This is a genomic window from Actinomycetospora termitidis (assembly GCF_030286555.1).
GTDB lineage: Bacteria > Actinomycetota > Actinomycetes > Mycobacteriales > Pseudonocardiaceae > Actinomycetospora > Actinomycetospora termitidis.
Window position 1 is genome coordinate 510,168 of record NZ_JASVWF010000002.1, and the last position, 226,889, is coordinate 737,056.

Sequence of the window (226,889 nt, forward strand, 5' to 3'; positions counted from 1 at the left end):
ACGGAGGACGGGCGTCGAGGTCGTGTGGCGCTCGTGACGCTGGGGTGCGCGCGCAACGACGTCGACTCCGAGGAACTCGCCGGTCGGCTGGCCGCCGACGGCTGGGAGATCTCGGGTGACGACGACGGGTCGGCCGACGTCGTCCTGGTGAACACCTGCACCTTCGTCGAGCAGGCCAAGAAGGACTCGGTCGACGCGGTGCTCGCCGCGGGCGGGCCGGAGTCGAAGGTCGTCGCGGTGGGCTGCATGGCCGAGCGCTACGGCGCGGAGCTCGCCGAGGCACTGCCCGAGGCGACGGCGGTGCTCGGGTTCGACCACTACGGCTCGATCGGCGACCGGCTCGACGACGTCATGGCCGGGCGTCCGCTGGCCAGCCACGAGCCGGCCGACCGCCGCGCACTGCTGCCGATCAGCCCGGTGAAGCGTCCCGAGGCCGTCGGCACCACGAGCATCCCGGGCCACGACTGGCTGCCCGAGATCCCCCGCAAGCGGCTCGACGACGCGCCCGTGGCCCCGCTCAAGCTCGCCTCGGGGTGCGACCGGCGCTGCGCCTTCTGCGCGATCCCGTCCTTCCGCGGCGCCTTCGTCTCGCGCGACCCGGGCGACGTCGTCGCGGAGGCCGCCTGGCTCGCCGACCACGGGGTCGCCGAGGTCACGCTGGTCAGCGAGAACTCGACCTCGTACGGCAAGGACATCGACCCGCGCGGCGCCGCCGGCGGCGCGCTGGAGCGGCTGCTCGGCGACCTCGCCGAGGTCCCCGGCCTCCGTCGGGTGCGGGTGTCGTACCTGCAGCCCGCCGAGGTCCGGCCGCCGTTGCTCGCCGCGATCGCCCGGACCGACCGCGTCGCGGACTACTTCGACCTCTCCTTCCAGCACGCCTCCGGGCCGCTGCTGCGCCGGATGCGCCGGTTCGGCTCGCGGTCGTCGTTCACCGCGCTCTGCGCCGAGATCCGGGCCCTGGCCCCCGAGGCGGGCATCCGGTCCAACGTGATCGTCGGCTTCCCCGGGGAGACCGAGGACGACCTCGCCGAGCTCGAGGCCTTCCTCGCCGAGGCCGACCTGGACGCCGTCGGCGTGTTCGGCTACTCCGACGAGGACGGGACCGAGGCCGCCGACCTTTCGGACAAGATCGACCCCGCCGAGGTCTCGGCCCGCGTCGAGCGGATCACCTCGCTGGTCGAGGTGCTGACCGCCGACCGTGCCGCCCGCCGGGTGGGCACCGAGGTCGAGGTGCTCGTCGAGCGCCAGGAGCTCTCCGAGGCGGCCGCGCAGGAGTACCCGGACCTCGCCGACGTCGACGACCTCGACCTGGCCGAGCTGGGGCTCGACGGCGAACCCGAGATGGTCGAGTTCCCCGACGACGAGCCCGAGGAGGCCGCCGACACCGAGCCGGGCGACCTCGTGTGGGTCGGCCGGGCCGCCCACCAGGGCCCGGACGTCGACGGAGAGTGCCTGCTCACCGGCGACGACGACGTCCTCGCCGACCTCTCCCGCGGCGCGATGGCGCGCTGCCGCGTGGTCGGCTCCGACGGGGTCGACCTCGTCGTGGAGGTGCTCGAGGTGCTCGCCGCCGGCGCCGACCGGGTGCCGGCCGCGGCGGGCGCCCGGTGACCCAGCAGGCCGTGGATCCGGTGGAACGCAGGCCGGTCCCCCTGGTCAACATCGCCAACGCCCTCACCGTCGTGCGGCTGGTGCTGGTGCCGGTGTTCCTGGTGACCCTCTTCGCCCAGGGGGGTCACGACGCCGGGTGGCGCTGGATCGCGTTCGGCGTGTTCGCCCTGGCCTCGGTCACCGACTCCTTCGACGGCGAGTTCGCCCGGCGGTGGGGGCTCGTCACCGACTTCGGCAAGATCGCCGACCCGATCGCGGACAAGGCGCTGGTCGGGGCGGCGCTGGTCGGGCTGTCGGTGCTGGGCGAGCTCGGCTGGTGGGTCACGATCGTCATCGCCGTCCGGGAGCTCGGCGTGACCCTGCTGCGGTTCTGGGTGCTGCGCCACGGGGTGATCCCGGCCAGTCGCGGTGGGAAGCTCAAGACGGTGCTGCAGACCGTCGCGCTCGGTCTCGCGATCATGCCGCTGCCCGCCGTCGTCGCGCCCGGGGTCGCGACGTTGTTCCTGCTCGCGGTGGTGGTCACGATGGTGACAGGGCTGGACTACGTCGCGCAGGCCGTGCGGCTGCGCCGGGCCGCGCTGCGCTGAGGTCGGCGGGCGGCGCCGAGTTCGCCCACGGTGAACGTCGCCCTCGCTCCCGACGCGCGCCCGCGCGAATCGGTACCGTGGTCGGAACGGTCATCGATGCCGGGCTCTCCTCGGGGCCGTGAGTTCCCGACGGCGGGTACGGCCAGGAGGTGCTCACATGGCGCTGTTGTTGCGCGAGGCGATCGGCGGCACGATCCGCCGCGCCCGCACCGAGCGTCGACGGACCCTGCGGGACGTCTCGCGGGACGCCCGGGTGAGCCTCGGGTACCTGTCGGAGATCGAGCGCGGCCGCAAGGAGCCCTCGAGCGAGCTGCTGGCCGCGATCTGCGACGCGCTGGCGCTCCCGCTGCCCGACCTGCTCGACGACGTGGCGGCCACGATGCGTCCCGCGCCGGTGGAGCCCCGCATCCCGGCGCGCCTCGCCGACCGGCGGTTGGTCGGGGCGAGCGGAGCGACGGGGAAGATCTCCGTGGACGCCGCGCTCCGTTCGGCGGTCGAGGAGGCCTTCGAGTCCTCGACCGAGGCCACGCCGGGGCCGACGCCGGCCCCCGACGAGGCCGCGGCGGTCACGGAGGCGGAGGTGGTCGACCTGGCGACCGACGCCACCGGGCCGGACGCGGACGAGGCGACTGCCGAGGACGAGGTGGTCGAGCCGGCCGGCGAGCTGCGCCTGGTCGAGCTCGTGACGCTCGGGCGCGACCCGGTGCGGTCCGCGGCCTGACCGCTCGGCGCTCCTGATCACCGGTGCCGACGCCGATACGGGGCCTCGGTGGAACACCGGGAGCAGAGCTGACACGATGGGCGGGACCAGGTCAGCGGAGTCGGCCTGTACGGACGGTGACTGAGTTGGGCGGGAGCAGATGGCCAACCCCTTCGTGAAGGCCTGGAAGTACTTCCTGGCGGCGTTCTCGTCGAAGATCGACGAGCACGCGGACCCCAAGGTGCAGATCCAGCAGGCGATCGAGGACGCCCAGCGCCAGCACCAGGCGCTGTCGCAGCAGGCGGCCTCGGTGATCGGCAACCAGCGTCAGCTGGAGATGAAGCTGAACCGCCAGCTCGGGGACATCGAGAAGCTGCAGTCGTCGGCGCGGCAGGCGCTGACGATGGCCGACCAGGCTCGCGCCAAGGGCGACGAGCAGGCCGCGCAGCAGTACGAGCAGTCGGCGCAGGCGTTCGCCACCCAGTTGGTGACCGCGGAGCAGAACGTCGAGGACCTCAAGACGCTGCACGACCAGTCGATCGGCGCGGCGCAGCAGGCCAAGTCGGCCGTCGAGCGCAACGCGCAGGTCCTGCAGCAGAAGCTGGCCGAGCGCACGAAGCTGCTGAGCCAGCTCGAGCAGGCCAAGATGCAGGAGCAGGTGTCGGCCTCGCTGCGCTCGATGAGCGAGGTCGCGGCGCCGGGGAACACCCCGTCGCTGGACGAGGTCCGCGACAAGATCGAGAAGCGGTACACCACCGCCCTCGGCTCGGCGGAGCTCGCGCAGAACAGCGTGCAGGGCCGCATGCTCGAGGTGCAGCAGGCGTCCACGGACTACGCGGGGCAGAGCCGCCTCGAGCAGATCCGGGCGTCGATGCAGGGGCCGGGCCAGGTCACGCAGGGCCAGCCCGCGGCCGGTCAGACGCAGCCGGCGCAGCCCGCCCCGGCCCAGCAGACCCAGCAGTACGCGCCGCCGCAGCAGAGCTGAGCACCACCCCGCACCCACGAACGGGCCGTTCGTCACCCTCTTCGGTGATGAACGGCCCGTTCGTGCGTTCCGGGGTGCCGGTTTGCGGACGCTGTCCGACTCGTCCAGAGTCCCGGTGATGCGCTCGGGGCTGTTCGCGGCGATGTCGGTGCTCGTGGTCGTCGTGCTGACCGCCTGTGGGGGTGGTGCCGCCCCGCCCGCGGCCCCCGCGTCGCCGGCCGCGCAGGCTCCGCAGCCGCCCGACCCGGGCCTGCCCGCCGCGCTCGCCCAGCAGGTCTCCGGGGACGGCGCGTTCGTCCACCTGCAGCAGCTGCAGGGCATCGCCGACCGCAACGGCGGGAACCGTGCGTCGGGCTCACCCGGGCACGAACAGAGCGTCGACTACGTCGCCGACCAGGCTCGCCGGGCAGGCTTCCAGGTGGAGACGCCGACCGTCCCGTTCGACTTCTTCTCCGCGGGCGCCCAGAGCCTCGCGGTCGCGGGCGCCCCCGTCCCGAACGTCGTCGCGCTGACCTACTCCAAGCCGACCCCGCCCGGTGGCGTCACCGCCCCGCTGGTCGTCCTGCCCGAGGCGCCGGCCGACCCGACGCCGGCCTGCGACGCGGCGGACTTCCCGCCGACCACCCGCGGCGCCATCGTCGTGGCCCGGCGCGGCGTGTGCCCGTTCGCGCAGAAGCAGCGCGTCGCCGCGGAGGCCGGGGCGGCCGCGATGGTCGTCGTGAACACCGAGGCCGGGCCGCTCAACGGCACCGTCGGCTCGGTGGCCGAGTCCCGCATCCCGACGGCGGGCCTCTCCCGCGCCGACGGCGACCCCCTGTTCGGGCGGGGCGGCGTGCCCGCCACGCTCGTCCTGGAGACCCGCGCCGAGAGCCGCACGACCCGCAACGTCATCGCGCAGACGACCACCGGGCGCCCCGACGAGGTCGTCATGGCCGGCGCCCACCTCGACAGCGTCCCCGAGGGCCCGGGCATCAACGACGACGGCTCGGGCTCCGCGGCGCTCCTGGAGACCGCCCTGCGGCTCGGCGGGGCCCCACGCATCACCAACGCCGTGCGCTTCGCGTGGTGGGGCGCCGAGGAGGAGGGACTCGTTGGGTCCACCGCCTACGTGGCCGGCCTCGACCCGGAGCGGAAGCGCGACATCGCGATGCTGCTGAACTTCGACATGGTCGCCTCGCCCAACGCCGGCTACCTCGCCTACGACGGGGACGACTCCGACCGACAGGGCGCGCCCGCCGGCCCGCCCGGGTCGGACGCGATCGAACGCCGGATGCTCGCCGCGCTCGGCCAGGTGGGCGTGCAGGGCGAGGGCACCGACTTCGACGGGCGCTCGGACTACGGGCCGTTCATCGAGGCCGGCATCCCCGCGGGCGGTCTGTTCACGGGCGCGGAGGAGGTCAAGACGCCCGAGCAGGCGGCGCGCTGGGGCGGCGCGGCGGGCCAGGCGTTCGACCCGAACTACCACAGCCCCCGCGACGACCTCGCCAACCTCGACCGCGTCGCCCTCGACCGGAACACCCGCGCGATCGCCTCGGTCGTCGGCGGGTACGCGCTCGACCTGGGTGGCCCCGACGGCGTCCCGCCCCGCGCTGCGCGCCAGCCGCGCTAGCCGGCCGGCCGGGGGCTGCTCCGATCAGCCGTAGCGCGCCCGCCGTCCGGTCTGCTGCTGCGGGCGTCGCCGGCCACCCCGCCGCGGCAGCTCCGGGTGCGGGCCGGGCTGGCAGGTGGGGCAGAAGTAGGCGACGCGGTCCTCGGCGTCCTTCGTCCCGTCGTCCTGCCGGGCGACCTGCACCACGTCGCGGCAGCGTCGGCAGCCCCGCCCGCCCCGCTCGAAGACCCAGTGCTGGGCGCCCTCGCCCAGGTCACCCGTCGTGGACTGCTCCGGGCGCCACGCGTTGCGCAGCAGCAGCTTGCGCGACCAGGTCACGGCGTCGACGGCCTGTTTCTCGGTCAGGTCACCGACCTTCGTCCAGGGCGACACCTTGAGCAGGAAGCAGATCTCGGCCTTGTAGAGGTTCCCGACCCCGCACGCCACCCGCTGGTCCAGCAGCGCCGTCCCGAGCTCCCGGTCGGGGTCCGCCCGGAGCCGGCGCAGCACCTCCGCCGCGGCCGCGTCGTCCCACCCGTCGCCGAGGAGGTCCGGGCCGAGGTGCCCGACGAACCGGTCCTCCTCGTCGGTCGGCAGGAGCTCCAGGTCGTGCAGCCGGAACCCGACCGCGACCCGCTCCGCGGTCGCCAGGATCGCCCGGATGTCGTGATCGGCGCCGCGCCACGGGCGCCCCGGCCGGTAGAGGTGCCACGACCCGTCCATGCGGAAGTGGCTGTGCAGGCTGCGCCCGTCGTCGAACCGCGTGAACAGGTGCTTCCCGACGGACACGACCTGCTCGACCGTCCGCCCCGCGAGGTCGTGCTGGATCAGCCGCGGGTGCCGCAGCTCGCCGCGGGTCAGCTCCTTCCCGGCCAGCGCGTCGTCCAGGCGCCGGCCGGCGAGGAACACGGTGTCACCCTCGGGCACGTCTCCATGGTGCCCTCCCACGGTCGATCCCACCCCCGGCGGACGTCGACGATCGACCCCGTCGACGCCTCCCGCTCCGATAGCATCCCGACCGTGACCACCACGCTGGCCGACCTCGAAGCACGGGTTGCCGCCCTGGAGGCGGAGCGCGCCGACTACCGCGCCGTGCTGGCCGCGGTCAACGCTCTCGGTGAGAACCAGCGTGAACTCGGTCAGCGGGTGGCGTCGGTGGAGACGCGACTGGGCACCGTCGAGAGGAAGCTCGACGACACCGGCGCCCGGGTGCGCTCGATCGAGGACGGCGTCATCGAGATGCGGGATCTGCTGGTGCGCGCCCTGGACCGCTGACGCCACCGGCTCGTCGTTCCGTCCGCCGCCACCGGCCGTTCACGTGCAGCGGCCATGATCCGACGCGATGCCGAATCGTCGTGAGGTGCTGCGGGCCGGGATCGTCCTCGGCGGGGGAGGCCTGCTCGCGGCCTGCGCCGGGAGCACCGGGCCGGGCCTCGTGCGTTCCGACCGGCCCGTCCTGACGCACGGCGTCCAGGCCGGCGAGGTCACCGCCGACTCGGCGTTGGTGTGGGCCCGGGCCGACCGGCCGTCGCGCATGGTCGTCGAGGTCGCCTCGGACCCGTCGTTCGCGAACGCCCGCCGTCTCGACGGACCGGAGCTCACGCCGGACACCGACCTCACCGGCCGCCTGCGGGTGCCCGCGGCGCCCGGCCGCACGACGTTCTATCGGGTCTCCGCGGACGGCTCCGATCCCGTCGTCGGGACCTTCCGACGCCCGCCGTCGGGAACGGAGGACGTCCGCTTCGTCTGGACCGGCGACGTCGTCGGGCAGGGCTGGGGGATCGACGAGAGCCGGGGCGGGATGGCGCTCTACCGCGCGATGCAGGCCCGCGACCCGGACTTCCTGCTGCACTCCGGCGACACGGTCTACGCCGACGGGCCGGTCGAGGAGACCGCCACGCTCCCGGACGGCTCGACCTGGCGGAACCTCGTGACGCCGGAGAAGACGAAGGTCGCGGAGACGTTGGCCGAGTTCCGCGGCCAGTGGGCCTACAACCTGCTCGACGAGCACTACCGGGCGTTCCAGGCCGCGGTGCCGACCTACGCCAGCTGGGACGACCACGAGGTCACCAACAACTGGTACCCGGGCGAGGTCCTCACCGACGCGAAGTACGCGGGCGAGAATCGCGTCGACGTGCTCGCCGCGCGGGCAGCGCAGGCCTTCCGGGAGTGGATGCCGATCGAGGGCGGGCGCATCCACCGGCGAGTGCCCTACGGCCCGCAGCTCGACGTGTTCGTGCTGGACATGCGCACGAACCGCGGCCCCAACCCGGAGGCGCTGACCGCACCGGCCGCACCGATGCTCGGCGAGGAGCAGGTGGCGTGGCTGCTCGACGGGCTCGCCGCCAGCCGCGCGACCTGGAAGGTGATCGCGGCGGACATGCCGCTCGGGATCGTCGTGAAGGACGGGGACACGGGGATCGAGGCGGTCGCGAACAACGCCGCGGGTGCACCGGGCGGGCGGGAGGCCGAGCTCGCTCGCGTCCTCACCGGCATCCGCGAGCGGGGTGTGCGCAACACCGTCTGGCTCACCGCGGACGTGCACTACACCGCGGCCAACCGCTACACCCCGGAGCGGGCCGGCATCGCCGCCGACCCGTTCTGGGAGTTCGTCTCCGGCCCCGCCCACGCGGGCGCGTTCCCGGCGAGCCCGCTGGACCCGACGTTCGGCCCGGAGCAGGTCTTCGTACACGCCCCGACGACCTCGAACGTCTCCCCGGCGGAGGGCTTCCAGCACTTCGGCGAGGTGTCGATCAGCGGTGGGCGCCTGCGCGTCGACCTCCGCGACGCCACGGGCGCGTCCCTGTGGTCGACGGAGCTGCAGCCCGCCTGATCAGCTCGAGAGCACCAATGACCGCGGGGCCGAGCGGTCGGCCGGTGAGACGTGCTCCGCGGTCGGGCGTCCGCCGGGGCCGCTCGCGATGACGAGCACCGTCTCCGGGTGGTCCACCGGCGCGCAGAAGGACCCGTCCTGGTCGACCGGGACGACGGCGAGCTGGCGGCCGTGCAGGTCCACGAGCGTCACGTGCGCCTCCGCGGCCGGGGCGCCCCCGGCGAGCCGGACGTGTCCGTGCACGGCGAGGTGCCCCGACCGGTCGTCGGGGAGCTCCTGCGCGGTGTCGATCACGACCTCGTCGACCGAGCGCGAGCGCGGCAGCACCGGGATCAGCACCGTCGCGACCAGGGCGACCACGCCGCAGCCGGCCGCGATCCACAGCGTCGTCTGCAGCCCCGCGAGCGAGGGGAGCGTCGCCGGGCCCACGCGGATCGTCATGGCCGAGAGCACGACCGCAGCCACCGCCGACGCCGTCGACGTGCCGACCGAACGCATCAGCGTGTTCAGCCCGTTGGCCGCCGCGGTCTTGTCGGTCGGCACCGCGCGCATGATCAGGTCGGGCAGCGAGCCGTAGGCCAGGGCGACACCGGCGCCGACCAGCGAGATCACCAGCGCGACGTGCCACGGCTGCGAGAGCAGCGCCGTGCCGAGGACGTAGGCGATCACGATGATCACCAGCCCGATCCGCAGCGAGGTCCGCGGGCCGAAGCGCGCCGAGACCCGTGCCGTCACCGGCGACATCACCATCATGACGACGCCGTTGGGCGCCAGCACGAGCCCGGCCGCGAGCAGCGAGAGCCCCAGCCCGTAGCCCGACGACGTCGGGGCCTGGAGCAGCTGCGGGAAGGTGACCATGCCGGTGAACATCGCGACGCCGACCGGCACGGAGACCAGGTTGGGCACGAGCACCGCGCGGCGGGCGGAGATGCGCAGGTCGACGATCGGGTCGGTCACCCGCAGCTCCCACGCGCCCCACGCGAGCAGCACGATCACGGCGCCGACCGCGGAGCCGAGCGTGGTGGCACTGGTCCAGCCCCACTCGCCGCCCTTGGAGACGGCGAGCAGGCCGAGCACCAGGCCGACGGTCAGGGCGACCGCGCCGACGCCGTCGAACCGGCCGCCCGAGCGCTGCGCGGTCTCGGGGATGACCAGCAGGATCACGACCACGCCGATCGCGCCGAGCGCACCCGCCGTCCAGAAGAGGGCGTGCCAGTCGGCGACCTGGACGATCAGCGCGGACAGCGGGAGGCCGAGCCCGCCGCCGATGCCGAGGGTCGCGCTCATCAGCGCGATGCCGGACCCGAGGCGCTCGGGCGGCAGCGCGTCCCGCATCAGGCTGATCCCGAGCGGGACGGCGCTGACGGCGACGCCCTGCAGGGAGCGCCCGATCAGTACGGGGACCAGCGACGACGTCACCGCGCAGATCAGCGCGCCGACCACGAGCAGCGCCAGGGTCGCGATCAGGACCCGCCGCTTGCCGATCATGTCGCCGAGCCGCCCCGCGATCGGGGTGGCCACCGCGCCGCCGAGCAGGGTCGCGGTGATGACCCAGGAGGCGTTCGCCTGCGAGGTCGCCAGGAGGGCGGGGAGCTGGGGGACGATCGGCACCACCAGCGTCATGCACAGGGACGCGATCAGGCCGACCGAGGAGAGGACCGCGACGACCAGCGCGGGCGAGGCACCCGGCCGGGTACCGACTTCAGCCTGCGCCACCCGTCCTCCGATCCGCCCGATTTTCGTGTAGTGCGCAACGAAACACTAGACGCTCGGAACGGGCGCGGGTGGCCCGATATTCCCTATCTCACGCTCAGCGGGTGGCGAGCAGGACCGCGACGAGGCCGACGACGTTGGTCCCCAGGTGGATGCCGATCGAGGCGAACAACGAGCCCGTGCGGCGGCGCACGACCGACATCACGACCCCGCCCACCGCCGTCACCAGCAGCACCACGGCGACCCCGAGGACCGGGACCCCGCCCGCCGGCGCGGCCAGCGCCCCCGCGAGGTGCCACACCGCGAAGGCGGAGGCGACCGCGAACACCACGCCACGGCCGGCCCAGAGACGGCCGGCCCACGCCCGCTCGGTCAGCCCGTGCAGCACGCCCCGGAAGGCGAGCTCCTCGCAGAGGACCGTGCCCACGGGGATGAGCAGCAGCGCGCGGAGCACCAGGGCGGAGGTCGGGCTGGACTCGACGCCCGGGTTCTCCAGCAGCGGCCGCGTCGCCGGCAGCACGAAGGCCACCCCGTACCCGAGGGCCGCGACCCCCACGGCCGCACCGCCCCAGCGCAGGCCGGCCCGCCACGTCGTCGGGCAGAGTCCGAGGTCCCGCCAGGTCAGACCGCCGGCGCGGGCGGCCAGCACCAGCACCAGCACGCCGACGACGTTCGCGATCATCCGCACCACCGGGTCGGCGGGCAGCGCCGGCACCAGGAGGTTGTTCCACGCCACGAGGCCGGAGGCCACGGCGGCGACGACCGCCGAGAGCACGAGGACGGCGGGAGCGCGGCGCGACGGGGTCGGCAGGACGGTGGCGGGAGCGGTCATGGCACCTTCGGGTCGGGGCCGGCGGACCCCTCCACGGTGCCACCCGGTCCTGTGGGCGATCCGTGAGGGTGCCCCGGGCCGTCGTCCGGAACACACCCCGACCTCGGGTCGGGTGACCGGGATCACCGAGCGAGGACCTCGCGCACCCGCTCGGTGTCGGCGGCGGTCCACCCCGGCGGCGCGGCCACGGCGACCCAGCCGTCGAGCACCTCGCCCTGGTAGACGTGCCCGTGGCCCGGCGGCACGTCGACCGCGTTCACCAGGTCGATCGACACCTGCCAGAACGTGATCACCGGGTACCAGCTCATCGCGCCCACCACGTCCGAGCCGCGGGGTTCGACGAGCCAGTCCGGCCGTTCCCAGAGCAGGCTCGGTGACCACCAGACGACGGGGTCCGACGGGTGCTGCAGGTAGAGCACGTGCGGCGGGAGCCACGGGGACGCCGGGTCCTGCCCGACCGTGGCGGTCGAGCCGCCCCCGGCGAACCGCACGACGAGCCCGTCGGAGTAGGTGGGTCGGACCTCGGGCGAGCCCGGGTCCCGGCGGTCGACGATCTGCGACCACAACCGGTTGGAGTTCGGCGGCCCCACCCAGAGGGCGCCGTCGGTGTTGGCGCGGACGTCCGCGAGCGAGGAGAACGCGCCCTCCGAGCCCTGCGACCCCAGGCTCTCCCCGAACACGATCATCCGCGGGCGCGGCTGCCCCGGCGGGATGGCGTCGATCCGGGCGTGGACGGCGTCGATGAGCAGCCGTCCGGCCTCCTCCGCCCGCGGGCCGTCGAAGAGGAAGGACAGCCAGCTGGGCAGGTAGGAGTACTGCGTGGCGACCATCGCGGTGTCGCCGCCGTAGATCGCCTCCAGGGAGTCCGACACCGGGTCGTCCACCCAGCCGGTCCCCGTCGTCGTGACGACCGCGACGACGTCCCGGGAGAAGGCGCCCTCCCGGTCCAGCTCGCGGACGGCGAGGTCGGCGCGGGCCTGGGCGTCCGGGGCGGACTCCAGGCCGACGTAGGCCCGGACGGGTTCGACGGCGGGTCGGCCGCTCGCCTCGGCGAGGGTCCGGGCGTCCCGACCGGCCGCGACGAAGCGCCGACCCTCCTTGCCCAGCGTCTCCCAGGGCACGAGGGAGTCGGGCGATCCGGAGCGGGTCGGGCCGGTGGGCCGCTCGAAGCCGGGGTAGGTCTGCTCGTTGACCCCCGAGAAGGCCTGGTCGACGACGGTCAGCGTGCCGGGCAGCACGATCTGGTTCAGGACCGCCGCGATGACCATCGCGAGCAGCACGACGGCCACGGCGCCGGCGATGCGGCGCGGGAGGTGGGTGAAGCGGCGCAGGCCGCGCACCAGCACGTGGTCGGCGTGCCGGACGAGGCGGACCACGGCGATCGGCGCCGCGGCCACGAGGACGCCGAGGGGGAGCGCCCGCGCGTAGCCGAGCAGCGTCGGCGGCTCGATCCCGACGAGGAGCGCGAGCTGGCGCTGCCACTGCACCCCGGCGACGAGCATGACCAGCACGACGACGACCGCGGCGACGAGCAGGATCGGCCACGCGACGAGGCGCACCCGGGGCGGGATGTGCCGCCGCGCCCGGGCGAACAGGCGGAGCCCGGTGCGCGTGCGGCGGATCAGGAACCACACCGTCGTGCCGACCCCGTACCCGACGGCCGCCGACAGGCCCGTGGCGAGCCCCTGGACCACCCAGTCCCGCGGGATCAGCGACGGGGTCATCGCGAGGGCGCCGAAGGCGACCGCGACGGCCAGGCCGAGGGCGTCCACCCGCAGCCACCGGAGCCCGGGCCGGTCGAGCGGCCCCGGCCCGCGGTGCACGACGTGCGCGGCCGGGGGGCGGGGCCCGGGCCCGTGGAGGTCGCGGGAGGGTTCGGTCTCCACCCCCGTGTCGGTCACGGGCGTCAGTCTGGACCTCCCGGGGCCGCCCCGGACGGCGGGACCCCGCGGATGTGAGCGGAACGTCGCCCTCCACCCGGGGTCCGGCCGCGTCAGGCGGCGATCTCCTCCGCCCCGCCGAGATCGACGTGGATCCAGCCCTCGACCACGACGACGGGGTGGGTCCGGACCGGCACGGACGCCGGCGGCCCGTCCGGCTCGCCGGTCCGCAGGTCGAACAGGGCGGCGTGCAGCGGGCACTCGATGAAGCAGCCCTCCAGGTACCCGTCGGACAGGGCGGCGTCCTGGTGGGTGCAGGAGTCGTCGATGGCGTGGAGCTCGCCGTCCTCGGTGAGGAAGATCGCGACGCCGGGTCCGGTCGGGTCGAGGGTGTGCTGCGGCTCGAGGCGCACGGCGTCACCGGGGGAGAGGTCGGACAGGGGGCGGACGGGGACGAGCATCGGGCCACACTCCGGATCGAGAGGGGTTTGTTGCGCACAGGGGAACGGTGGGCGCGATACGCAACAGCGTGGGGCCGATTCCAGGATCCCGTCAAGGGGGCCCGTCCCCGGAGGACGTGGCGGAGGTGGGAGTTCGTTTACACTCCCCGGCGTGTCGAGGGCGGACGGTGACCGGACGGAGCGGTCGTCCGTCCAGTCGGTGGACCGCGCCGTCACCATCCTCGAGATCCTGGCTGCGCGCGGTGAGGCCGGGATCACCGAGATCGCCGAGGAACTCGGCGTCCACAAGTCCACCGCGTCCCGTCTGGTGTCCGCCCTGCAGCGCCGTGGACTGCTCGAACAGCTCGGCGACCGCGGGAAGTACGCGCTGAGCTTCGGCATCGTCCGGCTCGCGGCGGCGACCACCGGACGGATGGATCTGGCCCGCCTCGGCCAGCCGACCTGTCAGGCGCTGGCCGAGGTCGTCGGCGAGACCGTGAACATCGCCGTGTCCGACGGCGAGGCCGCGATCAACGTCGCGCAGGAGTTCGGGACCTCCACGGTCAGCACCCAGAACTGGGTCGGCCGGCGCACCCCGCTGCACGCGACGTCGGCGGGCAAGGTGCTCCTCGCCCACATGGACGAGGCCGAGCAGCGCGCCCTGCTGCGCCGCCGGCTCCCGCGCTACACCGAGGCCACGATCACCGAGCCCTCCGCGTTGCGCGCCGAGCTCGCCCGCGTGCTCGACGAGGGCTACTCCCGGTCGTTCGAGGAGCTCGAGGTGGGGATGCACGCGGTCGCGGTGCCCGTGTGGGCCCACGACGGCAGCGTCGTCGCCGCGCTCTCGGCCTCCGGGCCGGCCTACCGGCTGCCCCGGCGCCGGGCGCGGGCGATCGTCGCGGACATGCGCGAGGCCGCGCGCGAGCTCTCGGCCAAGCTCGGCTGGGTCGAGCCGAGCGGCGGCAGCGCCCTGCGCTGACCGGCCCAGCGGGGTCTCATCCGTACCCCGTACTACGCGTGCGTACTCCCGTCACGCGGAAACAGCCTGGTTACGCCCACCGACTCATCGGGCTCCGCCTCTTGACACCGCTCGGCCGGAAATCCCACGGTGTTGCGGTAAGCAAAACACGGTGCGCAATGCGCAACACGAGTCCACGGACTCGGCCGAGCGGGAGACGCCCATGGGACCTCGCGTCGTCATCGTCGGAGCCGGCATCGTCGGCTGCGCCCTCGCGGACGAGCTCACGGCACGCGGGTGGACCCGCGTCACCGTGCTCGACCAGGGCGAACCGGTCCGGACCGGTGGCTCCACCTCGCACGCCCCGGGGCTGGTGTTCCAGACCACCGGCCACCCGACGATGACCCGGTTCGCCCGGGCCACCGCCACCAAGTACGGCGCCCTGCGCCTCGACGGGCGGGCCTGCTTCAAGCCGGTCGGTGGACTCGAGGTCGCCGCGACCCGGGAGCGCCTCACCGACCTGCGCCGCCGGCACGGGTGGGCGACGGCGGCGGGCATCGAGTCCCACCTGCTCGACCCGGGCGAGTGCGCCGCCCTGCACCCCCTGATCGACCGCGATGTGGTCCTCGGTGGCCTGCACATCCCGTCCGACGGCCTGGCGGTCCCGCTCGGGGCGGCCGAGGCGCAGGCCCGGGCCGCCACCGCCCGCGGCGCGACGTTCCGCCACGGCGTGCGGGTCACCGGCATGGACGTCCGCGGCGGGCGGGTGCGCGGGGTCGAGACCTCCGAGGGCCGGGTGGAGGCCGACGTCGTGGTGTCGGCCGCGGGCATGTGGGGGCCGCTGCTCGGGGCGATGGCCGGGGTCGGGGTCCCGCTGTCGCCGATGGCCCACCAGTACGCCTGGACCACCCCGCTGCGCGAGCTGGATCTGCTGCAGAAGCTGCGCGGCCTGGTCGACCCGGGCGGGGCGGTGTTCCCGATGCTGCGCCACCAGGACGCGGACCTGTACTTCCGGGAGCACGGCGACCGCCTCGGGGTCGGCGCCTACGGCCACCGCGCGATGCCCGCCGACCCGACCGGCCTGGACCGCTCCGGGCCGGACCGCGGGGACATGCCCAGCGAGCGGGCCTTCACCGAACTGGACTTCGAGCCGAGCTGGGCCGCCGCCCAGGCGCTGCTGCCCGCGCTCGGCGACGCGAAGGTCGAGCGCGGCGTCAACGGGCTGTTCTCCTTCACCCCCGACGGGATGCCCCTGCTCGGCGAGACGTCGGTGCGCGGGTTCTGGCTCGCCGAGGCGGTGTGGATCACGCACTCGGCGGGCGTCGCCCAGGCCGTGGCGAGCTGGATGGTCGACGGCGTGCCGTCACTGCCCGCGCTCGACGGGTCCTCCGACCCCGACCCCGTCGACGTCTCCGCGGCCCACCACGACCGCTTCGACCCCGCCCTGCTCGCCCCGTCCACCGTCCGCAGCCGGGCCTGCACGGCGTTCGACGAGGTCTACGACATCGCCCACCCCCAGGGCCTGTCGACGTCCTCCCGCCCGCTGCGTGCGGGTCCGTTCGACGCCCGCCACCGCGAGCTCGGGGCGGTCGTCGCCGAGCGCGACGGCTGGGCCGTGCCCGCGTGGTTCGCCGACAACGCCGACCTGCCCGAGGTCTGCGAGGTGCGCCCGCGCCGCGAGTGGGCGGGCCGGCACTGGTCCCCGGTGGCCGGGGCGGAGTCCCTCGTCGTCCGCCGGGCCGTCGCCCTGGTCGACCTCACCGCCTCCCACCGGCTCGAGGTCACCGGCCCCGGGGCACTGGGTCTGCTCCAGCAGCTCGCGACGGTCGACCTCGACCGGCCGGTCGGGTCACGCACCCGGGCGCTGTGCCTCGACGCCGCCGGGCGGATCCGGGCCGACCTCGACGTCGCCCGGCTCGGCGAGGAGCGGTTCGCCGTCGCGGTGGCGACCCGGCTGGAGGCCCGCTGGCTGGCCGAGCACGTGCTCGGCGACGTGGCGGTCCGGGACGTCTCGTCGGGGACCTGCGCGATCGGGGTGTGGGGGCCCGCGTCGGGCGTGCTCCTCTCCCGGCTCACCGACCCGGCGTCCCGGGCGTCGACCGTCGCGACCGCGGCCGAGACCCACGTCGGGCCGGTCCCGGTGCTCGCCCTGCGCGGGACGCCGATCGGGGTCGACGGGGTGGAGCTGCGCACCACCTCCGACCTCGGCGCCGCGCTCTGGGACGTGCTCTGGGACGCCGGGGCCACCCTCGGCGTCGTCGCGGCCGGGGCACGCGCGGTGACCAGCCTCGCCGTCGAGTCGGGCCTGCGCACCCTCGGCAGCGGGGTGGACGCCTCGCTGACCCCCGCCGAGGCGGGACTCGCGCACCTCGTCGACCCGGACAAGGGCCCGTTCCTCGGCCGGGAGGCCGTGCTCGCCGGCGGGACGCCGTCCCGCCGCCTCGTCACCCTCGCCCTGGAGGACCCGGGGGAGGTGGTCGTCGGCGACGAGCCCGTGCTCGCCGGGGACGACTGCATCGGGCGCGTCGCGGTGGCCGAGGCCTCGGCCACCGAGGACGTGTCCCTGGCCCTGGCGGTGGTCCCCGCCGCCCTGTCCGACGCGGGCACCGCGCTGTCGGTCGAGTACTTCGGCCGGCGCCTGCCCGGACGCGTCGTCGACCGGGAGGTGCGGTGATGTCCGTCGTCCGCCCGCCCCGGCCCGTCCTGCGTCTCGCCCCCCACCCTCCCGGTCGCTCGGAGAACGCCCCATGACCACCGCACCGTCCCACCCGTCCCTGCTCCCGACGCTGCCCGGCTCGGCCTACGTCGACCCCGCGGCCCACGCCGCCGAGTGCGAGCACATCCTCGAGGCGTCCTGGTTCTGCGCGGTCGCCTCGACGGACCTCCCCGACGCCGGGTCCTTCCGGACCGTGACCGTCGGCCGCGAGTCCGTCCTGCTCACCCGCTCGCGGGACCGCGCCGTCCGGGCCTTCTTCAACGTCTGCCGCCACCGCGGCGCCCGGCTCTGCACCGAGGAGTCCGGCACCGTCCGCCGCAGCTTCCAGTGCCCGTATCACGCGTGGACCTACGGACTGGACGGGACGCTGGTGTCCGCGCCGCACCTGTCGTCCATGCCGGGGCTCGACCGCACGGCCCACGGCCTGCGCACGATCGCGGTGCGCGAGTGGCTCGGGTACGTCTGGATCTGCCTGGCGGACGACCCGCCGTCGTTCGAGACCACCGTCGAGGACGTCGTCGCCGAGCGCCTGGGTTCGCGGGAGGCGGTCCACGCGTACGGCATCGACCGGCTCGCGCTCGGCCGGCGGATCACCTACGACGTGGCGGCCAACTGGAAGCTCGTCGTCGAGAACTTCATGGAGTGCTACCACTGCGCGACGATCCACCCGGAGCTCACCGAGGTGCTCCCGGAGTTCGCCGGCGGCTACGCGGCGCAGACCAACGTCGGGCAGGGCGCGGTCATGGGCACCGAGGGGTTCACCGTCGACGGGTCGGCGGGCCTCGGACGGCTGCCCGGGGTCACCGAGGAGCAGGACCGGCGCTACTTCGCGGTGACGATCGCCCCGCAGGTGTTCGTCAACCTGGTCCCCGACCACGTGATCGTGCACCGCATGTTCCCGCTCGCGGCGGACCGGACCGTCGTCGAGTGCGACTGGCTCGTCGACCCCGAGGTGGTCGCCGCGGGCGTCGACGTCTCGCGATCGGTCGAGCTGTTCGACCGGGTCAACCGGCAGGACTTCGACGCCTGCGAGCGCTGCCAGCACGGCATGTCCTCGCGGGTGTACGCCGACGGCGGGGTGCTGGTGCCGACCGAGCACCACATCGGCGCGTTCCACCACTGGGTGCGGTCGATGCTGGGGCGGCCCGAGGAGCTCGCCGAGGGTCTGGTGGCCGTCCCCGAGGCGCACGAGGTGGCGTAGCGGGGCGTTCGGAGCAGCGGGCCCTGTGGACCGAGCGGGGTTGTCCACAGGGCGCCGCGGGCTCGTTGCCGTCCCGCCGTCGACGGGCCGACCCTGATCGTCATGCGCGAGATGATCACGGTCCGCGAGGCGGACCACGAACTGCGGATCCAGGTCGTCGACGCCCGGGCGTACGTCGCGATCGTGCCGGTCGGGGCCGACCCGGAGGACGGCGACCCGGGGCTCACGGTGTCGCTGCCCGCACGGCGGCTGCACGCCCTGCTGCGGGCCGCCTGGGCCGACGACCAGTTCGGCACGTACGGCCCGCTGGACCCGCCGATGTGGCCCGCGGCCGAGCCGGAGCCCGAGGAGGACCCGTTCTCCGAGGAGCGGCTGCGCTTCGGCTGGCGGGACGACTGGCCGGACGACGAGCGCGACCCGGGCGACCTCGTCCCCTTCCCCCGCTCGCCCTGGCGACGCCCCCGCCCGGCCAACGGCGGGACGCCCTGGTCGGCCGAGGACGACGCCGCCCTGCGCGCGGCCTGGCTCGCGGCCGACCCGGAGAAGACCCGTACCGCCGTGCTCGACGAGCTCGGCAGCCGGTTCGGGCGGACGCCCGGCGCCGTGACCCAGCGCCTCTACCGCGTGGGCTGCGACCCCTCCCGGCGCGGCACGGAGTGCATGGTCCCGGTGGCGCGGGAGCCGCTCGAGGAGGCGTGAGCCAGGATCGGTCCATGACCGACACCCCGCCGGCCGTCGAACTGCACGTCCACGTCGAGGGCACCCTCGAGCCCGAGCTGATCATGGAGCTGGCGCAGCGCAACCGGGTCGCCCTGCCCTACGCCGACCTCGACGACCTCCGCGCCCGGTACGCCTTCACCGACCTCTCCCACTTCCTCGACCTCTACTACGCGAACATGGCCGTGCTGCGGCACGCGGAGGACTTCGCGGCGATGACGGCGGCCTATCTCGAGCGCGCCGCGCGGGCCGGGGTCCGGCACGTGGAGCTGTTCGTCGACCCGCAGGCCCACCTGGCCCGCGGCGTCGGGGTCGAGGTGGTGCTGGAGGGGGTCTCCGGGGCGTTGGCGGCGGCTCCGGCGGGGATGACGACGGGGCTGATCCCGTGCTTCCTGCGCGACCGGCCGGCCGAGGAGGCGTCCGAGGTCCTCGACGCGCTGCTCGCGAGCGGGACGCCGCTGCTGGGCATCGGGCTCGACTCCGCGGAGGCGGGCAACCCGCCCTCACGGTTCGCCGACGTCTACGCCCGGGCCCGGGCGGAGGGGTTGCGGCTGGTGGCGCACGCGGGGGAGGAGGGTCCGGCCGACTACGTGCGGGAGGCCCTCGACGTGCTCGGCGTGGAGCGGGTCGACCACGGGATCCGCAGCCTGGAGGACCCGGCCCTGGTCGCGCGGCTGGCGCAGGAGGCGGTGCCGCTGACCGTCTGCCCGCTGTCGAACGTGCGGCTGCGCGCGGTCCGCACCCTCGCGGCGCACCCGCTGCCGTTGATGCTCGGGGCGGGCCTCGCCGTCAGCGTCCACTCCGACGACCCGGCCTACTTCGGGGGCTACGTCGACGACAACCACCGTGCCGTCGTCGAGGCCCTGCACCTCAGCGACGAGCAGGTGCGCACGCTCGCGCTGAACGCCGTCGAGGCCGCGTTCGTCGACGACGCGCGCCGGGCGGAGCTGCGCGGGGAGGTGACCGCCTGGGCGGCGGCTCAGGCCTGAGCGTGGGCCCGGAGGAGGAAGGCCGCGGCGTCGTCGAGGTCGGTGAACCCGGCACCGAGGGCGTCGACGAGCAGGTCGTTCGACCCGCACGCCACCCGGCCGATCGTGTGCCGCGACCGGTCCACCGCCGGGAGCTCGACGCCGAGCACCGACGCCACGATCTCGCGCTTGCCCTCCCCGCCCGACCCGCCGTCGACGGTGAGGACCGGCAGGAAGCGCTCCGGGCGTGCGACCGCGAGGACGTGGGTGAGCACCGCCTCGCGCGCTCCGGGCATCGCGTGCGGGCTGGTCTGGTCGACGAGGGCGGTGAACCGCTCCTCGAGCGGCGGGTCGTCCGGGCTCTGCTCGTCCTCACCGGACTCGCCGCGCAGCAGGTACTCGATCGCGTCGCGGAACCGGCGCGACGCGTCGCGGTCGCCGAGCTTGCGCCACTCGCGGGAGAACGACGAGGTGTTGCCCGACAGCGCCAGGACGTCGGACGTGACGAAGTCCTTGAGCTGCCCGGGCTCGGTGTGCGGCAGCCCGGCGCGGCTGAACATGAGCTCGTGGAGCCGGCGGAAGTCGGCTGCGTACGGGTCGGGCCGGGGCCGCTCGCGCGGCCACGTCGCCTTGAGCGCTGCGAGCCGGCGGAGGTTCTCGTCGGGTACGTCGTCGAGGGTCGGGAACCTCCGGACGACGGGAGCGGGTGCGGCCGCCGCCGGGGCGGTGCGGGTGCGCGTGGACGTCGCGCCTCCGGTGCGTGGAGCGCGGGGTGTGGGGGTCTTCACCGGCTTCGGGGTCACCGCCCGGGGCGACACCGGCTTCGCACCGAGCATCCAGTGGTGGCCGCACGACGTGCACCGCATCTCGTTGCGGCCGTCGTCCGCCATCCCGACGTACTCCGCGGCCGCGGCCTCGCAGCTCGGACACGCCAGCGCCATCAGTCTCCCTCTCTCGGGCGGCCATGCCGCGCCCCATCATGCCGGGCCGGCGCCGCGCGCGCGCCCGACCCCGGGGCATCACGCCCGGATGCGCAGGCCCTTCGGGCTGTTGCGGAAGCCCGCCTCCGACAACGCCTCCGCGAGGGCCCCGTCGAGCGCGCTCGACCCGTCGGTCCGCTCCACCGACAACCCGCCGAGCGAGCCGTCGCGCACCGCCGAGGTCAGGGCGTTGGCGGCCTCGGTCAGCCGCTCGACGTCGTCGGTGAACGACAGCAGCGACTTCCCCCCGCGCTCGACGTAGATCGTCGGTTCGCCGTCGGTGAGGACCACGAGCGAACCGGCCTTGCGCCCGGGACGGTGGCCGGAGGACCCGTCCTGCGACGCGCGGGTGGGCGGCCACTCCAGCGCGGCGCCCCACGGCTGGGCGGGATCGGTCGCGGCGAGGACGAGAGCGCCCTGGCCGCGGGCCGAGGCGTCGTCGTCCCGGGAGGTCGCGCGGAGCCGGTCGATCGCCCCGGGGACGGCGAACTGCGCCGCCCCGAGCCCCTCGACGACGTACCCGCGCCGGCACCGCCCGGACTCCTCCATCGCCCGCAGCACCGGGTAGATCCCCGCGAAGCCGCCGGTCACCCGCTCGGTGTCGAGGGCCCCGCGCGTCAGCACGCCGTGCCGCTCGAGGAACGACTCGGTCCGGGCCTGCGCGCGCCGTGTGGCGTCCTCCTCGCGCTCCGGCACCAGCGACCACCGACCCGCCACCGTCGGCGGCCCCGTGCGCGACGGCATCTGCGGTCGGCCGACCCGGGCGTAGCGCCCGCGCGACGGCGCCCGGCGCTGCTTGTGTGCGGCCTTCGACCGGCCGCCGCCGCCCGACACCAGGGCCCGGACCGGCGCGAGCGTGTCGTTCGTGGCGAACCCGGCCCACACCAGGTCCCACAGCGCCTCGACGGTCGTCGGGTCGTCGGGGATCGTCTCCCCGGCGTCGCGCAGGAGGGTCCCGGCGCGGTCGGCGAGCGTGCGGAAGAAGAGCGCCCCGCCACCGTCCATGGCCTCGAGCAGCGCCCGGTGCAGTGGTGTGTCGGCGAGGTCGGCCTCCGGGTCGGGCAGCATCAGGTCGGCCACGTCGGCCGGCGCCGCCGCGAGCCAGCCGTCGCCGCCGGAGAGCGTGCCGCACCCGGTCCAGATCACCTCGCCGGCGCTGGTCAGCTCGTCGAGCAGCGCGGGGGTGTACCCGGGCAGGCGCGTCGGCAGCACCAGGGACTCCCACGCGCTGGCGGGGACCGGTGCTCCGGCGAGCTGCTCGACGACGTTGAGGACGTCGTCCGGGCTCGGCGCCCGGCGGCGTCGTCCGCCGATGCCGTGCCACGACGGCAGGAACCGCCCCAGCGCCGCCGGCTCGACCGGTTCGACCTCGGCCCGCAGCCGGGCGAGCGACCCGCGGCGGATCCTCCGCAGCACCTCGGCGTCGCAGAAGTCGATGCCGCCGTCGGGTGCTCCGCTCTCACCCGGCACCGGTGGCGCGTCGGTCGGCCGCAGTTCGCCGCGCACCAGACGTCCGGCGCCCGCCATCCGCTCGAGCACCGAGGACACGACGGCCGGCCCGAGGCCGAACCGTCGGGCCGCGGCGGACGCCGGGAAGGGACCCCGGGTGCGGGCGTACCGGGCGAGGAGGTCGCCCAGCGGGTCGGCCACCGGCTCGGTGAACGCCTCCGGCACGCCCACCGGAAGGCCGGCACCCAGGGCGTCCCGCAGGCGTCCGGCGTCCTCGATCGCGACCCACCGGGACTCGCCCGCGATCTTGACCCGCAGTGCACGGCGCGCGGTCTCCAGCTCCGCGAGCCACTCCTCGCGCACGCCGCGCTGCGCCGCCTCCGCGGTGGAGAGGTCGCCGACGAAGCGCAGCAGGTCGGCCGTGCCCTCGACGTCGCGCACGTGCCGCTCGGGGTCGGTGCGCTGCAGGCCGCCCTCGACCTCGGCGAGCACCTCGACGTCGAGCAGCTCGCGGATCGCCTCGGACCCGAGCAGCTCCGCGAGCAGCGTCGAGTCCAGCGACAGCGCCGCGGCTCGCCGCTCGGCCAGCGGGGCGTCCATCTCGTAGAGGAACATCCCGACGTACCCGAACATCAGCGTCCGCGCGAACGGCGAGGGTGACGGCGTGGCGACGTCGACGACCTGCACCGTCCGGGACCGCACGTCGTGCATCAGCTCGACGAGCCCGGGCACGTCGTAGACGTCCTGGAGGCACTCCCGGTAGGTCTCGAGCACCACCGGGAACTGCTCGTACTTCGACGCCACGCTGAGCAGCTGGGCGGCCTTCTGCCGCTGCTGCCACAGCGGCGTCCGCCGCGTCGGGTCGCGGCGGGGGAGCAGCAGGGACCGGGCCGCGCACTCCCGGAAGCGGGCCGCGAACATGGCCGAGCCGCTCACCTCGGCGGTGACCATCTGGTCGACCTCGTCGGGGTCGAGCAGGATGTCCTCGGCCCCGGGGAGGATCTCCGCGCCGGCCTCGTCGAGGGTGTCCGGCAGCCGCAGCACGATCCCGTCGTCGGCCGAGGCCGCCGAGACCTCCAGTCCGCGCTGCTCGCGGAACCGTGCCGCGATCGCGAGCGCCCACGGCGCGTTGACCTGCGCACCGAACGGGGAGTGCACGACGATCCGCCAGTCGCCCAGCTCGTCGCGGAACCGCTCGACCACGATCGTCCGGTCGCTCGGGACGTGCCGCGTCGACTCCCGCTGCTCGCCGAGGTAGCCGATGAGGTTGTCGACCGCCCAGGCGTCCAGCCCGGCCGCCGTCGCACGCTCACGGGCCACCGAGTCGTCGGCCGCGGCGACCTCGCGCACGAAGGCGCCCAGCGCACGCCCGAGCTCCAGCGGCCGGCCCTGCGCGTCGCCCTTCCAGAACGGCATCCGCGCCGGGACGCCGGGCGCGGGCTCGGCGATCACCCGGTCACGCGTGATGTCCAGGACCCGCCAGCTCGTGGACCCCAGCAGGAACGTGTCGCCCGCCCGCGACTCGTAGACCATCTCCTCGTCGAGCTCGCCGACCCGCGACCCGCCGGTGCCGTTCTCCCCGGACCCCGGCGTCACGACCGTGTACAGCCCGCGGTCGGGGATCGTGCCGCCGGAGGTCACCGCGAGCCGCTGGGCCCCCGGCCGCCCGGCCAGCTCGTCGGTGACGCGGTCCCACGTGATCCGCGGCCGCAGCTCGCCGAAGTCCTCGCTCGGGTAGCGGCCCGCGAGCATGTCCAGCACCGACGTCACCGCCGAGTCGGGCAGTCCCGAGAACGGGGCCGCGCGGCGGACCAGCGCCGTGAGGTCGGTCAGCGACCAGTTCTCCATCACGGTCATCGCCACGACGTGCTGGGCGAGGACGTCGAGCGGGTTGCGCGGGTAGCGCATCGCCTCGATCTTCCCCCCGGCCATCCGCTCGGCCACCACCGCGCACGACACGAGGTCGCCCCGGTACTTGGGGAACACCACGCCCTCGGAGACCGCGCCGACCTGGTGGCCCGCACGCCCGACCCGCTGCAGCCCGCTGGCCACCGACGGCGGCGCCTCCACCTGCACCACGAGGTCGACCGCACCCATGTCGATGCCCAGCTCCAGGCTCGACGTCGCCACCACGCACGGCAGCTGCCCGGACTTCAGCGCCTCCTCGACCAGGGTGCGCTGGGTACGGCTCATCGACCCGTGGTGGGCCCGCGCCACGATCACCTCGGCCGGCTCGGCGACCCCGGACTGGCCGACCGCCTCCGCCGGGAAGGGCCCCTTCGTGACGGCCGGCGTCGGCTCGTCGTCCTGGTCCTCCTCGTCGCCGTCGTCCAGGTCGACCGGCTCGGACTCCGCGGCCTGCATCGCCGCCCGCTCGGTGGCGAGCTCGTTGATCCGCGCGGTCAGCCGCTCGGCCAGCCGCCGCGAGTTCGCGAAGACGATCGTGGAGCGGTGGGCCTCGACGAGGTCGAGCACCTTCTCCTGCACCGCGGGCCAGATCGACGCCCGCTGTGCCGCCCCGGCCGCCGAGCCCTCGACCTCCTCCTCGACGCCCGGACCGCTCTGGTTGTCGCCCGCGTCCAGCGCACTCATGTCCTCGACGGGGACGACCACGCCGACCTGCACGACCTTCGTCGACTCCGGCTGCACCACGCGCACGGGCCGCCCACCCGCGAGGAAGGTGGAGACCTCCTCGACCGGCCGCACCGTCGCCGAGAGCCCGATCCGCTGGGCGGGCGCGTCGAGCAGGGTGTCCAGTCGCTCCAGCGACAGCGCCAGGTGCGCGCCGCGCTTCGACGCGAGCACCGCGTGCACCTCGTCGACGATCACGGTGTCGACGCCGCGCAGGGACTCCCGCGCGGCCGAGGTGAGCAGCAGGAACAGCGACTCGGGGGTGGTGACGAGGACGTCGGGCGGCGTGCGGTTGAAGGTGCGGCGCTCGTCGGCCGGGGTGTCGCCGGTGCGGGAGCCGACGGTGATGTCCGGCTCGGGCAGCCCGAGCCGGTGGGTGGCCTGGCGCAGGCCGGCGAGCGGCGAGCGGAGGTTGCGCTGCACGTCGACGGTGAGCGCCTTCATCGGCGAGACGTAGAGGACGCGACACCGGCGCTGCGGCTCCTCGGGCAGCGGCGCGGCGGCGAGCCGGTCGAGCGCCCAGAGGAAGGCCGCGAGGGTCTTGCCGGACCCGGTCGGCGCGACGACCAGGGCGTGCTCGCCGTCGGCGACCGCGTCCCAGGCGCCGGCCTGCGCCGCGGTCGGCTCACCGAAGGCGCCGGTGAACCAGTCGCGCGTGGCGGGGGAGAAGCGGTCGAGAACGGTCACAGCGTCATGGATACCCCGAGGGTCCGACACTCACCGTCTCTGCGAGAACCACCAGCGCAGCAGCACGACGAGCGCGGCCACCAGGCCGAGCACCGCGAGGACCGGTCCGAGCCACTCGTAGCCCGCCGGGGTCGGCATACCGATCTGCGCGAACACGACATCCACGACACCGAGACTACCGACCGCCCGGCACCGTCAGACCCGCGTCGCGCGCCAGCAGCGCGAGCTGTGTGCGGTTCTCCAGGTCGAGCTTGGTGAGCGCGCCGGACAGGTAGGTCTTCACCGTCGACAGTGAGAGCAGGAGCTCGGCCGCGATCCGCGCGTTGCCCCAGCCCTGCCCGACGGCGGCCGCCACGGCCCGCTCCTGCTCGGAGAGGGCGGCGAGCCGGTCGGTGGCCTCCCGGGCGGGGTTCGGGCCGCCCGTCGCCGCGGTGATGACCCGCCGCGCCACCCCGGGCGACAGGCTCGGCTCATTCCGCGCCGCGCGCCGCACCGCGTCCTCGATCTCCGCGGGCGCCGTGTCCTTCACCAGGTAGCCGACCGCGCCCGCCCGGAGCGCGTCGAGGACGTCGTCGTCGGACTCGAACGTGGTCAGGACCAGGACGGCGGGGGCGTCCGCACGCGTGGCCAGGTCGGCCGTCGCGCGGACTCCGTCGACCCGGCGCATCCGCAGGTCCATCAGCACGACGTCCGGGGCGTGCTCGGCGACCGCGGCCGGCACCTCGTCGCCGTCGGCCGCCTCGCCGACCACCTCGAGGTCGTCGGCGCCGCCGAGCATCAGCCGCAGCCCCGACCGCACGAGCGCGTCGTCGTCGACGATCAGGACGCGGATCACGCGGGTCACGTCCCTGCCCGCCAGGGCACCCGCACGGCGACCCGGAAGGACCCGCCGTCGGGACCGCAGGAGAGCACCCGGCCGCCCGCGAGCTCGACCCGCTCGCTGATCCCCACGAGGCCCGCGCCCGCCCCCGCGGTCGGGCGACCGCCCGACGTCGGGACCGGGAGCGGGTTGACGACGTCGAGCTCGGCGTCGGCTCCGGGACGCCCGCGCAGGCGGACCTCGATCGGCCGGCCGGGGGCGTGCCGCGTCGCGTTCGTGAGCGCCTCCTGGGTGATGCGGTAGAGCGTGCGCCCGCTCTCGGCGGGCACGGCGGCGGCCCCGCCGTCGAGGTCGTCGTGCAGCGCCACGTCGGCTCCGGCGGCCCGGACCCCCTCGACGAGGCGGTCGAGGTCCGCGAGCGTCGGCTGCGGCGCCCGGCCGGAGGAGTCCACCTCGTCGACGTCGGCCCGGAGCACCCCGAGGATCGCCCGCAGGTCGTTCAGGGCGTCCTGGGCGCCGCGACGGATGACGTCGAGCGCGTCGTCGAGCTCGGCGGGCTCGACCGAGCGTCCGCCGCCGCGGCGGTGGGCGAGCGCCGCCGCGTGCATGGACACCAGCGAGAGTCGGTGGGCGAGCACGTCGTGCATCTCGCGAGCGATCCGCGTGCGTTCGCCGGTGCGCGCCGCCTCGGCCCGCAGGGCGGCCTCGCGCTCGGCCCGCTCGGCGCGTTCGACCAGGGAGTCCAGCAGCTGGCGCCGCGCGCGCACCGCGGCCCCGGTCCCGATCACGGCCGCCGAGATCGCGGCGGCGTAGGCGAGCGACCCCCAGGACGACTCCGCCGGGGTGAGCGCGCGGAACGTCCACTGGAGGGGGCTCGCCGCCAGGGAGACGGCGATGACGACGGCGGCGACGTACCACGGCCGCCGGAGGGCGAGCGCGAAGGCCGCCACCGGGCCGGCGAGCCACGCGGTCGTCACGACCAGCCCCAGGACGGACACGGCCACCGTCACGGCGAGGGGGGCGCGGCGCCGGGCCAGGAGGAGCGCGGCCGCCACCAGCCCGCCCACGAGGTCCACCCACCACCAGGCCGGTGCCTCGACCGGGACGACGGGGGAGTACGGACCGAGCACCATCCACACGCCGAGCAGCGCGACGGCGAGCGCGCCGACGTCGGCGAGTCGACGGCGTGCACCGGTGTCCGTCACGGGACGGACGGTAGCGCCGCCCCCCGACGGTCCGCCTCGTCCGAAGGTCGACCACCCGGTGGCCGAAGGTCGACCCGACCGGGGACGAACACCGGAGGCGCGGACCGGCCCGCCCGGACCAGGCTCGTCGTCATGGTCACCGAGACGTCCGCGCCCGAGTCGCCCCGACCCGTCGCCGCATGGGCCGTCGCGCCCCTCGCGTCATCCGTCGGAGCCGTCGCCGGCGTCGTCGGGCTCGTCCACCTCGTGCTGTCGTTCGCCGACGGCCGCTGGTTCGACGAGATGCTGATGCTCGCGATCGGCCGGCACCACCTCGACTGGGGCTCCGCCGACCAGCCTCCCGTCGCGCCGCTGCTCGCCGCCGCGGCCGACGCGCTCGCCCCGGACCAGCAGTGGCTGATGCGCCTGCCCGCGGTCCTCGCGACGGCGGGCGCGGTGCTCCTGGCGGGCCTGATCGCCCGCGAGCTCGGGGGCGACGGCCGCGCCCAGACCCTCGCCGCGCTGGCCCAGGCCACCGGGATCTGGGCCGCCTTCTACGGGCACTGGCTGACGCCCTACGCGCTGGAGCCCGTCGAGTGGCTGGCGCTGGCGTGGCTGGTGGTGCGCTGGGTGCGGGTGCGCGACGACCGGCTCCTGGTCGCCCTCGGCCTGGTGACGGGGGTCGCGGCGCAGACCAAGTTCCAGGTGCTGCTGCTGGGCGCGGTGTTGGTCGTGGCTGTCGCCGTGTGCGGCCCGCGGGCGCTCCTGCGGCGCCCGGCCCTGGGGGTGGGGGTCCTGCTGGCCGCGGTGATCGCCGCGCCGACGCTGGTCTGGCAGGCCCTGCACGGGTGGCCGCAGCTGGCCATGGGCCCGGTCGTGGCCGGGGAGGCCGAGTACCTCTACGGCGGCCGGCCCGGGGTGGCCGTCCAGCTGGTCGTCGGGGCCGGTCTGCTCGGTGCCGTGCTCGGCAGCTACGGCCTCGTGCGTCTCCTCCGCCGCCCCGACCTGCGGTTCCTGGGGGTGACGACGGTGGCGCTCGCGGTCTTCTTCGTCGTCACCGGCGGGCGGCCCTACTACCTCGCCGGGCTCTACGGGCTCCTCGCCGCGGCCGGGGCGGTCGGCCTGCAGCGGCGCCGGGAGGCGGGGCGCACGCGGTGGCGGTGGGTGGCGTGGCCGGCGTCGGCCCTGAGCGTCGCCCTGGCGGCCGTCGTGCTGCACCTCGGGACGAGCAGCGCGAGCCCGGAGGTGCCCGAGCGGGTCGCGGACGGGACGGCGGCGGCGTACGCGGCGCTGCCCGCGGGGCTGCGGGACCGGACGGCGATCGTCGGCGAGTCCTACATCTACGCGACCTACGTCGACGTGTACTCGGCGCGGCTCGGGACCCCGGGGGCCCACTCGCTCAACCGCAGCTACGGGTACTTCGCCCCGCCGTCGGAGGATCTGGACGCGGCGCTCTGGATCGGGACCGGGCCGGGGCCGCTCCGGGGGTCGTTCGCCGCCGCCCGGCAGGTCGCCACGCTCGGCGACGCCCGGGACCCGGACAGCACCCAGCTGTGGCTGCTCACCGGCCGTCAGGAGCCGTGGTCGTCGATCTGGGACCGGGAGCGCCACCTCGACGTCTCCTGAGGGGCTGGTTCCCGACGACCGGTGGGGACCTACCCTCGACGGCGTGCGCCTGACCCACTTCCGGCAGCTCATGGAGGACGAGTTCGGTGCCGTGCGCGCCTCCTCGATCGCCCGGGACCACGTGTTCTCCGCGCTGGACGGCCGGACCGTGGAGCAGGCGCTGGAGGACGGTGACGAGCCCCGTGACGTCTGGCGCGCGGTCTGCGCCGAGTTCGACGTGCCGGCGTCGCGACGATGAGGTCGGAGACGACCGGCGTGTCCCCCTGCGGGATCGAACACGTGTTCGTCTACTCTGAACGCCGTAGGCGGTTGTCCCCACCGGCACCGACCGCCCCCGTTGTCCACAGCCGCAGACCACCGCGCACGACGTTGTCGGACCCCTGACCTAACGTCGCCGCCGAAAGCCACACCCGTCCCGAGGGGGAACCCCGAATGCCTCAGGCCCCGGATCGCGACAAGGCGCTCGAGCTCGCCCTCGCGCAGATCGACAAGCAGTTCGGCAAGGGCTCGGTGATGCGCCTGGGCGACGAGGGCCGGGCCCCGGTCAGCGTCATCCCCACCGGCTCGATCGCCCTGGACGTCGCACTCGGCGTCGGCGGCCTGCCGCGCGGCCGCGTGGTGGAGATCTACGGCCCGGAGTCCTCCGGGAAGACGACCGTCACGCTGCACGCCGTGGCGAACGCCCAGGCCCAGGGCGGCGTGGCGGCGTTCATCGACGCCGAGCACGCGCTCGACCCGGAGTACGCCAAGGCCCTCGGCGTCGACACCGACGCCCTGCTGGTGGCGCAGCCCGACACCGGTGAGCAGGCGCTCGAGATCATGGACATGCTGATCCGCTCGAACGCGCTGGACATCATCGTCGTCGACTCGGTCGCCGCGCTCGTGCCGCGCGCCGAGATCGAGGGCGACATGGGCGACAGCCACGTCGGTCTGCAGGCCCGCCTCATGAGCCAGGCGCTGCGCAAGATCACCGGTGCGCTCAACCACTCGGGCACCACGGCGATCTTCATCAACCAGCTGCGCGAGAAGGTCGGCGTCATGTTCGGCTCGCCGGAGACCACCACGGGTGGCCGCGCGCTCAAGTTCTACTCGTCGGTGCGCCTCGACATCCGCCGCATCGAGACGCTCAAGGACGGCACCGACGCGGTCGGCAACCGCACGCGCGTCAAGGTCGTGAAGAACAAGGTCGCGCCGCCGTTCAAGCAGGCCGAGTTCGACATGATCTACGGCCACGGCATCTCCAAGGAGGGCTCGCTGATCGACGTGGGCGTCGAGCAGGGCTTCGTCCGCAAGTCCGGGGCCTGGTACACCTACGACGGCGACCAGCTCGGGCAGGGCAAGGAGAACGCCCGGAAGTTCCTGCGGGAGAACCCGGACGTGGCCGGCGAGATCGAGAAGCGGATCAAGGAGAAGCTCGGCGTCGGGCCGAAGCTCGACGCCGACGAGACCGAGCCGGCGCCGGCCCCGGTCGACTTCTGATGGCCCTCGGGCAGCGGCCGCGGCGCCGTGCCCGGGAGGAACCGGAGCGGGAGGGTCCGCCCGACGCGCCCGCCGACCCCGAGTCGGTGGCGCGGACGATCTGCCTGAACCTGCTCACCGGGCGGGCGCGCACGCGGGCCGAGCTCGCGACCGAGCTCGCCCGTCGGGACGTGGCCGACGAGGTGGCGGTTGCGGTGCTCGACCGGCTCGAGGAGGTCCGCCTCCTCGACGACTCGGCGTTCGCCGAGCAGTGGGTCGACTCGCGGCACCGCCACCGCGGTCTCGGGCGACGGGCGCTGTCCCAGGAGCTGCGGCACAAGGGCGTGGACACCGAGGTCGCGAACGCCGCCCTCGACGAGCTCGACCCGGAGTCCGAGCGTGCGAAGGCCGCCGAGCTGGTCCGCCGTCGGCTGCCCTCCCTCGACCGGGTCGAGCCGCAGGCCGCGGCCCGGCGACTCGTCGGGATGCTCGCCCGCAAGGGATACGGCGCGGGCCTGGCCTACGACGTCGTCCGCACCGAGATGGCGGCACGCGGGGCGGAGTTGGAGGGCGACGTCCCGGACGACGACGCGCTCTGAGCGGGGCCGTGACGCTCCGTCCCCGACCAGGTGACAGGGATCACGACAACATCACCTGTGACCCGGACGACAGCCGGGAACGGCGAGTCGTAGTGTGCTGCGCACCACACGGCGTGACGCCGTGCGCAGCGCTTTCCACCACCACGGAGGGCCGGGCACCGGTCGTCACGCGAGCCCCGTCGACGAGGACCGGTGCGAGTGACCACCACAGCGCACGACCCCGGAGCGCCTTCGGCCGAGAACCCCGGCCGAGCTGACATCCGGGCGAGAACCCTCCGCCGCGACCGCTGGTGGCTCGCGCCGCTGGTGAACGCCCTCGGACTGGCCACGTTCGTCGTGTACGCGACGATCCGGTCCTTCTGGGGATCGGCGTACTACGTGCCCGAGTACCACTACCTCTCGCCGTTCTACTCGCCGTGCTTCTCGGCGAGTTGCGTGCCGGGGTCGAGCCACTTCGGGACGTTCCTGCCGGAGTTCCCGGCGTGGCTCCCGCTCGCGCTGCTGTCGCTGCCGTTCCTGCTCGGCTTCCGGGTCACCTGCTACTACTACCGGAAGTCGTACTACCGGGCGTTCTGGGCGTCTCCGCCGGCGTGCGCGGTCGCGGAACCGCACGGGAAGTACACCGGGGAGACCCGGTTCCCACTGATCCTGCAGAACGCCCACCGCTACTTCTTCTACATGGCGTTCCTGATCTCGCTGATCAACACCTACGACATGGTCGTGGCGTTCCAGAGCGACGCGCCCGACGGCTCGGGCCGGTTCGGGATCGGCCTGGGCAACGTCATCCTGCTCGTCAACGTGATCGGGCTGTGGCTCTACACGCTGTCCTGCCACTCCTGCCGGCACATCACCGGCGGGCGGCTCAAGCACTTCTCGAAGCACCCGGTGCGCTACAGGATCTGGACGGGGGTCTCGGCGCTCAACACGAGGCACATGCTCTTCGCGTGGATCACCATCGGGACGCTGATCCTCACCGACCTCTACATCATGCTCGTCGCGAGCGGCACCATCTCCGACCTGAGGATCGTGAACTGATGGCCGACACCAGCACACCGGACGTCGTCCACCACACCTACGACGTCCTCGTCATCGGCGCCGGCGGGGCCGGACTGCGTGCGGCGATCGAGGCACGCATGCGGGGCAAGCGCGTCGCGATCCTGTCGAAGTCGCTGTTCGGCAAGGCCCACACCGTCATGGCCGAGGGCGGGATCGCCGCGTCGATGGGCAACGCGAACCCCCGGGACAACTGGGAGGTCCACTACCGCGACACCATGCGCGGCGGGAAGTTCCTCAACAACTGGCGGATGGCCGAACTGCACGCCAAGGAGGCGCCGCAGCGGGTCTGGGAGCTCGAGACCTACGGCGCGCTGTTCGACCGCACGCCCGAGGGCAAGATCAGCCAGCGGAACTTCGGCGGGCACCAGTTCCCGCGCCTGGCCCACGTCGGTGACCGCACCGGCCTCGAGCTGATCCGCACCCTGCAGCAGAAGATCGTGTCGCTGCAGCAGGAGGACCACGCCCGCACCGGCGACTACGAGTCCGACCTGAAGGTCTTCCACGAGTTCACCGTCACCGAGCTGTTCAAGGAGGGCGACCGCATCGCCGGCGCCTTCGGCTACCGGCGACCGACGGGGGAGTACCTCTGCTTCCACGCCCCCGCGGTGGTGCTGGCGACCGGCGGGATCGGCAAGTCGTTCAAGGTCACCAGCAACTCCTGGGAGTACACCGGCGACGGCCACGCGCTGGCTCTGCGCGCCGGGGCCCGACTGATCAACATGGAGTTCGTCCAGTTCCACCCCACGGGGATGGTCTGGCCGCCCAGCGTCAAGGGCATCCTCGTCACCGAGTCCGTCCGCGGCGACGGCGGCGTCCTCAAGAACTCCGAGGGCGAGCGGTTCATGTTCCGCTACATCCCCGACGTGTTCCGCGAGCAGTACGCGACCAGCGAGGACGAGGGCGACCGCTGGTACGACGACGCCGACAACAATCGTCGGCCCCCGGAACTGCTGCCCCGCGACGAGGTGGCCCGCGCCATCAACAACGAGGTCAAGGAGGGCCGGGGCTCGCCCGCGGGCGGGGTCTACCTCGACATCGCCAGCCGCCGGACCACCGAGTTCATCCGCAAGCGCCTCCCGTCGATGTACCACCAGTTCAAGGAGCTGGCCGACGTCGACATCACGACCGAGCCGATGGAGGTCGGCCCGACCTGCCACTACGTGATGGGCGGGGTCGAGGTCGACCCGGACACCGCCTCCACCGTCGTGCCCGGGCTCTTCGCGGCCGGTGAGGTCGCGGGCGGCATGCACGGTTCGAACCGGCTGGGCGGCAACTCGCTGTCGGACCTCCTCGTCTTCGGCTGCCGCGCCGGTGCGGGCGCGGCCGACTACCTCGACGGACTGGCGGGGGTACCCGCCGTGACCGACGAGGCCGTGGACGCGGCGCTCGCCGAGTCCGAGAAGCCGTTCTCGGTCCGCGGCGAGGAGAACGCGTACACGCTGCACCAGGAGCTGCAGCAGACGATGAACGACCTGGTCGGCATCATCCGGCGGGCCGACGAGATGGAGATGGCCCTCAAGCGGCTCGCCGAGCTGCGCGACCGCATCCCGCGGGTCGGGGTCACCGGCGGGCGCGCCTACAACCCGGGCTGGCACCTCGCGATGGACCTGCGCAACATGCTCGTCGTCAGCCAGTGCATCGCGATGGCCGCCCTGGAGCGCCAGGAGAGCCGCGGCGGCCACACCCGCGACGACTACCCGGCGATGGACGAGAACTGGCGGCGCGAGCTGCTCAACTGCTCGCTGGTCGAGGGCCCGGAGGGCCCGCAGGTGGAGCTGGCCCACCAGCCGCAGCCGGCCATGCGGTCCGACCTGTTCGACCTCTTCGAGCTCGACGAGCTGAAGAAGTACTACACCGGCGACGAGCTCGGCGGTCACCGCGCGGATCAGGGGGTCTAGACCGATGGGTTACCGGGCGAAGTTCGAGGTCTGGCGCGGGGACTCCTCCGGCGAGGGCGCGCTGCAGCCGTTCGACGTGGACGTCGAGGAGGGCGAGGTCGTCCTCGACATCGTGCACCGGTTGCAGGCCACCCAGGCCGGCGACCTCGCGGTGCGCTGGAACTGCAAGGCCGGCAAGTGCGGCAGCTGCTCGGCGGAGGTCAACGGCCGCCCGCGGCTGATGTGCATGACGCGGATGTCGACGTTCGAGGAGAACGAGACGATCACGATCACGCCGCTGCGCACGTTCCCGGTCATCCGGGACCTCGTCACCGACGTCGACTTCAACTACGTCAAGGCGCGCGAGGTCCCGTCGTTCGCGCCGCCGGAGGGCGTGGCGCCGGGCGAGTACCGGATGAGCCAGGTCGACGTCGACCGGCCGCAGGAGTTCCGCAAGTGCATCGAGTGCTACCTGTGCCAGAACACCTGCCACGTGGTGCGTGACCACGAGGACAACAAGCCGGAGTTCGCGGGACCCCGCTACCTGATGCGGATCGCGGAGCTCGACATGCACCCCCTCGACGTCCGCAACCGCAAGGAGGACGCCCAGGAGGAGCACGGCCTCGGCTACTGCAACATCACCAAGTGCTGCACCGAGGTCTGCCCCGAGCACATCAAGATCACCGACAACGCGCTCATCCCCATGAAGGAGCGCGTCGTCGACCGGAAGTACGACCCGCTGGTGTGGCTCGGCAAGAAGATCTTCAAGCGCGAGGAGCTCGAGCAGCGCGAGGCCACCGGCCAGCGCTCGCTCGACGACGCCGGGCCCGAGAACGGGTCTCCGCTCCCGGCGGACTCGATCGGCCCGGTCGGCAGCTGACCCCGACGACGGGTCCGGCGCGTCCGGACCCGTCGTCGGGAATGCGGAGTCCAGCCGCCCAGGATCGTTCCCGGCCTGCCCGCATCGTCGCGCGCGGGGCCGGATCGGTCTGCGGGAGGCCGGAGACGCTCAGAGGAGCGCCAGGCCACCGAACACGGCACCCGCGGTTCCGGTCAGGAAGCTTCCTACGGTGGCGGCCAACATGATTCCGTCGTAGGCGTCCCGGCGCGTCGCCTGGTGAGCAGGCTTCGACGGGTTCGTTCCCGAGGGCGAGTCACGCCCCTGCCACACGAGCCGGAGATTCCGACCGGGATTGGTCAGGCTGAACAAGGAGAAGACCGCGTCTCGCTTCGCTCGGGCGTGGTAGCTGCACCCGCGGAACTTGCCGTGCACGGGCCTGATGCAAGCGCGGCCGGAATTCGTCATGTGGTCGCAGTAGGTCGGCATGGCGAAGAGCCACCAGAAGCCGAAGATCGAGAAACCGATCAGCACCAGGAACGGCGGCCAGACACGCTCACGGAGCACGACCCACCCGACGAGTTCGAGTATCACGATGAAACCGAGATCGCGGAGTTTCGTCCGTCGTCTCGGTCTCGCCACGAGGTGCCCTGCCCGTACTCGCCCGTCCCGGTCGAGATCCAGTGTGCGGGGGACGAGTCCGGTCAGCCGGGCCGCGAGCCGGTTTCGAGTCCGGATCGATGCACGGTCGAGGTCTTCGTCGCCTGTCGTGGCTCGGAGCCGACTCCGACACGGCGACGAGAGGTACACCAGACACGTTCGCGCGCACGCTGAGGTGCCTGACGTACCTCTCGATGCCAGCCGGACCGGGCCGGTCCTCGGGAATGTGGATTTCCTGGCGCTGGGTGCAAGCAGTGACGCATTGCTTGCACCCAGCCGCCCGTGACCCGGCCGGGGCTCAGCCCGCCGCGGCCTCCTCCACCGCCGGCGCCGCCGCGGACCGGCGGGTGCGCCGCTCCAGGTAGGTCGCGAGCGCCGTCAGGAGCAGGCACAGCGTGATGTAGACGATCGCGACGACGAACGCGACCGGCAGCAGCGGCCGCCCGAGCTGACCGGACGACCCGAGCACGCGGGCCTGGTAGAGCAGCTCGGGGTACAGGATGAGGAACCCGAGCGCGGAGTCCTTGAGCAGCACCACGAGCTGGCTGACGATCGTCGGCAGCATCGAGCGGACCGCCTGCGGCAGCAGGACGAACCGCATCACCGCCGACTTGCGCATCCCCAGCGCGTACGCCGCCTCGGACTGCCCGCGCGGCACCGCCTGGACGCCCGAGCGGAAGATCTCCGCGAGCACGGACCCGTTGTAGAGCGTCAGGCCCACGACGACGGCCGTGAAGGTCGAGACCGTGACCCCGACCGACGGCATGCCAAAGTAGAAGATGAACATCAGCACGACGAGCGGGACGGCGCGAAAGAACTCGACGACGCCGGTCGAGATCCCCCGTACCCACGCGTGGTCGGACAACCGGCCCAGCGCGAACACCGCCCCGAACACCAGGGCCAGCACCGCGCCGGCGGCGAACGCCCGCAGGGTGTTGCCCAGGCCCTCGAGCAGGGCGAGCTGGATGTTCTCGTAGAGGATCCATTCCCACACCGCGCCGTCGAACTGACCGGTCGCGGCCAGCCGGGCGATGATGAACGCGAGCAGCGCGGCGACCACGATCACCGCGACGACGCCGAGCGCCCCGTTGCGGGCCCGCGCCTTCGGGCCGGGGACGTCGAACAGGACGGCGGTCGGTGCACTCATCGGGCCCCCACTCGGACGCCGCCCGACGACGCCGACCAGCGGCGCTCCAGGGAGCGCTGCAGGAGCGTCATCGGGGTGATCAGGACGATGAAGCCCAGGGCGACCCACAGCAGGCCGACCAGGGTGGAGTAGCCGCGCTCGGACAGGGTCGAGTAGATCCCGCCCGCCTCGACCACCGAGAAGCCTGCGGCCACCGTGGTGTTCTTGATCAGCGCGATCTGCACGCTGGTCAGCGGGGGCACCACGGCACGGATCGCCTGCGGCAGGATCACCAGCGACAGCGACTGGCCGAACCCGAAGCCGAGCGCCCGGGCCGCCTCGGCCTGCCCGGGCGGCACGGTCGAGATGCCTGCGCGCACCGTCTCGCAGACGAACGCCGCCGTGTAGAGCGACAGCGCCACGACGGCCAGCGTGAAGTAGGAGAGGTCGACGATCTCCAGGCGCGGGAAGCCCAGCGCGAAGAAGAACATCACCAGGGTCAGCGGGGTGTTGCGCAGCAGCGTCACGTAGGCCGTGGCGGTCACCCGCATCGCCGGGACCGGGCTCACCCGCATCGCCGCCAGGACGGTGCCGAGGATCAGCGACGCGATCGCGGACAGGACGAACAGCTCGATCGTGCCGAGGAACCGCGTGCCGAACTCACCGAGGTTGTCGATCAGGACGTTCATGTCAGGCCTCCACGCGGACGGGGCCCGGCGCACCGGGCCCCGCCGTCGGCGAGATCAGTACCGCTGGATCGCGGGCGGGGTGGCCGGCGTGCCCGACTTGCCCAGCGTCGCGTCGTAGATGCGCTGCCAGGTGCCGTCGGTCTCGGCCTGCTGGAGCAGGTCGTTCACCTTGTTGCGGAAGGCCACGTCGTCGCGCGGGACGCCCACGCCGTAGGGCTCCTGGGAGAAGACCTGGCCGACGACCTTGAGCCGCTGCGGGTCCTGCGCGGCGAAGCCCTTGAGGATCGCGTCGTCGGTGGTGACGGCGTCCACCTGGTTCGCGATCAGCTGGTCGACGCACTGCGAGTAGTTCTGGAACTCGACGACGTTCTGCGGCTGGGTCAGGTTCTGCTGGCGCACGCGCTGGATCGGGGTGGAGCCGGTGACCGAGCAGACGCGTTTGTTCTGCAGGGTCGTCGGGCCGGTGATCGACGGGTCGTCCGCGCGGACGAGCAGGTCCTGGCCGGCCTGGTAGTACGGCCCGGCGAAGCCGACGCGCTGCTTGCGGTTGTCGTTGATCGTGTACGTGCCGACGTAGTAGTCGACGTCGCCGCGCGAGATCGCGTCCTCGCGGGCGGCGGAGGGGACGACGACGTAGTCGATGCGGTCGGCCGGGACGCCCAGGCCCGCAGCGATCATCCGCCCGATCTCGATGTCGAAGCCGGTGTACTGACCCGTGGTCGGGTCCTGCACGCCGAGGCCGGGCTGGTCGTTCTTGACGCCCATCTTGATCCGGCCCGCCTGCTGGATCTTCGCGAAGGTCGCCGAGCCCGGCACCTGCACGTTCTGCGCGACCGGGTAGCTGAGCTGCTCGGCGGGAGCGGCCCCGGGGGCACCCTCCCGGCCGCAGCCGGCGAGGACGAAGGCGGCGATGGCCACCAGGATGACGCCGACGCGTCTCATGACCGGACTCCTTAGTGAGTGAGGATCTTGCCGAGGAAGTCGCGCGCCCGCTCCGAGGAGGGGCGGCTGAAGAACGCGTCGGGGGTCGAGTCCTCGACGATCTCGCCGTCGGCCATGAACACGACGCGGTGCGCCGCGCGGCGGGCGAAGCCCATCTCGTGGGTGACCACGACCATCGTCATGCCGTCGCGGGCGAGGTCGGCCATCACCTCGACGACCTCGCCGACCATCTCCGGGTCGAGCGCGGAGGTCGGCTCGTCGAAGAGCATGACCTTGGGGTCCATCGCGAGCGCGCGGGCGATCGCCACGCGCTGCTGCTGCCCGCCGGAGAGCTGGGCGGGGTACTTCGCGGCCTGGTTGCCGATGCCGACCCGGTCGAGCAGGGTCTTCGCCCGGTTCTCGGCCTCGCCCTTCGACACCTTGCGCACCCGGGTCGGGGCGAGGGTGACGTTCTCCAGGATCGTCTTGTGGGCGAACAGGTTGAACTGCTGGAACACCATCCCGACGTCGCTGCGCAGCGCGGCCAGTTCGCGGCCCTCCGCCGGCAGCGGCTTCCCGTCGATCTCGACGGCCCCGGTGTCGATCGGTTCCAGGCGGTTGATCGCCCGGCACAGCGTCGACTTGCCCGACCCGGACGGGCCGAGCACGACGACGACCTCGCCCGGCGCGATCTCGAGGTCGATCTCGCGCAGCACGTGGAGATCGCCGAAGTGCTTGTTCACTCCGGCCAGTCGCACCATCGGCGTCATGAGTGGTCCTCCTCACATCGACGCGATCGAGTGCGAACCCTGCCGAGGTCTTGACGCAGCGGCCAGGGCTCTTGAGGAAGGCTTAGGGTTGTCTTGATCCGCCCGAAACGAGGTGACGCCCGTGCGCATCCTGCTGGTGGAGGACGACGACCGCGTCGCCGCCGCCCTGCGCACGGCCCTCGCCCGGCAGCAGATCGAGGTCGCCCGCCTCGCCACGGGCCGGGACGTGGTCTCCCACCTCGCCGGGATCGACGTGGTGCTGCTCGACCTCGGGCTGCCCGACGTCGACGGCATCGAGGTGTGTCGCCGCATCCGCGCGGCCGGCGACACCCCGGTGATCGTCGTGTCCGCGCGCGGCGAGGTCGACGACCGGATCCTCGGCCTGCACTCCGGCGCGGACGACTACCTGGTGAAGCCCTACGACGCCGGTGAGCTGCTCGCCCGCGTCCACACCGTGCTGCGCCGCCGGCGCCCCGAGCCCGCGGACGACGTCGTCGACCTCGGTGCGGGCCTCGTCGTCGACCTGGCCCGCCGCGAGGTCCGCGACGACGGGGCGGGGAGGTCGCCGGTCGCCCTGAGCCGCAAGGAGTTCGCCGTCCTCGCCCTGCTCGCGCGCGCGGACGGCGCGGTGTGCACCCGCGAGCGGATCGTCGCCGAGGTCTGGGGCCGCACGTGGCCGGGCGCAAACCGCACGCTCGACGTCCACGTCGCGACCCTGCGCACCAAGCTCGGCCGCCCCGAGCTCGTCGCGACGGTGCGCGGGGTCGGGTACCGGCTCGGCCGCTGACGTGCGCACACGCCTGCTCGTCGTCGTGTCCGTCCTCGTCGTGGCGGTCGTGCTCGGGCTGGGGATCCCGCTCGCGATGTCCGCGGCCGCGGGGTCGACCGCGGAGATGTTCACCGACCGGCTCGGCGACACCACCCGCTTCGCCGCCCTGGCCCAGCGCGCGATCACGGATTCGGACACCGCCGCGCTCGGCGCCGAGCTCGCGCGCTACGACCAGCTCTACGACGCCCCGGCCGCCGTGCTCGACCGCCAGGGCGACGTGCTCGTCGCCTCCCGCCCGGACGTCCTCGTCACCGACGATCCCGACGACGGGGCCCGTGTCGCCCTGGCCCTCGCCGGCCGCCGCTCGCCCACCGCGCAGACGATCTGGCCGTGGGACACGCGCCCGATGCTGCTCGCCGAACCGGTGCTCGTGGGCGGGGAGGTGCGGGGCGCCGCCGTCACGGTCTCGCCGACGGGAGCGCTGCGCGGCGGGGTGCTGATCGTCTGGGGCGGGCTCGCGGCAGCGGGCCTCGTCGCGCTCGCCGTCGCGGCGCTGGCCGCCCTGCCGCTGGTCCGCTGGATCCTGGCCCCGATCGAGGAGCTCGACGCCGGGACGGCGCGGGTCGCCGCCGCCGTCCGTGCCGGCCGCCCGGCCGAGCCCGTGGGGGCCGAGCGCGGCCCGCCGGAACTGCGCCGGCTCACCCGCGACTTCGACGCCATGGCGGCCACGGTCAGCGCGACCCTGGAGGCGCAGCGGTCGTTCGTCGCCGACGCCGGGCACCAGCTGCGCAACCCGCTGACGGCGCTGCGGCTCCGCCTGGCCACGCACGCCGAGGACCTCGTGGACGCGCCCGTCGCGCCCGAGGTCCGCGACGGTCCCGGGGCCGCCCTGGAGGAGGTCGACCGGCTCACCGCGGTGCTCGACGCCCTGCTCGCGCTCGCGCGCACCGAGGGCCGGGTGGCGCCGCCGGTCGAGGTGGCGCTCGACCGGGTCCTCGACGAGCGCGTCGGGACCTGGGCGGTGCTCGCCGAGTACGAGGGCCTGGACCTGCACCGCGCCGGGGCGCGCGGCCTGGTCGTGCCGTCCGACCCCGTCACGGTCGCGACCGTGCTCGACGCCGTCCTGGACAACGCCGTCAAGTACGCGCCGCCCGGCTCGGCGGTCGAGCTGACGACCGCACGCGTCGAGGGCGCGGTGGAGGTCGCCGTCCGCGACCACGGCCCCGGCCTGGCGCCCGACGAGCTGGACCGGGCCACGGAGCGCTTCTGGCGCAAGTCCTGGGAGGACGGCGGGTCCGGCCTCGGCCTCGCCATCGCCGCGCGCGGTGCCGAGCGTGCCGGTGCGGCCCTCGCGCTCGAGCTGCCCGACGACGGCGGGTTGCGGGTCGTCCTGCGGTGGCCGCCTACCAGGGCTTGAGCGCCCGGTAGGCCTCGGCCGCCCCGGCGTGCAGCGCCACCGGCTGCGTACCGATCGCGGTCCGCGGGTCCACGCTGCGCCCCGCCGGATCGGCGGCGACGAGTGCGTCGACCCGGTCGAGCAGGACCCGGGTGAGCCCGCGGGCGGTCGGGACGGGGAGCGCCGCCGTCACCAGCAGGACGTTGCGCACGGCCACCGTCGTCACCGGGTCCGTGATGCCGTAGGTGCGGGCGGGCACCGTCGTGACGTCGTAGACGGGGTAGGCCCGGCGCAGGGCGTCGACCTCGGTGGTGAGGTCGAGCAGCCGCAGCGGGACCGACCGCGCGAGCTCCTCCACCCCCGCCGTCGGGACCCCGCCGGACCAGAGGAACGCGTCGATGCGACCCTCGCGCAGCGCGGCGATCGAGTCGCCGAGGCCGAGCTGCACCGCGGACAGGCCGGTCTCCGGAAAGAGCCCGACCGTCGCGAGCAGCCGGGGCGCGATGACCAGCACGCCGGAGTTCGGGGCGCCGACCGAGACGCGGCGGCCGCGCAGATCGGCGAGGCGGCGGATGTCGGAGGACGCCGGGACGACGACGTGGATCGCGTCGTCGTGGATCCGGGCCAGCGCCTGCAGCGGGCGGTCGGGGCGGGCGCCGTCGACCGCGCCGTCGGCGGCCACGTCGAGCGCGCAGAAGGCGACGTCGGCGAGCCCGGACGCCAGCATCCCGACGTTGTCGACCGACCCCTGGCTGTCGAGCAGCGTCGTCGTCGCGCCGAGGTCGGTCCGCCAGACGTCCACCAGCGCGCCACCGAGCCGGTGGTAGACGCCCGCCGGGTTCCCGCTCGCGACGGCCACCGCCGCCCCGGCGCCGTCCCGGCCGCAGGCCAGCCCGGGGACTCCCGCCCCGAGCGTCAGCGCCCCGGCACCGAGCAGCACCGCGCGTCGGCCGACCACGGGAGCATCCTCGCAGCCCCCGGGCATACCCTGGACACCGATGAGCGGCCGTACCTTCGCGATCCGCACCCACGGGTGCCAGATGAACGTGCACGACTCCGAGCGGCTGGCCGGCGTCCTGGTCGAGGCGGGCTGGGAGCCCGCTCCGGAGGACCAGGCCGTCGAGGACGCCGACCTCGTCGTGTTCAACACCTGCGCGGTGCGCGAGAACGCGGACAACAAGCTCTACGGCCAGCTCGGGCGGCTCGCGCCGGTGAAGGCCGCGCGCCCCGACCAGCAGATCGCGGTCGGTGGCTGCCTCGCCCAGAAGGACCGCGGCACCGTCACGGCGAAGGCGCCGTGGGTCGACGTCGTGTTCGGCACGCACAACGTCGGGTCGTTGCCGGCCCTGCTGGAGCGGGCGCGGCACAACGGCGAGGCCCAGGTCGAGATCCTCGAGGCGCTCGAGACCTTCCCGTCGCACCTGCCGGCGCGCCGCGACTCGGCCTACTCGGGCTGGGTGTCGATCTCGGTCGGCTGCAACAACACCTGCACGTTCTGCATCGTGCCGTCGCTGCGGGGCAAGGAGGTCGACCGGCGCCCGGGGGAGATCCTGGGCGAGGTCGAGGCGCTGGTCGCCGAGGGCGTGCTCGAGGTGACCCTGCTCGGGCAGAACGTCAACGCGTACGGCGTCTCGTTCGAGGACCGCGCGACCGGCCGCACCGCCTTCGCGGACCTGCTGCGCGCGTGCGGCGACGTCGAGGGGCTCGAGCGGGTGCGCTTCACGAGCCCGCACCCGCGGGACTTCACCTCCGACGTCATCGCCGCGATGGCCGAGACGCCGAACGTCTGCCCGCAGCTGCACATGCCGCTGCAGTCCGGCTCGGACCGGGTGCTCAGGGCGATGCGGCGCTCGTACCGGGCGAAGCGCTACCTCGACATCGTCGCCGAGGTCCGCGAGGCGATGCCCGACGCGGCACTGACCACGGACATCATCGTCGGGTTCCCCGGGGAGACCGAGGAGGACTTCGCGGAGACGCTGCGCGTGGTCGAGGAGTCCCGCTTCTCCCAGGCGTTCACGTTCCAGTACTCGCCCCGCCCCGGCACTCCGGCCGCGACCCTGCCCGACCAGGTGCCCAAGGCCGTCGTCCAGGACCGCTACGAGCGGCTGGTCGCGCTGCAGGAGGAGATGTCGCTGGCGGGGAACCGCGAGCAGGTCGGGCGCGAGCTGGAGCTGCTGGTCGCCACCGGTGAGGGGCGCAAGGACGCCGCGACCCGGCGGATGTCCGGCCGCGCCCGCGACGGTCGGCTGGTGCACTTCACGCCCACCGGCGTGGACGGCCCGATCCGCCCGGGGGACGTCGTGACCGTGCGCGCCACCTACGGCGCCCCGCACCACGTCGTCGCCGACGGGGACGTGCTGTCCCACCGCCGCACCCGGGCCGGCGACGCGCACGAGGCGGGCACGCGTCCCACCACGCCGCGCGTCGGGTTGGGGCTGCCGGCCCTGGGGAAGCCGCAGGACCAGCCGGTCGAGACCGGATGCGGCGTCGAGACCAGCACCGTCGGGAGCCCCGCGTGAACCCCTTCGACAGCGACACCGAGGCCGAGCGCGAGCAGCCGGCCCGGCCGTCGATCTCCCGCGAGGTCGACTTCGGGCCGAAGGTGCTGGTCGTCGCGATCGCGATCTTCGTGCTGCTCGTGGCCGCGATCCTGCGCTGGACCGCCGGCGGGGCGACGGGCTGGCAGGTCGTCTCGGGGGATCCGGGCGTCACCGTGCTGCCGCGCCTGTTCTCGATCCTCGCGCTGGTGTTCGGCGTGGCGGCGTCGGTCGCCGCGGTGATGACGCGGCGCTGGGTGGTCGTCTTCGTGACGGCGGCCGGCTGCGCGATCACGTCTGTGACCGGGGTCTGGGCGGTGTGGTCGCAGAACACCGTGCCCGGCGGCGGGCCCGGGTTCGGGCTGGTGCTGGCGCTGCTCGCGATGGTGGTGCTCACCGGACGCTGGGCGGGCTGGGCGTTCTCCCGGACCTAGTGGGCCGCGACCCGATCGCGGTCCGCCGTTCGTTGACGGATTGTTGAACGATCCCTACGTTGGACGAATGACGGTCCCGGAGGAGAACGACACGTCGACCCCGACCGTGGACGTGAAGCGGACGTTCGCGGTCGCCGGCGCCATGTTCCTCATGGCCATGTCGGCCGCGGGACCGGGCTTCATCTCCCAGACGGGCACCTTCACCGCGCAGTACGGCGCGTCGTTCGCGGCCGCCATCGTGGCGAGCGTCCTCATCGACATCGCGATCCAGCTCAACGTCTGGCGCATCGTCGGGCTCTCCGGGCTGCGGGCGCAGGACCTCGCGAATCGGGTCGTGCCGTACTCCGGGCACGTGCTCGCGTTCCTCGTGGTGGTCGGCGGCCTGGTGTTCGGCATCGGCAACATCAGCGCGGCGGGCCTGGGGCTGCACGACGTCTTCGGGCTCGACATCCGGATCGGCGCCGTGATCAGCGCGGTCCTCGCCATCGCGATCTTCAACTACAAGGCGCTCGAGGGCACGATCGACCGGGCCGTGCTCGTGCTCGGGGTGCTCAAGATCGGGCTGATCGCGGTCGTCGCCGTGATCACCGCGCCGCCGGTGGGGGAGGCGGCCCTGCGCACCGTCGCGCCGGTCGGCCTGGACTTCCTGCCGGTGCTGACGCTGATCGGCGGCACGGTCGGCGGCTACATCACCTACGCCGGCGCGCACCGGCTCATCGAGTCCGGGACGACCGGCCCGGAGAACCTGCGGACGATCACGCGCGGCTCCGTCAACGGCATCCTCGTCACCGGCGTGCTGCGGATCCTGCTCTTCCTCGGGATCCTCGGCGCGGTCGCGGCCGGCGCGCAGCTCTCGAAGACCGATCCCGCCGGCTCCGCCTTCGAGCACGCCCTCGGGTCGGTCGGGCTGACGCTGTTCGGCGTGGTCCTCTGGACCGCGGGGATGACGTCGACGATCGGCGCGTCGTTCACCTCGGCGACCTTCCTCCGCACGCTCTCCGGCGTCGTCGACCGGCGCTTCAACCTGACGATCTCGGCGTTCATCACCGTCTGCACGATCGCGTTCCTGGTGCTCGGCCAGGCGCCGTCGGCCCTGCTGGTCTTCGCCGGCGCCTTCAACGGGCTGATCCTGCCGTTCGGCCTGGCGCTGCTCCTCTGGATCGGGTGGCGGCGCCGGGACCTCCTGGCAGGGCTGCGCCAGCCGGCGTGGCTGCTGGTGATCGGCGGGATCGCGTTCGTGTTCACCGTCGTCGCCGGCGTGCAGTCCGTCGCGAAGATCCCCACCATCTTCCAGTGATGCGCACCGTCCGACCCTGCGGCGACACCGGCCTGCTCGTCGAGCTCGACTCGCTGGACGACGTCCTGGCCCTCCACGCCACCCTGGCCGCCGACCCGCCGTCGGGAACGGTGGACCTGGTCCCCGCCGCCCGGACCGTGCTGGTGCGCGTCGCCTCGGCGGCGGACCTGCCGGGGGTGGCGGCGGACGTGCGGTCGCGGGAGGCGGGGGAGGTCGCGGACCGGTCGGGGTCGGGCACCGTCGAGATCGCCGTGACCTACGACGGTGAGGACCTCGACGACGTCGCCGAGCACACCGGGCTCTCCCGCGACGACGTCGTCGCGGCGCACACCGACCAGCTCTGGACGGTCGCCTTCGCGGGCTTCACCCCGGGCTTCGGCTACCTCGTCGGTTCCGACGAGCGGCTCCACGTGCCACGACGGGCGTCCTCGCGCACGCGGGTGCCCGCCGGCGCCGTCGGGCTCGCGGGGGAGTTCAGCGGGGTGTACCCGCGGGAGTCGCCCGGCGGCTGGCAGCTGATCGGCCGCACGGACCACGTGCTGTGGGATCTCGACCGCGACCCGCCCGCCGTCCTGCTGCCCGGGACCCGCATCCGCTTCTGCGTCGCATGATCCGCGTCCTCGCGACCGGCCCCCAGGTGACCGTGCAGGACCTCCACGGCCGGCCCGGCCGGGCGGACCTCGGCGTCGGGGTGTCCGGCGCCGCGGACCGGCGTGCCCTCGCCCTCGCCAACCGGCTCGTCGGCAACGACGTCGATGCCGCCGGTCTCGAGGTCACCTTCGGCGGCTTCGCCGCGTCCTTCCCGACGACGGCGGTGGTCGCCCTGACGGGCGCCCCGTCGCCCGTCACGATCGACGGCCGCGCCACGGACCCGCACCGCCCCGTCGTCGTCCCGGCCGGGTCGCAGGTCCGGCTCGGGACCCCGCCGACCGGGCTGCGCACCTACGTGGCCGTGCGCGGCGGGATCGCGGTGGACCCGGTGCTCGGGAGCCGGTCGACCGACGTCGTCTCCGGGCTCGGACCCGCCGTCGTGGCCGAGGGCGACGAGCTGCCGATCGGGCCCCGGCCGGCGGCCGCGGTGCCGTGGATCGACCTCGCCGCGCCGCCGCGGTCCGACGGGGTCCTCCGGGTCGTCCTCGGCCCGCGCGACGACTGGTTCACCGACCCGGGCGTCCTGCTGCGCAGCACCTGGACCGTCACCGAGGACGCCAACCGGGTCGGGTTCCGGCTGGACGGTCCGGAACTCGCCCGCGCCGAGGGCTTCGCCGACGCCGAGCTGCCGAGTGAGGGCGTGATCCGGGGCAGCATCCAGGTCCCGCCGTCGGGACGGCCCACGGTGTTCCTCGCCGACCACCCCGTCACCGGTGGCTACCCCGTGATCGGGGTGGTCGTCGACGCGGACACCGACGTCGCCGGGCAGCTCCGCCCGGGGGAGGCGGTGCGGTTCCGGCGGGCCTGACCCCTCCGACGGCGTCCGTCGAACCGACCGTGGGCCCGCCGGCGAACGAGGGGTGTGACCCACGACGCCGGGCGCCCGCTGGACGCGCGGGAGCAGGACGAGTTCGAGGCGATCCTGTCCGGCTACCGCCGCACCGCGCGCCGCCCGGGCGACGCGCCGGCGCCGGTCGTCGTGGGCGTGGTCCTCGTCGGGGCGGTGGTCGTCGCGGTGCTGACAGCGCTGCTGCCGAGCCCGCTCAACCTGTGGGTCCCCGTCGTCGTCCTGGGGGTCGTCGCGACGCTCGCCGTCGTACGCGGAGTGGCGGAGAACTCGGCACGTTAGTGGCCGGGGAGCCGGGGTAGCCCGCTGCGTGACCTCTGCGATCCTCTTCGGCTCCATCTCCACCGTCGTGGACACCTCCGAACTGCAGCGCCAGGCGTTCAACCGTGCCTTCGCCGAGCACGGCCTGGACTGGGAGTGGGACCGCGACGAGTACCTCTCGATGCTGCAGAGCAACGGGGGTGCGGACCGCGTCGCCGACTACGCGAAGCAGCGCGGCGAGCAGGTCGACGCGGCCGCGGTGCACGCCACCAAGTCGACGATCTTCCAGAAGTCGCTGGCCGAGGGCCCGACCGAACCGCGGCCCGGCGTCCTCGACGTCGTGCGCGGCGCGAAGGAGTCCGGCCTCAAGCTGGGCCTCGTCACGACGACGAGCCGCGACAACGTCCGCGCCCTGCTCGACGCGCTCGAGCCCGACATCCGCTCCGCGGACTTCGACGTCGTCGAGGACACCTCGCGGGTGCAGAACGTGAAGCCGGACCCGGAGGCCTACCGCACCGCGTTGCGGGAGCTGGGTCTGGAGCCGGGCGACGCCGTCGCGATCGAGGACAACGTGGGCGGCGTGCAGGCGGCCAAGGAGGCCGGCATCACCACCGTGGCGTTCCCGAACGCCAACACCTCGGGCCACGACTTCGGTGCGGCCGATACGCGCGTGGACGCGCTCGACCTCGCCACGCTGCGCGCCCTCGCGTAACCCGCTTCCCCCACCCGACCGGCCCGGCGATCACGTCGGGCCGGTGAGTCGGCCTGCCTCCAGGAGCCCACCCATGGTCGCCCCACAGCCCACCCTGACCACCACCGACACCGCGTTCCACGTCGAGGCCTACGAGAAGATCGACTACTCGCTGGTCTACGTCGACGGCGTGTTCGATCCCGCCAACCCCCAGCTCGCCGACACCTACCGGCCCTACGGCCGCGCGCTGATGATCGTGGACCGCACCGTCCACGAGCTCTACGGCGAGCAGATGCGGGCCTACTTCGACCACCACGGCCTCGAGCTCACCACGTTCCCGATCATCATCCGGGAGCCGGACAAGACGTTGGCGACGGTCGAGCGGATCGTGGACGCGTTCGGCGAGTTCGGACTCAACCGCACCGAGCCGGTCCTCGTCGTCGGCGGCGGTCTCATCACCGACGTCACCGGCACCGCGTGCTCGATGTTCCGGCGCTCCACGCCCTACATCCGCATCCCGACGACGCTGATCGGGCTCATCGACGCCTCGGTCGCGATCAAGGTCGCGGTGAACCACGGCAAGAACAAGAACCGCCTCGGCGCCTTCCACGCCTCCCAGCAGGTCATCCTCGACTTCTCGTTCCTGCGGACGCTGCCGGTCGACCAGGTCCGCAACGGGATGGCCGAGCTCGTGAAGATCTCGACCGTCGGCAACTCCGACATCTTCGAGCTGCTCGAGAAGTACGGCGAGGACCTGCTGCACACCCGGTTCGGCCACCTCGACGGCACGCCGGAGCTGCGCGAGATCGCTCACCGCCTCACCTACGACGCCATCCGCACGATGCTCGAGCTCGAGGTGCCGAACCTCTGGGAGCTCGACCTCGACCGCGTCATCGCGTTCGGGCACACCTGGAGCCCGACCATCGAGCTCACGCCCGATCCGCCGTACTTCCACGGGCACGCGATCTCGATCGACATGGCGCTCTCCACGACGCTCGCCGAGCGCCGCGGCTACATCTCGGTCAGCGAGCGCGACCGCATCTTCTGGCTGATGAGCCGCATCGGGCTGACCCTCACCAGCTCCCACCTCACGCCGGAGCTGCTGGCGAAGGCCACGGACTCGATCACCCAGACCCGCAACGGTCAGCTGCGCGCCGCCGTCCCGCGGCCGATCGGGACCTGCTTCTTCGTCAACGACCTCACGCCCGACGAGCTGACGGAGACGGTCGAGACGCACCAACGGGTCGTGCAGTCCTACCCGCGGCAGGGCGAGGGCGAGGACATGTACGTGGTGCCGGAGGAGGCGTGACCCCGAGGACCGCGCCGGGCGCCGCGCGCCCGGTCACGCCCGCGTCGATCCTGGCGGCGCGGCTCGAGTCGTTGGTCGGGCGGGCCGGCGGGACCGGGCTCGAGGACGAGCTGCGCGAGGTGCGCGACCTCGCCGTCGGGCTGGACCCGTACGTCGAGTCGATGACCTCTCCGGAGTCGCCGGCGCTCGCCGACCTGGCCGCCGCGACCGCGGCGTTCGACTGGCGCGACGCCTCCGGCTCGCTCGAACAGGAGATGCTCTCCGGGCACGTCGAGGGGCGGTTCCTCGCGATGCTCGCGCACGCGACCCGGGCGCGGCGGGTGCTCGAGGTCGGGATGTTCACCGGGTACTCCGCGCTCGCCCTCGCGGAGGCCCTTCCCGACGACGGGTCGGTGGTCGCCCTGGAGCTCGACGAGTCCGTCGCGGCGTTCGCGCAGGAGCAGTTCGCGCGGTCGTCGGCGGGCCGGCGGATCGACGTGCGCGTCGGACCGGCCGCCGAGACGTTGCGGGCGCTGGCCGGGGAGTCGTTCGACCTGGTCTTCGTCGACGCCGACAAGGCCGGCTACGCCGACTACCTCGAGACGGTCCTGACGACAGGTCTGCTGGCGCCGGGCGGGTTGGTCTGCGTCGACAACACGCTGATGCAGGGCCAGCCGTGGGCCGGGCCGGACACGGAGAACGGCCGCGCGATCGCGGAGTTCAACGCGGCGGTGGCGGCCGACCCGCGGGTGGAGCAGGTCGTCGTGCCGCTGCGCGACGGGATCACGCTCATCCGGGCGGTGTCGTGAACCGGGTCCTGCGCAGCGTCGGGATGCAGGCGCTGCTGGCGGCGGCACTGCCCGCGAACCTCGCGGTGACCGCCGGCTCACTGCTGTACACGGCCGTCGTCGGGAAGCCGTCGCGCGAGCGGCCGGAGCGGTCGCGCACCGTCATGATCAGCGGCGGGAAGATGACGAAGGCGCTCGCGCTCGCGCGGGCGTTCCACGCCGCGGGGCACCGGGTGGTGCTCGTCGAGTCGGCGAAGTACCGGTTCACCGGGCACCGGTTCTCGACGGCGGTCGACGCGTTCCACGTCGTGCCGCCGGCGGACGACCCTCGTTATGCCGACGCACTCGTCGACGTGGTGCGGGCCGAGGGCGTCGACGTGTACGTCCCGGTCTGCAGCCCCGCCTCGAGCTGGTTCGACGCGCTGGCCAAGCCGCTGCTCGAGCAGTACTGCGAGGTGGTGCACGGCGACGCCGACGCCATCGGGACTGTCGACGACAAGGCCGCGTTCGCGGCCGCGGCCGCCGACGCCGGGCTCCCGGTGCCGGACACACACCGCGTCACGTCGCCGGACTCCGTCGCGTCGTTCGACTTCCCGCCGGGCGGCACGTACGTGCTCAAGTCGATCCCCTACGACGCGGTGAACCGGCTCGACCTGACGCCCCTGCCGCGTGACTCGGCGACGGAGACGCGGGCCTTCGCGGCGTCGAAGCCGATGTCGGAGGAGCGGCCCTGGATCCTCCAGGAGTTCGTGCCGGGCACCGAGTACTGCACCCACGGCACGGCCCGCGACGGCGTGCTCACGGTGTACTGCTGCTGCGAGTCCTCGGCGTTCCAGCTGAACTACGACCACGTCGAGGTGCCGGAGATCGAGGAGTGGGTGACCCGGTTCGTCGCCGACCGGAAGCTCACGGGGCAGTACTCGTTCGACTTCATCGTGGGGGCGGACGGCGGCGTGCGGGCGATCGAGTGCAACCCGCGCACGCACTCGGCGATCACGATGTTCCACGACCAGGAACCCGCTCTCGCGGTCGCCTACCTGTCCGACGACGGCGGGACGCTGCGGCCGACGCCGGAGAGCCGGCCGACGTACTGGCTCTACCAGGAGCTGTGGCGGCTGCTCTCGGACCCGTCGTCGGTCGGGGAACGGTTGCGGGTGCTGGCGCGCGGCACCGACGCGATCTTCTCGGTGCACGATCCGCTGCCGTTCCTGCTGGTCCACCACCTGCAGATACCGTCCCTGCTGTGGGCGAACCTGCTGGCCGGGCGGGACTGGATCAAGATCGACGTCAACATCGGCAAGCTCGTGGAGCCGGGCGGTGACTAGAGCAGTGCACCTCGTCGGGTCGCCGACGAACGAGTTCTTCGCCGACCTGTCCCGGCTCTACGCGCGGGGTGCACTCGCGGCCGTGGGCTCGGCCGAAGACGTCGTCGCGCACGTGTCGCCGGACGGCCGGTGGTCGTTCCCGCGGGATCTCTCCGCGGAGTCGCTGGCGGCCGCACCGTCGGTCGACCTGGCCGAAGCCGTCGCGCACCTGGGCGCACTCGGACCCGACGTCATGATCCCGCAGATGTTCTGTCCGGCCGGGATGACGTCGTACCGGGGGCTGTTCGACGTGCTGGGCGTGCCGTACGTCGGCAACCCGCCGGAGGTGATGGCCGCGTCGATGGTGAAGCCGCGGGCGAACGCGCTGGTGGCCGGGGCGGGTGTGGACGTGCCGCGCTCGGAGGTGCTCGGGCCGGGGGTCGAGCCATGCCTGGAGCCACCCGTCGTCGTGAAGCCCGCGGACGCCGACAACTCGGTGGGGACGACGCTCGTGCGGGCGCCCGGCCAGTATCCGGATGCGTTGGCATCGGCGTTCGAGCACTCGTCGTCGGCGCTGGTGCAGCGGTTCGTGCCGGCCGGGCGGGAGGTGCGCTGCGGCGTGCTGGACCGCGGGCGCGGGCTGGAGTGCCTGTCGCTCGAGGAGTACCCGGTGGGCGACCTCGCCCCGATCCGCGGGGAGGCCGACAAGCTCGCGCGCTCCGACTCCGGCGACCTCGGCCTCGTCGCGAAGGGGGAGGGGCGGTCGTGGATCGTCGACGTGTCCGACCCGGTGACGGAGGCCGTGTGGGAGGCGTCCCGGCGGTGCTTCGCGGCGCTGGGCTGTCGGGACTACGGGCTCTTCGACTTCCGCATCGACCCCGACGGCCGCCCGTGGTTCCTGGAGGCGGGGCCGTACTGCTCGTTCAGCCCGTCGAGCGTGGTCGCCGTGATGGCGGCCGCAGCCGGGATCGAGCTGTCGGCGTTGTTCTCGGACCTCGTGGCGCGGGCGGTCGGACGGCGATCGTGATCCGGCCCCTCGTGCTGGGCGTGGTGCGTCGGGGCGACGAGCTGCTGGTGCTCGAGGGCCACGACGCCGCGCGGGAGCTGACGTTCTACCGCCCGCTCGGCGGCGGGATCGAGTTCGGCGAGCTCTCCGAGCAGGCGCTGCACCGCGAGTTCCGCGAGGAGCTGGCGGTCGAGCTGACCGACGTCGAGCTGCTCGGCATGCTGGAGAACGTCTTCGAGTACGAGGGCGTCCCGGGGCACGAGATCGTCGTCGTGTACGCGGCGACGATCGCCGACCCGGCCTTCTACCAGCGGGCCGACCCGGGACCGATCCTCGACGAAGGCACGCCGGTGCGCTGGCTCCCGCTCGCGGACGTCGTGTCGGGGCGGGCCGTCCTGTTCCCGGACGGACTGCTCGATCTGGTGCTCACTCCCGAGGAGCGCTAGAAGGGAGGGTCGTCGTCGTCCTCCTCCGGTCGTGGTCGGGCGGGGCGGGTGGCGTGCCGGTATTCCTCGTCGGCGGGTCGGTAGAGGTCGAGCAGTCCTGGGGGGTGCGGGCTGCGGGGGGCGACGGGGTCGGGCAGGGGGCGTACGACGCGGCTCTGCGTGTGGTGGCGGGTGCCGGTGGGGTCGGTGATGGTGAATCGGCCGGGTGTGGGTTGTTCGTGGTGCCAGCCGGCGATGTGTTTGGCGCGGTGGTCGGCTTTGCAGAGGTTCGCGAGCCCGTCGGCGTGGGTGCGTCGGGTGTGGCGCCAGTCGTGGGTGTGGTCGTGTTCGCAGCGTCGGGCGGCGACCGAGCAGCCGGGGGCGACGCAGGTGGGGTCGCGGGCGTCGATCCAGCGTCCGAGGGCGGCGCGGGGGAGGCGGCGGTCGGTGTCGCGGGTGGTGGTGGCGGGGTGGTCGTCGGGTGGGAGGTCGCGGGACCGGTGGTAGGCGGCGAGCAGCGCCGCGAGCCACGGGTCGCGCTGGTCGTTGTCGCTGAGGGCGTCGAGCAGTGCCGTCGGGGCGGTGATCTCGACGGTGCGTCGGCGGTGTCGGGGGTCGCGGGCGGCCTCGGGTGGGGCGCGCAGGGTGAGCAGGTGGTGGAGGTGGCCGTGGTCGTCGTGGACCAGGACGTGCCAGCGGGCGGCGCCGAGGTGGTGGGCGCGGCGGCGGGCGACCTCGGGGGTGGTGCCGCCGAGTCCGGGGAGTTCGGCGGGGTGTTGGTCGTGGCCGAGCAGGGTCGACAGGCGTATCCGGAGCGCGACCTGCTCGGGGTGGGGCTCGACCACCGGGTCGGGGGCAGACCCACTGCCAGGTGACGGGGGCGGCGTCTCGTCGGTCGCGGGCGGGTCGGTCGGTGCCGTGTCGTCCGCTGCAGGGGCCGGAGAATCCGGTCCACCGTCGGGCCCACCGTCGTCGCTTGGTCCGTCGCTTGGTCCGTCGCTTGGTCCGTCGCCTGGTCCGTCGCCTGGTCCGTCGTCGTCGTCGTCGCGGTCGTCGCCTGGTCCGTCGTCTGGTCCGTCGTCTGGTCCGTCGTCGGGGCTGTCGCCGTCTGGCCCGTCGCCGTCTGGCCCGCCGTCCGGTGTGTCGTCTGGGTCGTTGTCGGTGGGGCTGCCGGGTGGGCCGCCGCCGCAGAGTTCGGCGACGATGGCATCCAGGACGGCGGGGTCGTCGAGTCCGGTGAGGGTGCCGTCAAGCAGGCGGGTGAACAGGCGCGCGGAGATGTAGCCGCGGCCGTAGTCGACTCCGAGGAACGCCAACCTGGCCCGGGCCTCGAGGGCGAGGGCGTCGAGGTGGGCTTTGGCGTCCTGGGCGAGATCCGGGGGCAGGTCGTGGCCGGTGAGGTCGACCGCGCCGGTCGGCGAGACGCGGGTGGTGACCCGGGCGCGGGCGACGGCGGCGGCCAGGCGGGCGGCGGCCCAGTCGGGGTCCAGGGCGCGTGCGACCTCGAGGATCCGTTCGCGCAGGGCCTGGTAGGCGAGTCCGGGGGCTTCGGGGAGCACGATGCGGATGACGTGGTCGATCTGGTGGTCGTCGAGGCCTTCGGTGGCGGCGTCGAAGATTTCCGCCTTCCGGCTCTCCAGCACACCGTCGTGCATCGCGGCGCCGAGGGCGGGGTGGGCGTCGAGGACGAACAGTGCGAGCCCGTAGCGGGCGCCGGCGGTGATCGCCGACCAGCCGAGGTTGGCGGCGGCGATCTTCGGGGCGAATCCGTCGTCGAGGACACGGCGGCAGTCATCCGCGCGGGAGCGGCAGGCCTGGCGGATGGCGTCGAGCAGGACCGCGTCGTCGTGGTTGCGTTGCCGGAAGGTGGCGCGCATCCAGGCGGCGACGTGCTGGCCGGGCAGGCCGGCCACGTCCACCGCGGCCAGGGCGGCCGCGAGCCCTGGACCAGCCGGAACGCCCGCGAAGGGGTCCCCTCCGGGGGTCTCGGTCTCCACCACTGCGGCCATGATTCGAACACTAGTACGAGGGTCCGACAATCTCGGCGCGCCCGCCGTCCCCCGGCACCGGAGACGGCGGGTCGAACAGGACCACGCTGCACCCGAGCTGCAGCACCGCGCTCCGTGGCGAGCCGCCGCGCGAGCGTGGTCTTGCCGGAGCCGGGCAACCCGCACATGAGGAGCAGCGTCGTCGTGCCGGCTCGCTCCGTCATCGCGCCTCCGGGTCCTGTCCCTGCGCGGCCCGCCCACCGTCGACGGGGACCACGGCCCCCGAGACGAACGACGCCGCGTCCGAGAGCAGGAACGCCACGACGTCCGCCACCTCGTCCGCCCGCCCGATCCGCCCCAACGGGTGCAGGGCGGCGATCTGACGGTCGAAGCCGGCCGGGTCCGCGAGGCCGGCCCGATACCCCTCGGACCGCTCCGTCCCGATCGATCCCAGCGCCACGGCGTTCACCCGGATCCCGGCCGGACCGTGATCGACCGCAGCGGCCCGGACGAACCCCTCGATCGCGGCCTTCGCGGTCGCGTAGGGCAGGGCACCACGCACCGGCCGCTGCGCCTGATGGCTGGAGACGGTCACGACCGAACCGGCCCGACCCGCCGTCAGGAAGTGGCGGACGGCGACCGAGGTCCCGACGACGGCGGGTGCGAGATTGGCCGTGACCAGCCCGAGCACGGTGGCGGGCGGGTCCGTGTCCAGACCGGCGTCGCGGAAGATCGCCGCGTTGTTGACCCAGCCGACCAGCGGCGCGTGCTGCTCGGCGAGGTCGGCCGCGGCACGCATCGCCTGCTCGTCGCCCGCGTCGGCGGGCACGGTGAGGCCGGGCTCGGGCAGCCACGAGAGCGCGTCGGGGTCGAGGTCGACGGCCACGACGGTGTGGTCGACGAGGAGACGTTCGGCGATCGCGCGTCCGATCCCGCGGCCGGCCCCGGTGACGACGACGGAGGTCATGGAAGGACGATCGCAGAGCGGGCACCCTGGGGCGCATGGTCGACTTCCCGGTCCTGCGCCAGACCGTGCTCGACGCCGTGGACGCCCGCGGGATCGCGGAGTTCTACCGGCGTCTGCTGGGCCTGCGCTACCGCCTCGGCGACGAGCCCCCGACCGACGGCGCCGAGGACCGGCAGGCGCAGGAGTGGCTGGCGCTGCGCGACGAGCACGGGATGCCGGTCCTCGCCGTCCAGCCCGTGGCGAGCCTGCCCCCGACCGACTGGCCCCACGGGCACCAGCGCGTCCACCTCGACCTGACCGTCCCGACGATCGAGGACCTCGAGCGCCAGCAGGCCCGCGCCCTCGACCTCGGCGCGACCCTGCTGCTGGACCGCTCCGACGACGAGCACGAGCCGCTGTACGTCGACGCCGACCCGGCCGGGCACCCGTTCTGCATCTTCGTCGCGCCCGGGACCCCGGACGACGGGCACTGACGGTCGGGACCGGGCCTCAGCCCGTCGCGCGCTCCGCGGCGGCGAGCCACTCGCGCCAGGTCGACGCCTGCTGCTCGGCCTCCTTCGCCCGCCGTTCATCCCCGGCGGCCCGGGCCTTGGCGGCCTGGGCCTCGTAGGCCTCGACGCGCTCCCGGAACTGGCCGACGCGGGCCTCCTTCTCCGGGTCGGTGCGCGACCAGCGCTTGTCGACGGCCGCGCGCACGCGGTCCTCGACCTCCTTGAGCCGGTTCTGGAACTCGCGCACGCGCTCGCGGGGGACCTTCCCGATCTCGTCCCACCGCTCCTGCAGCGAGCGCAGCGCGGCGCGGGCGGCGTCGGTGTCGGAGAGGTCGATCGAGGCACCCTCCTTGAGGAGGGCCTCCTTGGCCGTCGCGTTCGAGGTGAACTCGGCGTCGCGGGCGTCGAACGTCGACGAACGGCGGGAGAAGAAGTGGTCCTGCGCGCCGCGGAAGCGGGCCCACAGCGCGTCGTCGGCGTCCTTGGACGTCCGTCCGGCCGCCTTCCACTCCGTCATGAGCTCCTTGTAGCGCCCCGCCGTCGCGCCCCAGTCCTCCGAGTCCTGCAGCGACTCGGCCTCGACGACGAGCTCCTCCTTGCGGGCCTTCGCGGTCGCGCGGGCCCGGTCGAGCTCGGCGAAGTGCGCCCCCCGACGGCGGGTGAACGTCTCGCGGGCCTTCGCGAAGCGCTTCCACAGCGCGTCGTCGGTCTTGCGGTCGATCCCGCGGATCTTCTTCCACTCCTCGAGCATCGCCGAGAAGCGGTCGCCGGCGTGCTTCCACCGGGTCGTCTCCTCGGCGAGGGTCTCCGCCTCGCCGATGAGCGCCTCCTTGCGCGCGACGGCCTGGTCGCGGGCTCCCGCCTTCGCGGACTTCTCGGCCTTGCCGGCGCTCTCCGCGGCCACGATGACGGCGTCCAGGCGCACGACGAGGCCCGGGAGGTCGCCGACCACTGCCGCCACGTCCAGCCGCTCGCGCAGCACCGAGGCGCTCCGCAGGACGTTCGCCGCGTCGCCCCGGCCGGCGTGCAGCCGGCGCACGAGCAGGTCGGCCTCGGTGCGCAGGTCGTCGAAGCGGCGCGCGTAGTGCGCCAGACCCTCGGTGGCGTCCCCGGCCTGCCACGACCCGACGGCGCGCTCGCCCTCGGGGGCGACCGTGTAGACGGTGCCGTCGGCGTCGACGCGGCCCCACTGGGCGGGGTCGTCCGTCGCGGCCAGGACGGTCGGCAGCTCGGCGACGTCGGCGGCGGGACTCGCGGGAGACGCCGGAGTCGCTGGAGACGCCGGGGTCGGCTCCGGGGGACCGTCGGTGGCGGGACCCGGCGACGGAGCCGGCGGCGCGGGAACCGCCTCGGTCGCGGGCTCGACGGTGCCCGCCTCGGGCTCGCCGGCCGGCTCGGGGTCGGGCGCGGTCGCAGCGGGCGACACGGCCACGAGCTCGTCCGGCGCCACCTCGACGGCGGCGGCGACCTCGGGCGCGTCCGTCGGCTCCGGCTCCGCGTCCGGTGCCGTGGCGGCGGGCGAGGCGGTCACGGACTCCTCCGGGCCATTGCCGTCGGTCCCCTCGGAAGCCTGCTCGACGACCTGCTCGGCGGTCGCTTCCTGCTCCGTCACGTCGTCCTTCGCCCCACTCGCGTCCGGGACCGCGCCGGCCACCCCCGTGGCCTGCTCGTCGGCCATGCGCCGCACACCTCCCGCTCGATCGTGCGGGCATTCAAACAGCAATGCCGCCGGTGCCGCACCCCCGACCTGCGACGACCCGACCCCGGGGCGACCCCACCCGCCTCACGACCGCACTCCGGCCCCACCGGATGATGGACCGCGATGACCAGGCCGATCGCGCTCGTCGGGCCCACCGCCACCGGCAAGTCCGACCTGGCGCTCGAGCTCGCCGCGCGGCTCGACGGCGAGATCGTCAACACCGATGCCATGCAGCTCTACCGGGGCATGGACATCGGCACGGCGAAGCTGCCCGTCGCGGCGCGACGCGGCGTCCCGCACCACCTGCTCGACGTCCTCGACGTCACCGAGACGGCGTCCGTCGCGGCCTACCAGCGCGACGCCCGGGCGGCGGTCGACGCGATCCGCCGTCGGGAACGGACCCCGATCGCGGTCGGCGGGTCCGGCCTCTACGTCCAGGCCCTGCTGGACGACCTCGCCTTCCCGGGCACCGACCCGGCGGTGCGCGACCGACTGGCGGACGAGCTCGCCGAGGTCGGTCCGGCGGCCCTGCACGACCGGCTCGCCGCGGTCGACCCCTCCGCCGCCGCCAGCATCCTGCGCAGCAACGGCCGGCGGATCGTGCGCGCCCTGGAGGTCGTGGAGATCACCGGGCGGCCGTACACGGCGAGCCTCCCGCGCCCGGGCCGGCCGCGGCACGACGCGGTGCTCGTCGGGCTCGACCGCGACACCGACGTCCTCGACGCCCGGATCGAGCAGCGGGTCGACGCGATGCTCGCGGCCGGCCTCGTCGACGAGGTCCGCGCGCTCGAGGCGCGCGGGCTGCGCGCGGGGGAGACGGCGTCGCGCGCGGTCGGGTACCGGGAGATCCTGGAGACCGCTCCCGACGACGGGGCCGACGGGCTGGTGGAGGCCCGTCGCCGGATCGTGGTCGCCACGCGCCGGCTGGTCCGCCGCCAGCGGTCCTGGTTCCGTCGCGACGACCGCGTGCGGTGGTTCGACGCGGCGTCGCCCACGCTCGTCGACGAGGTGCTCACCCTGGTCCGCGCACCTTCGTAGGCTGGACCCCATGGAGTACGTCCTCGGCCACGGCACGGAGAACGACTTCGTGCTGCTGCCCGACCCCGACGGCCGCCTCGACCTCACCCCGGCCGCCGTCCGGGCCCTGTGCCACCGCCGGCGCGGTCTCGGGGCGGACGGCGTGCTGCGGGTGGCGCCGTCCGAGGACCCCGGCGCGGCCTGGTTCATGGACTACCGCAACGCCGACGGGTCGATCGCCGAGATGTGCGGCAACGGCGTGCGCGTGTTCGCCCGCTACCTCGTCGAGGCCGGGCTGGCGTCCGGACCCGAGTTCGCCGTCGCCACCCGGGCCGGGCTGCGGACGGTCACGCTCGAGGCGGACGGCGAGGTCACCGTCGACATGGGGCCGGCGCGGTTCGGCGCCGAGTCGACCGCCATCGTGCCCTCGACGGCGGGTCCGGTCGGGTCGGTGACGTCGTTCCCGGGCGTCGCGATCGACGTCGGGAACCCGCACCTGGCCTGCGTGACCACGGCCGACGTCGACGCCCTCGACCTGACCGTCGCCCCCGGGCACGACCCGCAGCTCTTCCCGCACGGCGTGAACGTCGAGTTCCTCTCCCCGCTGACCGACGACCTGACGACCTCGCTGCGCGTCCACGAGCGCGGGTCCGGGGAGACCCGGTCGTGCGGCACCGGGACCGTCGCCGGCGCGGTGGCGGGGCTCCGGGCGGCGGGGCTCTCCTCCGGCACGGTCAGGGTCACGACGCCGGGTGGGGTCCTGCGGGTGGGCGTCGGCCCGGACACCACGACGCTGACCGGGCCGGCCGTCCTGATCGCCCGCGGCGAGGTCGAGCTCGGCGACTCGGCCGAGGGAACGTACGCCTACACCCGCGTGGCCCAGACCGCGACCCTCTGAGCCGCCTCGGAAAGACGTGGTGACCGCGGCGGGGTCGTGGGACAGTGGAGTCAAGATGACTGAACCTGCACCCGCGCGTCCCGTGCCGTCTCCCGCGTCCCCCGCCCCCCGGCCCGTCGGCCGTCCGATCCACCTGGACGACGACGTCGAGCCCGACCACGAGGTCACCACCGGGGCCCTGGAGCTCGAGGAGCGGTCCTCGCTGCGCCGCGTCCCGGGCCTTTCCGGCGCGTCGACCGAGCTCACCGACGTCACCGAGGTCGAGTACCGGCAGCTGCGCCTCGAGCGCGTCGTGCTCATCGGCGTGTGGACCGAGGGCACGGCGGCCGCGGCCGACGCGTCGATGGTCGAGCTCGCCCGGCTCGCCGAGACGGCGGGCTCGGAGGTGCTCGACGCCCTCGTGCAGCGGCGCTCCTCGCCCGACCCGGCGACGTTCGTCGGCTCCGGCAAGGTGGCCGAGCTGCGCGGGACGGTGCAGTCGACCGGCGCCGACACGGTGATCGCCGACGGCGAGCTCTCGCCCGGCCAGCTGCGTCAGCTCGAGGAGAAGCTCAAGGTCAAGGTCGTCGACCGGACCGCGCTGATCCTCGACATCTTCGCCCAGCACGCCCGCTCCCGGGAGGGCAAGGCCCAGGTCGAGCTCGCCCAGCTGCGCTACTTCCTCCCGCGCCTGCGCGGGTGGGGCGAGTCGATGTCCCGGCAGGGCGGTGGTGCCGGTGGTGGCGGCGGCGCCGGGGGCGGCGGCGTCGGGACCCGTGGCCCCGGTGAGACCAAGCTCGAGACCGACCGGCGGCGCATCCACCAGCGGATCGCGAAGCTGCGCCGCGAGCTCGAGGGCATGAAGACGGTGCGCGACACCCAGCGCGACCGTCGCCGTCGTCGGGACGTCCCGGCCGTGGCGATCGCCGGGTACACCAACGCCGGCAAGTCCTCGCTGCTCAACGCGATCACCGACGCCGGGGTGCTGGTCGAGGACGCGCTGTTCGCGACCCTCGACCCGACGACCCGCCGCTGGGAGACCGCGGACGGCCGCGTCGCGACGCTCACCGACACCGTCGGATTCGTCCGGCACCTGCCCCACCAGCTCGTCGAGGCGTTCCGCTCGACGCTGGAGGAGGTCGGGGACTCCGACCTGATCGTCCACGTCGTCGACGGCTCCGACCCGTCCGCGCTCGAGCAGATCACCGCGGTGCGCGAGGTGATCGCCGAGATCGGTCGGTCCGACGACGAGCCGCGCCCGCCGTCGCGCGGGGACGACCCGCAGCGGGCCCTGCCGACGCCACCGGAGCTGCTCGTCGTCAACAAGGTCGACGACGCCGACCCGATGGCGCTCGCGCAGCTGCGCGCGACGCTGACCGGCGCGGTCTTCGTCTCCGCCCGCACCGGCGAGGGCATCGACCTGCTCCGGCGCCGCATCGCGGAGGCGCTGCCGCGCCCGGAGGTCGAGGTGGAGGTCGTGCTGCCGTTCACCGAGGGCGCGCTGGTGGCCCGGGTGCACGCCGAGGGCGAGGTGCTCGCCGAGCGGCACGTCGCCGAGGGCACGGTCCTGCACGCCCGGGTCTCGCCCGAGCTGGCCACGGCCGTGCAGCGGGTGGCCGTGGCCGTCCCGGTCCCCTGATCGTCGAGGCCCTCCTGACGGCGGGGCTGCTCGCCCCGCCGTCGATCGACTGCGTCCTGACCGACCGGCGCCTGGACGAGGTGTCCGGGCTCGTCGTCACACCGGCCGGACCCGTCGTCGTGAACGACAGCGGGAACGCGACCGTGGTGTTCACGCTGCGCCCGGACTGCTCGGTGGCGTCGTCGCGGTCGGTCGGTGTGACGGGCCGGGACGTCGAGGACCTCGCGCGTGGCGCCGACGGGACGCTCTGGCTGGCCGACCTCGGCGACAACGACCGCGAGCGCACGACGATCGCGCTGATCCGGGTCCCGACGTCGGGTCGGGGCCAGGTCGTCCGGCTGACCTACCCGGACGGGCCGCACGACGCCGAGGCCCTCCTGCTGCCCGCCGACGGTCGGCCGGTGGTCGTGACCAAGGAGGGCGGCGGGTTCGGTCGGATCTACACGACCGACGCGCCCGTGACCGACGCGGACGAGGGTCCGGTCCCGCTGCGCGCGGAGGGCGAGGTCCGGCTGCCGTCGTCGACGACCGAGGGAGGGCCGGCGAGCTTCCTCGGTCGTGGCCTGATCACCGGTGGTGCGCTCTCCGCCGACGGTCGGTCGGCGGCGCTGCGCACCTACACCGACGCGTGGCTGTTCCCGGTCGGGGGCCCGACGGCCGACGACGTGGTGGCCGGGCTGCGGGCGACCCCCACCCAGGTCCCGCTGCCGGGTGAGCCGCAGGGCGAGGCGATCGCGTTCACCCTGGACGGCGCCCTGCTCTCGGCGGGGGAGTCGCCCTCGGGCGGCCCGAGGGCCCGGCTCCACGAGGTGGAGGTGCCGAGGACGGCGCCGTCTCCGGCACCCGTGGCCGTTCCGACGCCGGCGGGCACGAGCGCCACGGCCGGCACGACGGACGACGCGGACGGCGATGCGGCCGCCGGGATCGCCGCCGGGGGTCTGGCGGTCGTCGCCCTCGTGGTCGGGGTGTGGTGGTTCGGTCGGAGGCGGTCCTAGAGGCGCCGCAGCACCGCCGTGACCTTGCCCAGCACCGTGGCCTCGTCGCCCGGGATCGGCTCGTAGGCCTCGTTCGCCGGGAGCAGCCACACGTGGCCGTCCCGGCGCTTGTAGGTCTTCACCGTGGCCTCGTTGTCCAGCATCGCGGCCACGATCTCGCCGTTCTCGGCGTTCGGCTGCTGGCGCACGACGACCCAGTCGCCGTCGGTGATGGCGGCGTCGACCATCGAGTCGCCCACGACCTTGAGCAGGAACAGCGAGCCCTCGCCGACCAGTTCCTTGGGCAGCGGGAAGACGTCCTCCACGGCCTGCTCGGCGAGGATCGGCCCACCGGCGGCGATCCGGCCGACGACGGGCACGTAGGAGGGCGTGGGCCGGTCGGCGCGCACGCCCTCGGTCTCGGCGCCGCCGCCGAGCTCCGGGTCGAGGTCCTCGGGCATGAACACCTCGAGCGCACGGGGCCGGCTCGCGTTGCGGCGCAGGTACCCCTTCTTCTCCAGGACCTTCATCTGGTGCGCGACCGAGGACGTCGACGTCAGCCCGGCCGCGTCCCCGATCTCGCGGACGCTCGGCGGGTAGCCGACCCGGTCCATGTAGTCGCGAATGACCTCGAGGACCTTGCGCTGGCGCGGTGTGAGGCCCGGGGCGCCGGAGCCGGAGGGCTCGGGCTCCCGGTCGGGGAACGCGTGCACCTCCGCGGTCACGGCCGCGGCGACCCCGGCCGCCTCGTCGTCCGTGCCGGGCGGGTCGGTCGCTCCGTCGCGTCGACGTCCAGCCATGAGTCCTCCTCCGTTCGCAGCGTGAGCCCCGGCGACGACGACCCGACGGCGGACGGCGGTGCCGGTGACGCTGCGTGCTCCTGATCCGAGAAGGTAGCGCCGACGGCGGGAAGGATCAAACACGTGTTCGAAGGACACGCCGGTCGGTCCGTCGACGTTGTCGGGGGTCGGTGCTACACATCGCACAGGCGTTCGATCGAACGCGTGTGCGATGGAAGAAGGTGTCCGATGAGCTCTCCGACGCAGGAGCGGTCGAGGTCCGCGGTCGACGGGTCCGCGGCCGTTCCCGAGCAGGTCACGCGGGGTGTCGACGTCGGGTGGGGCGGCCGCGGCGGCAGTCGTGTCCGGCCCGCGGGTCGTCCCGCCACGGGGTCGCCGACGCGGCCCGCCGCGCGCCGGGACGCATGCCGTCCGGCCGGTCGCGCCGCGGCCCTGGTGGTCCCGCCGACCCCTCCGCTGCCCTCCGCCGGGCGGGTGAATTGCACGAATGTGATTCATGTCGCTCCCGCGCGTGTCGCGGTGGTGCGCCGGCGACGGGCCGTCGCGGTCGTCGTCCTCGGTGCCGTCCTGGTGGCCCTGCTGGCCCTCGCGGTCCGTCTCGGTGGAGAGGTGGCGGCGGTCGCGCCGGGGGACGGGCCGGTGCCCACCGGCTCCACGGTCGCGGTCGTCGCACCGGGGGAGACGCTGCTGGAGGTCGCCGAGCGGGTGGCGCCGGGCGCCGACCCCGCGGCGGTGGCCGAGCGGATCCGGGAGGCGAACCGGCTCTCCTCGTCACTGGTCGCACCCGGGCGCCCGCTGGTGGTCCCCGCCGGCCGGTGAGCCTCCGGTGGCGCGGCGGACCTGCCGTCACCCGTCCGTGTGGAGCGAGACACCGCCCGGCGCGGGGCGACGCCGTTCGTCGCGGGCATCCCCAGACCGCGTGATGTGGCTTGCTCCGCGTCCTGGGGTGTCGCTAGCGTCCCGCCCCAACATCTTGTGGTTACATGGATGTAGTTAGTCCACAGGTTGTGTGTGCAGGTGGAGCGTTGTCCACAGGGTCCCGCACAGGATCCGGGCGGTGGTCCACCGAGGTCGGTGGTCCGTCCACCGGCGGGCACCGCCGGTCCACGGCCGGAGGCGCCCTCGTCCACAGCGGCATCCCCAGGCCGGGCCCGGGGAGGTCGTCCATCCACAGGTCGTGTCGGTTCCGAGCGAGGAGGGGGATCGGGATGCGCTGCCCGTTCTGCCGCAACGACGACTCCCGGGTCGTCGACTCCCGCGAGGCCGACGAGGGCCAGGCGATCCGTCGCCGCCGCTCCTGCACCGCGTGCGGGAAACGGTTCACCACCGTCGAGGAGGCCGTGCTCGCGGTGGTCAAGCGCAGTGGGGTCACCGAGCCGTTCAGCCGCGACAAGGTCGTGCGCGGGGTGGCCCGGGCCTGTCAGGGCCGCCCGGTCGATCCGGACGCGCTCGCGCTGCTGGCGCACAAGGTGGAGGAGACGGTCCGGGCGTCGGGCACGGCCGAGGTGCCGAGCCACGAGGTCGGCATGGCGATCCTGGGTCCGCTCCGCGAGCTCGACGCGGTGGCCTACCTGCGGTTCGCCAGCGTGTACCGGAACTTCTCCTGCGTGGCCGACTTCGAGGCCGAGATCGCCGACCTGCGGGGTCGACTGGTCGCGGACCCGGAGGAGGACAGGGCAGAGCACGAATCAGTGTGATCGCACAGGGCCGGCGGCGACGCCGGGAACGAGTCGGGGACAAGAGCACCGGATCGTGGGGAAGCGTCCCCGGTGCAGGAGGCGAGGAACGCATGACGGAGACCGTCGGGTCCGGCACGAGCACGAACGGGTCGGCGCCCAGCAGCGCCACCGGTCGCGGCCTGTCGATCACGCGCGTGCACACCACCGACGGGGTCCACCCGTACGACGAGGTGGAGTGGGAGCGTCGCGACGTCGTCATGACCAACTGGCGCGACGGCTCGGTCAACTTCGAGCAGCGGGGGGTCGAGTTCCCCGCGACGTGGTCGGTGAACGCGACCAACATCGTCACGAGCAAGTACTTCCGGGGCGCCGTCGGCACCCCGCAGCGCGAGTCGAGCCTGCGTGAGCTGATCGACCGCGTGGTCCGCAGCTACACCGAGGCGGGCACGCGGCACGACTACTTCGCCACGCCGCGCGACGCGGAGGTCTTCTCCGACGAGCTGACCTGGATGCTGCTCAACCAGTACTTCAGCTTCAACTCGCCGGTCTGGTTCAACGTCGGCACGGCGTCGCCGCAGCAGGTCAGCGCGTGCTTCATCCTCTCCGTGGACGACACCATGGAGTCGATCCTGAACTGGTACCGCGAGGAGGGCCTGATCTTCAAGGGCGGCTCCGGGGCCGGCCTGAACCTCTCGCGCATCCGCTCCTCCAAGGAGCTGCTCTCCTCCGGCGGCACCGCCTCCGGGCCGGTGTCGTTCATGCGCGGCGCCGACGCCTCGGCCGGGACCATCAAGTCCGGCGGCGCCACGCGGCGGGCCGCGAAGATGGTCGTGCTCGACGTCGACCACCCCGACATCGCCGAGTTCGTCGAGACCAAGCGCGCCGAGGAGCGGAAGATCCGCGTCCTGCGCGACGCCGGCTTCGACATGGACCTCGGCGGCGCCGACATCGCGTCGGTGCAGTACCAGAACGCCAACAACTCGGTGCGCGTCTCCGACGAGTTCATGCGCGCCGTGCAGTCGAACGGCGAGTTCGGACTGCGCGCCCGGATGACCGGCGAGGTCATCGACACCGTCGACGCGAAGGGCCTGTTCCGGCAGATGGCCGAGGCCGCGTGGGAGTGCGCGGACCCGGGCCTTCAGTACGACGACACGATCAACGACTGGCACACCTCGCCGGAGTCCGGCCGCATCACCGCGTCGAACCCGTGCTCGGAGTACCTGCACCTGGACAACTCCAGCTGCAACCTGGCGTCGCTGAACCTCATGAAGTTCCTCGGCGACGACGGCCGCTTCGACGTCGAGGGCTTCACGCGCTCGGTCGAGCTCGTCATCACCGCGATGGACATCTCGATCTGCTTCGCCGACTTCCCGACCCCCGAGATCGGGGACACCACGCGGGCCTTCCGCCAGCTGGGCATCGGCTACGCCAACCTCGGCGCCCTGCTGATGGCCACCGGCCACGCGTACGACTCCGCGGGCGGCCAGGCGCTCGCCGCATCGATCACCTCGCTCATGACCGGGACCGCCTACCGGCGCTCCGCCGAGCTCGCCGGCGCGGTCGCGCCCTACGACGGGTACGCCCGCAACGCCGACGCGCACCGTCGCGTCATGCGCAAGCACGCCGCCGCGAACGACGCGATCCGCACGCTGCACCGCGAGGACGCCCGCATCCGGGACGCGGCCACCGAGCAGTGGCAGGACGGCCTCGAGATCGGGGCGCGGAACGGGTGGCGCAACGCCCAGGCCAGCGTGCTCGCCCCCACCGGCACCATCGGTTTCATGATGGACTGCGACACCACCGGGGTGGAGCCGGACTTCTCGCTGGTCAAGTTCAAGAAGCTGGTCGGCGGCGGCTCGATGCAGATCGTCAACCAGACGGTGCCGCGGGCGCTGGCTGCGCTCGGCTACCCGGGCGAGCAGATCGAGGCGATCGTCGAGTACATCGCCGAGCACGGGCACGTCGTGGACGCCCCGGGCCTGCGCCCCGAGCACTACGAGGTCTTCGACTGCGCCATGGGCGAGCGGGCCATCGCGCCGATGGGTCACGTGCGGATGATGGCGGCGGTCCAGCCGTTCATCTCCGGCGCCATCTCCAAGACGGTGAACATGCCCGAGCGGGCCACCGTCGAGGAGGTCGAGGAGATCTACTTCGAGGCCTGGAAGTCCGGCCTCAAGGCACTGGCTATCTACCGCGACAACTGCAAGGTCGGACAGCCGCTGTCCACCGGGAAGTCCGGTGGCGCGACCACCGAGTCGAGCACCGGCGCCGAGGTGGCCACCACCGACCACCGCCCGGTGCGCAAGCGGCTGCCGAAGAAGCGCCCGAGCGAGACGGTGTCGTTCGCGGTGGCGGGCGCCGAGGGCTACATGACGGCGGGCTCCTACCCCGACGACGGCCTGGGCGAGATCTTCGTCAAGATGTCGAAGCAGGGGTCGACGCTCGCCGGCGTCATGGACGCGTTCTCGATGGCGATCTCCATCGCGCTGCAGTACGGGGTGCCGCTGGAGACCTACGTGTCGAAGTTCGTGAACATGCGCTTCGAGCCCGCGGGCATGACCGACGACCCGGACGTGCGGATGGCGACGAGCATCGTCGACTACCTGTTCCGCCGGATCGCCCTCGACCACCTGCCCTACGAGAAGCGGGCCCAGCTCGGCATCTTCTCGGCGGACGAGCGCACCGCACAGGTCGCGAACGACTACGGGCAGGCCCCGGCCGCCCCGGTCGAGGTCGTCGAGGAGCTCCGCTCGACGGTCGACGCCCCCGCCGAGTCCCCGGCCGAACCCGCCGGGACGCGCAAGGCGGACGTGTCCGTCGGCAGCTCCACGGAGCTGCTCGAACTGCAGCAGGGCAAGGCGGCCGACGCGCCGCTGTGCCTGACCTGCGGGACGAAGATGCGGCCCGCCGGGTCGTGCTACGTCTGCGAGGGCTGCGGCTCCACCAGCGGCTGCAGCTGAGTCCGCTCCCCGGGCGTGGGGCGGGAGGGCCGGCGCCCTCCCGCCCCCGCCGTAACCTGAACCGGTGCTCCGCGTCGACGTGTCCGGCGACGTCCGTGCCTCGATCGACGGCCGTCCGCTCGATCTCGGCGGACCCCGGCAGCGGGCCGTGCTGGGGATGCTGGTGGCGGCTCGCGGGCGGACCGTGTCGACCGATCGGTTCATCGAGGACCTGTGGTCCGGCGGGCCGCCGCCGAAGGCACTCGGGGCGCTGCAGGCCTACGTCTCGCACCTGAGGCGCCAGCTCGAGCCCGACCGCGCGCCGCGCACCCCGGCCACGGTGCTGGTCAGCGCGGCGCCCGGGTACCGGCTCGCGCTCCGGCCCGAGCAGGTCGACGTCTGGGACACCGTCCGGACGGTCGACGCGGCACGCGCCGCCGCCGACCCCGCCGAGGCGCTCGCCCTGGCCCTCCGATCCCGCGAGGGCCGCTCCGAGACGCCGTTCGCCGCCTACGCCGACGAGGCCTGGGCCGCGGACGAGATCGCCCGGCTCGCCGAGGTCCACGCGGTGGCCGCGGAGATCGCCGGGGAGGCGGCCCTGGCGGTCGGGCGACCGGCCGACGTCCTCGAGGTCCTCGGCGGCCTCGTCCGCGCCGAACCGCTGCGGGAGAGCGCGACGGCGCTGCTCGCCCGGGCCCTGGCCGCCGCCGGTCGGCAGGGCGACGCGCTGACGGTGCTGCGCGAGCACCGCACCCGCCTGGCCGACGACCTCGGGCTGGACCCGGGTGCGCCGTGGCACGCCGCGCAGGACGCGATCCTGGCCGGGGGAGCCGTCGTCGCGCCTCCCCGGCCACCCGCCCCACCCGTCGTCGAGACCCCCGACGACGCCTTCCTCGGCCGCGTCGACGAACTCGCCCGCCTGCACCGGGCCCGCGACGCCGGACCCACCCGGGCCGGCATCGTGTGGGTCGCCGCCGAGGCCGGGGTCGGTAAGTCCGCGCTGGCCGAACGCTTCGCGCGCGAGGTGGCCGACGCCGGGTCGGAGGTGCACCGCGCCCGCTGCCCCGAGGTCGACGGCGCGCCGCCGGGCTGGGCCTGGCGCGACCTCGTCGCCCGCGCCACCGGCACCGCCTCGACCGCGTCCGACCCCTTCGGCCTCGCCACGGCCGTGGAGCGGGCCCTCGGTGCGGACGCGGTCGTGGTCTGCGAGGACGTCCACCGTGCGGACGGCGAGACGCTGCAGGTCCTGCGCCACCTGGTCGCGGGCCGGGACGTCCCGGTGCTCGTCGTCGCCACCTACCGCGACGACGAGGTGTCCGACGACCTGCGGGCCACCCTCGCCCTGCTCGCCACGCACACCCGGGACCGCATCCACCTCCGAGGTCTCGACCCGGAGTCCGCGCGGCGCCTGCTGCGGCGCGCCGCCGGCCGGGACGTCGCGGACCGCACCTGGCGGACGCTGCTGGCCCGGGCGGCCGGCAACGCCCTGTTCCTGCGGGAGCTGGGCGGGCTGGTGCGCAGCGAGGGGGACGAGGTCGCGACCCGTGGGCTGCCGTCCGGGGTCGGGGACGTCCTCGGGCGGCGCCTCGCCCGGCTGCCCGCCCGGGCGGTCGCGACCCTGACACGGGCCGCGGTGCTCGGCCGGGACGTCGACGTGGACCTGATGCTCGAGGTCGACGCCCTGCGGGGGCCGCTGACCGAGGACGAGCTGCTGGACGACCTCGACACGGGCCTCGTCACCGGGCTGCTCGAGAGCGACCCCGCACTGCGCTTCACCCACGCGCTGGTCCGCGACACCGTCGCCGCGCGGATGCCGCCGCTGCGCCGGGCCCGTCTGCACCGCGCCCTGCTCGACGCGCTCGAGAGCCGGCACCCGGACCGGGTCCACGGGCTCGCCCACCACGCCGAGCTCGCCCTGGACCGTGCCTCCGCGAGCCGCGCGCTGCCCCACCTCGTGGCCGGCGCGACGAGCGCCCACGACGCCGGGGCGGTCGACGACGCGGTGCGCTGGTGGCGGGCGGCGCTCCGGGCGCTCGACCTGGGCGCCGGTGGCACGGCGGAGCGCCTGCGGGTCCACCGCGAGCTGGTGCGGTCGCTCGCGGCCTCCGGCGACCTGGTCGGCGCCCTGTCCGAGCGGCACCGCGCGATCGACGAGGCCCGACGCACCGGCGACCCGACGGACGAAGCGTGGGTCTGGAGCTGGGACGTCGTCGCGCTCTGGGCGACGCGACCGGCGCTGGACGAGCAGGACGCCGCGATCGCGCGCCTGCAGGAGCTCCTCGGCCTGGTCGACCCCTCCGACCGTCGCCTGCGGACCGAACTGCTCCTCGCGCTGGCCCACGAGTCGCAGCCGTGGCTGGTCGAGCTGGGCCGCGCGGCCGGCGACGAGGCCCTCGTCCTGGCCCGCGAGCTCGACGACCCGCGCCTGCTCTGCCGAGCGCTCGCCGTCGCCCACCTGCACACGTTCGCCGTCGCCGACCCCGACCACCAGCGCCGGGTCGGGGAGGAGATGCTCGCCGTCGCGACCAGGGCCCGCCTCGGCGACCACCGCGCCCTGGCCCACCTCGTCCTCTCCGCCGCCGCGGTCGGGCGCGGCGACCTCGACGCGGCGCGTTCCCACCTCGACGGCGCGACCGCCACCGCGGGCACCGGACAGCTCCCCGTCCTCGCCCTGTCCGTCGCGGTGTTCGCGGCGACGCTCGACCTCGTCCACGGGCGCGTCGACGCCGCCCGCGCCGCGTTCGACGAGCTGACCGCCCGCATCACCGCCTCCGGGGACCCGAACGGCCCGGTCATCCGCGCCTGGGTGATGACGACGGTCGCGGCCGCGGCCGGGGACTGCTCGGTCACCCTGGCCGAGCTGGAGGCGATCACGACGGCGGGTGGCGGCGGCTTCGTCGCCGTGCTGCGGGTGCTCGCCCTGCTCGACGCCGGGCGCGAGGACGACGCCCGCGCGCTGTGGCCGCTCCCGCCGTACCCGCGGGAGGCGACGTGGCTGCTGGAGACCGCGTTCCAGTGCGTGGCCGCCTGCCGGCTGGGCGACGACGCGGTCGTGCGCCGCACCCGCGAGGAGCTGCGTCCCTGGGCGGGTCAGCTCGTCCGTACCGGGAACGGCCAGCTCGTCCTCGGCCCGGTCGACCTCGTGCTGGCGCGGGCCGCGGCCACCCTCGGGGAGGACCCCCGCCCGGCGGCGGAGGCGGCCGTCGCGCTCGCCCGACGACTCGACGCCCCGCAGTGGCTCGCGGAGGCCCGGGGCCTGCTCGACCGATCGCAAGTCGCTCGCAAGTGGGGCGGCGCATCGTCCCCGCCATGACGATCACCCACCGCCACCTGCTCACCCTCGGCGGCGCGGCCCTCGCCGCGTCCGGCATCACCGGCCTCGCTGGCGGGATGCTGCACCCCGTCGTGGACGGGCAGTCCCATTCCGCCGCGTCGATCACCTCGCCAGGCGGTCCACCGGCCTACCTGCTGCTCTACGGCGGCGCGATCCTGCTGATGCTCGGGCTGCCCGCCGTCACCGCGTGGCTCGCCCCGCGGGTCGGCGTTCTGGGCGTGGTCGGCCTGACGCTGTACTTCGTCGGAAACGCGCTCTCCGCGCAGTCGCACCTCGTCGTCGAGGGCTTCGTCGCCCGCGACCTCCCGCAGGTCGTTCCCGACGACGGGAGCATCGTCGCGTCGGGTTCGTTCGCGCTGCTGCAGGCGGTCGGCGGGCTGGTCTTCGTCGCCGGGGTGCTGCTGACCGGGATCGCGCTGGTGCGCCGCTCGTCCGGGATCCCGTGGTGGGTCGGCGGGGCGTTCGTCCTGTCGGCGGTCGGCGTGCTGATCCCGCTGCCGGAGGCGCCCGTGCTGACGGGCCTGCAGGTGGAGCTGTTCGAGGCGGTCGGCACCGTGGCGCTCGGCGTCCTCGCGATCCGCGCCGCCCGCTCGGGGCGGACGGACAAGGCCGCCCCGACCCGCCGTCGGGAAGGGGCCCTCGACACCGTGTGAGGGGAACCCGCACGATCGACGACCATGTCAACGACGACGACCGTGGCCCAGCGCGTCCTCGAGGCCCTCGCGGCCACCGACACCCCGGAGCCGCCGGACGACCTGTTCGCGCCCGGGGCGATCACCTGGCACTCGTTCGACGAGCTCGAGGCGCCGACCGTGCCGGGCACCTTCGACACGCTGCGGGCGATCCGGGCGGCCGTCCCGGACTTCACCATGAGCGGGATCCGGGCGACCGGGGACGGCGAGCGGACCGGGATCGCGCGCTACGTGCTCACCGGCACGCTGCCCGACGGGTCGACGCTGCGCGCCCCGGCGGCGATGGTGATCGACGTGCAGGACGGGCGGGCGGCGCGGCTGGAGGAGTACGTGGACACCGGCCAGCTCGCGCCCCTGTTCGCCGCGCTGGGGTAGGCCTCAGGCGAGGCAGGTCAGCGGCCGGCCGCCGTTCCAGGTCACCATGTCGGCCAGCGCGGCCATGACGTCGATCGACCCGCCCCGCGCGAGCCCGTCGAGCTCGGCGTAGGCCCGGTGCAGGTTCCCGACGATGCGTTCGGCGTCCGGCCAGTCGGCGAAGCGGCCGAGGTCGGTGTCCTGCGCGGCGGCCAGCGGTGTCACCCCGGCCGCACGGCCCCGCTCGGCCAGGTCCAGCACGAACCGCAGGTAGTCCAGCGTGGCGTCGAGCGGGGCCCGGTCGTGGAACACCGGGCCGTGGCCGGGCACCGTCGTCGTGGCGCCGAGCGGAGCGATCACGTGCTCCAGGACGTCGATCGCCCCGGTCACCGACCCCATGAGCAGGAACGGCGTGCCGCCGTTGAAGACGAGGTCGCCGCAGAAGAGGGTGGAACGCTCCGGGAACCAGACGATCGAGTCGTTGGTCGTGTGCGCGGGTGTCCCGACGTGCAGGACGTCCGCGCGCAGGTCGCCGACGTGCAGCGCGACCCGGTCGGTGAAGGTGAGGAACGGCGGGTCCAGCGGCAGCGCGCCCCACTCCGGGTTCTCCCAGAACGGCAGCTCGCGCGGCGGGCCGAACGCGATCATCTCCTCGCGGGCGCGTTCGTGGGCGACGATCGTGGCGGTGCCGAAGAGCGCGTTGCCCCAGGTGTGGTCGCCGTGGTGGTGGGTGTTGACCAGCGTCCGTATCGGGGCCGACGTGACCGACGCGATCGCGTCGACGAAGCCGCGGGTCCGCCGCTCCGTGGAGCACGAGTCGACCGCGACCACGCCCTGCGGGCCGACCGCGAATCCGGTGTTGTTGATCCACCAGGTGCCGTCGGGCTGGATGTAGGCGTGGATCCCGTCCGACACCTCCTCGAGCCGCGGCGGGCCGGGGACGGTGATGTCGTGGGTGTGCGCGCTCATGCGGCGGCTTCCTTCCGGAGGGGGCGGACCGGCGCTCCGGCGACGATCGGGGCGTCGACGGCACCGAGGCCGTCGACCTCGAGCCGCACCCGGTCGCCGGGGACGAGGTACGGGTAGGCGTCCGCGCCGTGCACCCGGGAGAGCTCGAGGATGCAGCCGGTCCCGACGGTGCCGCTGCCGATCAGGTCGCCCGGGACGACCCGGGTCCCGCGTGAGGCGTAGGCGATCATCTCGCCGAAGGACCAGTACAGGGCGTCGAGGCGGCCTGCGCTGTACGGCGTGCCGTTCACCGACGCGCTCATCGCCGCGGCCGCCGGCAATTCGTCGGGCGTGAGCATCCACGGCCCGCAGCTCGACGCGGAGTCCTTGCCCTTGGCCGGGCCGAGGTTGAGCTTCATCTCCTCGCCCTGCAGGTCCCGGGCGCTCCAGTCGCAGAACAGCACGTAGCCGGCGACGTGGCCGACGGCCTCGTCGGGATCCAGGTCCGAGCCCTCCCGCCCGATCACCGCCGCGACCTCGAGCTCGTAGTCGAACGCGGCGCTGCCGGGGGAGACGGCGACGGGGTCGTGGGCACCGCGCAGGGACGCCGGGTTGGTGAAGTAGAAGACCGGTTGGCGGTACCAGAGCGGGTCGACCTCGAGCCCGATCGCGGCGCTCGCGGTGACGACGTGCTCCTCGAAGGCCATGAAGTCGCGGATCGACGGCGGCCGCGGGACCGGGGGCAGCAGCGTCACCGTCGTGGGGTCGACAGCCGGTCCCGCCAGGGCGTCGTCCGCAGCGGCGCGCAGTCGCGAGCCGTCGTCACCGAGCAGGTCGACCAGCCCCGTCGGCCCGGGCACCGGGTGCAGCCGCTCGCCCTGCCACACCCCCGTCCGGACGGTGCCGTCGGGCTCGGACCAGCTGCTCCAGCGCATGCACGCTCCTCTCGTCGGCTCCTCAGCGTGCTCCGCGGCCGGCCCACGATCATGTCCCGATCCGGTTCCGATCCACCTCCGCCACCGCCCGCGCCGCGGCCCGGAACACACCCACGGCGTCCCGCCGGTCGCCCGGCCGGCTCGCGACGGCGACCGTGGCCGGTGGGCCGTCCATCGGGACGTAGCGCACCCCGGGGTGCGGGAAGAACCGCCGGGCGGGCTCCGCGTGCAGGCCCAGCCGGCCGCTGGTCGCCACCGCCGTCGCGACCCCCGCCGGCGAGCGGACCGTGACGCGGCCCCGCCCGACCCCCTCGCCCCACGCGGCCAGCCCGGCCTGGGCGCCGACGGGGGAGACCAGCCGGCGGCCCTCGACGTCGGCCCCGGAGAGCCGGTCCGCCTCGGCGAGGTCGGAGGCGACCGGGACGACCGCGACCCGCTCGGTGACCAGCACCCGGTCCATCGCCAGGTCGTCCGCGCCGCCGACGTCGTGGACGAGCGCGAGGTCGACCTCGCCGGAGCGGACGGCGTCGTACTGGTCGGCCCAGGTCAGCTCGACGGTGTCCAGGACGAGGTCCGGGCACCGGGCCCCGACGAGGTCCCACACGTGCGGCCAGAGGTCGGCCAGGCCGAAGCCGAGCACCCCGATCCGCAGCACCCCGGGCACGTCGCGGCGGGCGTCCACCCCGTCGACGAGCGCGTCGAGGTCCGCGAGCACCTGACGGGCGCGCGGGAGGAACCGCTCGCCGGCGGGGGTCAGCGCGACCCGCCGGCTGGTGCGGGCGAACAGCGGCGTCCCGAGCTCGCGCTCGAGGGCCTGGATGCGGCGCCCGAAGGGCTGGGCGGCGATGAAGTGGACCTGCGCGGCCCGGCCGAAGTGCAGCGTGTCGGCGAGCGTGACCGCGTACCGCAGGGCTCGGACGTCCATGTCCCACCACCTCGCCGTGCACCGGGCAGCCGTCGCGCGATGCTACGGCGCCGCACCCGCCGTCGGGACCCGCGATCGGAACCGGAACGGGACATGTTCGCCGGTCGGACCCTCGCCACGCTGGCTCCCACCCGACCCCCGGAGGAGACACCCGATGGCACGCACCCTGATCCGCGGCGGACACGTCCTGACGATGGACCCCGCGCTCGGCGACCTCGCGACCGGCGACGTCCTGGTCTCGGACGGCGTGATCGAGGCGGTCGCGCCGTCACTGCCCGCCGACGACGCCGAGGTGATCGACGCGACCGGCCACCTCGTGCTGCCCGGCCTGATCGACACGCACCGGCACACGTGGCAGTCGCTGGCCCGCGGGATCTGCGGGGACTGGACGCTCGGCGACTACTACTTCGGCATCCGGCTCGCGATCTCGCCCGCGTTCACCGCGGACGACGTGCGGCTCGGGAACCGGCTCGGCGGGCTCGACGCCCTCAACGCCGGGGTGACGACGCTGCTGGACTTCTCGCACTGCAACAACACCCCCGACCACAGCGACGGCGCGGTGCTGGGGCTCCAGGACGCCGGGGTCCGGGCGGCGTTCTGCTACGGCTTCTTCGAGAGCTCCCCGGAGGCGTCGCGGTTCGGGGAGCACGACGCGCGGATCGCCGACTTCCACCGGATCGCCGACACCTGGTTCCCGACGGACGACGGCCTGCTGACCCTCGGCGTCTCGCTGTCCGAGCTGTTCGGCCTGCCGTGGGACCGCACCGTCGCCGAGCTGGCCGCCGCCCGCGAGCGCCGCGCGCTGATCGTGAACCACACCGGTTGCGTGTGGGGCAGCGTGCTGACCGGCGGGATCGTCGAGCTGGACGCGGCCGGGCTGCTGGGCCCGGACATCGTCCACGTGCACTGCAACACCCTCGACGACGCCGAGTGGGAGGCGCTGGTCCGCAGCGACGGCAAGGTGTCGATCTCCGTGGAGACGGAGCTGAACATGGGCATGGGACGCCCGGTCTTCGAGCGGTGCCGCCGGCACGGTCTGGCGCCGACGCTGTCCGCGGACGTCATCTCGCTGAACTCCGGCGACCTCTGGCACGAGATGCGCTTCGGGCTCGGCCTCACGCGGTGGGAGGCCACCGAGGCGGTGAACCGGGCGGGCGCGATGCCGGAGCGGGTCACCACACTCGCGAAGGAGGCGCTGACCTGGACCACGGTGAACGCCGCCGACGCGCTCGGGCTCGGCGACCGGATCGGCTCGCTCACCCCGGGCAAGCGGGCCGACCTCCAGCTCGTCGGCGGCGGGGCGCTCGAGCAGCATCCCCGCATCGACCCGTACGCGACCCTGGTCTTCCAGACGACGGCCGCCGACGTCGCGACGGTGCTCGTCGACGGCCGCGTCGTGAAGCGCGACGGCGCCCTCGTCGGGGTCGACCTGCCGCGGCTCACCGTGGAGGCCGACACCGCCGCGGACGCCATCCTCGGCCGCGTGCGGGACGCGGGCCGCGAGCTCCCGGGCACCCCGCCCGGCGCGTTCGAGGCGCTGGAGCCCGTGGCCCGCGGCTTCCACGCGGAGGCGGAGAAGGCGGTGGGGTGAAGGCGGTGCGGTGAGCTACGCGTCCCGGCGGCGCATCCGGACCACCGTGATCGTCATGCCGACGACGACGTAGACCAGCGCCCGCAGCGACGACGAGGCGAGCCCGTCGAGGGGGAGCGGGTCGCGCAGCACGTCGGTCCCCGCGGTCAGGCCCGTGGTCAGCAGCAACGGCCGCAGCCACTCGAGGGCGGGGATCGCGCTCAGCACGCCGAACACGATCATCCCGCCGAGCACCGAGGCGAGGACGACCAGCGGGTGCTCGGTCAGCGTGGAGATCGCGAGGGCCACCGCGCCGACGGCGAGCAGCTGCCCGACGGTCCACGTCGCGACCAGCGCGATCCGGCCCAGCGCCTCGCCGAAGCCCAGCGTCGTCCCGGAGAGGGTGATGAGCGAGCCGGGCCCGCCGACCACGACGGTCCCGGCCACCATCCCGACCACCGCGATGATCACGACGGCGAGCACGGCCACCGTCACGACCCCGGCGGACTTCATGACGACGAGCCGCATCCGCCCGACCGGGGAGATCAGCAGCCCGCGCAGCGTGCCCGCGGCCGCCTCCCCGGCGACGGCGTCGGCGGCCGCGCTGGCCACGGCCAGTGGCAGCAGCAGGGTCAGGGCCAGCCCCAGGGCGACCACGGGCAGGACGAACCCGTTGCCCGCGACCTGGGCGATCAGCCCCGGTCCGCGTCCCGACTCCGGGGCGCCCGCGGCCGCGATCCCGATGGCCACCGCGACCGGGATCAGGGCGAGCAGGCCGAGCACCACGAGGGTGCGCGGGCGGCGCAGGACCCACCGCAGCTCGGCGGCGACCAGGCGGCTCAGCGGGGCGTGCGACCGGGACGCGGCACGCGACGGCGCGGGCAGGGTGGCGGTCACGCGTCCTCCTCGGTCAGGCGGGCGAACAGCTCCTCCAGGTGCGCGCGGTCCCGGCGCACCTCCCACACCCCGACCTCGGCACGCACCAGCGCGGCCACCACCTCGGGCGGGGACAGCGTGCCCGCCGGCACGACGACGCCGCCGTCCCGGTGGTAGGCCCCGGCGCCCGCGGCGCGGAGGGCGACGACGCCGGCGGCCGGGTCGTCGGTGGTGACGACCAGCTCGCCCGCGCCCGCCTCCAGCAGTGACGAGAGCTCGCCGGAGACCAGCAGCGACCCGTGCTGGAGCACCGCGACGTGGCTGCACACCGCCTCGACCTCGGCGAGCAGGTGCGAGGACAGCAGGACCGTGGTGCCGGCCTCGTGCAGCTCGGCGACGACCCGCCGCACGTCGCGGGTGCCCGCCGGATCCAGCCCGTTGGTGGGCTCGTCCAGCACGACGAGCCTCCGCGGGACCAGCAGGGCCGCGGCCAGGCCGAGCCGCTGCTTCATCCCCAGCGAGTAGCCGCGGTAGCGACGGCGGGCCGCGTCGGCGAGCCCGACCCGCTCCAGCGCCGCGTCCACCGGGCCGCGCGGGTCGCCGTCGAGCCGGGGCTCGGTGGCGGCGGCGCGCAGCAGGTTGTCGCGACCCGAGAGGAACGGGTGGAAGCCCGGTCCCTCGACCAGCGCGCCGACGTCGGGGAGGGCGGCCGCGAGGTCGTGGTCACGGCCGAGCAGCTCGACCCGGCCGGCGGTGGGGCGGGTCAGGCCCAGCAGCATCCGGATCAGCGTCGTCTTACCGGACCCGTTCGGCCCCAGCATCCCGAGCACCGACCCGGCCGGGATGTCGAGGTCCACGCCGTCGACGGCGACGACGTTCCCGAACGTCTTGCGCAGGTTGCGCACCCGCGCGGCCGGCGCCGCCCCGGCGTCGGGAAGGGACTCCTTCCCGACGGCGGGTGCGGTGGTCGCGGCGGTCATCGCGCGAGGGCCTCGGTGAGCACCTGCTCGGGCACCGCGCCGGCGGCGAACCGGCCGTCGTCGGTGACGATCGCGGTGCCGACCGCGGTCGAGATCAGCCGGCCGCTGCCCCACGGGCCGCTCACGGGCGAGCCGAGCGCGTTCAGGTCCGGTGCGCCCTCGGGGCGCTGCTGCTCCTGACCGGGCTGCTGGGCCGGGCGCTGCGCGACGATCACGCGGTCCCAGCCGTCGCCGACGGTGCGGGTGCCGGGCGGCGGGCCCTGGCGGTCGTCCGGGCGTCCCTCGCGGGCGGGCGCGTCCTTCACCGTAATGCCGGGCGGCGGGGTGAAGGTGAACAGCGACGGGTCCTGCGGCCCGAAGGTCACGTCGTCGAACCCGACCTGCAGGGCGGGCGTCGCGGAGCCGGTCGCGAGGACCGTGAGCTGCAGCGGGATGCGCTTCTCGGCGTCGACCGCGACCCGGACCTCGCGCAGCAGCGTGCGCTCGGAGGCCTGCGGGGTGAGGACGAGCTGGTAGGCGGGCCGCCCCGCGACCTCGGCGGTGCCGTCGACCGCGACCTGGCTGGTCCTCCGCAGCTCGCCGATCATCTGCGTCGCCGCGCCCGCGGGGTCGCTCTGCGGGTCCTTCTGCTCCGGTGCGCCGCCGGTGGAGCGGGTGGCGGTGCGCTCGGTCGCGTCGTAGGCCCACCGCGTCGTGCCGTCGGAGACCAGCGTCTTCTCACCCTCGCCGGAGGGCAGTGCGACCCGGCCCTTGCCGTCGCCGCCGGACCAGATGCGGGCGGACTGCGAGCCGTTGCCGAGCTGCGGCGCGCCCGGCAGCGCCGGCAGGCCGAGCTCGTTGTCGATGCCGACGGTGCCGTTGAACGGCCCCGGCTGCGCCGTCATCACGGAGGCGACGAGGTCCTCCGGACTCACCGGCGGCAGCTGCGGCTGTGCCGCGGCCGTCCCGCCGATCCCGACGACCCCGGCGGCGACGGCCCCGGCCGCCACCACCGCCCCTGCTGCCCCGACCCATCTGCGCCTCATGGGAACCATCCTGCGGCGGTCGTCCTGAGAGGTTCACAGGTGCGCGACCTGCCACGCTCGGCGTCATGGAGTCCCTGGAGTTCGGCGTCAACCTGTTCTCGTGCCCGCCGCCGGTGGAGTTCGCGGAGCTCGTCCGCCGCGTGGACGCCCTCGGCGTCGATGTGCTCGCGGCGCCGGACCACGTCGGGGCCGCCTCCCCGTTCGCCGTGCTGGTCGCCGCGGGCGGGGTCTCCGACCGGCTGCGTCTGCGCACGTACGTGCTCAACGCCGGCTTCTGGAACGCGGCCCTGCTCGCGCGCGAGGTGGCGACGGCGGACGTGCTGACCGGCGGGCGGATCGAGGTCGGGATCGGGGCCGGCCACATGCGCAGCGAGCACGACGACGCCGGCCTGCCCTGGCACGACCACCCCGGGCGGGTGGCCGCCATGACGGAGCTGGTGGCCGACCTGCGCCGCCGCCTGGCCGACCCCGCGATGGCGCCGCGCCCCGTGCAGGAGCCGGTCCCGGTGATGATCGGGGCGATGTCGGAGCGGGCGCTCGACGTCGCCGCACGAGAGGCGGAGATCGTGGGCCTGGCCGGTCTGCGTCAGGTGCGGGGGCAGCGGATGGGCACCTTCACCGTCGTCTCCGCCGAGGAGACCGACCGGCGGGTGGCCGAGATCCGGGAGCGCGCCGCCGGCCGGTCGTACCGCACCGACCTCCTGCTGCAGAGCGTCGTCGTCGACCGGGAGCCCGAGGCGGCGGCCCGGGAGTTCGCCGCGGCCGTCGGGGACCGGATCACCGTGGACGAGCTGCTCGACACGCCGTTCGTGCTGTTCGCCCCGTCCGCGGCGGACGCGGCCGAGGAACTGGAACGACGGCGGGTGCGCTACGGCCTGACGTCCGTCACCACGCACGAACCGTCGATGTCCGCGCTCGGCGAGGTCCTGGCCGCCTACCGGGCGAGCTGAGAGGTCCACAGCGGATCCGGACTACGGTCGCGCTCGTGCCGCGCGTGCTGGTGGTCGACGACGAGCCCGGGGTGCGGGCTGCGCTCACGCGGGGGCTCGGCGCCGAGGGCATGGACGTCGTCGCGGCCGGCGACGGTCCGACGGGCCTCGCCGAGGCGCTCGGCGGTGGGTTCGACGCGATCGTGCTGGACATCGTCATGCCCGGGCTCTCGGGCTACCGGGTGCTCGAGCGGCTGCGCGCGGAGGGCGACGAGACCCCGGTGCTGCTGCTCTCGGCCAAGGACGGCGAGGTCGACCAGGCCGACGGGCTCGACCTCGGCGCCGACGGGTACCTCGTCAAGCCCTTCTCCTTCGTCGTGCTGGTCGCGCAGCTCCGGGCGATGCTGCGCCGGCGGGCACCCGCGACCTCGACCCTGGTGCGGGGCCCGCTGCGCGTCGAGGAGCACGGGGCGACGTGGCACGAGCGCGAGCTCGGTCTCGCCCCGCGCGAGCTCGCCGTGCTGCACACGCTCGCGGCCCGGCCCGGGGCCGTCGTCACCAAGGACGAGCTGCTCGCCGCCGTGTGGGGCGACGGCGCCGCCGCACGCAACGTCGTCGAGGTCTACGTGGGCTACCTGCGGCGCAAGCTCGCGGCGGTCGGGGCGGACGGGCTCGTCGTGACCGAGCGCGGCCGCGGGTACCGGGTCGACCTGCCGTCGTGACGGCCCCCGATTCGAGCGAAGGGCCCCTTCGGTCGGGTAGATCGAGCGAGGGTGCCCTTCGGTCGACGGGGGGCGGGGCGCGCGGCACTGGCGAGGGGCGCCCTTCGGCGGGTAGATCGAGCGAGGGTGCCCTTCGGTCGGACCGGGGTGGTGGCGGGCTCGCCGGGTGGTGGGCCCGGCGGGCGCTGCGGACCCGGATCGCGCTCGGCGTCGGGCTCGTGGCGCTCGTGGTGCTGCTCGCCCTGTCGCGGCTCGGGGCGGGGTTGCTGCTGGACGCGGTGGTCGAGGCCGGCGACGGGGAGCTCCGGGACCGCGCGACGACCGCGCGGCAGGCGGTGATCGACGGCGGCCCGGTGCCGGTCGGGCTGCGGGTCACCGACGTCGCCGGGACCCCGGTCGACGGCCGCGGACCCGTCCCGCTCGCGGACCCCGCGGTCCGGGCGCTGGGCGCGGGCGAGCCCATCACGGTGACCGGGCCGGGCGAACCGCGGCGGTGGGTCGCGGTGCCGGTGACGCTGCCGGACGGCAGCCAGCGCCTGGTCCTCGCCTCGCGCGACCTCGTCGGCGCCGCCGCCCTGCTCGGGGGAGCCGCGGGGTGGTTCCTGCCTGGGGTCGTCGTCGCGGCGGCCGTGCTCGCGGGAGCGGCGTGGCTCGCGGCGGGTGCGGCGCTGCGTCCGGTCGGACGGCTGCGCGCGGCCGCGGCGGCCACGGGCGAGGGGGAGCGCCTGCCGGTGCCGCCGTCGCGCGACGAGCTGGCCGCGCTCGCCGTCGAGATCAACGCCCTGCTCGCCCGGCGCGACGACGCCGCCGACCGCCTGCGCCGTTTCTCCGACGACGCGGCGCACGAGCTGCGCTCGCCGATCGCCTCGCTCCGTGCGACGGCGGACGTGGCCGTCGCCTACCCGTCGTCGGGAAGCACGGAGGAGGACCGGGAGGCGTGGCGGACCGTGGCCCGTGACGCCGAGCGCCTGTCCGCCCTGGTCACCGACCTGCTCGCGCTCGCCCGCGCGGACGGCGGGGAGCGGGCGCCGACGGGGTCGGTGGACCTCGCGGCGGCGGTCACCGAGGCGGTGGGCCGGCAGGACGGGGAGGGGCCGGTCGTGACGACGTGGGTGCCCGTGGCGGTGCACGCGGCGGCGACCGCGGCCGAGGTCGGCCTGGTGCTGGACAACCTGCTCGGCAACGCCCGCAAGCACGCCCGGTCGGTGGTGCACGTGTCGGCGGTCCCGGCCGGGGCGTGGGTGCGGCTGATCGTCGACGACGACGGACCCGGCATCCCGGAGGCCGAACGCGCCCGGGTGTTCGACCGCTTCACCCGGGTCGAGGCGGCCGCGGGCGTCACCGGCTCGGGGCTGGGGCTGGCGCTGGTGGCCCGGCTGGTGGAGGGCCGGGGCGGGTCCGTCCGCGCGGCGGCCTCCCCGGACGGCGGGGCGCGTCTGGCCGTCCGCTGGCCCGCTGCTCGCTGACGCCTCTACCCTCCGCCCGGGAGATCGACTCGGCGTGTGGAGGCCGCGATGACGGGGACCGACCGGCAGGGCTACTACTCGCACGCCCAGCAGGGCGAGCACGAGTACTTCGACCTCGGCGGGTTCGTCCTGCAGTCGGGCTACACGCTGCCGAACGCGACGCTGGCCTACCGCACGCACGGGACGCTGAACGCGGTGAAGGACAACCTCGTCCTCTTCCCGCACATGTACTCCGGGACCCCGTCGTCGCTGGACGACTACATCGGGCCGGGGAAGCCGCTGGACACCGACGAGTACTTCGTCGTGTGCCCCGGGCAGCTCGGCGGCGGGCTGTCGAGCTCGCCGTCGAACACCCCCGCGCCGTTCGACCGCGGCCAGTTCCCCGCCGTTGCGATCGCCGACGACGTCCTCGCCCAGTACCGCCTGGTCAGCGAGCGCTTCGGGGTCGAGCAGCTGCACGCCGTGCTGGGCTGGTCGATGGGTGCGCAGCAGACCTACGAGTGGGCGGTGCGCTTCCCCGACATGGTGCCGCGCGCCGCCGCGTTCGCCGGGACCGCGAAGACCCCGGTGCACAACCAGGTCTTCATCGACCTGCACCTCGAGCTGCTGCGCTCCGACCCGGCGTTCGCCGACGGCTTCTACACCGACTCCGCCGACGTCCATCTCGGCCTGCGCCGGCACGCGATCGCCTTCTCGCTCGAGGGCTTCACGCACGAGTGGTACCGCGGCGAGCACTGGCGTGCGCTCGGGTTCGCCACCTCGAACGACTTCCGGCAGAGCTTCATCCGCGGCTACTTCGCCCCGATGGACCCGAACAACCTCATCACCCAGGCGAACAAGTGGTGGGCGGGCGACATCTCGCCGCACGCCGGTGGCTCGCTCCCCGCCGCTCTCGGCCGGATCACCGCGCACTTCTTCGTCGTGCCGTTCGGCGGGGACAGCTTCTTCCCGGTCGAGGACTGCGAGAACGAGGCCGGCCACCTCCCGCACGGCGAGCTCCGCGTGATCGACACGCCGGCCGGGCACTTCGCGATGTTCGGCCTGCGCCCGCAGGACACCGAGCGGATCAGCGCGGTGATGACGGAGATGCTGTCGAGTCCGGGCTACACGATCTGAGGCTCGACCAGCGCCGCCAGCCCGTCCAGCACGCGCGCCAGCCCGAAGGCCCACGCGTGGTCCGGGTGGCGCGCGCTGCGCTGCGCCTCGCCGGCGGCGGTGCCCACGCGGGCGGCCAGCGGGTAGGACGACGGGTCCATCACCGCCGCGAGCACCGGCCCCGCGCCGGCCCACCACGCCTCGTCGGTCTCCGGTGACGACCGCGCCTCAGCCCGCGCGGACGCCGTCACGAAGTCCAGGACGAAGGTCAGCGCGGCGTCGCGGTCGACGTCGGACAGCCCGCAGCCGTCGAAGGCGGCGAGCTCGTGCTCGTACTTGGCCATCGTCCCGGGACCCAGGACCGGCCGCGCCGGGTCGACGGCCGCCACCCACGGGTGCGCCCGGTGCAGCGCCCGGTTGTCCTCGGCGACCGCCGAGACCCGTTCCCGCCACCCGAGCCCGTCGAACCCGCGCCGGGCCATCGTCAGGACGGCGTGGTCGACGAGCAGCTCCAGCAGCTCCGCCCGACCGGGCACGTAGGTGTAGAGCGTCATCGGTGCGACGCCGAGCTCGCCGGCCAGGGCGCGCATCGTCAGGGGCTCGAGCCCGGACGCGTCGGCCAGCCGGGTCGCCGCCTGAACGATGGCGTCGACCGACAGCCCGCGCGAGGGCCCGCGGCGGGGTGGATGCGCCGTCCGCCAGAGCAGGGGGATCACACTTGCACTCACGTCGTACAGCTTACGGTGTACGCTGTATGGAGTGCGCATCACCGACACCGCCGTCAGCCTCGTCGTCCCCGACCCGGAGGCGTCCGCGCGCTTCCTCGTCGACCACTACGGCTTCACCGAGGCGATGAGCGCGCCCGGCTTCGCGTCGCTGACACGGGACGACGCGGGCGTGCACGTCGTCTACCTCGCGCCGGGCCTCGAGACGATGCCGCCCGAGCAGCGCGACGTGCTCGCGCAGGGGCTGATCCTGGCGTTCGTCGTCGACGACCTGGAGGGCGAGCTCGCGCGCCTGCAGTCCGAGGGCGTCGAGATCACGATGCCGCTGACGGTCGAGGAGTGGGGCGAGCGGGCGTTCCAGACCCGCGATCCCAACGGTGTGGTGGTCCAGCTCGTCGACTGGAACGGGCCGGGAGAGACAATGGCGGGATGACCGTCCCGACGATCACGCTCCACGAGACGCGCCCCGACGTCGAGCCCGGTCTGGGCGCGCTCCGGGGCTACCTCCGGGACATCCTCGGGCGCTTCGAGGGCCGGCCGGGCACCGACTCCGACGTCGACGCGTTCATGGCCGAGTACCCCGACGACGAGGGACTCGTCCCGCCCCAGGGCGTCTTCCTGCTCGCGACCGACCCCGACGGCACCGTCCTCGGCTGCGTCGGGCTGCGGTACCGCGGGCCGGACGTGCCGAGCGACGCGGCCGAGGTGAAGCGGATGTGGACCGCCCCGGCCGCGCGCGGGCTCGGCGTCGGGAAGATGCTGCTCGCCGAGGTGACGCGGCGGGCGCGCGAGGCCGGGCGGGCACGGCTCGTGCTCGACACCCGCGCGGACCTCATGGAGGCCCGCACGCTGTACGAGCGCGCGGGGTTCGTGGAGACCGAGTCGTACAACGAGAACCGGCACGCCCAGGTCTGGTACGCGCTGGACCTGCGGTGAAGCGGGTCGTCGCCACCCGGTACGTGACGCCGCTGCGCGAGGGCGGGTCGCTGCCCGGGCTGGTGGAGGCCGACGACCTCGGGACCTACGTCGTCAAGTTCACCGGTGCCGGGCAGGGCGTGAAGGCGCTCATCGCGGAGATCGTCGCGGGCGGGATCGGCCGGGCGCTGGGGCTGCGCGTGCCCGAGCTCGTCGTCGTGGAACTGGACCCGGTGGTGGCGCAGTCCGAGCCGGACTGGGAGGTCCAGGAGCTGCTCGCCCGCTCCGGCGGCGACAACCTCGGGATGGACTTCCTGCCCGGCGCTCTGGGGTTCGATCCGGTGGCGCACTCCGTCTCCGACGACGAGGCGTCCCGCATCCTGTGGTTCGACGCGTTCGTCGAGAACGTCGACCGCTCCTGGCGCAACCCCAACCTGCTGCGCTGGCACCGCGAGCTGTGGTGCATCGACCACGGCGCCTGCCTGTACTTCCACCACTCGTGGGCGCGCGCGGCATCGGTCGTCGGCCGCGCCTACGACGCGTCCGACCACGTGCTCCTGCCCTTCACGACGGCGGGTGGGCGGGCGGCGGCGGACGCGTCGCTCGCTGGTCTGGTGACGCGGTCGATGCTGGAGGAGGCCGTCGCCGAGGTGCCGGACGACTGGCTCGTCGGAGGCTTCGACAGCGACTTCCCGACGGCGGGTGAGGCGCGGGAGGCGTACGTCGAGCACCTGCTCGCGCGGGCCGCGGATCGGTCGTGGGCCCCGTGAACACGTACGAGTGGGCCCCGCTGCGGGTGGTCCCGCGCGTCGATCGGGGGGAGTGCCTGAACGTCGGCGTGCTGCTCTACTGCCGGCACGCCGTGGTGCTGACGATGCGACTCGCGCTGGACGGCGAGAGGTTGGCCGCTGTCTTCCCGGAGCTGGACGTCGACGAGGTGTCCGCCGCCGTGCGCGCCTGGCCGCGGACCGTCGCGGGGGAGGGCCCGGCGGGCGTGCTGTCGCCGGGGGAGCGGTTCCGGTGGCTCACGGCGCCGCGGTCGACGGTCGTCCAGGCCGGGCCCGTGCACACCGGTCTCACCGCCGACCCGGAGGCCGAGGTGGACCGCCTCCTGGCGCGCCTCGTGTAGCCGCCCCCTCCGTGTCAGCAGTGCGGCCATGCTGACGCTGGACGTCACAATCGCCGCAGGTACGGCTCACGAACGGCGGCGTGACTCGTACAAGTCCTCGAGGAACTCGGCGTACTCCTCGTCCGAGGAGAACGGGTCCTCCCATGGGAGCTGGCCGAGCGGGGGCAGCGGCTTCACCCCCTGCCGGCGGATGAGTTCCTCGGTCGGGACGAAGTCGGCGCCGTGCTCGGGCCTCGATGTGCTGGACATGCTCATCACCCCTCGGCCCCGAGCATGGCACGGGCGCGGACCTACTCGGGGGCGTTTCCCACGGCGCGGCGGCAGAACTCCAGGACCAGCGCCCACTGGAAGGCCCGCTGCGCATTGTCGGCCGCGCCGCCGTGACCGCCCTCGACGTTCTCGTAGTACTCCACGGGATGCCCGTACTCCCGCAGCCGCGCGACGAACTTCCGCGCGTGGCCCGGGTGGACGCGGTCGTCGCGGGTCGAGGTCGTCACCAGCAGCGCCGGGTACCGCGCGTCCGCCGAGAGGTGCTGGTAGGGCGAGTACTGCGAGATGAACGCCCAGTCGTCGGGGTTGTCCGGCTCCCCGTACTCCGCCTGCCACGAGGCCCCCGCGAGCAGCAGGTGGAACCGCCGCATGTCCAGCAGCGGCACCATCACCACGACCGCCCCGAACAGCTCCGGGTACCGCGTGATCATGACGCCCATGAGCAGCCCGCCGTTGGACCCGCCGTGGATCGCGAGCTGACCCGGCGTCGTGATCCCGCGCTCGACGAGGTCCCGTGCGACCGCCGCGAAGTCCTCGTACGCGCGGTGGCGGTGCTCGCGCAGGGCCGACGTGTGCCACTCCGGCCCGTACTCCCCGCCACCGCGGATGTTCGCGACGACGTACGTGCCGCCCTGCGAGATCCACCCCCGACCCATCACGCCGGAGTACGACGGCGTCAGCGAGATCTCGAAGCCGCCGTACCCGGTCATGAGCACCGGGCCCGACTCGGCGGAATCCTTCCCGACGACGAAGTAGGGCACCTTCGTGCCGTCGTCGGACGTCGCGAAGAACTGCCGGACGGTGACGCCGGTGGTGTCCCAGAACGATGGGGCGGAGCGCAGCGTCTCCAGCGGGGCGTCGTCGTCGGCGGTCGCGCCGAGCACGGTGCGCGCGAACGTCGAGGGCCGGGTGAAGCCGTCCGTGTCGAGGAAGATCTCGTCGGACTCGTCCGGGTCCGTCCCGACGACGGCGACCTCGGCGAACGCCTCCCCGGTCGGCAGTTCGCGCCGCGCCCAGTCGCCCGCGGCCCACTGCTCCGGTCCCGCCGGCGGGGTGAGCACCTCGAGGCGGGTCGCGACGTCCTCGAGCACCGTCAGGATGAGGTAGCTCTTCGTCCACGACCAGCCCGACAGCGATCGCGACGCCGTCGGCGCGAACAGCACCGTGTGCTCACGGGAGCCCGCGAGGAACCCCTCGACGTCGAACGCCAGCAGTGTGCCCGCCGCATACTCGGTGCCGGAGACCGTCCACGGCGAACGGGTCCGGACGAGCAGCCAGGCGCGGTCGATGTCGGTGTCCGCGTCGGCCGGCGCCTCGATCCTCACCCGGGACCCGTCCTCACGGAGCACGAACTCCTCGACGGTGTGGAAGTCGGGGCTGCGTCCGACCATCTCGCGCTCGAAGCCGCGGGTGCGGTCCTTGCCGGCGAACGCGGCGACGTCGGTCGCCTCCGCCTCGAAGACGACCGGCGCCTCGTCGACCGGCGTCCCGCGCGACCAGCGGCGCATCACCCGCGGGTAGCCGGACGTCGTCATGGAGCCGGGCCCGAGGTCGGTGCCGACGAACACGGTGTCGTCGTCGACCCACGAGATGCGGCTCTTGGCCTCGGGCAGCGTGAAGCCGCCCTCGTCCGCCGTCAGGAACCGCTTCTCCTCGATGTCGAACTCGCGGACCACGGTCGCGTCCGCGCCGCCGCGCGAGAGCTGGACCAGGGCCCGGGTGTAGTCCGGCCAGCGCGCGGACGCCCCGGCCCAGACCCAGTTCTCGTCCTCGTCGCGGGCGAGCGCGTCGACGTCGAGCAGCAGCTCCCAGGACGGGTCACCGGAGCGGTAGTCGTCCAGCGTCGTGCGCCGCCACAGGCCGCGGGGGTGCTCGCCGTCCTGCCAGAAGTTGTAGAGCAGCTCGCCCCGACGGCGGGTGTAGGGGATGCGGTCGTCGGAGTCCAGGACCGCGCGCAGCCCGTCGCGCAGATCGCCGAACCGCTCGGTGTCGGTGAGTCGCCCGAGGCTCTCGGCGTTGCGCTCGCGGACCCACGACAGGGCCTCGTCGCCGGTGACGTCCTCGAGCCAGAGGTACGGGTCGTCGGTCTCGGAGGCGTCAGCGGAGGAGGTCACCCGCCCAGTCTGCCGACCGCGACCGGATCATGCTCCCGGCGCACCGGTGGGGCTGTCCCGGCCACCTTGTCGCGGGGAGTCGACGTCGGCCGGCCACCTTGTCGTTGTGAATCAGAACGACAAGGCGGTCGGCGAGTGGATGTGGACCGCGATAAGGCGACGTCGTCAGCTCGTCGCTGTGATTCCCCGCGACGAGGCGTGGTCCGTGGCGCCAGTGCCGTCGGGACGAGCCCCCGTGCGGAGGAGCTCGCGCCATTCGGCCGGGCTCCAGTGCGCCGGCCCGGTGGAGGCCAGGAACTCCCGCAGGACCGCGACGAAGCGGACCGGGTCGGAGTGGAACGGGAAGTGCCCGGCACGCTCGAACACCTCGAGCCGGCTGCCGGGCATGGCCTCGTGGGCGGTGCGGCCGTGCTCGACCGGCACCACCATGTCGTCGGCGCCCCACACCAGCAGGGTGGGCATGCCGACGGTCAGGTAGCACCGGTCGAGCATCGTGACGACCTGCCCGCGCCAGTCGACGACCGCGCGCAGCGTGCGCAGGAAGGCCGAGCGGCTGGTGGTGTCGGGGAGGGCGTCGACGAGGCGGACGAGATCCTCCGCGTCGCGGCCGAGGCCGGTGTCGAGCTGTTGGAGCACGCGCAGCACCAGCTCGGTCTGGAACCGCACGCCGGGCCAGCCCAGCACGGGCAGCACGAGGTCGGCGAAGGGGAGCGAGGCGGCGCGCAGCGCGGGGGTGACCGAGCGGGCCACCCCGCCGGCGCCGACGAGCACGAGCCGTTCGGTGCGCTCGGGGTACTGGTAGGCGAACTGCATCGCGACCCCACCGCCGAGCGAGTGGCCGACCAGCGTGGCGCGGTCGACGTCGAGGACGGCGAGGAGATCGCGCATCCCGTTGGCGTAGGCGCCGATCGAGTAGTCGCCGCGGGGCTTGTCGGAGCCGCCGTGGCCGAGGAGGTCGGGGGCGATCACGGTGTGGTCGCGCGCGAGGTCGTCGAGCAGCGGGCCCCAGGTCGAGGAGTCGTCGCCGATCCCGTGGATCAGCAGCAGCACCGGCCCGGTCCCGGCCCGGCGGAAGGCCCGCCGGTAGCCGTGCACGACGCGGTACTGGAGGGCCCACCGTTCCCCGGCGACCCGGCGTGCGACCGGACCGGGGGACGGCGGGGCGGCCCCTCCTGCGAACAGGCCCAACACGCTGCGCTCCTCGGGATCGTCATCAGGGACGGTCGAGGGTAGGAGCGCGGTGTGACGGGCGCGTTGCGATCACGACGGCTCGTCGGTGGGCTCGTCCTCCGGAGAGTCCTCCGTGGACCCGTCCACCTCCGCGAGCAGCAGGTAGAGCCGGCGCCGGGCCTCGTCGAGGACCTTCGTCGCCTCGGTCACCTGCTCCGGTGACCCGACCTGGGCCACCTGGGCGACCGCCCCGGCGAGCCCACGGCCCGCCGTGCGCAGGTCGCCGAACCCGTCCTGGGCGCCGGCCTCGACCTGCGACCACACCGCGTCCAGCTCGGCGGCGTGCTCCTCGACGTAGGTGCGCCCCGTGTCGGTGAGGTGCACGACCGTGCGGCCCTCCGACTTCTCGGTCTGCACCAGCCCCTCGTCGGCCAGCTGGGAGACGGTCGGGTAGACCGACCCCGGGCTGGGCTTCCACGAGCCGCCCGAACGCTCGGCGATCTCCTGGATGATCTGGTAGCCGTGCCGCGACTCCTCGCGGAGCAGCGCGAGGATGGCCAGGCGCACGTCGCCGCGCGACCGCCGTCCCCGTCCGTGCCCGTGGTGACGACGACGCTCGTCGTCGGGACCCCACGGACCCGCGAACGGGCCACCGGGACCACGCCCGCCGCGTCCACGGCCACCGCCGGGACCCCCCGGGCCGAAGGGCGGCCCGAAGTCCATGCCGAAGGGGCCTCCGCCCCGTCGACGGGCGAAGCCGCGCGGACCGCCCGGCTCGCCGTGCTGGCCGGGGCCGCGCTGGCCCCGCTTGTGCGCCCACTCCGGGCGCTCATTGATGTCGAACATGTCGTTCGATCCTTTCGTTGACTACCGCCGACTGTCGGCGATGGCTCAACGATATATCGCGAACTGTTGCCTGGCAAGTCCCTCGAGGAGCAGGCTGTCGCACCATGCACATCCTGTTCGCGACGGCGCCCGGCCACGGCCTGACGCTGCCGGTGATCCCGCTGATGTGGGCGGCCCGGGCCGCGGGCCACGAGGTCCTGCTCGCCACGACGTCGGAGATGGCGGACGTCGGGGCGCGGGCCGGCCTGACGGTGGTCGACGTGTTCCCCGAGCGCGACGTGTGGGCCGACCTCATGGCCACGGTCCTGTCACCGGACGGCCCGGGCGAGGACGCGCCCGAGGAGTACCACCTCGCGGCCCGGGACCAGGGGCCGTTCTCCCTGTTCACGGCGACCATGACGAGGGGCACGGTCGAGGCCGCCCGTGCGTTCCGCCCCGATCTGGTCGTCCACACGTCCGACCACGCCGCCGGGCTGCTGACCGCCGCCGCCGTGGGCGCGGAGGTCCTCGAGGTCGGGAACCGCATCTCCTGGTCCATGCGCGACCTCGACTGGCGCGCCGGCCACGACGTCTTCGGCCGCGGCGAGGTGGTCGGGGTGATGCGGGCGAAGCTCGGGATCGGCGACGTCGAGCCGGTGCCCGTGGCCCGTCTCGACGTGCGGCCGCCGAGCATGGGCGGGTTGGCGGCGGGCCAGGAGCACCCCGACGAGCGCGACGGCGCGCCGTGGTGGCCGATGCGGTTCGTGCCGTACAACGGCGGCACGGTCGTGCCGGACTGGGCCACCCGTCGTCCGGAACGGGCGCGGGTCGCGGTGACGCTCGGGACGGTGGTCCCGGCGATGAGCGGGGTGTCCGGCCTCGCCGTGGTGCTCGAGGCGCTCGGCGGGATGGATGTCGAGGTCGTGCTCGCCGCCGGCACGGCCGACCTGTCCGGGCTCGGGACGCTGCCCGCGAACGTCCGCTCGGTGGGCTACCTGCCGCTCTCGGCGTTCCTCCCCGACTGCGCGGCGATCGTGCACCACGGCGGCTCGGGCACCACCGCGACGCCGCTGTTCTACGGGATCCCGCAGCTCGTGCTGCCGTCGTTCGCGGACAACCCGATGTCGGCGGCCCGGGTCGTCGAGCGCGGCGTCGGGCTCTCGCACGACCCGGCCGGGCTCGACGTCGCGACGGTGCAGGACGCGGTCGGCACGCTGCTCACCGACCCGTCGTTCCGCGCCGCCGCCACCGAGGTCGCCGCGGAGATGGCGACCCAGCCGAGCCCGGCCGCGGTGCTGGAGCGCGCGATCAGTGGAACTGCGCCCGCTCCACGGTGACCTCGAGGGCCTTCAGCAGCTCGCGGGCCGAGTCGAGCGAGAGCTCCACGGCGACCCGCGAGCCGGGCTCCCGGCCGAGGAAGTCGATGTTCACGGTGTGCGCGTCCGGGGCGTGGACCGGGTGGTCGTAGTACACGGTCGCCTCGCGCATCGACTGCCAGCCCTCGCGGGTCTTCCCGGACGACCGCTCGAGCGCGACCTTCTCGGTCGAGTAGGTGCACATCAGTTGCTCCCCACGACGTCGGTGACGAGGTGCCGGGCGAGGAAGGCCTCGACGCGCTGCCACCCGTCGACGGCGGCCTCCGGTCGGTAGGCCGGGCGGTCGACGGAGAAGAACGCGTGCCCGGCGCCGTCGTAGCGGTGGAACTCGTAGGTCTTGCCGTGCTCCTGGAGGAGCTTCTCCAGCTCGTCGACCTGCTCCGGCGAGGGGTAGGAGTCGTCGTTGCCGAACAGGCCGAGCAGCGGCGCCCCCAGCTCGGGGATCCGGTCGGCCAGCGGCGCGACCTGCAGCGGGAACCCCTCCGGCGGCGTCCCCACGACGAATGCGCCGTAGCAGTCGACCGCCGCCTGCACGTCGACCTCGATGCCGGTCAGCACCGCCTGGCGGCCGCCCGAGCAGTACCCGATCACGCCGACCGCGCCGGTCGCGTTGGCCAGGCTGCGCAGCCACCGGGCCGCGCCGGCGGCGTCGCCGGCGAAGCGCTCGTCGGGCACGCCACCCTGCGCGCGAGCCGTCGCGGCGGCGTCGTCGGGCTCGGCGTCCGGGGCCTCGCGGGTGTAGAGGTTCGGGCAGATCGCCGAGTAGCCCATCGTCGCGAATCGACGGGTGATCTCCTTCGACTCCCGGTCGTAGCCGGGCATGTGGTGGATCACGATCATCCCGGGGTGGGGCCCGGGGTCCAGCGGCCGTGCGGTGTAGGCCTCGATGAGCTCGTCACCGTGACCCCGGATGCCGATCGTCTCCGCGATGATCGCGTCGTAGCGCATCCCCGGATCACAGCACTTCGGAGACGGCGGTGCAGGGGCGGTGTCCGTTATCGCCGGTAGCGCGCCGGGCCGTCGTCGTACAGGTCGCCGCCGTGCAGGTCGTTGACGACGAGGGCCGGGAAGTCCGCGATGGTCAGCTTCCGGACGGCCTCGGCGCCCAGGTCCTCGTACGCCACGATCTCCGCCGCGGTGATGCACTGCGAGAGCAGGGCGGCGGTGCCCTCGATGGCCCCGAAGTACACGCAGCCGTGCTCGAGCATCGAGGCCTTCACCTCGGCGTTCCGCCGACCCTTCCCGATCATCGCGGCGAGGCCCCGTTCGACGAGCGCCGGGGAGTAGGCGTCGCACCGGCTCGCCGTCGTGGGGCCGGCGGACCCGATGACGTGCCCGGGCCGGGCCGGCGTCGGGCCGACGAAGTAGATCGTGGCGCCGTCGACGTCGACGGGGAGGTCCTCGCCGGCGTCGATCGCCTCGAGGAACCGGGCGTGCGCGGCGTCGCGGGCGGTGTAGACGGTGCCGCTCAACGTGACCGAGTCGCCGGAGTGCAGTGCGGCGGGGTCGGCCAGGGGCAGCCGGAGGTCCGTCACAGCGTCACGCTCCGGACCCGGTGGGAGTGGCAGTCCAGGTTGATCGCGACGGGGAATGCGGCGATGTGCGTGGGGTAGGCCTCGACGTGCACCGCGACCGTCGTGACGGTGCCGCCGAAGCCGGCGGGGCCGATGCCGGTCGCGTTGATCGCGTCGACGAGCTCGGCCTCGAGTTCCGCGAGCTTCGGGTCCGGGGACGGCGAGCCGGTCGGATCCCGCGTGAGCGCGCGCTTCGCCAGCACCGCGGCCCGGTCGAAGGTGCCGCCCATCCCGATCCCCACCGTCACCGGCGGACTCGCGCTCGGCCCCGCCTTCTCGATCGTCTCGACGACGAAGCGCTTCATGCCCTCGACGCCGGCGGCGGGCGTGAGCATCCGCAGCGCGCTCATGTTGTCGCACCCCGCGCCCTTGACCAGCAGCGTCAGCTCGATGCCGGCCCCGGGCACGAGGTCGTAGTGCACCATCGCCGGGGTGTTGTCGCCGGTGTTCACCCGGTCGACGGGGGAGCGGACCAGCGAGGCGCGCAGGTAGCCGTCGGAGTAGCCCTCGGCCACCCCGCGGTCGATCGCCTCCGCGAGCGAGCCACCGGTGAAGTGCACGTCCTGCCCGACCGTCAGGAACACGACGGCGTACCCCGTGTCCTGGCAGAAGGCGATCTGCTCGGCCGCCGAGACGCGCGCGTTCTCCAGCAGCCGGTCGAACACCTCGCGCCCGATCGGCGACTCCTCGGCGTCGCGGCCCCGCTGCAGCGCCGCGACGTGGTCGGCGCGCAGCTCGTGGTTGGCCTCGACGCAGAGCTTCCGGACGACCGCCTCGACCTCGGCCACGTCCACGGTGCGCACCTCACTCACCCGTGTGACCTCACCACAGCGTCCGCCGCACCGCACGGATTGACTCGGCCGGGCGCCGGGTCGGAGGCTGACCGGTCGTGGAGGCCGGATACGCGAGCGCGTTCCCGCGGGTGCTGCGGCGGTTCGCATTGTTCGCGATCGCCTTCTCGGTCGTCTCGATCACCACCGGCATCTTCGTCAACTACGCCTACGGCCTGACGACGCTCGGGCCGGCCGCGGTGTGGCTGTGGCCGGTGGCGGCCGTCGGGCAGGTGCTCGTGGTCCTGGTGCTCGCGGAGCTGGCCGGTCACATGCCGCTGGCCGGGGCGAACTACCAGTGGTCGGCGCGGCTGGTGAACACCGGCTTCGGGTACACCGTCGGCGCGCTCGGCCTGCTCTACGGCGCCGTCGGGCTGCCGGGCATCGCGCTCGTCGGGCTCGCGCCCCTGAGCGCGACGGTGCTCGGCCTCGACGCCGCGGACCCGCTGACCCTGCTCGTCATCGCCGTGGTGGCGCTGCTGCTCGCCTACGTGGTGAACATCGTGCGCGTCCAGCTCGCGGCGCGGGTCAACAACCTCGCGGTGTTCGCCGAGATCGCCGGGACGGTCGTGCTCTCGGTGCTGCTGCTCGTCCTGTGGGCGACCCACTCCGGCGCCACGCCCGACGGCGGGCACGGGCTCGCCTTCCTCGCCGTCACGAACCCGGGCACCCCGCTCGCCGACGCCATCGTCGGCGGCGCGCTGATCGGCATCTTCACGCTGGTGGGGTTCGAGGCGGCGGCGGACATGGCCGAGGAGGCCGTCGACGCCCGCCGCACCGTCCCACGGGCGATGGTCGTCGCGGCGCTCGTCTCCGGTGTGCTCGGCTGGGTGGCGCTCATCGGCTTCACGGTCGCGATCCCCGACCTCGGTGCCGTGGAGGCCTCGCCCGTCCCGCTCGCAGCGATCGCGACCTACTGGCTCGGACCCGTGCTCACCGACGTCTTCCTCGTGGTCGTCGTCTTCTCGATGTTCGCGCTGCTCGTGGTGGCCGCCGCGTCGAACTCGCGCCTGATCTTCGCCATGGCGAGGGACGGGCTGCTGCCGGCGTCCCGGGCGCTGCGCGGGGTGAACGCGCGGACGGCGACCCCGGTGGTCGCGCTGGTGGTGAGCTTCGTCGTCTGCCTCGTGCTGCTCGCCTACGGCACGCTCGACGGCGCGGCCTTCACGATCCTCGTCGGCGCGACGGCCCTCGTGCCGTACCTGGTCTACCTGCTCACCCTGGGCGGCTACCTCGCCCGTCGCCGGCGGCTCCGGGCCTCCGGGGACGGCGGGTTCTCCCTCGGTCGCGCGGCGCTGCCGGTGGCGGTGCTCGCGATGGCGTGGCTCGTGGTCGTCGTCGCGGCGCTGACGCTGCCCGACGCGTTCCGCGCCGCCGACTACGTCGTGCTGGGCGGGCTCGCCCTCACGGGGCTCTGGTACGTGGCGGTGCTGCGGCGCCGCCTGCGCGACGGGACGGCGGGGCTGCCGCAGGCACACCCGCCGTCGGGAACGGAGAAGTCCCTTGACCTGGCGTAACTGGGCGCGGAACCAGAGCACCGAGCCGGCCCGGCGCGTCGTCGCCCGCTCCACCGAGGACGTCGTCACGGCGGTCAAGGAGGCCGCGCGTGACGGGCTGCGGGTGAAGGCGACCGGCTCGGGCCACTCGTTCACCGCGATCGGCGCGCCCGAGGGGGTCGCGCTCGCGGTGCCGTCGCAGGGCGTCCCGGAGGTCCGCGAGATGCTCGCGACCGTCCCGGCCGGCATGACGATCCGCGCACTGAACGCCGCGCTGTGGGCGCAGGGTCTGGCGCTGCCCAACCTCGGCGACATCGACGCGCAGACCATCGCGGGCGCGGTCGCCACCGGCACGCACGGCACCGGCGCCCGGCACACCGGGATCGCGGCCCGCATCCGGGCGATGGCGATGGTGCTCGCCGACGGGTCGGTGATCACGGCGAGCCCGACGGAACACCCGGAGATCTTCCACCACGCGCGGATCGGGCTCGGAGCGCTCGGCGTCGTCACGGCGCTGACCCTGGAGTGCGTCCCCGCGTTCTCGCTGCACGCGCACGAGTCCGCGCGGCCGCTGGCGGAGGTGCTCGAGGGCTTCGACGAGCTGGCCGACGACCACGACCACGTCGAGTTCTACTGGTTCCCGCACACCGACGTCGCCGCGACGAAGATCAACGACCGCACCGACGCCACCGGCCCCACCCGGTCGAAGGCGGGGGCGTGGGTCGGTGACGAGCTGCTCGGCAACGGTGCCTTCGAGCTGGTGTGCCGGCTCGGCGCGGCGGCGCCGCGGGCGGTGCCGACGCTCAACCGGGTCATGGCGGGGCAGATGGCGAACGCGGAGTACGTCGACCGCTCCTACCGGGTGTTCACCAGCCCGCGGCGCGTCCGCTTCAAGGAGATGGAGTACGCGGTGCCGCGGGAGGCGCTGCGGGAGGCCCTGGACGGGGTGCGCGGCGCCGCCGCCCGGCACGGGGCGGACGTGACGTTCCCGGTCGAGGTGCGGGTGGCCGCGGCGGACGACCTCCCGCTGTCCACGGCGAGCGGCCGGGACTCCGCGTACGTCGCGGTGCACGTCCACCACGCGCGGCCGCACGAGCCGTATTTCGGCGCCGTCGAGGAGGTGATGACCGCGCTCGACGGGCGCCCGCACTGGGGCAAGCTGCACACGCGCACCGCGGCCGACCTGGCATCGTCGTACCCGGAGTTCCGCGACGTCGTCGCCCTGCGCGACCGCCTCGACCCCGAACGCCGCTTCGGCAACGCCCACCTCGAGAGGATCCTGGGTGCACCTGGCTGACCTGCAGACCCCCGCGCTCGTCGTCGACGCCGAGTCGCTCGAGGCGAACCTCGCCGCGATGGCCGCGCGGTGGCCGGGGGAGACGCTGCGCCCGCACGTCAAGGCGCACAAGACGACCGCCCTCGCGGCACGCCAGGAGGCCCACGGCGCCGTCGGGTTCACCTGCGCGACGATCCGCGAGGTCGAGGGCATGGCCGCGGCCGGGCTGGGGCGTGACCTGCTGCTCGCCAACGAGGTCCTCGACACCCGCCGGCTCGGTCGCGTGGTCGCCGACGGCGCCCGCGTGACCGTGGCCGTGGACTCCCCGGAGACGATCGCGGCCGCCGCCGCGGGCGGGGTCCGCGAGGTGCTGATCGACGTGAACGTCGGGATGCCGCGCTGCGGGTGCCGTCCGGAGGAAGCCGGTGCCCTGGCCGCGAGGGCCCGCACCGCCGGCCTGACGGTGCGGGGCGTCATGGGCTACGAGGGACACCTGCAGGCCTGGCCCGACCCCGAGGAGCGGGCCCGGCTCACCGACGAGGCCATGACCAGGCTCCGGGCGGCCCACGCCGAGGTCGGTGGGGACGTCATCTCCGGCGGTGGCACCGGGACCTCGGCGTGCAACCCGTGGGTCACCGAGATGCAGGCCGGGTCGTACGCGCTGATGGACTCGACCTACACGGCGGCCGGCGTGGGGTACGCGCAGGCGCTGCACGTGCTGGGCACCGTCGTCCACGTCTCGCCCGCGCGTCCGGACATGCCCGCCTACGCCGTGGCCGACGTCGGCCTGAAGGCGCTGGGGATGGACCACGGGAACCCGACGATCCCCGGGGCGCAGGTGTGGTTCTGCTCCGACGAGCACGTCACCTTCGCGCCGGACGACCCGGTGCGCGTGGGCGACCGCGTGCTCGTGGTCCCGGCGCACGTCGACCCCACCGTGGCCTACCACGAACGGATGCACCTGGTGGCCGACGAGGAGGTCCTGGAGACCTGGTCGGTCGATCTGCGCGGCTGGTAGGGCGAACTCCTCCTCCTCGGACGTTAAACCTCCCCCCGTCATCGGGTACGGCAGGCCGCAACAGCAGACATCGTGCCGCGGGCCCCGAACCCGCGGCCTGGAGGAGGAACAGCAGAATGGACCTGTCGCGCACGCGGGAACTGTTCGAGCGGCCGGGACCGTTCGCGACGGTGTACCTGGAGGCGACGAACCCGGGCGAGAACGCGGCGAAGCAGACCGAGCTCCGGTGGCGCGGGCTCGCCGACTCGCTGACCGAGCAGGGCGCCGACGACAAGACGGTCGCCGCGCTCGAGGAGGTCTTCGCCGGCACGCGTGGCGGCGACCTCGACGCGTACGGCCGCGTGGTCGTGGCCGCGGGCGGCGAGGTGCTCCTCGACGAGCCGGTGGAGGGCGTCGACCGCTCGGGCGACGTCGCGACGTGGTCCCCGCTGCCCGAGCTGGGGTCCTACTTCCGGTCGCAGTCCGGCAGCGTCCGGGTGGTGCTCGCGGTCGTCGACCAGACCGGTGGTGACGTCTACCAGGTGGTCGCCTCCAACGTGGAGGGCGCGCGCGAGGTCGACGAGGAGACCGTCCGCGGCAGCGCGGTGGAGTCGGTGCACAAGCCCCGCGAGGGCGGCAACGCGCACAAGCAGCGCCAACGTCGCCACGCCGAGGCGGCCTACCAGAACGCCGCCGACGTCGTGAAGGGCATCCAGTCCGCCGTCTCGTCGTTCCGGCCGGAGATCATCGTGCTCGCCGGCGAGGTCAGCGGCCGCGAGGTCGTCCGGGCCGAGATGACGAAGGGCCTGCTGGAGATCACCCAGGAGGTCGACGCGGGCAGCCGTGCGGCCGGTGCCAGCGAGGACGCTCTCGAGGACGCGCTGCTCACCGAGGCGGGCCGGGCCGCGACCCGCAAGGAGACCTCGGTCCGCGAGCGGTTCCACGAGGCGAAGGCGCACAACAACGCCGCCGAGGGCCTCGAGGCGGTCCTCGAGGCGGCCCGCGCCGGCGCGGTGGAGACCCTGCTCCTCGTCGACGCCACGACGGTGCCCGGCGAGCTGTGGACCGGGTCGGCCCCCGAGGCCGTCTCCACCGAGAAGGACCGCGCCGCGTCGCTGTCCGACGGCGAGGTCGTCCAGCGGCCCGCCGAGCAGGTGCTGCTGCGCACCACGGGCGCGCTCGGCGGCTCGGTCGCCGTCCTCGGCGCGGGCACGGAGCTGACCGACAACGTCGGCGCGCTCCTGCGCTTCCCGGTCGGGGGCTGAGCGCCTCGTCCGGCTCACCTTGTCGCGGTGTACCGCGCGTCCGCGGGCAGCTTGTCGTTGGGAATCCCAGCGACAAGCTGCTGACCGGGCGGCGGGTTCCCGCGACAAGGTGTCGCGGGACGTGGTCCGCCGTCGGGAGGCGGTCTGACCGGCGCGTGCGGCGCGCCGGGGTCCGGCCATCGCGCCAGCTCGCCTGGTTCCAGCTTGTCGCGGCCTTCCGCGCTTCCGCGGGCAGCTTGTCGCTGGGATTCCCAGCGACAAGCTGAGGTGGGTGCGACAGATTCCCGCGACAAGGTGCCGCCCGACGCGATCCGTGGCCGAGAAGCCCGCGGTCGCGCGGGCGCGTCAGCCGAAGGCCTGCAGCGCGCGGATCTTGTTCGTCGCGTCCAGGGCCGCGACCTTGTAGGCCTCGGAGAGCGTCGGGTAGTTGAGCACCGCGTCGACGAGGTAGTCGACGGTGCCGCCGCAACCCATGATCGCCTGGCCGACGTGGACGAGCTCGGTCGCGGAGGTCCCGAAGACGTGCACGCCGAGCAGCGCGTGATCGGTCGGGGAGACCAGCAGCTTGAGCATCCCGTAGTCGTCCCCGACGATCTGACCGCGCGCGAGCTCGCGGTACCGGGCGATCCCGACCTCGTAGGGCACGGACCGCTCGGTCAGCTCGGCCTCGGTGGCGCCGCAGTAGGACACCTCGGGGATCGTGTAGATGCCGTACGGCGCGAGCGCGGCGTCGGAGCGGCCCGCGGGCTCGCCGAAGGCGTGGTACGCGGCCTGCCGGCCCTGCTCCATCGACGTCGCGGCCAGGGCGGGGAAGCCGATCACGTCGCCGACCGCGTAGATGTGGGGCACCACGGTCCGGTAGTGCTCGTCGACCTTCAGCCGACCCCGGGCGTCCGCCTCGAGCCCGGCCTTCTCGACGGCGAGCTCCTCGGTCACCCCCTGCCGGCCGGCGGAGTACATGACGGTCTCGGCGGCGATCTTCTTGCCGCTCGCCAGCGTGGTGACCGTGCCCCGCTCGGACACGCTCACGCCGGAGACCTCCTCGCCGAAGCGGAAGGTGACCGCGAGGTCGCGCAGGTGGAACTTCAGCGACTCGACCACCTCGGCGTCGCAGAAGTCGAGCATCGCGGGACGGCGCTCGACCACGGTCACCCGCGTGCCGAGGGCGGCGAACATGGAGGCGTACTCGATGCCGATCACGCCGGCCCCGACCACCACCATGCTCGCCGGGATGGCCTCCATGGCGAGGATGCCGTCGGAGTCGACCACACGGCGGTCGTCGAACTCGACGGACGGTGGCCGGGCCGGCTTCGTCCCGGTCGCGACGACGATCTTCGAGGCGGTGACCGTCTGGTGCTCGCCGCGGCGCTCGCCCAGGACCTCGACGGCGTGCTCGTCGAGGAAGCGCGCGGCGCCGGAGAGCAGGTCGACCCGGTTGCGCTGGAGCTGGTTGCGGATCACCTCGACCTCTCGGCCGATCACGAAGTGCGTGCGCGCGAGCAGGTCCTGCACGGTGATGTCCTGCTTCACGCGGTAGCTCTCGCCGTAGAGCCCGCGCATCGCGTACCCGGTGAGGTAGAGCACCGCCTCGCGCAGGGTCTTCGACGGGATCGTCCCGGTCTGCGTGCAGACCCCGCCCACCATCCCGCGCCGTTCGACGACGGCGACCCGTTTCCCGAGCTTCGCCGCCGCGATCGCGGCCTTCTGCCCACCCGGCCCGGAGCCGATGACGAGCAGGTCGTAGTCGTGGCTCTCCACGCGGTGACTCTGACCGGTGACCCCGGCGGGGGCAAGCGGGTCCGGATGACGTCCCGGTGAAGGTCATCCGGAGCGTGCGGCCGATCGGGTGAACCGTGGATCCGGGGCGGCGCCGCGGGAGTCGACCCCGGTGTGAGCACCCGGAAGAGACGCCCCCGCATCCCCACCCGCCGCATCCCCGCCCCGCGACCCGCACGCCCGGGCCGGGAGGAGGCCGTGGTCGTGTCGATCACGGACCCGCCGGACCTCGTCGCGGCCCTCCCGCCGCTGTTCGGCTTCACCCCGTCGGAGTCCGTCGTGGGCCTCGCCCTGCACGGACGGCCGGGCCGGCTGCGCCTCGGTGCGTCGGTCCGGATCGACCTCGGGCGGGGTCCCGACGACGACGCCGTCCTCGCCGCCGCCGTGCGGGACCGGCTGGTGCCGACCGGGCCGGACGCGGTCATCGTCGTGGTGGTGTCGGCCGACCCGGTCTCCGACGACGGCCGTCCGCCGCACGCGGGCCTGGTCGACGCTGTCACGGACGCGTTCGGGCAGCAGCGGGTCCGGGTCGAGGGCGCGGTGTGGGCGGAGCGGGTGGTGGCCGGCGGCCCGTGGCGCTGCTACGACCCGTGCGACTGCTCGGGGACGTTGCCGGACCCGGGCGGCACCCGCACCGCCGCCGAGATGACCGGGCTCGGCCGGGTGACCTACGGCTCGCGCGAGGAGGTGGCCGCGTCGTTGGCCCCCGACCCGGCGGCCCGCTCCCGCCGTCGTCGGGACCTGGTCGACGACGCCCACCGGGCGGCCGCCCTCGACCGCGAGCTCGCGGGGCCGGCCGCGGTCCGGCGGGACCTGGCGACGGTCCGGCGGGCCGCGGCCGAGGTCGGGAGGGGTGGGGTGCTCACCGAGGAGGAGGTCGCCGCGCTGGCGGCGGCACTGTCCGACAAGCAGGTGCGCGACGTCTGCCTCGGGTTCGCCGCGGAGCAGGACCCCGAGGTGGACCCGGTGCACGCCGAGGAGCTGTGGCGGGTGCTGGTCCGGGCCGTCCCGGCGCCCGAGGTCGCCGAGCCCGCGACGCTGCTCGCGTTCGCCTCGCTCGACCACGGCGGGGGCGCGACGCTGACCACGGCGCTGGACCGTGCGTGGACGGCCGACCCCGAGCACGAGCTCAGCCGGCTCCTGCAGCGCGTGCTCGCCCTCGGGAACGGCCCGGAGCACGCCCGGCGGATCGCGGTCGAGGGTGCCGCGGAGACCCGGCGGCGGGTGGGGTGAGGGGTCAGCGCAGCCCGTCGAGGGCGGCCGGGACCTCGGCCGGGGTGTCGACGACGGCGGCCGCGCCCGCCGCGATGAGCTCCGCCCGCCCGCCGAAGCCCCAGTCGACCCCGACGCACGGCAGACCGTGCGCCCGGGCGCCCTCGACGTCGTGGCTGCGGTCGCCGACCAGCCCGACCACCGGCCCGTCGTGCCGCGCGAGGGCGAGCCCGACGACGGCCGCCTTGCCCTCCACATCGTCGCCGGCGCCGAACACCCCGGCCGCGACGTACTTGTCCAGGCCGAGATGGGCGACGATCTCGTCGGCGTACTCGCGCGGCTTGCTGGTGGTGATCGCCAGCGTGTCGCCGCGGGCGACGAGCTCGGCCAGCAGGTCGGGGACGCCGGGGTAGACCTCGACGTCGAACATCGCGCCGCCGCCGTAGTACGCGCGGTAGGCGGCCATCATCGCGTCGGCGGTGGGCGCGTCGACGCCGAGCACGTCGCGGAACGCCCGCGGGAAGGGCGGGCCGATCAGGGCGCGCAGCTGCTCGGCGTCCGGCTCGTCGATCCCGACCGTCGCGGCGGAGTGCCGTACCGAGGCGCGGATCCCGGGGCCGGAATCGACGAGGGTGCCGTCGAGGTCGAAGCAGACCAGGGGCGAGCGGAGCGACGGGGGAGCACTCGGCTTGGCCGTCACGCCGGCACCCGCGACCGCACGAACGCCCACGCGTCGGCGACGATCCCGTCGAGGTCACCGCGGGTCGGGGTCCAGCCCAACCGCTCGTGGGCCCGGGCCGCGGACGCGACCAGCACGGCCGGGTCACCGGCGCGGCGCGGGGCGACGGCGGCCGGGATCGGGTGTCCGGTGACGCGCCGGCACGCCTCGATCACCTCGCGCACCGAGAAGCCCGTCCCGTTGCCGAGGTTGCAGATCAGGTGCTCACCCGTCGGGGCGACGTCGAGGGCACGCAGGTGGGCGTCGGCGAGGTCGTCGACGTGGATGTAGTCGCGCACGCAGGTGCCGTCGGCGGTGGGCCAGTCGTCCCCGTAGATCGCGACCTGCTCGCGGGTCCCGGCCGCCACCTGCAGCACCAGCGGGATGAGGTGCGTCTCGGTGGTGTGCCGCTCCCCGAACGCCCCGTGCGCCCCGGCCACGTTGAAGTAGCGCAGCGACACCGCGCCCAGCTCCCGTCCGGACGCGGCCGCGTAGGAGGTGATCGCGTGGTCGATCGCGAGCTTCGTCGCGCCGTACGGGTTGGTGGGCCGCGTGGGGGAGTCCTCGGTGATCGGGGAGGTCTCCGGCTCGCCGTAGGTCGCTGCGGTCGAGGAGAACACCAGGCGCGGCACCCGGTGCGCGCGCACGGCGTCGAGCAGGGCGATCGAGGTCACGACGTTGCCGTGCCAGTACTTCGCCGGGTCGACCACGGACTCCCCGACCAGCGAGCGGGCCGCGAAGTGGAGCACGCCGTCGTAGCCCTCGGCGAGGACCCCGGACGCGGCCACCGCCACGTCGCCCTGCACGAACGCGGCGCCGGAGGGGACGGCGTCGCGGTGGCCGGTGGAGAGGTCGTCCAGGACGGTGACGTCGTGGCCGGCGTCGAGCAGGTGCGCCGTGCACACGCTCCCCACGTAGCCGGCGCCGCCGGTGACGAGCAGCTTCATGACGACGAGTCTGGCCTACCGGCCTCGACGGGCTCCGGGACGGGGAGCCCGCCGGGCCTCAGACCGCGCGGACGAGGACGGCGTGCGCGACGAGCGGGTCGACCTCGGAGCTGCGGCCGCCCGCGCCGATGCCGACCGCGTCGCCGAAGCGGGGGATCGCGACGACGTCGACGTCGCTGCCGGGGAGCACGCCCGCGGCCTTGAGCCCGGCCATGAGCGGCTCGTTGAGCTGCACGTGCTCGGCGATGCGTCGGATGACGACCTTGCCGCCGCCCGCGCGGGCGAACTCGTCGAGGCGGATGAGCCCGGCCTCGTCGGGGGTCGGGGTGCGGGTGGGCAGGTCGACCACGCCGCCCCGCAGCTCCTCGAGGCCGGGGATGGGGTTGCCGTAGGGCGAGACCGCGGGCTCGCCGAGCAGCGCGAACACCTTGCGCTCCACGGCGTCGCTCATCACGTGCTCCCACCGGCAGGCCTCGGTGTGGACGTGCTCCCACTCGAGCCCGATCACGTTGACCAGCAGCAGCTCGGCCAGCCGGTGCTTGCGCATCACCGAGACGGCCTTGCCGCGACCCTCCGGGGTCAGCTCGAGGTGGCGGTCACCGGCCACGTGCACCAATCCGTCGCGCTCCATCCGCGCGACCGTCTGGCTCACGGTCGGACCGCTCTGCTCGAGGCGTTCGGCGATACGCGCGCGCAGCGGCACCACCCCTTCCTCCTCGAGCTCGTAGATCGTGCGCAGGTACATCTCCGTGGTGTCGATGAGGTCGTTCATCCCCACCCCTTCCGTCCCGTGGACGATCCTACCGAGCGACGCCACCACCTCCGGGGCAGGCACGATGGAGGGGTGCCGAACCCACAGGGGCCGCTCGTCAGCGCCGCCGACCTGGTCGCCGAACTCGCCGGGGGACCGGCCGGCGTCGACGGGCGCCCGGTCGTCCTGGACGTCCGCTGGCGTCTGACGCCACCCCCGAAGAAGCGCACCCGCCGTCGTCCGGACCCGGTCGGGGAGCCGGACTTCGACGCGGGCCACGTGCCCGGCGCGGTGTTCGTCGACGTGGACTCCGAGCTGGCCGGCCCGCCCGGGCCCGCGGGCCGCCACCCGCTGCCCGACCCCGACGACCTGCAGACCACGATGCGCCGGGCCGGGATCGGGCGCACGGGCTCCGTGGTCGTGTACGACGGCGTCGGCGCGGGCGACGGGATGGCCGCGGCGCGGGCCTGGTGGGTGCTGCGGTGGGCGGGCCTCGCGCCGGAACAGGTCCGGGTGCTCGACGGCGGGTACGGCGCCTGGACCGCGGCCGGCGGGGAGTCCTCGACGGCCTCCGGCGGCGTCCGCACCCAGGGCGACGTCGACGTGGCCGGCGGCGGCATGCCGGTGCTCACCGCCGACTCGGCGGCCTCGGTCGCGGCGCGGGGCACGCTGCTCGACGCCCGTGCCGCCGAGCGGTTCCGCGGCGAGACCGAGCCGATCGACCCGGTCGCGGGGCACATCCCGGGCGCGGCCAACGTGCCGGTCGCCGGACTGCTGACCGACGACGGCCGGTGGCGCTCGGCGACCGAACTCGCCGGGCTGCTCGAACCCGTCGTCGGGACGGTCGCGGGGGCCTACTGCGGGTCCGGGGTCAGCGCGGCGATGCTCGTGCTCGCCGCCGAGATCGCCGGGGTCCGCCCGCCGGAGGACCCGGTGGGGCTCTACGTCGGGTCGTGGTCGAACTGGGTGGCGGGCAAGCGGCCGGTGGAGACCGGGACGTCTCGGTAGCGTCACCGGCATGCGCGCCACGGTCGTCTGGGACGAGGCCCTGCTGGCCTACAAGCTGTCGAACGACCACCCGCTGCACCCGGTGCGGCTGGACCTGACGATGCGGCTCGCCCGCAGCCTCGGGGTGCTCGAGGGCGTGGAGCCGCTGATCCCCACCCCGGCCCCGGACGATGAGCTGGAGCGGGTCCACGTCGCGTCGTACCTGGAGGCCGTGCGGCGGGCGCCGAGCCACGGCGACGACCCCGTCCACCAGCTCGGGACCAGCGACAACCCGATCTTCGAGGGCATGCACGACGCGTCCGCGCTGGTGGCGGGCGGGTCGATCGCGGCGGCCCGGGAGATCGCGGAGGGCCGGGCGGACCGGGCGGTGAACCTCTCCGGCGGGCTGCACCACGCGATGCGCGACCACGCGTGGGGCTTCTGCGTCTACAACGACTGCGCGATCGCGATCAGCTGGCTGCTCGACCACGGCTACACCCGGATCGCCTACCTCGACACCGACGTCCACCACGGCGACGGCGTGCAGGCGGCGTTCCTCGACGACCCGCGCGTGATGACGATCTCGGTCCACCAGCACCCGCGGACGCTGTGGCCGGGCACCGGGTTCGCCTCCGAGCTCGGCGAGGGCGCCGCGGCGGGCACCGCGATCAACCTGCCGCTCCCGCCCGGCACGCGCGACCAGGCGTGGCTGCGGGCCTTCCACGCCGTCGTCCCGGGCCTGCTGCGGGCCTTCGAGCCGCAGATCCTCGTCACCCAGTGCGGCGCGGACACCCACCACGAGGACCCGCTGGCCGAGCTGAGCCTCACCGTCGACGGGCACCGTGCGATCTACCGGGCCTGCCGCGACCTCGCCGCCGAGTACGCCGGCGGCAAGTGGCTCGCGCTCGGCGGGGGCGGCTACAACCTGATCCGCGGTGTTCCCCGTTCCTGGACCCACCTGCTCGCCACGGTCCTCGACCGGGACGTCGACCCGGACCGGACGATCCCGGCGGAATGGACGTCACACGCCGCCACGCTGTCGAACCGGCCGGTGCCGACGACGATGACGGAGGAGGCTCCGACGGACTGGACGCCCTGGGGCGGCTACACCGAGGTCGACGTCGACCGCTTCGTCCTGGAGACCCGCCGTGCGGTGTTCCCGCTGCACGGCCTCGAACCGCAGAACGTCCTGGACTGATCCATGAGCTCTTCCCCGGCCTGGTCGACCACCGAGGTCTCGAGCCTCGACGCGGCCACCACCCCGGTGCTGGCGGTGCCGGACGCGCCCTACCCGCGGCACTGGGAGGCCGACGTCGTCGCGGCGGACGGCGTCACCGCCCACCTGCGTCCGATCACCCCGGACGACGCCGACGACGTGGTGGCCTTCCACGCCCGGCTCTCCGAGCGCACGCGCTACTACCGCTACTTCAGCCCCTACCCGACGATCCCGGCGCGCGACCTCAAGCGGTTCGTCGAGGTCGACCAGCACGACTCGGTCGCCCTGGTGCTGTGGCTCGCCACCGAGATCATCGCGATCGGGCGTTACGTGCGGCTGGGGGCGGACGACCCGTCCGCGGAGGTGGCGTTCGTCGTCCGCGACGACCACCAGGGCCGCGGGCTCGGCTCGATCCTGCTCGAGCACCTCGCGGCGGCCGCGGAGGAGGTCGGCATCAGCCGCTTCGTCGCCGAGGTGCTCTCGGAGAACCGGGCGATGGTGCACACGTTCCGGCAGGCCGGCTACGACGTGACGCGGTCCCTGGACGGCTCGACGCTGCACCTGGAGTTCGACGTCGCGGCGACCGACCGCTCCACCGAGGTGCGCCGCTCCCGCGAGCAGGCCGCCGAGGCCCGGAGCGTGGCGAACGTGCTGCACCCGCGGTCGGTCGCGGTGGTCGGGGCGTCGGTCGACGAGAGCAAGCTCGGCCACGTCGTGCTGCGCAACCTGCTGCTCGGCGGGTTCACCGGCCCGGTCTACCCGGTCAACCCGGAGGCGCGGTCGGTCCGCGGTGTGCGGGCCTACCCGACCGTGGGCGACATCCCCGACGAGGTGGACCTCGCGGTGCTCGCCGTCCCGCCCGAGGAGGTCGCGGGCGTCGTCGACGGGTGCCTGACCAAGGGGGTCAAGGCCCTCGTCGTCGTGACGACGGGGTTCGGCGAGACCGGCGAGGCCGGGATCGCCCGGCAGCGCGAGTTGGTGGCGTCGGCCCGGGCGCGCGGGATGCGCGTCGTCGGGCCGAGTGCGCTCGGCGTCGTGAACCTGGACCCGGCCACCCGGCTGAACGCCTCGCTGGCCCCGACCGTGCCGCCGCCCGGGCGGGTCGGGTTCTTCTGCCAGTCCGGCGCGCTCGGCATCCAGATCCTCGCCGCCGCCGCGCAGCGCCGGCTCGGGCTCTCGACGTTCGTCTCCGCCGGGAACCGCGCGGACCTCTCCGGCAACGACCTCATGCAGTACTGGGACACCGACCCGGCCACGGACGTCGTCCTGCTGTACCTGGAGAGCTTCGGCAACCCGCGCAAGTTCGCGCGCGTCGCCCGGCGGCTGGCCCGCCGCAAGCCGGTGGTCGCCGTGGCGTCCGGCCGGCACGCGACCCCCGGGCTCGCCGCGAGCACCTCCCCGCTGGAGGAGGCGTCGGTCGCGGCGGTGTTCGACCAGTCCGGCGTGATCCGGGTGAACTCCGTCGACGAGCTGTTCGACGTGGCGCTGCTCGTCGCGAACCAGCCGTTGCCGCGCGGGCCGCGGATCGGGGTGGTCGGCAACTCCAGCGCGCTCGGGGTGCTGGCCTCCGACGTGGCGCTCGCCCACGGGATGCACCTGGCGTTCCCGCCGGTGGACGTGGGCGCGATGGCCGACCCGGCCGAGCTCGCGGACGCCGCGCTGCGGGCCCTGGAGGACGACGCCTGCGACGCGCTCGTGATCGTGTTCTCCCCGCCGGTCGCGACCGACGGCGCCGCCCACGCGGACGCGCTCGCCGAGGTCGTGACCAGCGCCGACAAGCCCGTCACGACGACGTTCCTGGCCTCCTCCGGCGTGCCCGAGCACCTGGCGGTGCCCTCCGAGCACGGCGGCACCGCCGTGCCCGCGCGGGGGAGCGTCCCGTCCTACCCGTCCCCGGAGCGCGCCGTGATCGCGCTGGCGCGGGTGGTGCGCTACACCCAGTGGCTCGAGCGCCCGGTCGGCGACTTCGTGGTGCCGCCGGGCTGTGACCTCGCGGCGGCCCGCGCGTTCGTCGACGAACTGGGCCCCATCGAGACCGCGCTGGTGCTCGACGACGACCAGACCGCGGACCTGCTGGGACGGGTCGGCATCCGGGTCGCGCCGTTCCGGCGTGCCCGGACGAAGGACGAGGCGGTGCAGGCCGCCGCGGCGCTGCGGGCGTCGGCGTCCGGGGGCGAGGTCGTGGTCAAGACGGTGGTGCGGACCTGGCGGCACCGCAGCGACCTCGCCGGAGTGCGCACCGGGCTCTCCGACGACGAGTCGGTGGCGTACGCCTACCAGCAGCTCGCCGACCTGTCCGGGTCCCCGGAGGTCGACGTCCAGGTCCAGGTGCCGCCGGGGATGCCGGTGGTCGTGGAGCTGCGCGACGACCCGTCGTTCGGGTCGCTGGTCTCGTTCGGTCTGGCGGGGGTGGTCACCGAGCTGCTCGGCGACCGCGCCTACCGCGCCACACCGCTCTCGACCATGGACGCGCACACCCTGGTGCGCGCGCCCCGGGCGGCCCCGATGCTCGACGGCTACCGCGGTGCGCGGCCGATGGACCTGGGCGCGCTGGAGGACCTGCTGCTGCGCGTGGGGCAGCTCGCCGACCACGTGCCGGAGCTGCGCTCGCTCGTGCTCGACCCGGTCCTCGTGGCCGAACGCGGGGTGCACCCGACGTCGGTGCGCGCGGTGCTCGGCCCGCCACCGGGGCCCCGCGACGGCGGCCCGCGACGCCTCGGCGGGTAACCCGTGTGCGTGACGGGCGCGCGCCCGAGTGCCGTTCCGCGCGACCATGCCGGGCGATGCGTGCCGTCGGGATGATCGTGCTGCTGGCCACCGTCGTGCTGTTCGCGGCCGGGTGCGGGTCACCGGGCGGCGGTGGTGGCGGCGACACTCCTCCGGGCACGCCACCGACCGTGCCCACCGGTGCCCCTCCCGGCGGGACGTCGACACCGCCCGTGCCGGTCGACCCGCTGGTGGCCGACCCGCCTCCCGGCGGGACGGCCCTCGATCCCGCCCGGGTCACGACGACGGGTCTGCCGGCCGGCTTCCCGACGCTGGTGTGGTCGCGCGGTCCGCGCACGCTCGGCGTCTACGGGCGCTCGGGAGGGTGCACGGAGGCGGCCGCGACGGTCGTCGACCAGACGCCGGAGGCGGTGACCGTGCGCGTCACGCAGACCACCACCTCGACGGGGCCGTGCACGAGGGAGCTGCGCTACCCGGCGTTCGAGCTGCCGCTGACCGCGGATCTGGGGCAGCGCCGGGTCGTACTCACGGGGGAGCAGAACTAGGAAGGGCCGAGAAACCGGGACGGCCCCCGGCCGTCCCGGCCCCTCGTGGCAGGGCAGCCGCCATCGGCTGCCGGAGTGGGGGGAGCCGGGGGCGGTACCGCCGTCCCGGCGTGCGTCAGGTCACACGCCTGCGCTGACGCGAGCATGCCCCTCCCCGAACGGAGGGGTCAAGCTCCCGTGCCATCGCATCGTCCGCAGCCGAACCGACGTTCGGCGGGGTCCCCCCGGTCAGCTCGCGGCGTAGGCCTTGAGCCGGCGGGCCCGGTCGCCCTCGCGGAGCTTGGACATGACCTCACGCTCGATCTGGCGGACGCGCTCGCGGGAGAGCCCGAAACGCTTGCCGATCTGGTCGAGCGTGCGCGGCTGGCCGTCGTCGAGGCCGTACCGCAGCCGGATCACGTTCTGCTCGCGCTCGTCGAGCGTCGCGATGACCCGCCGCATGTCGTCGTGCAGCAGCCCGGAGATCACCGTCGACTCGGCGTCGGTGGCCTCGGCGTCCTCGATGAAGTCCCCGAGCGGGGCCTCCTCCTCGGACCCGACCGGCATGTCCAGGCTCACCGGGTCGCGGCTGTGGTCGAGCAGGTCGGCCACCTTCTCCACCGCGAGCCCCGACTCCTCGGCCAGCTCCTCGTTCGTGGCCTCACGTCCGAGGGTCTGGTGCAGGTCGCGCTTGATGCGGGCCAGCTTGTTGACCTGCTCGACCAGGTGGACGGGCAGGCGGATGGTGCGGGCCTGGTCGGCCATGCCGCGGGTGATGGCCTGGCGGATCCACCACGTCGCGTAGGTCGAGAACTTGAAGCCCTTGGCGTAGTCGAACTTCTCGACCGCCCGGATGAGGCCGAGGTTGCCCTCCTGGATGAGGTCCAGCAGGGGCATCCCGCGGCCGGTGTAGCGCTTGGCCAGCGAGACGACCAGCCGCAGGTTGGCCTCCAGCAGGTGGGCGCGGGCCCGCAGGCCGTCGCGCGCCACCAGGCGGAGGTCCTTGGCCCGGGCGGGCTCGAGGTCCTCGGTCTCCAGCAGGTGCGCCGCGTAGACGCCGGCCTCGATGCGCTTCGCGAGCTCCACCTCGTCGGCGGCCGTCAGCAGCGCGGTCTTTCCGATACCGTTGAGGTACACACGGACGAGGTCGGCAGCCGGGCTCTGGGCATCCAGGTCGCTCTGGATCTCGGCCTCGGTCTGCAGAGCAGTGGACTCGGTGCTCTCGGAGGTCTCGGCGCCGTCGGGGGTCGACTCGACCTGCGGGGCGAGTGTCGCCGTCATGAAATCCTCCCTGCGCGGCGTTGGTCTGGCGCGCCGCGTCACATGGTCGAACGCGCGATGGCGCGCGATCGTTCCCGCGCGCCGGGCTCCGTCGCGGATAGCCGCTTGTGACGGTCCTGACGCGTGGTTCGGGTCATCGCGCGACAACCGCCGCCCTCAGACCTCGACGAGCACGGTGAACGGCCCGTCGTTCACGGATTCCACCGCCATGTCCGCGCCGAACACGCCCGTGGCCACCGTCGCACCCCGCGTGCGCAGCTCGGCCACCACCGCGTCGACGACCCGCTCCGCCTCCGGTCCCGGTGCGGCCGCCGACCACGATGGTCGTCGTCCCTTCCGCGTCTCGCCGTAGAGCGTGAACTGACTCACGACGAGCAGTCCGGCGCCCGTGTCCGCGCAGCTCTGCTCCCCGTCCAGGATCCGCAGCTCGTGCAGCTTGCGCGCCATCGTCGCGGCCGGCGCGTCGTCGCGGGACGGGTCGTCCCGGTGGACGCCGAGCAGGACGAGCAGGCCCGGGCCGTCGAGCGCACCGACCACCGCGCCGTCCACCGTCACCGAGGCCCGCGTCACCCGGGCGACGACGGCCTTCACGACGGCGTCCGCGGCACCAGCAGGCCGTGCAGGAACAGTTCCCGGACCACGGGCAGCGCGGCCGCGGTGAGCTCGTCGACGTCACGGCCGTGGGCGACCGCCAGCAGCCCGAGGAGGTCCGACAGCGGCAGGTACCCGCGGCAGCCCGCGATCAGGGCCTCGCCGAGGTCGTCGAGGTCGTGGCGCCACTGCGGGCCGTCGAGGCGGACCAGGGTGCCGCCGATGCGCCGCCACCCCTCGTCGTCGCCGGTGTAGCCGCGTTCCAGGGCGGTGGTCGGGGGCGCCACGAGCGGCTCGTCGAGCAGGTCGTGCCCCCGGAGCCACGCCACCCGGTCCAGCCAGGCCTCGACCTCCCCGCCGAGCGGGTCGCCGATCGCCTGCCGCATGTCCTCGCACACGACCGTGCCGCCGCCCCCGGTCCGCCGCAGCGTCACGAACCCGAAGCCGATGCCCACCACATCGTGCGCGGCGAAGAAGTCCAGCCACTCCGCGGTCCGTGCGCGCCCGGCGGGCGAGGCGGGGTCGACGCCCGCGTCCCGCAGCCACGTGCCCACGTGCAGGGCGGGGTCGGCGACGTCGCGCTGCACGACCCACGCGTCCAGTCCGCCGGGCGCCGCGGCCGCCGCGGCGTCGGCCAGCCAGCGGCGTGGACGCGCCTGCCACCCGGTGCCCGGCTCCTCGGCGGCCGCCAGGTCCGCACCGGTGATCAGCCAGGAGGCCAGCAGCTGCCCGACCCCACCTGGCGTCAGGAAGCCGGGGAGGGAGGACACGAGCAGGGCGGAGGCGCCGTCGCCGCCGAGGCCGGCGTCGCGGTAGACGTGCTCGACGGCGGGCGGGCCGGGCACGAAGGGCGGGTTGCAGACGATCTGGTCGTAGCGCCGGCCGGCGACCGGCTCCCACCACGGGCCGGTGAGCACCTCGACGTCGACCCCGGAGATCGCGAAGGTCGCCCGGGCGAGGGTGTTGGCGCGCTCGGAGACGTCGGTCGCGGTGAGCGACGCGGCGTGCCCCGAGCAGTGCAGGGTCTGGACCCCGCACCCGGCGCCGAGGTCGAGCAGCGTGCCCACCTCGCGCCGCACGGTCGCGCGGGCCAGCGACATCGACGCGGCCCCGGCGCCGAGGACGTGCTCGGTCGCCTTGTCGGCGCCGTGGTCGAGGTCGGAGAGGACCCACCACGACCCGTGCTCGTCGGCGTGCGGGCGCAGGTCCAGCCCGGCGGCGATCCCGCCGTCGGTGCGGCGCAGCAGCTCGGCGTCGACCAGCTCGTCGACCCTCACCGGCGCGAACGCCGCGGTCGCCTCGTCGGGCGTCACGGCCTCCGACAGCAGGAAGAGGCGCACCAGGACGGGGAACGGGCCGGCGTCGGGAAGGCTCCGTCGGGCCGGTTCGGGCTCGCCGCGGTCCAGCGCGGCCCCGGCCTCGGCGCCGAGGGCCTCGGCGACGCCGTCGACGGTGAAGCCCGCGGCACGGAACACCGGGGCGAGCCGGGCGGCCACCTCCGGGAGTCGATCGATCACACCGCCCAGTCTGTCCCGGTGGATCGGTCCACCCGCCGGAAGGTCCGGTGTGACCGGTTGCACTCGACCACGAAGGGGAACACGCCCGTCCAGTGAGAGGGGACCGTGCCGCGTCGATCGTGGCAGGGTTGCCCGACGGGGTCGCCGTGGTGACGCTGCGCACAGCGCTGTCGCCGTGCCCGACCCCGGTCAGTGGAGTCACGAGGAACCGGAGGCCAGCGGATGTCGGAGCAGGGCTCGAGTCAGGGCAACCAGTACCCCCCGGACCCCGAGCTGTCCAAGACCGCCAACGCCCGCCCCGAGATGAAGGAACAGGGGCTCGAGGAGTTCTGGGACGAGCAGGCGAAGCAGCGCATCGACTGGTTCGAGCCGTACGAGACCGTCCTCGACTGGCAGCTGCCCTACGCGAAGTGGTTCGTCGGCGGGAAGCTCAACGCCTGCTACAACTGCGTCGACCGCCACGTCGAGGGCGGGAAGGGCGACAAGGTCGCCCTGCACGTCGTGCCCGACGACGGGTCGGACTCGGCCGACGCGCACGACATCACCTACGCGCAGCTGCAGCGCCAGGTCGTGAAGTTCGCCAACGGGCTGAAGAAGCTGGGCGTCGGCAAGGGCGACGCGGTCGGCATCTACATGCAGATGATCCCCGACGCCGTCGTCGCGATGCTCGCGTGCGCCCGCATCGGCGCGCCGCACACCGTGGTGTTCGGCGGGTTCTCCGGCAAGGCCGTCGACGAGCGCTGCACCGACTTCGGCGCCAAGGTCCTCATCACCCAGGACGAGGCGCTGCGCGGCGGCAAGGCCGGCGCGCAGAAGAAGAACGCCGACGACGGGCTGAGCGCGGACACGACGATCGAGAAGATCGTGGTGGTCAAGCGGACCGGCGGCGACGTCCCGATGACCGACGGCCGGGACGTCTACTACGACGACCTGGTCGCCGACCTCGACGACGACCCGTCGTCGTGCCCGTGCGAGCCGATGGACGCGGAGGACCTGCTCTTCCTGCTCTACACCTCGGGCTCGACCGGCAAGCCCAAGGGCGTGGTGCACACCACCGGCGGCTACCTCACCGGCGTCACGACCACGACCAACCTCGTCTTCGACGTCAAGGACGACTCGGTCTACTGGTGCGCCGCCGACATCGGGTGGATCACCGGCCACAGCTACATCACCTACGGGCCGCTCGCGAACGGCCTGACCTCGGTGCTCTACGAGGGCGTCCCCGGCTACCCGGACAAGGACGTCTGGTGGAAGATCATCGAGAAGTACGGGGTGACGATCCTCTACACCTCGCCGACCGCGATCCGCTCGCACATGAAGTGGGGCGAGCAGTACGCCCAGTCCCGCGACCTGTCGTCCATCAAAATCCTCGGCAGCGTCGGTGAGCCGATCAACCCCGAGGCGTGGGAGTGGTACCGCAAGTACGTCGGCGGCGGCTCCGCACCGATCATGGACACCTGGTGGCAGACCGAGACCGGGCACATCCTCATCACGCCGCTGCCCGGCATCACCACCCTCAAGCCCGGCATGGCGCAGCAGCCGTTCCCGGGGGTGAAGCCCGAGATCCGGGACGACGAGGGCAACGCCCTGGGGCTCAACCAGCCCGGCAACCTCGTCCTGACGCAGCCGTGGCCGGGCATGATGCGCGGGCTCTACAAGGACGACGAGCGCTACCGCGACACCTACTGGTCGAAGTACTCCGACGCCTACTTCGCGGGCGACGGGGCGAAGTACGACGACGACGGCGACATCATGCTGATGGGCCGCATCGACGACGTGACCAACGTGTCCGGGCACCGCATCTCGACCTTCGAGGTCGAGTCCGCGCTGGTCGAGCACGAGCTGGTGGCCGAGGCCGCGGTGGCGGCGCGGCGTGACCCGGACACCGGGCAGGCGATCGTCGCGTTCGTCTCGCTGGTCGGGGAGAACCAGGGCGACGACGAGCTCAAGCAGACCCTGCGCGAGCACGTCGCCACCCAGATCGGCAAGCTGGCCCGTCCGGCGGAGCTGATCTTCGCGCACGACCTGCCCAAGACCCGATCGGGCAAGATCATGCGCCGCCTGCTCAAGAACATCGCCGAGGGCGAGGAGCTCGGCGACACCACGACGCTGGTCGACCCCAGCGTCGTCGAGGTGATGCAGAAGCAGGTCAACCCGACGTAGTCGGCGTGCCGTCGGTGGTCGGTCCGGCCACCGGCGGCACCTCCCCGCGCAGGGTCGCGAGTTCCTCGGTGACCCGTCCCATGATGCGGTCGGTCGCCTCCTGCAGGGCCTTCCGCTGCCCCTGGCGCCCGACCAGGTCGGAGAGGTCCACCGGGTCGCCGGCCAGGACCCGCAGCGTCGCGCGGGGGAACAGGCGGAGCTTGACCCCGGTCGGGGGCATCAGGTGGTTCGACCCCCACTGGCCGACCGGGATCACCGGTGCGCCCGTTGCGAGGGCCATCCGTGCGACGCCGGTGTGCGCCTTCTGCGGCCAGCCGTCGGAGTGTTGCGGGAACCCGCCCTCGGGGTAGACCACGACGCACTCGCCGCGCTCCACCGCGGCGACCGCGGCGCGGTAGGCCTCGATGCCGGACGCCTTGCGGTCCACCGGGATGTGCCGGCCGCCCCGCAACGGCGAGCCGACGACCTTCATCCCCCACAGCTCCTTCATCGCGAGGAACCGCGGCACCCGGCCCTGCGCCATGCAGTAGGCGACCATCGTGATCGGGTCGACGTGCGCGAGGTGGTTCACCGCGAGCAGCACGCCGCCCTCGCGCGGCACGTGCCGCCCGCCGCGGAAGTCCCACCGCGCCACGGCCATGAGGACCGGCCAGAGCAGGTCGATGGCGAACCCGTACCCGAATCCGCGGTCGCGTCGGGCGTAGAGGATCCAGATCGCGAGCTTGCGCCAGAGCCGCATCGGCCGGCCCGGCGGGCGCCGGTCGTGCCCCTGCGCGACCCGGCGCACCCGCGGGTGGGGCCGCGGCGGCGGGTAGTCGTCCTTCGCCGGGGCGCGGGCGGGGGTGGGCGCGGCGGGGTCGGGCGCCGGCGCGGCCAGCGGGGAGGGGCCTTCGTCGGGAAGGGGAGGCTGCGGCGCCTGGGAGGACATGCCCCGGATCATGTCCTGTCCTCCGCGCGGCCCGCATGAGTAGTTCTCCCACGGCGGTCGTCGAACCGTCCGGCGCCCGGCCGCGATGATCCTCGGGGACGGTGGGGACGCGATCGGAGGACGGATGGCAGGCGCAGCATCGACGGTGGTCCGCGCGGCGGCGAGGTTCGTGGACGGGACGCTGCCCGTACGGATCCGGGCGTGGGACGGCAGCGAGGCCGGCGCGACCCGGGAGTCGGGCGCACCCGTCGTCGTCCTGAACCACCGGCGGGCCCTGCGGCGCCTGCTGTGGCAGCCGGGCGAGATGGGGCTGGCGCACGCCTACGTCTCCGGCGACCTCGACGTCGAGGGCGACCTGCAGGAGGGACTCACCGCGATGTGGGGCCTCGTCCGCGACGGTGCCGTGCGGCCGCGCCGGCCGGGCATCGGCGAGCTGCCCGGCCTCCTCGGGAGCGCCGCCCGGCTCGGCCTGCTGGGGCCGCGGCCCGCGCCGCCGCCCGAGGCGATCCGGCTGCCGCGGTTCGCGAAGCTGCATTCGAAGCTGCGCGACCGGGCCGTCATCGCGCACCACTACGACGCCGGCAACGACTTCTACGAGCTGCTCCTCGACCCGAACATGGCCTACTCGTCGGGGTACTGGACCGACCTGGGGGCCGAGGTCACGCCGGAGAACCTCCGCGCCGCGCAGGACGCCAAGCTCGACATGATCTGCCGCAAGCTCGGGCTCGGGCCGGGCTCGACGCTGCTCGACGTCGGCTGTGGCTGGGGTTCGCTGCCGATCCACGCGGCCAGGCACTTCGGCGCGCACGTCCGCGGCGTGACGATCGCGACCGAGCAGCGCGACCACATCAATCAGCGGATCCGGGCCGAGGGCCTGGCCGACAAGGTGCAGGTGGACCTCGTCGACTACCGCGACGTCCCCGCGCGGATCGAGGGTTACGGCGAGTTCGACGCGGTGTCCAGCATCGAGATGGGCGAGCACGTCGGCGACGGGAACTACCCGACGTTCGCCTCGATCCTGGTCGGGGCCCTGCGCCCGGGTGGGCGGGCGCTGGTCCAGCAGATGTCCCGCCGCCCCGGCGACCACCCCGGCGGCGGGCCGTTCATCGAGACCTACGTGACCCCTGACATGGTGATGCGGCCGGTCGGGGACACCCTGACCCTGCTGCAGCGGGCCGGTCTCGAGGTCCGCGACGTCCACGTGATGCGGGAGCACTACGTGCCGACGTGCCGGGCCTGGATCGCGACCCTCGAGGCGCACTGGGACCGCGCGGTGGCGCTGGCCGGGGAGCGGGGCGCCCGCATGTGGCGGCTCTACCTGGTGGGCGCCGCGCTCGCGTTCGAGGAGAACCGGATGGGCGTCGACCAGATCCTGCTGGCGCGCCCCACGGCGACGGGGCGCTCGGGGATGCCGGCGACGCGTTCGTCCTTCGAGCCCGGGGGTATCTCGGTCCCGTGAGCTTCGACTGGGCGGCCGCCGGCATCCTCCTGGCGGTCGCCGCCGGCGTCGTCGTCGTGACCTTCGCGGTGACGCTGCTGCTGGCGCGGGCGATGGGCAGGCACTCGATCGTCGACGTGACGTGGGGCCTGGGCTTCGCGCTGATCGCGGTGGCGGCCTACGTGACCTCGGGCCTGCTCGGCGTCGGGAACGACGCCGTCCGCCTGGTCGCCCTGCTGCTGCCCGTGATCTGGGGGCTGCGGCTGGGCGGCTACATCGCCTGGCGCAACCACGGGAAGGGCGAGGACCCGCGCTACACCGCGATGCTGGGCGAGGACCATCCGCCGGGCGCGATCACCTGGACCGTCGTGCGGAAGGTCTACCTGACGCAGGCCGGCGTGCAGCTCGTCGTCGTGCTCCCGGTGCTCGCCGCCATGGTGCGGGACTCGACCGTGTCCGCGGTGCTGATCCTCGGCGCGCTGGTCTGGCTGGTCGGGTTCTTCTTCGAGTCCGTCGGCGACGCGCAGCTCGCACGGTTCAAGGCCGACCCGCGGAACAAGGGGAAGGTCCTCGACTCCGGGCTCTGGCGCTACACCCGGCACCCGAACTACTTCGGCGACTTCTGCGTCTGGTGGGGCATCTTCCTGGTCGCCGTGGGGCACCCGGCCGGACTGATCACGATCGTCGGGCCGGCCCTGATGAGCTACCTGCTCATCGGTGTCACCGGCAAGGAGCTCACCGAGAAGTCGATGTCCGACCGCCCGGGGTACGCGGAGTACGTCGAGCGGACGTCCGGCTTCTTCCCGCTGCCGCCCGGCAGTGCCCCCGCCCGCGCCACCTGAGGGCGGGGGCCGCCGGGTCAGGCCGCGCGCTTGCGCAGCGTCGCCAACGCCGAGTCGGCGTGCTCGTCGAACTTCATCTCCCCGGTGATCACCTCGAGCACGGTGCGGTCGGTGTCGATGACGAAGGTCTTGCGCTTGATCGGCAGCACCGGCAACCACGAGCGCTTCGCGTCGAACTGCTTGGCGACCTCGCCCCCCGGGTCGGAGAGCAGCGGGTAGTCGAACGAGTTCGCCTCGGAGAACGTGTGCTGCTTCTCCACCGAGTCCGCGCTGATGCCGACCCGCTGCGCCCCGACCTGCGCGAACTCCGACGCCAGGTCGCGGAAGTGGCAGCTCTCCTGCGTGCAGCCGCCCGAGCTGGCCAGCGGGTAGAAGAACAGGACCACCGGCCCGTTCGTCAGCAGCTCCGAGAGCGTCCGGGGCGTCCCGGTGTCGTCGGCGAGCGAGAAGTCGGGCGCGGTGTCTCCGGCCTTCATGGGCGCGATTCCTTCCGGACGGCGGGTTTCGGTCCCTGTTCGTCCGACGACCTCTCCCGGTTCGACCCGGCTGGGGGTATCGACAATCGATCGATGACGCGCGACAGTCGACCGATGTCGCTCGATCGTCGTGCGGTCCACGTGCTACGAGGGCTCCTCGTCGCCCTGTTCGTGCTCCTGGTGGTGCTCCAGACGTTCTCCCTGCCCGGCCAGTTCGCGCATCTGGCTCGGACCGACCCGGGGGCGGTCCCCTGGCGATGGCCGCTCACCGCGCTGTCGGTGTTCTGGGTGCTGTGCCTGCAGGTCGTGGTCGTGTGCACCTGGCGGCTCCTCGGTCTGGTGCGCGACGGCCGGATCTTCCGGAGGGCCGCGCTGCCGTGGGTCGACGCCATGATCGGTGCGGTCGGCGCGGCCTGGCTGGTCCTGCTCCTCGCGGGCGGCGTCGCCGTCGGTCGGGCGGACGACCCGGGCAACGCCCTCGCGCTCCTCGTGGTCCTGGTGATCGGCGCCGTCGTGGGTCTGCTGCTCGTGGTGATGCGCGGGCTGTTGCGCGACGCCACCGCGCTGCGCGCCGACCTCGAGACGGTCATCTGATGCCCATCGTCGTCCGGATCGACGTCGAGCTCGCCCGCCGCAAGATGGGCGTGAACGAGTTCGCCGAGCTGGTCGGGCTCACGCCGGCGAACGTCGCGGTGCTCAAGAACGGCCGGGCCCGGGCCGTCCGGTTCAGCACCCTCGAGGCCATGTGCCGGGTGCTCGACTGTCAGCCCGGGGACCTGCTCGAGTTCGTCGACGAGGAGCAGGTCGCCGATCAGGCGGTCCGGCGATAGAGGCGCGCGGGCTTCCCGACGGTGCCCGTGCGGACCCCGCCGGTCGGCTCGAGGTCGGCGAGTACGTGCCGTCGGAAGGTGTCCTTGGGCAGCGGTCCGCCCAGCACGGCCTCGTGCAGCCCCTGCAGCTCGGCCAGCGTGAACTCCGCGTCGAGCAGTCCCGCGGGGTCCGGCTCGCGGCGGTGCCGGGCCCGGACGTGCTCGGCGGCCGCCGCGACCATGGCGTCGTGGTCGAAGGCGAGCGTCGGGCGGCGATCGACGGCGGCGGTCTCGGTCCCGGCCGGTAGGACGTCGGCGCCCACGAGGTCCACGTGGGCCACGGCGAGGACCCGGCCGCGGTCGTCGCGGGCGGGGTCGTCGAAGACGCGCAGCTGTTCCGGCGACCGACCCGTGATCCCGAGGTGCTCGCGCAGGGCCCGCAGCGCGGCGGCGGCGAGGGTCTCGTCGATCCGGACGAAGGTCCCGGGCAGCGCGAGCTCGCCGGCCGCGTGCCCGTCCCGGCGGTGCAGGGCGACGTGCAGGGCCCCGTCCACGACGCTCAGGAGGGCGACGTCGACGGCCACCGACGGGTGCGGGTAGTCCGCCAGGCTCCGGCCGGTCTCGTCGCGCCACACGCTGGACAGGTTAGCGCAGACGTGCTCTTATCCTGATTAGCGCAGGAACGAGCTAATGGGAGACGCGGATGACGCTGGAGCAGCACGTGGACCGCATCGTCGGCACGCTGCAGGGTGGCGCCGTCGGTGACGCGCTCGGCGTGCCCTACGAGTACGGCACCCGGCGACTCGACGGTGAGCCCGCGATGCTCGGCGGCGGTCTCGGCGGGTACGCGCCCGGCCAGTGGAGCGACGACACGGAGATGGCGTCGGTGATCGCGCAGGTCGCCGCGACCGGGGTGGACCTGCGCAGCGACGAGGCCCTGGACGCGATCGCCGACGGCTTCATCGGGTGGTACCGGCAGGGGCCCGCGGACGTCGGGACGCAGACGGCGTCGGTGCTCCGCGGGCAGGAGCCGGGACCGGGCTCGGCCGACCGGCTCCGGCTGCGCGCCCTCGAGGTGCACCGGCGTACGGGGCGCAGTGGCGGCAACGGGTCACTGATGCGGACGGGCCCCGTCGCCCTCGCCCACCTCGGTGACCCGGTCGCGATCGTGGAGGCCGCGACGGCGGTCAGCGTGCTGACGCACTGGGACCCGGAGGCGGGAGAGGCCTGCGCGATCTGGTGCCTGGCGATCGACGCGGCCGTCCTGCACGGCAGGCTCGACGTCACGTCCCGGATGCACCACCTGCGCGACGACTCGGCCCGGCACTGGATCCCCCGGCTCGAGGAGGCGGCCCGGCTCGACCCTGCGGCCTACGGGTCGAGCAACGGCTGGGTGGTCGCCGCGCTGCAGGGGGCGTGGGCGGCGGTGGCGCGGTCGTCGGGCCCCGAGGACGGACTGTTCGCGGCGGTCCGCGGAGGCGGGGACACCGACACGGTCGCCGCGATCGCCGGGGCGCTCCTCGGAGCCGCGCACGGTGGGTCGTCGCTGCGGGCGGAGTGGCGCGACCGGGTGCACGGCTGGCCGGGCCTCGACGGTCACGACCTCGCCGGGCTCGCGGCGACGATCGGGCGGCACGCGACGGCCCGCGCGTACGACGGGGACCTCCCCGTCCTCGATCGTCCTCGGAGGTGACCCGCACCTCAGCCGCATCCGTCACCCGTCGTCGTGAACGCACGCAGGATGGAGGGGTGAGTCTGCCCCGCCTCGAACCGGCCTCCCCGTGCGGCGACGGACGCGCCGGTGTCGTGCTGGTGCTGCACGGCGGGCGTCCCGACGGCCACCAGGGCGCCGGCGGGTTCCTGCTCTCGCACGTCCGGATGGTGCCGTTCGGGCAGGCCGTGGCGCGGGTCGGCGCGCGGCGCGGGGTGGAGACCGACCTGCTGCGCTACCGGGTCCGCGGCTGGAACGAGCCGGATCTCGACCCGGTGGTCGACGCCCGCTGGGCTCTCGACGAGGTCCGGGGTCGGCTCGGGCCGGACGTGAGGATCGTGCTCGTCGGGCACTCGATGGGCGCGCGGGCGGCGTTGCGGGTGGGCGGTGACCCGAACGTCGTCGGGATCGCTGCGCTCGCGCCGTGGATCGGGCGCGACGAGCCGTGGGAGCACCTGCGCGGGCAGACCCTGCTGGTCGCGCACGGCGACCGGGAGCGGATGACCGATCCGCGTTCCTCGTTGTGGTTCGCGCGCCGGGTGTCGACGATCAGCGACCGGGTGGCCCGCTTCGACGTGCACGGCGACGGGCACGCCATGCTGCGCCGGGCGGGGGAGTGGCACGGGCTGGTCGCGCGGTTCGCGCTGGCCGCGCTCGGGCTCGAACCGTTCGAACCCGCCGTCGCGAACGCGATGACGGCCGGTGCCCCGGAGGGCCTGTCCGTCCCGCTGAACGCCTGAGGAGCGCCCGTGCCCCGTGATCGTGTCGCCGTGATCGGGGCCGGTGTCTCCGGCCTGACCGCCGGCTACGTGCTGCAGCGGGCGCACGACGTGACGCTGTTCGAGGCCGAGCCGCGCCTCGGCGGGCACGCGCACACCCACGACCTGGACACGGTCAGCGTCGACTCCGGGTTCATCGTGCACAACGCGGCGACCTACCCGCACCTGATCCGGCTCTTCGGCGAGCTCGGCGTCGCCACGCAGGACTCCGAGATGTCGATGAGCGTGCGCGACGAGTCGACGGGCCTGGAGTACGCCGGGGCCCGCGGGGCGGCCGGACTGTTCGCGCAGCGGCGCAACGTCGTGAACCCGCGGCACCTCGGGATGCTGGCCGAGGTCCTGCGCTTCCACCGCGCCGCCCGCCGGGTGCTCGCGGGGCGCACCGACCTCGACGAGGACGTGACGCTCGGCGAGTTCCTCCGGGTCCACCGGTTCTCCCGCTACTTCGTGGACACGTTCGCGGTCCCGGTGGTGTCGGCGGTGTGGTCGTCGGGCGCGGAGCTGTCGATGCAGTACCCGGCGCGCTACCTGTTCGCCTTCCTCGCCAACCACGGGCTGCTCTCGGTGGGCGGCTCGCACCAGTGGCGGACCGTGGTCGGTGGGTCGGCGCGCTACGTGGAGAAGGCCGCGAAGGGGCTGTCGGCGGTGGAGGTGTCGACGCCGGTGCGGTCCGTGACGCGGGTCGGCGCCGGGTTCGAGGTGCGCGACGACTCGGACGTCGTGCACGCGTTCGACCGGGTCGTGATCGCCACGCACGCGCCGACGGCGCTGTCCCTCCTGGCCGCCCCGACGGCTGCCGAGGCCGCCGTTCTGGGCGCTTTCGAGTACTCGGCGAACGAGACCTGGCTGCACACGGACACCTCGGTGCTCCCGCAGGCTCCCGGCGCGCGGGCCTCGTGGAACCTGCTGCGGGTCCCGGGCGAGGACCGGGTGCTGGTCAGCTACGACATGACGCGGCTGATGCGCCTCGACGGACCGGAGACCTACGTCGTCACGCTGAACGCGACCGACCGGGTCGACCCCGCGACGGTCATCGCGCGGATGGACTACGAGCACCCGGCCTACACCCCGGCCTCGGTCGCGGCGCAGCGGGAGCTGCCGGGGCTGAACGACGGGCGGATCGCCTTCGCGGGCGCCTACCACGGGTGGGGGTTCCACGAGGACGGCTGCGCCTCCGGGGTGCGGGCGGCCGCCTCGCTCGGGGTGGCGTGGTGACCTCCCTCTACGAGGTGCTGGTGGAGCACCGGCGGACGCAGACCCTGTCCGATGCGTTCACCCACCGCATGTCCCTGTGGCTGGTGGACCTGGACGACCTGCCGTCGTTCCCGGGGGTGTCCTTCCGCGGCGCCGACCACCTCGGCGACCCCGACCACTCGATCCGCGAGAACGTCGACGCCTTCCTGGCGGCTCGGGGCCGCGCGCGCCCGGCGCGCGTGCTCATGCTCGCGCACCCGCGGACGCTCGGGTACGTCTTCAACCCGATCTCGCTGTACTGGGCCTACTCCGCGACCGGCGAGCTGACCGAGGTCGTCGCCGAGGTGCACAACACCTACGGCGGGCGGCACCACTACCTGCTCGACGTCGACGCGGCCGGGCGTGCCCGCGTGGACAAGGAGTTCTACGTCTCGCCGTTCTTCCCGGTCGACGGCGAGTACCGGATGAAGGTGCCGGAGCCGGGGGAGACGCTGTCGGCGACGGTGGTGCTGCGGCGGGCTTCGGACGAGGGAGGGCTGGAGACGGCGTTCGTCGCGACGATGCGCGGTCGTCGCCGGCCGGCGACCCGCCGGAACATCGTGCGCGCGATGCTGCGGCACCCCTTCGTCACGCAGCGGGTCTCGCTCGCGATCCGCCGTCGGGGTGTCGCGCTGTACCTGCGCGGACTGCCCGTTGTGAAGCGCTCCGCCGCCGACGTCGACCGGGGCCTGGGCCAGCTCGAGCGGGCCGCCTCGTAGCAGATCCGGACGCCCGGGCCTCGGGTCCGCGACTTCGGCGCTAGGTCTGCGACCGGCGTGTCTGGCGCACAGGATTCCTGTGCACCGGACACGGCTCTCGTGAACCCAGCGCCGCCCGAGGCCGCGCCGTTCCGACGGCGGCGCCGTCGTTGCGTGGCGCACACGGCTGGAGCGGTTCGTGTCCCGGCGAGGCCACGTTGCGTGGCGCACACGGCGGAGGCGGGACGTCCTCGACCTCGACCGTCGTCCGGCCCGGAGTCACGACAAGATCTCATCCGGCCCCTCGGACCGATCGGTCCGCGCCCCTGTTCGATCCGCTCGACGAGATCTTGGCCGGCGCGGCGTGGACGGCCGGCGGAGATGTAGCGGATCCGAACGCCCGGCCCTCGAATCCGCTCCTTCTCGCCGGAGCCCCACCCGCCCGTGTGCGCGACGCAACGCTCGTGTGTCGGGACGCGGCCCGGTCCAGCCGTGTGCGCGACGCAACGCCTGTGCGGCCGGACGCGGCCCGGCCCAGCCGTGTGCGCGACGCAACGCCCGGTATGGCGTTCCGTCGGTGGCGCGGATGAGCGCAGACTGCACCCGTGACCAGCGCCCCGCTCACGATCCGTCCCGCCGTCGCCGAGGATGCCCCGGCCCTCCTCGAACTGATCCACGCGGCCTACCGCGGTGAGGGCGGGAGCGTCGGTTGGACCACCGAGGCGGAGCTGATCGACGGGCCGCGCACCACGCTGGAGCTGCTGGCCGAGGACCTGCGGAACCCGGCCATCTCGCTGTTCGTCGCCGGTGAGCACGAGGGCTGCTGCGCGGTGACGCACCGGGCGGGCGAGGACACGGCGTCGTTCGGGATGTTCGCGGTCCGTCCGTCGGCGCAGGGGACGGGCCTCGGGAAGGTCCTGCAGGCCGCGGCCGAGGAGCACGCCCGGCAGGCCGGCGCCACGACGATGGAGCTGTGCGTGATCGACCGGCGCGCCGAGTTGATCGCCTGGTACGAGCGCCGCGGGTACGTCCGCACCGGGGAGACGCGACCGTTCCCGTACGGCGAGCCCGGGGTGGGGTTCCCGCGCGGGGACGACTTCCGGTTCGCGGTCCTCCGCAAGCCCCTACAGTGAGCGTCGTGTCCCCGCAGCTGACCCTCGCCCAGGACCCGGACGCCGACCGGGTCCTCTCCGAGAACCCGCTCGCGCTGCTGATCGGCATGGTGCTCGACCAGCAGTTCCCGATGGAGCGCGCCTTCGCGGGGCCCGCGCTGCTGACCGACCGGATCGGTGAGATCACCGCCGAGAAGATCGCGAACTACGACCACGACGCGCTCGTCGCCGCATTCACCGGCCCGCCCGCGCTGCACCGGTACCCGAAGTCGATGGCCGAGCGCGTCCAGGCCGTGTGCCGGGCGATCGTCGAGGACTACGGCGGCGACGTCACCCGCATCTGGACCGAGGCCGCGGACGGTCGGGACGTGTTCCGACGCCTCAAGGCGCTCCCCGGCTGGGGCGACATGAAGGCGAAGATCTTCACCGCTCTGCTCGGCAAGCAGCTCGGACTCGACGCCGACGGCTGGCGCGAGGCGGCCGGGAACTACGGCGACGAGGGCTCGCGGCGCTCGATCGCGGACGTCGTCGACCCGGTCACCCTCGCCGAGGTCCGCGACTTCAAGCAGGCCCAGAAGAAGGCGGCGAAGGAAGCCAAGGCCGCGAAGGCGGAGGCGTGAGCCGCACGGTCCACGTCGTCGGGATCGGGGCCGGCTCGCCGGGCCACCTCACGCTCGACGCCGTCGAGACGCTTGCGAAGGTCGACGTCGTCCTGCTCCTGCACAAGCGGGGGAAGGCCGACGAGCTGACCGACGCGCGGACCGCGATCGCGGAGCGCTTCGCCCCGCAGGCCCGGGTCGTCCGCCGTCAGGACGCCCACCGCGAGCGCGGCACCACCGAGGAGGGCCGCTACCTGCAGACGACGCAGGAGTGGCGCGACGAGCGTCTCGCGCTCTACGAGGAGCTGATCTCCACCGAGGTTCCCGACGGCGGGTCGGTGGCCCTGTTGGCCTGGGGTGATCCTGGCATCTACGACGGCACCGTGGACACGGTCGAGCGGATCGTCGAGCGCGGGAACGTGGCGATCGAGTGGACCGTCATCCCCGGGATCGGGGCGCCGGCGGCGCTCACCGCGGCCCACCGGGTCACGATGACGCGGACCGGCCGACCCGCCGTCGTCACCCCCGCACGGCAGGTGATTGCGGGGACGCCGGCCGAGCGGGCCGACCTCGTCGTCATGCTCGACGGCGCCGACCAGCACGGCGTCGACGCCCTGCCCGACGACGCGACCGTCTACTGGGGCGCCTACCTCGGCACGCCGGACGAGGCGCTGATCAGCGGGCGGCTGGGCGACGTGCGCGCCGAGATCCTGTCCACGCGGGCCGACCTGCGGGAGCGCAAGGGCTGGATCATGGACACCTACCTAATCCGCCTCGACTGAGCGCAGCCTGCTCTCCCACCGTTCCTCGACCCGGCCGAACCTCCACACGAGCAGGGCCACGACCCAGGCGACGACGAACAGTCCGACGATCCAGAACCCGACGTCGTCCAGGGGCAGGTTCGCGATCCAGGCGAGCGGCCCGTCGGAGATCTGCAGCTGGTCGGTGAGGATGGAGATCAGCTCGACCAGGCCGATCACGAGGGCGACGACGACGGACAACGACGTGATCGTGATGTTGTAGAAGACCTTGCGGACCGGGCGCATGAACGCCCAGCCGTAGGCGAAGCACATGAACGCGCCGTCGAGCGCGTCGAACAGGCTCATGCCGGCCGCGAACAGGATCGGGAGGATCAGCACGGCCCACCACGGCAGGGTCGCTGCGGCCGCGCCGCCGGCGAGCACCAGCAGCGAGACCTCGGTGGCGGTGTCGAAGCCGAGGCCGAACAGCACGCCCACCGGATACATGTGCGCGGGCCGGCGCACGGCCTTCGTCACGCGGCCGAGGAAGCGGTTCATGAAGCCGCGCTCGTCGAGGTGGCGCTCGAGCTCGGCCTCGTCGTAGTCCCCGTGGCGCATACGCCGGAAGATCCGCACGATGCCCAGCAGGACGACGAGGTTGATCACGCCGATCAGGACGAGGAACACGCCGCTGACCGCGGTGCCGATGAGGCCCCCGATCACCTTGAGCGGCGAGTCGTCGTCGCCGATCTCGCTGGTGACCGCGCGGCCGCCGAGGCCGAGCAGCAGCACGAGGACGAACACGATCGTCGAGTGGCCGAGCGAGAACCAGAACCCGACGGTGAGCGGTCGCGGCCGACCCTCGTCCTCGCGACGGTCGGCCAGGAGCTTCCGTGTGGTGTTGTCGATCGCCGCGATGTGGTCGGCGTCGAACGCGTGCCGCATGCCGAGCAGGTAGGCGGTGAGGCCCAGCCCGAGGCCGAAGACGCCGGCGTCGCCGAGGTCGTAGTGGTTCGGGGCGATGAAGGCCGCCAGGACGCCCCAGCCGACGACGTGCAGCAGCAGGACGAACGCGGTCATGCCGGCGACGGAGACCTTCTCGGACCGGGTCATGGTGAAGCGGCGCGAGGCGGACGTCAGCTCCCCGTCTCGTCGGTAGCGCGGAGCGCACCTCCGACCCGACGACCCCGACGCTGTGCGGCGTTCATGACGGCGGGTGCGGGTCCGCCGGCGCGGGCGTCGCGGGTGGCCACGAGCTCGTCGGGGTCGCCGAAGGCCTCGAGCACGGCCTCGAACGCCGCGTCCGCGTCGGGGTCGTAGGGGTGCGCCCGTCCGAGGGCGTCCCGGAGTGGATGCGGCGGGAAGACCGACGCGACGGGGACCTCTACGTCGGGGATCGGATCGGTCGCGGCGTGGGTCCGCCGGTGCGCGAGGAGGTCCGGGAGCAGGTGGGTGTGCGGCCCGAGCGGGCTCTCCCCGTCCGGCGGCGGGATCGGGGTGCACACCTCGATCCGCGCGACCGCCGTCCGGAAGACCCGGGTCGCACCGCTCGCCACGATCGCGCCGACGAGTTCACCGTCGAGGGCCGCGGCCTGCTCACAGCGCTCGATCAGGGCCCGGTCCGTCGTCCGGACGCAGGGCTCGAGGTGGCCCACACCGAGACCGAGGTCGACCAGGGTGCCCGGGGCGACGAGCGGGTCGGGGTCGTCGCCCAGCACGGTGACCGCCGTCCGCCCGGGGCCCGCCGCGCGATCGCCCGGCAGGCAGAGGGCGACGGCGTGGGTCCAGTCGTCGGTGCCCACCGGCCGGCGCCAGGCGCGCGGGGACAGCGTGCCGTGGTGCAGGTCGAGCCGGAGCGCGCCCTCGTCGCAGACCGCGGTGTGCCGGCCGGGCCGGTGCTCCACGGTGACGGTGGCACCCGGCGGGCGCAGGAACTCCGCGATCGCCCCGAAGGTCCCGACGGCGAACCCGGCGAGGGGGTCGTCGACCCAGCCGGTGACGAACTCGTCGAGGAGGTTCAGCACGGACCAGGTGTACCAGGCCGCTCACCAATACTTCACCAGGTGATGAGATGATCTTTGATCGTGAGACTCCTGGCTCCCCTCGTCGTCGTCCTCGCTCTGCTGGTGTCCGCCTGCGGGGGAGGGGCCCCGTCCTCCGGCGGGGGCATCGCCGTCGCCCTGCAGTTCCCGCCCCGGGCGGGCTACGCCTTCGACGCCGACGACGGCGCGCTGCTGACCAAGCTCGGCGTGGCCGAGCCGCTCGTGGCCCTCGACCGGCAGGGCGACCCGGTGCCGGGTCTCGCGACGTCGTGGACCCAGGAGGGCTCGTCGTGGCGGTTCGTGCTGCGGGAGGGCGTGACGTTCCACGACGGAGCGCCGGTCGACGCGAACGCCGTCGTCACCGCCCTGACCTACGTCCTCGGCCGCCCGGCGCCACCGCGGGCGATCAAGGGCATCGGGCTGCAGGTGGCCGCCGAGGGCCCGATGACGGTACGCGCGACGACCACCGCGCCCGACCCGGTCCTGCCGCTGCGGCTGAGCTCCGGGACCACCTCGATCCTCTCCCCGGCCGCCTACGCGACGGGACAGCAGCCCTCGCCGATCGGCACTGCGACCGGGCCGCTGCGCATGACGGAGATCCGCGGCACCGAGGGTGCGACCCTCGAGCGGAACGACGGCTACTGGGGCCCGAAGGCGGCGTCGGCGCGAGTCGACGTCCGCTACGTGACCGACCCGCAGACCCGCGAGCTGGCCCTGCGCTCCGGTGACGTCGGGTTCGCCGAGGGCCTGCCGGAGACCTCGAAGGCCGGACTGCAGGCGGACCCGTCGGTCACGTTCACCGAGTTCCCCTCCGCCCGCACGATCCTGCTGCAGCTCAACCAGTCCGCGCCACCCTTCGCCGACGTCCGCGTCCGGAAGGCCGTCACCACGGCGCTGGACCGGAACGTGCTCGCGAACCAGGTCCTCGGCGGGTCCGCCCTCCCCGCCTCGGACCTGTTCGGCCCGGCCGTGCCGTACGGCGCCACGCAGGCTCCGCCCGCGGCCGACGTCCCCGGGGCGCAGGCCCTGCTCGCCCAGGCCGGCTTCGGCCCGGCCAACCCGCTGCGGGTGCGGCTGTGGACCTTCCCGAACCGGCCCGAGCTCCCGGTGCTCGCCCAGGCGATCGCGTCGCAGCTGCAGGCCGCCGGGGTCGACACCGAGATCACCGTCGGGCAGTACGACGCCCAGGAGCCCGAGGTGCTCGCCGGCCGCTACGACATGTTCCTGAACTCGCGCAGCTACCTCTCCGACTACCCGGACGCCGCGAGCACGCTGTCCTCGGACTACACCTGCGGCGGCTCGTACGCGATCGACCGGTACTGCTCGCCGGCCTTCGACGCGCTCGTCGCGCAGCTCGGCATCGTGACCGACCCCGCCGCCCGCGCCCAGCTGTACCGGCAGGCCGCGGGGATGCTGACCACCGACGCCGTCGGGGTCCCGATCGTGCACCCGCGCAACACCGCGGCCGAGAAGGGCGTCACCGGGTTCGTGCCGGACCCGCTCGACCTGCGGCCCGTGCTCCCGGTGCTGGCACCGGCCGGGTGATCGGACTCGCCCTCCGCCGGAGCGCGCTGATCCCGCTCGTCCTGCTGGTCGCGTCCGCGGTCGTGTTCTGCCTGTCGCGGCTGCTCGGCGGGAACGTCACGCGGTCGGTGATCCGGTCCCGCAGCCTCGCCTCGGCGCCCGATCCGGCCGCCGAGGCGAGGCTGGCCGCGGAGCTGGGACTGGACCGGCCGCTGCGCGACCAGTACCTGGCCTGGCTCGCCGGGGCGGTGCGCGGCGACCTCGGACGGTCCTTCACGACGCGGGCGGCGGTCGGCCCGGAGGTGCTCGGGGCCGCCGGGGTGTCGGCGACGCTCGCCATCCTGGGACTGGCCGTCGCGCTCGCGGTGGCCGTGCCGGCGGGCGTCCTGGCCGCCGATCGACCGGGCGGAGCGGGGGACCGGGCCGTCGACCGTCTCGGGGCCGTCGTACTCGCGGTCCCGGAGTTCGTCGTCGGACCGGTGCTGGTGCTCGTCGTGGCGGTGTGGGCCGGGTGGCTGCCGGCGCTCGGATGGGGGACGCCCGCGCAGGCGGTCCTGCCGGTGGTCACGCTTGCGTTCTTCCCCGCGGCGCTCGCCGCCCGGCTGGTGCGGGCCGAGACGCGGGTGGCCCTGGCGCACCCCTCGACCACGACCGCCGTCGCGAAGGGGCTGACTCGACGGCGGGTCCTGGCGGTGCACGTGCTCCCGCGCTCGCTGACCGCGGTGCTCGCCGAGGCGGGGCCGTTCCTCGCCGGGACGTTGGGCGGCGCGGTCGTGGTCGAGGTCGTGTTCGACGTCCCGGGACTCGGCCGGCTGCTCGCGGACGCCATCGGCTCGCGGGACCTCCCGACGATCCAGGCGGGGCTCGTCGTCGTGCTCGCCGTGGCCCTGGTGCTGACCCTGGCCACGGAACTCCTCGGGCGGGCGCTGGACCCGCGGCTCCGGTGAGGGAGACGAAGCGCAGCGGAGCTCGACCCGCGATGGAGCTCCTGCTGGTGGCGGCCCTCGTGGTGGTCGCCGTGATCGACTGGCCGGTGGAGGCGACGGACTTCGCGAACCGGCTCGACCCGCCGTCGGGAACGCATCTGCTCGGCACCGACCAGCTCGGGCGCGACGTGCTCGCGCGGGTGCTGGGCGGGGTGCGCTGGACGGTCGGTCTCGGGGCGGCCGCGGTGCTCGTGAGCGTGGTGATCGGTACGGCCGTCGGGCTCGCGACGGGATGGCTGGACGGGACGCGGGCGCGCATCGTGGGGACGCTGGTGCAGTCGGTGGTGGACCTCGTCGTCGCGCTGCCGGCGCTGCTGGTGGGCCTGCTCGTCGCCGCCGTGCTCGGGCCGGGGCTCGCACCCGCGATGATCGCGCTCGTGGTGATGGGGTGGGCGCCGTTCGCGCGGCTCGCCCATCGGCTGACGGTCACCGCGCGGACCGAGGAGTGGGTCGTGGCCGCACGGTCGCTGGGGGCCGGGCCGGTGTGGATCCTGCGGGTGCACGTCCTGCCCGCGATCACCGGTCCCCTGCGGGAGGCGTTCACCGCCCGGTTCGTCGGCGCGATGCTGACGTTGGCCGGCCTGTCCTTCCTCGGGCTGGGGGTGCAGCCGCCGACGCCGGAGTGGGGTGCGATGCTCGCCGAGGGCCGCACCTACGCCTTCGTCGCGCCGTGGCTGGTCGCGGCGCCCGCGGCGGCCGTCGTGCTGGTCAGCGCCCTCGCCGGGCGGAGCCGCATCCGGTGAGTGCCCGCTTCGACGACCTGCGCCGCGGGTGTGCCCTGGCGTTCGACCCGCCGGACGACGTGCTCGTCGCGACGTGCCCGGAGGAGGTCGGCCCGGTGCTGGCGGCGCTCGACGCGGCCGTCGCGGACGGGGCCTGGGCGTACGGGTACGTCGCCTACGAGGCCGCCGGCGGGCTGGACCCACACCTCGTCACCCGCGCGCCCGACCCGGGCGGCCCGCCCCTGGTGTGGTTCGGCCTCACCCGCGACGCGCCGCGGGGGGTGCCGGTCGTGGCTCCCTCGGGTGCCCCCGCGGGTCGCTGGACGCTGCGCGAGGACGCCGCCGGCCACGCCCGCCAAGTCGCACGGGTGCACGAGCACATCGCGGCCGGGCTGACGTACCAGACCAATCTGACCGTGCGCGTCGACGGCGAGCTGGGCCCCGACGCCGACCTCGCCGGGCTCTACGCCGATCTCGCCCACGCCCAGCGCGGGGCGTACCACGCCCTGCTCGACCTCGGCCGCCACGTCGTCGTCAGCGCGAGCCCGGAGCTGTTCGTCCGTCGCACGGGCGACCGGTTGACGCTGCGGCCGATGAAGGGGACGGCGGCGCGGGGGCGGACCTCCGCCGAGGACGATGCGATCGTCGCGCGGCTGCGGGCCGACCCGAAGGAGCGGGCCGAGAACGTCATGATCGTCGACCTGCTGCGCAACGACGTGGCGCGGGTGGCCCTCGACGGGACGGTGCGGGTGGGCGACCTGCTCGCGGCCGAGCGCTACGAGACCGTGTGGCAGTTGACCACCGAGATCACGGCGACGGCACGCCCCGGGGCGGGGGTGGCGGAGCTGATGGCCGCGCTCTTCCCGTGCGGGTTGGTCACCGGCGCCCCGAAGGTCTCGACGATGCGGCTCGTCGCGGAGCTCGAGGACTCCCCGCGCGGGGTGTACTGCGGGGCGCTCGGGTGGGTGGCGCCGTCCGGCGACCTGCAGTTCTCCGTGCCGATCCGGACCGCCGTCGTGGAGCGGGCCACGGGGCGGGCGGTGTACGGCACCGGCAGCGGGGTCACGTGGGACTCGCGGGCGGCCGCCGAGTACGCGGAGCTGCGGGCCAAGGCTGGCGTGCTGACCCATCGCCGGCCGCCCGTCGGCTTGCTGGAGACGTTCGGCGTTCACGGCGGGCACGCCGTCCACCTCGAGCGCCACCTCGCGCGGATGGCCGACTCGGCGGCGTACCTGGGGATCGACGCCGGACAGGTCGGACCCGTCGTCGGGAAGGAGCTGGCCGGGGTGGCGGACGCTCGGGTGCGGGTGGTGCTGCGTCCCGACGGCGCGGTGGAGGTGACGCTCGCGCCGCTCCCGGTCGACGACGGGCCGCCGGTCCGGCTCGCCCCGCCGCTGCTCGACGACCCGGTGGACGCCCGGGAGTGGTGGCCGCACCACAAGACCACCGACCGCGAGCCGTACGAGCGCCGTCTCGCCGCGGCCCGGCGGACGTGGCCCGAGGCCGACGACGTGATCCTCGTGAACACCGACGGCGAGCTGACCGAGACGACGATCGCCTCGCTCGCGATCCGCCTGGACGGCCGCTGGTACACCCCACCCCTCGGCGGCGGGGCCCTGCCCGGGGTGGGCCGGGCGGTGCTCGTGGAGCGGGGTGACCTCGTCGAGCGCGTGCTGTACCCGGCCGACCTCGACCGCGCCGAGGAGCTCGCGGTGGTGAGCTCCCTGCGGGGCCTGCGCCCCGCCGTCGCGGTCGGGTCGGCCGTGTCCGGCTAGGAGTTCCTGGCCTCCACCGCCGCCTCGACCATCGCCCGCAGCGTGGGCTCGACCTCGGCGTAGCCGCGGGTCTTCAGCCCGCAGTCCGGGTTGATCCACAGCCGGTCGTCGGGCACGGCGCGCTGGGCCTCGGCGATCAGCGCGGCGATCTCGTCCCGGGTCGGCACCCGCGGCGAGTGGATGTCGTAGACACCCGGGCCGACCCCGCGGGCGTAGCCCACCTTCTCGAGGTCGGCCAGGATCTCCATGCGCGACCGGGCCGCCTCGATCGTCGTGACGTCGGCGTCCAGGCCGTCGATCGCGTCGATGACGTCGCCGAACTCCGAGTAGCACAGGTGCGTGTGGATCTGCGTCTCGTCGGCGGCGCCGCCGGTGGCGAGCCGGAACGAGCCGACCGCCCAGTCCAGGTAGGCGCCCCAGTCGGAGCGGCGCGGCGGGAGCAGCTCGCGCAGCGCGGCCTCGTCGACCTGGATGATCCGGATTCCGGCGTCCTCCAGGTCGGCGATCTCGTCGCGCAGGGCGAGGGCGACCTGGTCGGCGGTGACACCGAGCGGCTGGTCGTCGCGGACGAACGACCAGGCGAGGATCGTCACCGGGCCGGTCAGCATGCCCTTCATCGGCTTCGGCGTGAGCGACTGCGCGTACTGCGCCCACTCGACCGTGATCGGCTCCGGCCGCGACACGTCGCCGTGCAGGATCGGCGGCCGCACGCAGCGCGAGCCGTAGGACTGGACCCAGCCGAGCTTCGTCGTCGCGAACCCGGGCAGGGTGTCCGCGAAGTACTGGACCATGTCGTTGCGCTCGGGCTCGCCGTGCACGAGGACGTCGAGCCCGAGGTCCTCCTGCAGTCGGACGACGCGCTCGATCTCGTCCTGCATGCGCTTCGTGTAGTCGGCCCCGTCGAGCCGACCGGCCGCGAAGTCGGCGCGGGCCCTGCGCACGTCCGGGGTCTGCGGGAACGAGCCGATCGTCGTCGTCGCGAGGTCCGGCAGGCCGAGCTCGGCCGCCTGGGCCTTGCGGCGCACGTCGTAGGCGCTGCGGGAGCGGTCGGCGGACTCGACGGCGGCCACCCGGGCGCGGACGGTCTCGTCGACCGCGGCGCGCTGGTTGGTGGACGCGTCCACGACGGCCCGGCGTAGGTCGTCCGAGCCCTCCTGGGTGAGCGCGCGACCCAGAAGCGCGACCTCGGCGACCTTCTCGCGGGCGAACGCGAGCCGCGCGGTCACCGTCGGCTCGAGCGCGTCCTCGACCGAGACGTCGTAGGGCACGTGCAGCAGCGAGCAGGAGCTGGAGACGGCGAGCTCGGCCACGCCGCCGAGCACGGTCGCGGCCCGGGAGAGCACGCGGGGCAGGTCGGTGCGCCACACGTTGCGGCCGTCGACCACCCCGGCCACCAGGGTCTTGTCGCGCAGGCCCGTGGTGGACGGGACGCGGTCGACGAGGTCCGGGGCGGTCACCAGGTCCAGCGCCACGCCCTCGACGTCGGTCCGGGCGATCACGTCGAGCGCCGGGCCGGGGTCGCCGTAGGAGAACACCGTGAGGATGCTCGGGCGGGTAGACACCGAGGTCAGCCGCTCGTAGGCGCGGCGCAGCGCGTCGAGCTCGGCCTCGGAACGGTCCTGCACGAAGGCGGACTCGTCGAACTGCACCCACCCGGCCCCGGCGGCGGCGAGCTCACCGAGCAGTTCGGCGTAGACGGCGACGACGTCGTCGAGCCGGCTGACCGGGTCGAAGCCCTCGGGGGCGCCGTCGGCCGCCTTGGCCAGCAGCAGGTAGCTGACCGGACCGACGATGGCCGGCCGGCCGTTCCGCACCCCACCGTCGACGGCCTCGCGGTAGAGGTCGACCGGGGTCTTCTCGGCGAGCCGGAACGTCGTGTCCGGGCCGATCTCCGGGACGAGGTAGTGGTAGTTCGTGTCGAACCACTTCGTCATCTCCATGGGCGGCGCCGTCTCGGTGCCGCGGGCCATGGCGAAGTACTCGTCGAGCGCCGAGCCGCTCCGGCGCCCGTCCGGGCGAAATCGCGGCGGGACGGCGTCGAGCAGGGCCGTCACGTCGGCGACCTGGTCGTAGAACGAGAACGTGCCGGTGGGCTGCGAGTCCAGCGCGGAGAGGTCCGTGCGCGTCCCGGCGCGGATCTCCGAGGCGACGGTCTGCAGGTCGTCGGCGGACGACGTCCCGGCCCAGTAGGACTCGAGGGCCTTCTTGAGCTCACGGCGGGGTCCGATACGGGGATATCCCAGAACGGTCGAGCCGATCGGTGCTGACACTCGCTCTCCTCCTCGTCGAGCTCGTGCGGCCGGAGAGGCCCGAGGGGGGAGGTCGCGACGACGGCGGAGGATGGCAACCGAACCCACCGTCGGCCGCGGCCTCCCCACGGGGCCACCAGCCGCGCGCACCGGATCTCGGTGCACGCACCGGTGGCAGGTCTTCGGACTCGTGGGCGTGGTCCTCGCTCCTACTGACCGTCGCTTCCCGAGGTCTCCGCGCAGCTGGTCGAGCTCCGCTGCGCTTCGTCTCCCTCAGTGCTTCGTGACGGCGCTCGTTCCCACTCACCGCTGCGGGGCAGTCCCGGGGTCACACCGGGTTCCCTGTTGCCACGACGTCGACCGTGGGCCGACGCCGAACCACCAGCGCCGGGAACGCTAGCGACCCGTCGTCGGGAATGCATGTGTCCCAGGTCATCCGACCCCGACGACGGGCGGGCTGACCTGGGATGCCACATCGAGCCAGTCCCCGGCGGCGGACTGCGAATGTTGCAAAGTCTCATCGTCTGCTGAGATGTCGCGATGGCGAAGACCTTCGCCGGTGCGCGGCTGCGCCGGCTGCGCGAGGAGCGGCGGCTCTCGCAGGTCGACCTCGCCCGGGTGCTCGAGCTCTCCCCGAGCTACCTCAACCAGATCGAGCACGACGCACGGCCGTTGACGGTGCCGGTGCTGCTCCGCCTGACCGAGGCGTTCGGGGTGGATGCCTCGTTCTTCGCCGCCCGCGACACCGCCCGCCTGACCGCCGAGGTCCGCGAGGCCGTCGCCGACGAAGTGGAGTCCGGCGCGGTCAACGCCTCGGAGATCGCGGAGCTCGCCGAACGCATGCCGGGGATGGCGCGCACCCTGGTCGACCTCCGGGCTCGTCTGGAGCGGTTGTCGACCGCGGTCGGACGCCGGGACGACGCCGAGATGCGGGCCCCGACCTCGCACGAGCAGGTCCGCGACTTCTTCTCCCGGCACCGCAACCACATCCCGGTCCTCGACGAGGCGGCCGAGCGGCTGGCCGGCGAGATCGGGGTCCGGGCCGGGGAGACCCGGGCGGCGCTCGTCCGTCGGCTCATCGAGCGGCACGGCGTCCGGGTGCAGGTCGGGGAGCAACCGGAGGGGGAGCTGCACCGCTACGACGCCGACCGCGACGTCCTGCGCCTCGCCCCGCACCTGCGTCCGGGCCAGCGCGCCTTCCGGGTGGCGACCGTGATCGCCCAGCTCGAGTTCCCCGATCTGATCGAGGCCGAGGTGGCCGACGCGGTCGAGCTCGGCGACCCCGACACCCGCGCCCTGGCACGGATCGGGCTCGCGCACTACGCGGCCGCCGCGCTCGTCCTGCCCTACCGCGCGTTCCACGGCACGGCCGAGCGCTTCGGGTACGACCTGGAGCGTCTGGCCGACCACTTCGGGGTGGGGTTCGAGACGGTCGCGCACCGGTGCTCGACGCTGCAGCGACCCTCGCTGCCCGGGGTGCCGTTCGCGTTCGTCCGGGTCGACCGCGCGGGCAACATGTCGAAGCGGCAGTCGGCGACCGCGTTCCACTTCTCCCGCGGCGGCGGGACGTGCCCGCTGTGGAACGTCTACGAGGCGTTCGCGTCGCCGGGGCGGGTGTCGACCCAGATCGCGGAGATGCCCGACGGGCAGCGGTACTTCTGGATCGCCCGCACGGTGTCGCGTCGCCGGGGTGGGTGGCACACGCCGACGAAGACCTTCGCCGTCGGGCTGGGCTGCGAGCTCCGGCACGCCGAACGGCTCGTGTACTCCGCGGGCCTGGACCTGGCCGACCGGTCCGTGATCACGCCGATCGGCAGTGGCTGCCGGACCTGCGAGCGTCTGGAGTGCCCGCAGCGCGCGTTCCCGCCGCTGGGGAAGTCGTTGGCCGTCGACCCCGACCGGTCGACGTTCGTGCCGTACCCGGTGCACCCGTGAAGCGCTGTTCCGCCGCCAACGTGCATCTGGTCGCGGAAGGAAGGGACCGGGGGGGCGCGTGACCGCCGGTCAGATTTTGGCCCATCTCGATGCCGTCAGGGGCAAGGAGCCGGACGACGGCTGAGCACGCGAGCGCACGGACCCGGTGCGGCCGGCTCCCGACCGGCGGTTGAGGGAGGTCCCGGGAACCACGAGGGGCTGTCGGACGACCGGAACGGTCGAACCCCTGCCGCCCGCCCCTGAGGACCGCCCGTGTCAGACACCCTCGACCCGCCACTCGAGAAGGACGCACCGCAGCCGCGGCCGACACCGCCCGTGTCGCCGCGGCGCCTCGGCGCCTGGCGGGGGCTGCGGCCCCTGGTGATGCGGCTGCACTTCTACGTCGGGATGTTCGTCGGTCCGTTCATCCTCGTGGCGGCCACGACCGGGCTGATCTACACGATCACCCCGCAGCTCGACCAGCTGCTCTACCGCGACGCGCTCACCGTCCCGGCGTCGAGTGCGCAGGTGGACCTGGGTGCGCAGATCGCCGCGGCCTCGGCGGCCGTGCCCGACGGGACCGTGACCGAGGTCCGGCCGTCACCGGGCCCGGAGACGACCACCCGGGTGTCCTTCGACGCGCCCGGGGTCGCGGAGGACTACGCCCGCACGGCCTTCGTCGACCCGCACACCGGGCAGGTCCGCGCGGTCCTCGACACCTTCGGCGAGTGGCTCCCGACCCGCGCCTGGATCGACACGCTGCACCGAAACCTGCACCTCGGCGACGTCGGGCGGGTCTACTCCGAGCTCGCGGCGAGCTGGCTGTGGGTCCTCGCGCTGAGCGGGCTCGCGCTGTGGATCGTCCGCCGCCGTCGGCAGTCGCGGGTCCGGCGGACCCTGCTGCCGGAGAACGGCCCGGCCGGGCGCGCCCGCATCCGCTCGTGGCACGGGTCGGTCGGCCTGTGGGCGGCGATCGGCATGCTGGGGCTGTCCGCGACCGGTCTGACCTGGTCGCAGTTCGCGGGCGAGAACGTGTCGAACCTGCGCACCGCGCTGGACTGGACGACGCCCTCGGTGTCGACCGAGCTGCCGGCGGCGCAGGCCCCGACCACGGACGCGACGCCTTTGGCGATGACGCCGGCCGTCCCGGCCGAGGCGGCGCCCGTCGGAGCCACCGTGGACCGGGTGCTCGCGTCCGCGCGCGGGGCGGGCATGACGGACCCGATCGCGATCACCCCGCCCGAGGAGGCGGGCCAGGCGTGGACGGTCAGCCAGGTGAAGCGGTCCTGGCCGCTGAAGCAGGACTCGATGGCGGTGGACCCGACGTCGGGTGCGGTGCTCGAGACCGTCCGGTGGGCGGACTGGCCGATCGCCGCGAAGCTCGCCGAGATCGGGATCAGCGCGCACATGAGCATCCTGTTCGGGATCGGCAACCAGCTGCTGCTGCTGGCGCTCGCCCTCGGGATCATCGTCGTGGTCGTCTGGGGCTACCGGATGTGGTGGCTGCGCCGCCCGACCCGGCCGGGAGCCTCCGCGCCCGGCGGCACCGAGCGCCCGGGCGTCGGCGCGATCGCGACGGTCGGCGCGATCGCGGTCGTACTCGGGGTGTTCTTCCCGGTGCTCGGGGTCTCGCTGCTGCTGTTCCTGATCGTCGACGCGGTCCGGCAGGAGATTCTGCGGAACCGCGAGCACCGGCTGCCATCCTGACGCGTCACGAGCGCGACGATCCTGTTCCACCCATCGAGACCCGGGAGTCCCCATGACGATCGACACCGACGGCTTGCAGCACATCGCGACCTTCTGCGGGCAGTGCAACTGCGGATGCCCGGAGCTCTACCTCGATCCCTCGGCGGACGAGGAGCGCCGCGTCGTCATCAGCGACGACTTCGGCCAGCGGATCCAGATGAGCGTGCGCCAGCTCGCCGACCTGGTGGCCGACGCCCGCAACGGCGTCCTGGACGAGGTGCTCGCCGGCGCGTGACCCGCCCGGGCGGCGGCTCAAGCGGGATCCCGGTCGGCCGTCAGAGCATGGCCAGCAGCATGCCGGCCATGCCCAGGCTCATGAGCAGGTGGCAGCCGGCGTCCAGCCGCGGCCCGGCCGTCCGGGTCGGCGCCGCGGGAGCCGCGACGGCGACGCCCCCGCCGGATCCCGGCGGGGTCGCGTCCGGGGTCGCCGGCGCGGCCGACCGGCCGGCCCGGACGGCCCGCACCGCCCACCACGCTGCGGCGGCCACCAGGAGCACGACGAACACCCGGGTCAGGGTGGTCGCCCACCACGGAGTCGGGATCGTGGGCATCGCGCCCATCCCCTCCGTGCCACCACCGTGGTGGTGGCCGCCGCCGGCGTCCTCCCCGGCGCTCATGTCCATGCCTATGATCTGCGGCATCGCGGCGACCATGAAGAGCATGGCCGCGTTCATGACGAGGTGGTAACCCTCGCCGACCAGCGAGTGGCCGTTGGTGGGCCGGACGGCGCGGGCCAGGAACCACACGGTGAAGAACCCGAAGACGACGATCTGCAGCAGGCCGCTCGGAGACGTCGGTCCGCCGGTCCACCCCCAGGCCATCGCGACCATCGCGATGCTCATGACCAGGTGCGACAGCTCGACGACGCGGCTCCCGGTGCGCTCCGGTTCGCTACCCAGCTCGGCCAACCGGACCAGCGAGTACGCCCCGGTCAGCACGAAGACGACGGTGAAGACCCACGACAACGACGACGAGAACACGGCGATCCCTCTCCACGACTACCGACCAGGTCGCGGCCAGAGAGCATCGGGTTCCCGGGATCAGCGCGCGTCGGCGGCGCCGGGCGCGGTGCCACCGTGGACGGCCCGGACCAGGTCGGCACGCGCTCGTGCGACACGGGAACGGATCGTGCCGACCGGGCAACCGCAGACGTGCGCGGCCTCGGCATACCCGAGGCCGACCACCTGAGTGAGGACGAAGGCCTCCCGCCGGTCGGGGTCGAGCGCCGTGACCGCTGCCTCGAGCACGATCTGCTCGGCGGCGTCCCCGGGCAGGGGACGCCCCCACGGCTCGTCGGCGTCGGTGATCTCCATGGCGACGACGGGGCGGCGCGCCCGACGCCGGAGGTGGTCGGCGGCGACGCGCCGGGCGATCGACAGCAGCCACGCCCGCGCGGGCGCCTCCCCGCGGTAGCGCGGCAGCGCGCCGAAGGCCCGCTCGTAGGTCTCCTGCGCCAGGTCCTGGGCGACCCCGCGGTCGGCGAGGTGGACGAGCAGCCGCCACACCTGGTCCTGCGTGAGCCGGACGAACTCCCCGGCGGCCGCCCGGTCGCCGCCGCGCGCCCGCTCGGCCGCGCGCGTGACGGCAGCGTCGGCAGCCTCGTCCATGGGGTGCGTGTCCTCCCGGTTCCGCGCGCGACGACCGTGATCGCGTGCGCGCCGTGTCCGGCGAGCCAGAGTAGGCGGTCCTTCGGGGGAGCCGGGAGCCGCGCCCCGGAGGAAGCACGGTGCTGACCGGTGCCCCGGACGGGTCATGCGCTCCGGGCTCGCCGAATCGGTGCACCTCGGCGGGAACCGGACGGCCTTCCTGAGCGACACTGACGACGTGGAGTGCGAGCGCTGTCGCGAGGTCACCTCGGCCGACCTCGACGGGGAGGCGACCGCCGGGGAGAGCCGGGCCGCCGAGGCTCACCGGCAGCAGTGTGCGGCCTGCCGGGAGTGGCTCGAGCGTGCGGCCGCGGTCACCCGACGGGCGCGGACCCGGCCGGCCGCGGCGGGCCCGGACCTGGTGGACGGGGTGCTGGACGCCCTGGACCGCGGGTGGCCCGTGCGCGAGGCGCCCGCGGTCGTGCCGGAATCCGCGCGCCGGCTCGTCCTGCTCGTCGGCGGCGAGGCGGTGTCGGAGTGCGGCTGCGCCGCATCCTGCAGCTGCGGCTGCCAGCAGGGTCGGCCCTGTCGCTGCGGCGACCACCGCGCCGCCTGAGTCGCATCACAGCGCGAGGGAGTCCGCGACGGAGTCGTCGAGGATCTCGGAGAGTTCGTCGTCGGTGGGGCGTGACTGTCGGGGGGTCGCGCTATTCTTCGAACATGAGTTCGGACGATGGTGGGGACGCGGTCAGCGGGGAGCTGACCGCGCTGCTCACGCGTCTCGCCGAACTCGCCGATCAGCCCACCGACCCGTCGTGCGGGGTGCCCGACGCCGCCCGGATCGATCGGATCGCGCTGCTCGAACAGACCCGCGCCGCGTTGGCCGCCGCCCAGCACACCGAGATGGTCGCGTTCGCCCGCGCGCACGTGGAAGCCCAGGCCGGCCTGGTCGCCGCGCACGAGCTCGACCCGCGCGACCTCGGGAAGGGGATCGCCGACCAGATCGCCCTGGCCTGCCACGTGTCCCCGACGGTGGGCTCGCGGCGGTTGGGAGTGGCGCAGGCGTTGGCCGACGACCTGCCGTGTACGCGGGCCCTGCTCGCGGCCGGGCGGGTCTCAGAGCGGGTCGCCGAGCTGGTGGTGTCCTGGACCAGTCACCTCGACCCGGAACTCCGCCGACTCGTCGACAAGCAGGTCGCCGACTCGGGGATCGAGACCCAGAGCCGGTTCGCCGCCGAGGCGACGATCAAGCGGTTGGCCTACGAGGCCGACCCGGCCGGGTTCACCCAGCGCGGGCGGACCGCGCGCACGCAGCGGCGGGTCACGCTGCGCCCCGCCCCGGACACCATGTCCGTGCTGTCGGGGCTGTTGCCGGTCGAGCAGGGCGTCGCCTGCATCACCGCCCTACGCCGGCACGCCGACACGTTGATCGCCGGTGGGGACGCCGACGGCCGGACGCGGGATCAGATCGTGGCCGACACCCTGGTCGAACGGGTCACCGGGCAGACCTTCGCCGAGGACGTGAACGTCGAGGTCGGGATCGTGCTGCCCCTCGACGCCCTCACCGACACCGATGGGCCCGGCATCGGCGAGGTCGTCGGCTACGGGCCACTCCCCGGCGGGATCGTCGCCGACCTGCTCAACAGCACCCAGGGCCGGAAGTGGTGGCGGCGGCTGTTCACCCACCCCCGCTCCGGACGCCTCGTCGGCGGCGACCCCCAGCGTCGGCTGTTCGACGGGTTCCTCGCCGGCCTGATCCACTACCGCGACCACGGCCGCTGCCGGGATCCGTACTGCGGAGCCCCCGCCCGGCACACCGACCACATCCGCGGCCGCACCGCCGGTGGCCCGACCAGCCTCGGCAACGGGCGGCGTACCTGCGTGCGCGGCAACCAGGTCAAGGAGCTGCCCGGCTGGTCCACCGACCTCCTCGACGACGGCCTCGGCGACCACCCCCACGAAGTCCGGACCACCACCCCCACCGGCCACACCTACACCAGCCGGGCCGACGACCCGCCGTAACAGCCCGTCATTTGGAGGCAGCCATTCGGAAACACGGCCTTGCCAGGGTCGACGACGTGCCGAACCTGCCCGTCGTCGACGCCCACCGCCACCTCGGTGTCCTGCCGTCCTACCCCTTCTACGGCGGCCCGCCGGTCAACCCGGACATCGGCGCCCGGGAGACGATCGACCAGCTGCGCGCGGACCTCGACGAGGAGGGCACCGAGCTCGCCGTCGTGATCCCGAACTACGGCGTGCCGGACGCCTCGGCCTCGTTCGCCCTCAACGAGCTGTGCCTCGAGGCGGCCGCGAAGGACGACCGCATCCGCACCGGCATCTGGGCGTCCCCGCGCGCGCAGGACGCGGCCGAGACCGCGAAGGCCCTCGAGCTCGCGGCCGAGGAGTCGGTCCGCGTCATCAAGATCAGTTTCCTGCTCGGCGGCTCGCCCACCGACCCGGAGTGTAGGCCGCAGCTGGACGCGATCTTCGACGCTGCGCGCCGGCACGACCGCGTGGTCCACGTACACACCTCGCCCGGTGCCGCGTCGGACATCGATCAGGTCGGCGAGCTGGTCGACCGCTACGCCGACGACGTGAAGCTGCACCTGGTGCACCTCGGCGGCGGCATGAGCGGGCACATCAAGCTGATCGGCGGGCGGTTCTTCGACTGGATCGAGGCCGGGAAGCAGGTCTACACGGACACGAGCTGGGCGATCGGGTTCGCGCCGCGCTGGCTGGCGGCGGAGATCGAGCGCCGGGGGACCGGGCACGACCGCGTGCTGTTCGCCAGCGACGAGCCGTGGGGCGACCGCATCGGAGAGCTGGTGCGCATGCAGGCGGCCATGGGCGACGGCGAGCTGGGTCGGCTCACGCTCGCGGAGAACGCCCGGGCGCTCTACGTCTGACCTGAGCATCTGCTCAGATGATCGTATGCTCGACGGGTGCCCCGCGGTCCGGTCGCCCTGCTCCTCGCCGTCCTGGGGCTGTTCGTGTTCTCCGCGCCGGCGGTAGCCCACGAGTCGGTGCCGTCCGGGGTCGTCCGGGTCGCGCAGAGCCTGGCCGACCGCGAGCTGACCGTGACCCTGACGCCGCCGCCCACCGGCTCCGGCAGCCTCGCGGTCGCGATCGAGGCGCTGGGAGACCCGGGGAACCGGCCCGTCGCGGTCCGGGCAGAGCCCGTCGACGGGGCTGCCGCGGCGGCGACACCGGTCGTGCCGGGGCCGGTCGGAGCACCGGGACGCACCTCGGTCGACCTCGAGCGTGCCGGCACCTGGACGCTGGTGCTCGACGACGCCGGCGCACTCGCCCGCATCCCGCTGCGCTGGGAGGACCCGGGGACACCGGGCTCGACCTGGGCCACCCGGATCGGAGCCGCCGTCGCCGTCCTGGCCGGGATCGCCGCCACGAGCTTCCTCCGCCGCCGGGTCGCGGTCGCGGCCGGTCTCGGCGTGCTCGCGGCCGCCGGGGCGGCGGTCGCGGTGACCGCCTTCGCGCTCGGGACGACCCCCGTGTCGGCCGCCTATGTCGCGGGCGGCGCGCCCCTGTCGGCCGCCCCGGCGGGCGACACCGCACCGGACCCGGGCGGCATGCCCGGCATGACCGGCACGGGAGGGATGGCCGGCATGCACGGCTCGGGCGGCGGCTCGCCGACGGCGATGCCCGGCGGAGGCGCCGTCTCGATGACGAGCACCCTCACCGGGTCGACGCTGGACCTGCAGCTGCGCGACGCCTCCACCGGCGTCGCGGTGGACGACCTGATGGTCCACGACGACGCCTTCGTCCACCTCGCGGTCCTGGGTCGGGACGGATCCGAGCAGCACGTCCACCCGGTACGCACCGGACCGGGCCGGTGGCAGGTGCGGCTCGCGCCGATGACTCCCGGCCGCCACGGCGTGTTCGCCGAGTTCTCCCGCGACGGCGTCACCCACCAGCAGGTGCGGTCCGCGGTCGACGTCCCGGGCGTGCCGGCGTCGCCCGGCGCGCTGCCCGCACCCGGGCGGCAGGCCGTGGCCGGTCTGGTCGCCGACGTCGCCGTCCCCGACGCGGTCGCCGGGCGACCGGCCACGGTCCGCGCCACCTTCAGTCAGGACGGTCGCCCGGTCACCGACCTGCAGGCCTGGCTGGGGATGGCCGGACACCTGTTCGTCCTCGGACCCGGCCGGTCGGGCGCCCCGGACCCCGCCGACGTCACGGCGTCCTTCGCCCACGTCCACGACATGCAGGCCCGCCCGCCCGGACGCGGGTACGGACCCGACGTCAGCTTCGCCTACACGTTCCCCGACCCCGGCACCTACCGGCTGTGGCTGCAGGTCCTGCGAGGCGGGTCCGTGGTGACGGTGCCCGTGGAGGTGTCGGTCGGCGCACCCGCCGGCGCGGTCTGACCGGGTCTCAGCGACCCTGCTCCGCGGCCGGGAGGTCGACGACCGGCAGCTCCTCGGACCAGTGGAACGCGGCGTCCCGCGACTCCCACCCGCAGCGGCAGTGCCCGCGTGGGTCGATCCGGTGCCCGGGGGCCTCCTCGCGCACGTCCGCAGTCATGACTGCCAGCGCACCGTTGTTGCCATTAAAAGGCAACTGTTCGGACGGGGGTGGTGGAGCGGCGTCGAGAATGTGGTGTCCCCCCGCGCACCCACCGGGTAGCGGTGGCCGTCGGCGGACGACGACCGTGGTTTCGGTCGACCGAAACCACGGTGTTCAAGTCGGCGAATCCATGGTTAGGATGTCCCGGAACGTTCCGGGCAGGACGATGGACGGAGCACCCGTGACGCAGCGCCTCTCGAGGGGAGCCCACTCCGCGGCGGAGGAGGGCACCTGCCTCATGGAGCAGGTCGCGCTCGCCGCCGACGAGTCCTTCTCCGACCGGCCGCGCTGCACCCCCACCGCGCTGTCCGCCCTGGCTCAGCAGGTCAACGACCGGGTCTCCGACGCTGGCCGCGACCGGCTCCTCGAACTCGTCCCGGCCCTGACGACCAGCGCGAGCGACGACCCGGTCGACGCCTGGGAACTCGTGGCCGTGTGCGCTCGCGCGGCACTCGCGATCCGGCCGGACGACCGCCTGGCCACCCGGTTGCTCGCCCGCGCCGGACGCGCGCAGCGTCGCTGGTCCCGCCTGGGCCTCGACGGTGCGCCCGGCCGGATCGCCGGTCTGCGCGCCCTGCCGCACCTCACCGCGGCCTTCCACCGCATGGCCGTCCTCGCCGGGCCGGCCGGCTCCGCCGAGAGGGACGATCGCCTGATCGCCCTGCTCGCCGACGCGGTCGGCGTCCGGCCGGAGGAGCAGGAGTTCGCCGCCGCCTGACCCGCGCCCTGCGCGGCTAACCGGCGCCCTGGGCGTACGGCGCGAGTGCCGGCTCCCGGGGCACGAACGGCCCCGTCGCCAGCGCGGTGCCGGCCGAGGCGACGAGCCCCGCGAAGTCGAGCGGGAACGTCACCGGGTTCACGCCGGGCTGGAACGGCCGGAGGCACACCCCGCGGCCGATCCGGTCGGCCTGCGCCGGGCCGTCGTGGTCGAGCGCGTCGACGGCGATCGCGTAGGCGACCGCGTCGGACGTGCCGATCCCGAAGTGGTCGACCACCCGGGTCACGCCGCACAGCCCCTGCAGCGAGATGTTGCTGACGCGGTCGCCGCCACCACGGATCGGCGAGTTCGCGGGCGGCGTGGCGTCCACCGGCACCCCGCGCGGGACGGCCAGGTTCGGCACCACGATCTCGTCGTAGATCGTGTAGGCCACGGTGTAGTCGACGCCCGGGACGGTCTCGCCACCTGCGTTGAGCGCTGCGAGGAAGCGCGACCGAGGCGCCTGCTGCCAGATCGCCGGGGCGCAGCCGACGGCCGGGACCGCGCACACGAGCGGGGCGTCGACCGTGCCGCGGGTCGACGGGGCGAGGGCCACGTAGTCGTCGACCTTCCCGCGGGTGTCGGGGAAGAACTTCAGCGCCCAGCGCCCGATCATCCCGCCCTGGCTGTGCCCGAGCAGGTCGATCTTCCCGCCGGCCCGCTCGGACATCGTGCGGATCGCCGACACCACGTACTCGGCGGCGACCTGGAGGTCCCCGAGCGCGTTCTGCGGCAGCGTCACGCTGCAGAACGGCCGGCCGGTCGCGGTGAACGCCCGCGCGTAGTTCCAGTCGAACTCGGCCGGCGTCAGCGTCGTCCCGGGGATGAGCAGGACCGGCTGCCGGGCGGCCAGGTCGCCGTGGCAGGCCAGGCTCTGCCGCAGCGCGTCCGCCGGGACGCTCAGCGCCGGGCCGTCGTTCGCCGCGGCCGACCCGCTCGCGGCTCCGATCCCGAGCAGCAGCACCACGAGGAACAGGCCGATCCGCCGGGCGAGGTTCACGCCCGCCCAACGACGGGTTCCCGACGGCGTTACTCCGACGGGGTGGCCGCGGTCAGGTGCTCGACGTGGAAGACGGCCTCGTCGAGCAGCTGGGCCACGTGGTCGTCGTGCAGCCGGTAGCGGATCTGGCGCCCGGCCCGCTCGCCGACGACCAGCCCGAGGTGTCGCAGCACGCGCAGCTGGTGGGACACCGCGGACTGCTCCATCCCGACGTCCTCGACGAGTTCACCGACGGTGCGCGGCTCCACGCGCAGCCGCAGCAGCAGCTGGACCCGGCTGGGGGTGGAAAGGGCGTGCATCGTGCGCGCGATCGCCTCCACCCCGGCTGGGGCGAGCGTCGTCGCGGCGGCGCCGTCCCTGCCGTGGCCCATGCGCGGAGCCTACTCACCTCAGCGGTTGGTCAGACATGAAAGTATGAACGAGCATTCATTCGTGTGTAGCGTGAGTGACCGTGACCGCCCTCGACGTCCGTCCGAGCCCCACGGCCGCGCCCGCCGCCCGGGCGGAGCTGCTCGGCCTGCCCGAGGTCCGCTGGGCCGCGATCGCGCTGGCTGCGTTCGTGGTCGGCGGGCTGCTGTGGCTGGCGGACGCACCCGCGTGGGCGTCGGGGCCGGTGCTCGCGGTCTGCTACCTCGCCGGGGGGTGGGAGCCGGCGGTGGAGGGGCTGCGGGCGCTGCGGGAGCGGACGCTCGACGTCGACCTGCTCATGGTCGTCGCGGCGCTCGGCGCGGCCGCGATCGGCCAGGTGCTCGACGGTGCCCTGCTGATCGTCATCTTCGCGACGTCGGGTGCGCTCGAGGCGTGGGCGACCGCGCGGACCGAGCGGTCGGTGGGGGGCCTGCTCTCGACGGCCCCGGAGACCGCCACACGGGTCGCCGACGACGGGTCCGAGGCGGTGTGCGAAGCGGCCGACCTCGCCGTCGGCGACGTCGTGGTGGTCCGGCCGGGCGCCGCGATCCCCGCGGACGGGCTGGTCGTCGAGGGGGCGGCCGAGATCGACCGGGCGAGCATCACCGGCGAGCCGTTGCCGGTCCCGGCGGGCGTCGGCACCGAGGTCTACGCGGGCACCGTCGCCACCGGGGGCACGCTGCGCGTGCGGGTGTCGCGACCGGCGGCGGAGTCCGTCGTCGCCCGGATCGCGGTGCTGGTCGAGGAGGCGTCCCGGACGAAGGCGCGCACGCAGCTGTTCGTCGAGAAGGTCGAGCAGCGGTACTCGGTCGGGGTCGTGGTGGCGACGCTCGCGATCTTCGCGGTCCCGCTCGCCCTGGGATCGTCGTTGGACGACGCCCTCCTGCGGGCGATGACGTTCATGATCGTCGCGTCGCCCTGCGCCCTGGTGCTCGCGACGATGCCGCCGCTGCTCGCCGCGGCCGCGCGGGCGGGGCGGCGGGGCCTGCTCGTCCGCTCGGCGCAGGTGATGGAGCGCCTCGCCGACGTGGACGCGGTCGTGCTGGACAAGACGGGCACCGTCACCGAGGGGCGTCCGCGGGTGGTCGGGGTTCCCGACGACGAGGTGCTGCGCCTCGCGGCCGCCGTCGAGACCGGCAGCGAGCACCCGCTGGGCCGCGCCGTCGTCGCAGCGGCGTGCGAGCGCGGGCTCACGGTCCCGCCCGTCGAGGACTTCGTCGCCGCCCCCGGCGTCGGGGTGCGCGGGGTCGTCGGCGGCCGCCGGATCGGGGTCGGGCGGGCCTCCTCGCAGCCGGCCGCCACCACCACCCCGGTCGCCGTGACCGACCTGGACGACGGGTCCGTGCTCGGCACCCTGGAGATCGCCGACGCGCTGCGGCCCGACGCCGCGGACGCGGTCGGCGCGCTCGCCGCGCGCACCGTCGTCCCGCCCGTCCTCGCCACGGGGGACGCACCCGGCCCGGCGCGCGAGGTCGGGCGGCGGATCGGGGTGGCGGACGTGCGCGCGGAACTCCTGCCGGAGGACAAGGTCGACGTGGTGGCCGACGTCCGGCGACCCGGCCGCACCGTCGCGGTGGTCGGGGACGGGGTGAACGACGCCCCGGCCCTCGCGGCCGCGGACGTGGGGGTGGCGATGCGCGGGTCGGACCTCACGATGCGGGCCGCGGACGTCGTCGTCCTCTCCGCAGACCTCGCCCGGCTGCCCTGGCTGCTGGACCTCGCGCGGCGGGCCCGCCGCATCGTCGTCGCCAACCTGGTGATCGCGGGCACCCTGATCGTCGGGCTCGTGACGTGGGACCTCGTCGGGCACCTGCCGCTCGCGCTCGGTGTCGCGGGGCACGAGGGGTCGACGATCCTGGTCGCGCTGAACGGCCTCCGGCTCTTGCGCGAGCCCCGACGTTCCTCAGGAAACGTGCGCGACGTGCCCCGTCTGTAGTCTGTGATACAGATCGCGGTCCGATTCCTCCCGATACTGCGTGTGACACCACGTTCGACCCGGGAGGGCTCGTTGACCACTTCGGACCACGCGGCATCACCGAGCGCACCGCCGATGCGCCGCATCGCGCTCGCGAGCATGACCGGCACGGTCATCGAGTTCTACGACTTCTTCATCTACGGCACGGCCGCCGCGCTCGTGTTCAACAAGGTCTTCTTCCCCGAGCTGGGGGCGGCGGCCGGCACCGCGCTGGCGCTCGCGACCTTCGGCGTCGCCTTCGTGGCGCGGCCGTTCGGCTCCGTGCTGTTCGGGCACTTCGGCGACCGGCTCGGCCGCAAGCGCACGCTGGTCACGACGCTGCTGCTGATGGGTCTCTCGACGCTGGCGATCGGCCTGCTGCCCTCCACCGGGCTGATCGGCTGGCTCGCGCCCGTGCTGCTCGTGCTGCTGCGCATCCTGCAGGGCCTCGCGGTCGGCGGGGAGTGGGCCGGCGCCACGCTGCTCACCGCGGAGAACTCGCCCGCGAAGGTGCGCGGCAAGTACGCGCTCTACCCGCAGCTGGGGCCGTCGGTCGCGTTCGCGCTCGCCAGTGCCACCTTCCTGACGACCGCTCTGACCATGTCCAACGAGGCCTTCCTGGCCTGGGGCTGGCGCATCCCGTTCATCGGCAGCGTCGTCCTCGTGGCGCTCGGCCTGTACGTGCGCCTCGCGATCACCGAGACGGCCGCGTTCTCCCGGCGCAACGAGGCCGAGGGCGGGGCGCGCAGGCTCCCCGTCACCGACGTCCTGACCCGCCAGCCCAAGGAGGTCCTGCTCGGCGCGGGCTCGACGATGGCGGTGTTCGCCTTCTTCTACATCGGCGTCACCTACCTGACCAGCTACGGCACGCAGGAGCTCGGGCTGCCCCGCCCGACGGTGCTCGCGATGGGGATCGTCGGCGGGCTGGTGTTCGCGGGCACGACGATCGCCGGCGCGATCCTGTCCGACCGCGTCGGGCGCCGTCGCATGGTGATCATCGGCAACGCGGTGTCCGTGGTCGGCGGTCTCGTCGCGTTCCCGATCATCGACCTCGGCACGGCCGCCTCGTTCGGGCTCGGGCTCTCGGTGGTGCTCGGCGTCGTCGGCATCGCCTACGGCCCGATCGGTGCGCAGCTGCCCGAGCTGTTCCCCACCCGGTACCGCTACACCGGCGCCGGCATGGCCTACAACCTGGCCGGCGTGCTCGGCGGCGGCGTGGTCCCGCTGATCGCCACCGCCCTGGTCGCCACCTACGCGTCCAGCCTGGCGATCGGCCTGCTCCTCGCCGGTCTCTCCGTGGTCAGCCTGGCCTGCACGCTCCTGCTGCCCGACTCCGTCGACGAGTCGATCAGCGCCGAGGCCCCGGCGCGTCTCGCTGCCTGAGAGAAGGGCTGGGCCGGGCGGTCGCGCCCGGTTAGCCTCCGTCCCGACCCGGATGTCCGGGTCGGGACGGGGGTCGTCGGACGTGTCGCGCCCCCTGCCGTCCCCCGTTCCCGTCGCCACACCGGAACTCGCGGTCTCGCCCTTCCTGCTCGCCGAGACCGGCCCGGTCGCGGCCCGGCTCGCGGCCCTCGGCGTGTCGCGTCGGCTCCGCGCGGGCGAGGTCGTCATGCGGCAGGGCGAGCTGTCCGGCTCCCTGTTCGTCCTGACGGCGGGTCGGCTCCGGCTCTCGCTACTGCGTCCCGACGGCGGGGAGCGCGTCCTGGGCTACGCCGAGCCCGGCGCGAGCGTCGGGGAGACCGCGTGCGTGGACCGGGCCGCCCGCGCGGCGACCGCGGTCGCCGTCGTGGACTCCGAGGTCCTCGCGGTGACCCGCGAGAGCCTGCTCGCCGCCGCGCGCAGCGACCCGGAGCTGCTGCTCGAGGTGGCCCGCCGGGTCGCGCACAAGCAGCACGTGCTGCACCTGCACCTCGCGCTGGACGCACTGCCCGCCCGCGAGCGCATGGTGCTGCTGCTGTCCCACCTCGTCGACGCGCACGGCGAACCCGGCCCGGACGGCCTGGTCCGCCTGCGTCTACAGCTCGCCGTCGACGACCTGGCCGCGATCGTCGGGCTCACCCGCGTCACCGCCTCCCGCGAGCTCTCGCGGCTCGTCGCCGAGGGCGTGCTGCTCAAGCAACGTCGCTCGTTCGTCGTGCGCGACCGGCCCGCGCTGCGCCGCCTCACGGCCTCCGTCGCGGTCTGACTCCACGCCGCTTTCGGAGTTTGCGTCCCGGTGCTGCCCGGGATCCCGGGTCCAGCGGTCGATCCGGCGTGCGCCGGCGGCCCGGACCATCGACTTGCTGTCATCTGCCAGTTGCACCAGGATCGCAACAGCGAAGCAGGGGTCGATCACCGACGGACTCTTTCGAGGAGATGCGCGAAGCGATGGCGGAGTACACGCTGCCCGACCTGCCCTACGACTACGGCGCTCTCGAGCCCCACATCTCGGGCAAGATCATGGAGCTGCACCACGACAAGCACCACAACACCTACGTCACCGGTCTGAACTCCGCTATCGACGCCCTCGCCGAGGCGCGCGAGAAGGACACGATCGGCACGACGGCGCTGCTGTGGGAGAAGAACCTCGCCTTCAACTACGGCGGGCACATCAACCACACCGTCTTCTGGCAGAACCTCTCCCCGGACGGCGGCGACAAGCCCACCGGGGAGCTCGCGTCGGCGATCGACCGGGACTTCGGCTCGTTCGAGCTCTTCCAGAAGCACTTCACGTCGGTCGCCACGACGATCCAGGGCTCGGGCTGGTCGATCCTCGGGTTCGACACGCTCGCCCAGAAGCTGCGCATCTTCCAGCTCTACGACCAGCAGGCCAACGTGCCGCTGGGGATCATCCCCGTGGTCATGCTCGACATGTGGGAGCACGCCTTCTACCTGGACTACCTCAACGTGAAGCCGGACTACGTGAAGGCCTGGTGGAACGTCGTCAACTGGGCCGACGCCGCCAAGCGCTTCGAGTCCGCCCAGGGGACGCAGCTCGTCTGAGAGCCGTTCCCGCACGACCCGCGGTGATCGTTCCGACCAGACGACCCACCGCGCCGGCGGCGACCCCCATGGGCTTAGGCCCGTGGGGGTCGTCGTGTCTCTACAGCCAATGCTCAGTAAAAGCTAGTTCTTGTTCCTGCCACTTGCTGGTGATTACCGTCCCGGCTCGTGATCGTCGCCCGTTTCGTCCCGCTGGCCGCCGCCGCGGTCCTCGCCCTGCTCGTGGGCGCCTGCTCCGCCCCGACGTCCGGTCCCGCCGCCTCCGACCCGGGGAGCATGGTCCTGGCCGACGGCTACGAGCCCGACGACGTCAACCCGCTCATGGGGTACGGCGAGGAGGGCGCGTCGAAGATCTACGACGGCCTGACCGCGCTGGACGCCCAGCGGGAGCCGCAGCCGGCCCTGGCCGCCTCCGCGCCCGTCGCGGCGCCGGACGGGCTGTCCTGGACCGTGCCGCTCCGACCGGGCGTGACCTTCCACGACGGCACCGCCTTCGACGCCACCGACGTCGTGGCCACGTACAAGGCCGTGCTCGACCCGACGAAGGCGGCGACGGTCGCCTCCGGCTTCTCGATGGTGCGCGACGTCGTCGCCGTCGACGCCGGCACGGTGCGGTTCGACCTCACCCGGCCGTTCCTGCTCTTCCCCGGGCGGCTCACGCTCCCGATCGCCCCGTCCGAGGCGGTGGCGATTCCCGGCCCGGCGTCGGACATGCCGCTGGGCACGAAGCCGGTCGGCACCGGCCCGTATCGGATGGTCGAGTGGCGCCAGGGCTCGTCGATGGTGCTCGAGGCGAACCCGTCCTACTTCGGGGGCGCACCCGCCGTCCGGAGGATCACCGTCGTCTTCGCGACCGACGACAACACCCGCGCCCAGCGCGTCGCGGCCGGGGAGTTCGACGGCACCGTCCTGCCGCCCGCCCTGGCGAAGGGGATCGCGGGCCAGGCCCAGGACATGGTGCTGCGGGAGCACGCCAGCGCGGACTACCGGACGATCACGATGCCGTTCGGCAACCCCGTCACCGCCGACCCGGCGATCCGGCAGGCCCTCAACCGCGCGGTCAACCGGCAGGGGATGATCGACGCCCTGCTCGCGGGGCAGGGACGGCCCGCCAGCACCCCGATCCCCGAGGTGCTGCCCGAAGAGGTCGAGCCGGCCGCGCAGTTCCCGTTCGACCCGGCGCAGGCGAACGCGATCCTGGACGCGGCGGGCTGGACGCGCGGCGCCGACGGGATCCGGGCCCGCGGAGCGCTGCCCGCCCGGTTCACGCTCATGTACAACCCCGCCGACACCGTGCGCCGCGACCTCGCGCAGGCGTTCGCCTCCGACGCCCGCGCGATCGGGGTGGACGTGCGGCTCGAGGGCCTGGGGTGGGACGCGATCGACCCGCGCCTCGGGACCGACGCGGTCGTCCTCGGCGGCGGCAACCCGTTCGACACGGCGTTCAAGTCCTGGCAGCTGCTCTCGTCGGTGAACGCGGCCGACGGCTACAACAACCCCGGCTCGTACCGCAACGCCGCCGTCGACCAGGCGCTCGACGCGGCGATCGCCGCCCCGGACCGGGCGACCCGGGCCGCGGAGCTGCGGCGCTTCCAGCAGGCCTACGCCGCGGACCCGGGCATGGTGTTCCTGACCTTCCTCGGCCACAGCTACCTCACCCGCGACCGGTTCGACGGCTACCAGCCCGTCGTCGAGCCGCACACCCACGGCACCACGTGGGGTCCGTGGTGGAACGTCGAGCGCTGGACGCCGCGGACGTGACGACGGTGCAGCCGGCCCGGCGGCGCGGCCGCGAGATCGGCATCCTGGTGGCCTGGCGCCTCGGGGTGGCGGTGCCGGTGGTGGCCGTCGTCGCCACCGGGGTGTTCCTGCTCGCCGCGTGGTCGCCGTTCGACCCGATCTACCAGTACTTCGGGGCCGGGGTGTTCTCCGCGGGCGACGCCGCCGTCGCGAACGCCCGGGAGCAGCTCGGGCTGAACGACTCGGTGTGGACCCAGCTCGGCCGCTGGGTCGGCGGACTGCTCTCCGGCGACCTCGGCCAGAGCCTCTCGTTCCGCCAGCCGGTCGGGACGGTGATCGCCCAGCGGCTGCCGTGGACGCTGCTGCTGGTGACCCTCGGCCTCGTGGTCAGCGTCGTGCTGTCCCTGGTCGCCGGGGTCACCGCGGCCTGGCGGCAGGGCGGGTGGGTCGACCGCGCGGTGACCGCGGTCGGGCACACGCTCGAGGGCCTGCCGCCGTTCGTCCTCGCGCTCGGGGCGATCGCGGTGTTCGCGGTCGCGTGGCCGCTGCTGCCGGTCGCCGGGCTCACCGACGCCGGGGCCGCCCCGACCCTCGGCCAGGTCGCCCGGCACGTGGTGCTGCCCGCGGTCGTGCTCGGTATCTCGCAGATGCCGTGGCTGGTGCTGCACGTGCGCTCGTCCCTGCTCGGGGCGCTCGACGAGGACCACGTCACCGGGGCCCGGGCCCGCGGGCTGCCGGAACGGGTCGTGGTGCTGCGCCACGCCCTGCCGACCGCGCTGCTCCCGTTCGTGACGGTGCTCGGCAACCGGCTCCCGGAGGTCGTCACGGGCGCGGTGCTGGTCGAGACGGTGTTCTCGTGGCCCGGGATCGCGGCGGCCGTCGTGACCGCGGCGCTGTCCGTCGACTTCCCGCTGCTCGCGGCGCTGACGCTGCTCACCACCACTGCGGTGCTGCTCGGCGCCCTGCTGGCCGACGTCGCGGTGCTGGTGCTCGACCCGAGGGTGACCGCCGATGGCTGAGCTGACGACCTACCGGGGCGAGCGCAGCGACGGGGGAGGAGCAGCGGCACCGTCCGCCGTCGGGAAGGACAGGACGTGGCGCCCGGCCGGGCACCGGCGGCCGGGGACGCTCCGGGCACGGGCCTCGTGGACCGGTCGGGGGCGGTTGGTCGCCGGGCTCGTCGGCCTCGTCGTGCTCGTGCTCGGCGCGATCCTGATCCCGTGGCTCGGCGGCCTGGACCAGGGCGCGGTGGACTACACCGCGGTCCGGCAGCCGCCGTCGCTCGCGCACCCGTTCGGCACGGACGCCGTCGGACGGGACCTGTTCCTGCGCTCGTTCGCCGGGCTCGGGGTCTCGTTGACCGTCGCGGCCTCCTGCGCGGTGATCTCGACGGTGATCGGCACGCTGTACGGGGCGCTGTCCGGGCTGCTCGGCGGCTGGCCGGACCGGATCCTGATGCGCGCCGTCGACGGCGTGAACGCGGTGCCGCACCTGCTGCTCGGCATCGTCATCGTGGCGCTCTACCGCGGCAGCGTGCCGGCGGTGATCGCCTCGATCGGGCTGACGCACTGGACGACGGTGGCGCGGGTGGTGCGGTCCGAGGTCCTGTCCCTGCGGTCGCGGCCCTACGTGGACGCGGCGATCAGCGGCGGCGCGTCCCGACGGCGGGTGCTGGGCCGGCACCTGCTGCCGGCGGTCGTCCCGCCCGCGGTGCTCTCGAGCGTGCTGATCCTGCCGCACGCGGTGTGGCACGAGACTGCGCTCTCGTTCCTCGGTCTCGGGCTCCCGCCGCACCTGGCGAGCCTGGGCAACATCCTCGCGGAAGGACGGCAGGCGGTGCTGCTCGGCAGCTGGTGGATCGTCGTGTTCCCCTCGGCCCTGCTCGCGGCGACGACGCTGGCCGTGGCCGGTATCGCGGCCTGGTGGCGCGACCGCAGCCGGCCGCGACGCCGCTCGGAGATGGCGCTGTGACCGCCGCGCTGGAGGTCGAGGGGCTCGACGTGCGGTTCGGGCTGCGCGGGCGCCGGGGCGGGCCCCCACGGTTCGTGCGCGCCGCGAGCGAGGTCGACCTGACGCTGCACCACGGCCGCCTGCTCGCGCTGGTGGGGGAGTCCGGGTGCGGCAAGTCGGTGCTCACCGAGGCGCTGACCGGGCTGCTGCCGGGCAACGCGGAGACACGCGGTCGGGCGGCGCTGCGCCCCGAGGGTCTCGACCTGCTCACCGCCCCCGAGCCGGTGCTGCGGGACGAGGTGCGGGGGCGGCGGGTCGGGCTGGTGGGACAGTCCGCGGGCACCTTCCTGACACCGACGCGCACCATCGGGACACAGCTGCGCGAGGCGGTGCGGCTGCTGGACGGCCCCGAGCCGGCCGAGGTGCTCGCCGAGCGCGCCGGGCTCCCGGCCGCTGCCCTGGACATGTACCCGCACGAGCTCTCCGGCGGCACCGCGCAGCGGGCCGGGCTCGCCGCGGCGCTCGCCGGCGACCCGGCGATCGTGCTCGCCGACGAGCCCACGGCCGGCCTCGACCGCCCGCTCGTGGACCGCACGACCGACCTGCTCGTCGACCTCGCCCGCGACGGGAAGGCGGTCCTGCTCATCACCCACGACCTGCGGGCGGTCCGCCGGATCGCCGCGGAGGGCCCCGTCGACCTCGCCGTGATGTACGCGAGCCGCATCGTCGAGTCCGGGCCGGCGGCGGAGGTGTTCGCCCGCCCGTGGCACCCGTACACGCGCGGGCTGCTCGGGGCGCTGCCGGACGAGGGCTTCGTCCCCGTGCCGGGGCACCCGCCGGAGCTGTCCGACCTGCCGTCGGGATGTCCGTTCCGCCCCCGGTGCGGGAGCACCGCCTGTACCGACGACCCCGCCCTCGTCCACCACGGCGACCGCGCGGTCGCCTGCCATCCGGCGGTGCCGGCGTGAGCCTCGTCGGGAGCGGGCTGGTCGGCGGGTGGCGGCGCGGGCACGCCGTCGTCGAGCGGCTGGACGTGGCCGTCGAGCCCGGTCGGGTGCTGGGCATCGCGGGGCCGAGCGGCTGCGGGAAGTCGACGCTCGTGCGGATGCTGGCCCTGCTGCACACGCCGTGGCGGGGCACGGTGGCCGTGGACGGCACCGCGGTGCCGCGGATGCGCTACCGGGCGCCGGCGGCGCTGCGCCGCCGGGTGGGGGTCGTGTTCCAGCAGCCCCGGGCGGCCGCCGACCCCCGGCTGACGCTGACCGAGATCCTGACCGAACCGCTGCGCGCCGCCGGGGAGCGTGACCGCGCCGTCCTCGACGCCCGGGCCGCGGAGCTGTCCGACCGAGTCGGCCTCACCGCCGAGCTGCGGACCCGCCGGCCGCACGAGGTCTCCGACGGCCAGCTCCAGCGGGCGTGCCTCGCGCGGGCGCTCGCCGCGGAGCCGGACTACCTGCTCTGCGACGAGATGACGGCGATGCTGGACGCGTCCACCACGGCGGCGCTCGTGTCGGTGATCGGCGCGGAGGTCGACCGGGGGCTGGGCGTGCTCACGGTCAGCCACGACGAACCGCTGCTGGCCGCCTGGGCGGACGAGGTGCTGCGCCCCTGGTGATCCGGGCGGTCGCCCGGGGATTGCCCGCCATGCCATCGGGGACCCGAAGTGGGACAGTGGCGGGAAGGAAGGGCGGTGCGCGTGAAGCGACCAGGCCAGAGGAACGACGACGATCCGGTCCTCATCACCGAGGCGGCCGTCTCGTTCGAGGACGAGTTCGCCGCCCGGAAGAAGCGGTACTCGCTGATCATGGCGTGCCGCATCCCGTGCCTCATCCTGGCCGGCGTCTTCGGCATCGGCTTCAACTGGCCCCTGGTCGCGGTCGCGTTCATCGTGCTGTCGGTCCCGCTGCCCTGGGTGGCGGTGCTCATCGCGAACGACCGTCCGCCGAAGAAGTCGCAGAAGGTCAACCGCTACCGGGCCGACCGGAAGGCGCTGCCCGAGGTCAGCGAGGCGCGGATCATCGAGGCCGCCGAGGCCCTGGACGCGCGGTCCCAGCGGACGGACGGTCCCCGGCAGTCCCGCCAGGACGGACCCGACCACGCGCCGCCGCGAACGGGCACCGACGGCTGACGCCGTCGGACCCCTGAGGCAAACTAGGGGCATGAGCCAGACCGCGGTCCTCCCCGACGTCCGTCCCGACGCCACGGACCGGACGAACGACGACGACCCGAAGATGTTCCACTACGTCCGCAAGGACAAGGTGGCCGAGAGCGCGGTGATGGGCTCCATGGTCGTGGCGCTCTGCGGTGAGACCTTCCCGGTCACGCGCTCGCCGAAGCCCGGCTCGCCGGTCTGCCCGGCCTGCAAGGAGATCTTCGAGAAGCTGCCGCGCGGCGGCGGGGACGACGACTGAGCGTCCGCCCCTGACGGTCTCCCGCGCCGGGAGGCCGGCCTCGTCCTGCCCACCATCCCGCCCGGAGGGTCCTTGACTGCGCGCGCGCCCGGCCGAACCGGATCGACGACGGACACGCCGTCCGGTCCACCCCTGCGGCAGTGGCAGCGGCGGGCCCTGACCCGCTACCTCGCGGAGCGCCCCAAGGACTTCCTCGCGGTCGCGACCCCGGGCGCGGGCAAGACGACCTTCGCGCTGCGGGTGGCCTCCGAGCTGCTCGGCGACCGGACCGTCGACACGGTGACGATCGTGTGCCCGACCGAGCACCTCAAGCACCAGTGGGCGGGCGCGGCCACGCGGGCGGGCATCGCGATCGACCCGGAGTACTCGAACTCCGTCGGGAAGCTCTCCGCGGACTTCCACGGCGTCGCGGTCACCTACGCCCAGGTCGCCGCGCACCCGATGCTGCACATGAACCGCACCGAGTCGCGGCGCACCCTGGTGATCTTCGACGAGATCCACCACGCCGGGGACGCGAAGAGCTGGGGCGAGGCCACGCGGGAGGCCTTCGGGGGCGCGACCCGTCGGCTCGCCCTGACCGGGACGCCGTTCCGCTCGGACGACAGCCCGATCCCGTTCATCACCTACGAGCCCGACTCGGCGGGCGCCCTGCGCTCGAAGGCCGACCACTCCTACGGCTACTCCGACGCGCTCGCCGACGGCGTCGTCCGGCCGGTGGTGTTCCTGGCCTACTCCGGGCAGGCGTCGTGGCGCACCAGCGCCGGCGAGGAGATGACCGCCCGGCTCGGCGAGCCGCTGACCGCCGAGCAGACCTCCCGGGCCTGGAAGACGGCGCTGGACCCGAAGGGCGACTGGATGCCCGCCGTCCTGCAGGCCGCCGACACGCGGCTCAACCAGCTGCGCCAGGGCGGGATGCCCGACGCCGGCGGGCTCGTCATCGCGACCGACCACACCACCGCCAAGGCCTACGCGAAGATCCTCGCCCGGCTCTCCGGGGAGGAGCCGGTCGTCGTGCTCTCCGACGACCCGAAGGCCTCCGGGCGGATCGCGACCTTCTCGGCGTCGAACGACCGCTGGCTCGTGGCCGTCCGCATGGTCTCCGAGGGCGTCGACGTGCCGCGCCTGGCCGTCGGTGTCTACGCCACCAGCGCCTCGACCCCGCTGTTCTTCGCACAGGCGGTCGGCCGGTTCGTGCGCTCGCGGCGCAGCGGCGAGACCGCGTCGGTCTTCCTGCCCAGCGTCCCGACGCTGCTGGGTCTGGCGAGCGAGCTGGAGCTGCAGCGCGACCACGTCCTCGGCGAGCCGCACCGGCCGAAGGAGGGCCTCGACGACGAGCTGCTCGAGCGCGCGAACCGCACCGAGGACGAGCCGGGGGAGCAGGAGAAGGCGTTCGAGGCGCTCTCCGCCGAGGCCGAGCTCGACCAGCTGATCTACGACGGGGCCTCGTTCGGCACCGCCGCCGGCTCGGGCACCGACGAGGAGCAGGACTACCTCGGGCTGCCGGGGCTGCTCGACCCCGACCAGGTGCGGGCGCTGCTGCGTCGGCGGCAGAGCGAGCAGCTGGACGAGCAGGCTGCGCGCACGTCCGCCGAGCCCGCCGCCGCCCCGCCTCCGCCGGCCCGGATCACGCCGTCCGCCGCGGAGAAGCTCAAGGAACTGCGCCGCGAGCTCAACACGCTCGTCGCCGCCCACCACCACCGCACCGGCCAGCCGCACGGCGTGATCCACGGCGACCTGCGCAAGGCGTGCGGCGGCCCGGCCACCCCGGTCGCCACCGCCGAGCAGATCGAGGAGCGGATCACCATGCTCCGGTCGTGGCGCTCGCAGCCGCGCTGACCCTCCGGGGTCGGACCGTCCGGACTGTGAGCGACTTCACACTCCGTGGTGGCGACTCCGAGCCGTGTCGATCACGTTGCGATACGTGCCCGTCACGAGCGACATCGGATCGTCACACGCCGTGGTCGTCGCCGAGGTGGGTCGGGGACCCGGCGTCGGTCGCCGCGGCGACCACGGGTGACGGTCCGAACCACCCGACCGAGCGCGTCACAGGAGCGCGGTCGGCGTGTCGGGCCGTCCGTCGGGACGCCGCGCGCCGCGACCGGGGGCGGACAGGGGCGCAGACGGGAACGGCGGGCGGGGACCGGTCCGGTCCCCGCCCGCCGTCAGCTCGAGCGTCGTGGCGGCGATCTCCGTCGCCGCAGGTCAGCGGCGCGTCAGACCGTCTCCCCGGCCTGCACGTCGATGGAGAGCTCCTTCATCTTCGCCTCGTGGGCACGGGCGTGGTGCCCGCAGAAGAGCAGCTCCCCGCCGGAGGGCAGGACGGCGCGAACCCGCGCCGCTGCCCCGCAGCGGTCGCATCGGTCCGAGGCGGTGAGTTCTGGCCGGGTCAGGGTTCCGGGCATCGTCATCTCCCTCCGTTCGGGAGCCGGCCGTACGACCGGTCCCGCTGGCTCCGGCCGAGTGACCGTTGCCCCTCCACTGTGTCAGACCGGGGCGACGACCGCTCGTGTTCACGTGCTGCTTTGTCCTCGGTCACGTACCGCTCATCGACGGATTGCGACCGCTGTTATCCGGGAAGGGGCGGGACCACACGATGGTGAGTCGATCTTCGACGACGAACGGTCTCCCGGCGCCGCTACTCTTCGTGCTCGGTGGGGCGTCGATGTACGTCGGCGCGGCGCTCGCGGTCGGACTGTTCGAGCGGGTGTCGCCCGCGGGCGTGGCGTGGCTGCGCCTGGCCGGCGCCGCGGTCGTGCTCGGGGTGTGGCGGCTGGCGGCCCGGCGGTGGTCGCGGGGGGAGCGCGTCCGCTGGTCCCGACGGCGGGTGCTCCTCGCCGGTGCGTTCGGACTCGTCACGGCCGGGATGAACATCGTCTTCTACGAGGCGATCGCCCGGCTGCCGCTCGGCACCGCGGTGGCGATCGAGTTCGCCGGGCCGGTGCTCGTGGCCGCGCTGGGCTCGCGGAGTCGCCGGGACTGGGCGGCGCTGGCGCTGGTGGTGCTCGGCGTCGGGCTGATCGCGGACGTCCGGCTCGAGGGCTCGCCCGCGGGCGTGGCGTTCGCGTTGCTAGCCGCCCTGCTGTGGGCGGGCTACATCGTCCTCGGCGCCCGGGTCTCGAGCGGGTCGGCGTCGACGGGGGAGGGCATCGACGGTCTCGCGATCGGGTTCGTCGTCGCCGCGGTCGTGCTCTCGCCGTTGGCCCTCACCGCCGCCCCGATCGCGGGGGAGCCGCTGCTGCTGGGTTCCGCGCTCGCTCTGGGTGTCCTGTCGTCGGTCGTGCCCTACGTGCTCGACCAGGTGGTGCTGCGTCGGGTCGGCCGGGCGCGATTCGCGCTGCTGCTGGCGCTGCTGCCGCTCACGGCCACCGTGGTGGGGCTGGTGGGCCTCGCGCAGATCCCGGCGCCGCTCGAGGCGGTGGGCATCGCGGCGGTCGTCGTGGGGGTGGCGCTGCGCCGGGAGTCGCCGGCTCCTGACTAGCCTGACCTGCGCCGACGGGGCGAGGGAGAGGGTGGGACGCATGTCCGAACAGTTGCGCGACCGCGGCCGGGAGCTCGCCGCGGCGCTGGCCGCCGACGGGGTCGTCGGGCTGACGATCGCCTGGGCCGACAACAACGGCATCCCGCGCTCGCGCACCGTGCCGGTGTCGGCGCTGCCCCAGGTGGCGGTGGCGGGCGTCGGGGTGACGCACCTGTTCGCGGTGTTCGACACGAACGACGCCATCGCCTACGGCTCTCCGGGCATGCAGAACGCGTCCGGCGACGTCCGCCTGGTCCCGCAGCTCGACCGCATCACCCGCCTCGCCGGGCAGCCGGCCTTAGCGTGGGCGCCCGGGAAGCAGGTCACGGCCGACGGCGGGCCGTGGGCGTTCGACCAGCGCTCCGTGCTGGAGCGGGTCGTCGAGGCGCTCGCCGCCGACGGCACCACCGCGCTGGTCGGCTACGAGATGGAGTTCGGGGTCTTCGAGCAGGCGACGGACCCGGAGGACACCGAGCTCCTCGCCGCCCACTCCGGGCCCGCGTACAGCCCGCACGCGCTGCTGCCGATCGACGGCTTCATCGCGTCCGTGATGCGCGACGCCGAGGCCAACGGGCTGCGCCTGGGCCAGGTCCACGCCGAGTACGGGCCGGCGCAGGTCGAACTCTCGCTGGCCGCCACGGACCCGCTCACGGCCGCCGACCAGCAGTTGCTCGCCCGGCAGACGATCCTCGCGGCGGCGGAGGCCCACGGCCTGCGGGTCTCCTTCGCCCCGCTGCCGACCCTGAACGGCGCGGGCAACGGGTGGCACGTGCACACGTCGCTGTGGCGCGGCGGGGAGAACCTGCTCGCCGGCGGCCCGGAGGGCCCGCGCGGGACGGCCGGCGCCGGCTACGTCGCCGGACTGCTGCGCGACCTGCCCGCGCTCGCCGCGCTCACCGCACCGTCGCTCGGGTCGCTGGCCCGACAGCGCCCCGGCTTCTTCGCCGGGGCGTTCTCCGGGTTCTGGGGCGTGGAGAACCGCGAGGCCCCGCTGCGCTACGTGCCGGGCTCGGCGCTGCTCGGCGAGGACCACGCCAACGTCGAGCTGAAGGTCTCCGACGCCTCGGCCAACCCGTACCTCGCGCTCGCCGCCCTCCTGACGGCGGGTGCGGCCGGCATCGAGGAGAACCTGGTGCCGCCGGCGCCGACCGCCGAGGACCCGGGCACGTGGAAGAAGAAGCAGCGCGCCGCGGCCGGCGTCGAGCGGCTGCCGGGGACGCAGGCCGAGCAGGAGGAGGCCCTCGTCGGGAACCCGCGCATCGCCGGCGTGCTCGGTGACGACCTCCTGGCCGCCTTCCTCGCGGTGCGCCGCGCGGACGCGGCGTGGGCCGCGGAGAAGGACACCGAGGAGGTCCTCGCCGCCTGGCGCTGGCGCTACTGATCACCCGACGGGGCGGCCGTCCCTCGCGCCGACACGACGTCCCGTCGGCGATCATCGGTCCCCGTGGGACACCCCGGAGGCCGCGCCGCGGCGAGCGCGCTCGTCACCGCCGTCGTCCTGCTCCCCGAGGTGGTCGGGCTCGACCGGACGGCGCCGTGGCCGATCGTCACGGCGTTCCGGCGCCGGCTCGCCCTCGGTGCGGGCGCCCTCGCCGCCGGGGCGGCGGTCCGCCCGGGGCCGTGGCGGGCCGCCGGCGCCGGGGTGGGCCTCGTGGCGGCGGCCGCCGTGGTCCTGTCGGCGGTGCGGCACCGGGCCCGCACCGGGGAGGGCGCGACCGACGGCGAGCCGGTGAGCGTGCTCGGGGCGAACGTGTGGATCGGCCGGGCGGACCCGGTCGCGCTCGGGGACCTGGTGCGGTGCGAGCGGCCGGACGTCGTGGTCCTGCTGGAGTCCGGGGACCGCTTCCGCCGGGCGCTCACGGCGGAGATCGACGACCTCGGGTACCGGGGGTGGTCCGGCGCTCCGGGCCGCGCCGAGGTCGAGGCCGCGGGGGCCGGGGACCACGCGTGCACGTCGGTGCTGGTCGCCCCCCGGCTCGGTGACGTCACGGCGCGGGCGGTCACCCGGGACACGGCCTCGGGCTGGATCGAGGTCACGGGCGGCGGGCTCGGCGACACGCGGGTCCTCGCGGTGCACCCCGCCGTCCTGCTGCCGCGCCGCACCCACGAGTGGCGCCGCGAACTCGCCCGCCTGGCCGGTCTGGTCGCCGACGACCCGCGACCAACGGTCGTCGTCGGGGACCTCAACGCCACCCTGGACCACCGGGCCCTGCAGTCCGTCCTGCGCCACCTCCGCTCGGCCTCCGCGGAGGTCGGCCGGGCCCGGGTGGGAACGTGGCCCGCGGGGCGGTCCCGTCGACTCGGGGTCGCGATCGACCACGTCCTCGTGTCCGCCGCCGTGGGCGTCGAGTCCGTCGAGGTGCTCGACGTCCCCGGCAGCGACCACCGCGCGCTGCTCGCGCGGCTCAGACGTCCGAGAGGCGCCGCAGCTCCTCGTCGGTGAGCCGCAGCGAGACAGCGGGCAGGATCTCCTGCAGCTGCTCGACCGTCCGGCCCGAGGCGATCGGTGCCCCGACGGTCGGCTGTGCGGCGAGCCACGCGAGCGAGACCGCCGCGACCGGGACGTCGTGGGCCGCCGCGATCTCGTCGAGCACCCCGAGCACGGCCACGCCGTGGTCGTCGAGGTAGGCGCGGGCGCCCTCGGCGCGGGCGCTCGCCATCGCGCCGGACGACGCCCCGGAGTCGACGGTGTCCTGCCCGGGCCGGTACTTGCCGGTCAGGAAGCCCTTGGCCAGCCCGAAGTACGGGTAGCAGACCAGGCCCTCGCGGTCGACGAACGGAGCGAGGTCACGTTCGTAGTCCCGCTCGACGAGATTGTAGTGCGGCTGCACCGCGCTGAACGGGGTCAGGTCGTGCTTCTCGGCGAGCTCGAGGGCGCAGGCGAGCCGGTCCTCGTCGAAGTTCGAGGCGCCGACGGCCCGCACCTTCCCCGCCCGCACGAGCTCGTCGAACGCCGCGACGTAGTCCTCCTGCGGGGTGTCCGGGTCGTCGCGGTGGGCGTAGTACAGGTCGATGTGGTCGGTCTGCAGCCGGCGCAGCGAGTCGTCGCACGCGGCCCGGACGTTCTCCGGACGCAGGCCCTTGCGCTGCTCCCAGGAGCCGACCTTCGTCGCGATCACCACGTCGTCGCGGCGCCCCGTCCGCGCCAGCCAGTTCCCGATCACGGTCTCGGACTCGCCGCCGGAGTTCCCCTCGGCGCGCGCCATGTAGGAGTCGGCGGTGTCGATCATGCGGCCGCCGGCGTCGACGAAGGCGTCGAGGAGGGCGAACGACGTCGGCTCGTCCGCCGTCCACCCGAACACGTTGCCGCCCAGGCACAACCCGTCGTCAGGAAGAGAGGTCATGCCCCCGGTCTACCCGCACGGAACCGAGGCAGACCCTGCACGCGGGGCCGGGGATCTTGGTCGCGGTGATCGCGCGGTGGCAGTGTCCCCGGGCGTGGAGGAACTCCTCGGCGAGGTCGCCGTGCTCGGCGAGACCCCGACCCTGCTCGTGGCCTGCGGGTTCGACGGCGCGCTCGCCCCGCTCGGCGACGACCGGGCGCTGCAGCAGTCCTCCGAGGCGCTCAACGTCCTGCTCGCCCTGCCCGGGACCACCGTGGCCGTCATCTCACGACGACCCGCCGACGAGGTCGCCGAGCTGATGTTCCTGTCGGGCGCCAAGGGCGGGCTGCGGATGGTCGCGCCGGACGACGTCGGGGCCCTCCGGCGGGAGCTCGGCGGCGTGGCCCTCGTCGTCGACGCAGACCCGGACTCGCTCACCGGCCTCGCCGACACCGACCTGGGCGTCCTCGTCGACGAGGAGTCCGATCCCGACGCCGATCCCGAGCAGCGGGTCTACCGCGTCACGGAGGCCGAGGACGTCGTCGAGGTCCTCGAGGAGCTGGTCAGCGCACGCCGGTGAGCGCCGAGAGCACCGCCGCGTGCACACTCGGGCGGGCGATGAGCAGGTCGGGGGAGTAGGGGTCGTCCTGCCCGTAGGGCACGGGGGAGCCGTCGATGCGGGTCGCGAGCAGGCCCGCCGCCATCGCCACCGCCATCGGCGCGGCGTTGTCCCACTCGTACTGCCCGCCGGAGTGCAGGTACACGTCGGCCTCGCCGCGCAGCACTGCGAGCATCTTGACCCCGGCCGCGGACCGGCGCACCAGCCGCACCCGGAACGCCCGCTCCACCGCGCGCAGCTCGTGCGGGGGCCGTGAGCGGCTGACGGTGACCGCCAGCTCATCGCCCAGGGGCGTGTCGGGGACCGCCTCGACCGTGCCCGAGTCGACCAGCGCGTCCGCGCCCGGGATCGCCACCGCCCCCGCAGCGAGCCGGCCGTCGACGACGAGGGCCACGTGTACCCCCCACTCGTCGGTGCCGCGGCCGAACCCGGAGGACCCGTCGAGCGGGTCGACGATCCAGAGCCGGTGGGCGCCCTGCCGGTCGTGCGGGTCGAGCGAGCCCTCCTCGGAGAGCACCGCGTCGTCGGGACGGAGCCGCGCGAGCTCGCGGGTGAGGAACTGGTGCGCCTGCTCGTCGCCCGCGTACTCCCGGTCCCGGCCCGGCGGCGTCGACGCCCGGAGGTCCAGCAGCAGCCGTCCGGTCGCGTCGGCCAGCTCCCGCGCGAGCGCGGCGTCGTCGGCGTAGGCGGGGCTCCCCGGGATCACGGTGTCTGCGGCGCTCACCCCCCGATCTTCGCCCACGACGGCGGGTCGGTGCGCACCGGCAGGGTGTCGTCCGTGATCGCGGCGGTGGCGTGGGTGTGGCGGCGAGTCGATCTGCACGATCTCGTCGGAACGCGCGGACCGATCGGTCCCCGCCCCTGTCCGCGCGGCGGAACGAGATCTTGCCGTCTCTAGGGCGTCTCCGCCGCGACGAGGACCCGGGCGAGTTCGTCGAGGACGGCCAGACGGGCCGCGTCGTCGTCCAGGGTGCGAGGCACCTGGTCGAGCAGCAGCCGCGCCAGGCTCGCCAGGCTCACGACCTGCGCCGCGAACTCCTCCGGCCCGCCCAGCTCGCCGAGCAGACCCCCGACGGCCTGGAGGTCCCCGTCGTCCATCGCGCGGATGACGGCCACGGAGCGCTCGTGGACGGTCGCCGGGTCGGGGCCGGGGATGTCGTCGGCGTCGGGGTGCTGGGTCATGCGGTCGAGCATTCCAGGAGCCGGGGTACGACGCCGTGCAGCTCGCCTCGGCCCGCGCGGCCGCCGGGGCCGACGACCGCATCCGCACGTTCGCCGCCTTCGACCGTCAGCTGTGCGACGCCGCCGCGGAGGAGGGGTTCGTCGTCGTGCCCTGACGCAGCGCGATGACGGACTTCGTGATCTGGCTGCGCGCGACGAGGCGGTCGCCCACCATCGCCGTCGCGCTCAGGAACCCGAGCCGCCGGGTGCGGCGCTCCAGCACCGCGGTCACCAGGACCTCCTCGCCCCGCTGTCCGGGGCTGAGCAGCTGCGTCGAGATGTGGTGGGTGACGGCGTGCTCGTCGTCGGTCAGCTCCGGCAGCAGCGTCAGGAAGCCCTGCAGCTCGAGGATCGCGCCGAGCGCGCCCGCGTGCAGCGTCCCACCGGGGTTGATCGCGAGCCCCTCGACCGGGAACACGAGTCCGGCCGTGGGCGCGGCGGGGTCGGCCGGGCGGGCCCCGAGCGCGTCCTGCAGCGGGATGGCCAGGGCGGCGGCGGCACGGTCGGCGATCGAGGTCACGCGATCATCCTCCCGCTCAGCGCAGGCCCTCCCGGTTCAGCACCGACAACGCCCAGGCGGACAGCCCCCCGAGCACGAGGCAGACCGCGAGCAGCGCCGCGAACCACCACACGCCGGTCACCACGAGCAGGACCGCCCACAGCACGCCCAGCGTCGCGTTGAACCACAGCAGGAACACGTAGCGGCGGCGCTCGTCGGGGCGGACCCGCTCCTCCATCGGCACGTCCGCCACGGTAGCCGGTGGTGTCGTCGCGCCGGTCGAGCGAAGGGCCCGTTCGGTCGGATAGGCGGGCCCTGGGCGCCCCTGGCCAGTGGCACGGTCTCCTGGCCGTGGGCGCCCTTCGGCGGCTCTATCGACCGGAGGTGCCCTTCGCTCGGACCGGATGGCCGCTGCTGCCGGGCACGGGTTCCCGACGACGGCGGGGCCACGTCCCGAGCCCGACGAACATGCCGACGAGGGCGATCGCCAGCCCGAGCACCGCCCGGCCCGTCAGCGCCTCGGAGAGGAACGGGACCGCCAGCAGCGCGGTCGTCGCGGGGGAGAGGTTCAGCAGCGCGGACACGTGCACCGTGGAGCGCCGGCGCAGCAGCACGAACATCACCGCGAAGGTGCCGGCGGAGTTGACCACGCCGAGCCACACCACCGAGAGCCAGCCACCGGTCCCCGTCGGGAGCCACTGCGGCGAGAGGAACGGCATCGCCACGGCCAGGACGACCATCGACGTGACCATCTGGACGGTCACGCTCGCGGCGACGGGCGTGTCGTCGTTGAACCGCTTCTGGTAGAGCGTGCCCGCCGTCAGGAACGCCATGCCCAGCACGGGCAGCAGTACCGGGCCGCCGCCGGTCAGGTTGCCGGACACCACGACGTAGACCCCGACCGCACCGATCAGCAGCCCGATCACCGGGCCGGCGCCGAGCCGGGTCCGGAGCACCAGCGGCGTGAGCAGCCCGACGAGCAGCGGCGCGAGGCCGACGATCAGGCTCGTCAGCCCGGCCGGGACGCCGCGCGAGAGCCCGGTGAACACCGCCGAGAACACCCCGACCTGCAGCAGCAGTGCGGTCACCACGAGGTGCACCAGGGCCCGGCCCCGCGGCGTCGCCGGCCGCAGCCAGGCCGCTGCGGCCCCGGTGACGGCGGCCGCGATGACGAACCGCCAGAACAGCACCGTCGGGACGTCCGTGGTGCGGGTGGCCAGCTTCGCGGCGATGAACCCGGAGGCCCACAGCAGCACGAACAGCACGCTGAGCACGACGATGAGGCCGCGGTCGGTCGACCGGGTGGGCGTCACGCCATCACCCAACGGACCGTCGTGTCGATCCGCAAGCGGAGCCGGTCAGTCGGCGTCGATGGCTCGGGCGACGTCGGGATGCACCGTTCGGAGCCCCGCGTCGAACGTGATGACGGTGCTCCCCCGGGCGCGGGCCAGCGCCGCGAGGTAGGCGTCCGTGACCTGACGGTGTCCGATCACCCCGTCGAGGCGGACGTCGAGGAAGCTGAGGTCGTCGCCCCAGAACTCGTGTCGAGGGTCCTGGTGAACGGCGCGGAGGACCGATCGGGCAGTAGCGGCGTCGAGACGGCCACGCAGCAACTGCCGGACGAGACTGCCCTCGGTGATCGGGCAGGTCGCGAAGCCCGCGTCGGACTGCTGCAGCCAACGCTCCGCGGCGTCGTGGTGGACGTGGTCGGCGACGACGAGTGCGATGAGCACGTTCGCGTCGAGGAGTGGCGCCGTGGTCACTCCTCGTCCTCGAGGGAACGCACGTCCTCGACGGTCACGACGCCACCGAGCCTGACCAGGGGGAGCCCTGTCCGCTCGCTGCGCGACACCCCGTGTGACTCCGGGGGCGCCATCCCGCGCCGCATGAGCTCCGCGACGACGTCGCTCAGGGTGCGTGCGGTGTCGCGGGCGATCGACATCGCGAACCGGTGCAGGTCCTCGGGAAGGTCGATCGTCGTCCGCATCAGCTCATCGTACGCATCATGATGCCGCTCCAGGGCAGGCGCGACCGCTGATCTCAGTGGGTGCGTCGTCGGCCCAGTGGAGGTCCTCGAGCACGAGGATCGTGCCGGCCGGGTCCGCGAGACGGTCGAGCACCGCCCGGTACAGCGTCACGGGTCGTTCGTCGGAGGCGATCAGATCGGCCGGGCGACTGCCCGGCTCGGCCGGCCGGCCGGCCGGCAAGGCGTCGACGAGGCTGGTCTTGCCGATCCCCGCAGCCCCCGCTGACGAGGGCGAGCAGGCCGCTGTGACGAGCCGACTGTGCCCACGGATCGAGGCGGGTCAGCTCCCGCTGCCGTTCGAGCAGACGGGGGCGCCGACCGGAGCTCGGGACCGACGCCCGTGACAGCCCCATGGCGGCACCCGTACTCCCAGGAGTTCGCCATGGTGGGGCACCCCGGCATCCGGGAGCAACGGCACGGCCGACCGAAGGACGACGACGGGCCCGACCACCGTGAGGTGACCGGGCCCGTCGTCGGGAAGGAGCTAGTCCAGGTAGTCGCGCAGCACCTGCGAGCGCGACGGGTGGCGCAGCTTCGACATCGTCTTCGACTCGATCTGGCGAATGCGCTCGCGCGTCACGCCGTAGACCTGGCCGATCTCGTCGAGGGTGCGCGGCTGGCCGTCGGTGAGGCCGAAGCGCAGCCGCACGACGCCCGCCTCGCGCTCGGAGAGCGTCGCGAGGACCGACTGCAGCTGGTCCTGCAGCAGCGTGAAGGACACCGCGTCGACGGCCACGACGGCCTCGGAGTCCTCGATGAAGTCACCGAGCTGCGAGTCGCCCTCGTCGCCGATCGTCTGGTCCAGCGAGATGGGCTCCCGGGCGTACTGCTGGATCTCCAGCACCTTGTCCGGGGTGATGTCCATTTCCTTGGCCAGCTCTTCAGGAGTGGGCTCGCGCCCGAGGTCCTGGAGCAGCTCACGCTGTATGCGGCCGAGCTTGTTGATGACCTCCACCATGTGCACCGGGATGCGGATGGTGCGCGCCTGGTCGGCCATCGCGCGGGTGATGGCCTGGCGGATCCACCACGTCGCGTACGTCGAGAACTTGTAGCCCTTGGTGTAGTCGAACTTCTCGACCGCACGGATCAGACCGAGATTGCCCTCCTGGATCAGGTCCAGGAACGCCATGCCCCGGCCGGTGTAGCGCTTGGCCAGCGAGACGACGAGGCGGAGGTTCGCCTCGAGCAGGTGGGACTTGGCGCGCTCGCCGTCCCGGACGATCCACCGCAGGTCGCGCCGCATCTGCGTCGCGAGCTCCTGCTGGGCCTCGGCGACCTTGCGCAGCCGCTCCGCCGCGTAGAGGCCGGCCTCGATCCGCTTGGCGAGCTCGACCTCCTCCTCGGCGTTGAGCAGCGCCACCTTGCCGATCTGCTTGAGGTAGGCGCGGACCGAGTCGGCCGAGGCGGTGAGCTCGGCGTCCTTGCGCGCCTGGCGCAGCGCCTCGGACTCCTCCTCGTCCCAGACGAAGTCGCCGGACTTCTTGTCCTCCTCGGTGGGCTCCTCGGTCTCGACCTCCTCGACGACGACCTCGGCGCCCAGCGCCTCGACCTCCTCGGTCAGGTCGGCGTCGCCGGGGGCGGCGTCCTCGAGCTCGCCCTCGGGGGTCTCGGCCTCGGTGCCCTCGGCCCCCTCGGTCTTGGCGCCCTTCTTGGCCGGGGCGGCCTTCTTCGCGGGGGCCTTCTTGGCCGGCGCCTTGGCGGCCGTGCCCGCGGCCGCCTTCGTCGCGGTCTTCGCACGGGTGGTCTTCGGACGCGCCGGGGCGTCGGCGGCGTCCTCGGTGACCACGCCCAGCGGGCCGGAGGGCTGCTCCGCCGTGGCGGTGGCGCGACGGCGGGAAGCGGAATCTGCGGCTGCCACGTACGACCTTTCGCGACGAACGACTGCTGGGGCGTCGGGCGGTACCGGATCGACGGACCCCGGACGCGGGCGATCACGACACGGAGTGGTCGGGAGTGGCCTCGGGCCCCGGTTCCGGCGGGGGACCGCCGCGGGCTGCACACCATTGTAACGACGTCGGGTGACGACCGCCCGAACCTCACAGCCCGGACCGGCGTGCCGCCCCGTCGTCGGGAAGGATCTGCAGGTCAGGGGCTCGTGTCCTCCGCGGCGGCCATCGCCGCGCCGACGATCCCGGCCTGGTTCTGCAGCTGGGCGACCGCGATCTCGGTGCGCGCGTAGAGCAGCGGGACCCACTTGTGCGCCCGCTTGCTCACGCCCCCGCCCAGGATGAACAGGTCCGGCCAGATCAGGTTCTCGACGACCTGCAGGTAGCGGGACACGCGCTTGGTCCACTTCTCCCAGCTGAGGTCGCCGCGCTCCTTCGCGGAGAACGAGGCGCGGCTCTCGGCGTCGTGCCCGTCGATCTCCAGATGCCCGAGCTCGGTCGAGGGCAGCAGGACGCCGTCGTGGAAGACCGCGGAACCGATCCCGGTGCCGAAGGTCAGGACGCACACCACGCCCCGGCGCCCGGCGCCCGCCCCGAAGCGCACCTCCGCGAGCCCGGCGGCGTCCGCGTCGTTCAGCACGAACACCGGCTGGCGCCCCAGGCGTTCGGAGAACAGCCGGACCGCGTCCGTCCCCGGCCACGTCGTGTCGATGTTCGCGGCGGTGTGGGCGATCCCGTCCTTGACCACCGACGGCAGCGTGATACCGATCGGCCCCTGGTAGGAGTGCGCCTCGACGACCGCGGCGACGGTGTCCGCGACCGCCTCCGGGGTGGCGGGGTGCGGGGTCTCGATCCGCACCCGGTCGGCGACCGTCTCCCCGGTCTCGGTCTCGACCACGTTGCCCTTCACGCCGGTCCCGCCGACGTCGATGCCCAGTCGTCGCATGCCGTTCACACCCCGTCCCCTCGCGCCGTGGGACGAGAGCCTAGTCACGTGTGGTCGGATGGACGACGTGCTCGATTCCGTCCCCGGGAGCGAACCGCCCGCGCTGGAGAAGATCGCCGTCGAGATCGCCCGGGAGACCGCGGCGCTCGCCCTGGCCGTGCGGGACCGGGTCGTCGGCGACCTCTCGGTCGCGGATCTGGCCACCAAGAGCTCGGCCACCGACGTCGTCACCGCGGGCGACCGGGAGTGCGAGGCGCTCGTCCGGGAACGGCTCGCCGAACTCCGTCCGCAGGACGCGGTCCTGGGGGAGGAGGAGGGCGGCGACGACGAGCCGGAGCCGGGGCGGCTGCGCTGGGTGGTCGACCCGATCGACGGCACCGTCAACTACACGCACGGCCTGCCCTGGTTCTCGGTCTCGCTCGGCGTCGAGGTCGACGGACGCGCGCTCGCGGGCGCCGTCGTCGAGCCGGTGTCGGGCCGGGTGTGGAGCGCGGCCGCCGGGCACGGCGCGCGGCTGGACGCCCGCCCGCTGCGCGCCTCCGCGCTGGACCGGCCCGGGATCGCGGTCGTGGGGACCGGCCTGGCCTACGACCCCGCCCGCCGGGAGCGCCAGGCCGCCCTGATCGCCCGCGTCGCGTCCTCGATCGGCGACATCCGCCGGCAGGGCTGCGCCTCGCTGGACCTGTGCTCGGTGGCCGCGGGGTGGATCGACGGCTTCTTCGAGCACGGACTGAAGCCCTGGGACTGGTGCGCGGGCGCGCTGATCGCCGAGGAGGCCGGTGCGGTGGTGCGCCGACCGACGGGTCCCGGTGTTCCCGACGACGGGTGGGGCGCGGAGGCGACGTTCGCGGCGGGCCCGGCGCTCGCCGGCCCGCTGGCCGAACTGCTGCGGGGGGCCGGGGCCGCCGGACTGTAGGACCTACTGCGAGCAGTCCACGTCGCGCAGCGTGGACAGCGCCGCCGGGTCGGTGCCCGGGACGGTGGTCCCGGACTCGGCGCTGCGCGCGAGGGCCTTCAGCGCGTCGTTCACGCCCTGGCCCGGTGTCACGTCGCGGTAGTCGCTGCCCAGGGCGAGGTCGACGGCCGCGCCCTGGCGGCCGTCGTCGACGAGCTCCGCGCAGGGCAGCACGAGCGAGAGCGTCCGCGCGGCCGACGCCCCGTCCGGCCCGTAGCGGATCTGGCCGACGCAGTCGAGGTCCTGACCCGGGTAGAGCGGGTCGTTGTCGGCGGGCGCGGCCTCCGGCATGCCCAGCTCGCCGAGCTCGACGGCCGCCAGCTGGGCCTGCCCGCGCTGGCCGGCGCCGTTGAGCACCCGCACCGCGGTGGCCGACGGCGCGGCCGCCGGCGTCTGGTCGAGGGCCGACCGGGCCTGCACCGTGCCCCCGCCCGACACGGGCGCGGTGCACGAGGTGACCGACTCCGACGTCGAGTTCACGAACACGACGATCCAGGTCAGCAGGCTCGCGACGGCGAGCACGATCACCAGCAGCGCCATCGGGAGCAGGTGCCGACGTCGGTACCCGCCGGCGCGCGGGAGAGGGGACGACGCAGCGGGCACGGCGCGAGCCTAGACGCCGCCGTGTCGGGGCCGCGCGAACGCCGCACCTGACCGGTCGGAGGGGGCTGTCGGCGGGAACACACGGACGGACGAGAGAACCCGTGGGCATCCCGCGGTGCGGTCGGCTACCCTTCCGCCGCCCGCGGTACGGAGAGACTCCCGAGAGCCCTGTCGGTGAGACCCGGGTCACTCAACGGACCGGCACAAACGGTGCTCGTCCCGCGTTGTGCGGGCGCACGACACGGAACACGGCACGACGAGGGTGGGACACACCAAATGGCGACCGATTACGACGCCCCGCGCCGCAACGAGTCCGACGAGCTCGGTGAGGACTCGCTCGAGGAGCTCAAGGCCCGGCGGAACGAGGCGCAGTCCGCGGCCGTCGACGTCGACGAGACGGACACGGCCGAGAGCTTCGAGCTCCCCGGGGCCGACCTCTCCGGTGAGGAACTGACGGTGCGGGTGCTGCCCAAGCAGGCGGACGAGTTCACCTGTGGCAGCTGCTTCCTGGTCCATCACCGCAGTCGCCTCGCCGAGACGCGCGGCAACGCGTTCATCTGCCGCGACTGCGCGGCCTGACTCCACCGACCACACGCCCGGTCCGGGACTCCCGGGCCGGGCCTTCGTCTGTCTACCCGCCCCGGATCCGGGCGAGGAGCTGTTCCGGACGACGGGTCGAGACGACCCAGTAGGGCGTCGGGTCGTCCGGGTCGGTGACCTCGAGCCGGACCGCCGCCGGGACCCAGGGCCGGTGCAGCACGAACGCGGCCGGGTCGAGCTGGGGCCCCAGGGCCCGCTGCTTGCTCTCCCCGCGGACGACGTCGGCGCGCCCGATGAGGCGCACCGGCAGGTGCGCCGCCCCGGCCCACACCTCGGGCTCGCCGTCCCCGCGGGCCGCCACCCCGACCCGGACGTGGCCGATCCGCCAGAGCACCACCACCGCGAGCGGCAGCAGCACCACGTAGGGCAGCCACGACCGGACGCCGGGGAAGCCCATGTGGACCTCCGCGGCGAGCAGCCCGGCGAGCAGCAGCCCCGGGGGCCAGGCCCACCAGGGCAGGCCGAGTCGTTCGAGGCCGGGCGGGGGTGCGCTCGGGGCGGGGGCGCGGGTCACGGGGTCCAGGGTAGGAGGGCCGCGAGGGCGGCGCCCGGCCCGGACTACGCTCGACGGCCGTGCCCGACCTCCCGCTCGTCCGCCTCGACCCGGGGCTGCCGGTCCCGGACCGTGCGCACCCGGACGACGCGGGGCTCGATCTGCGGACCACCACCGACATCGACCTCGCTCCCGGCGAGCGGGTCCTGGTCGGGACCGGGGTGGCCGTCGCGCTCCCCCCGGGGCACGTGGGGTACGTCTGCCCCCGGTCCGGTCTCGCGGCGCGGGCCGGCCTCGGGCTGGTCAACGCCCCCGGGGTGGTCGACGCCGGGTACCGCGGGGAGATCCGCGTCTGCCTGGTCAACCACGATCCCCGCGAGCCGGTGGCGCTGCGCCGCGGCGACCGGGTGGCCCAGCTCGTCGTCCAGCGCGTCGAGCTGCCGACGGTGCGGGTGGTGGACGCCCTGCCGGAGACGGTGCGGGGCGGCGGCGGGTTCGGGTCGACCGGGCTAACGGGTGACATCGGGCGCGGTGTCGGCCCGGCCACATCACGAGAAGGTCACGGACAGGGTATTGAGTACGTGACCGATGTGGCCGATGCAGGACGGGACGGCCTTCCGCTGGCCGGTGACTGAGGAGCTCTGAGGTGACGTGGTCGTGACCGAGCCGGCGCGCGGGCGGCACCGCAAGGGCCGCATCGCGCAGGTGCCCGGGCCGAACGAGCCCGCGGGCCGTGGCCACCACCAGCACCACGGACCCTGGGACGGGGAGAACGCCCCGCGGGACGGGCGGCTGCGCCTGGACCTCGGGTCGGTGCAGCTGCCGGTGCCCCCCGGGGCGAAGCTGGTCTGCGAGCCGGACCCGTCCGGGCCGCTGCGCGCGGTCCACGTCATGGTCCCGGAGGGCCGGCTGACGGTGAGCGCGTTCGCCGCGCCCCGCACCGGCGGCCTGTGGGGCGAGCTGGTCGAGGAGCTCGCGACCCAGCTGCACAACGAGGGCGCCACGATCCGCCGCGACCGCGGCGAGTGGGGCCGCGAGCTCGTCGCGCGCAACGGCGACGTGGTGGCCCGCGTCGTCGCGGTCGAGGGGCCGCGCTGGTTGCTGCGCGGGGTCGGCACCGGCCCCGCCCAGCACGCCCTGGCACTGCACGGGCTGCTGCGGGACATGGTCCGCGGGACGGTGATCGTGCGCTCGCCCGACCCGCTGCCGGTGCGCTCGCTGCTGCCGCTCGAGGTGCCCGACGACGTGCCCGAGCCGTTCCGCGACACGCTGTACCAGACGCTGCCCACCCGGCCGCGCCAGACGAACTCGCCGGACGGCCCCGTCATCCCGATGATGCTGCCGCAGAAGGCCGACTCCGGGACCTCGCCCGGCCGGGCATGAGGTGTCCGGCGGGACACCCGATCGGACGCCGCGGAGAGCTACCCTGACGACGGGTCCGACGAGGGACCCGCGCGGCACCCGTGGGGTGCCATCGACGAGGAGCAGCCAGATGGGCAAGAGCCCTGGGTTCATGTCGCGGATGGTCCGCAAGCTCACCTCCGACGTGTCCGACCTGGACGCCGACGATCTGTCCGCCGAGGCCGAGCGGTCGGGGTGCGACCGCGCCAGCGACTGTGCGGGCACCGGCGAGGCGATCACCGTCAAGGGTCGGCTGCGGTCCGTGGAGATCTGCCCGCGGGACTCCGTCGCCACCCTGGAGGCGGAGCTGTTCGACGGGACCGACGGTGTCACCCTGGTGTGGATGGGCCGTCGGCGCATCCCCGGCATCGAGCCGGGCCGCACCCTGCGCGCCAGCGGCCGGGTGGCCGTCCGGGACGGCCGCAAGGTGATCTACAACCCGTACTACGAGCTGCAGCGAGCCCCCTGACCGGCTGACAGGAGCGCGTCATCCCCTCCGAGCACCCCGCGGGTCGACCTGCCGGTCGCCCCGGCCCCGCCGAGCCCCCCACGGTCGCGTTCGCCCCGGTCGCTCCGGACGCCCCGACCGCCCCCGTCCCCGGGGCCGGCGGGCCCCCGCCGGCCGGGGAGGAGCCCGCGGCCCCGGAGGAACGCGCCCCGACGCTGCTCGAGCAGATGGGCGGGGTCGCCGGGGTGGTCACCTCGGCGGTCCCGGTCGTCGTGTTCGTCGTGGTCCAGGCGCTGTTCAAGAACCTGGTCGCCTCGATCGTGGCCGCGGTGGTCTCGGCCGTCGCGGTCGCGGTCTGGCGGCTGGTGCGCGGGGAGAAGGTGCAGCCCGCCCTCTCCGGGCTGTTCGGCGTCGCGGTGTGCGCGCTCATCGCGTGGCGCACCGGGGAGGCCAAGGGCTTCTTCCTGCTGGGGATCTGGACGAGCCTGGTCTACGGCGGGGTCTTCCTGGTCTCGGTGCTCGTGCGGCGGCCCCTGGTCGGCCTGCTCTGGCACCTGGTCAACGGCGAGGGACAGGCCTGGCGCCGCTCGCCCGCGCTCGTCCGGGCCTACGACCTCGCGACGCTGGCCTGGGTCGTCGTCTTCGGCGCGCGGTTCGTGGTGCAGCGCTGGCTCTACGACTCCGCGTACGCCGACTCGTGGCTCGGGTGGGTGCGCCTCGCGATGGGGGTCCCGCTCGCCCTGCTCGCGGCGGCGGTGACCGTGTGGGCCATCCGGCGGGCCACCGAGGCGGCGAAGGAGAAGGCCGAGGCCGACCGGGAGCGGGCCGCCGAGGGCGCGGCCCCGGCCTGACCCGGCCCGGGTCCGCCCGACCCGTCAGCCCTGCTCGCGCGCCTCGCGGGCCGCGTCGGCCAGGGCCTTGATCCCGGGCACGGTGCTCTCCGGCGTGATCCCGGTCCACGTCCGGGAGTGGGTGAGGGCCCGGGAGCAGTGCACGAAGCAGTCGACCACGTCGACGACCAGGGCCAGCGGCGGCGGGTCCTCCCACAGGCCGAGGACGTCGGGGTCGTCGACCACCCGGCCCCGCCCGGCCACCCGCAGCACGTGCGTGATCCCGGGGACCAGGAACAGCAGCCCCAGACCCGGGCGGTCGACGACGTTGCGCAGGGTGTCGACCCGGCGGTTGCCCGGACGCTCGGGGAGAGCCAGCGTGGCTCCGTCGTCGAGCACGCGCACGAAGCCCGCGGGGTCGCCCCGCGGCGAGACGTCCATCCCGCCGTCCGCACGCCCGGAGGCGAGCACCACCAGCGACGCGGCGGCGACGAACTCGGCCGCGGTCGGGTCGACGCGGTCGCCGACCTTGGCGACCACCAGGGGGTGCGGCTCGCCGACGACGTCCCGCACGGCCTCGGAGGTGAGCCCGGGCGGGCAGCCCGTGTCGCCGGCGGGGAGCGCGTCGGCGACGTCGACGTCCAGGGGCTCGGGCTCCGGGGCGCTCACGCGGTGCCGGCCGATCGGCACCACCAGCGGCGTCCCGGAGACCGGGTCGGGCACCACGCGGGCCGGGATGCCGAAGACGGTCTCGACGGTCGACTCGGTGACCACCTCCGCCGGGGTCCCCTCGGCGACCACGGCGCCGGCGCGCATCGCGATCAGGTGGTCGGCGTAGCGGGCGGCGAGATCGAGGTCGTGCAGCACCACGGCCACCGTCGTGCCCTCACCGACGTTGCGGTCCACGAGCAGGTCGAGGACCTCGACGGCGTGCGCCATGTCCAGGTAGGTGGTCGGCTCGTCGAGCAGGAGGGTGGGCGTGTCCTGGGCGAGGACCATCGCGATCCACACCCGCTGGCGCTGCCCGCCGGAGAGCTCGTCGACCGACCGGTCGGCCAGCTCCAGCACGCCGGTGGCGGCCATGGCCCGGCCGACCGCGGCGTCGTCGGCGGCCGTGCGGCCGCCGAACCAGCTCTGGTGCGGCGACCGGCCGCGCTCGACGAGGTCGGCGACGGTGATGCCCTCCGGGGCGACCGGCGACTGCGGCAGCATCCCGAGCCGGCGCGCGAGTTCCCGGGCCGGGAGCTCGCGGACGTCGGTCTCGTCGAGCAGCACCCGGCCGGCGGCGGGGGCGACGATCCGGCCCAGCCCGCGCAGCAGGGTCGACTTGCCGCAGGCGTTGGGCCCGACGATCGCGGTGATCCGGCCGGTCGGGATCCGGACCGACAGACCGTCGACGACCACGCGGTCGTCGTAGCGCAGGGTCAGGTTGTCGGCGCTCAGGCTCATGATGTTCCTCCGGCGCGGGCGCGGGCGAGCAGCCACAGAAGATACGGGGCGCCGATCACGCCGGTGACGACGCCGACGGGCAGCGGGACGTCGCCGAGCAGGTGCCGGGCGACGAGGTCGGAGACCAGGACGAGGAGGGCCCCGACGAGGGCCGCGTGCGGCAGCGAGGCCCGTCCCGGACCGGCCAGGCGGGACGCGACGGGACCCGACACGAGCGCGACGAACGAGACCGGCCCGGCCACCGCCACCGGCGCGGCGACCAGCAGGACCGCGATCGCGAGCAGGACCAGGCGCGACCGCTCCACCGCGAGGCCGAGCGCGGCGGCGGCCTCGTCGCCGAGCTCGAGCCGGGGCAGGGCGCCCGCCGCGACCAGCCCGAGGGGGACGAGGACCGCGACCGAGATCAGCAACGGGGTGACCGACGCCCACGAGACCGAGTTCAGGCTGCCGGTGAGCCAGAGCAGGGTCTGCTGGGCGGTGGTGAGCGAGGCCGTCGTCATCAGCCACGACACGACCGCGAGCAGGGCCGAACCGACGCCGACCCCGATCAGCACGAACCGCACGCCGTGCAGGCCGGTGCTGCCGCGGCCGCGCCGGGCCAGGACGACGATCAGCGTGGCGGTCGCGGCCGCCCCGAGCACCGCCGCCCCGGACACCGCGAGCCCGGACAGGCCGAGCAGCGTCAGCGCGGTGACGGCGGCCGCGCTCGCGCCGGCCCCGACGCCGATGATGTCGGGACTGGCGAGCGGATTGCGCAGCAGGCGCTGGAAGAGGGCTCCGGCGAGCCCGAGGGAGGCGCCGACCGCCAGTCCGGCCAGCGCCCGCGGCAGCCGGAGCCGGGTCACGACGAACTCCACCCGGGCCGGCCCCGCGCCGACCAGCGACGACAGGAGGTCGCCCGGGGGGATCGGGTACTCGCCGAGCGAGACGGTCGCGAGGAAGGCCAGCAAGGTCGCGACGGCGAGGACCGCCCCGACCAGCACCACCCGCCGTCGGGAACGGGCCCGGGCCTCCCGGAGGATCGCGGGGGCGTCGAGGGTCGTGGTCATCGCACGAACCGCTTCCGCCGGACGAACCAGATGAACAGCGGGGCACCCAGGACGGCGGTGACGATGCCGACCTGCACCTCCCGCGGGGTCGCGACCACCCGGCCGAGGACGTCGGCGACCAGCAGCAGCGTCGGCGCGGCGAGGGCGGACAGGGGGAGGAGCCGGCGGTGGTCCGGGCCGGTGAGGGCCCGGACGATGTGCGGCACGGTGAGCCCGACGAAGGCGATCGGCCCGGCGACGGCGGTCGCCGACCCGGCGAGGACGACCAGCGCGATCCCGCAGACGACGCGGTCGCGCTCGACGTGGCGGCCGAAGGAGCGGGCGACGTCGTCGCCGAGGGCGAGGGCGTTCAGCGTCGGACCGCACACCAGGGCGAGGGCGAGACCCGCGAGCACGAACGGCGCGGCCTGGCCCGCGATCCCGAGATCGCGGCCGGCGAGCGAGCCGACCTGCCAGAAGCGGTAGTCCTCGAAGGCGTTCGGGTCGGTGAGCAGGATCGCGGTCGTCACCGAGCCGAGACCGGCCGTCAGGGCGGCGCCGGCCAGCGCGAGGGTGGCGGGCGAGGTGGCGCCCCGGCTGACGGTCCCCGAGCGCCCGATCCCGGCCACCCCGGCGACGATCAGGGCGGCGACCCCCGCGCCGAGGAAGCCGAACCAGACGTAGGCCGTCAGCGAGCGGATCCCCAGCAGCCCGATCGCGAGCACGACGGCGAGCGCGGCGCCCGTGTTCAGTCCGAGGATGCCGGGTTCGGCGATCGGGTTGCGGGTCAGGCCCTGGGCGAGCACCCCGGCGGGCCCGAGCGCGAGCCCCGCCAGCAGGCCGATGACGGTCCGCGGCACGCGGACCTCGGTGACGATCAGGTGGTCCGGGTTCATCGGGTCGAACGCGGTCAGCGCGTCCAGGACGACCGACGGCGGCAGGGCCCGCGGGCCGATCGCGAGGCTCGCGACGACCGCGACCAGCAGCACCGCCCCGATCCCCAGCGTCGCCGTGATCCCCGCGCCGCGCCGGGGGCGGGGCGTGGGGGTCACGGCGGTCGCGGTGGCGGTCACGGCTTCCCGACGGCCGCGGAGATCGGCCCGACCAGCCGGTCCAGCGCATAGAGCTGGCCGGGCACCGACGAGCTGGCGAAGGCCAGCGAGACGTTCTTGTCCTCCAGCACGATCCCGCGCCCGGCCGCGACGGACGGGACGGTGCCCCACAGCGGGTCGCCCGTGACGTCGGCGGGGTTGCCGCTGATCGCCTGCATGATCGTGACGCGCGCGTCGAGGAGGTTCATCTGCTCGCGCGAGATCGGCACCGAGAAGCCCTGCGTGGGGATGGCCTCGATCGCGGGCGAGTTGACCAGACCGAGCTCGCGGAGGAACTCCACCCGGCCGGTGCGCCCGACGTAGGCGGCGTACTCGCCGAGGGTGTTCTTCGCGCCCGAGACCACGGTGGCGCCGTTCAGGGCCGGGTTCTGCTGCCGGACCTGGGCGAAGCGGTTCTCCAGCTCGCCCTGCAGGCGGGCGGCCTCCTGCGGCTTGCCGACCGCCGCGCCGACCATGCGGAGCTGGTCGCGCCACGGGGTGAGGTAGTCCTCCCCGCCGGCCGGGATGCTCACCACCGGCACGCCGAGCTGGGCGAGCTGGTCGTGGCGCTCCTTCGTGCCCGACGACCGCGTGTCGAGGATCAGGTCCGGCTGCAGGGCGGCCACCTGCTCGAGGTCGACCTCGAGGGTGCCGAGGGTCCGCGGCGGGGTGGTGTAGCGCTGGGTGACCCAGGGGCCGAGGCCGTCCCCGCCGACCGCGAGCCAGTCCGACGCGCCGACCGGCTGCACGCCCAGGGCCAGGGCGGTCTCGGCGTCGCTCCAGCCCAGGGCCACAACGCGCTGGGGCGCCGCGGGGACGGTCACGTCGCCGAACGCCGTCGGGACGGTCGCCGGGAAGGCGCCGTCGGCGGACGGGGCGCCCCCGCTCGGGGCCGGCTGCTCCGAGCCGCCCGAGCACCCTGCCAGCAGGGCGACGAGCACAGCGACGACGGCCACGAGCGATCTACGCACCACGGCACCTTTCGGACGGCGGGTTTGAGGCATGCCTAACCTAAATGGTGCGCCCGAGGGTTGGGCCATCCGGGGTCGCGCCTGGCGCAGCCCCCCGGATCTCCGCCACCCTCACGGCATGGATGCGCACCGGTGGATCGAGTCGGTGGAGGCCGACGGCCGCGAGCTGGGCCGGCTCTGCCGGGAGCGACCGGACACCACCGTGCGCAGCTGCCCGGACTGGACCGGGGCCGACCTGCTGGCCCACGCCGCCGGCTTCTGCCGCACGCTCGACGGGCTCTTCGCGGGGACCCGCGAGGCCCGTGACCCCGCGATCGTCGTGCCGCCGTCCGAGGCCCTGCAGACCTACGACGTCGACCTCGCCGCCCTGCTGCGGCTGCTGCGGGAGACCGACCCCGGGACGCGGGTGGTCAACTGGAGCGTCCTCGAGGACGACGCGGCCTACTGGGTCCGGCGCGCGGCCCACGAGTTCGCGATCCACCGGTGGGACGCGGCCACGACGGGGGACGGCGAGCCCGCGCCGCTTCCCGCCGACCTCGCACGCGACGGCATCGCGGAGTTCTTCGAGGCCTTCGTCGCGACCGCGTTCGCCTACGGCTTCATGCCGCCGAACGAGGCCACGCTCGTCGTCGAGCTCACCGACCTCGACGAGACGCTCCGGGAGGACCTGCCCCGTCCCGGCCCGACGACGACGATCCGCGGCACGGCGTCCGACATCGTGCTCGCCTTCTGGCACCGTCGTGCCCCGACGGACTTCCACGTCGACGGCGACCGCGCGATCCTGGAGGCCTGGCCCCACATCTGACGAGCCCCACATCCGAGGAGGACGACCATCGACGTCGACCGGGCGAACGCGGCGCGGATCTACGACTACTTCCTCGGCGGGGCGCACCACTTCGAGGTCGACCGGAAGCAGGCGGAGCTGATCCTCGCCGGCAACCCGGACATGGCGCACACGTGCCGGGCCAACCGCTCCTACCTGCGCCGGCTCGTCCGGTGGTGCACCGCCCAGGGCATCGACCAGTTCCTCGACCTCGGCAGCGGCATCCCGACGGTCGGCAACGTCCACGAGATCGCCCCCGACGCCCGCGTGGCCTACGTCGACGTCGAGCCGGTGGCGGTCGAGTACGCCCGCGAGCTGACGGCCGAGCACGACCGGGTCCACGTGGTCCGGGCCGACCTCACGGTCCCGGGCGAGGTCCTCGACGCCGTCGCGGGCCACCTCGACCTGTCCCGGCCGGTCGCGGTGCTCGCGGTCGCCGTCCTGCACTTCGTCGACGACGACGTCGCGGCCGTCCTCGGCCACTACCGCGACGCCATGGCGCCCGGCGGGGTCCTCGCGATCAGCCACGGGAGCACGGACCTCGACGACCCGGAGCTCGCCGCCCGCACCCGGGCCATCCAGGAGGGCTACCGGACCAGCGCCTCGCCGGTGTTCCTCCGCGACCGCGCCGAGCTCCGCCGCGCGTTCACCGGGTTCGAGCTGGTCGAGCCCGTGATGCGCGACGTCGTCGACTGGCCCGCGCCGACGGGGGAGACCCCGGTCGGCGCGTACGCGGTGGTCGGGCGCCGCGCGGCCTAGGCACCGGGGGTGGGCAGCCCGCCGGCCTCCTGCACGGCGTGCACCCGTGCGGTGTCCGCGGGTGTCCAGCCCGGCGGCGGGACGACGTCCATCCACGCGTCCAGCGACTCGGGCCCGTAATTGTGCCCGTGCCCGAACGGCACCTCCTGCGCGCGGATCATGTCCATCGTGACCTGCCAGAACGTCACCAGCGGGTACCACCGCACGTTCGGCAGGACGTCGTCGCCGGGCGGCTCGGCCAGCCAGTCCGGCCGCTCCCAGAGCAGCCGGGGCGACCACCAGACGACCGGGTCGCTGGGGTGCTGCAGGTAGACCACGCGCGGGCCCGGCCAGGGCGCGGGAGGACTCGTCGTCAGGAACGGGGTGGCGCTGCCCCCGCCGAACCGCACCCGCTCCCCGTTCCCGACGACGGGTCGCACGGCCGGCGTGCCGGGGTCCCGGCGCTCGAGCAGCGAGCGCCACAGCGGCGACGAGTTCGGCGGCCCGTTCCACAGCGCGCCATCGCGGACCTCGTCGACCGAGTCGAACGCCGCCTGCGAGCCCAGCGCCCCCAGGGACTCCCCGAAGACCACGACCCGCGGCCGCGGGGCACCCGGGGGGAGCGCGTCCACCGCGGCGCGGACCGCGTCGAACAGGGTGCGGCCGGAGTCGGCGACGCGGTCGCCGTCGAGCAGCAGCGACAGCGCACTCGGCATCAGGGAGTACTGGCTGGTGACGACGGCGGTGTCCCCGCCCCAGGCCAGCTCCAGCGCGTCCACGGCCTCGGCGTCGACGAATCCGGTGCCGGTGGTGGTCAGCACGGCGATCACGGGCCGGTCGAACGCGCCGGTGCGGCGCAGCTCGTCGACGGCGAGTCGGGCGCGCTCCGCGGCGTCCGCGGAGCTGCCCAGGCCGACGTAGACCCGGATGGGATCGACCGCCGGCCGGCCGGAGGCCTCCGCCAGCGCGGCCGGGGCGGGGGTGTCGGAGACGAAGGTGCGGCCGCCCCGTCCGAGGGACTCCCAGGTCAACGGGGACGCGGGGGACCCGGAGCGTCGCGGGGAGGTGGGCTGCGTCGCGCCGCCGAAGGTGCCCGCGTCCTGCGCGGCGAAGGCACGGTCGAGCACGGTGCGGGCCGGGTTCACCCCGGGGATGCCGGCGACCGAGACCGCCATGAGGGCCACGAGGACGATCCCGAGCCCGACGACGACCCGTCGCGGCCACCGCGGCAGCGCGCGGACCCCGCGCACGATCGCGACCAGGAGCCCCAGGACCACCGCCGCCACCGGCACCGCGAGCAGCCAGTCGGGGACCGACGGCGCCGCGACGCCGAGCAGTGCCGCCTGCTCGACCTGCGAGCGGTACCCGGACAGCAGGGCCTGGACGATCACCGGGACCAGCAGCATCGCGAGCAGGACCCAGCCGACGGCGCGTAGGGCAGGAGACGGGGCGCGGTGGACGAGCGGACGGAGCAGGCGCGCCACGATCACACCGAGCAGGTAGCCCGCGGCCAGCATCACCCCGCAGACCAGTCCCTGGAAGAACCCGGTCCGCGGGATCAGAGTCGGCGTGCAGGACAGCGCCGCGAGCCCCACCCCCAACGCGAGCCCGAGCGGGTGCAGGGACCACCGGCGTCGCGAACGGTCGGGCACGCCCGCAGTCTGCCCTGTTGTCGATCAGCCGGTCGGTGGAGCCACCTCAGGGCAGCGGCAGGGAGGCGACCCAGTACTCGACGAACCGGCCGTCGGCGACGCGCAGCAGATCGTTGCCGATGAAGGTGACCGGGTTCCCGTCCTGCACGCCACGTCCGCGCCAGCGGCCGGCCACGAGCTCGCCGTCGACCAGCGGGCCGACCTCCACGACGAAGCTCAGTGCGTCCAGCATCCCGTGGGTCTCGCCGATGATCCGGGCGACCTCGTCCGGGCCGTGGACGTCGTGGTCCGGCCAGTGCCCGACGAAGTCGGCCGCGACGAGCTCCGGGGCGACGTCGAGGTCGCCGTTCCACAGCTCGTCGATCCAGCGGCGGTAGAGGTCCCGCGGGTCCATGGCGCGCAGCCTGCCAGCTACCGCGGCTGCTCCGCGAACCAGCGGACCCAGCGCCGTTGCCCGGGCGTCTCGACCGCCCGGCGGTGGTGGTGCGCCCGCACCCAGGCCACGGCCTCGTCCGGACCGAGTCCGTCCAGCGTCGCGAGGCAGGCCAGCACCGTCCCGGTGCGCCCGATCCCGCCGCCGCACGCGACCTCGACGACCTCGCTCGCGGCGCGCGCGTGCAGGGCCTCGATCGCGGTCCGGGCCTCGTCGGGATGGCGGGGGGTGCGGAAGTCCGGCCACACCAACCACCGGTGCGGCCAGATCAGGGCGGGGTCGTGACGGCGGGCCGCGCGTTCCGATCCGAGGTAGAGACCGAACGCGGGCGCCTCGGGCGGTGGACCGGACCGCAGGCCCCGGGCGCGCACGGTCCGCCCGTCCGGGAGCGTCAGAGGTGCGCCGTACATGGTCCGATTGTGACGTCCAGCGTCAGCATGGCCGCACTGCTGACACCGGGGCGGTGGGCCTCAGATCAGCTCCCGCCCACCGGGGTCGCCCGAGGTGAGCACGGAGTGGATCTCCTCCTCCACGCCCTCGCCGGCCACGAACAGCATCTCGTCGCCGGCCTCGAGCGGGTCGTCGGACTGCGGCACGATCACCCGGCCACCGCGCAGGATCGCCACCAGAGCGGCGTCCGCGGGGAGCGGGACGTCCCGGACCGGGCGCCCGGCCAGCGCGGTGTCGTCGGGGAGGGTCACCTCGACGAGGTTCGCCTTGCCCTGGCGCAGGGTGAGCAGGCGGACCAGGTCGCCGACCGAGACCGCCTCCTCGACCATCGCGGCGAGCATGCGCGGGGTGGAGACGGCCACGTCGACGCCCCAGGACTCGGTGAAGAGCCACTCGTTGCGCGGGTTGTTCACCCGGGCGACGACGCGGCGCACCGCGAACTCGGTCTTCGCGAGCAGCGAGACGACGAGGTTGACCTTGTCGTCCCCGGTCGCCGCGATGACCACGTCGCAGTTCTGCACCTGCGCGTCCTCGAGCGAGGCGACCTCGCAGGCGTCCGCGTGCACCCACTCGGCCTGCGGCACCGCCTCGGGTGCCACCTCCGCGAGGTCCCGCTCGATCAGCATCACCTCGTGGCCGTTCTCGATCAGCTCGGCCGCGATGGACTTGCCCACCGCGCCCGCCCCGGCGATCGTCACCCGCATCTCGCGCTACCCCCGCTCCGCCGGCGCGGTCAGCGCCGCCTGGGTGACCGACGCCACGGTCCCGCTCACGGCCGCGGCGTAGACGACGTCGTCGGCCTGGATGACCGTCTCCGGCTTCGTCAGCACCCCGGTGCCGAACCGCACGATGAAGGCGACGCGGCTGCCGGTGGCCTCCTCGAGGGCGGTCACGGGGTGCCCGGACCAGTCCTCGTGGAAGGGCAGCTGCATGATCGCGACGGTGCCGGACGGGTCGCGCCACGCGGTCGCGACGCCGTCGGGCAGCAGCATCCGCAGGAAGCGGTCGGTGGTCCAGGGCACGGTCGCGACGGTCGGGATGCCGAGGCGCTCGTAGACCGCGGCGCGCTTCGCGTCGTAGATCCGGGCGACGACGGTCTCCACGCCGAAGGTCTCGCGCGCGACGCGCGCGGAGATGATGTTGGAGTTGTCGCCGGAGGAGACGGCGGCGAACGCCTGGGCGCGGTGGATGCCGGCGGCGGTCAGCACCTCGCGGTCGAAGCCGACCCCGACGACCTCCTGGCCGTGGAAGTCGCTGCCCAGCCGGCGGAACGCCTGCGGGTCGCGGTCGACGACGGCCACCTCGTGACCGAGCCGCTCCAGCGACAGGGCCAGGGCGGACCCCACGCGGCCGCAGCCCATGACGACGATGTGCACGCGCCCTCCAGGTCGTTCCCGGTCCTGCCGCGCGCACGGTATCCGGTGGGCGGCCCTACGGCTGGGCTGCCCACCCGCCCCACCGATCCCACCGCTCCCGGTGTTCGGCCTACGCTCTGCGCGTGCCCAGGCTCGCGACCGCCGCGAAACGGCTCGTGCTCGGACTGCCGTTCCGCAGCGACGAGCTCTCGGACACGCTGCTGCGCAAGCGCATCGCGCTGCCCGTGTTCGCCTCCGACGCGCTGTCCTCGGTCGCCTACGCCCCGCAGGAGGTGCTGATCACCCTCTCGCTGGCGGGTCTCGGGGCCTACGTCTTCTCCCCGTGGATCGGCTTCGCGGTGGTGGTCGTGCTGGCCACCGTGGTGGTCAGCTACCGGCAGAACGTGCACGCCTACCCCTCCGGCGGCGGGGACTACGAGATCGCGACGACGAACCTCGGCCGGCACGCCGGGCTCACCGTCGCCTCCGCCCTGCTCGTGGACTACACGCTCACGGTCGCCGTCTCGGTGTCCTCGGCCGCGGACAACCTCGGCGCGCTCATCCCGTTCGTCGGGGAGCACAAGGTGCTCTTCAGCGTGCTCGCGATCGCCGTGCTCACCGCGATCAACCTGCGGGGCCTGCGGGAGTCGGGCGCGGCCTTCGCGATCCCCGTGTACTGCTTCATCGTCTGCCTGGGCGGGATGATCCTCGTCGGGGTGGTCCGGCTGCTGCTCGGGCACGACATGGTGGCCCCGAGTGCCGGCCTGGACGTGCGCTCCGAGGCCGACCACCAGCTCTCCAGCCTCGCCCTGATGTTCATCGTGCTGCGCTCGTTCACCCAGGGCTGCGCGGCGCTGACCGGTGTCGAGGCGATCTCCAACGGCGTCCCGGCCTTCCGCAAGCCCAAGTCGCGCAACGCGGCGACCACCCTGGCCCTGCTCGGCCTCATCGCCGTCGTCATGTTCGGCGGCATGCTGGCCCTGGCCCGCGCGACCGGGGTGCGCATGGCCGAGGACCCGGCGACGCAGCTGATCGGCGCTCCGCCGGGCTACAAGCAGGAGACGCTGATCGCCCAGCTCGCCGAGACGATCTTCTCGGGCTTCCCGCCCGGTTTCTGGGCGGTCACCATCTTCACCGCCCTGATCCTGGTGCTGGCCGCGAACACCGCGTTCAACGGCTTCCCGGTGCTCGGCTCGATCCTCGCGCAGGACCGCTACCTGCCCCGTCAGCTGCACACCCGGGGCGACCGGCTGGCCTTCTCCAACGGCATCCTGTTCCTGGCCTTCTTCGCCGTCGTGCTGGTGGTCGGCTTCGGAGCGGAGGTCACGGCGCTCATCCCGCTCTACACGGTCGGCGTGTTCGTCTCGTTCACGCTGTCCCAGCTGGGCATGGTCCGGCACTGGAACCGGCTGCTCGGCACCGAGACCGAGGAGGAGGAACGGGGCCGGCTGCGTCGCTCCCGGATGGTCTCCGGGTTCGGCACGGCCATGACCGGCGTGGTCCTCGTCGTCGTGCTGATCACGAAGTTCCTGGTCGGCGCGTGGATCGCGATCGTCGCGGGCGGGCTCGCCTTCCTGCTCATGCTCTCGATCCGGCGCCACTACGACCGCGTCGCCGAGGAGATCGCCGCCCCCGACGTCATCGACGCGGTGCTGCCCAGCCGCAACCACGCGATCGTCCTCGTCTCGACCGTCCACAAGCCGACGCTGCGGGCGGTCGCCTACGCCCGGGCGACGCGGCCGGACGTCCTCGAGGCGGTGACGGTCAACGTCGACGACGCCGACACCCGCAAGGTCGTCGCCGACTGGGAGCGCCGGCAGCTGCCCGTGCCGCTCAAGGTGCTGGAGTCGCCCTACCGCGAGATCACCCGGCCGATCCTGTCCTACGTCAAGCGGATCCGGAGCGACAACCCGCGCGACGTCGTCACCGTGTTCATCCCCGAGTACGTCCTCGGGCGGTGGTGGGAACAGGTCCTGCACAACCAGAGTGCGCTACGCCTCAAGGGGCGGCTGCTGTTTCAGAAAGGTGTCATGGTCGTCAGTGTGCCGTGGCAGCTGGAGTCCTCCGCCCGGCTCGCCGCCCCCCGGCCCCAGGGCGCTCCCGGCTCCGCCCGGCGCGGTTACGAGGCCCCGCCGGCCAACGGCGTGCGGCCGGGGTCGACGTCGTCACCCCCAGGCGGCGACCGGGCGGACGTGCGATGAGCGCGGGAGACGGAGCGCAGCGGAGCTCGACCCTCGATCCGACGACGGGGGCGGCCCCCGAGCGCACGGACTGGACCGACCGGATGCTCGACGTCGAGGTCGGGCCGGTCGCCCACGGCGGGCACTGCGTGGCCCGGCACGAGGGCCGGGTCGTGTTCGTCCGACACGCCCTGCCCGGCGAGCGCGTGCACGCCGTGGTCACCGAGGACCACGGCGGGTCGTTCTGCCGCGCCGACGCGGTGACCGTCCTCGACGCCGCCCCCGGCCGCGTCACCCCGGCCTGCCCCTGGGCGGGCCCCGGGGGCTGCGGGGGCTGCGACTGGCAGCACGCCGACCACGACACCCAGCGGGACCTCAAGGCCGCCGTCGTCGCCGAGCAGCTGTCCCGGATCGCCGGGATCGAGCGCGACGTCGTGTGCGAGGCCCTGCCCGGTGGCCCCCTGGGGTGGCGCACGCGGATGCGGATGGCGGTCACCGACGACGGGCGTCCCGGGTTGCGGGCGCACCGCAGCCACGAGGTGCTGCCGGTCGGCGACTGCCCGATCTCCGTCCGCGGCGCCCTCGACCCGGTCCTCGCGCAGGCCTGGACGCCGACCGCGGAGATCGAGATCGTGGCCGACGCGGCGGGCGAGACGCACGCGAGCGAGCTGTTCGAGGGGGAGCGCCGCCTCGAGATCGGCTCCGGCGTCGCGCACGAGCACGCCGCCGGCCGGGACTGGACGCTGCCCGCGCCGGCCTTCTGGCAGGTGCACCCGGGTGCGGCCGACGCCGTCGTCGCGGCCGCGGTGGCGGGCGTCGGGGAGCTCGGTCCCGACGACGTCGTCTGGGACCTGTACGGCGGCGCGGGCCTGATCGCCGCCGCCCTCGCCGAGCGCGCCGGGACCGTCGTGGACGTCGAGTCCGACCCGGACGCCACCGCGGCGGCGGGGGAGAACCTGGCCGACCTGCCCGCCGCGCGGGTGGTCCGGGGCCGGGTGGAGAAGGTCCTGGACTCCCTGGCGCGCACCACCGCGCCCGACGTCATCGTGGCCGACCCGCCGCGCAAGGGCCTCGGGCGCGAGCTCGCGGCCCGGATCGGCGCCGTCGGCGCGCGCCGGATCGTGCACGTGGCGTGCGACCCGGCGGCCCTCGCCCGGGACGTCGCCGCGCTCGGGGAGGCCGGTTACGACCTGGCCGACCTGCGGGTCTTCGACGCGTTCCCGATGACCCACCACGTCGAGTGCGTGGCGACCCTCGTCCGCCGCGGCGGGTGAGCCCCGTGGCGCCCGGCGGCGGCAGCCTCGTCTCGCTGGGCCTGGTGCCGGCGGGGCCGGTGAGCTTCCTCGACGGGGTGCCGCTGGTCGACCACCACTGCCACTCGGTGGTGGCCGACGACCTCGACCGATCCGGCTTCGAGTCGCTGCTGACCGAGGGCAGCGGTCCGGCGCCGGGCACGTCGGCGTTCGACTCCCGCCTGGGCTTCTCGGTGCGCCGCTGGTGCTCCCCGGTGCTGGGCCTGCCCCCGCACGCCCCCGCGCAGGACTACGTCGACCGGCGCGCCGAGCTGGGCGCGGGATCGGTGTCCCGCGCGATGCTGCGGGCGGCGGGCTCGGGCACGCTCCTGGTCGACCACGGGTTCGCCGCGGGTGGCCTGCTCGGCCTGGACGATCTCGCGGAGACCGCCGGCATCCCGGTCGGGGAGGTCGTCCGGCTCGAGGCGGTCGCCGAGGAGATCGCGGACGCCGGCGTGGACGCCGCCGGGTTCGGCGAGGCGCTGCGGGCGGAGGTGGTCCGCCGCACCGCGCCCGGGCTCCGGCCGCTGCCGGTCGCCTGCAAGACGGTGCTGGCCTACCGCGCGGGGCTCGACGTCGACCCGCACCGGCCGGAGGCCGCGGAGGTCGCCACCGCGGCGGACGGGTGGTTGACCCGCCGGTCCCGCGAGGGCGAGCCCCTGCGCGACCCGGTGCTGCTGCGCCACGGGGTCTGGGCGGGCCTGGACACCGGCCTGCCGCTGCAGCTGCACACCGGGTTCGGCGACTCCGACGAGGACCTGCACCGGTCCGACCCCGCGCTGCTCGCCGGCCTGGCGCGCCTGGTGGAGCCCCTCGGGGTCCCGCTGATGCTGCTGCACACCTACCCCTTCCACCGCCAGGCGGCGTGGATGGCGCAGGTGTTCTCGTGCGTCTACGTCGACGTCAGCCTCGCGGTGCCGCACGTCGGCTCGCGCGCCCCCGACGTGATCGCCGAGATGCTGGAACTGGCACCCTTCGCCAAGATGCTCTACGCCTCGGACGCCTACGGGCTGCCCGAGCTGCACCTGCTCGGGGCCCTGCGGTTCCGGGCGGCCCTGGGTGGGCTGCTCGAGCAGGCCTGTGCGAACGACGAGATCTCTCCCGCCGACGCCGAACGGGTGGCCATCATGATCGCGCGCGACAACGCCCTGCGGATCTATCCGCGGATCCCGGCATGAGCAGGAGCATCAAGGGGAGCACGCCGATAGGGGAGCTCGATCATTGGGAGGGGACGACGGAGGTCCCGATCTCCGGCGGTCCCCAGCAGGCCCGGGACGGTGCGGTGCGGGCGCGGCCGGTACCCGTGCCGACGGAGCTCGTAGCGGCGCTCGAGGCCGAGCTCGGCGCGGCGGTCGAGCTGCGGCACGCGCTGCACCGCGAGCCGCGCCGCTCCGGCGACGAGGCCGACTCCCGCGACGCGGTGGCGGCGGCCCTGGGCACGACCCTCGAACCGGTCGCGGGCACCGGCGGCATGCTCCGCCTGGGCGGTCCCGGCCCCGCGGTCGCCGTCCGCGGGGAGCTCGACGCCCTGCCGGTCACCGAGGCGACCGGCCTGCCGTTCAGCTCGCTCCGCGAGGGCACCGCGCACGTGTGCGGCCACGACGTGCACACCGCCGCGCTCGTCGCCCTGACCCGGGCCGTGCGCGCCGTCGGCCCGGACGTGCTCGGGGCCCCGCTGCTCGCCGTGTTCCAGCCGCGCGAGGAGGCCGCGCCGAGCGGGGCCGCGGACGTCGTCGTCGCCCCGGAGTTCCGCGCGCATACGCCGACCGCGATGCTCGGGGTGCACGTCCAGCCGGAGCTGCCCCGCGGGGTCGTGTCCGCCCGGCCCGGCCCGGTGAACGCCTCCGCCGACGAGATCGAGATCCGGGTGCACGGCAGCGCCGGCCACGGCGGCTACCCGCACCGCACCCGCGACCCGGTCCTCGCGCTGGCCGCCGTGGTGGTCGGGCTGCAGCAGATCGTGGCCCGCCGGGTGAACCCGCTCGAGGCCGGCGTCGTGACGATCGGGCAGATGACCGCGGGCACGGCACCCAACGTCGTGCCGGCCGAGGCGTCGGCGCGGGGCACCGTGCGGGCCCTGGACGCCGACCGGGACGCGATCCTGGCCGCGGTGCGCGAGGTCGTCGAGCACACCGCGCAGGCCCACGGGTGCCGCGGGGAGGTGACGGTGGTGCCGAACGAACCCGCCGTCGTGAACGACGAGGGCCTGGCCGCCGCGATCGCGGCGACCCTGGGCGGGCGGCGCGGGGACGAGCGCGCCGCCCCGACCGGGCTGCGCCTCGACACCCGCTTCCGCTCGTGTGGCGCGGACGACTTCTCGCACTACTCGGCCGCGGGTACTCCGTCCGTCATGCTTTTCGTCGGCACCGCGGCGTCCGACGCCGTCGCCGGCACCGTTCCCGGCCTGCACCATCCGGCCTTCGCCCCCGACGACGCGATGGTCGGCGAGGTCGCGCGCGCCCTGCTCGCCGCCGTGGTCGCCGCCGGGCCGTCCCTTCGTGCTCCCCAGGAGAACCCGTGACCGAGATCCGCCACTTCTCGACCGCCTTCCTGCGCGACCCGCTGCACGTCGCCGCCCTGTTCCCGAGCTTCCCGCCGCTGTGCCGGCAGGCGATCGCGCCGCTGCCGGAGTCCGGCGACCCGGTCGTCGTGGACCTGGGGGCGGGCACCGGTTCGGTCACCGACGAGATCCAGGCGCGGCTGCGGGGGCGGGGCCGGCACATCGCGGTCGAGATGGACGAGGGCATGGCCGAGGTGCTGGCGCGCCGCCACCCCGACGTCGAGGTGATGTGCACCGACGCGCACACGGCGGTGGAGAAGCTGCTCGCCGAGGGCGTGCGGGCGGATCTGTCGGTCTCCGGCCTCCCGTGGCTCGCGACCGCCCCGAAGGACCGCTCGATCTTTCCGCTGCTGGGGCGCCTGGCCGCGCCCGGCGGGGCCGTGACCCAGCTCGCGCACGCCTGGATCCGGTTCTTCCCGACCGCCAAGCAGGTGCAGCGCAACCTCGAGGAGACCTTCGAGGAGGTCGTGGTCAGCCGCACCGTGTGGCTGAACGCACCGCCCGCCGTGGTCTACGTCGCCCGCCGCCCCCGCACGGCGTAACTCCTCTCACGGACCCCCCGTCCGGCGCTCGCCACACCGGGCGGGCGGCCGCACAGCTCGTAGACTGGCCGCCGTGAGTCTGCTCCAGCGCGTCCGAACCCCGGCCGACCTGCGGGCCCTCGACGCCGGCGAGGTCGACACGCTCGCCGCGGAGATCCGTGGGTTCCTGGTGGACAAGGTCTGCCGCACGGGGGGCCACCTGGGCCCGAACCTCGGGGTCGTGGAGCTCACCCTCGCCCTGCACCGCGTCTTCGACTCCCCGCGCGACGCCCTGGTGTTCGACACCGGGCACCAGAGCTACGTGCACAAGATCCTCACCGGGCGGTCCGAGGAGTTCGACGGGCTGCGCCAGGGCGGCGGCCTGTCCGGCTACCCCAGCCGCACCGAGAGCGAGCACGACCTCGTCGAGAACTCGCACGCCTCCACGGCGCTCTCCTGGGCCGACGGGCTGGCGAAGGCCGACGCCCTCACGGGGCGGGACCGCTCCGTCGTCGCGGTCGTCGGCGACGGTGCGCTCACCGGCGGCATGTGCTGGGAGGCGTTGAACAACATCGCGGGGTCGGACCGGCCCGTCGTCATCGTGGTCAACGACAACGGACGCTCCTACGCGCCGACGATCGGCGGGCTCTCCGAGCGGCTGTCGTCGCTGCGCCTCGCGCCGCGCTACGAGGACGTGCTCGAGCACGGCAAGCGGGCGCTGCGGAGGATTCCGTGGGTCGGCGGCACGCTGTACTCCGCGATGCACGCCGCGAAGGCCGGGGTGAAGGACGCCATCTCGCCGCAGGCGCTGTTCTCCGACCTCGGCCTGAAGTACCTCGGGCCGGTGGACGGTCACGACACCGCGACGCTGGAGTCCGCGCTGCAGGCGGCGCGCGACTTCGGCGGGCCGGTGATCGTGCACGCGGTCACCGCCAAGGGCCGCGGGTTCGCCTCCGCCGAGCAGGACGTCGCCGAGCAGATGCACTCGGTCGGCGCGCTGGACCCGGAGACGGGTCTGCCGATCGGCCCGAAGCCGCGCGAGTGGACCGCGGAGTTCACCGACACCATGCTCGAGCTCGGCCGGGAGCGCTCCGACGTCGTCGCGATCACCGCCGCGATGCCCGGGCCCACCGGCCTCGCCCCCTTCGGCGAGGTGTACCCGGAGCGGCTGTTCGACGTCGGCATCGCCGAGCAGCACGCCATGACCTCGGCGGCGGGGCTCGCGCACGGCGGCCTGCACCCCGTCGTCGCGATCTACTCGACGTTCCTCAACCGCGCCTTCGACCAGCTGCTCATGGACGTGGCGCTGCACCGCGAGCCGGTCACGGTCGTGCTCGACCGGGCCGGCGTCACCGGCAGCGACGGCGCCTCGCACAACGGCATGTGGGACCTGTCGGTGATGGGCATCGTCCCGGGCCTGCGGGTGGCCGCGCCGCGCGACGCGCAGACGCTGCGCGAGGAGCTCCGGGAGGCCGTCGACATCGCCGACGGCCCGACCGCGCTGCGGTGGTCCAAGGGCGCCGTGCCCGCCGGGGTCGCCGCGCTGCGCCGCGTCGGCGGCGAGTCCGGGCCGGGCGCGGTCGACGTGCTCGCCGAGCCCGGCCGGGTCCCGCGCACCGCGCCGCGCCCCACCGCGGTCGAGCAGCTCGAGCGGGACCCGGAGGACGCGCCGCCGGAGGTCCCGGACGTGCTGCTCGTGTGCGTCGGGGCGTTCGGGCAGCTCGGCGTGGAGGCGGCCGACCGGCTCACCGCGCAGGGCATCGGGGTGACCGTGGTCGACCCGCGCTGGTTGCAGCCGGTCCCGTCGGTGCTGCTGGAGCTGGCCGCCGGGCACCGGCTCGTGGTGACCGTCGAGGACGGCGGGCGCCATGGCGGCTTCGGGTCCGCGCTGTCCGATGCACTGAGCGAGGCCGGCGTCGACGTCCCGGTGCGCCGGATCGCCCTCGACCAGGAGTTCCTGCCGCACGACAGTCGCGGCGCGGTCCTGGCGAAGGCTGGGCTCACCGACCAGGACGTGGCGCGCCGCGTGACCGAGTGGGTCTCCGGTCGGGCCGGCGACGTCGCGCCGGTGCCGGACCTTCCGCGGGCCGCGGGCGGCAGCACGCACTGACCGGGCTCCCGTTGCGCGCCGCACACGGTCGGCGGGGTTCGTGCGTTGGCGGCGGTCCGTTGCGCGCCGCACACGGTCGGCGAGATGTGCGCCTCTCGCCGTCCGTGTGCGCGGCGCAACGGCCGAGTGGTGAGGATCGACTCGGCCCGGCCGTGTGTGTCCCGCAACGCCGTGCCGGCACGACCCACTCGAGCTCCCCGGGTCGACGAGGTCCTCGGCCGGCAGTTCCAGCGTGATGCGCAGGAATGGCGGGACCGTCGGATCGACCGGAAGGGCCCAGCGACTTCTCAGGTGCACCTCAGGCGTGCGGTGGCATCGTGGAGGAGTGCGCATTCTGATCGTGGAGGACGAGCAGGCCCTGGCCGACGCGCTGGCGCGTGGGCTGCGGCGCGAGGGGATGGCGGTCGACGTCGCCTACGAAGGCGACACCGGCTCGGAGAAGGCGTCGGTCACGCGGTACGACGTCATCGTGCTCGACCGTGACCTGCCCGGGCGTTCCGGTGACGACCTGTGCGCCGAGGTCGCGGGTGGCGTCACGCGGGTCATCATGCTGACCGCGAGCGGGACGCTGCGCGACAAGGTCGCGGGCCTCGCCCTCGGCGCGGACGACTATCTCGCGAAGCCGTTCGACTTCCCCGAGCTGGTGGCCCGCATCCGGGCCCTGGGCCGTCGCGCCGTCCCCGCGACGCCGCCGATCCTCGAGGCCGCGGGCGTCGTCCTCGACCCGGCCAAGCGCACCGTCGTGCGCGAGGGCACGACGGTGGATCTCACGCGCAAGGAGTTCGGCGTCCTCGAGGTGCTGATGGCCGCGGGCGGTGCAGTGGTCTCCTCCGAGGAGCTGCTCGAGCGGGTCTGGGACGAGAACGCCGACCCGTTCACGACGACGGTGCGGGTCACCGTCATGACGCTGCGCAAGAAGCTCGGCGAGCCGGGCATCATCGACACGGTGGTCGGCTCCGGTTACCGCGTGCGCGCGGACGCCCCGGCGGCTCACGCCGGGGTCTGACCGGCCCCGTCCGCCCGGCGCGCCCGACGGCGCTGCACGAACGCCGCCTGCTTGTTGGCCGCCCCGCACTCGGCCATCGAGCACCACACGCCCGAGCCGTTGCGGGACGTGTCGTAGAACGACGTGCGGCAGCGGCCGTCCCGGCACACCTTGAGCCGCTCCCGCTGTCGCGGGTCCGCCGTCACCAGCCCCGCGAGCGCCGCGGCGAGCGCGCCCCGGGCGGTCCCGACGCCGGGTGCGAGCGCCGGACCCGTCGTCGTGAAGTGCAGGGGGAGCCGGTCGGCGACGCCGTCGAGTGCGGCCAGGGCGGCCGGGTCCTCGGGACGGCCGGAGTCGGTGCGGGGCGCGAGCACGGCCCGGACCCCTTCACGGACGACGAGCGCCAGCGCGACGTCGTCGTCGGTCACCTCGTCCGGGGCCAGCGGGTCGCCGCACGCCGACGCCCACCGCGCGAGGTCCGCCGGCGTCGCGAGCCTCTCCTCGCCGCCGCCGGTCAGGCGGCCGTACCAGGTGTTGACCAGGCTCTGCGCACGGTGCAGCGGGGCCGGGGCGGGGTCCGGGACGAACATGCCGGTGAAGTTACCACCGAAAGCTCTTGACCGGTCACCGAGTGACCGACAAACTTCGAACACTGGTAACACCGCACCGGAGGAGCCCGAGATGTTCCGTGGATTCGCGACCCTGAACCTGTACGCGGACGACGTCCTCGCCGCGCGCGACTGGTACGCCGAGGTCTTCGGGGTGGAGGCGTACTACGCGTTCCCCGCCGAGCGGCCCGCGTACGTGGAGTTCCGGGTCGGCGACGACGAGGACGAGATCGGCATCATCGACCGCCGCTGGGGCCCGGCCGGCGCGGGCGGGGCGCCGGGCGGCGCGATCATGCACTGGCACGTCGACGACCTGGCGGGCACGGTCGCGCGCCTGCTCGCCCTCGGCGCGACCGAGTACCAGCCGGTCACCGCGCACGGCGACGACGGCGGGTTCCTGACGGCGGCCGTCGTCGACCCGTTCGGCAACGTCCTGGGCGTGATGCACAACCCGCACCACCTGGCGATGCTCGAGGCCCGCGCCGAGGTGCCCGCCGCCTGACGCGGCTCAGCCGTCCAGGATCGCCCGGGCCTCGGTGCACGTTGCGGGACGGCGGCCGGCGGCGGTGAGCACCTCGAGCACCTCGTCGAGCAGTTCGACGTTCGTCGGCCGGCGCGGGCCCGCGTAGTCCTCCAGGCCCACCCGCACGTGCCCGCCGCGCTCCAGGGCCAGCGCCGCCAGGCCGGAGCCCACCACGTCACCGCCCAGCACGGCCACCGACCAGGGCAGGCCCGAGCCCTCCAGCAGCTCGCAGTACGCGTCGAGCGCCCGCTCGGTGGGCGGCAGGCCGAACTGCAGGTCCCCGCCGAAGTAGAGCTTCACCATCGCGCCCGGGGGCACACGCCCATGGCGGGCCAGCGTCAGCGTCGTGCGCAGGAAGCCGGGCTCGAAGATCGAGATCGAGGGCCGGGCGCCGAGCTCGCCGGTGCGACGGAACATGTACTCGGTGTCGGCGATGCTGTTCTGGTACGGCTCCGCGGCCGCCGCCGGTGCGCACTCGCCGGAGTCGAGCAGGCCGACGTTCACCGACCCCGGGTCGACCAGGGTCATGCCGCCCAGCCCGCGCCGGGCGAGCTCCTCGACGTGCCCCCACTTCCGCTCCACCGGGATGCCGCGCGCCCCGGCGCCCATGGTCGGGTACAGCAGCGCGTCCGGGTACTGCTCGACGACGGGGGTCCACGCCTCGACGTAGGGGGCGGGGGAGTGGACGGCGTCGGTAGTGAACATCGGCTCGTCGTTGTGGTTGTGGGCGATCGCGGCCCCGCCGGCCAGGCACGCGAGCATGTCGTCCGCGATCTCGGCCGGCGTGCGGGGCACGTGCGGGTTGGCCTCGCGGGTGGTGGTGCCGTTGACGGCGACCTCGACGATCACGGCGTCGGTGCTCATCGCCGCAGCATGCCGCACCGCCCTGACCAGGCGAGACGGGACACGTTATCCGGCCATGATCACCTGATCGGCGGAACGCGCGTCGGAAATCGTGCCCCGGGGATCGGGAGCTTCGTTCACTACACGTATCCGGACGGTGTCGGACCGTGATCGTCCGGAGGCTCCCCCCAGAGAGGAACACCCCATCATGTCGATGATGCGCAAGGCCGTCCTGGCGTCGGCCCTCATCTCCTCCGGCCTGGTCTCCACCGCCGGCCTGGCGATGGCCCACGAGACCGACGGGACGGCCCAGAAGGGCGTCGTCAACTCCTCGGACTTCGCGCCGAACACCCCGGTGAACGTCTGCAACAACGACGTCCCGGTCAACGTCCTCGGCGTCCAGGTGCCGGTGCAGGACAACGCCGCCAGCGTCCCGGTGGGATCCGACGCGAAGCACGGCAACACCGCGGGCATCAGCAAGTCCTGCTCGTCGCCGATCCAGGCGATCAACTGACGTCGTAGCCACCGGGCCCGGTGCCACGTCCCCGCGGGGGGACGGGTGCCGGGCCCGTCGTGTGCGACCGACACCTTCACACGTGGGGTGCGCACGCGGTCGTAGGCTCACCCACCGTGCTCCGTCCGGCCGCCCCACCCCGCACCCGGCGCCGCCGTGGCCCGGGTCTGCGTGTCCGGCTGACCCTGCTCGCGACCGGCCTGGTCGCCGCGGTCTCCGCGCTGCTGCTCTGGCTGGGCTGGATGCTCGTCGGGGAGGTCGCGACGACGTTGCCGACGCTGCCCCCGCAGACCCCGGTGCTGGTGGACGACGTCCCGGTGCCGGCCGGGGAGATCGCCGACGCCCTCGGCCACAGCGCGCGCGCCGAGGTGCTGCAGGTCGGCTCGGTCGCCTTCGCGCTCGTGGTGGTGGCCGCGGCGCTGGTCTCCTGGGTCCTGACGGGGCACGTGCTGCGCCCCGTGCACGACGTCACCGCCACCGCCCGCCGGCTCTCGGCGGAGTCGCTGGACGCCCGGATCGACCTGGAGGGCCCGCGCGACGAGGTCGCCGAGCTCGCGGACACCTTCGACGCGATGCTCGACCGGCTCCAGGCCGCCTTCGACGCCCAGCGCCGGTTCGTCGCCAACGCCAGCCACGAGCTGCGGACCCCGCTCGCCGTCCTGCGCACCGAGATCGACGTGACGCTCGCCGACCCGGACGCCGACGTCGACGAGCTGCGCCGGATGGCCGCGGTGCTGCGCGACGCCACCCGCCGGGCCGAGGGCCTCGTCGACGGCCTCCTGCTGCTCGCCCGCACGGAGGCGGCCGAGCGTCGCGCGGACGACGGCGACGAGCCGGTCGATCTCGACCTCGCGGCCCGGGGCGCGCTGGACGCCGTGCGGGCCGAGGTCGAGGCGCGGCGGCTGCGGGTGGAGGTCACGACCGCGCAGGCGGCGGAGGGCGACGACGGCCCCGTGCCCGCCGCGATCGTGGTCGGCGACGCCGCGCTGCTGGAGCGGGTGGTCGGGAACCTCGTCGAGAACGCGGTCCGGCACAACGTCGAGGACGGCTGGATCACGGTGCGCTCCGGCCCGGGCGCCGGTCCGGGCGAGGTGGAGCTCGTGGTGGCGTCGTCCGGTCCGGTGCTCGACCCGGCCCGGGTCCCGGACCTGTTCGAGCCGTTCCGCCGGGGGGCCGACCGGGTCGGCACGGGGTCGGGCCTGGGGTTGTCGATCGTCCGGGCGGTCGTCCGCGCGCACCGGGGGACGGTGTCCGCCGAACCGGTCGACGGCGGCGGGCTCTCGGTGCGGGTCGCGCTGCCCGGTCAGGTCTCCGGGTCGCTGAACACCGGCGTGACCGTCCCGACCTGAGCCCGCTCCGCGCTGCCGCCGCGGCGCCGCCGGCGGCGCGGGGCCCGGCGGGGTCCGTCCCCGCCGGCCGGGGCGGGGGTCGTGTCCGGGTCGCCGGAGCGGTCGGCCGCCTCGGGGGGCGCGGTCTCGGCCAGCGCGGCCACGAGGCCGGGCAGGGCCAGCTCGCGCTGCCAGGGCCGGGCACCACCCGTCGTCAGGACCTCGTCGACGGCGGACGCGTCGGCCGGGTCGGGCGGGGTCCAGCAGAGCCGGCGGACGAGGTCGGGCTGCAGGAGGTTCTCCACCGGGGTGTCCCACTGCTCGGACAGGGTCGCGAGGTGGGCGCGGGCGGCGGTGAGCCGGGCCGCCGCGTCCGGGTCCTTGTCGGCCCAGCGGTTCACCGGGGGCGGGCCGTCGCCGGCGGGGGACGTCGCGGGCAGGTCCTCGGCGGGCAGGCCACGGCCGGTGCGCACGGCGCGCCACCAGCGGTCGGCGAGCCGGCGCTGGCGGCTGCCGCGGAAGACGGGCATCTCGGTCAGCGCCTCGCGGGAGTCGGGCTCGCGCAGGGCGGCGTCGACGATCGCAGCGTCGGGCAGCAGCCGGCCCGGTGCGACGTCGCGGGACTCGGCGAGCTCGTCGCGCGATTCCCAGAGCGCGCGCACCACGGCCAGCTGCCGGGGGCGCCGCACCTTGTGCATCCCGGAGGTCCGTCGCCACGGCTCGGCCCGGCGGGCGGGGGGACCGGCGAGGCGGACCGCCTCGAACTCCTGCCGGGCCCACTCGGCCTTGCCCTGCCGATCGAGGTCGGCGGCGAGCAGGTCACGCATCGCCACGAGCAGCTCGACGTCGAGGGCGGCGTAGACCAGCCAGTCGTCGGGCAGGGGGCGGGTGGACCAGTCGGCGGCGCCGTAGCCCTTGCGCAGGTGCACGCCGAGCAGACGCTCGGCGAGGGGGCCGAGCCCGACGCGCGGGTAGCCGGCGAGGCGCCCGGCGAGCTCGGTGTCGAACAGGGCGTCGGGACGCATGCCGACCTCGGCGAGGCACGGCAGGTCCTGCGACGCGGCGTGGAGCACCCACTCGACGCCGCGCAGTGCGTCGCCGAGGACGGACAGGTCGCCGTCGAGGGCGATCGGGTCCACGAGGGCCGACCCGGCACCCTCCCGGCGCAGCTGCACCAGGTAGGCGCGGGCGGAGTAGCGGAACCCCGACGCCCGCTCGGCGTCCACCGCGACCGGGCCGCTGCCCGCAGCCAGGTCCTCGGCGAGTGCCGTCAGGCGGTCCCGATCGGTGATGATCGGGGGGACCCCGTCGGCGGGGGCGAGCAGCTCGGTGATCTCCGCACCGGTCTCCTCGCCCCCGTCGGCGGACGTCGGGCTCTCGTCGGTGCTCAGCGGATGACGCCTGCCCGCATGGCCAGGGCGACCATCTGGGCGCGGTCGCCCGTGCCGAGCTTGCGGCCGATCCGCGAGAGGTGGCTCTTGACCGTGAGGGCGGAGAGGCTCAGCGCCTCGCCGATCTCCTTGTTCGACCGGCCGTCCGCCACCAGCTGGAGGACCTCCACCTCGCGGGCCGAGAGCTCCCGGGGCGTGTTGTCCGTCGCCGGCACCCGCGTGCCCGCGGCGAGCAGCGGGGCGACCGAGGGGTCGGCGTAGAGGCCGCCCTCGAGTACGCGCCGCACGCCGTCGGTGACGATCCCGGGTGAGGCGGACTTGAGCAGGTAGGCCTGCGCCCCGGCCTGGAACGCCGCGCGGACGGCGGACGGGTCGTCCGACGCCGCCAGGACCACGATGCGGTTCCACCCCTGGGCCCGCAGCTCCGCGATCAGGTCCAGGCCGGACCCGTCCGGGAGACCGAGATCGAGGATCGCGAGGTCACAGGGACCGGACGCGAGCGCCCGGGTCCGCGCCTCGGAGATCGAGGCCGCCTCGTGCACGGTGCCCGCGCCCATCGAGGACAGCCGCTGCGCGATCGCCTCGCGCAGCAACGGGTGGTCGTCGACCACCAGCACCGAGAACATCTCTTCCCGCGGATGCGGGACCATGGCCGGTGGCAGCAGGCCACTCGCGACGCCGCGCAGTGCCATGCCTGGGCCCACGGTAGCCACGTCAACTACCTCCCTGAAGTCGGTCTTGCCCCCCGACGGACACACCAGGAACCCCGGTCGCCGACCGCGCCGCCGAACGGCCGAGGAAGTGCGTCGCGAGAGAACATATCCCCCCTGGCGAGTTAACGAGAGCATTAGGGCCAACTTCGCTCGGTGGAGTTTCGCCCGTTACGGCTCCGCGGTCACTCCTTGGTGTGTCTCTCGCACTCTCCGTGTGCTCGTGATGACACTGTGTGTAGCGATCGTGACTGAGCGTGCGCAAAGGCTCTGTTCGCCGGAGCGTCGCTGCGCTCATCGGTCCAGTCTCATCTGAGTAACGGACGCAACACCGTGGCAGCGTTCGGAGTCGCATCCGTGATCCGCTCGCTGCCCCTCGTTCACCCGGCGCGACCAGCGGCCGACGGTCGGGAACCGCACGCACGCGGCCGGGGAAAAAGTCGGGATCGGAACCAGTGGTACCGGGAAAGTGCTGAGAGTTCGCTGAATGGTGAACGGGATCGGGCGTCGCGAGTTGAGACGCCGGAAGCGTCGGCGTCTCGTCCGAGAACGAACCCGATGGTCGCCGAACGTCTCCCGGCGTCATCCGAGCCGGCGCGCCCCGAGGCTCGCGACCCCCACCGGCGGCAGTCCCGCCGCCGTGGCGAGCACCGTCGTGAAGGCGGTGCCGTGCTCGGTGAGGTCGACCGGCCCGTCGTCGGGCACCGGGGTCCAGGACGCGCGGAGCTCCAGGTCGCACACCTGCGCGGGCCCGGAGATGTCCCCGAAGCGCACCGACGAGGTCTGGGTGACCGTGCCGCCGACCGCCGTGGCCGGGGCGGCGCTCTCCTCGAGGGCGCCGGTGAGCCACGACCAGGCCACCTCGGGCAGCATCGGGTCGTTCGCGTGCTCCGGGTCGAGCTCGGCGCGCACGAAGGTCACCAGGCGCAGCGTGCCGTCCCAGGCCTCCTGGCCCTCCGGGTCGTGCAGGAGGACCAGGCGGCCGGTCACCAGCACCTCCGGTTCCGGGTCGGGCCCGGCGGCGGGGGAGACCACCTCCGCGCTCCACGCGGCCGACCACGGCGCGAGCCGTTGCGGGGCGCGCATCTCGCGCAGCTCGATCTCGGGGCGGGGGCGCAGAGCGGCGAGCGACTCCACGGCCCGGCGGAACGTCTCGGGGGCGGTCGCGGGTGCCGTCACCCGCCGGAGCGTAGGTGGCCCCCGCCACGCGCGGGAGCCCGACGCGCCGGGGCCGCGCCACGCCGACCGACCGGGCCACGCCCACCGACCGGGCCACCGGCCCGGCTGGCAGACTGGCAGCACCATGAGTGCGCCGACGGAACCCGACCCGAGTCCCGTCGTCGCGCCCGCCCCGACCGGCCCTCGTCGGGACCTCCCCGGGTCCGCGTTCCTGACGGCGGCGCGGGGCGGGACGCCCGCGCACGTGCCGGTGTGGTTCATGCGCCAGGCCGGCCGCTCGCTGCCGGAGTACCGGCGCGCCCGCGAGGGCACCGCGATGCTGGAGTCCTGCCTGACCCCGGACCTGGCCTGCGAGATCACCCTGCAGCCGGTCCGCCGCTACGGCGTGGACGCCGCGATCCTCTTCTCCGACATCGTCGTGCCGCTCAAGGTGGCCGGGGTCGGGGTGGACATCGTCGCGGGCACCGGGCCGGTCATCGACGCGCCGGTGCGCACGGCCGCGGACGTCGCCGCGCTCCCGCACCTCGACCCCGCGCAGGCCGAGCCGGTCGCGCAGGCGGTGCGGCTGCTCGTCCACGAACTCGGCGGGACGCCGCTGATCGGGTTCGCGGGCGCCCCGTTCACCCTCGCCTCCTATCTCGTCGAGGGCGGGCCGAGCCGCAACCACGAGCGCACCAAGGCGCTCATGCACGCCGACCCCGCCACCTGGCACGCGCTGCTCGACCACCTCGCCGACCTCACGCTCGGGTTCCTCCGCGCGCAGGTCGAGGCGGGCGTCGACGCCGTCCAGCTCTTCGACTCCTGGGCCGGGGCGCTCTCCGAGCGCGACTACCGGGAGCTGGTCCTGCCGCACTCGACGAAGGTGCTCGCCGGGCTGTCCGACGCGGACCTGCCGCGCATCCACTTCGGCGTCGGCACCGGCGAGCTGCTCGGGGCGATGGGCGAGGCCGGCGCGGACGTCGTCGGGGTGGACTGGCGCGTCCCCCTCGACGCCGCCACACGCCGGGCCCCGGGGAAGGTGCTGCAGGGCAACCTGGACCCGGCGGTGCTGTTCGCGGGGCCGGACGTCGTCGACCGCGAGGTGCGCCGGATCGTCGCGGAGGGCCACGCGGCCCCCGCCCACGTGTTCAACCTCGGCCACGGGGTGCTGCCCGACACCGACCCGGACGCGCTCGCCCGGGTCGTGGACCTGGTGCACTCCCTGCCCGTCCGCGCGTGAGTCCCGGGGCTCCCCGGGTCGTCGTGGTCGGCGGCGGGGTCAGCGGCCTGGCCGCGGCGCACCGGCTGCGCACCCGGCTCGGCGACGCGGCCACGATCACCGTCCTGGAGGCCGCACGCACCCTCGGCGGCAAGCTCGCCGCGGTGGAGCTCGGCGGGCTGCGCGTCGACGTGGGCGCGGAGGCGTTCCTCGCGCGCCGTGCGGAGGCCGCGGACCGGCTGGCCGAGCTGGGGCTGGCCGACGACGTCGTGCACCCGTCGGCGGCCTCCTCCGGCATCCGGGCGGGCGGCGCCACCCACCGCATGCCGCCCCGCACCGTCATGGGGGTCCCGGCCGACCCACCCGCCGTCGGGACCCTGCTCTCGGAGACGGGGCGCGCCGCGCTGGACGCCGAGGCGGGGCTCGGCCCGGTGGCGTGGTCCGGCGACGACACGGTCGGTGCGCTCGTGCGGGCGCGCCTCGGCGACGAGGTGGCCGACCGGCTGGTCGACCCGCTGCTCGGCGGCGTCTACTCCGGGCGCGCGGACGCGCTCGGCGTGCGCGCGACCGTCCCCGCCCTGGCCGCCGCCCTCGACCGGGACCCGACGTCGCTGGTGGGCGCCGCCCGCGCCGCGCTCCCGGCGGCGCCCCCGGACGGCGTCGCCCCGGCCCCCGTCTTCGGCACGCTGCGGACGGCGCTGGCCGACCTCCCGCCGGCGCTCGCCGTCGCCGCCCGGGCCGACGTCCGGCTGGCCCGCACGGTGACGGCGGTGGCGCCCCACGAGGGCGGGTGGCGGGTCGTCGCCGCCGGTCCGCGGGGCGACGAGGTCCTGGACGCCGACGCCGTGGTGCTCGCGGTGCCCGCCCCGGGGCTGCGCCGCCTGCTGGCCGACGTCGCCCCCGACGCCGCGGGTGCCGCCGCCGGGATCGAGCTGGCGTCGTCGGCCGTCGTCGCGCTGGCCCTGCCGCCGGACACCGACCTCGGGTCGCGCTCGGGTGTGCTCGTCGGCTCGGGGGAGCGCCGCCCGGACGGGACGCCCTGGACCATCAAGGCCGTCACCGTGTCCTCGGTCAAGTGGCCGCACCTGGTCGGGGACGAGGCCGTGGTGCTGCGGGCGTCGATCGGGCGGTACGGGGAGACCGGGACGCTGCAGCGTGACGACGACGAGCTCGTCGCCGCTGCCCGCGCCGACGTCGCCGCCCTGCTCGGGATCGACGTCGAGCCGCTGGAGAGCGTCGTCGCCCGCTGGGGCGGCGGGCTGCCGCAGTACGGCGCCGGGCACGACGCGCGGGTGGCGAGGATCGAGTCGGGCCTGCCCGACGGGCTCGCCGTCGCCGGCGCCGCCCTGCACGGCGTGGGGGTGCCCGCGTGCCTCGCCACCGGGGACGCGGCGGCCGAGCGGGTCGTGGCGCACCTCTCCCACCGCACGAGGGGAACCCTCGAGCGATAAGAGCGCTCGGATCCTCCCCTCACGGCTGCGTGGCACGATGGGGTCGTGGCGCGGCTGAACTACGACGAGCTGAACTCGACGATCCGGTACGCGATGTGGTCGGTCTTCCGCACCGACCAGGCGAAGCTCCCGGACGACCGGCGCAACGCCGCCGAGGAGTTCGCCGCCGCGGTCGACGAGCAGGAGTCCAAGGGCGTCGTCGTGCGCGGGGTGTACGACCTCGCGGGCATGCGGGCGGACGCCGACTGGATGGTCTGGACCCACGCGACCGACGTCGAGTCGCTGCAGGCCACCTACACCGCGCTGCGCCGCACCGCGCTGGGCCGGGCGTCGGAGCCGGTCTGGTCGAACACCGCCCTGCACCGCCCGGCGGAGTTCAACAAGAGCCACGTGCCGGCGTTCATCGCGGGGGAGGAGCCGCGCGGCTACCTCTGCCTCTACCCGTTCGTGCGGTCGCTGGACTGGTACCTGCTGCCCGACGAGGAGCGGCGCCAGATGCTCGCCGACCACGGCAAGGCCGCCCGCGGCTACGCCGACGTCCGGGCCAACACCGTCCCGGCGTTCGCGCTGGGCGACTACGAGTGGATCCTCGCCTTCGAGTCCGACGAGCTGGACCGGATCGTCGACCTGATGCGCGACCTGCGGGCGACCGAGGCGCGCCGCCACGTGCGCGAGGAGACGCCGTTCTTCACGGGCCCGCGGGTCGCCCCGGGCGCGCTGCTCGCCCTGTCCTGACCCGGGCGGGCCATGATGCTCGCGTGACTCCCGCCGCCGACCTCTCGGCCCTCGGCACCGACGACGACGAGGCCCGCACCGGCTTCATCGTCGACACCCTCACCGACGCGTTCGCCGACCTCATGACGGCGAGCCCGGCCGCGTTCCGGTCGAAGTTCCGCAAGATGGCGGCCGACCCGTTCGCGTTCTACCGCGGCAGCGCGTGCCTGTTCTACGCCGACGTCGTCCGGCTCGACGACCCGTGGGCCGACGAGCGGACCTCCCGGGTGTGGATCCAGGGCGACCTCCACGCCGAGAACTTCGGCACCTACATGGACGGCGAGGGGGCACTGGTCTTCGCGCTCAACGACTTCGACGAGGCCTACCTCGGCGCGTTCACGTGGGACCTGCGGCGCCTCGTGGCGAGCGTGGCGCTGCTCGGCTGGTCGAAGGCGTTCTCCGACGAGACGGTCTCCGAGCTGGTCACGACGTACGTGCGGGCCTACCTGGCGGCGCTGCGCTCGTTCCACGGCAACGCGGGGGAGCTGACGCACGCGCTGCGCCGCTCCGGGACCGACGGGGCGGTCCGGGCGGCGCTGCAACGCTCGCGGGAGTCGAGCCGGGAGGCGTTGCTCGCGTCGATCACCGAGATCGAGGGCGACGACCGGGTCTTCCGCTCCGGGCCGGGGGTGCGGCGGCTCGAGGCCGGGGAGCGGGCGGAGGTCGTCGAGGCGTTCCGGCGCTACCTGGATACGATCCCGGCCGGTCAGCGGCTCCCGGACGTCGCCTACGAGGTGGTCGACGTGGTCGGCCGCAGCGGCTTCGGGATCGGCAGCGCCGGCCTGCCCGCCTACAACGTGCTGATCGAGGGCTTCAACGAGGCGCTCGACAACGACGTCGTCATCAGCATGAAGCAGGCCGTCGTCGCGGCCCCGAGCCGTGTCGTCGCCGACGAGCGGGTGGCCTCCGCGTTCGTCCACCACGGGCACCGGACCGCGCTGTCCCAGCGCGCGCTGCAGGCGCACGCCGACCGGCTGCTCGGCTGGACCGAGCTGCGCGGGATCGGCTACGTCGTCTCCGAGCTGTCGCCGTACGAGGCGGACCTGGACTGGGACGACGTCACCGAGCCCGCCGACGTCGCGGGCGTGCTCGGCTACCTCGGGCACGCGACCGCGCGGGCGCACTGCGTCGCGGACCGGGACGCCCGGGAACACACCGACGCCGACCTGGTCGGGTTCCAGGTCGAGGAGGCCGTGCTCGCCGTCGTCGGCGGCCGGGAGGACGAGTTCGTCGCCGACCTCGTCGGCTTCGCCCACGCCTACGCCGGGGTGGTGCGCGACGACCACCGCCGCTTCGTCGAGGCGTTCCGCTCCGACCGCATCCCCGGCGTCAGCGGGACCGCGTGAGCTACTTCGGCTCGAGGCGCAGCGAGACCGAGTTCATGCAGTACCGCTGGTCGGTGGGCGTGCCGTAGCCCTCGCCCTCGAACACGTGCCCGAGGTGGGAGTGGCAGGTCCCGCACAGCACCTCGACGCGGCGCATCCCCATCGACGAGTCCTCGCGCAGGATGACGTTGTCGTCGGCCGAGGGGGCGTAGAACGACGGCCACCCGCAGTGGCTCGCGAACTTCGTGTCCGAGCGGAAGAGCTCGGCGTCGCACGCGCGGCAATGGTAGACGCCCTCGGTGAACGTCTCGTCGTACTCGCCGGTGAACGGCCGCTCCGTGCCGGCCTGGCGCAGGACGTGGTACTCCTCGGGCGAGAGCTGCTCCCGCCACTCGGCGTCGGACTTCTCGACCTTCGGCTTGCCGATCGCACTGCTCATGCGTCCAGGCTAATACGCGACGCGAGGTCGGGAGCCTCAGCGGAAGTCGACGAGCGCGAGAGCGCCCAGGCTCGTCTTGTAGAAGATGGTCGACGCCTCACGCCACCGACGTCGGCGCAGGAGGGTGCGGACCGCGACGGCGACCAGGATCGGCACGTCTTCCGCATCGAGCAGACGGCGCCATTCGCTGCGCGAGGGCCTGAAGGTCGGCTCGGCGAGAGACCGGAGGACGTCGGCCCCCGCAGGTTCCGTGTCCGCGACCTGATCGGCGAGAGACTCGATCGCCTCGTTCACGTCGGCATGGATCCGGCGGACCTGGTCCCGATCAGGACCGCGGAGGTAGAGCCGGATCACATGCCCGACAGCCGTCAGTGGTCTGCCCTCGTCGACCTCGGCGAGGAGGTGTTCCGGGTCCGCTGCCTCGAAGAGCCTGTCCTGGGCGCCCGCCAGGACCTCCACCGGGTCGTGGTCCGGGCCCCTCTCGGCGCGTCGTCCGAGTCCCGTGGGCCGGCGACCGCGCGAGGTCCGGGCGTACACCTCGCGCCGTGCGGCATCGCGCTCGGCGACCCGGTGGAGCACGACGATGCCGACGACCAGAACCATCACGAGTACGAGGATCAGAGCGGCAGCGATGAGAACGACCGAGACGACGAGGTCAGCGACGGCCTCGAATCGGACGATCGCCCAGACGAACAGAGCAGCCGCCGCCGCGAGGAAGAGCATGCGGACGACACCGCGGAGGCGTCGGCTGGAGACGATCGCCAGGACGACTGAGAGGACCACGGCGAACAGCGGGTCGCGGAGGACGGCCACAACCGTGTCCCAATTCATCATCGAACTCCACTGCTGTTACCGTGCGTGTTCTAAAGCCTTCGAACCCATCCTAGGAATGCCCCTCCGTCACCTCTTCTGCCGAACGAGTCTTACCGCAACGGGGTTACCCGGGGTCACGGGAGTCGGTAGTGGCCGAACGGGTGATGAGAGCCCCGCGGACTCCGATCGGATCGTCGACGGTCGGGTGGACCACCACCCGGAACGACCTGGCTCCTCCCACCTCGCGCCACAGCTGTCGCGGCGACCGCACGCGGATCTGGCTGACGGCCTCGCCACCCGGGAACACGGCGAGCGTCTCCGGGCTGCAGGAGACGGTGAGGTCCTCGGCGTCGCCCCGCCCGGCGACGGTCGCGCGAACGACCTCGTTGCCGTCGTTGCGGAGCAGCAGCTCGAACGTGCCGGACCGCCCGTGCCGGACCGACGGGAAGAGCCGGACGTCGAGGCCGCGGAACCGGGCGATCTCGAGGACGCCCTCCGTCGTCGCGTGCTCCCCGGGCTCCGGGGCGCTGACCAGCAGCCCGACCGGCGTGGCGCCGCTGCGCACGTGCGGTGCCCGGGGCGGGTGCAGGTGGAGGGCGACGAGGGCCCGGCCGCCGGCCGGCACGGTCACGCTGGGCGGCTCGAGGGACGTCCAGCTCTCGGCGCTGCCGAGGACCTGCACCGCGTAGCGCCGGTCGTCGGGACCGGGGTTGAGGACGACCGCCTCAACGATCACGTGGCCGCCCGGCTCGATCGGGATCGGCGTCAGCGGGAGGTGGATCCGTGGCGGCACCGGCAGGTCTCCTCTCGGGGAGCACGTCGACCGAGACGGCGAGGTGGGCGGGGACGAGGCGGGCGACGAGGGCGTCGAGGCGGGTGCGGTCCACCGTCGCGGGGTCCGCGACGTGGACGACGACGTGCACCTCCGCCCCGTCCGATCCGGGCGGGCGGCTGCCGGGGGTGCGCGACCAGCTCACCCCGCCGCCGTCGGTGACCTCGACGCGTCCGCCGGTGAGGCACCGGACGTGGTCGGCGACCCCGGCGGGGGTGCCGCGGCGACGGTGGATGGCTGCGGCCTCGGCGACGAGGCGACGGCGGTGCTCCACCGGCCAGCCGGTGTCTCCCGCGACACCGACCCATCCGGCCAACCAGTCGAGGACGTCCTCGGGCGCGACGAACGGGTCGAGGTAGGCGGGCAGGTTGTCCAGCGTGACGAGCACGGGCGTGAGCAGGTCGTCGAGCGCCGAGGTGAAGCGGTGGACGAAGCCGTCGCCGTCACTGTCGGCGTAGACGCCGGGCAGGCGCTCCTGCAAGGGGTGCGGGCTCGGGAACCCGGTCAGAGTGCCGCGCACGGTGACCTCCCCACGATCGGCGGGGTCACGACGGGTCCACCCGGACCTGGTGGTCGTAGGAGAGCGCGAGCGCATTCGGGTCGAGGTCGAGCCGGTGGACCGGACGGGTCCGCGCACCGCTGCCGAGGTCGGCCGCGAAGAGCTGCACGTCCTGCACGGCCTCGACCCCGGACACGCGCTGGAGCACGGCGAACACCTCGCCGAGCTGCACGGGCCGACCGAAGGGCCACCCCTCGCCGTCGGGACCGCCGTGCAGGGGGTGGAGGAAGCGGCGCAGGGCGTCGGTGGTCCGCTGCTCCACGCGCTCGAGGGTGGCTCGCCGCCGGGCGGTCACCTGGGCCACCACGGTCACGCCCTGGTAGCGCGGCGGCTCGACGACGACCCGGGCGCCGAGGCAGCGCCGGGCGTCGAGGTGGGCCCGGATGGCCTCCAGGGTCCGATCGGAGGGCTCGAGGTCCGCGGGGGCGAGCTCGCGGTCCCCGACGTCGACCCGCGGCACCACGAGCACACGGACCGCGTCCGACCCGGTCGCGGGCACGCAGCGGACGCGGGCGACGTCGGGCGCGGCTTGGCGCGCGAGCAGCTCGTAGTCCTCCCGGGTCACCGCCCGCTCGCGGGTCCGCAGCCCCAGCGGCCCCCGGATCGACGCGTCCTCGACGCCCTCCTGGTCGGTGCCGCCGGCGGCGGGGTGCCGGTTGACCACCGAGGACACGAACGGGACGGGGGAGCGCTGGTCGGTGATCCGGCCCCGGGCGACATTGCCGCGCCGGCCGCCCCCCGAGCGGTAGGACGGGACCCGGAGGGTCGCGCCCTTCACCGGGACGGCCCCGAAGCGGCGCAGGGAGCCGTCCGGTTCGCGCACCGCGGGGCCGAGGACGATCTGGCCTGCCACCGCGTCCAGGACGAGGTGCCGGTCGTCGGGTCCGGAGTCGGCGAAGCTGTCGACCTCCCACCACTCCTCCGGGTCGTCCCGGGGACCGCTCTCGACCAGCAGCGGCTGGTCGCCGGGCACCACCGGCCCGTGCTGGAGGGAGAACCGCTGTCCGGGCACCCCCTCGGAGACGCCGATGACCTCGTCGCGCGTCTCCTCGGCGTGGATCACGGGCACGGTCCCGCCGACGACCTCGGCGGTCAGGGCCCGGACGCGGGGCGGGCTGGTGTACGACGGCCGGCCGGGCCGGGGCGGGGTGACACGGCACCGCAGCCATCCCGCCCGCTGCCGCAGGACCGTGGACCACGTGTGCGACGGGGGCACGTGCAGCACGACGTCGCCGGAGCGGTTGAGCCCGCCGGTGTCGTCGCTGCCGAGCTCACAGGCCGTCCAGCCCTCCCCGTCCCAGGCCTCCCACGCCCAGGGTGGGTCGCGAGGGTCCACGCCGTGGCCCTCGACCCGGGCACCGAAGCGCAGGAGCAGCATGCAGCCGGGGACCGGTTGCGTCAGGCCGACCAGGAGCGCGTCCCCCGGGTGCGGGTCCTCGGAGAAGGCCGGGATGCCGTCGTCGAGGCGCAGGGCGCCCGTGCGGTCGACGGGACCGCCCGAGGCGGGTGCGGTCACCAGCGCCTGGAACGCGGCCGGGGCGATGCGCAGGTCGTGCAGCGTCGTGAACACGACGGGTTCCTCGGTCTCGGTGCGCGGCGTGGCCACCGCGGTGCCGCCGGGGACGACGACCGATTCGGGCTGGGCCGCCGAGAGCCGGAACGTCACGTCGGTCCGCGCGGCCGTCGGGGGGTGGGGTCGGACCCCGAGGAGGTTGAGGAAGTGGCGGTAGTGCAGCTCGGGGACCCGGTTGAGGCGGTAGATCAGCTGGTCGACCATCGACGCGACGGCCTCGATCAGGGTCACCCCGGGGTCGGACACGTTGTGGTCGGTCCACTCCGGGCACCGCTGGGCGACGAGGCGCTTGGCGTCGTCGACGAGGTCCTGGAACTGCCGGTCGTCGAGGGCGGGCACGGGGAGGGCCATCACGCACCGCCGTCGAGGGCCCGGTCCCGCGCGGGGATCGTGTAGAAGGGGAACACCAGGTTGCGCGGGTCGTCCTCGTCGCGCTGCCGGTAGCGCACGTCGATGAGCAGGGTCCCCTCCAGCGTGGGGTCGACCGAGACGTCGACCTCGTCGAGCTCGATACGGGGCTCCCAGCGTTCGAGGGCGCGGCGCACCTCGTCGGCGATCTGTCCGGCCGTGCCGGCGTCCGCCGGCGCGAACACGAACTCCTCGAGGGCGCAGCCGAACTCCGGGCGCATCGGGCGCTCGCCCGGGGTGGTGGCGAGGATCAGCCGGATGCTCTGCCGGATCTCCAGGTCGCCGGACACGAGGGCGATCCCCCCGGTGACGTCGGTGGCCACGGGGAACCCCCAGCCGGCCCCGACGAACGCGTGGTGCCGCATCTCAACCCCCGATCAGGACGATGGGGGCGCCGGACAGGATCGGCGCCCCGCACCCGGTGAGGTCGCCCGCGCGCGCGGCGGGGAGGCCGCCGACGAGCACCGTCGACGAGCCGGTGACGACAGTGCTCGGCGGGTGCGGGCCGCCGGGCGGCGGCATGCTGCACACGTGCGGGGTGCCGATCGTGGCGGCGGGCAGGCCCCCGACGAGAACGGTCGGGACCCCGGGCGGGCCGAGGACCCCGGGGTGTCCGGTCGGGTCGCCGACGCGGGCCGCTGGACGCACGACGTCTCCTTCAGTTGATCCGGACGGGGGTGCCCTGCACCGAGACCGGTCCGGTCGCGGTGAGCTCGGCCGACGCGGTTCCGCCGACCTTCACGCGCGGCCCCTCCACCTCCACGGACGTCGTGCCGTTCACCGTCACCTGCGCGCCCTTGAGGGCGAGCGTGCCGGTGCCGGCGTCCACGGTGATCCCGCGCCGGGCCGCGATGCGCACGGTGCCCGAGGAACTCAGCGTGATCTCGTCGCCGGTCCGGTCGAGGGTGAGCACCTGGTGGTCGTCGTCGGTGGCGAGCTCCACGGCGGACCGGTCGGCGGTCTCCACGAGGTCGAGCCGGTGGCCCGTGCGGGACACGAGCCGACGCCCGCCGACGCGGCCGGTGCTGCGGTCGACCGGTTCGTAGCCGCAGGACGCGGGGGCGTCCTGCCCGTTGTAGAGACCCCCGAGGACGTAGGGACTGTCGAGGTCGCCCTGCTCGAAGCCGACCAGCACCTCGTCGCCCACCTCGGGGAGGATCATCGCGCCGCGCTCCTTCCCCGCGCCGAGCTGAACGGTGCGGGCCCAGCCGCTGCTGTAGTGCTCGCCCAGCCACGGGAAGGCGAGCTTGACCCGGCCGATACGCCGCGGGTCGCGGACGTCGGTGACGACGCCCGGCACGAGGCCCGGTGCGGCGCGCTCGCGCCCTCCCGTCGTCAGGCCGTAGAGCGACCTCTCCTGTCCTCCCGACGCGGTGAAGGCCGTCGAGTAGCCCACGTCGTCGGAGAAGAGGTGGCGGGTGGTGGTGAGGGTGTAGGTGCCCTCGAAGGGCGCCCCCACCCCCGCGAGCGACACCGCACTGCCGGCCCGCAGGGCCGGGTTGCCGCGGGCGACGCCGTCGAGCTCGGTGGCGGCGCCCGCGATCTGCTCGGCGAGGGCCCGGGCCGCGGTCCGGACACCGTCCTGGGTGCGGTACGGGACGTCGGTGGCGACGACGGTGCCGTGGCCGAACTCGCGGGCGAGTTCCTGCGGGTCGGCGCCGGTCGCCGCGGTGGTCGCCCGGGCGGGGGCCGTGGCGGTGACCGCGCGCTTGGCGAGCGGATCCCACCCGCGGACCTCGACCTCGTCGACCTGCTCGGCGGAGCTGACCGAGGCGTGCAGGACCGTGAGGTTCCGCCCGGCCTCGAGCACCTGCGGGTCGCGCAGGGCGCGGGTGCCGGCCCCCGCGGCGGCGGTGGCGGCCGTCGGGCGGCAGAAGGACAGGGTGCGGTCGACGACGCTGACCTCGGTGCCCGCGGTGTCGGCGAGCCGCCGCAGGAACTCGCCGTCGGAGACGTTGTCCTGCGTGATCTGGGTGTCCGGCGGCGGGGAGGTGAGGCCGTCGACCTGCCCGACGCGCAGGCCCGCGCGCTGGGCGACCGTGCGGACGACGTCGCTGACCGACATGTTCGCGTAGGCCTCGACGCGGCGGCCGCGATACAGGCGGTGGGCATGGTCGTAGCCCCGGACCTCGGTGACCGACCCGCCGTCGTCGATCTCGGCCCCGAGGGCGGTCACCTCGCCGCTGAGCAGCAGCTGCGGTGCGGCCGCGTCGCTCGTGCGGACGCGCAGCCGGACCGCGGCGCCCACCCGGAAGCGGCCCGCGGCGAGCACGGTCCGGTCGGGATCGCGGAACCGGAGCACGAACAGGTCCGGGAGCAGGCGGCTGTCGTCGACGTAGGCGTAGGTCATCCGGACCGCCACCTCGGGCCGTAGGTCCGCCCCGTCGACCTCGACCAGCAGGGTGCTGGTGATCTGCTCGTTGCTCATCCGGTGCCACCCTCGGCCAGTTCCTCGAGCGAGGGCACGAGGAGGGCGCGGCCCACCGGGAGCCGCATCGGGTCGTCGATCCCGTTGGCGGCCGCGATCGCGCGCCACCGGGTGGGGTCGCCGTAGGAGCGGTGGGCGAGCGCGGCGAGCGACTCACCGGGCTGGAGGACGTGGGCGGTACGGGCCGACAGCGAACCCGACGTCGGGTTCTGGCCGCCGACCTCGCCGCCCATCTCCTCGAGGGCGATCGTGCAGACCGCGCGCACGGGGAGGCCGCCGGGGGTGAACAACGTGTAGCGCGCCGAGACCGTCGTGACGTGGGCCGGGAAGCCCGTCAGGGCCCCCCAGCGGAACACCACCCACGGCGGGGACGCCTTCTGCTGGTGGCGCGTGGCCTCGGTGGGCACGCAGCACGCGAAGAGCTTCTCGACGCGACGCACCACGCTGTCGTCCATCGAGCGGCTGGCGTCGAGGAACATCTCCAGCGAGAGCTTGGCGGGCTCGGCCCCCAGGAACTGGGGCGCGCCGCTCTTCTGCGCGCTGCGCTCGGACTCGCGCTTCCACTTGGCGGTCTTCGTCAGCGTCAGCTCCCGCGGGTTGAACTGGAACTCGACCCGGTCGGCGACCGGACCCGGCGTCGACCGGGTGCCGCCCGGCGGCGGCGAGCGGATCTCGAGGTGGGCGTACTCGAGCTTCGAGTTGTGCCGCTTCGCCGTGGCCGACCCGGCGCCGGCCGCGCCCATCACCGTCGGGAGGGGCATCGGTCACCGCCCGCTCGGGGGGAGGAAGCCGTGGTGGGCGATCTCGATCGTCTCGGTGGCCACCTTCGGCGAGTCCGGCGAGAGCGACGGTCCGCTCCAGCGGACCGGGACGACGTCGAGCAGGTCCCACTGCGCGACCAGGTCGCCGTCGAGCGTGAGCGCCTTGATGCACCCGGTCTTCTCACCGACCCCGGTGACGACGCTCGAGATCCACCGGGCGATCTGGGCGCTCTCCCGGGTGACGGGCCGGCTGAGCTTGATGGTCGAGTACTTCACGCGGGAGGGCAGCTGCCACACGAAGGCGTTGTTGCCGCCCTCCTCGCGCTGCTCGAGGACGACCTCGCAACCGAGGCCCTCGCAGCCGTTGAACACCCCGAGGCTCTGGTCGTCGATGGTGACCGTGAAGCACACGCTCACGGCGGGGTCGGCGGTCCGCGGGGTCACCGGTGTCGTCACCGTGCTCCTCCTGGGTGGTCGGGGTCAGTGGCGGAGATCGGAGAGCAGGCCGCGTCGCTCCCGTTCGAGGCGGAGCTCGGCACGCAGCCGGCGTAGCAGCGGGTCGAAGAGCGTGCGGGCCAGTTCCTCCGGGGACGGCGGAGCGGGCGCGGGCAGCGCCGGTGCGCGAGCGTCGGCCTGCCGCTCGGTCGGTACGAAGGACTCGGTCGCCGGGGTCGGTGGTGTCGGTGGCGGCGGCGGTGGCGCTGGTGGGGGCTCGTCCGGGACCCGCTGCACGGCGGCGGGTGGCGGTGGGAGCGGCAACGGCGCGAGGGGACCGGCGGGGGAGCCGGTATTGGGGACGGGCACCGCGACGACGGCCGGCGGAGCCGCTGCCAGGGGCCTGGTGCCGGCGGGAGCCGTCGGGGGGTGGGCGACGACCAGGGAGTGTTCCCGGGTGGTCACCTGGGTCGGGGGACTCGTCAGCGCGAGGGGTCCGAGCGGCTCGGGGCCCGAGGCGTGCGCTCGCTGGATCGGCCGGCCGATCGTGGGGTGGGCGAGGAGAGGCCGGACCGGGCCGGTCGACGTCCCGGGAGCGGACGGGACCGGGGCCGGCGCGTCCCCTCTCGTCGGGGGAGCGCTGGTCGCGACGGCCACCCGGGGTGGCGTGGCGGTGGCGGTCGACGGGCCGCCGACGGTGCTCGACGCGACGGGTCGGCTCCCGAGCGGGATCGAGGCCGGCGCGCGCTGGACCGGGGGTTCGGAGACGCCGTCGGTCGAGCCGGAGTCGTCCGGGCTCGGAGTCGGTAGGTGTGCATGGTGCAGGAGGGTGTCGATCGCGCTCTCGTCCAGGAGCGGGCGCACGGTCTCGTCGGGCCCGGACTCGTCGGCCGCCTGACCCGTGGCGTGCGCATGATCGGAGGAGAACGGACGCAGGGAGCCGGTCGGTCCACGGTCGTCCGACTCGGGGCTCGATGGGCGCGGGTGGTGTCGCAGGGGCCCGATCGCGTCGTGGTCGTCGCCAGCGAGTCGGAGCACAGTGTCGGTGGGCCCGCGGTCCTCCGGGTCCGGATTTGATGGGTGGGTGTGGTGTCGGAGAGAACCGATCCCGCCGTCGGGGAAGAGTGGGAGCACGGTCTCGGTCGGCCCGCGATCGGGCTCGATCGGGATCGGTGCCGCGGCGTGGGTCCGCTGTCGCGGTTCGAGCGTGTCGTCGGCGGGCGACCGGCCTGCCGACCCGTGGCCGGGTGCCACCGGCGGGAGCGGAGCGGAGGGGGCAGGCCCAGATGCGTGCGCTCGCTGCAGGTGCGGCTCGTCGGCCCCGGCGTTGGCGTCGGCGTCGGCGTCGGCGGCCAGCTCGGGTCGGGACGGGGCCGGGTGTGGCGCGTGCGCCTGCTGTACCGGGAGGCCGATCGGACGGTCGGAAGAGAGCGGCTGGACGGAGGCCGCCGACCCGTCGTCGGGACCGGGCGGGATCGCCATCACGTCGCCGACGACGGGCGCGACCGTCCTGTCCCCCGCGGCGTCGGTGCGCTCGCGCGCGGGCGTCACGGCCTCGTTCCGCGGGGCACCGAGGCCGGGCCGACGCGTCGCCGGTGGCGTCACCGGCAGCGCCGATGGCCCGACGACCGATGGCGATTCGCCAGTGCCGAGCGCACGTTGGACCGGCGAGGCGTCGAGGGGCGGTTGCAGCCCGGGTCGCCGCGCAGGCCCGTCCACCTCGCCCGGCCGGTCGGCCATGGCCGGGACAGGGGGTGGCGGCGGACCGCCGGCGGGTGCCGGCTCGGGCGTCGTCGTCGGGACGGGAGCGCTCGCCGCCGACAATGGCTCGACTGGCGGTTCGCGAGTCCCCTCGCTGAGCAGCGGCGCCTCGTCCGGGGCCGCGAGCTCCGCGTCCGATCCCACCGACGGGAGGTCGGCGGCCGGCGCCGGCAGGACCGTGGGCGTGCTCTCCCCGGGGAGCGTCTCGACCGTCCGTCGTAGCGCCTGACGCGGGGGCGGGGAGGGGGCGACAGACCGGACGGGGGCCGCGGACCCGTCGTCGGGAACGGGGGTCGGCGCCGGCTCGGGCCGGGCGAGGGGCATGAGCGCGTCCAGAACCCGCTGGAGCCCTCGCCGCCGCGGAGGTGCGGGGCGGGGCGCGAGGAGCAGGGGGTCCGTGGTGGCCGGACGCTCGACCGGGCGGGCGAGGTCGTGGACGACGCCGGCTGGTGCGTCCGCGTCGAGGAGGTGCCCGAGCGGCGCCAGGAAGGACGGGTCGCGCCAGCTGGTCAACGTCGCGGTGAACGCGTCGCGGGATGCGACCGGTGCGATCGGTCCCACGACCCGTTGCAGGGGCGCGACGTCGGTCCAGGCCCGGGCGGGCAGGACCGCCGGGGACGGGCGGGCGGTCGCCGGTCGCCGCCAGGGGAACCGCACGGTGCTCACACCCCCTGTCCCATACGCGTGTGGATGCGGCCGATCTCTTTCACCCACTGGGCGCGCTCGGCGTGCTCGAGATCGAGGATGGCGTCGAGGGACCAGTGGAAGTGGTACGCGACGTACGCGACCTCCTCGTGGAGGCGGTCGGCCGCGTACGTCACGATTCCCCCAGGCGCCCACCGCCGAGATCGACGTCGAAACCGTGCTCGCAGTTCGGGCAGGCGACCGGGACACGGGTGTGCCCCTCGGCGTTGATGCGCCGGTAGAAGTCCTGCAGGAACGCGAGATCGGCGGCGAAGAAGTCCTCGACGACGCCCGCATGGACGTCGGTGACCGTGCCGATCCGCGTGATGACCCGGGCCAGCAGCACCACGGTGAGGAACGCGGCGTTCTCCCGCACGCGGTCGTCGCGCAGGGGGATGAGCTCGTCGCGCGCCGTCGCCAGCCGCATGACCCCGGAACGGTGCAACGTGCCGGACTCGTCGACGTACCCGCGCGGCAGTTCGAACGCGAACTCGGTCCGCATCGTCTCGCGCGGCTGCGCCTCGCTCGTGGCGTCCGCCACGGGATCGACGGCGCTGAGGGCCCGCCGCATCACGCGGGCGCCATCTCTTCGTACGTGACCGTCAGCTTCTCGGTGAGCACGTTGGTGTCCCCGGCCTTGAGCGTGCCGATCTCCAGCTTCGACGGCCACGCATTGGTCAGGGTGTAGCGCTTGAGCGGGGTGTTGTTGTGGTCGTAGACGACGACGGCGCCGCTCTTCCGGGCGTCCGGCATCTTCCCGAACCGCGAGTCCTTGATCCACTTCTCGAAGCTCGTGTCGTCGGTGAGGCCGCGGGTCAGCACGACCTGGCCGGCCTTCGGGCGGCCCGGGAGCTTCTTGATGACGTACTTGCCGGCGGCGGTGTTCTCCTTCAGTTCGATGACGTCCTGCTCCATCGTCAGGCCCGACACCTCGGTGATCTGCTTGATGGTGACGCCGTCGACCTCGAGGCCGAAGGTGTGTCCGACCGAGGAATCCATCTCGGGAAGTGGCATGGCTGATCGCCCCTCTCAGGTCATTCGTCGACGGCGCCGGAGCCGCCGCTGAACTGGGCCAGCCGGAACACGACGAACTCGGCCGGTTTCACGGGCGCCACTCCGATGTCGCAGATCACCTGACCGGCGTCGATGACCTCGGGCGGGTTGGTCTCGTGGTCGCACTTGACGTAGAAGGCCTCGTCGGGCGTCGTCCCGAACAGGGCGCCCTTGCGCCACTCGGTGACGAGGAAGGCGCCGATGGTGCGGCGCAGGCGGGCCCACAGCGGTTCGTCGTTGGGCTCGAAGACGACCCACTGCGTCCCGGCGAGGATCGACTCCTCGAGGTAGTTGAACAGGCGTCGCACGTTCAGGTAGCGCCATGCCGGGTCCGACGAGAGCGTCCGAGCCCCCCACACGCGCAGGCCCCGCCCCGGGAAGCCCCGCAGGCAGTTTACGCCGATGGGGTTGAGGAGGTCCTGCTCGCCCCGGGTGACCCCGAGCTGGAGGCCCGTCGCACCGCGGATGATCTCGTTGCCCGGCGCCTTGTGGACCCCGCGCGTGTCGTCGTTGCGGGCCCAGATGCCGGCGAGGTGACCGCTCGGGGGGATGAAGGTCGGTCCGCCGCTCGCCGGGTCCTGCACCTGGATCCAGGGGTAGTAGAGCGCCGCGTACTTGGAGTCGATCCCGGCGTCGTCCTGCAGCCAGCTCCGCACGCCCTGCGCCGAGAGCGCCGGCGGCGGGTCGAGGATCGCGACGCGGTCGCCCATCTGCTCGCAGTGGTCGACCATGGCGCGCTGCACGGCGCGCACCCCGTCGTCGTCGATCACCCCGCGCTGGTGGGCGCTCATCAGGTCCGGCGCGGCGACCATCGTGATCTCCTCGATGGCCGCGAGCCCGCCCATGCCGGTGCGCTCGCCGACATCCCCCGCGAAGTCGCCGGGCTCGAGCCGGGCGGGCGTCGGGGCGGCGGGGGCGTCGGGGCCGAGGGTGACCGAGCCCGGCTCCGGCGACTCCGTCGTCACGCCCGGCGCGATCTCCTCGACCGTGATCAGGCCTGACCGCTCCGTCAGGACGGTGACGACGTTCTCGTCGCCGCGCGCGACGGTCAGCCGCTCGTAGCTCTCGACGGTCTGGTTGCCGCGCTTCACCAGGAGACCGAACGAGCCGGGCGGCACGTCCTCGCCCTCGACGGCCGTGAACTCGAGGGTGACCTCGCCGGCCCCGTCGCCGTCGGTCCGCACGCCGAAGCGGAACCCGCCGCGCACCGTCTGCGACGACTCGGCAGCCGGCCGCGAGGACGAACGCCGTCCCTGGCTCCTGGCTCGTCCGTCGCCCCGGCCGTTCGACGACGGGTCGCCCGACGATCCGACGCGGACGACGTAGCAGCTGCCGCCGCCGTTCTGGAAGAACCCGTACACCGCGTGGGCCAGGTACATGCCGTCGACGAACTCGCCGAACAGGCGCGTGTACTGGCTCCAGTTCGTGACCAGTTGGGGCGCGTTCACCGGCCCGGTCTCGGCGAAGCCGACGAACGCGGCGACGGCGGTGCCGACGCCCTCGATCGGACGCGAGCTCGGCTCGACCTCCTGGACGTACACCCCCGGCGAGAGGTAAGTGGGCATCGAGCCTCCTCGTCGACCCTGATCCGGCGTCGACCAGCCTCTCCGCCGGCCGCGCCGTCGAGGACGGCTCTTCGGACCCGCCGTCGGGAAGGGGGACTGCGCGAACGCCACCGTCGCGGACCTGCCCGTTCGGGCAACCGCGCCGCGCCCGGAGGTGCACGGTCGGGCCCCGCTCGGGCGGGGCCGGCCGGGCGACGATCGGGCGACGCGTCCCCGGACGAGAGCGGCGGCGATGACGACGACCCGAGCCCGGCACCCGGAACCCGAGCGGCGCCCCCAGCCGGCGGCCCTGTCCGCCGCACCGCCGCGAACGGCCCCACAGACCGTCCTGCGCTGGCAGGCGACCGCGGGCAACGCGGCCGTCGCCGGACTCCTCGCGCGCGGTGGCGGGTCGGCGCCGGTCGTCGCTCAGCGCGACGAGGAGGACGGGGACAGCTGGTGGTCGCGCGGGATCGCCGCTGCGAAGGCCGCGTGGCGGATGAAGGACCAGCTCAGTGGGGTCCTGGGCCGCGGGGCCGGCGTCGTCGGGAGCATCGTGCGCAGCCCGGTGGCCTTCCTGGGCAATCTCGTCGCCGGCGTCAAGGGCGGCATACTGCGCTTCCGCGCCAACATCGGCGAGCACCTGAAGCGCGGCCTCATGGGCTGGCTGCTGGGCGCGCTGGCCGAGGGCGGAGTGCAGATCCCGGCGACGTTCGACGCGAAGGGCATCGTCTCGATGCTGGCCTCGCTGTTCGGGCTGACCTGGAACGCGATCCGCACGCGCGTCGTCACCCGCATCGGCGAGGGCGCGATGTCGGCGGTGGAGAAGGGCGTCGAGGTCTTCCGCCTGCTGTCCGGCCAGGGCGTGGCCGGCTTGTGGCAGATGCTGCTCGCCCGGCTCGGCAACCTCCAGGAGATGCTCCTGGGTCAGGTCCGCGAGTTCGTGATCTCCCGGGTCCTGACGGCGGGTGTCACGTGGCTGATCGGCATCCTCAACCCGGCCGCGGGCATCATCAAGGCACTCAAGCTGATCTACGACATCGTCGTGTTCTTCCGCGAGAACGCCGCCCGTCTGACCAAGCTCGTCGAGACGGTGCTCGACTCCATCAGCGACGTCGCCCGCGGCAGCGTGGGAGCCGTGGTCAGCAAGGTCGAGAGCGTGCTCGGCGGGATGGTCCCGACGCTCATCGGCTTCCTCGCGAGCGTCCTCGGCCTCCGCGGGATCGGGCAGCGCATCCGCGCCATCGTGGAACGGATGCAGAAGCCGGTCCGGGGGGCTCTCGACCACGTGATCGGGATGGGCCTCCGCTTGGCCGGGCCGTTGATCAAGCGCTTCAACAGGATGCGCGCGGCGGCGGAGGCCAAGGTCGAGTCCGGCACGGCATGGGTCAGGGGGAAGGCCGAGGCAGGAAAGAAGCGGCTGAAGTCGAAGCTCTACGGCGGGGATGACTCTACTCAGGGACGTCAGCAGAGGCTGGAGAAAGGGCTCGGGGCCGGCCTGGCCGTCGCCAACCGCTTCGCGAACCGAAAGGTCGGTGTCCAAGTTCTTGCGCCACTTCTCAAGGTGGTGCGCCTCCGATTCGGGTTGAGCGTTGTCGAGCCGCGGAGAGATGGCCAGCGTTGGGCGATTCACGCTGAGGTCCAGCGGGCTCAGGAACTCAAGTCGAAGGCTATGGTCGATGGGCTTGACGAAAAAGAGAAGGAGGCTCGCAAATATATCGGCCGCGAGATTCTGGCTAAACACTATGATGGGAAGCTGTACTCGGCGGTGGTTGCGGGTGTGGGTCCAATCTCCGTTGGCTCGCCCGAGCTGGTTGTTACCGTGCGATTCGTCGATTCAACCAGTCCGCGAGGGTCAAGGTATGCAGGATCTGGTGTCACGCGCTTGCTGCCAATCAACGCCTTCCTTGCCGATGTCGCAGTTGGGCGTGACGAAGGTGTGGCCATCTTGCGCTCGGGCGGCGAACACAAGTCGAAATACGCCCAGCTAGTCACTTCCGGAGGAAAGGTTAAGTACATACTTCACAAAGCTTTCCGACTCGGGTGGCGCTCTCGCTTCTATCCGACCACTTACAGCAAGAGAGTGGAGGATTATAGGGACAAATTTGTGGCCGATCGAATCAGGCCGGAGGATCGGGCAAAGCCGTACGAGCAAAGGCGGTGGATGTACGGCGGGAAGTCGTATCCGGTCGCCGATCGCACCGTGGACCATGATCCTGCAGTCGTCGTGCATTTCAAGACGCGAGGCCTGAATATGAAGCACGAAGACAGGGTAGAGTGGTACGAGAAAGGAGGCGACCGCGAATCTCCAGAGATCATGCCCCGGTCCGAGAATAGCAAGAAAGGGAGTGGTTCCGAGAAAGACCGTCTGGGAGGGGACGTCGAGATGGGGCCGGACTTTCGTGGGCGCGACGAAGATTGATGGCCTACTGTTCAGGGCGGGCACAAGGTCTTGTGAGGCACGATCCGGCAACGGCAATCCTGGCGGGCTATCAGGAGCCCTCTGGCAACACTTCTTCCGGCGCCTCAGGGCTGGCAGACTCGACTTCGGAATCCTGCCGCTGAACGGGTGCTCCGCCCGCGGCCGGTGACGTTGGAGACTCCGGCACCGCCCGCTCCGCGACCTCCACGGCTTCCCGCTCGAAGCGATCCGACGGGTCGCTGACACGGATGCCGCCCGCCGTCGGCGTGCCGTCCACCGGACCGCTGCGCTGCTGCATCACGTGCGTCAACTCGTGCGCGAGCATCGTGCGACCGGCCGTGGACGACGGGTCGTAGCGGTCGCGCTGGAAGACGATGTTCGAGCCGACGGTGTAGGCGTGCGCCTGGACGGACTTGGCCGATTCGTGAGCGTCGGAGCCGGTGTGCACGCGCACGTCGGAGAAGTCGTGGCCGAGGCGGGTCTCCATATCGGTGCGGGTTGCACTGTCGAGCGGAGCGCCGCCGCCGGAGTTCACCACGTCGAGGACAG

223 protein-coding genes, 1 pseudogene and 1 riboswitch (1 of these 225 only partly in view) are annotated in these 226,889 nt (G+C 74.2%); of the genes and pseudogenes, 126 read left to right on the forward strand and 98 right to left on the reverse strand.

Annotated features, from left to right (window positions below):
* Positions 1-24 precede the first annotated feature (24 nt).
* From QRT03_RS10330 to QRT03_RS10350, 5 genes are all read left to right on the forward strand, one after another.
* Positions 25-1,611, forward strand: a complete 1,587-nt coding sequence (locus QRT03_RS10330) for a MiaB/RimO family radical SAM methylthiotransferase (RefSeq protein ID WP_286052624.1) — start codon at positions 25-27, stop codon at positions 1,609-1,611.
* Entirely contained in the window at positions 1,608-2,198 is a 591-nt protein-coding gene (gene pgsA, locus QRT03_RS10335) for a CDP-diacylglycerol--glycerol-3-phosphate 3-phosphatidyltransferase (RefSeq protein ID WP_425604814.1), read from the forward strand. The genes QRT03_RS10330 and pgsA overlap by 4 nt, the downstream gene beginning before the upstream one ends.
* Before the next feature lie 157 nt (positions 2,199-2,355).
* The gene (locus QRT03_RS10340) at positions 2,356-2,919 is read left to right on the forward strand and encodes a helix-turn-helix domain-containing protein (protein ID WP_286052626.1); all 564 of its coding nucleotides are present in this window, start codon (positions 2,356-2,358) and stop codon (positions 2,917-2,919) included.
* 139 nt (positions 2,920-3,058) lie between these two features.
* Entirely contained in the window at positions 3,059-3,883 is an 825-nt protein-coding gene (locus QRT03_RS10345; RefSeq protein ID WP_286052627.1) for a PspA/IM30 family protein, read from the forward strand.
* A 118-nt stretch (positions 3,884-4,001) separates the two neighbouring features.
* Positions 4,002-5,492, forward strand: coding sequence for a M28 family metallopeptidase (locus QRT03_RS10350; RefSeq protein ID WP_286052628.1), 1,491 nt, complete (start codon positions 4,002-4,004; stop codon positions 5,490-5,492).
* Between the two features lie 24 nt (positions 5,493-5,516).
* On the opposite strand, the gene QRT03_RS10355 is transcribed toward QRT03_RS10350, so the two are convergent.
* Positions 5,517-6,398 carry a DNA-formamidopyrimidine glycosylase family protein gene (locus tag QRT03_RS10355; RefSeq protein WP_286052630.1) on the reverse strand — a complete coding sequence of 294 codons (882 nt, stop codon included), beginning with the start codon at positions 6,396-6,398 and terminating at the stop codon, positions 5,517-5,519.
* Positions 6,399-6,491: 93 nt separating this feature from the next.
* On the opposite strand from QRT03_RS10355, the gene QRT03_RS10360 reads away from it, so the two are divergent.
* Both QRT03_RS10360 and QRT03_RS10365 read left to right on the forward strand, forming a co-directional pair.
* Positions 6,492-6,746 carry a DUF4349 domain-containing protein gene (locus QRT03_RS10360; protein ID WP_286052631.1) on the forward strand — a complete coding sequence of 85 codons (255 nt, stop codon included), beginning with the start codon at positions 6,492-6,494 and terminating at the stop codon, positions 6,744-6,746.
* Between the two features lie 67 nt (positions 6,747-6,813).
* Complete coding sequence (locus QRT03_RS10365; RefSeq protein WP_286052632.1) at positions 6,814-8,304, forward strand: alkaline phosphatase D family protein; 1,491 nt, start codon at positions 6,814-6,816, stop codon at positions 8,302-8,304.
* Here QRT03_RS10365 and QRT03_RS10370 read toward each other — a convergent pair whose 3' ends face one another.
* The 4 genes from QRT03_RS10370 to QRT03_RS10385 all read right to left on the reverse strand — a co-directional run bounded on the left by QRT03_RS10370 (position 8,305) and on the right by QRT03_RS10385 (position 13,190).
* Positions 8,305-10,020, reverse strand: coding sequence for an MFS transporter (locus tag QRT03_RS10370; protein WP_286052633.1), 1,716 nt, complete (start codon positions 10,018-10,020; stop codon positions 8,305-8,307).
* A gap of 94 nt (positions 10,021-10,114) precedes the next feature.
* Entirely contained in the window at positions 10,115-10,849 is a 735-nt protein-coding gene (locus QRT03_RS10375; protein ID WP_286052634.1) for a CPBP family intramembrane glutamic endopeptidase, read from the reverse strand.
* A 122-nt stretch (positions 10,850-10,971) separates the two neighbouring features.
* Positions 10,972-12,750: an alpha/beta hydrolase gene (locus QRT03_RS10380; protein ID WP_286052635.1), complete on the reverse strand. Its 1,779-nt coding sequence runs from the start codon at positions 12,748-12,750 to the stop codon at positions 10,972-10,974.
* A gap of 92 nt (positions 12,751-12,842) precedes the next feature.
* Positions 12,843-13,190: a bifunctional 3-phenylpropionate/cinnamic acid dioxygenase ferredoxin subunit gene (locus QRT03_RS10385; protein WP_286052636.1), complete on the reverse strand. Its 348-nt coding sequence runs from the start codon at positions 13,188-13,190 to the stop codon at positions 12,843-12,845.
* A gap of 151 nt (positions 13,191-13,341) precedes the next feature.
* On the opposite strand from QRT03_RS10385, the gene QRT03_RS10390 reads away from it, so the two are divergent.
* The 5 genes from QRT03_RS10390 (at position 13,342) to QRT03_RS10410 (ending at position 19,750) form a co-directional block, all read left to right on the forward strand.
* Positions 13,342-14,148: an IclR family transcriptional regulator gene (locus QRT03_RS10390; RefSeq protein ID WP_286052637.1), complete on the forward strand. Its 807-nt coding sequence runs from the start codon at positions 13,342-13,344 to the stop codon at positions 14,146-14,148.
* A gap of 202 nt (positions 14,149-14,350) precedes the next feature.
* Positions 14,351-16,801 carry an FAD-dependent oxidoreductase gene (locus QRT03_RS10395; protein ID WP_286052640.1) on the forward strand — a complete coding sequence of 817 codons (2,451 nt, stop codon included), beginning with the start codon at positions 14,351-14,353 and terminating at the stop codon, positions 16,799-16,801.
* Positions 16,802-16,874: 73 nt separating this feature from the next.
* Complete coding sequence (locus tag QRT03_RS10400) at positions 16,875-18,044, forward strand: aromatic ring-hydroxylating oxygenase subunit alpha (RefSeq protein ID WP_286052641.1); 1,170 nt, start codon at positions 16,875-16,877, stop codon at positions 18,042-18,044.
* Positions 18,045-18,146: 102 nt separating this feature from the next.
* On the forward strand, positions 18,147-18,743 hold the full coding sequence (locus tag QRT03_RS10405) for a hypothetical protein (RefSeq protein WP_286052642.1): 597 nt from the start codon (positions 18,147-18,149) through the stop codon (positions 18,741-18,743).
* A 14-nt stretch (positions 18,744-18,757) separates the two neighbouring features.
* The gene (locus QRT03_RS10410) at positions 18,758-19,750 is read left to right on the forward strand and encodes an adenosine deaminase (protein ID WP_286052643.1); all 993 of its coding nucleotides are present in this window, start codon (positions 18,758-18,760) and stop codon (positions 19,748-19,750) included.
* On the opposite strand, the gene QRT03_RS10415 is transcribed toward QRT03_RS10410, so the two are convergent.
* From QRT03_RS10415 to QRT03_RS10435, 5 genes are all read right to left on the reverse strand, one after another.
* A complete protein-coding gene (locus tag QRT03_RS10415) occupies positions 19,741-20,670 on the reverse strand; it encodes a hypothetical protein (RefSeq protein WP_286052644.1) in 930 nt (309 codons plus the stop codon). The two genes, QRT03_RS10410 and QRT03_RS10415, sit on opposite strands and share 10 nt — an antisense overlap.
* 78 nt (positions 20,671-20,748) lie before the next feature.
* On the reverse strand, positions 20,749-25,476 hold the full coding sequence (locus QRT03_RS10420; RefSeq protein ID WP_286052645.1) for an ATP-dependent helicase: 4,728 nt from the start codon (positions 25,474-25,476) through the stop codon (positions 20,749-20,751).
* A gap of 30 nt (positions 25,477-25,506) precedes the next feature.
* A complete protein-coding gene (locus QRT03_RS10425) occupies positions 25,507-25,641 on the reverse strand; it encodes a hypothetical protein (protein WP_286052646.1) in 135 nt (44 codons plus the stop codon).
* A gap of 10 nt (positions 25,642-25,651) precedes the next feature.
* Positions 25,652-26,311, reverse strand: coding sequence for a response regulator transcription factor (locus tag QRT03_RS10430; RefSeq protein ID WP_425604815.1), 660 nt, complete (start codon positions 26,309-26,311; stop codon positions 25,652-25,654).
* Between the two features lie 5 nt (positions 26,312-26,316).
* Entirely contained in the window at positions 26,317-27,501 is a 1,185-nt protein-coding gene (locus QRT03_RS10435) for a sensor histidine kinase (protein WP_286052648.1), read from the reverse strand.
* A 132-nt stretch (positions 27,502-27,633) separates the two neighbouring features.
* Here QRT03_RS10435 and QRT03_RS10440 point away from each other — a divergent pair, with 132 nt between their 5' ends.
* From QRT03_RS10440 to QRT03_RS10470, 7 genes are all read left to right on the forward strand, one after another.
* Positions 27,634-29,106 (forward strand): glycosyltransferase family 39 protein, encoded by a 1,473-nt coding sequence (locus tag QRT03_RS10440; RefSeq protein WP_286052649.1) that lies wholly within the window; start codon positions 27,634-27,636, stop codon positions 29,104-29,106.
* A 43-nt stretch (positions 29,107-29,149) separates the two neighbouring features.
* A complete protein-coding gene (locus QRT03_RS10445; RefSeq protein ID WP_286052650.1) occupies positions 29,150-29,344 on the forward strand; it encodes a DUF3046 domain-containing protein in 195 nt (64 codons plus the stop codon).
* A 194-nt stretch (positions 29,345-29,538) separates the two neighbouring features.
* Positions 29,539-30,585, forward strand: a complete 1,047-nt coding sequence (gene recA / locus QRT03_RS10450) for a recombinase RecA (protein ID WP_286052651.1) — start codon at positions 29,539-29,541, stop codon at positions 30,583-30,585.
* Positions 30,585-31,163 (forward strand): regulatory protein RecX, encoded by a 579-nt coding sequence (locus QRT03_RS10455; RefSeq protein WP_286052652.1) that lies wholly within the window; start codon positions 30,585-30,587, stop codon positions 31,161-31,163. Before recA ends, QRT03_RS10455 begins: the two co-directional genes overlap by 1 nt.
* A gap of 198 nt (positions 31,164-31,361) precedes the next feature.
* Positions 31,362-32,198 (forward strand): hypothetical protein, encoded by an 837-nt coding sequence (locus tag QRT03_RS10460; RefSeq protein WP_286052653.1) that lies wholly within the window; start codon positions 31,362-31,364, stop codon positions 32,196-32,198.
* The gene (locus QRT03_RS10465; RefSeq protein ID WP_286052654.1) at positions 32,198-34,117 is read left to right on the forward strand and encodes a fumarate reductase/succinate dehydrogenase flavoprotein subunit; all 1,920 of its coding nucleotides are present in this window, start codon (positions 32,198-32,200) and stop codon (positions 34,115-34,117) included. Before QRT03_RS10460 ends, QRT03_RS10465 begins: the two co-directional genes overlap by 1 nt.
* 4 nt (positions 34,118-34,121) lie before the next feature.
* Entirely contained in the window at positions 34,122-34,976 is an 855-nt protein-coding gene (locus QRT03_RS10470) for a succinate dehydrogenase/fumarate reductase iron-sulfur subunit (protein WP_286052655.1), read from the forward strand.
* A gap of 129 nt (positions 34,977-35,105) precedes the next feature.
* On the opposite strand, the gene QRT03_RS10475 is transcribed toward QRT03_RS10470, so the two are convergent.
* The 5 genes from QRT03_RS10475 to QRT03_RS10495 all read right to left on the reverse strand — a co-directional run bounded on the left by QRT03_RS10475 (position 35,106) and on the right by QRT03_RS10495 (position 39,091).
* A complete protein-coding gene (locus QRT03_RS10475; RefSeq protein ID WP_286052656.1) occupies positions 35,106-35,528 on the reverse strand; it encodes a hypothetical protein in 423 nt (140 codons plus the stop codon).
* 364 nt (positions 35,529-35,892) lie between these two features.
* Positions 35,893-36,741 (reverse strand): amino acid ABC transporter permease, encoded by an 849-nt coding sequence (locus QRT03_RS10480; RefSeq protein ID WP_286052658.1) that lies wholly within the window; start codon positions 36,739-36,741, stop codon positions 35,893-35,895.
* Positions 36,738-37,409, reverse strand: a complete 672-nt coding sequence (locus QRT03_RS10485; protein ID WP_286052659.1) for an amino acid ABC transporter permease — start codon at positions 37,407-37,409, stop codon at positions 36,738-36,740. The genes QRT03_RS10480 and QRT03_RS10485 overlap by 4 nt, the downstream gene beginning before the upstream one ends.
* Before the next feature lie 54 nt (positions 37,410-37,463).
* Entirely contained in the window at positions 37,464-38,351 is an 888-nt protein-coding gene (locus QRT03_RS10490; protein WP_286052661.1) for a glutamate ABC transporter substrate-binding protein, read from the reverse strand.
* Positions 38,352-38,362: 11 nt separating this feature from the next.
* The gene (locus tag QRT03_RS10495; RefSeq protein ID WP_286053346.1) at positions 38,363-39,091 is read right to left on the reverse strand and encodes an amino acid ABC transporter ATP-binding protein; all 729 of its coding nucleotides are present in this window, start codon (positions 39,089-39,091) and stop codon (positions 38,363-38,365) included.
* A gap of 130 nt (positions 39,092-39,221) precedes the next feature.
* On the opposite strand from QRT03_RS10495, the gene QRT03_RS10500 reads away from it, so the two are divergent.
* Positions 39,222-39,887: a response regulator transcription factor gene (locus QRT03_RS10500; protein ID WP_286052662.1), complete on the forward strand. Its 666-nt coding sequence runs from the start codon at positions 39,222-39,224 to the stop codon at positions 39,885-39,887.
* Position 39,888: 1 nt separating this feature from the next.
* Positions 39,889-41,286, forward strand: a complete 1,398-nt coding sequence (locus QRT03_RS10505; RefSeq protein ID WP_286052663.1) for a sensor histidine kinase — start codon at positions 39,889-39,891, stop codon at positions 41,284-41,286.
* Here the strand turns inward: QRT03_RS10505 and QRT03_RS10510 are convergent.
* Positions 41,273-42,223, reverse strand: a complete 951-nt coding sequence (locus QRT03_RS10510; RefSeq protein ID WP_286052664.1) for a TAXI family TRAP transporter solute-binding subunit — start codon at positions 42,221-42,223, stop codon at positions 41,273-41,275. The two genes, QRT03_RS10505 and QRT03_RS10510, sit on opposite strands and share 14 nt — an antisense overlap.
* Positions 42,224-42,263: 40 nt before the next feature.
* On the opposite strand from QRT03_RS10510, the gene miaB reads away from it, so the two are divergent.
* From miaB to QRT03_RS10570, 12 genes are all read left to right on the forward strand, one after another.
* Entirely contained in the window at positions 42,264-43,784 is a 1,521-nt protein-coding gene (miaB, locus tag QRT03_RS10515) for a tRNA (N6-isopentenyl adenosine(37)-C2)-methylthiotransferase MiaB (protein ID WP_286052665.1), read from the forward strand.
* Complete coding sequence (locus tag QRT03_RS10520) at positions 43,781-44,236, forward strand: Rv2732c family membrane protein (protein ID WP_286052667.1); 456 nt, start codon at positions 43,781-43,783, stop codon at positions 44,234-44,236. The genes miaB and QRT03_RS10520 overlap by 4 nt, the downstream gene beginning before the upstream one ends.
* Positions 44,237-44,303: 67 nt before the next feature.
* Entirely contained in the window at positions 44,304-45,533 is a 1,230-nt protein-coding gene (locus tag QRT03_RS10525; protein ID WP_286052668.1) for an NRAMP family divalent metal transporter, read from the forward strand.
* Positions 45,533-46,144 (forward strand): 5-oxoprolinase subunit B family protein, encoded by a 612-nt coding sequence (locus tag QRT03_RS10530; protein WP_286052670.1) that lies wholly within the window; start codon positions 45,533-45,535, stop codon positions 46,142-46,144. The genes QRT03_RS10525 and QRT03_RS10530 overlap by 1 nt, the downstream gene beginning before the upstream one ends.
* A complete protein-coding gene (locus tag QRT03_RS10535) occupies positions 46,141-46,992 on the forward strand; it encodes a 5-oxoprolinase subunit C family protein (protein ID WP_286052671.1) in 852 nt (283 codons plus the stop codon). The genes QRT03_RS10530 and QRT03_RS10535 overlap by 4 nt, the downstream gene beginning before the upstream one ends.
* 54 nt (positions 46,993-47,046) lie before the next feature.
* Positions 47,047-47,313 carry a hypothetical protein gene (locus QRT03_RS10540; RefSeq protein WP_286052672.1) on the forward strand — a complete coding sequence of 89 codons (267 nt, stop codon included), beginning with the start codon at positions 47,047-47,049 and terminating at the stop codon, positions 47,311-47,313.
* A 28-nt stretch (positions 47,314-47,341) separates the two neighbouring features.
* A complete protein-coding gene (locus QRT03_RS10545; protein WP_286052673.1) occupies positions 47,342-48,004 on the forward strand; it encodes an HAD family hydrolase in 663 nt (220 codons plus the stop codon).
* Between the two features lie 73 nt (positions 48,005-48,077).
* Positions 48,078-49,292: a sedoheptulose 7-phosphate cyclase gene (locus QRT03_RS10550; RefSeq protein ID WP_286052674.1), complete on the forward strand. Its 1,215-nt coding sequence runs from the start codon at positions 48,078-48,080 to the stop codon at positions 49,290-49,292.
* On the forward strand, positions 49,289-50,080 hold the full coding sequence (locus QRT03_RS10555) for an O-methyltransferase (protein WP_286052675.1): 792 nt from the start codon (positions 49,289-49,291) through the stop codon (positions 50,078-50,080). The genes QRT03_RS10550 and QRT03_RS10555 overlap by 4 nt, the downstream gene beginning before the upstream one ends.
* Complete coding sequence (locus QRT03_RS10560) at positions 50,077-51,384, forward strand: ATP-grasp domain-containing protein (protein WP_286052676.1); 1,308 nt, start codon at positions 50,077-50,079, stop codon at positions 51,382-51,384. The genes QRT03_RS10555 and QRT03_RS10560 overlap by 4 nt, the downstream gene beginning before the upstream one ends.
* A complete protein-coding gene (locus QRT03_RS10565) occupies positions 51,377-52,390 on the forward strand; it encodes a D-alanine--D-alanine ligase family protein (protein WP_286052678.1) in 1,014 nt (337 codons plus the stop codon). Before QRT03_RS10560 ends, QRT03_RS10565 begins: the two co-directional genes overlap by 8 nt.
* On the forward strand, positions 52,387-52,815 hold the full coding sequence (locus QRT03_RS10570; protein WP_286052679.1) for an NUDIX hydrolase: 429 nt from the start codon (positions 52,387-52,389) through the stop codon (positions 52,813-52,815). Before QRT03_RS10565 ends, QRT03_RS10570 begins: the two co-directional genes overlap by 4 nt.
* Here QRT03_RS10570 and QRT03_RS10575 read toward each other — a convergent pair.
* From QRT03_RS10575 to QRT03_RS10580, 3 genes and pseudogenes are all read right to left on the reverse strand, one after another.
* The gene (locus QRT03_RS10575) at positions 52,812-54,803 is read right to left on the reverse strand and encodes an HNH endonuclease signature motif containing protein (protein WP_286052680.1); all 1,992 of its coding nucleotides are present in this window, start codon (positions 54,801-54,803) and stop codon (positions 52,812-52,814) included. The genes QRT03_RS10570 and QRT03_RS10575 overlap by 4 nt on opposite strands.
* Positions 54,804-54,853: 50 nt before the next feature.
* Positions 54,854-55,006, reverse strand: a pseudogene (locus QRT03_RS32170) (AAA family ATPase); the annotation flags it as partial.
* Positions 55,003-55,749 carry an SDR family NAD(P)-dependent oxidoreductase gene (locus QRT03_RS10580; protein ID WP_286052681.1) on the reverse strand — a complete coding sequence of 249 codons (747 nt, stop codon included), beginning with the start codon at positions 55,747-55,749 and terminating at the stop codon, positions 55,003-55,005. The pseudogene QRT03_RS32170 and the gene QRT03_RS10580, both read right to left, overlap by 4 nt.
* A gap of 35 nt (positions 55,750-55,784) precedes the next feature.
* Between QRT03_RS10580 and QRT03_RS10585 the strand changes: the two genes are divergently transcribed.
* On the forward strand, positions 55,785-56,222 hold the full coding sequence (locus QRT03_RS10585; protein ID WP_286052682.1) for a VOC family protein: 438 nt from the start codon (positions 55,785-55,787) through the stop codon (positions 56,220-56,222).
* Between the two features lie 16 nt (positions 56,223-56,238).
* Here the strand turns inward: QRT03_RS10585 and QRT03_RS10590 are convergent, their stop codons facing one another.
* Positions 56,239-57,918, reverse strand: a complete 1,680-nt coding sequence (locus tag QRT03_RS10590) for a DUF349 domain-containing protein (protein WP_286052684.1) — start codon at positions 57,916-57,918, stop codon at positions 56,239-56,241.
* A gap of 144 nt (positions 57,919-58,062) precedes the next feature.
* Here QRT03_RS10590 and miaA point away from each other — a divergent pair, with 144 nt between their 5' ends.
* From miaA to QRT03_RS10610, 4 genes are all read left to right on the forward strand, one after another.
* Positions 58,063-58,977 carry a tRNA (adenosine(37)-N6)-dimethylallyltransferase MiaA gene (gene miaA, locus QRT03_RS10595; RefSeq protein WP_286052685.1) on the forward strand — a complete coding sequence of 305 codons (915 nt, stop codon included), beginning with the start codon at positions 58,063-58,065 and terminating at the stop codon, positions 58,975-58,977.
* 10 nt (positions 58,978-58,987) lie between these two features.
* The gene (dapF, locus tag QRT03_RS10600) at positions 58,988-59,854 is read left to right on the forward strand and encodes a diaminopimelate epimerase (RefSeq protein ID WP_286052686.1); all 867 of its coding nucleotides are present in this window, start codon (positions 58,988-58,990) and stop codon (positions 59,852-59,854) included.
* Positions 59,855-59,909: 55 nt separating this feature from the next.
* Entirely contained in the window at positions 59,910-61,472 is a 1,563-nt protein-coding gene (gene hflX, locus QRT03_RS10605) for a GTPase HflX (protein ID WP_286052688.1), read from the forward strand.
* A gap of 119 nt (positions 61,473-61,591) precedes the next feature.
* On the forward strand, positions 61,592-62,467 hold the full coding sequence (locus tag QRT03_RS10610) for a hypothetical protein (RefSeq protein WP_286052689.1): 876 nt from the start codon (positions 61,592-61,594) through the stop codon (positions 62,465-62,467).
* Here the strand turns inward: QRT03_RS10610 and lexA are convergent.
* Positions 62,464-63,246, reverse strand: a complete 783-nt coding sequence (lexA, locus tag QRT03_RS10615) for a transcriptional repressor LexA (RefSeq protein WP_286052690.1) — start codon at positions 63,244-63,246, stop codon at positions 62,464-62,466. The two genes, QRT03_RS10610 and lexA, sit on opposite strands and share 4 nt — an antisense overlap.
* A 519-nt stretch (positions 63,247-63,765) precedes the next feature.
* Here lexA and QRT03_RS10620 point away from each other — a divergent pair.
* From QRT03_RS10620 to QRT03_RS10645, 6 genes are all read left to right on the forward strand, one after another.
* Positions 63,766-64,065, forward strand: coding sequence for a LysM peptidoglycan-binding domain-containing protein (locus QRT03_RS10620; RefSeq protein ID WP_286052691.1), 300 nt, complete (start codon positions 63,766-63,768; stop codon positions 64,063-64,065).
* 389 nt (positions 64,066-64,454) lie between these two features.
* Complete coding sequence (gene nrdR / locus QRT03_RS10625) at positions 64,455-64,943, forward strand: transcriptional regulator NrdR (RefSeq protein ID WP_286052692.1); 489 nt, start codon at positions 64,455-64,457, stop codon at positions 64,941-64,943.
* A gap of 92 nt (positions 64,944-65,035) precedes the next feature.
* Positions 65,036-67,885, forward strand: coding sequence for a vitamin B12-dependent ribonucleotide reductase (locus QRT03_RS10630; RefSeq protein ID WP_286052693.1), 2,850 nt, complete (start codon positions 65,036-65,038; stop codon positions 67,883-67,885).
* Positions 67,886-67,949: 64 nt separating this feature from the next.
* The gene (locus tag QRT03_RS10635; protein WP_286052694.1) at positions 67,950-71,177 is read left to right on the forward strand and encodes an ATP-binding protein; all 3,228 of its coding nucleotides are present in this window, start codon (positions 67,950-67,952) and stop codon (positions 71,175-71,177) included.
* Positions 71,174-71,851, forward strand: coding sequence for a hypothetical protein (locus QRT03_RS10640; RefSeq protein ID WP_286052695.1), 678 nt, complete (start codon positions 71,174-71,176; stop codon positions 71,849-71,851). The genes QRT03_RS10635 and QRT03_RS10640 overlap by 4 nt, the downstream gene beginning before the upstream one ends.
* Positions 71,852-71,875: 24 nt before the next feature.
* Complete coding sequence (locus QRT03_RS10645) at positions 71,876-72,265, forward strand: nuclear transport factor 2 family protein (RefSeq protein WP_286052696.1); 390 nt, start codon at positions 71,876-71,878, stop codon at positions 72,263-72,265.
* 3 nt (positions 72,266-72,268) lie between these two features.
* Here the strand turns inward: QRT03_RS10645 and QRT03_RS10650 are convergent, their stop codons facing one another.
* From QRT03_RS10650 to QRT03_RS10660, 3 genes are read right to left on the reverse strand one after another with little or no spacing between them, the layout of a single operon-like run.
* A complete protein-coding gene (locus tag QRT03_RS10650) occupies positions 72,269-73,213 on the reverse strand; it encodes an MBL fold metallo-hydrolase (protein ID WP_286052697.1) in 945 nt (314 codons plus the stop codon).
* Complete coding sequence (locus QRT03_RS10655) at positions 73,210-74,127, reverse strand: fumarylacetoacetate hydrolase family protein (RefSeq protein WP_286052698.1); 918 nt, start codon at positions 74,125-74,127, stop codon at positions 73,210-73,212. The genes QRT03_RS10650 and QRT03_RS10655 overlap by 4 nt, the downstream gene beginning before the upstream one ends.
* A gap of 49 nt (positions 74,128-74,176) precedes the next feature.
* Complete coding sequence (locus tag QRT03_RS10660) at positions 74,177-75,052, reverse strand: LysR family transcriptional regulator (RefSeq protein WP_286052700.1); 876 nt, start codon at positions 75,050-75,052, stop codon at positions 74,177-74,179.
* A 154-nt stretch (positions 75,053-75,206) separates the two neighbouring features.
* On the opposite strand from QRT03_RS10660, the gene QRT03_RS10665 reads away from it, so the two are divergent.
* A complete protein-coding gene (locus QRT03_RS10665; protein ID WP_286052701.1) occupies positions 75,207-76,643 on the forward strand; it encodes an amidohydrolase family protein in 1,437 nt (478 codons plus the stop codon).
* Positions 76,644-76,658: 15 nt separating this feature from the next.
* Here the strand turns inward: QRT03_RS10665 and QRT03_RS10670 are convergent, their stop codons facing one another.
* Genes QRT03_RS10670 through QRT03_RS10680 form a run of 3 tightly spaced genes read right to left on the reverse strand, consistent with a single transcriptional unit; the run spans position 76,659 to position 79,503 of the window.
* Entirely contained in the window at positions 76,659-77,519 is an 861-nt protein-coding gene (locus QRT03_RS10670) for an ABC transporter permease (RefSeq protein ID WP_286052702.1), read from the reverse strand.
* Positions 77,516-78,478, reverse strand: a complete 963-nt coding sequence (locus tag QRT03_RS10675; protein ID WP_286052703.1) for an ABC transporter ATP-binding protein — start codon at positions 78,476-78,478, stop codon at positions 77,516-77,518. The genes QRT03_RS10670 and QRT03_RS10675 overlap by 4 nt, the downstream gene beginning before the upstream one ends.
* A complete protein-coding gene (locus QRT03_RS10680; RefSeq protein WP_286052704.1) occupies positions 78,475-79,503 on the reverse strand; it encodes a LolA family protein in 1,029 nt (342 codons plus the stop codon). Before QRT03_RS10680 ends, QRT03_RS10675 begins: the two co-directional genes overlap by 4 nt.
* Before the next feature lie 65 nt (positions 79,504-79,568).
* Here QRT03_RS10680 and QRT03_RS10685 point away from each other — a divergent pair, with 65 nt between their 5' ends.
* From QRT03_RS10685 to QRT03_RS10700, 4 genes are all read left to right on the forward strand, one after another.
* Positions 79,569-80,453 (forward strand): TIGR03621 family F420-dependent LLM class oxidoreductase, encoded by an 885-nt coding sequence (locus QRT03_RS10685; RefSeq protein WP_286052705.1) that lies wholly within the window; start codon positions 79,569-79,571, stop codon positions 80,451-80,453.
* Positions 80,454-80,497: 44 nt separating this feature from the next.
* Positions 80,498-81,154 (forward strand): response regulator transcription factor, encoded by a 657-nt coding sequence (locus QRT03_RS10690; RefSeq protein ID WP_286053347.1) that lies wholly within the window; start codon positions 80,498-80,500, stop codon positions 81,152-81,154.
* Positions 81,155-81,372: 218 nt separating this feature from the next.
* Positions 81,373-82,620 (forward strand): sensor histidine kinase, encoded by a 1,248-nt coding sequence (locus QRT03_RS10695; protein ID WP_286052708.1) that lies wholly within the window; start codon positions 81,373-81,375, stop codon positions 82,618-82,620.
* 48 nt (positions 82,621-82,668) lie between these two features.
* Positions 82,669-83,736 carry an alpha/beta fold hydrolase gene (locus QRT03_RS10700; RefSeq protein ID WP_286052709.1) on the forward strand — a complete coding sequence of 356 codons (1,068 nt, stop codon included), beginning with the start codon at positions 82,669-82,671 and terminating at the stop codon, positions 83,734-83,736.
* On the opposite strand, the gene QRT03_RS10705 is transcribed toward QRT03_RS10700, so the two are convergent.
* A complete protein-coding gene (locus QRT03_RS10705) occupies positions 83,724-84,443 on the reverse strand; it encodes a TetR/AcrR family transcriptional regulator (RefSeq protein WP_286052710.1) in 720 nt (239 codons plus the stop codon). The genes QRT03_RS10700 and QRT03_RS10705 overlap by 13 nt on opposite strands.
* A gap of 31 nt (positions 84,444-84,474) precedes the next feature.
* Here QRT03_RS10705 and QRT03_RS10710 point away from each other — a divergent pair, with 31 nt between their 5' ends.
* The 4 genes from QRT03_RS10710 to QRT03_RS10725 are packed head-to-tail and all read left to right on the forward strand — an operon-like array spanning position 84,475 to position 86,484.
* Entirely contained in the window at positions 84,475-84,873 is a 399-nt protein-coding gene (locus QRT03_RS10710) for a VOC family protein (RefSeq protein WP_286052711.1), read from the forward strand.
* Entirely contained in the window at positions 84,870-85,376 is a 507-nt protein-coding gene (locus QRT03_RS10715) for a GNAT family N-acetyltransferase (protein WP_286052713.1), read from the forward strand. Before QRT03_RS10710 ends, QRT03_RS10715 begins: the two co-directional genes overlap by 4 nt.
* Positions 85,373-86,125 carry a HipA family kinase gene (locus QRT03_RS10720; RefSeq protein WP_286052714.1) on the forward strand — a complete coding sequence of 251 codons (753 nt, stop codon included), beginning with the start codon at positions 85,373-85,375 and terminating at the stop codon, positions 86,123-86,125. The genes QRT03_RS10715 and QRT03_RS10720 overlap by 4 nt, the downstream gene beginning before the upstream one ends.
* Positions 86,122-86,484, forward strand: a complete 363-nt coding sequence (locus QRT03_RS10725; RefSeq protein WP_286052715.1) for a DUF3037 domain-containing protein — start codon at positions 86,122-86,124, stop codon at positions 86,482-86,484. The genes QRT03_RS10720 and QRT03_RS10725 overlap by 4 nt, the downstream gene beginning before the upstream one ends.
* 66 nt (positions 86,485-86,550) lie before the next feature.
* On the opposite strand, the gene QRT03_RS10730 is transcribed toward QRT03_RS10725, so the two are convergent.
* The 4 genes from QRT03_RS10730 to QRT03_RS10745 all read right to left on the reverse strand — a co-directional run bounded on the left by QRT03_RS10730 (position 86,551) and on the right by QRT03_RS10745 (position 90,884).
* Positions 86,551-86,733 (reverse strand): hypothetical protein, encoded by a 183-nt coding sequence (locus QRT03_RS10730; RefSeq protein WP_286052716.1) that lies wholly within the window; start codon positions 86,731-86,733, stop codon positions 86,551-86,553.
* A 41-nt stretch (positions 86,734-86,774) separates the two neighbouring features.
* Positions 86,775-88,868 carry a prolyl oligopeptidase family serine peptidase gene (locus QRT03_RS10735; RefSeq protein WP_286052717.1) on the reverse strand — a complete coding sequence of 698 codons (2,094 nt, stop codon included), beginning with the start codon at positions 88,866-88,868 and terminating at the stop codon, positions 86,775-86,777.
* Between the two features lie 165 nt (positions 88,869-89,033).
* Positions 89,034-90,059 carry an alpha/beta fold hydrolase gene (locus QRT03_RS10740; protein ID WP_286052718.1) on the reverse strand — a complete coding sequence of 342 codons (1,026 nt, stop codon included), beginning with the start codon at positions 90,057-90,059 and terminating at the stop codon, positions 89,034-89,036.
* A 69-nt stretch (positions 90,060-90,128) separates the two neighbouring features.
* Positions 90,129-90,884, reverse strand: coding sequence for a PadR family transcriptional regulator (locus QRT03_RS10745; protein ID WP_286052719.1), 756 nt, complete (start codon positions 90,882-90,884; stop codon positions 90,129-90,131).
* Between the two features lie 104 nt (positions 90,885-90,988).
* Between QRT03_RS10745 and QRT03_RS10750 the strand changes: the two genes are divergently transcribed.
* Positions 90,989-92,200, forward strand: a complete 1,212-nt coding sequence (locus QRT03_RS10750) for a nucleotide disphospho-sugar-binding domain-containing protein (RefSeq protein WP_286052720.1) — start codon at positions 90,989-90,991, stop codon at positions 92,198-92,200.
* On the opposite strand, the gene QRT03_RS10755 is transcribed toward QRT03_RS10750, so the two are convergent.
* Genes QRT03_RS10755 through QRT03_RS10770 form a run of 4 tightly spaced genes read right to left on the reverse strand, consistent with a single transcriptional unit; the run spans position 92,172 to position 94,625 of the window.
* The gene (locus tag QRT03_RS10755; RefSeq protein WP_286052722.1) at positions 92,172-92,423 is read right to left on the reverse strand and encodes a DUF6295 family protein; all 252 of its coding nucleotides are present in this window, start codon (positions 92,421-92,423) and stop codon (positions 92,172-92,174) included. The two genes, QRT03_RS10750 and QRT03_RS10755, sit on opposite strands and share 29 nt — an antisense overlap.
* Positions 92,423-93,187 (reverse strand): dienelactone hydrolase family protein, encoded by a 765-nt coding sequence (locus QRT03_RS10760; RefSeq protein ID WP_286052723.1) that lies wholly within the window; start codon positions 93,185-93,187, stop codon positions 92,423-92,425. The genes QRT03_RS10755 and QRT03_RS10760 overlap by 1 nt, the downstream gene beginning before the upstream one ends.
* Positions 93,188-93,234: 47 nt before the next feature.
* Positions 93,235-93,774, reverse strand: a complete 540-nt coding sequence (locus tag QRT03_RS10765; protein WP_286052724.1) for a fumarate hydratase C-terminal domain-containing protein — start codon at positions 93,772-93,774, stop codon at positions 93,235-93,237.
* Complete coding sequence (locus tag QRT03_RS10770) at positions 93,771-94,625, reverse strand: fumarate hydratase (RefSeq protein ID WP_286052725.1); 855 nt, start codon at positions 94,623-94,625, stop codon at positions 93,771-93,773. The genes QRT03_RS10765 and QRT03_RS10770 overlap by 4 nt, the downstream gene beginning before the upstream one ends.
* Positions 94,626-94,702: 77 nt before the next feature.
* On the opposite strand from QRT03_RS10770, the gene QRT03_RS10775 reads away from it, so the two are divergent.
* The 4 genes from QRT03_RS10775 to QRT03_RS10790 all read left to right on the forward strand — a co-directional run bounded on the left by QRT03_RS10775 (position 94,703) and on the right by QRT03_RS10790 (position 99,677).
* A complete protein-coding gene (locus QRT03_RS10775; RefSeq protein WP_286052726.1) occupies positions 94,703-96,160 on the forward strand; it encodes an APC family permease in 1,458 nt (485 codons plus the stop codon).
* Positions 96,147-97,436, forward strand: coding sequence for a D-arabinono-1,4-lactone oxidase (locus QRT03_RS10780; protein WP_286052727.1), 1,290 nt, complete (start codon positions 96,147-96,149; stop codon positions 97,434-97,436). The genes QRT03_RS10775 and QRT03_RS10780 overlap by 14 nt, the downstream gene beginning before the upstream one ends.
* A complete protein-coding gene (locus tag QRT03_RS10785) occupies positions 97,423-98,433 on the forward strand; it encodes an alanine racemase (protein ID WP_286052729.1) in 1,011 nt (336 codons plus the stop codon). Before QRT03_RS10780 ends, QRT03_RS10785 begins: the two co-directional genes overlap by 14 nt.
* A gap of 116 nt (positions 98,434-98,549) precedes the next feature.
* Positions 98,550-99,677: a baeRF2 domain-containing protein gene (locus QRT03_RS10790; protein WP_286052730.1), complete on the forward strand. Its 1,128-nt coding sequence runs from the start codon at positions 98,550-98,552 to the stop codon at positions 99,675-99,677.
* Between the two features lie 345 nt (positions 99,678-100,022).
* On the opposite strand, the gene sthA is transcribed toward QRT03_RS10790, so the two are convergent.
* Positions 100,023-101,435, reverse strand: a complete 1,413-nt coding sequence (gene sthA, locus QRT03_RS10795; protein WP_286052731.1) for a Si-specific NAD(P)(+) transhydrogenase — start codon at positions 101,433-101,435, stop codon at positions 100,023-100,025.
* A 222-nt stretch (positions 101,436-101,657) separates the two neighbouring features.
* On the opposite strand from sthA, the gene QRT03_RS10800 reads away from it, so the two are divergent.
* The gene (locus tag QRT03_RS10800; RefSeq protein ID WP_286052732.1) at positions 101,658-102,686 is read left to right on the forward strand and encodes a DUF4192 domain-containing protein; all 1,029 of its coding nucleotides are present in this window, start codon (positions 101,658-101,660) and stop codon (positions 102,684-102,686) included.
* A gap of 4 nt (positions 102,687-102,690) precedes the next feature.
* Here the strand turns inward: QRT03_RS10800 and QRT03_RS10805 are convergent, their stop codons facing one another.
* Genes QRT03_RS10805 through QRT03_RS10815 form a run of 3 tightly spaced genes read right to left on the reverse strand, consistent with a single transcriptional unit; the run spans position 102,691 to position 105,102 of the window.
* Complete coding sequence (locus QRT03_RS10805; RefSeq protein ID WP_286052733.1) at positions 102,691-103,365, reverse strand: HAD hydrolase-like protein; 675 nt, start codon at positions 103,363-103,365, stop codon at positions 102,691-102,693.
* Positions 103,362-104,330, reverse strand: a complete 969-nt coding sequence (galE, locus tag QRT03_RS10810) for a UDP-glucose 4-epimerase GalE (RefSeq protein ID WP_286052734.1) — start codon at positions 104,328-104,330, stop codon at positions 103,362-103,364. The genes QRT03_RS10805 and galE overlap by 4 nt, the downstream gene beginning before the upstream one ends.
* 58 nt (positions 104,331-104,388) lie before the next feature.
* A complete protein-coding gene (locus QRT03_RS10815) occupies positions 104,389-105,102 on the reverse strand; it encodes an iron-dependent transcriptional repressor DtxR (RefSeq protein ID WP_286052735.1) in 714 nt (237 codons plus the stop codon).
* Between the two features lie 72 nt (positions 105,103-105,174).
* Between QRT03_RS10815 and QRT03_RS10820 the strand changes: the two genes are divergently transcribed.
* Genes QRT03_RS10820 through QRT03_RS10835 form a run of 4 tightly spaced genes read left to right on the forward strand, consistent with a single transcriptional unit; the run spans position 105,175 to position 110,556 of the window.
* Positions 105,175-106,089, forward strand: a complete 915-nt coding sequence (locus QRT03_RS10820) for a sulfurtransferase (RefSeq protein ID WP_286052736.1) — start codon at positions 105,175-105,177, stop codon at positions 106,087-106,089.
* A gap of 10 nt (positions 106,090-106,099) precedes the next feature.
* A complete protein-coding gene (locus QRT03_RS10825) occupies positions 106,100-107,266 on the forward strand; it encodes an acetoin utilization protein AcuC (RefSeq protein ID WP_286052737.1) in 1,167 nt (388 codons plus the stop codon).
* Between the two features lie 3 nt (positions 107,267-107,269).
* Complete coding sequence (locus QRT03_RS10830) at positions 107,270-110,011, forward strand: bifunctional acetate--CoA ligase family protein/GNAT family N-acetyltransferase (RefSeq protein ID WP_286052738.1); 2,742 nt, start codon at positions 107,270-107,272, stop codon at positions 110,009-110,011.
* Between the two features lie 56 nt (positions 110,012-110,067).
* On the forward strand, positions 110,068-110,556 hold the full coding sequence (locus QRT03_RS10835) for a hypothetical protein (protein ID WP_286052740.1): 489 nt from the start codon (positions 110,068-110,070) through the stop codon (positions 110,554-110,556).
* Between the two features lie 228 nt (positions 110,557-110,784).
* On the opposite strand, the gene QRT03_RS10840 is transcribed toward QRT03_RS10835, so the two are convergent.
* From QRT03_RS10840 to QRT03_RS10850, 3 genes are all read right to left on the reverse strand, one after another.
* Complete coding sequence (locus QRT03_RS10840) at positions 110,785-111,816, reverse strand: sigma-70 family RNA polymerase sigma factor (RefSeq protein ID WP_286052741.1); 1,032 nt, start codon at positions 111,814-111,816, stop codon at positions 110,785-110,787.
* 156 nt (positions 111,817-111,972) lie between these two features.
* The gene (dtd, locus tag QRT03_RS10845; RefSeq protein ID WP_286052742.1) at positions 111,973-112,407 is read right to left on the reverse strand and encodes a D-aminoacyl-tRNA deacylase; all 435 of its coding nucleotides are present in this window, start codon (positions 112,405-112,407) and stop codon (positions 111,973-111,975) included.
* Positions 112,404-113,924 carry a DUF7782 domain-containing protein gene (locus QRT03_RS10850; protein WP_286052743.1) on the reverse strand — a complete coding sequence of 507 codons (1,521 nt, stop codon included), beginning with the start codon at positions 113,922-113,924 and terminating at the stop codon, positions 112,404-112,406. Before QRT03_RS10850 ends, dtd begins: the two co-directional genes overlap by 4 nt.
* A 222-nt stretch (positions 113,925-114,146) precedes the next feature.
* Here QRT03_RS10850 and acs point away from each other — a divergent pair, with 222 nt between their 5' ends.
* The gene (gene acs / locus QRT03_RS10855; RefSeq protein ID WP_286052744.1) at positions 114,147-116,087 is read left to right on the forward strand and encodes an acetate--CoA ligase; all 1,941 of its coding nucleotides are present in this window, start codon (positions 114,147-114,149) and stop codon (positions 116,085-116,087) included.
* On the opposite strand, the gene QRT03_RS10860 is transcribed toward acs, so the two are convergent.
* Positions 116,074-117,015: a lysophospholipid acyltransferase family protein gene (locus QRT03_RS10860; RefSeq protein ID WP_286052745.1), complete on the reverse strand. Its 942-nt coding sequence runs from the start codon at positions 117,013-117,015 to the stop codon at positions 116,074-116,076. The genes acs and QRT03_RS10860 overlap by 14 nt on opposite strands.
* A gap of 124 nt (positions 117,016-117,139) precedes the next feature.
* On the opposite strand from QRT03_RS10860, the gene QRT03_RS10865 reads away from it, so the two are divergent.
* Entirely contained in the window at positions 117,140-118,474 is a 1,335-nt protein-coding gene (locus QRT03_RS10865) for an SAM-dependent methyltransferase (RefSeq protein WP_286052747.1), read from the forward strand.
* Positions 118,471-119,295, forward strand: a complete 825-nt coding sequence (locus QRT03_RS10870; protein ID WP_286052748.1) for a DUF1295 domain-containing protein — start codon at positions 118,471-118,473, stop codon at positions 119,293-119,295. Before QRT03_RS10865 ends, QRT03_RS10870 begins: the two co-directional genes overlap by 4 nt.
* 17 nt (positions 119,296-119,312) lie before the next feature.
* Here QRT03_RS10870 and QRT03_RS10875 read toward each other — a convergent pair whose 3' ends face one another.
* A complete protein-coding gene (locus QRT03_RS10875) occupies positions 119,313-119,771 on the reverse strand; it encodes a peroxiredoxin (protein WP_286052749.1) in 459 nt (152 codons plus the stop codon).
* Positions 119,772-119,885: 114 nt separating this feature from the next.
* On the opposite strand from QRT03_RS10875, the gene QRT03_RS10880 reads away from it, so the two are divergent.
* Together QRT03_RS10880 and QRT03_RS10885 are read left to right on the forward strand one after the other, a co-directional pair.
* Complete coding sequence (locus QRT03_RS10880) at positions 119,886-120,365, forward strand: DUF2975 domain-containing protein (RefSeq protein ID WP_286052750.1); 480 nt, start codon at positions 119,886-119,888, stop codon at positions 120,363-120,365.
* On the forward strand, positions 120,365-120,601 hold the full coding sequence (locus QRT03_RS10885) for a helix-turn-helix domain-containing protein (RefSeq protein ID WP_286052751.1): 237 nt from the start codon (positions 120,365-120,367) through the stop codon (positions 120,599-120,601). Before QRT03_RS10880 ends, QRT03_RS10885 begins: the two co-directional genes overlap by 1 nt.
* Here the strand turns inward: QRT03_RS10885 and QRT03_RS10890 are convergent.
* Positions 120,583-121,215 carry an NUDIX hydrolase gene (locus QRT03_RS10890; RefSeq protein ID WP_286052752.1) on the reverse strand — a complete coding sequence of 211 codons (633 nt, stop codon included), beginning with the start codon at positions 121,213-121,215 and terminating at the stop codon, positions 120,583-120,585. The genes QRT03_RS10885 and QRT03_RS10890 overlap by 19 nt on opposite strands.
* A gap of 68 nt (positions 121,216-121,283) precedes the next feature.
* Between QRT03_RS10890 and QRT03_RS10895 the strand changes: the two genes are divergently transcribed.
* The 7 genes from QRT03_RS10895 (at position 121,284) to cobF (ending at position 127,494) form a co-directional block, all read left to right on the forward strand.
* Positions 121,284-122,273, forward strand: a complete 990-nt coding sequence (locus QRT03_RS10895; RefSeq protein WP_286052753.1) for an ADP-ribosylglycohydrolase family protein — start codon at positions 121,284-121,286, stop codon at positions 122,271-122,273.
* 56 nt (positions 122,274-122,329) lie between these two features.
* The gene (locus tag QRT03_RS10900) at positions 122,330-123,031 is read left to right on the forward strand and encodes an alpha/beta hydrolase (protein WP_286052754.1); all 702 of its coding nucleotides are present in this window, start codon (positions 122,330-122,332) and stop codon (positions 123,029-123,031) included.
* A gap of 9 nt (positions 123,032-123,040) precedes the next feature.
* Entirely contained in the window at positions 123,041-124,285 is a 1,245-nt protein-coding gene (locus QRT03_RS10905; protein WP_286052755.1) for an NAD(P)/FAD-dependent oxidoreductase, read from the forward strand.
* Positions 124,282-125,022 (forward strand): DUF1365 domain-containing protein, encoded by a 741-nt coding sequence (locus QRT03_RS10910; RefSeq protein WP_286052756.1) that lies wholly within the window; start codon positions 124,282-124,284, stop codon positions 125,020-125,022. Before QRT03_RS10905 ends, QRT03_RS10910 begins: the two co-directional genes overlap by 4 nt.
* Before the next feature lie 584 nt (positions 125,023-125,606).
* Entirely contained in the window at positions 125,607-126,134 is a 528-nt protein-coding gene (locus QRT03_RS10915) for a GNAT family N-acetyltransferase (protein ID WP_286052758.1), read from the forward strand.
* 5 nt (positions 126,135-126,139) lie between these two features.
* On the forward strand, positions 126,140-126,733 hold the full coding sequence (locus QRT03_RS10920; RefSeq protein WP_286052760.1) for an HhH-GPD-type base excision DNA repair protein: 594 nt from the start codon (positions 126,140-126,142) through the stop codon (positions 126,731-126,733).
* A complete protein-coding gene (gene cobF, locus QRT03_RS10925; RefSeq protein ID WP_286052761.1) occupies positions 126,730-127,494 on the forward strand; it encodes a precorrin-6A synthase (deacetylating) in 765 nt (254 codons plus the stop codon). Before QRT03_RS10920 ends, cobF begins: the two co-directional genes overlap by 4 nt.
* Here the strand turns inward: cobF and nicT are convergent.
* Both nicT and QRT03_RS10935 read right to left on the reverse strand, forming a co-directional pair.
* Positions 127,477-128,565, reverse strand: a complete 1,089-nt coding sequence (gene nicT / locus QRT03_RS10930; protein WP_486598982.1) for a Nickel transporter NicT — start codon at positions 128,563-128,565, stop codon at positions 127,477-127,479. The two genes, cobF and nicT, sit on opposite strands and share 18 nt — an antisense overlap.
* A gap of 23 nt (positions 128,566-128,588) precedes the next feature.
* Positions 128,589-129,476, reverse strand: coding sequence for a DUF6925 family protein (locus QRT03_RS10935; RefSeq protein WP_286052764.1), 888 nt, complete (start codon positions 129,474-129,476; stop codon positions 128,589-128,591).
* A gap of 60 nt (positions 129,477-129,536) precedes the next feature.
* Here QRT03_RS10935 and QRT03_RS10940 point away from each other — a divergent pair, with 60 nt between their 5' ends.
* Genes QRT03_RS10940 through QRT03_RS10955 form a run of 4 tightly spaced genes read left to right on the forward strand, consistent with a single transcriptional unit; the run spans position 129,537 to position 134,501 of the window.
* Positions 129,537-131,039, forward strand: a complete 1,503-nt coding sequence (locus QRT03_RS10940; RefSeq protein WP_286052765.1) for an ABC transporter substrate-binding protein — start codon at positions 129,537-129,539, stop codon at positions 131,037-131,039.
* Positions 131,036-131,965, forward strand: a complete 930-nt coding sequence (locus tag QRT03_RS10945) for an ABC transporter permease (RefSeq protein ID WP_286052766.1) — start codon at positions 131,036-131,038, stop codon at positions 131,963-131,965. Before QRT03_RS10940 ends, QRT03_RS10945 begins: the two co-directional genes overlap by 4 nt.
* A gap of 32 nt (positions 131,966-131,997) precedes the next feature.
* Positions 131,998-132,747, forward strand: coding sequence for an ABC transporter permease (locus tag QRT03_RS10950; protein WP_286052767.1), 750 nt, complete (start codon positions 131,998-132,000; stop codon positions 132,745-132,747).
* Entirely contained in the window at positions 132,744-134,501 is a 1,758-nt protein-coding gene (locus QRT03_RS10955) for a chorismate-binding protein (RefSeq protein ID WP_286052770.1), read from the forward strand. The genes QRT03_RS10950 and QRT03_RS10955 overlap by 4 nt, the downstream gene beginning before the upstream one ends.
* Here the strand turns inward: QRT03_RS10955 and metE are convergent.
* Positions 134,498-136,771 carry a 5-methyltetrahydropteroyltriglutamate--homocysteine S-methyltransferase gene (gene metE / locus QRT03_RS10960; protein ID WP_286052771.1) on the reverse strand — a complete coding sequence of 758 codons (2,274 nt, stop codon included), beginning with the start codon at positions 136,769-136,771 and terminating at the stop codon, positions 134,498-134,500. The genes QRT03_RS10955 and metE overlap by 4 nt on opposite strands.
* A 135-nt stretch (positions 136,772-136,906) precedes the next feature.
* A riboswitch (cobalamin riboswitch) is annotated at positions 136,907-137,148 on the reverse strand.
* Positions 137,149-137,290: 142 nt separating this feature from the next.
* On the opposite strand from metE, the gene QRT03_RS10965 reads away from it, so the two are divergent.
* The 3 genes from QRT03_RS10965 (at position 137,291) to QRT03_RS10975 (ending at position 140,645) form a co-directional block, all read left to right on the forward strand.
* On the forward strand, positions 137,291-138,685 hold the full coding sequence (locus QRT03_RS10965) for a short-chain fatty acyl-CoA regulator family protein (protein WP_286052773.1): 1,395 nt from the start codon (positions 137,291-137,293) through the stop codon (positions 138,683-138,685).
* Between the two features lie 252 nt (positions 138,686-138,937).
* Positions 138,938-140,371, forward strand: a complete 1,434-nt coding sequence (locus QRT03_RS10970; protein WP_286052774.1) for a PepSY-associated TM helix domain-containing protein — start codon at positions 138,938-138,940, stop codon at positions 140,369-140,371.
* Positions 140,372-140,423: 52 nt separating this feature from the next.
* On the forward strand, positions 140,424-140,645 hold the full coding sequence (locus QRT03_RS10975; RefSeq protein WP_286052775.1) for a hypothetical protein: 222 nt from the start codon (positions 140,424-140,426) through the stop codon (positions 140,643-140,645).
* Positions 140,646-140,685: 40 nt separating this feature from the next.
* Here the strand turns inward: QRT03_RS10975 and QRT03_RS10980 are convergent, their stop codons facing one another.
* The gene (locus QRT03_RS10980; protein ID WP_286052776.1) at positions 140,686-141,390 is read right to left on the reverse strand and encodes a DUF5134 domain-containing protein; all 705 of its coding nucleotides are present in this window, start codon (positions 141,388-141,390) and stop codon (positions 140,686-140,688) included.
* Positions 141,391-141,450: 60 nt separating this feature from the next.
* Entirely contained in the window at positions 141,451-142,017 is a 567-nt protein-coding gene (locus tag QRT03_RS10985; protein WP_286052778.1) for a sigma-70 family RNA polymerase sigma factor, read from the reverse strand.
* 145 nt (positions 142,018-142,162) lie between these two features.
* On the opposite strand from QRT03_RS10985, the gene QRT03_RS10990 reads away from it, so the two are divergent.
* The 4 genes from QRT03_RS10990 (at position 142,163) to QRT03_RS11005 (ending at position 146,378) form a co-directional block, all read left to right on the forward strand.
* The gene (locus QRT03_RS10990) at positions 142,163-142,612 is read left to right on the forward strand and encodes a hypothetical protein (protein WP_286052779.1); all 450 of its coding nucleotides are present in this window, start codon (positions 142,163-142,165) and stop codon (positions 142,610-142,612) included.
* Positions 142,613-142,716: 104 nt separating this feature from the next.
* The gene (locus QRT03_RS10995) at positions 142,717-144,018 is read left to right on the forward strand and encodes a DUF222 domain-containing protein (RefSeq protein WP_286052780.1); all 1,302 of its coding nucleotides are present in this window, start codon (positions 142,717-142,719) and stop codon (positions 144,016-144,018) included.
* Between the two features lie 56 nt (positions 144,019-144,074).
* Positions 144,075-144,902, forward strand: coding sequence for an amidohydrolase family protein (locus QRT03_RS11000; protein ID WP_286052781.1), 828 nt, complete (start codon positions 144,075-144,077; stop codon positions 144,900-144,902).
* A 36-nt stretch (positions 144,903-144,938) separates the two neighbouring features.
* Complete coding sequence (locus tag QRT03_RS11005) at positions 144,939-146,378, forward strand: hypothetical protein (protein ID WP_286052783.1); 1,440 nt, start codon at positions 144,939-144,941, stop codon at positions 146,376-146,378.
* Between the two features lie 7 nt (positions 146,379-146,385).
* On the opposite strand, the gene QRT03_RS11010 is transcribed toward QRT03_RS11005, so the two are convergent.
* Positions 146,386-146,535: a hypothetical protein gene (locus QRT03_RS11010; protein ID WP_286052784.1), complete on the reverse strand. Its 150-nt coding sequence runs from the start codon at positions 146,533-146,535 to the stop codon at positions 146,386-146,388.
* A 223-nt stretch (positions 146,536-146,758) separates the two neighbouring features.
* On the opposite strand from QRT03_RS11010, the gene QRT03_RS11015 reads away from it, so the two are divergent.
* A complete protein-coding gene (locus QRT03_RS11015; RefSeq protein ID WP_286052785.1) occupies positions 146,759-147,295 on the forward strand; it encodes a hypothetical protein in 537 nt (178 codons plus the stop codon).
* A 16-nt stretch (positions 147,296-147,311) separates the two neighbouring features.
* Here QRT03_RS11015 and QRT03_RS11020 read toward each other — a convergent pair whose 3' ends face one another.
* Both QRT03_RS11020 and QRT03_RS11025 read right to left on the reverse strand, forming a co-directional pair.
* Complete coding sequence (locus QRT03_RS11020) at positions 147,312-148,334, reverse strand: esterase/lipase family protein (RefSeq protein ID WP_286052786.1); 1,023 nt, start codon at positions 148,332-148,334, stop codon at positions 147,312-147,314.
* A gap of 29 nt (positions 148,335-148,363) precedes the next feature.
* Complete coding sequence (locus QRT03_RS11025; RefSeq protein ID WP_286052787.1) at positions 148,364-148,705, reverse strand: ArsR/SmtB family transcription factor; 342 nt, start codon at positions 148,703-148,705, stop codon at positions 148,364-148,366.
* 80 nt (positions 148,706-148,785) lie between these two features.
* On the opposite strand from QRT03_RS11025, the gene QRT03_RS11030 reads away from it, so the two are divergent.
* The 12 genes from QRT03_RS11030 (at position 148,786) to QRT03_RS11085 (ending at position 161,615) form a co-directional block, all read left to right on the forward strand.
* Entirely contained in the window at positions 148,786-150,678 is a 1,893-nt protein-coding gene (locus tag QRT03_RS11030; RefSeq protein WP_286052788.1) for a heavy metal translocating P-type ATPase, read from the forward strand.
* Between the two features lie 72 nt (positions 150,679-150,750).
* Positions 150,751-152,079, forward strand: a complete 1,329-nt coding sequence (locus tag QRT03_RS11035; protein ID WP_286052789.1) for an MFS transporter — start codon at positions 150,751-150,753, stop codon at positions 152,077-152,079.
* 82 nt (positions 152,080-152,161) lie between these two features.
* Complete coding sequence (locus tag QRT03_RS11040) at positions 152,162-152,881, forward strand: Crp/Fnr family transcriptional regulator (protein WP_286052790.1); 720 nt, start codon at positions 152,162-152,164, stop codon at positions 152,879-152,881.
* 182 nt (positions 152,882-153,063) lie between these two features.
* Positions 153,064-153,678, forward strand: coding sequence for a superoxide dismutase (locus QRT03_RS11045; RefSeq protein ID WP_286053348.1), 615 nt, complete (start codon positions 153,064-153,066; stop codon positions 153,676-153,678).
* A gap of 168 nt (positions 153,679-153,846) precedes the next feature.
* Entirely contained in the window at positions 153,847-155,439 is a 1,593-nt protein-coding gene (locus QRT03_RS11050; protein WP_286052791.1) for an ABC transporter substrate-binding protein, read from the forward strand.
* Positions 155,403-156,437, forward strand: a complete 1,035-nt coding sequence (locus QRT03_RS11055; protein ID WP_286052792.1) for an ABC transporter permease — start codon at positions 155,403-155,405, stop codon at positions 156,435-156,437. Before QRT03_RS11050 ends, QRT03_RS11055 begins: the two co-directional genes overlap by 37 nt.
* Positions 156,430-157,389: an ABC transporter permease gene (locus QRT03_RS11060; RefSeq protein WP_286052793.1), complete on the forward strand. Its 960-nt coding sequence runs from the start codon at positions 156,430-156,432 to the stop codon at positions 157,387-157,389. Before QRT03_RS11055 ends, QRT03_RS11060 begins: the two co-directional genes overlap by 8 nt.
* Positions 157,386-158,336, forward strand: a complete 951-nt coding sequence (locus tag QRT03_RS11065; protein WP_286052794.1) for an oligopeptide/dipeptide ABC transporter ATP-binding protein — start codon at positions 157,386-157,388, stop codon at positions 158,334-158,336. Before QRT03_RS11060 ends, QRT03_RS11065 begins: the two co-directional genes overlap by 4 nt.
* Positions 158,333-158,983: an ABC transporter ATP-binding protein gene (locus QRT03_RS11070; RefSeq protein WP_286052795.1), complete on the forward strand. Its 651-nt coding sequence runs from the start codon at positions 158,333-158,335 to the stop codon at positions 158,981-158,983. Before QRT03_RS11065 ends, QRT03_RS11070 begins: the two co-directional genes overlap by 4 nt.
* 81 nt (positions 158,984-159,064) lie before the next feature.
* Positions 159,065-159,496 (forward strand): DUF3099 domain-containing protein, encoded by a 432-nt coding sequence (locus QRT03_RS11075; RefSeq protein WP_286052797.1) that lies wholly within the window; start codon positions 159,065-159,067, stop codon positions 159,494-159,496.
* Between the two features lie 31 nt (positions 159,497-159,527).
* Positions 159,528-159,779 (forward strand): DUF3039 domain-containing protein, encoded by a 252-nt coding sequence (locus QRT03_RS11080; protein WP_286052798.1) that lies wholly within the window; start codon positions 159,528-159,530, stop codon positions 159,777-159,779.
* Between the two features lie 72 nt (positions 159,780-159,851).
* Complete coding sequence (locus tag QRT03_RS11085) at positions 159,852-161,615, forward strand: DEAD/DEAH box helicase (RefSeq protein WP_286052800.1); 1,764 nt, start codon at positions 159,852-159,854, stop codon at positions 161,613-161,615.
* A gap of 377 nt (positions 161,616-161,992) precedes the next feature.
* Here the strand turns inward: QRT03_RS11085 and QRT03_RS11090 are convergent, their stop codons facing one another.
* Positions 161,993-162,187, reverse strand: coding sequence for a DUF7455 domain-containing protein (locus QRT03_RS11090; protein ID WP_286052802.1), 195 nt, complete (start codon positions 162,185-162,187; stop codon positions 161,993-161,995).
* Between the two features lie 185 nt (positions 162,188-162,372).
* On the opposite strand from QRT03_RS11090, the gene QRT03_RS11095 reads away from it, so the two are divergent.
* From QRT03_RS11095 to QRT03_RS11105, 3 genes are all read left to right on the forward strand, one after another.
* A complete protein-coding gene (locus QRT03_RS11095; protein ID WP_286052803.1) occupies positions 162,373-163,257 on the forward strand; it encodes an EamA family transporter in 885 nt (294 codons plus the stop codon).
* A 40-nt stretch (positions 163,258-163,297) separates the two neighbouring features.
* Positions 163,298-164,677 carry a type I glutamate--ammonia ligase gene (locus tag QRT03_RS11100; RefSeq protein WP_286052804.1) on the forward strand — a complete coding sequence of 460 codons (1,380 nt, stop codon included), beginning with the start codon at positions 163,298-163,300 and terminating at the stop codon, positions 164,675-164,677.
* A 63-nt stretch (positions 164,678-164,740) separates the two neighbouring features.
* Positions 164,741-165,739, forward strand: coding sequence for an endonuclease/exonuclease/phosphatase family protein (locus QRT03_RS11105; RefSeq protein ID WP_286052806.1), 999 nt, complete (start codon positions 164,741-164,743; stop codon positions 165,737-165,739).
* Here QRT03_RS11105 and QRT03_RS11110 read toward each other — a convergent pair.
* A complete protein-coding gene (locus tag QRT03_RS11110; protein ID WP_286052807.1) occupies positions 165,702-166,640 on the reverse strand; it encodes an aldo/keto reductase in 939 nt (312 codons plus the stop codon). The two genes, QRT03_RS11105 and QRT03_RS11110, sit on opposite strands and share 38 nt — an antisense overlap.
* A 76-nt stretch (positions 166,641-166,716) precedes the next feature.
* Between QRT03_RS11110 and QRT03_RS11115 the strand changes: the two genes are divergently transcribed.
* The gene (locus QRT03_RS11115; protein WP_286052808.1) at positions 166,717-167,199 is read left to right on the forward strand and encodes an HAD family hydrolase; all 483 of its coding nucleotides are present in this window, start codon (positions 166,717-166,719) and stop codon (positions 167,197-167,199) included.
* Here the strand turns inward: QRT03_RS11115 and QRT03_RS11120 are convergent.
* The 10 genes from QRT03_RS11120 to ppgK form a co-directional block, all read right to left on the reverse strand.
* Positions 167,183-167,962, reverse strand: coding sequence for a 3'(2'),5'-bisphosphate nucleotidase CysQ (locus QRT03_RS11120; protein ID WP_286052810.1), 780 nt, complete (start codon positions 167,960-167,962; stop codon positions 167,183-167,185). The genes QRT03_RS11115 and QRT03_RS11120 overlap by 17 nt on opposite strands.
* 170 nt (positions 167,963-168,132) lie before the next feature.
* Entirely contained in the window at positions 168,133-168,420 is a 288-nt protein-coding gene (locus QRT03_RS11125; protein ID WP_286052811.1) for a hypothetical protein, read from the reverse strand.
* A gap of 106 nt (positions 168,421-168,526) precedes the next feature.
* The gene (locus QRT03_RS11130) at positions 168,527-168,979 is read right to left on the reverse strand and encodes a PaaI family thioesterase (RefSeq protein ID WP_286052813.1); all 453 of its coding nucleotides are present in this window, start codon (positions 168,977-168,979) and stop codon (positions 168,527-168,529) included.
* 16 nt (positions 168,980-168,995) lie between these two features.
* A complete protein-coding gene (locus tag QRT03_RS11135) occupies positions 168,996-169,202 on the reverse strand; it encodes a hypothetical protein (protein WP_286052814.1) in 207 nt (68 codons plus the stop codon).
* A 127-nt stretch (positions 169,203-169,329) separates the two neighbouring features.
* Positions 169,330-170,271 carry a DMT family transporter gene (locus QRT03_RS11140; RefSeq protein WP_286052815.1) on the reverse strand — a complete coding sequence of 314 codons (942 nt, stop codon included), beginning with the start codon at positions 170,269-170,271 and terminating at the stop codon, positions 169,330-169,332.
* Between the two features lie 45 nt (positions 170,272-170,316).
* The gene (locus QRT03_RS11145) at positions 170,317-170,721 is read right to left on the reverse strand and encodes a TA system VapC family ribonuclease toxin (RefSeq protein WP_286052817.1); all 405 of its coding nucleotides are present in this window, start codon (positions 170,719-170,721) and stop codon (positions 170,317-170,319) included.
* Positions 170,718-170,945, reverse strand: a complete 228-nt coding sequence (locus QRT03_RS11150; RefSeq protein WP_286052818.1) for an antitoxin — start codon at positions 170,943-170,945, stop codon at positions 170,718-170,720. Before QRT03_RS11150 ends, QRT03_RS11145 begins: the two co-directional genes overlap by 4 nt.
* Positions 170,946-170,961: 16 nt before the next feature.
* Positions 170,962-171,096: a hypothetical protein gene (locus QRT03_RS11155; RefSeq protein WP_286052820.1), complete on the reverse strand. Its 135-nt coding sequence runs from the start codon at positions 171,094-171,096 to the stop codon at positions 170,962-170,964.
* Between the two features lie 372 nt (positions 171,097-171,468).
* A complete protein-coding gene (locus tag QRT03_RS11160; RefSeq protein ID WP_286052821.1) occupies positions 171,469-172,842 on the reverse strand; it encodes an RNA polymerase sigma factor in 1,374 nt (457 codons plus the stop codon).
* Positions 172,843-173,069: 227 nt separating this feature from the next.
* Entirely contained in the window at positions 173,070-173,816 is a 747-nt protein-coding gene (ppgK, locus tag QRT03_RS11165; protein ID WP_286052822.1) for a polyphosphate--glucose phosphotransferase, read from the reverse strand.
* A gap of 58 nt (positions 173,817-173,874) precedes the next feature.
* On the opposite strand from ppgK, the gene QRT03_RS11170 reads away from it, so the two are divergent.
* Positions 173,875-174,732: an inositol monophosphatase family protein gene (locus tag QRT03_RS11170; RefSeq protein ID WP_286052823.1), complete on the forward strand. Its 858-nt coding sequence runs from the start codon at positions 173,875-173,877 to the stop codon at positions 174,730-174,732.
* A 3-nt stretch (positions 174,733-174,735) separates the two neighbouring features.
* Here QRT03_RS11170 and cei read toward each other — a convergent pair whose 3' ends face one another.
* Positions 174,736-175,374, reverse strand: a complete 639-nt coding sequence (cei, locus tag QRT03_RS11175) for an envelope integrity protein Cei (RefSeq protein ID WP_286052824.1) — start codon at positions 175,372-175,374, stop codon at positions 174,736-174,738.
* A 276-nt stretch (positions 175,375-175,650) separates the two neighbouring features.
* On the opposite strand from cei, the gene QRT03_RS11180 reads away from it, so the two are divergent.
* A complete protein-coding gene (locus tag QRT03_RS11180) occupies positions 175,651-175,953 on the forward strand; it encodes a DUF4193 domain-containing protein (RefSeq protein WP_018334507.1) in 303 nt (100 codons plus the stop codon).
* Positions 175,954-176,005: 52 nt separating this feature from the next.
* On the opposite strand, the gene QRT03_RS11185 is transcribed toward QRT03_RS11180, so the two are convergent.
* A complete protein-coding gene (locus QRT03_RS11185) occupies positions 176,006-176,488 on the reverse strand; it encodes a DUF3093 domain-containing protein (RefSeq protein WP_286052825.1) in 483 nt (160 codons plus the stop codon).
* A gap of 59 nt (positions 176,489-176,547) precedes the next feature.
* Between QRT03_RS11185 and dut the strand changes: the two genes are divergently transcribed.
* The 4 genes from dut (at position 176,548) to QRT03_RS11205 (ending at position 179,167) form a co-directional block, all read left to right on the forward strand.
* A complete protein-coding gene (dut, locus tag QRT03_RS11190) occupies positions 176,548-177,102 on the forward strand; it encodes a dUTP diphosphatase (protein WP_425604816.1) in 555 nt (184 codons plus the stop codon).
* Positions 177,103-177,124: 22 nt separating this feature from the next.
* A complete protein-coding gene (locus QRT03_RS11195; protein WP_286052826.1) occupies positions 177,125-177,850 on the forward strand; it encodes a DUF3710 domain-containing protein in 726 nt (241 codons plus the stop codon).
* A gap of 109 nt (positions 177,851-177,959) precedes the next feature.
* Positions 177,960-178,337 (forward strand): OB-fold nucleic acid binding domain-containing protein, encoded by a 378-nt coding sequence (locus QRT03_RS11200; protein WP_286052827.1) that lies wholly within the window; start codon positions 177,960-177,962, stop codon positions 178,335-178,337.
* A 206-nt stretch (positions 178,338-178,543) separates the two neighbouring features.
* A complete protein-coding gene (locus QRT03_RS11205; RefSeq protein ID WP_286052828.1) occupies positions 178,544-179,167 on the forward strand; it encodes a DUF3159 domain-containing protein in 624 nt (207 codons plus the stop codon).
* A 24-nt stretch (positions 179,168-179,191) separates the two neighbouring features.
* Here QRT03_RS11205 and QRT03_RS32070 read toward each other — a convergent pair whose 3' ends face one another.
* From QRT03_RS32070 to QRT03_RS11230, 4 genes are read right to left on the reverse strand one after another with little or no spacing between them, the layout of a single operon-like run.
* Positions 179,192-180,595: an ATP-binding cassette domain-containing protein gene (locus QRT03_RS32070; protein ID WP_345783243.1), complete on the reverse strand. Its 1,404-nt coding sequence runs from the start codon at positions 180,593-180,595 to the stop codon at positions 179,192-179,194.
* Positions 180,592-181,644 carry a FecCD family ABC transporter permease gene (locus QRT03_RS11220; protein ID WP_286052829.1) on the reverse strand — a complete coding sequence of 351 codons (1,053 nt, stop codon included), beginning with the start codon at positions 181,642-181,644 and terminating at the stop codon, positions 180,592-180,594. Before QRT03_RS11220 ends, QRT03_RS32070 begins: the two co-directional genes overlap by 4 nt.
* Positions 181,641-182,696, reverse strand: a complete 1,056-nt coding sequence (locus QRT03_RS11225) for a FecCD family ABC transporter permease (protein ID WP_286052831.1) — start codon at positions 182,694-182,696, stop codon at positions 181,641-181,643. The genes QRT03_RS11220 and QRT03_RS11225 overlap by 4 nt, the downstream gene beginning before the upstream one ends.
* Positions 182,693-183,685 (reverse strand): ABC transporter substrate-binding protein, encoded by a 993-nt coding sequence (locus QRT03_RS11230; RefSeq protein ID WP_286052832.1) that lies wholly within the window; start codon positions 183,683-183,685, stop codon positions 182,693-182,695. The genes QRT03_RS11225 and QRT03_RS11230 overlap by 4 nt, the downstream gene beginning before the upstream one ends.
* A gap of 118 nt (positions 183,686-183,803) precedes the next feature.
* On the opposite strand from QRT03_RS11230, the gene QRT03_RS11235 reads away from it, so the two are divergent.
* Together QRT03_RS11235 and QRT03_RS11240 are read left to right on the forward strand one after the other, a co-directional pair.
* Complete coding sequence (locus QRT03_RS11235; RefSeq protein WP_286052833.1) at positions 183,804-184,490, forward strand: maleylpyruvate isomerase family mycothiol-dependent enzyme; 687 nt, start codon at positions 183,804-183,806, stop codon at positions 184,488-184,490.
* Between the two features lie 27 nt (positions 184,491-184,517).
* Positions 184,518-185,267: an SAM-dependent methyltransferase gene (locus QRT03_RS11240; protein ID WP_286053350.1), complete on the forward strand. Its 750-nt coding sequence runs from the start codon at positions 184,518-184,520 to the stop codon at positions 185,265-185,267.
* Here QRT03_RS11240 and QRT03_RS11245 read toward each other — a convergent pair.
* The 5 genes from QRT03_RS11245 to QRT03_RS11265 are packed head-to-tail and all read right to left on the reverse strand — an operon-like array spanning position 185,264 to position 189,157.
* A complete protein-coding gene (locus tag QRT03_RS11245) occupies positions 185,264-186,898 on the reverse strand; it encodes an alpha/beta hydrolase (protein WP_286052834.1) in 1,635 nt (544 codons plus the stop codon). The two genes, QRT03_RS11240 and QRT03_RS11245, sit on opposite strands and share 4 nt — an antisense overlap.
* A 46-nt stretch (positions 186,899-186,944) precedes the next feature.
* Positions 186,945-187,292 carry an ester cyclase gene (locus QRT03_RS11250; RefSeq protein ID WP_286052835.1) on the reverse strand — a complete coding sequence of 116 codons (348 nt, stop codon included), beginning with the start codon at positions 187,290-187,292 and terminating at the stop codon, positions 186,945-186,947.
* A 17-nt stretch (positions 187,293-187,309) separates the two neighbouring features.
* The gene (locus QRT03_RS11255; RefSeq protein ID WP_286052836.1) at positions 187,310-187,741 is read right to left on the reverse strand and encodes a protein-tyrosine phosphatase family protein; all 432 of its coding nucleotides are present in this window, start codon (positions 187,739-187,741) and stop codon (positions 187,310-187,312) included.
* 60 nt (positions 187,742-187,801) lie between these two features.
* Positions 187,802-188,485: a potassium channel family protein gene (locus QRT03_RS11260; protein ID WP_286052837.1), complete on the reverse strand. Its 684-nt coding sequence runs from the start codon at positions 188,483-188,485 to the stop codon at positions 187,802-187,804.
* 6 nt (positions 188,486-188,491) lie between these two features.
* On the reverse strand, positions 188,492-189,157 hold the full coding sequence (locus QRT03_RS11265; protein WP_286052838.1) for a potassium channel family protein: 666 nt from the start codon (positions 189,155-189,157) through the stop codon (positions 188,492-188,494).
* A 122-nt stretch (positions 189,158-189,279) separates the two neighbouring features.
* On the opposite strand from QRT03_RS11265, the gene QRT03_RS11270 reads away from it, so the two are divergent.
* The 7 genes from QRT03_RS11270 to QRT03_RS11300 all read left to right on the forward strand — a co-directional run bounded on the left by QRT03_RS11270 (position 189,280) and on the right by QRT03_RS11300 (position 198,805).
* Complete coding sequence (locus tag QRT03_RS11270; protein WP_286052840.1) at positions 189,280-191,337, forward strand: APC family permease; 2,058 nt, start codon at positions 189,280-189,282, stop codon at positions 191,335-191,337.
* An 83-nt stretch (positions 191,338-191,420) separates the two neighbouring features.
* Entirely contained in the window at positions 191,421-192,590 is a 1,170-nt protein-coding gene (locus QRT03_RS11275; protein ID WP_286053351.1) for a class I SAM-dependent RNA methyltransferase, read from the forward strand.
* A 5-nt stretch (positions 192,591-192,595) separates the two neighbouring features.
* Entirely contained in the window at positions 192,596-193,786 is a 1,191-nt protein-coding gene (locus QRT03_RS11280; protein ID WP_286052841.1) for an amidohydrolase family protein, read from the forward strand.
* Entirely contained in the window at positions 193,783-195,129 is a 1,347-nt protein-coding gene (locus tag QRT03_RS11285) for a M20 metallopeptidase family protein (protein ID WP_286052842.1), read from the forward strand. Before QRT03_RS11280 ends, QRT03_RS11285 begins: the two co-directional genes overlap by 4 nt.
* Positions 195,126-195,710 carry a class I SAM-dependent methyltransferase gene (locus QRT03_RS11290; RefSeq protein ID WP_286052844.1) on the forward strand — a complete coding sequence of 195 codons (585 nt, stop codon included), beginning with the start codon at positions 195,126-195,128 and terminating at the stop codon, positions 195,708-195,710. The genes QRT03_RS11285 and QRT03_RS11290 overlap by 4 nt, the downstream gene beginning before the upstream one ends.
* Before the next feature lie 73 nt (positions 195,711-195,783).
* Entirely contained in the window at positions 195,784-197,799 is a 2,016-nt protein-coding gene (gene dxs / locus QRT03_RS11295) for a 1-deoxy-D-xylulose-5-phosphate synthase (RefSeq protein WP_286052845.1), read from the forward strand.
* Positions 197,800-198,124: 325 nt separating this feature from the next.
* Positions 198,125-198,805 (forward strand): response regulator transcription factor, encoded by a 681-nt coding sequence (locus tag QRT03_RS11300; RefSeq protein WP_286052847.1) that lies wholly within the window; start codon positions 198,125-198,127, stop codon positions 198,803-198,805.
* On the opposite strand, the gene QRT03_RS11305 is transcribed toward QRT03_RS11300, so the two are convergent.
* Entirely contained in the window at positions 198,790-199,374 is a 585-nt protein-coding gene (locus tag QRT03_RS11305; RefSeq protein WP_286052848.1) for a CGNR zinc finger domain-containing protein, read from the reverse strand. The genes QRT03_RS11300 and QRT03_RS11305 overlap by 16 nt on opposite strands.
* 91 nt (positions 199,375-199,465) lie before the next feature.
* On the opposite strand from QRT03_RS11305, the gene QRT03_RS11310 reads away from it, so the two are divergent.
* Entirely contained in the window at positions 199,466-199,894 is a 429-nt protein-coding gene (locus QRT03_RS11310) for a VOC family protein (protein WP_286052849.1), read from the forward strand.
* 6 nt (positions 199,895-199,900) lie between these two features.
* Here QRT03_RS11310 and QRT03_RS11315 read toward each other — a convergent pair whose 3' ends face one another.
* Positions 199,901-200,779, reverse strand: coding sequence for a beta-keto acid cleavage family enzyme (locus QRT03_RS11315; RefSeq protein ID WP_286052851.1), 879 nt, complete (start codon positions 200,777-200,779; stop codon positions 199,901-199,903).
* 196 nt (positions 200,780-200,975) lie between these two features.
* Between QRT03_RS11315 and QRT03_RS11320 the strand changes: the two genes are divergently transcribed.
* Positions 200,976-201,272, forward strand: coding sequence for a hypothetical protein (locus QRT03_RS11320; RefSeq protein ID WP_286052852.1), 297 nt, complete (start codon positions 200,976-200,978; stop codon positions 201,270-201,272).
* Between the two features lie 116 nt (positions 201,273-201,388).
* Entirely contained in the window at positions 201,389-202,621 is a 1,233-nt protein-coding gene (locus QRT03_RS11325; protein ID WP_286052853.1) for a sensor histidine kinase, read from the forward strand.
* Here the strand turns inward: QRT03_RS11325 and QRT03_RS11330 are convergent.
* The 3 genes from QRT03_RS11330 to QRT03_RS11340 form a co-directional block, all read right to left on the reverse strand.
* Positions 202,576-203,934: an HRDC domain-containing protein gene (locus QRT03_RS11330; protein WP_286053353.1), complete on the reverse strand. Its 1,359-nt coding sequence runs from the start codon at positions 203,932-203,934 to the stop codon at positions 202,576-202,578. The two genes, QRT03_RS11325 and QRT03_RS11330, sit on opposite strands and share 46 nt — an antisense overlap.
* 53 nt (positions 203,935-203,987) lie before the next feature.
* Positions 203,988-204,683 (reverse strand): response regulator, encoded by a 696-nt coding sequence (locus tag QRT03_RS11335; RefSeq protein ID WP_414638285.1) that lies wholly within the window; start codon positions 204,681-204,683, stop codon positions 203,988-203,990.
* Positions 204,684-205,283: 600 nt separating this feature from the next.
* The gene (locus tag QRT03_RS11340) at positions 205,284-205,880 is read right to left on the reverse strand and encodes a DUF3000 domain-containing protein (protein ID WP_286052854.1); all 597 of its coding nucleotides are present in this window, start codon (positions 205,878-205,880) and stop codon (positions 205,284-205,286) included.
* A 124-nt stretch (positions 205,881-206,004) separates the two neighbouring features.
* Here QRT03_RS11340 and hemE point away from each other — a divergent pair, with 124 nt between their 5' ends.
* From hemE to QRT03_RS11360, 4 genes are read left to right on the forward strand one after another with little or no spacing between them, the layout of a single operon-like run.
* A complete protein-coding gene (gene hemE / locus QRT03_RS11345; RefSeq protein WP_286052855.1) occupies positions 206,005-207,099 on the forward strand; it encodes a uroporphyrinogen decarboxylase in 1,095 nt (364 codons plus the stop codon).
* Positions 207,096-208,529 carry a protoporphyrinogen oxidase gene (hemG, locus tag QRT03_RS11350; protein WP_286052857.1) on the forward strand — a complete coding sequence of 478 codons (1,434 nt, stop codon included), beginning with the start codon at positions 207,096-207,098 and terminating at the stop codon, positions 208,527-208,529. The genes hemE and hemG overlap by 4 nt, the downstream gene beginning before the upstream one ends.
* Before the next feature lie 45 nt (positions 208,530-208,574).
* Positions 208,575-209,264, forward strand: coding sequence for a hydrogen peroxide-dependent heme synthase (hemQ, locus tag QRT03_RS11355; protein WP_286052858.1), 690 nt, complete (start codon positions 208,575-208,577; stop codon positions 209,262-209,264).
* Between the two features lie 23 nt (positions 209,265-209,287).
* Positions 209,288-210,649: a DUF2252 domain-containing protein gene (locus QRT03_RS11360; protein ID WP_425604817.1), complete on the forward strand. Its 1,362-nt coding sequence runs from the start codon at positions 209,288-209,290 to the stop codon at positions 210,647-210,649.
* Position 210,650: 1 nt separating this feature from the next.
* Here QRT03_RS11360 and msrB read toward each other — a convergent pair whose 3' ends face one another.
* The 15 genes from msrB to QRT03_RS11435 all read right to left on the reverse strand — a co-directional run bounded on the left by msrB (position 210,651) and on the right by QRT03_RS11435 (position 223,939).
* Positions 210,651-211,067: a peptide-methionine (R)-S-oxide reductase MsrB gene (gene msrB / locus QRT03_RS11365; RefSeq protein WP_286052860.1), complete on the reverse strand. Its 417-nt coding sequence runs from the start codon at positions 211,065-211,067 to the stop codon at positions 210,651-210,653.
* 36 nt (positions 211,068-211,103) lie between these two features.
* Entirely contained in the window at positions 211,104-211,790 is a 687-nt protein-coding gene (locus QRT03_RS11370) for a hypothetical protein (protein ID WP_286052861.1), read from the reverse strand.
* 214 nt (positions 211,791-212,004) lie between these two features.
* Complete coding sequence (locus QRT03_RS11375; RefSeq protein WP_286052863.1) at positions 212,005-212,616, reverse strand: COG1470 family protein; 612 nt, start codon at positions 212,614-212,616, stop codon at positions 212,005-212,007.
* On the reverse strand, positions 212,606-213,232 hold the full coding sequence (locus tag QRT03_RS11380; RefSeq protein ID WP_286052864.1) for a phage tail protein: 627 nt from the start codon (positions 213,230-213,232) through the stop codon (positions 212,606-212,608). Before QRT03_RS11380 ends, QRT03_RS11375 begins: the two co-directional genes overlap by 11 nt.
* 25 nt (positions 213,233-213,257) lie before the next feature.
* Positions 213,258-215,195: a putative baseplate assembly protein gene (locus QRT03_RS11385; RefSeq protein WP_286052865.1), complete on the reverse strand. Its 1,938-nt coding sequence runs from the start codon at positions 215,193-215,195 to the stop codon at positions 213,258-213,260.
* A complete protein-coding gene (locus tag QRT03_RS11390) occupies positions 215,195-215,617 on the reverse strand; it encodes a GPW/gp25 family protein (RefSeq protein WP_286052866.1) in 423 nt (140 codons plus the stop codon). The genes QRT03_RS11385 and QRT03_RS11390 overlap by 1 nt, the downstream gene beginning before the upstream one ends.
* Before the next feature lies 1 nt (position 215,618).
* The gene (locus QRT03_RS11395) at positions 215,619-215,900 is read right to left on the reverse strand and encodes a PAAR domain-containing protein (protein WP_286052867.1); all 282 of its coding nucleotides are present in this window, start codon (positions 215,898-215,900) and stop codon (positions 215,619-215,621) included.
* A 10-nt stretch (positions 215,901-215,910) separates the two neighbouring features.
* Positions 215,911-217,680 carry a VgrG-related protein gene (locus tag QRT03_RS11400; protein ID WP_286052868.1) on the reverse strand — a complete coding sequence of 590 codons (1,770 nt, stop codon included), beginning with the start codon at positions 217,678-217,680 and terminating at the stop codon, positions 215,911-215,913.
* On the reverse strand, positions 217,677-218,441 hold the full coding sequence (locus QRT03_RS11405; RefSeq protein WP_286052869.1) for a CIS tube protein: 765 nt from the start codon (positions 218,439-218,441) through the stop codon (positions 217,677-217,679). The genes QRT03_RS11400 and QRT03_RS11405 overlap by 4 nt, the downstream gene beginning before the upstream one ends.
* 3 nt (positions 218,442-218,444) lie before the next feature.
* The gene (locus tag QRT03_RS11410; protein WP_286052870.1) at positions 218,445-218,897 is read right to left on the reverse strand and encodes a phage tail protein; all 453 of its coding nucleotides are present in this window, start codon (positions 218,895-218,897) and stop codon (positions 218,445-218,447) included.
* Between the two features lie 24 nt (positions 218,898-218,921).
* On the reverse strand, positions 218,922-221,303 hold the full coding sequence (locus QRT03_RS11415; protein ID WP_286052871.1) for a hypothetical protein: 2,382 nt from the start codon (positions 221,301-221,303) through the stop codon (positions 218,922-218,924).
* Complete coding sequence (locus QRT03_RS11420; protein ID WP_286052872.1) at positions 221,300-221,458, reverse strand: DUF6760 family protein; 159 nt, start codon at positions 221,456-221,458, stop codon at positions 221,300-221,302. The genes QRT03_RS11415 and QRT03_RS11420 overlap by 4 nt, the downstream gene beginning before the upstream one ends.
* Positions 221,455-221,892, reverse strand: a complete 438-nt coding sequence (locus tag QRT03_RS11425; protein WP_286052873.1) for a hypothetical protein — start codon at positions 221,890-221,892, stop codon at positions 221,455-221,457. The genes QRT03_RS11420 and QRT03_RS11425 overlap by 4 nt, the downstream gene beginning before the upstream one ends.
* A complete protein-coding gene (locus QRT03_RS11430) occupies positions 221,892-222,320 on the reverse strand; it encodes a phage tail protein (RefSeq protein WP_286052874.1) in 429 nt (142 codons plus the stop codon). The genes QRT03_RS11425 and QRT03_RS11430 overlap by 1 nt, the downstream gene beginning before the upstream one ends.
* 35 nt (positions 222,321-222,355) lie before the next feature.
* Positions 222,356-223,939, reverse strand: a complete 1,584-nt coding sequence (locus QRT03_RS11435; protein WP_286052875.1) for a phage tail sheath family protein — start codon at positions 223,937-223,939, stop codon at positions 222,356-222,358.
* A 232-nt stretch (positions 223,940-224,171) separates the two neighbouring features.
* Between QRT03_RS11435 and QRT03_RS11440 the strand changes: the two genes are divergently transcribed.
* Positions 224,172-226,340: a phage tail protein gene (locus QRT03_RS11440; protein ID WP_286052876.1), complete on the forward strand. Its 2,169-nt coding sequence runs from the start codon at positions 224,172-224,174 to the stop codon at positions 226,338-226,340.
* Between the two features lie 70 nt (positions 226,341-226,410).
* Here the strand turns inward: QRT03_RS11440 and QRT03_RS11445 are convergent, their stop codons facing one another.
* Positions 226,411-226,889 carry the 3' portion of an eCIS core domain-containing protein gene (locus QRT03_RS11445; RefSeq protein ID WP_345783244.1) on the reverse strand. 142 nt of this gene lie beyond the right edge of the window, so 479 of the gene's 621 nt are visible here — the last part of the coding sequence; its start codon lies off the right edge, out of view; it ends in the stop codon at positions 226,411-226,413.

Coding starts and splice junctions, on each gene's coding strand:
- QRT03_RS11385 (WP_286052865.1), bottom strand. CDS start 215,195: ATGGCCCTCCCCGTGCCCGCCCTCGACGACCGGCAGTTCCAGGACCTC.
- QRT03_RS10700 (WP_286052709.1), top strand. CDS start 82,669: ATGACGGGGACCGACCGGCAGGGCTACTACTCGCACGCCCAGCAGGGC.
- QRT03_RS11125 (WP_286052811.1), bottom strand. CDS start 168,420: ATGACCCAGCACCCCGACGCCGACGACATCCCCGGCCCCGACCCGGCG.
- QRT03_RS11150 (WP_286052818.1), bottom strand. CDS start 170,945: ATGCGGACGACGATCGACCTTCCCGAGGACCTGCACCGGTTCGCGATG.
- QRT03_RS10350 (WP_286052628.1), top strand. CDS start 4,002: ATGCGCTCGGGGCTGTTCGCGGCGATGTCGGTGCTCGTGGTCGTCGTG.
- QRT03_RS10345 (WP_286052627.1), top strand. CDS start 3,059: ATGGCCAACCCCTTCGTGAAGGCCTGGAAGTACTTCCTGGCGGCGTTC.
- QRT03_RS10875 (WP_286052749.1), bottom strand. CDS start 119,771: ATGAAGGCCGGAGACACCGCGCCCGACTTCTCGCTCGCCGACGACACC.
- QRT03_RS11180 (WP_018334507.1), top strand. CDS start 175,651: ATGGCGACCGATTACGACGCCCCGCGCCGCAACGAGTCCGACGAGCTC.
- QRT03_RS10465 (WP_286052654.1), top strand. CDS start 32,198: ATGGCCGACACCAGCACACCGGACGTCGTCCACCACACCTACGACGTC.
- QRT03_RS11390 (WP_286052866.1), bottom strand. CDS start 215,617: ATGCGGCACCACGCGTTCGTCGGGGCCGGCTGGGGGTTCCCCGTGGCC.
- QRT03_RS10755 (WP_286052722.1), bottom strand. CDS start 92,423: ATGTGCACCTACTCGACCGAGAAGGTCGCGCTCGAGCGGTCGTCCGGG.
- recA (WP_286052651.1), top strand. CDS start 29,539: ATGCCTCAGGCCCCGGATCGCGACAAGGCGCTCGAGCTCGCCCTCGCG.
- QRT03_RS11440 (WP_286052876.1), top strand. CDS start 224,172: ATGACGACGACCCGAGCCCGGCACCCGGAACCCGAGCGGCGCCCCCAG.
- QRT03_RS10485 (WP_286052659.1), bottom strand. CDS start 37,409: ATGAACGTCCTGATCGACAACCTCGGTGAGTTCGGCACGCGGTTCCTC.
- acs (WP_286052744.1), top strand. CDS start 114,147: ATGTCGGAGCAGGGCTCGAGTCAGGGCAACCAGTACCCCCCGGACCCC.
- QRT03_RS10885 (WP_286052751.1), top strand. CDS start 120,365: ATGCCCATCGTCGTCCGGATCGACGTCGAGCTCGCCCGCCGCAAGATG.
- QRT03_RS11335 (WP_414638285.1), bottom strand. CDS start 204,683: ATGGCACTGCGCGGCGTCGCGAGTGGCCTGCTGCCACCGGCCATGGTC.
- QRT03_RS11205 (WP_286052828.1), top strand. CDS start 178,544: ATGGGCGGGGTCGCCGGGGTGGTCACCTCGGCGGTCCCGGTCGTCGTG.
- QRT03_RS11400 (WP_286052868.1), bottom strand. CDS start 217,680: ATGAGCAACGAGCAGATCACCAGCACCCTGCTGGTCGAGGTCGACGGG.
- QRT03_RS10395 (WP_286052640.1), top strand. CDS start 14,351: ATGGGACCTCGCGTCGTCATCGTCGGAGCCGGCATCGTCGGCTGCGCC.
- QRT03_RS11170 (WP_286052823.1), top strand. CDS start 173,875: ATGGACGACGTGCTCGATTCCGTCCCCGGGAGCGAACCGCCCGCGCTG.
- QRT03_RS10745 (WP_286052719.1), bottom strand. CDS start 90,884: ATGTTCGACATCAATGAGCGCCCGGAGTGGGCGCACAAGCGGGGCCAG.
- QRT03_RS11095 (WP_286052803.1), top strand. CDS start 162,373: ATGGTGAGTCGATCTTCGACGACGAACGGTCTCCCGGCGCCGCTACTC.
- QRT03_RS10990 (WP_286052779.1), top strand. CDS start 142,163: ATGCGCTCCGGGCTCGCCGAATCGGTGCACCTCGGCGGGAACCGGACG.
- QRT03_RS10440 (WP_286052649.1), top strand. CDS start 27,634: ATGGTCACCGAGACGTCCGCGCCCGAGTCGCCCCGACCCGTCGCCGCA.
- QRT03_RS10400 (WP_286052641.1), top strand. CDS start 16,875: ATGACCACCGCACCGTCCCACCCGTCCCTGCTCCCGACGCTGCCCGGC.
- QRT03_RS10415 (WP_286052644.1), bottom strand. CDS start 20,670: ATGGCGCTGGCGTGTCCGAGCTGCGAGGCCGCGGCCGCGGAGTACGTC.
- hflX (WP_286052688.1), top strand. CDS start 59,910: ATGACTGAACCTGCACCCGCGCGTCCCGTGCCGTCTCCCGCGTCCCCC.
- QRT03_RS10815 (WP_286052735.1), bottom strand. CDS start 105,102: ATGAACGACCTCATCGACACCACGGAGATGTACCTGCGCACGATCTAC.
- QRT03_RS10985 (WP_286052778.1), bottom strand. CDS start 142,017: ATGGACGAGGCTGCCGACGCTGCCGTCACGCGCGCGGCCGAGCGGGCG.
- QRT03_RS10685 (WP_286052705.1), top strand. CDS start 79,569: ATGGAGTCCCTGGAGTTCGGCGTCAACCTGTTCTCGTGCCCGCCGCCG.
- QRT03_RS10975 (WP_286052775.1), top strand. CDS start 140,424: ATGACGATCGACACCGACGGCTTGCAGCACATCGCGACCTTCTGCGGG.
- QRT03_RS10790 (WP_286052730.1), top strand. CDS start 98,550: ATGGACCTGTCGCGCACGCGGGAACTGTTCGAGCGGCCGGGACCGTTC.
- QRT03_RS11010 (WP_286052784.1), bottom strand. CDS start 146,535: ATGACTGCGGACGTGCGCGAGGAGGCCCCCGGGCACCGGATCGACCCA.
- QRT03_RS10660 (WP_286052700.1), bottom strand. CDS start 75,052: ATGGACGTCCGAGCCCTGCGGTACGCGGTCACGCTCGCCGACACGCTG.
- QRT03_RS10665 (WP_286052701.1), top strand. CDS start 75,207: ATGGCACGCACCCTGATCCGCGGCGGACACGTCCTGACGATGGACCCC.
- QRT03_RS10530 (WP_286052670.1), top strand. CDS start 45,533: ATGCGCACCGTCCGACCCTGCGGCGACACCGGCCTGCTCGTCGAGCTC.
- QRT03_RS10840 (WP_286052741.1), bottom strand. CDS start 111,816: ATGACGGCGACACTCGCCCCGCAGGTCGAGTCGACCCCCGACGGCGCC.
- QRT03_RS10375 (WP_286052634.1), bottom strand. CDS start 10,849: ATGACCGCTCCCGCCACCGTCCTGCCGACCCCGTCGCGCCGCGCTCCC.
- QRT03_RS10405 (WP_286052642.1), top strand. CDS start 18,147: ATGCGCGAGATGATCACGGTCCGCGAGGCGGACCACGAACTGCGGATC.
- QRT03_RS11220 (WP_286052829.1), bottom strand. CDS start 181,644: ATGACCACGACCCTCGACGCCCCCGCGATCCTCCGGGAGGCCCGGGCC.
- QRT03_RS11275 (WP_286053351.1), top strand. CDS start 191,421: ATGCTCGACGTCGAGGTCGGGCCGGTCGCCCACGGCGGGCACTGCGTG.
- QRT03_RS11060 (WP_286052793.1), top strand. CDS start 156,430: ATGGCTGAGCTGACGACCTACCGGGGCGAGCGCAGCGACGGGGGAGGA.
- QRT03_RS11305 (WP_286052848.1), bottom strand. CDS start 199,374: ATGTTCGTCCCGGACCCCGCCCCGGCCCCGCTGCACCGTGCGCAGAGC.
- QRT03_RS11370 (WP_286052861.1), bottom strand. CDS start 211,790: ATGCTCTTCCTCGCGGCGGCGGCTGCTCTGTTCGTCTGGGCGATCGTC.
- QRT03_RS10470 (WP_286052655.1), top strand. CDS start 34,122: ATGGGTTACCGGGCGAAGTTCGAGGTCTGGCGCGGGGACTCCTCCGGC.
- QRT03_RS11045 (WP_286053348.1), top strand. CDS start 153,064: ATGGCGGAGTACACGCTGCCCGACCTGCCCTACGACTACGGCGCTCTC.
- QRT03_RS11425 (WP_286052873.1), bottom strand. CDS start 221,892: ATGCGGCGGGCCCTCAGCGCCGTCGATCCCGTGGCGGACGCCACGAGC.
- QRT03_RS10455 (WP_286052652.1), top strand. CDS start 30,585: ATGGCCCTCGGGCAGCGGCCGCGGCGCCGTGCCCGGGAGGAACCGGAG.
- QRT03_RS10950 (WP_286052767.1), top strand. CDS start 131,998: ATGGAGCTCCTGCTGGTGGCGGCCCTCGTGGTGGTCGCCGTGATCGAC.
- QRT03_RS11025 (WP_286052787.1), bottom strand. CDS start 148,705: ATGGGCCACGGCAGGGACGGCGCCGCCGCGACGACGCTCGCCCCAGCC.
- QRT03_RS11310 (WP_286052849.1), top strand. CDS start 199,466: ATGTTCCGTGGATTCGCGACCCTGAACCTGTACGCGGACGACGTCCTC.
- QRT03_RS10675 (WP_286052703.1), bottom strand. CDS start 78,478: ATGACCGCCGCGACCACCGCACCCGCCGTCGGGAAGGAGTCCCTTCCC.
- QRT03_RS10490 (WP_286052661.1), bottom strand. CDS start 38,351: ATGAGACGCGTCGGCGTCATCCTGGTGGCCATCGCCGCCTTCGTCCTC.
- QRT03_RS10650 (WP_286052697.1), bottom strand. CDS start 73,213: ATGAGCGCGCACACCCACGACATCACCGTCCCCGGCCCGCCGCGGCTC.
- QRT03_RS10880 (WP_286052750.1), top strand. CDS start 119,886: ATGTCGCTCGATCGTCGTGCGGTCCACGTGCTACGAGGGCTCCTCGTC.
- QRT03_RS10495 (WP_286053346.1), bottom strand. CDS start 39,091: ATGGTGCGACTGGCCGGAGTGAACAAGCACTTCGGCGATCTCCACGTG.
- QRT03_RS10525 (WP_286052668.1), top strand. CDS start 44,304: ATGACGGTCCCGGAGGAGAACGACACGTCGACCCCGACCGTGGACGTG.
- QRT03_RS10640 (WP_286052695.1), top strand. CDS start 71,174: ATGACGATCACCCACCGCCACCTGCTCACCCTCGGCGGCGCGGCCCTC.
- QRT03_RS10760 (WP_286052723.1), bottom strand. CDS start 93,187: ATGCGCTACGACGCGATCATCGCGGAGACGATCGGCATCCGGGGTCAC.
- QRT03_RS10860 (WP_286052745.1), bottom strand. CDS start 117,015: ATGTCCTCCCAGGCGCCGCAGCCTCCCCTTCCCGACGAAGGCCCCTCC.
- miaA (WP_286052685.1), top strand. CDS start 58,063: ATGACCAGGCCGATCGCGCTCGTCGGGCCCACCGCCACCGGCAAGTCC.
- nicT (WP_486598982.1), bottom strand. CDS start 128,565: ATGACCCGGTCCGAGAAGGTCTCCGTCGCCGGCATGACCGCGTTCGTC.
- QRT03_RS11080 (WP_286052798.1), top strand. CDS start 159,528: ATGAGCCAGACCGCGGTCCTCCCCGACGTCCGTCCCGACGCCACGGAC.
- QRT03_RS11100 (WP_286052804.1), top strand. CDS start 163,298: ATGTCCGAACAGTTGCGCGACCGCGGCCGGGAGCTCGCCGCGGCGCTG.
- QRT03_RS10655 (WP_286052698.1), bottom strand. CDS start 74,127: ATGCGCTGGAGCAGCTGGTCCGAGCCCGACGGCACCGTCCGGACGGGG.
- QRT03_RS11260 (WP_286052837.1), bottom strand. CDS start 188,485: ATGCGGGTGACGATCGCCGGGGCGGGCGCGGTGGGCAAGTCCATCGCG.
- QRT03_RS10340 (WP_286052626.1), top strand. CDS start 2,356: ATGGCGCTGTTGTTGCGCGAGGCGATCGGCGGCACGATCCGCCGCGCC.
- QRT03_RS10895 (WP_286052753.1), top strand. CDS start 121,284: ATGACGCTGGAGCAGCACGTGGACCGCATCGTCGGCACGCTGCAGGGT.
- dapF (WP_286052686.1), top strand. CDS start 58,988: ATGGAGTACGTCCTCGGCCACGGCACGGAGAACGACTTCGTGCTGCTG.
- QRT03_RS10750 (WP_286052720.1), top strand. CDS start 90,989: ATGCACATCCTGTTCGCGACGGCGCCCGGCCACGGCCTGACGCTGCCG.
- QRT03_RS10385 (WP_286052636.1), bottom strand. CDS start 13,190: ATGCTCGTCCCCGTCCGCCCCCTGTCCGACCTCTCCCCCGGTGACGCC.
- QRT03_RS10835 (WP_286052740.1), top strand. CDS start 110,068: ATGCGTGCCGTCGGGATGATCGTGCTGCTGGCCACCGTCGTGCTGTTC.
- QRT03_RS11435 (WP_286052875.1), bottom strand. CDS start 223,939: ATGCCCACTTACCTCTCGCCGGGGGTGTACGTCCAGGAGGTCGAGCCG.
- QRT03_RS10830 (WP_286052738.1), top strand. CDS start 107,270: ATGAGCTCTTCCCCGGCCTGGTCGACCACCGAGGTCTCGAGCCTCGAC.
- QRT03_RS11315 (WP_286052851.1), bottom strand. CDS start 200,779: ATGAGCACCGACGCCGTGATCGTCGAGGTCGCCGTCAACGGCACCACC.
- QRT03_RS10630 (WP_286052693.1), top strand. CDS start 65,036: ATGACGGAGACCGTCGGGTCCGGCACGAGCACGAACGGGTCGGCGCCC.
- hemE (WP_286052855.1), top strand. CDS start 206,005: ATGAGTGCGCCGACGGAACCCGACCCGAGTCCCGTCGTCGCGCCCGCC.
- miaB (WP_286052665.1), top strand. CDS start 42,264: ATGAGCGGCCGTACCTTCGCGATCCGCACCCACGGGTGCCAGATGAAC.
- QRT03_RS10715 (WP_286052713.1), top strand. CDS start 84,870: ATGACCGTCCCGACGATCACGCTCCACGAGACGCGCCCCGACGTCGAG.
- QRT03_RS32070 (WP_345783243.1), bottom strand. CDS start 180,595: ATGAGCCTGAGCGCCGACAACCTGACCCTGCGCTACGACGACCGCGTG.
- QRT03_RS10585 (WP_286052682.1), top strand. CDS start 55,785: ATGGTCGACTTCCCGGTCCTGCGCCAGACCGTGCTCGACGCCGTGGAC.
- lexA (WP_286052690.1), bottom strand. CDS start 63,246: ATGGCTGGACGTCGACGCGACGGAGCGACCGACCCGCCCGGCACGGAC.
- QRT03_RS10580 (WP_286052681.1), bottom strand. CDS start 55,749: ATGACCTCCGTCGTCGTCACCGGGGCCGGCCGCGGGATCGGACGCGCG.
- QRT03_RS10575 (WP_286052680.1), bottom strand. CDS start 54,803: ATGGCCGCAGTGGTGGAGACCGAGACCCCCGGAGGGGACCCCTTCGCG.
- QRT03_RS10365 (WP_286052632.1), top strand. CDS start 6,814: ATGCCGAATCGTCGTGAGGTGCTGCGGGCCGGGATCGTCCTCGGCGGG.
- QRT03_RS11285 (WP_286052842.1), top strand. CDS start 193,783: ATGAGCAGGAGCATCAAGGGGAGCACGCCGATAGGGGAGCTCGATCAT.
- QRT03_RS10535 (WP_286052671.1), top strand. CDS start 46,141: ATGATCCGCGTCCTCGCGACCGGCCCCCAGGTGACCGTGCAGGACCTC.
- galE (WP_286052734.1), bottom strand. CDS start 104,330: ATGAAGCTGCTCGTCACCGGCGGCGCCGGCTACGTGGGGAGCGTGTGC.
- QRT03_RS10865 (WP_286052747.1), top strand. CDS start 117,140: ATGGCAGGCGCAGCATCGACGGTGGTCCGCGCGGCGGCGAGGTTCGTG.
- QRT03_RS10995 (WP_286052780.1), top strand. CDS start 142,717: ATGAGTTCGGACGATGGTGGGGACGCGGTCAGCGGGGAGCTGACCGCG.
- ppgK (WP_286052822.1), bottom strand. CDS start 173,816: ATGCGACGACTGGGCATCGACGTCGGCGGGACCGGCGTGAAGGGCAAC.
- QRT03_RS10825 (WP_286052737.1), top strand. CDS start 106,100: ATGCGCGCCACGGTCGTCTGGGACGAGGCCCTGCTGGCCTACAAGCTG.
- QRT03_RS11320 (WP_286052852.1), top strand. CDS start 200,976: ATGCGCAAGGCCGTCCTGGCGTCGGCCCTCATCTCCTCCGGCCTGGTC.
- nrdR (WP_286052692.1), top strand. CDS start 64,455: ATGCGCTGCCCGTTCTGCCGCAACGACGACTCCCGGGTCGTCGACTCC.
- QRT03_RS10480 (WP_286052658.1), bottom strand. CDS start 36,741: ATGAGTGCACCGACCGCCGTCCTGTTCGACGTCCCCGGCCCGAAGGCG.
- QRT03_RS11200 (WP_286052827.1), top strand. CDS start 177,960: ATGGGCAAGAGCCCTGGGTTCATGTCGCGGATGGTCCGCAAGCTCACC.
- QRT03_RS11405 (WP_286052869.1), bottom strand. CDS start 218,441: ATGCCCCTCCCGACGGTGATGGGCGCGGCCGGCGCCGGGTCGGCCACG.
- QRT03_RS11090 (WP_286052802.1), bottom strand. CDS start 162,187: ATGACGATGCCCGGAACCCTGACCCGGCCAGAACTCACCGCCTCGGAC.
- QRT03_RS11110 (WP_286052807.1), bottom strand. CDS start 166,640: ATGACCTCTCTTCCTGACGACGGGTTGTGCCTGGGCGGCAACGTGTTC.
- QRT03_RS10730 (WP_286052716.1), bottom strand. CDS start 86,733: ATGTCCAGCACATCGAGGCCCGAGCACGGCGCCGACTTCGTCCCGACC.
- QRT03_RS10680 (WP_286052704.1), bottom strand. CDS start 79,503: ATGAGGCGCAGATGGGTCGGGGCAGCAGGGGCGGTGGTGGCGGCCGGG.
- QRT03_RS10410 (WP_286052643.1), top strand. CDS start 18,758: ATGACCGACACCCCGCCGGCCGTCGAACTGCACGTCCACGTCGAGGGC.
- QRT03_RS11235 (WP_286052833.1), top strand. CDS start 183,804: ATGGATGCGCACCGGTGGATCGAGTCGGTGGAGGCCGACGGCCGCGAG.
- QRT03_RS11430 (WP_286052874.1), bottom strand. CDS start 222,320: ATGGATTCCTCGGTCGGACACACCTTCGGCCTCGAGGTCGACGGCGTC.
- QRT03_RS10590 (WP_286052684.1), bottom strand. CDS start 57,918: ATGGCCGACGAGCAGGCCACGGGGGTGGCCGGCGCGGTCCCGGACGCG.
- QRT03_RS11255 (WP_286052836.1), bottom strand. CDS start 187,741: ATGTACGGCGCACCTCTGACGCTCCCGGACGGGCGGACCGTGCGCGCC.
- QRT03_RS10645 (WP_286052696.1), top strand. CDS start 71,876: ATGTCAACGACGACGACCGTGGCCCAGCGCGTCCTCGAGGCCCTCGCG.
- msrB (WP_286052860.1), bottom strand. CDS start 211,067: ATGAGCAGTGCGATCGGCAAGCCGAAGGTCGAGAAGTCCGACGCCGAG.
- QRT03_RS10965 (WP_286052773.1), top strand. CDS start 137,291: ATGGCGAAGACCTTCGCCGGTGCGCGGCTGCGCCGGCTGCGCGAGGAG.
- QRT03_RS11250 (WP_286052835.1), bottom strand. CDS start 187,292: ATGGACCCGCGGGACCTCTACCGCCGCTGGATCGACGAGCTGTGGAAC.
- QRT03_RS10550 (WP_286052674.1), top strand. CDS start 48,078: ATGGTCGCCCCACAGCCCACCCTGACCACCACCGACACCGCGTTCCAC.